The following is a 230,686-nucleotide window of genomic DNA, read 5'->3' as shown; positions in this document are numbered from 1 at the left end:
GGTGCGCTTCCACTGGGACCGCTCGCCCGACCAGCCGGGCAAGACCTCGTGCTGGATGCGCGTTTCGCACCACGCGGCGGGCGCGGGCTTTGGCAATGTCGACCTGCCGCGCGTGGGGCAGGAGGTCATCGTCGACTTCCTGAACGGCGATCCGGATCGGCCGATCATCACCGGCCGGGTCTACAACGGCCAGCGCAAGCACGCCTATGACCTGCCGACCCAGAAGACCCGCTCGCTGTGGCGCACCCAGACGATCGGGCGGTCGGGCGACTATGCCGGGGCCGAAAAGACTCCGCCGCCCAACAGCATCGGCTTCAACGAAATCCGCCTGGAGGACAAGGGCGGCGCGGAGGAGATCTATATCCACGCCCAGCGCGAGATGGTGCGCGACGTGCTGCTGGACGACACCTTGACCGTCCAGCGCGACCGCGCCACGCGGGTGGGGCGCGATCGCAGGACCGCGGTTAAGCGGCACGAAGCCACGACCATCGAAACGGGCGACGAAACCCACGAGGTCAGCAAGGGCAAGCGCACCACCACAATCGAGCTTGACGATGGAACCACCGTGCGCTCTGGCAACTATAGCGTGAAGGTGGACAAGGGGACGGTGACGATCGACGCCAAGCAGAGCATCACGCTGAAGGTCGGCTCGAGCACGATCGTGATGACCCCCTCCAGCATTACGCTGAACGCCCAGACGATCACCAGCCACGCGCGTGGCATCAACACCGTGAGCGCGCCGAACGTCGAAGTGCACGGAGACGCCATGACGACGATCACGGGCGGCGTCGTCAAGATCAACTAGGATCGGGTATGAGACGCTGGAAACAGGTTAAGTGGGCTGAAGCGGGCCAGGTCTCCGCAATTCTCGGCTGGCCGAAGTCGGACCACGACGCCGATCCGCCCGAGACGGTCTTCGACCGCCTGATCGAGGAGGGGCGTGAAGACGACGCGGCCCTATTCCTCGGCCAGGCCCTGCCTCGTTTCGAAGCCGTCGCCTGGGCGGCTCGGACCGTTCAGGAGCTGTCCTTGACCCCCAGCGTCCAGGACGCCGAAGCGCTCAAGGCGACCCTTCTCTGGCTGCAGGACCCCAGCGACGGCCGGCGCCGGGCGGCGTTCGCGATCGCGGAGCAGTCCCGCGGGGCCAGCCCCCAGAGACAGTGCGCCCTGGCGGTGTTCTTTTCGGGCGGTTCGATCGCGTCGGTGGATGTCGAACCCGTCCTGCCGCCCAAGGAAACGGTCGGTGCCTTCGCCACGGGGGCGGTGCTCACCGCCGCGACCGAGAGCGGACGCCATGCGGAAAGCCTACGCTCGGCGCTCGCGCTGGGCGATGCGCTCGCCAGCGGCCGAGAAACCGCACGCCCATGACCCTTGTGCTGACCATCAAGGCGCTGGACCGCCTCGACAATGGAGAGGCCGCGCGCCTGAAGCTCGATCGCCACGGCGCGCGCATCGGTCGATCGCCGCACATGGACTGGTGCCTGCCGGATCCCCGCAGCTACATCTCCTCGGCCCACTGCGAGATCCAGTACCGCGATGGCGCCTATATGCTCGTCGACCGCAGCACCAACGGCACCTTCGTGAACCGCTCGTCGTCACGGCTGACGACCCCGCACCAGATCGTCGATGGCGACGTGATCCTGATCGGCCACTACGAGATTGAGGCCCGGTTGGAGCCGGGCCGGGGGTCCAGCCTCGAAGAGCCGGCGTCCGTGGGCGCGTGGGGCGGCTGGGACAGCCATGGCGCGCGAGAGGTCGCCGACGCCCCGGCGCGGTGGGACCAGCCGCCGCCACGGGCGGCCATCACCGGCCAGGGTTCGGCGTCGGGGGCCTGGGCCCCGCCGCGCATGGAGGCCGCATCGCAACCTGCGTCGGCCTGGAGCCCGGCTCGATCGGAAGCTCCGCCGCCGTCAGCCTGGTCCAGCGACCCGCCGGCCCAGGCCGCGCCCTCGGCCGTCGACGTCTGGGGACAGCTGGCGGCCACCAACGAGGTCGACTGGGCCCGCGGCTTCGGCGGTCCCGTCACGTCGGCGTTCGAGGCCCCGCCCGCGGTCTCGCCCGCCACGGCGCCCTGGGGCCAGGTTCCGGCGCCGCCGGCGGCCGTGGCGCGGAAGGCGCGCCCAGCACCCGCGCCGGACGAGGGCGCGGAATGGCGCGCCTTTCTGCAGGGCGCGGGCCTGAGATCCGAAGACTTCAGCAGTTCGCCCCTGGAGGTTCTGGCGGCGGCGGGCGGTATCCTGCGGCGTCTCCTGGGCGGCATGGTCGTGATGATGGAGGCCCGGGCCAGGGCCAAGGCGCAACTTGGGGCCCAGAACACCAGCCTGGAGTTCGACGGGAACAATCCCCTGAAGTTCACGCGATCGGCCGACAAGGCGATGGCGCAGATGCTCAACCGGCCCGATCGCGGTTTCATGCCGGCGGACCTCGCCGTGGAAGACGCGTTCCGCGACCTGCAGGCCCACCAGCTGGCCACCCTGACGGCGATGCAGGGTGCGTTGGCGGCCACGCTCGATCGCTTCTCGCCCTCGGCGATCCGGGGACGAGCCGAGACGCGCGGGCTGTTGGCCAAGATCGTGCCGGGAGCGCGCGCCGCGGCGCTCTGGCAGGCCTATGAACGAGAGTTCGAGGGGGTCACCCGGGGATCGGACGAAGCCTTCATGGAGGTTTTCGCCAAGGAATTTCGCGACGCCTACGAGCGCATCGCCGCCGACATGAAGGCCAAGCAGCGCAGGTCGTAGCGCCCAAGCGTTCGGTCGCCGGCCGCCGTCAGGACAGGGCGAGCAGCGTGGTCTCGTCGCAATTGACCACGACGACGCTGACATTGTCGGGCGCGCCACGCTCCAGGCAGATCTTCACCAGCTCGTCCGCGGCGGCGGCCGGATTGCCTTGAGCCAGGATCGTCGCCAGTTCAGCGTCCGGAATCGTGCGGGTCAGGCCGTCGCTGCAGACCAGGAAGACATCCCCGACCCTGGCCTCGTCGGAGACCGCGTCCAGCTCGAGCCGGGGCGCGACGCCCACCGCCCGGGACAGCACGTGCGACATCGGATGGTTTTCGGCTTCCTCGGGCGTGAGCCGCCCGGACGTCACCATGTCCTGGACCTGCGAATGGTCGACGGTCAGTTGGTAGAGCTCGCCACCGCGCAGCAGGTAGCAACGGCTGTCGCCGGCCCACAGCACGACGAATCGCCGGTCGCGCAGAAGCAGGGCCACGACGGTGGAGCCCATGGGCTGTCCCACCGACTTGGTCCAGATTCGCTCGTTGGCTTCGTGCACCGCCGCGGCGACGGCCGAGGCGGCGTCGTCGAAGTTGGCGGGCAGCACCGCCGCTTCGAGGGTCGCGGTGATGGTCTTGGACGACCACTGCCCGTTGGCATGGCCGCCCATGCCGTCGGCGACCGCCCACAGGCCTTGGTCCGGGCGCGCGAGCACCTGGTCCTCGTTGTCGCGGCGCACCTTCCCGGGATGGGTCAGGGTGGCGTCGTGAAACCGCAAGCTCCCGTCATCCATGGACAGCTCCTATGTCGTCAGAACCTGGATCATCAGGTCGGCGGGGGGTTGGCTGGCGATCAGATCGAACGGCGAGTCCGGCAACCAGAAGCGGCCTTGCGCTTCGGCTCCGCCCTCTGATTCCAGAGTTTGGAAGATATTTTGCGCGCTGGCCACCATCGCGTCGATGTCGGCGGCGTCTTCGAAGGCGCGATGGATCTCGTCCTCCGCCGCCCCGGCGATGCGGTCGACGGACGGCGTCGATGGAGCCTGGGCGGTGCAGCCGCCCAGTACGATGACGAAGCGCCGTCCGGCCGAGTCGATGGACGGCGCCAGCGCTCCTGTCCGCCAGCCTTCGCCAAACGGCCCGGGTCCGAACGAGAAGCGCAGCGGCGGCGCGGTGTCGTGCCGGACTTCGAATTCAGCCCCCAGGACCGTGCGCGCCTGCGCCAATCCAGCGCTTGCCCAGGCGTCCCAGGCGTCCCGATCCGACGCGGAAAGGCCGCGGGCCACGAAGTCGCCGTGGGTCGGCAGCTTGCCGAACGCGAAGGCGCGCGGCGCCGTCAGAGCTTGGCTGGGCATCGGAACGACCATAGACCGCCGCGACCGAACGGGTTCTTGTCGGACGGCAAGTTGACCTTGAGGGTGAAATACTGGGCGCCCTGGCCGAAGGTGGCCTTGATCGCGCTCGGCCCGGCGTTCTCCTTCTGGGCCGCATCCATCAGGCGGAAGAGCGCCCAGACGCCCTGTCCGTCGTAGCGCCGCACCTCCTTGGGGCCGGCATAGAGGACGAGGTGGGCTTCGGGGAGACCGGAGATCGCCCACATCACGGGCTTGGCCCCGACGCTGTTGGGCTCGAAGCGATAGGTCACGCCGCCGGCCGAGAACTCGGCGGCGGTGATCGCGCCGCCGAAGCCCGCTGCTTCCACCCTGATGGGCAGGCCGGAGGTCAGCAGGTCGCGGATCTGGGCCGCCTTCTGGAACTGCTCGGCGCTGGCCGGATCGAAGGCCGCGGCCACGGGGTCGTCCGAGCGCCAGCGCCAGACGGGGCCCGAGGTCAGGAGCAGTGGCTGCAGGCGGTCGCGCATCATGCTGTCGAACTGGCCGTTGAGGCCCAGGACGCGCATCATGTCCGCCGCCGTCGCGTCATTCTGCGCCGCGCCATAGAACGGATAGCGGTTGTCGCTGACGCTGCGGCACGCGCCGGCCAGGCTTGTCGCATACTCCTGTCCGATGGCGTTCTGGGCCGAGGACACCACGGCGCCGCGGCCGCTCTGGGTCGCCTGCGCGACGAAGCCCTGGAGCTGCGGCGGGGCCACGACACTGGTCGTGGCGACCTGGCCAAGCGCCGAGGCCAGCTCCCCTTGCGCCGCGACGCCGCCCAGCCCGCCGCCCGCGATCCCCGCGGCCATGTTGGCCGAAGCCGCCTGCTTCACCGCGCCCAGGAACTCGTCGACCGGCGCGGCGCCCTTGCCGTCGCCGACATAGGTGGCGAGCGGCCGGAAATAGTCGGTGATGGTCTTGCCGGCGTCGACGCCGCCCGAATCCAGCACGGCCCCGCCGACAACGCGCGCGGCGGTCTTGAGCTTGCTGGGCGCCCGGATCGCCGGCGGCTTGCCGAACGTGGTGTTCTTGCGGACCTCCAGCAACAGGACCTTCAGCGGCGAGGGCGTGCGGGTGAAAGCGCCCAGGGCGGCGGGATTGGTGAAGTAGTCCGCCGGCTTCAGGCCTTGGACCACGCCATCCCAGGCGGCGATGTATTCCTTGGCGTAGAGCGCCGCGACGCCAGGCTTGACCTGGGCGATCTGCCCCCGGATCGCCGCCTTGTCGGCGTCCTGGCCCATGACCCAAAGATCCTTCTCGAGGTCGGAGGCGACGGTTTGCAGTCCCGGCTGGTAGGCCCGCTCGAAACCCGCGCGGGTAAAGAAGTACGGCACGCTGGCGTCCAGGACCGCATCGCCGTTCAGGAAGGCCTGGCGATCGCCGCTGGCCAGGACGCTGTCGGCGCGCCAGTCGGGCTGGTCGGCCGCGGCCGCCTTCTGACGAAGGATCGCATAGGCCCGATCGGCCAGGGACAGCGTCTGCACCGCCGCGCGCGTCGACTCGATCAGGGCACCGTCCAGCGGCGCCTCGCGCCCCGGCCAGACGCGGCCCAGCTGCGGATCCGCCAGCAGGACGTCCAGGTGCTTGCCCAGTTCCTCGCGAACCTCGGCGCGATCCGCGCCCGGCAGGGCGTTCTCGGCCCAGTCGTCGGTCACCCACGCCTTGACGGCTTTCGGATCCAGAGGCCCCTGGCCGCCCAGCATCAGATAGACCTTGAGCGGCTCGTAGACCTTGAGCGGCTCCTGGGCGTGATCCTGCATGTACCGTTCCAGCCGCAGCAGGATGCGAGGCAGAAGGATGCGCTGGAGCGCTTCGCGATAGGCTTGGTCGGCGGCCTTGGCGTGGCCGCCCTGGAACAGGCCGAACCGCATCAGCAAGGGCGGTCCGCCCTTGGCCTGGTCGCCATGGCCGCGGGGCAGGTCGCGCAGGGCCCGGATCAGCGACAGCGCCTGCTCCAGGTCCGGATCGCCCTCGCGCACTTCCACCAGGTCGACGCCGGTCTCGCGGACCTCGGCGCTGACATTCTGCGCGCCGGTCAGGAGCTGGTCCTGTAAGGCCCGGTTCTTCGTGAAGCTGACTCCCCATAGTAGGGCGATCAATAGCGACAGGGCGGCGACGCCGGCGACGCCGGAGATCAGCGCCGCGCGACGCCGCGCGCGCGCCGCGGGATCGCTCCGGACGAGACCCGCCTCGGCGAAGATCACCTCCTTGAGCAACCGGTTGAGGAAATAGGCCCTTCCGCCTTGACCGCTCAGCGCGGAGCGCGGAACGGCGGGCGCGTCGTAGACGGCGGCCACGCCGCCCAGGATCCGGTCCAGCGGCGCGCCTTCCTGGACGCCGCTGGTCAGATAGAATCCGCGGAACAGCGGCGGGGTGTCCTGTTCGGCCAGAAGGGCTCCGTCCAGGAAGCGACTGAGCCTGGCGCGCAACGACGCCACCTGCGACGGGAAGCCGAGGATCAGGCTGCGGCGATGCGGATCGGTTTCCTCCTGCAGGCGCTTGGCGACCCGGTCGGCGAGAGCCTGCACAACCATGTCGAACTCGCCCAGCACGGCGTCGAGACTGGCCGGCCCGCCCAGCGGCAAGGTCGCGCCAAGAATGGCGCGTCGCCCCTCGACATCGAGATCGTCGAAGAACTCGCCAAAGCCGGCCAGCAGGTCGGCCTTGGTGAAGAGCACGTAGACCGGCGCGGAGACCTCGAGCGCGCGACGCAGCTCCACCAGGCGACGACGCACCGCCGCCGCGTGGTCGTCCAGTCCCGCCCGGTCCGAGTTGAGCAGCTCGTCCAGGCCGATCGCCACCAGGATCCCATTGATCGGCTGCAGGGGGCGGGTGCGGCGGAGCAGCTTGAGGAAGCCCTCCCAACCCTTGTGGTCGACCAAAGCGTCGGAGGTCTGGGTGGTGTAACGCCCTGCGGTGTCGATGAGCACGGCGTCGTCGGCGAACCAGAAGTCGAGGTTGCGTGTCCCGCCGACGCCCTTGAGCGCCGCGTCGGCGAACGGAAACTGGACGCCGGACTTCAACAGGGCGGTCGTCTTGCCGGCGCCGGGCGGGCCGATGATCACGTACCAGGGGCGGGCATAGAGATAGTCGCGCTTGTCGCCCGTGGCGGTCTTCAGCTTGGCCAGGGCCGAACGCATGCGCCCCGCCAGCGCTTCGGCCTCGGCGTCGCCCGGCGAGGCCGCGGCCAGCTGCCGGGCGATCTCGGCGGCGGCCCGGCGCGCCTTGAGGATACGAAGCGTGGCGAAAACGCCCCACACCGCCGCTACAAGAACAGCCAGCAGGGTCTTGACCCACCACGGCCTCAGGAACGGCGCGACGAGCGGAAGGACGAAGACCAGCAGCACGGCGACCAGGATCGCCGCGAGGCCGGTGAGCAGCCACCAGTTCAGGAAGAAGCGCTTCATCGTGGCCCTATTCAGCGCGCGGAATGACGATTTCGACCCGGCGGTTCAACGCCTTGCCGTTGGCGGTGGAGTTCGACGCGATCGGTTGGCTGTCGCCGAACCCTTCGGTGCTGACGCGGCTGGCGTCGGTGATCTTGCTGCGAAGGATCTGGGCGGCCGCGTCGGCTCGCGCCTTGGACAGGGCGAAGTTGTCCGGGAAGGTGACGCTGACCAGATGGTCGGAGTCGGCGTGTCCCTCCACGCGGACGGGCCCGCGTTCGGCTTCTATCGCCGCGCCGATCCGGGCGAACAGCGCTTCGCGGCCGGGTTCCAGCCTGTCCGATCCCGACCTGAACAACTGCCCGACGGTGGTGCGCACACGGATCGACTGGCTGTCCTGCTCGACCGCCACCAAGTGCTGGGCGATCTCCGGCGCGAGGAAGCCCTGGATGCGCTGCAGCTGGGTGCTGGTCGGGACCGGCGGCGCCGGCGCGACACGCGACATCCGCAGCGGCTGGTCCGGATTGATGGCCTTCAACGCGTTCAGCGACGGCTGCCCGGTCTGGATCAGGACCACGCGCAGCAGAATGAAGAGCGCCAGCAGAACGGCCAGGGCGATGGCGCCGGCCAGGGCCAGGGTCGCCCAGAAGCTGACGCGCGCGGCCGGCGTGGGCTGGCCGCGCCAATGCGGCGACAGCTCTGTCTGCGACAGCGCGCGCGTATGGTCGAGCGCCGCATAGCAACTGGCCATGATCTCGTGCAGGCGGCGCTTGCCGTCGGGCGCGACGCGATAGCGCCCCTCGAATCCGGCGGCGAGGCAGGCGTGGTAGAGCTCGATCAGGTTGGCGAATTCCGCCGGCCTGGCCAGCATGTCGTCGAGCAGGCGCCAGAACCGGTCGCCGCCGATATTCTCGTTGAAGACCTGCACGACGAGGCTGCGGCGCGCCCACTCCGCGCCATCGGCCGCCTGGCCGGGAAGGTTCTGGGCGATGTCGTCGACCGTGGCGCACACCGCATAGCGCGCCCTCTGGCGGGTCTCGGCGTCATAGCCGGCGGCCAGGAGCGCCTGATCGAACGTCGCCACCGCGGCGGACGCCGTCTGGTGCAGCTCGGGCAGGCTCAGCTGAACGCGGCCGGACCGGACGCCGACGATCAGCGACAGCACGGGCGCCGCCGCCATCATCATCGGGTTTCGGGCTCGCGCGGCCGGCGGAGGCAGCGGAATGTCGTCGTCGCGAGGGATGGCGCGACGAGGCGAAGGGGACGAGGCAAAGGACGAAGGCGCGAACCCCGCCGGTTCACTGGCGGTGAAGGCGGGCGCGGATGGCGGGGAGGGGGTCCCCGACCTGCGCAGGTTTTGCAGCGGCGACGGGCGGAAGACCGTCTTGTTCGGGTTCTTCTCCTCGTCGTCGCCGGTCATCGTCCGGTCCCCTTGACGCACCAGAGCTCGAGCTTGAGGTCGGGCCATTCTCCCGCGACATGCAGCCCCAGGGCCGCGGCGTTGGCGAAGTCGCGCCAATCGGGAACGGAACGATCAAGCTCGAAATAGACATAGCCCGGTATGACCCGCAGTTGCGGCGGCGGGGTCGGCGTATGCCGCAGCGGCACGCCGGGCAGGGCCGAGTCCACGATCTCGCGCATCTTCTGCACCGCGCCGATCTTGGCGATCGCCGGGAAGCGTCCCCGAATGTCGTCGAGCGAGGCGCGGGCGTTGACGGCCAGGTAGAAATAGCCGGTCTTGTAAAGGTTGTGATCGGTGATCCGGGACGTGTAGGCGCCCGGCCCCGCGACCTGCAGCGGCAGCTGGATCGCCGAACGGTCGAACACCGCCGAGAGGGCGGCCTGCAGCACCTCGAACACGGGCTCGAAGGTCGCCTGCAACTGCTCATGGACGTAGTTGGGGAAGGGGGGCGGTCGCCGATCGGGACGGGTCAGCGTCGCCAACTCGCCGGCCATGCCCACAAAGGCTTCATAGAGGCGCTCGGGGTGCACCATGGGCAGGGCGGCCAGGTGGCGCAGCTGACTGACCCATCGGTTGAGCGCCTGCAGAAGCAGGAAGCTGGCGAAGGTTTCCGCCCCCCCATCCGTGGCCTCGACCGCCCTCAGCGCCAGTTCGTCGACGCGCTGCGCCGCCCGCCCGATGATGTCGGTCAGAAAGCCCGACAGTCGGGGACTGGCCCGGATGTCCAGGGTCGGCGGAATGTAGCGCTCATCGAACACCACCGCGCCATTGTGGACCTCGCGCACGCGCGCCAGCCCGAGCAGCACGCGTCCGTAGGTCTGGTCCTGGGTGACGCCGAACGCCAGGTTCGGGCGGGCGACTTCGATCGGTTCCTGGCCCCGCTCGTCGGAAAAGGAATCGGCGACATCCTCCTCGTCGACGACATAACGCACGGTCACGCCGCCGCGCTCGCCCCGGCTCTTGAACTCCACCGCTCCGCTCTGGCGAGCGGGGAGGGTGAGGTGGACGATCACGTCACGGGCGTCAGCCGGTATGTCGAGCGGCGGCGGCGGCGGCAGGTCGCCGGGGATCGAGAACGGCAAGCCGTCCGGCAGGACCCCGGTCATCGTTTCGATCGCGAACTTGCCCAGGGCCGCGAGGTCGGCGTTGATCTTGAGTTCGGACAGCCCCCACGGATAGGGGCGCAGACCGCTGGCGCGCGCCGCGACCAAGGCCTCCAGATACCGATCCTGCTGCTGAAAATGCTGTTGTCGAAGGAATAGGCCCTCGCGCCATGCGACGCGGCTGTCGCTCTGCATACGCTTCCCTCAACGGACTCTAGAAATACCACTTAAACACTAGTCGGCAGAGCTGCGGAAGACGCATTTGCCATCTCCAGCCCTGGTTCTCGCGCGCCTTGTGGCTATGCTTGGAGAAAGGCAAGCAACGAGAGATGGATGCGAGGCGCACGAGAAGACGAACCATCGTTCGATCCTCGCAGCTGGCGACGGAAACCTGGCCCGTCCGCGACCGCGGACGCCGATAAGTCACGCTCGTCTGAAACAAGCTTAAGCATAAGAAGCCTTGTGCTGTGGGCGATAGCGGGCGGGGTGCTGCTGGCGGTCGCCGCCGGGATAGGGTGGAGCGCTTGGCGACGCCCGGCCCCGCCCGACCGTCCGGCGGTCGTCGCCGGGCCCAAGGCGTCCGCGCCCGCCGACGGTTTCCACCGCACCTTCGTGATCGCGCGCGTACAGGACCTGGCGGCCTCCCTGACCGCCGAGGGGGTCGCGACCGACCGGGCGCTGCGGTTCGGGCTGGCCGCCAACCAGAAGCTCGAAGGCGCGCCGGGAGAGCTTCGGGTCTCCCTGGCCTTTCCGAACGGCAAGGCGGGCGACATCGAGAGGATCGAGCTGCGACGCCCGGATGGTTCGGGCCTTGTCATTCACACCGACCGGAGCGGGCGCCTGGTCGCCGAGGACCTGGCCTCGGATCTTCAGGTCCGGATCAAGGTGGTGCGCGGCGAGATGGACGCCAACAGCTTCTATTCCTCAGCGGTCGCGGCCGGCGTCGTGGACTCCCTGGTCAGCGACTTCGCCGGCGCCTTCGCCTTCGATTTCGACTTCCAGCGAGAGATCCGGCCGGGCGACATTTTCGAGGCCGCATTCGAGCAGAAGATCGACGGCCGGGGCGATATCGTGGGGGCGGAGCGGCTAGTGTACGCCTCGCTGCAGACCCAGACCAAGTCCCGCGCGCTCTATCTGTTCCAGCCGCCGGGCGACGCCAGGCCCAGCTGGTTCGACGGCAATGGCGCCAGCGTCGCGCGGGGGTTGATGCGTACGCCGGTGGAAGGCGCTCGCATCACCTCGAGTTTCGGCCCCAGGCTGCACCCCGTGCTGGGCTACACCCGGGTCCACAAGGGCACTGATTTCGCCGTCGCCGTGGGAACGACGGTCTACGCGTCGGGCGATGGGGTGGTGGATTTCGTGGGGCCGCACGGCGGCCACGGCAACTTCATCCGGATCAGGCACTCGCCCGAGCTGCAAACGGCCTATGCGCACCTATCGGGCTACGCCCCGGGGGTGGTCGTGGGCGCGGCCGTGCGACAGGGCCAGGCGATCGGTCTTTCGGGCAATACCGGCCTCTCGTCGGGACCGCACCTGCACTACGAGGTGATCGTGCGGGGCGAGCAGGTCGATCCGATGGGCTTCCAGACCGCCAGTCGCCGCGCCCTCAATGGTGAAGCTTTGGCGGCCTTCCGCAAGGCGCGTGACAGGATAGACGCCCTCAGGGCGGCGCAAAACGGGTGAAGAGGAAAAAGGTTCCCAAGCTTAAGCTATAATATAGTCACGCGGGATTTCTCGACCCCAGCGAAGGTCTACATACCCAATGGACGTTGCATCTAATTGAGTTGCAAGAGGATTTTCTCAATTACAACAAAAGGTGGCAAAGCTGTATTGAGTAAGCTGTGCACCGACGCTAGGCTCCCGCGCAATTCAGGCCAGCGAGAAAGAGTATGATCGTCATTATCGATGGAACCGGACCTGACAACGACCAGGAGTACGCCAAGGAGATGGGGAACTCGTTCCCCAGCCAGATCGCCAAGCAAGTCGTCGGCAGCACCTATTTCCGAGGCCCTTCGCTGACCGGCAAGGAGGTTTCCAGCATCGCGGATCGCGCGGTCGGCGCCGCCCAAGGCGGGTCGGGATCGGTGATCCTGGTAGGCTACAGCCGCGGCGGATGCACCGCGATCATCGCCGCCAAGCGGCTCAAGGCCCAGGGCAAACGGGTCAAGGCCTTGTTCCTCTTCGACGCGGTCGACATGCAGACCAGCGAACTGGGCCTTTCGCAGACCATTCCCGACAATGTCGATTTCGTCGCCCACGCCCGGACGGCGCGCAACCTGGCCTTCTGGATCCGCAACCCGGTCAAGTCGCGTTTCTATTTCTACAACACCGGCCGCTGGCTCGACGGCGACGGGATCCTCGAGGAAAAGAAATTCACGGGCACCCACGGGGCGGCTGGCGGCGTGCCCTGGCCCGACGTGGTGGGCGACCGGGCGTGCGCGCTGGCGGTGGCGGACTGGATGACCGGTCAGCTCAAGGCCAATGGCGTCGACGTGACCCTCAAGGCCTGAGGCGAGGGGCCGCGCAACCGCAGCGCTGGGAAGGCGACGCCCCGACCATCGCTGAAGACGAGCGGCCAGCAGCGGTATCGGACCCGACGCCAAGCGGCGTCGACGCTTGATGCTCGGTATCGGTCACCAGCCTCAACTCGGCGGGTTGGAAGGCGGCGGCGGCGTCGAGTCACGCCTGGCCGGTTCCCCTTGAACGGGAACTAAAGGCGCCGATGGTTGAGGCGGATGGATCGGCGCCACAAGCGTTGGCTGGGAGCCCGGTGAGAATCTTCGGACCTGTCTATTGCTGGTGATCACGGACCATCCGGAAGACGGTCACGGTTCTTAGCCCCGCCTCGGCCGGCTGCACTTCGAACCGACCGCCCATGGCGTTCGCGAGCCGTTGAACGATCGAAAGACCCAGGCCCGAGCCGACTGAATCGCGCTCGCGCCCGGCGCGATAGAACGGTTCGGTGAGCCGATGAAGGTCCGCCGCGGAGGCCCCGGCGCCATCGTCGGCGATCACCAGGCGAACCTCGTCGTCCATCAGCTCGATACGAATAGTGATGGTCGCGCCAGGTCCCGCGTAGCAAACGGCGTTCTCGAGCAGGTTGCGGACGATCTCGGAGACGAACAGCGGATCCGCCCACGCCTTCGGATGCGAGGCGCCACCTTCGAAGTCGATGTCCTGAGCCGCCCGCAGCGCGAACGGAGCGTGGTCCATGGCGATTTGCTGCACCAAGGGCGCAAGATCGACCTGTTGCAGCCGCGTCGCGCCGGCGGCTTCGGCCCGCGCCAGCGCCAGCAGTTGTTCTATCAGCCGCTGCAGCCGTTCGGCCCCCGCGTCCAGGTCCGTCAGCCGTTCCCGCGCCTCGCCGGAAGGGCCGACCAGGCTGTCGAGCAGGCCGATATTAGTGCGCATCACCGCGACCGGCGTGCGAAGCTGGTGAGAGGCGTCGGCGCTGAACCGCCGCACGCCGTCGGTGGTCGCCTTGAGGCGGCGCAGCAGGGCGTTGAAGGCGCCGATCAGGCTGCGCAGTTCGGCGGGGGCTTCGTCGACGGGCAGGGCCGCGAAGGCGTCGTCGGCCCGGTGCGCATCGGCGGCCTCCTGGATACGTCGCAGAGGGCGCAGCCCCCAGCCCACCGCCGCGGGCACCAGCAGCGCGGTCATCGCGATGATCGAGATTTCCAAGGCGCCCAGGGCGAGAAGCAGGCGCCACGCCAGGGCGTGGCGGGCGTCGAGGGTCTCAGCGACCTGGACCACGACCAGGCCGTCGACTCGCGGCAGGCGCCGACTTTCGACGGCGATCCGGATCCGGCGTCCGCGATAGTCGGCGTAGCGATAGAGCGTCCGTTCGGCGTCCGCCTTCGGCGCCGGCGGCAAGTCCGCATAGCCGGTGACCAGCCCCATGGCCCCGGACACGCTGTAGTAGACATTATCGCGGGCGGGGTTCTCCAGCATGCCGAAAGCGGCGGGCGGCAGGTTCAGCGTGACCCGGCCGCCGTCCACGGCCAGGGTGTCGGCGATGGCGCGCGCCGAGGCCTCCAGCAGGCGATCATGGACGCGTTCCACCATCCGGTTGATCAGCAGGGCCCCGCCGAAGCCGAGAACCAAGGCCAGGGCGATCAGTGGCCCCAGGAGGCCGCGGAGCAGACGTCCGGTGACCGACCCGGGCCTGGGGGCGGGGGAGGGGGCGGGCCTATCGGGCGGGGTCAAGCAGGTACCCCAATCCCCGCAGCGTGCGGATCACCGGGCCGTCGGGCTCCAGCTTCTTGCGAACCCGGGCGACATAGACCTCGATGGCGTTGGGTCCGATCTCGTCGTCCTGGTCGAAAACGTCGGCCGCCAGCCGCTCGCGGGCGACGACCTTTCCGCTGCGAACGGCCAGACTTTCCAGGACCGCCCATTCGCGGCGCCGCAGCTCCAGCGGTCGCCCGTTGACGCTGGCCGCACTGGCGGCGCGATCCAGCGTCAGGGCGCCGACCACGAGCAGGGACGTCGGCTCTCCATGGCTGCGTCGCACCAGGGCCCGGACCCGCGCCTCCAGTTCCGGGGGGGCGAACGGCTTGAGCAGATAGTCGTCAGCGCCGAGGTCCAGGCCGATGACGCGATCCTCCACGGCGTCCCGCGCGGTCAGCACCAGCACCGGCGTGCGTGTCCCGCCGCGCCTGAGCGCGCGAAGCACCTCGAAACCGGACATGTCCGGCAGGCCCACATCCAGGATGATCAGGGCGTAGGCGTCGTCGCGCCCGAGTTCCAGCGCGGACTGTCCGTCGGTGGCGACATCGACGGCATGGTGGGCCGCCTTCAGCGAGGCCGCCAAGCCCCGCCGAAGCGGCGCGTCGTCCTCGACGAGAAGAATGCGGGCCATGACGGTTTCCAGCGCGACAGGTTGGCGACAGCTTTCGGGCCTAACGTCACTGGACAGGAGCGACAAGACTCGCCGGGAAGAAACATCACAGGAGGCCAGATCGTGCAAAGACGCACGTTTCTCTACATATGCGCGGCCGCCGGTTCGGCCGCCGCCGGCGGCCTGCTGTGGGGCGCGCTCAAGACCGAGCCCGCGACCCAACGCCAGGTTCCGCCGCCGTCCCCCGAGAGCCTCGCCGCGGTGCCGGTCGGCTATCCGCGTTCCTACGCGGGGATCATCGAGGCCGCCAAGCAGGAAGGCGCCCTGAACATCTATTCGGCGACGGACGCCCGCGAGGTCGCCGGCTTGCTGGCCGACTTCAGGAGTCTCTACCCGCAGATCCGGCTGGAATACGCCGACCTCAACTCGACCGAGCTCTATAGCCGCTTCATCGCCGAGGTCGCCGCGCGCGAAGGCTCGGCCGACCTGTTGTGGAGTTCGGCGATGGACCTGCAGATCAAGCTGGTCAACGACGGCTACGCCCAGGCCTACGCTTCGCCCGAGAAGCCCGCCTTGCCCGATGGCGCGGTGTGGAAGAACCAGGCCTACGGCACCACCGCCGAGCCGATCGTCTTCGTCTACAACAAGCGGCTGATGCCTCCGGGCGACGTCCCTCGCAGCCACGAGGACCTGACGGCCCTGCTGCGGCGCAAGCCGGGCGCCTATCGGGAAAAGATCACGGCCTACAACCCCGAAAAGTCGGGCGTAGGCTTCCTCTACATCACCCAGGACGCGCAGGTGACCGGCGACACCTGGGGCTTCATCGAGGCCCTCGGGCCGACCTCGCCAAAGCTCTACACCTCGACCGGGGCGATGATGGAAAGGGTGGTCTCCGGCGAAAGCCTGCTGGCCTTCAACATGATCGGGTCCTACGCCCTTGAGCGGGCGCACAAGGACCCGAACGTCGGCGTGGTCTTCCCCGACGACTACACCCTGGTGATGTCGCGGATCGCCTTGATCCCGACCGAAGCGCGCCATCCGAACGCGGCCAAGCTGTTCCTCGACTTCCTGCTGTCGAAACGGGGCCAGGCGCACCTGAGGGCGCGCCACATGCGGTCGATCCGCAACGACGTCCCGCCGCCGGCGGGGGTGGATCCCGTTCTGCCGAACGCCCGCCCGATCCGCGTCGGCCCCGCGCTGCTGGCCAATCTCGACCAGGAGACGCGGCTACGCTTCCTGCGGCGCTGGCGAACCACCCTCGGCGGCAAGGGAGCCCTGTGAGATGAGCCGCAATCTTCGCGTCGCCCTGATCCTGGCCGCGGCCCTGGCCATTCTGACGCCGGTGCTTCTGGTCATCTGGCAAAGCCTGCTGGACGGGCCTTTCTTCGCCCGCAACGTCCATCCCAGCCTGGACGCCTTCCGCTTTGTCTTCAGCGATCCAGGCTTCTATCGGGCCCTGGGCAACTCGGCCTTGATCTCGGTCGGCATGACCCTGATCGCCGTGCCGGTGGGCGCGCTGCTGGCGATGCTGCTGGTGCGCACCGACCTGCCCGGCGTGCGCTGGCTGGAACCGGTGATGCTGGCGCCGATGTTCATCTCCTCGATCGTGCTGGCCTTCGGTTTTGTCGTCGCCTTCGGCCCCGTCGGGTTCGTCAGCCTGTGGGCCAAGGACCTGCTCGGCTTCATCCCCTGGAACCTCTATTCCAAGACCTCGCTGATCCTGCTGGCGGGCCTGACGCACGTTCCGCATGTCTATATCTACGCCTCTACCGCCCTGCGCAGCCTGGGCTCGGACGTGGAGGACGCCGCGCGGGCCAGCGGCGCGGGACCGATGCGCACCGCCCTGACGGTGTCGCTGCCCATGATCCTGCCCAGCCTGCTCTATGCGGCGGTGCTGGTCTTCTTCCTGGGCTTCGAGCTGTTTGGCCTGCCGCTGATCCTGGCCGACCCGCAGGGCGTCCAGGTCCTGGCGACCTACCTCTACGGCCTGACCAACATCCTGGGCGTGCCCAGCTACCAGCTGATGGCCGTCGTGGTGATGGTCATCATCGCCATCGCCCTGCCGCTGGTGTTCCTCCAGCGGCGGCTGCTGCAGCACGCCAACCGCTACGTGTCGGTCAAGGGCAAGGCGTCCCAGACCCGGCCGTTGCGGATCGGCGCCTGGAAGTGGCCGGCCCTGGGCCTGATCGCGCTGTGGCTGCTGGTCACGGTCATCGCGCCTGTCGGGGCCCTGCTGATGCGCGCCTTCGTCTCGTCATGGGGCGAGGGCGTGGACCTTGGCCAGGTGCTGACGCTCAACAACTTCCGCGAACTGTCGGAGTATCCCAACGTCGTCCGTGGCGTCTTCAACACCTTGCTCCTGGCGGTGGTCGGCGGAGCGGCGGCGGTGGTCGTCTACACGCTGCTGAACTTCGCCACCCATCGCTGGCCCTCCCGGTGGAGCGCGGCGCTCGACTATCTGGTCCTGCTGCCGCGGGCCATGCCGGGGATCATCGCCGGCCTGGCCATCTTCTGGGTCTTCCTGTTCTTCCCGCCGCTGCAGCCGTTCCGCCAGACGCTGCTGGCCATGTGGTTCGCCTACACCCTGGTGTGGATGGCCTACGGCATGCGGCTGATCTCGGCCTCGCTGCTGCAGATCGCGCCAGAACTGGAGGAGGCCGGCCGCGTGGCCGGCGCCTCGCCGGGGCGGGTGAACCGAGACCTGACCCTGCCGCTGATCCGGGCCGGCCTGATCGGCTCGTGGCTGCTGATCTTCGTGACCTTCGTCCGGGAATATTCCACGGGCGTGTACCTGCTCAGCCCGGGGACGGAGGTGATCGGCTCGCTCCTGGTTTCCCTGTGGGCGACCGGCGGCGTCGACCTGGTCGTCACCCTGTCGGTCCTGAACATCGCGATGGTGTGCGGCGGCCTGCTGCTCCTCGCATTCCTTGGGAAGAAGAAAAATGTCTAAGCTTCGCGTCGACAACCTTCACGTCCGCTACGGCAAGACCCAAGTCCTGAAGGGCGTCAGTATCGAGGTCGCCGATGGCGAGATCGTCGCCCTGCTGGGCCGATCCGGCTGCGGCAAGTCCACCCTGCTGCGCTCGATCGCGGGGCTGGAAACCCCGACCGAAGGCTCCATCACCATCGGCGCCAGGACCGTCTTCGACGCGGCCGGCAAGACCAACCTGCCGCCCGAGAAGCGCGACCTTGGCCTGGTGTTCCAATCCTATGCGCTGTGGCCGCACAAGACGGTGCTGGAGAACGTCAGCTACGGGCTTCAGGTGCGCGGTCGTCCCAAGGGCGAGATCCAGGCCCTGGCGTCGGAGGTGCTGGCGGGGGTGGGCCTGGGCGACTACGGCCACCGCTATCCGTCGGAGCTGTCCGGCGGCCAGCAGCAGCGGGTCGCGCTGGCGCGGGCCCTGGCCTATCGCCCGCCGCTGATCCTGCTGGACGAGCCGCTGTCCAACCTCGACGCCAAGCTCCGCGAGGAGGCGCGGGTCTGGATCCGCCAACTGATCAAGAAGGCGGGCCTGACCGCCATCTTCGTCACCCACGACCAGGTCGAGGCGATGGCGATCGCCGATCGGGTCATGCTGCTGAACGAGGGCCTGCTGGTTCAGGAGGGCACGCCGGAGCAGCTGTACACGGATCCCAACAGCCTGTTCGCCGCCGACTTCATGGGGATCAACAACTGCTTCAAGGCCACGGTGGCCGAGGTCCAGGACGGGCGTGTCCGCCTTGATGTCGGTGGCGGCGCGGTCTGGGGCCTGAACAAGGCCGGGCGCGCGATCGGCGAAACGGCGACGGCCGTGATCCGGATCGAGGACGTCGGCGTGCTAGGGGAGGGCGTCAAGGCGAGACTCGACGCCTCCGCCTATCTGGGCGGCCGCTGGGAGCATGTCTTTGACCTGGACGGGCAGCCGATCCGCGCCGTCACCCACGGTCGTCTTGAGAGCGGATGCGCCTATCCCCTGACCCTCCCCGAGAAGGCGCTCTGGGTTTTCTGAACCCGCGCGACGGAAGGTTTCCACATGAACCGCCTGACTTTTGCGGGCGCCAGCATGATCAGCTTGCTGGCCGCCGCCCCCGCGTTCGCCCAGACCGGGCCTGTCCAGACCGCACCTGTCCAGCCCGCGCCAGACCAGCCAACGCCGAGCGTCCAGGCCCTGCTGCGTCTTCTCGTGCAGGAGGGCGTCGTGAGCCAGGCCAAGGCCGACGCCCTGTACGCCGCGGCGGCGGCCGAAAGCCGCCCGCCTGCGCCCAGGACCGCCGCCGCGCCGCCGATTCAGGTCGTCGCCGGATCGCCGCCGCCGCCCGAGCCGTCCCTGAAGGTCGATTGGAGCGGGGGCGCGCCCGAGTTTTCGGGGGAGGGCTTTCGCTTCAAGCCGCGCGGCCGCGCGCTGGTGGACGTCTCCACGACGACCGGATCGAACGACGAGGCGCGCAACCTGACCGCCACGGGAGCCCGCGCCATCCGCCTGGGCGTGGAGGGAAGCGTCCGCAACAACCTGTTCTACCAGGTCGAAGCCGATTTCGCCGAGAGCACGGTCGGCGTGACCAGCGCCTATGTGGGCTGGCGCGACCGTCTCTTCGGCCGGCCGGTGGAACTTAGCCTCGGCCAGCGCCTGTCTGAACGCGGCCTGGAGGGTTCGACAGGCTCGGACGCCACGCCGTTCCTGGAGCGCAACGTGATCGGCACGGCGCTGGTCCCCCAGAAGGGCTTTTTTGGGCTGGGCGCCATGGCCAAGGTCTTCGGCGACAACTGGCACCTGACGGCCCAGATCGCAGGCGATGATCTGGACGACTCCGCCGCCAGCCGCGACACCCTGACTTTCATGCAGCGGGGCCACTGGAACCCGATCAAGACGGACGACCTGATCGTGCACATTGGAGCCTGGAGCTTCCAGGAACAGTTCCCGGCAACACAGGGTTCGATCACCCGCAACACCGACATCGGCGGCCGCTTCAACGGCGCGTTGCGCCTGACGTCCGGCCCGCTCGGCGCGCCGGATACCGGCTCGGGCTACGGGCTGGAGCTGGGCGGGGTGTGGCGCGGCCTGTGGGCCTTCGCCGAAGGCGGGGTTCGCGGCCTCGACTATCGCGACGGGGCGCCGTCGACCCGCTTCGAGGCCTTCAGCTTGTCGGCGGGCTGGTTCATCACCGGCGACAAGCCCGGCTACAAGTCCCGGATCGGCGCCTGGGACCAGCCCAAGGTCCGCCGTCCAGCGACCACTGGAGGCCCGGGCGCGGTGGAGCTTCTGGCCCGTTGGGAGACCCTGGACTACACCGACGCACCTCTCGGCGGGCAAGGTTCGGCGACGACCCTGGGGGTCAACTGGTACCTGAACGACTTCACGCGGCTGATGCTGAACGGCATCTTCTGGCAAGTCGACAACGCCGCCGGCGTGAACACGGCCAAGGACGACGGCGCGACAGTCACGGCGCGGGCCCAAATCTCGTTCTAGACCGAGCGCTTCGGCTGATCGACGACGTCTCGCCGGCGCCTCGAACGTGCACAAGAATGCCCGCCTGGCCGGTCATAGAGCAGGGCGTCCGATCACGATCAATGGCGGTATGGTGCTCTTGTTGGCCGCGTTCGTTGTAATGGTTTTCGATGTGGGATGGCGGCTACGCAAGGGGCTCACGGCCTAGCTTGCGCCGCTGGACGCCAACTGGACCGAAGAGCAGAACTTGATCAAGGAACTGCGGGCCTTCCCAGTCGAGGTGCTGGGTCCACTGGCGCGTCGGATCTCCTGTCACCCGATCTAATGACGGAGGCCAGGGGCATGGTCTGCAAGCTGTGCCTCGATGAGGATGAAGCGGCCGGGCGCCATCACTACATTCGGGCCGCTTGGCTGGATATGTGGGCGCTCCGCTGCCGCCGCCATGGCGTACCGTTGCAGAATTTTGAGGCGATCACGGTCGAAACTCAATCAAGGGGTTTGCCACGAGCACGAGTTCGAAACCTTGCCGAGATGCAGTATCTAGAAAAGGGCATCCGGCGCCTCCGTCCAATTCGCCTGCCGGCAATTCAATTTCCGGCTCACCTTAGGACGTTTGAAGATCTGGTGCTGGGGTTGCGAGCGGGCGAGGCGGTGGATCGTTCGATTTGGTCACTGGCCGACGACTGGGGCAGGGGGCGCCAGGTCCTACTCGATCTCTCGGACTTCCTGCTTCACGGCGCCCCTGCTGGGGCCGGAGGCACTCTTGCCTCGTGGTTCGACCATCCCGACGATCAACCGTTGCCAGGTTTTCAGGGAGCTAGGCCAGGAAGGGGCGTGCTTGGCCGATTGACCGCCCCGTGGCGGATCCGGGTGCTGTCGGCAGTGGCTCAGATCGTTATTCGGCCGGATAAATATAAGAGCCTGGCGCTTCATGGATTTGGCAAGGGTCACTTCCTTGGTCTTGCAGATCTGAAAGCTCAATCGACCAAGAGGCTGAATTACCTCGCTTTATGCGCGTCAGATGATCCGCTCATGATGTTGATGTGTGTCACGAGCGCCCACGAGGGAAACATGCTCGCGAAAGACTCGCATCTGTGGCCGAGGGCTATGCGCGAGCGAATGGCGGCAGCGGCCTGGGCCGCGCTGGCTAAGCAGGCCTAACAGCCGATCCTGGACGCGGCCTCGATCTGTGGCATGGTTTGTCGATAAACAGCGCCACGGTCGCCAATGTCGTCCAAAAAACATTCGGCATATATCACGCGGATTCGCTTTCGATTGGTCGCGGCCGCGCTGCGCAACGTCGGCGCCATCACGGTCGGCTTGGCTGGTGGCTGGATGATCCTGACGCTTTCCTTTCGCTGGGATCTCGCGCTTGCAACGATGGCGGGCCTCGGGCTGGTAATGTTGAGCTTCTTGCTCGTGCCATACTACGCCGAGCCGCCGGAATAGCGGCGCCGAGTGGCCGGCTTTGCCCGCCGGCCTGTGCAAACATCTTCGCCCGTTGCAACGATCTCAGACAGCGGCTGTGGCGCGGCCGGCGGTTTGCAAGGATCTCGGAAACCTCAGAAGCGGACCAGTTCGTTCAAAAATCTGCTTCTGATAATATATCTTAGACGATCATAGCGTGTAGCGACCGGTGTCGGTTTTCGCAGATGGCTGGATTCTTTGCGAACATGTCGGGTTTGGTCCTCTTTGGCGAAAACACCGACCTTTTTGACCCCAATTGGCTGGACAGCCGTCGCCGTCCCACGCTCTGCGAGCCGTACGCCGGCTCCCGCGTGAGTATCAAAGCGCCGAAATCGAGCCTGGACCGTCGAGCCGTTTGTGAGATGCTCTCATGATGGCCATCCGTTTTCACATGCGTAGCCCGTTTGGAAAATCGCCAGCGTACCTCACACGGCTGCGGATCCGAATGTTCGCTCAGGCGATCCGAAACGTCGGCGTCGTCATGTTCGGGCTCTGCGGCGGCTCGATGTTGATGACGCTGACCTACAGCTGGAATCTGACGCTCGCCGCCGTCATTGGCATCGGGCTATTTTTGTTGGGCTACTGGCTGATCCCGTTCTACGCGGAGCCGGAGGACGATTTCTAACTGGCAAGCCTGCTAACCGCCCTCCTCGGCCAGTCCGAATAAGGAACCTGCTGACGGTCAAGGGCGCGCGAGCCCCCCATTTGCGGGCAACCTGTAAAGCGCTTCGATTCCCGCCTGCCGTACTCGCGCCTCTCGGCTCCAGGCCTTGGGACAGCTCTTTGTGAGGCCTGCCCGCCGGTAGGCCTCTGTCAATGAGCCGAACCGATGAATGAAGAGCGCGGGCGGCGGCGATTCGGTGGCGCGGATAAGACGCGCGGTGACATAGCCGTGTCGGTCATGCAGCCGGCGCAGGTGGTCGAGAAGTTCCTCGTCGGAGTATTGGCCGTCGACGGTCGGCCACCTGGGAACTGTCACCTTCCGAGGCGGCAAACTTGCCCTTCGCGCCGATGTGCGGGCCATGCCGCGTCGCTTGAACTCGGTGTAGTCGTACGGCACGCCCGCCAGCCGATAGGCGTTTGAGAGGCTCCCGAAGTGATAACGGTAGAGGAATGCAGACGGTAGAGAAGGATCGGCATTGAGCATGGCTTCACTTATGTGCCCCTCTCGCTCGTACACCGCACGAAGAACGCCCAGCATTTCTTCTTTGACGACCGGCGGCTCCGCCCTTGGACGGCGGCGCCAGCGCTCATTCTGGTAGCCGAGGGCGTCGTAGGCCGCCTGTATCGATCCAAAGAGCCGGCACAGGGTGCTTGAGCTGGGCGTGTAGGGACACCGATCGATCAAATCGCCGGTCAGATACCCCTTGGCCTTCAGCAGCCGGGCGACTGCGGCAATAGCTTCAGCCTTTGGTAGGAAGCGGCGGGAAATACGCATCCGTTGCGATGCGCGATCGAACAGCGCGCGGCTGATCACGGGCTCCAAGACTTTGGTTCGGATCCAGGCTTCAGGAGGATTCGGTCACACTGACGTCGGCCCCAACGCAAGAAGCGACGACGCAGGATCCACCAGCCGCGCTACCGGCGCGACTGCGTCGGCGAGCTGATCCAGATCGACGGCAGCGAGCACCGCTGGTTCGAGGATCGCGGCCCGATGTGCACGCTGCTGGTCTATATCGACGACGCCACCAGCCGGCTGATGCACCTGCGGTTCGTCGAGACGGAGTCGACCTTCGCCTACTTCGCCGCGACCCAGGGCTACCTGGAGGCCCATGGCAAGCCGGTGGCGTTCTACAGCGACAAGCACTCGGTGTTCCGGGTCGCCAAGGCCGGCGTCACCGGCGACGGGATGACCCAGTTCGGCCGCGCCCTGCACGCGCTGAACATCGAGATCATCTGCGCCAACACCAGCCAGGCCAAGGGCCGCGTCGAGCGCGCCAACAAGACGCTGCAGGACCGGTTGGTCAAGGAGATGCGTCTGGCCGGCGTCAGCACCCTGGAGGCCGGCAACGCCTTCCTCCCGGGGTTCCTGACCGACTACAACGCCCGCTTCGCCAAGCCCCCGGCCAACGCCAAGGATCTTCACCGGCCGATGGGCCCGCGCGACCGGCTGGAAGACGCCTTCAGCTGGCAAGTCGAGCGGACGCTGTCGCAGTCGCTGACCCTGCAATACGACAAGGTGCTGTTCATCCTGGACCCGACCGAGGCGGCCCAGGCGGCGATCGGCAAGCGGGTCACGGTCGCCGACTATCCCGACGGGCGCCTGGTGATCAGCTACCAGGGATGTCCCCTCTCCTACCGGACCTTCGACAAGATCCGGAAGGTCAACCAGGCCGCCGTCGTCGAGAACAAGCGCCTGGGTCCCCTTCTGGAAATGATCAAGCTCTATCAGGACGCCCAGCCGCAGCCCGAGCGCAGCCGCAAGGGACCCAAGCGGCGCGACCAGAGCGCCCACATGTTCAGCGTCGGCTGAACGCCCAAACGAGTACTGAGCCGCCCTGCCCCAGGCCGATCAGTCCCTTTCAAAAACCCATTGCCATACGATCCGCGAGCGAAAGAGCTTTGCGAAAGGCGCGAAGCCTTCGCCAAGTCCTCGGCGCCGAGCCTTGAGCAATCGGCCCGCGAATGAAATCCAATAATTAGGAAAATATTCCCACGCAAGTCTAACTGGGATCATTGGAATCTGTGACAGTGTCAGATGTTTCCTCGCCAGGACGCTTTGCGCGGCGCGCGGTCGGCCAAGACGAGCATGGATGCGGCATGTTCACCTTCGACGTTCGGCCGCGCTAGGAGACCTTGCGCCGACCAGTGCAGCCGGCGGACGCCTCCAGCGCCTCCTTGGCCTTCAAATCAGCCCAGCACCGCTTCCCAACCGTAAAGTCTGCCCTGCAAAGGGGACAAACTCCGCTTGGCCAACTGTTCGAATTTCCGGCGCCAACTTAAAGAAGTCGCGCTGGAAGCGTGAGAAGGCCAGCATATCCGCTCTAATTTTCGCAATAGGCGGCCAAGGTTATAGCATTTTGGTCGCTTCAGGACGCGCCTATTCCTGAGGGGCGGCGCAGCATGCGCCAAGTCCACGACTTAAGCGGTTGTTTCTCAGTCGCCATCGGCGTGAAGAGCGACGAAATCCGCGAGCTTGAAATGTAAGGGGCGAGGCTAGATGAAGAATATGCAATCTGCAGGCGATATCATGAATGTTGCGCGGAGATCTCACCGAATTTGCAGACCTTTGATGACAGTCGCCGCGGGTTTGCTTGCAAGCACGGCAATGACATCTGCGGTCTGGGCGCAAGTTAAGCCTTCGCCTGCGCCGGAAAGCGAAACCGCTACCGCCGTTGACGAGGTTGTCGTCACGGGTTCGCTTGACGCCCTGCCTCTCAAAAACGTCGGGTCAATTTTCGGTTTTGACAAGACACTTGTGGAAACCCCGCGTTCTGCGTCGACTATCAGTAGTGAGCAGATTGAACGCTTTGGCGTGACCGAGATTTACGACCTCGTCGCACAGGCTCCCGGTACGTTTACCAATTCCTTCTTCGGCGTAGGCGGTGCGCTTGATATTCGCGGCACGCCTGGCGAAGTCTATTTCCGCGGGATCCGCCGCCTGGATAATTCGGGCAATTACCCGACTCCCATCGGAGCCTCCGATCGGATCGATATTGTCCGTGGTCCGGCCTCGCCGATCTACGGCCCGTCGAAAACCGGCGGCTACATGAATTTTGTTCCGAAGTCCGCCCGGGTCAACGGTAGGCTCATGTCGTCGCCGCAGGGGCAGATCAGCTACACCACGGGCAGCTGGGACAAGGGTGTTCTGGCGGCCCAGGTTCAGGGTCCCGGCAAGATCGGGGAAAAGGAATTTGGCTACAGCCTTTATGCCGAGGTCGAGGACTCAGGCAGCTACTACCGCAACATGTCCACAAGGCAGACGATCCTGCAGGCGTCATTCGACAGCAATATCACTGACAATCTGCGGATTGAATTTGGGGGTATGTACCACAAATTCAATGGCCAGCAGAATGGCGGCTGGAACCGCCTGACACAGACCCTGGTGGACAGCGGAACCTATATCACCGGCTCGGCCAAGGCCGTGCCGGACATCGGCACGCCCGATGGTAAGATTTCCCATGCTGAACTCGCCGCGATCGGGGGCCTTGGACCCTTTGGCGGCTTCGCGTGCGGCGGAAACGTCTTCGCCTCTTCGATCACGGATGCCTGCTTCCCCGCCGACGGAGCCATGGCCCTGACGAATACAGGAACGGCAAAGCTCAGCCGCAAGAATACGCTGACCGGCCTTAACGATCTTCTACAGAACAAGCAAACGACCGGATACTTTGATGTTATTTATACGGGAGAGAATGATTTCGAGATTAAGAATCAGCTATTCTATGATAGAACGGAAAACCTTAATGAAAACGCCTATGGATTTTCCCAATTTGTTGATTCGTATGTAATTGAAGATAAAATTGTTGTTTCTCAAACATTTACCAATGCGGTAGGAAAATTCGCATACCAAGTGTCTCCATCAATACGATATACAAATTTCCATTTCGGAGATGATTTCACCTACGAATATTTCCATCGCGTTGATCTGACGCAAGGCTACACTCCTCTCTCTACCCGTCTCTTGTCAACACAATGCGATTGCTCATATTCGGACTATTTGACCGGTCACCATACTGATTATGGCCTTGCCGGACTTGCCGATATGGCGTTCAACTTCGGCCTCGACGTAACTCTGGGCGCGCGATACGACAAGACGGACGTCGTTTCAAAAATCGACGCAACTAAGCAGGTCCTCGCTATAGGCGCCCCTCTTTCAGCATCGAACAGCAAAGGCGCCTGGTCATGGACCGCCAGTGCAAGCTATAAAATGCCGCTGGGCCTGATCCCTTACCTAACCGCTTCAAAGCAATCCACGATGGTCGTGGGACAAGGCGCCGAAGTTTTGGTGGCTGACGTGGCTGGCGATGCGTTTATTGCCGCGTCACATCTTTATGAGGGCGGTGTCAAGGGAACCTGGCTTGACGGCAAGCTCTATGGCGCGGTGTCGGTCTATAAGCAGGATCGAACTGACCATAATGTCCAGTCATCCGTGACCAATCAGTCAGTAGAAACGAAAGGCCTGGAGGCGGAATTCCGCTGGTCTGTTAACGAGCACCTGCTGCTCACGGGCGCATATACGAAAACCAAGGTCTATAACCTCTCCTATATCGACGCCGGCACAGCCTTCAGCTTCTTCGGCATCGAGGATCTGAAGAATGTCACCAATCCCGCGCTTTATCTGGGTGGTCAGCCGCTAGGCTTGGTGCCGGTTTTCACGCGAGAAGCCTCGCGGCGGGCGGGCATTCCTGAAAATGTTATTTCTGGAACGGCCACCTATGCCTTCGACAACGGGTTGGCCTTGGCCGCCAGCGCCTCGCATGTCGATGCGGTATGGTCGGGTCAGTCACAGGTTGTGCGTCTGCCGGCCTATACGCTGGTTGATCTGAGCGCGTCCTATAAGAAGGATAATTGGCTGTTCCGCGCGGTTGTGAAAAACGCGACCGATGCGACCTATTTCCGGGCCAACTTCACGGAGTTGTTCGGGAGCACGATCGTGTTGCCGGAAAAGCCAAGGAGCTTCCAGGCGACGATCGCCTACAGCTTCTGACATCGTGCGAGGTGGCGGGTTAGCCGGCAGACCGACGATGGCTTGGCGCGCGCCGTCCAGAACGCATTGGCGAAGATTGACGGCGTGCTTTCTCCAGACATGCGGCGCGCCTTGGACGATGACGCGTTCTTCGTTAGCCGGAGCCAAGGGGCCGCGTCGGTCATCGATCTGGCGCGGGTCAGGCAGTCCCTGCGCGAGCAGCGAAAAATGCGTGTCGTGTACGCCGATGAGGACGACGCGCCCATGGAGCAGATCATCTGGCCGATCATGCTGGGTTTCATCGAGAACCAGCGTTTCATCGCTGGTTGGTGCGAACGGGCCTCGGACTTCAGGCTCTTTCGCACCGATAGGATCGTGAAGGTCGATTTCCTGGAAGAGCGCTACACGCCCAGGCGCCGCCAACTCGTCAAGGAATGGCGGGGCCGAGCTGAGCACCCATGCAGACAGAACGATTGTCGTTAGCGCTTTCCTTTGAACGGTGCGACCGCCGGCGGCGTTCGAACCCTCCGTCGCCTCTTTGCTGGCCCAAGAACAGAACGCATGAGGCGACGGCAAATTCCTGGCCCAAGGCGCCAGCCCGTTAGCAAGAGCTCACCGGCTGTTTGCGATCACGGCACGATAATAGGAATATATTCCCGCGCATGGTTGAGCTGCGATTGCGGTCAGCGACAGGCTGATCCCATTTTAGGCCGAGCCAGACAGCGACCTCTAAGCTAGTAGACGCAGCCTCCAGCCTATCGCTGCTCGCTTCGAGACAACCAACCGCAAACTATCTGGCCGCCCCCTATATCCGCCGCGCGCCCCAGCTCCTGGCGCCCAGCTAATAGATACCATCTAATTGATATAAAAGATATTTTTCGCCCCAAGAGTGGGAGCGGCCTTTTTCTTTGGCTCAGCTCTCCTGATCGGCGCCGCGCGGCTTGAAACCCCGCTTTCATGGGGTCATGGTGCGCCTTGGCCGTCGCAGACGCGCGGCTGAAAGGAACGCGGAAATGGACATCCGCGATCAGGATCGGACCATCGATCAGATTCCGTACGGCGACATGGTCGCGCGGATTCGGGCCTTCGACTGGGCCGCCACGCCCCTGGGTCCTCGTGACGCCTGGTCCCCTAGCCTGAAGTTGGCGGTCGAGATGATCACCGCCACCAATTTCCCCATGGCCCTGCGGTGGGGTCCGGAGCTGGTGCTGATCTATAACGACGCCTACGCCCCGATCCTGCGGGAACATCACCCCGACGGGCTGGGAAAAAGCTTCGCGCAATTCGCCTGGGGCACGCAGGTCGATCTGGAGGGCTCGCAACGGTTGGTGTTGAGCGGCGAAGTCCAGGGCCTCTACAGCGAAGATCTGCCGATGTTGGTGCGCCGGGCCGGCGACATCGTCGAGCAGGGCTATTTCAACCTCACGCTCAGTCCCATTCCCGACAGCACAACGGCCAGCGGGGTCGGCGGCGTGCTGCTCATCCTGATCGAGACCACCCAGCGGGTGCGCACCGAACAGGCCCTGCGCGCCAGCGAGGAGCGCTATCAGCTGGCCCTGCAGGCGGCCAGCGGCGTGGGCACCTGGGACTGGGATATCCTCGCCGACAAGCTCTATGGCGATGGCCGCTACGCCACGCTCCACAACCTATCGCCGGAACGCGCCGCCCGGGGCGTGCCGATCGCCGAGGCCCTGGCGGCGGTGCATCCCGACGACCTCGCCCGCATGCTGGCCGCGAGCCGCAAGTCCCTGAAAACCACCAGCAGCTTCCTTGAGGACTACCGGCTGGTCCAGGCCGACGGCACCGTGAAATGGGTGCAGGTCCGCGGCCGGGTGTATCACGACGATAAGGGCCAGGCGGTTCGCCATCGCGGCGTGATGGTCGACGTCACCGAACGCAAACGGATCGAGGCGGCCCTGGAGGTCGCCGAGGCCAACCTGCGCATCGCTGTCGACGCCGCCGGCCTGGGCCGCTGGGACCACTCCCCCCCCACCGGTCAACGTTTTTGGGACAAGCGCTGCCGCGAGATCTTCGGGGTGCCCGAGGCGGTCGAGAACACTGTCGAAGTGTTCGAGCGCCAGGTGCACCCCGACGATCTGCCATCGGTTCGGGAGGCGGTGCGGGCCGCGATGGACCCGGCCGGCGACGGCTGCATCAACTGCGAATACCGTATCCAGCGCAACGGAGCCAACACCCCGCGCTGGGTCGAGACCTTCGGCCGCGCCTTCTTCGAGGACGGGCAGTGCGTGCGCTTCGTCGGCGTCGTCAGGGACGTCACCGAGCGCAAGGAGGCCGCCGCCCGCATGGCTCTGCAGGAGGCGACCCTGGCCCTGGCGGTCGACGCGGGCAATGTCGGCACCTGGGACTACAATCCCAACAACGGCGCACTGGTCTGTAGCGAGCGCTGCTATGCGATGTTCGGCATACAGCCTGGCGCCCCCGTCGTCCTCGAGGACTTCTTCGCCGTCATGCACGACGAAGACCGTGAGGCCACATGGAGGTCCCTGATGCGGGCCATGGACCCGGCGAACGGCGGCGACTACGACGTCGAGTATCGGACGATCGGCCGCGACGACAGGATCGAGCGCTGGATCGCCGCCAAGGGGCGGGCCTTCTTCGACGAGTCAAGTCAGCCGCTGCGGGTGGTCGGGGCCACGGTCGACATCACCGAGCGCAAGCGGGCCGAGTTGCACCTGCGGCTGATGGTCAACGAGTTGAACCACCGGGTGAAGAACACCCTGGCCACCATACAGGCGATCTCCGCCCAGACCTTCAACGCCGCCCGCTCCCTGCCCCAGGCCCAGGAGGCCTTCACGGCCCGGATCATGGCCTTGGCCGAGGCGCACGACATCCTGACCCGCGAGAACTGGGAGGGCGCCGAGATGGAGGACGTGCTCGACCGGCTGCGAAACCTGCACGGCGGGCCCGGCTGCTTCGTGTTCTCGGGCCCGCCGGTGTGGCTGTCGCCGCGCATGGCCCTGTCGCTGTCCATGGCCCTGCATGAACTGGCCACCAATGCGGTCAAGTATGGGGCCCTATCGGCGCCGAGCGGCAAGGTGCGGATCAAATGGACGGTGACGCCCGGACCCGACGGCGCGCGCCTGGCCCTGACCTGGACCGAATGCGGCGGCCCGCCGGTCACCATCCCGACCCGCCGCGGCTTCGGCTCGCGGCTGATCGAGCGGTGCGTGGCCTCTGAACTGTCGGGCAAGGCGCGGATCGATTTCGCGCCGGAAGGGGTGGTCTGCCGCATCGAGGCCGGCCTGGACAGTTAGGAGGCGGTCTGGCGCGTCGAACAGGCTCTCCGCCTTTCACATCGCGCAGCGGACCGGCCGTCGTTGCCGCATGGCGCGTCCAGCTGCTTTCTTCCAAACCTTTCAACCGAGCGGGCCAAAGACCCGCTGGCTCTGAACGAATTTTCGACCGCATGGTCTGCTCGAACGAAAGCGCTCGCCTCTTCGAGGCGGGGACCCGTCTAGCCCATTGGGGCTAGATCAGCAGCAAGGGTCGCCCTGCGCCAGGTGCGGACCTTGGCTCGCCCCCAAAAAGCCGGACATTCAGGCCCGCAACCGCGCCGGACCTTTAGCCAACAAAACGGAGGCAGCCCCCAGCGACAGCAAGACTTTGTGCGCACCCCAACAAGTCAGGCGCCGCCTCCCATGCGAAAAAGGCGCGGCCGCTAGACCGTTCCAACCGGAGCCATGGATTGAACAGGACCATCCGATTCTGGCCCGTTTTCCTTGCGGCCATGACCTGGCACGCGAGCGCCCTTGCCGGTCCCGTCGTGACGACCAAGAGCGGCGCCATCGAGGGCGTGAACAAGGGCGGGGTTTCGGCCTTCCTCGGCGTGCCGTTCGCCGCGCCACCTGTTCAGGACCTGCGATGGCGCCCGCCCGCGCCCGTCGCCAAATGGACCGGCGCCCGGCCGGCCAGGAGCTTCGGGGCTGACTGCATCCAGGAGCCGATGTCATCGCCGCCGGGGCCTGGCTTCGTCAATCCGACGAACGAGGACTGCCTCTATCTCAATATCTGGCGGCCGCGAGCGTCAGGCCGCCGATTGCCGGTGATGGTGTGGATTCACGGCGGCGCGTTCATCATGGGCGCGGGGTCCTTTCCCAGTTACGACGGCGCGGCCTTCGCCCGCAATGGCGTCATCCTCGTGACCCTGAACTACCGGCTGGGCCGCTTCGGCACGTTCGCCCATCCAGCCTTGCGTCGCGAACAAGCCGCCAGGCCGATCGCGGACTTCGGCCTGCTCGACCAGATCGCCGCCCTGGAATGGGTGCGGGACAATATCGCCAGCTTCGGCGGCGACGCTTCGAACGTCACCGTCTTCGGGGAATCGGCCGGCGCCTCCTCGGTGAATTTCCTGCTGGCCTCGCCCCTGGCCAAGGGCCTTTTCGCCAAGGCCATCTCGCAATCGGGAGGCTCGAGCGGCAACCTCAAGACCTTCGCCGCCGCCGAAGCCGAGGGCGCGGCCTGGGCGAGGACGGCGGGTGTCGCCGACGACGACCTCCGCGCCTTGCGCGCCCTGCCGGCCGCCACGGTCTGGGGCGGCCCCGTCACGACCGTGGCCTCCCCCGTGATCGACGGAACGGTCATCCTCCAATCCACCGACGACGCCTTCCACGCCGGCGCCTTCACCCGAGTTCCGTATCTGGTCGGCGCCAACAGCCAGGAGGAAAGTCTGCTGCGCTGGCTGCCGGGACTCGACGAGGCGTTCCTCAAGACCTTGGGCGAACGCGGCGATGCGGCCCTCCTGCTCTACACAGCCGAGGGCCTGGATCGAAGGACCGCCGTGGCCAAGCTGTGGGGCGAAGCGGCGATGGTCGAACCGGCGCGGTTCCGCGCCCGCCAGACGGCGCGGCGAGGCCTCGCGACCTGGCTCTACCACTATGGCTATGTGCCGGACGCGGCGGCCGGGATCGCGACCGGCGCCGGCCACGAGGCTGAAATCGAGATGGTCTTCAACAATCCGGACCAGAAATGGCCCAAGCCTTGGTCGACCCACGACGCGACAATGGCCCGCACGCTCCAGGCCTATTGGATCAACTTCGCGCGAACCGGAAATCCCAATGGTCCGGGCCTGCCGACCTGGCCGGCCTACACGCCTGAGGTCGACACCCTGATGACATTTTCCAGGGCCGGCGCGGTCGCCACCGAGGGCTTCGGCAAGAGCCGCCTCGATCTGCTGGAGGCCGCCTACGCCGCCCGCAAATCCTGGACTCCGGCGCCGTAACGCCGCGGCCTCTAGCTGGCGAACATCCCTTTCCGGATGACCGCATGGACGCCCCAGTTGCCGTTCGCCACCTGGGTGACCCCGAAATCGACACCCACCGACAGCAGCGAGATCGCCTCGTCCTCACTGAGATTGCGCGTAGTCATCAGAAACCGCCGCGCCTTCCTGAACGCGTCGCGCATGGCCAGGTCGAGCGAGGATTTCTTATAGACTTCGCTCTGCGCCGACGGTCCCATTTCCTTCAGATATTCAGGGTGGCTGAAGCCGAAGATCACCCACTCGTCCTTGGTCTCGAGCAGTGGATAATCCAGGTCCCGGAGCGGCTCGCGCGCGGTCTTGGCCGGGTGGAGGATGACCTGGATCACCGCGGTCATCGAGCATTCGATGGCCGTGCCGCACAGTTCGGAGTCGCCTTGCGAGGCATGCGGGTCGCCCAGCGAAAGCAGGCCGCCCGGCACGCCGACGGGCAGGAAGAGGCTGGCGCCGGCCCCCAGCCGCCAGTTGTCGATATTGCCGCCGAAGTTGGACGGCGGGACGGAGTCGACGGGATCGGCGTGGTTGGGCGCCATGGCGACCACGCCGAAATGCGGCCGGACGGGCACCTCGATATCGCGCAACACGTCGAAATTCCGCACGACGGTGTCGAAGTCCACCGGCACGCCGGGATAGTCGATCCGATCGTGCGTCACGCCGAAAGGATCGGTCTGCGGCGTCCAGCGATAGTTGTAGACGGCGTGCGCGCAGGCCCGGCCGTGCTGGTGCTCCACCTCGTAGATGGTCACCACCTCGCGCGGCTTGGGCTCGGTGAGCAGGTCGTTGTAGTGGAATCCCCAATAGGCGGCGGCGTTGCTGCCGAACGTGCGGCCCAGAAAGCGACTGTTCTGGCTGGGGCGCGGCGTGATCTCGAGGATCTTGACCTCGACCACGTCGCCGGGCTTGGCGCCGGCGATCGCGATCGGTCCGGTGCAGATGTGCACGCCGAACCCCTCCCCCGCCCCGCGTCCGAGCGCCGAGCCGTCCACGGGCCCCGCCCCGCGCCGGTCGACCGCCTTGCCTTCCGTCGTCCAGCGAAAGACGCTTTCGGCGCCGGGATCGCCTTCGATCATTCGCTCGTAATCGTCATAGGCGTGATGCGTCAGCGTCTCGACCGTGACGTAATCGCCGGACTCGATCTCGATCACGGGTTTGAGCGCGCGACTGAAATAGCCCCAATGGATGGTTTCGGGCGACGCCCGCAGCAGATGGTGGCGAACGCCGCTTCCGATGGGCCGTGGCGGGATGGCTTCTTCGACCGGAATGGCGTCCGGGGCCTCGGCGTCCTCGTCCTCGATCGGTGTCAGACTCGGCAAGTCGCGCTTGGGCTTCCTGATCGAGGCCGGCAAGCCGCGAAGCAACACGCGCCCGTTTTCGTCATTGGCCGGCGGCGCCTTGCGATACTGGCGCGGACTGACGCCGTACTGCTCGCGGAAAGCCCGACTGAAGGACGCGGAGTCGTTGAATCCCCACTGAAAGAGGATCTCGGAGATCGATTTCTGCGCGTGCAGCGGGCTTCCCAGGTCAAGGCGACAACGCTCCAGTCGCCGCGCTTTCAGGAAGTGGCCAAAGCTCTCGTCGATGGAGGCGAACAGCTTCTGCAGATAGCGCGACGATATGCCGTGCTCCTTGGCGACCTGCTGCAGATTCAGGTCAGGATCACTGAGGCGCATCTCGATGGTCTGGAACACGCGATCCAGCAGCGAGGCCCGTCCACCGGCGGAGCCGCCCCTGTCCTTGTCAGGCGCGGCGTCAAGCAGCAGAGCGGCGATGAATTCCGGCAAGGCCGCTTCGACGGGCCGCATCTGGTCAGCGCCGATGTCATCAAGGGTCTCCGCCACCGAGAGCAGCAAACCCGAAAGCATGCTCCCCAGGCCCGCCGCGCCGTCCAGGCAGGTGATCGCGGCCGGAGCCGGCGTCCGGGATTTCAGCGCCGGCAAGGCGTGCGGAACACGGGTGATCAAGAGCCGGCTGTCGCCGTGCAGGTCCAGACGCGCCCCGACCAGATCGCTCCCGCACACCATGCCGCCCTCGGCGATCGTCTGCACGGTCCGCCCGCTGGTCACGGTCAACTCGCCGTCGAGCAGCAGGACGAGCCAGATACACGGCGTGCTCTGACTGAAGTCAACGGCCAGCGACTGTCGCGTGCCGGCGATGCGGATGAATTGCATGTCCAGCGCCGTGCGGAAGGTGACCAACTCACCGTAGATCTCGGCCTGATTGTCCAGCAGCTCGATCGACAGCCGCTGTAGCGCGAAGCGCCAGGCTTCCTGGCGCTGTTCTTTCGGATAGGCGTTGGTCGTCAACCGCACGGCGCATGATCTCGAAGCAGATTTCCCGCCTGTGACGGGACTGACCGCCGGCAGGACTTGGATCGAATTGTCCCTCTCAAATCCGGGCGGCGCGACGACAGGACAATCGCAAAGTCGGATGGCGGCGCATTTGCCGACGATTGATGCGCGCGGGTCTGCGAGGGGCCCCTTTCGAGGCAGATGTTCCGCCTGGCTTGAGCCTCGACGCCCTCGGGTCTTGCACGATCGCGCATCGCTACGGGGGCCGAGCGTCCGCCATGGGATCCAAGATGGACCCGCCGTCCGATCCGCAGGTCCGCGACGGCGGCAAGAGCCCGCCAGGCGGCGCACGGGCAAGAAATGGGACGCCGGAGGTCAAGATGGATCGCCATCCGACCTCCAGTCTGGCCGGGCTGGAGCTCGTCCGTCGGCGCGGGGCCAAACGGGTTCAGCCTAGTCCACAGGGGGCATGCTGATGCGTTTCCAATATTTCGGAATGGCGACCACCAGGGTCGCGTTGCTGCTGTCGGCCTCGATGGCCACGCTCGCGGCCCTGGCGACACCCGCCTTCGCGGCGGATCCGGTCGTCGACGACCAACAGGCCAGCCAGTTGGAAGAGGTGGTGGTGACGGCCGAACGGCGGCCCGTCGACCTGCAGAAGAGCGCCCTGTCGGTGTCGGCGGTGACGGCCGAGACCCTGACCCAGGGCAATATCACCGACATCACCGGACTGAACGGCCTGGTGCCCGGTCTGGTCGTCGCCCGCAGCGGCGGCGGCGAACGCGTGATCTCGATCCGCGGCATCGGCTCGGAAACCCCCGAGAACACCAACACCCAGCCCGGCGTCTCGTACCACGTCGACGGCGTCTACATCTTCAACTCGATCGCCGCCAACGCCGCCTTCATCGACGTAGCCCAGGTCGAGGTGCTGCGCGGTCCGCAGGGCACCATGTTCGGACAGGGCTCGACCGGCGGCACCATCAACGTGGTCAGCAACAAGCCCGTGCTGGGCGAGTACGCCGGGACCGTCAATCTGGGCGGCGGCAACCACGGGCTGTTCAAGGGCGACGCGGCGGTCAGCGTTCCGCTGGGCGACAAGTTCGCGATCCGCGGCGCGGTCCAGCGCTACGAGCATGACGGCTACGCCAAGGCGACCGGGGTTGCCGGGCAGCCGAACTATCCGCTGGACGAGGCCGACGAGACAGGCTGGAAGCTGTCGGGCCTCTGGGCGCCCACCGACGATCTCTCGGTGACCCTCAGCACGATCCAGTACAAGGGCGACACCAACGGCCCGGCTCAGAAGAACATCCTGGACCCCAACCCCAATCCCCGCGAACTGACCCAGGACTATCCAGGCCGTTCGCTCGTGGACACCAAGCTGTACTCGGCGGTCGTCAAGTACAACCTGCCCTGGGCGACCCTGACCTCGATCAGCAGCTACCAGAAGCTGCTCAGCGAACAGGCCTGGGACGCCGACGCCCTGACGGCCGACCTGTTCTACGCGCAGACCTACAGCCCACTGACCTTCGGCGGCTATCGCTATGACCACGTTCCCCTGTGGCGCAGTCGGGGCAAGTCCTACACCCAGGAATTCAACCTCACCTCCAAGACCGAGGGGCCGTTCCAGTGGATCGCCGGCGCGGTCTATCTGAAGTCCACCAACTCGCAGTACATCGTCGAGTACAACGCCGACGACGACAACCTGGTCACCCCGCCCCTGCCCGAGGACACCGCCTGGGACGATCCCCGCGTGGCGGCCCTGTCCTATGCCGAACTGTCGGCGATCACGCGCAAGTCCTGGGCGGCCTATTTCCAGGGAATCTACCAGATCACCGACAAGCTCAGCCTCACCGCGGGCCTGCGCTACAACGACGACAAGTACAGCGGCGAAGCCGCCAGCAACGGCTCGGCCACCTCCGGGGCCTATCTCCAGCCCAAGCCGACCGAAGGCCTGACGACGCAGGAAACCACCGGCAAACTGGCGCTGAACTACCAGTACACGCCGGTCAACATGCTCTATGCCAGCTATACGCGCGGCTATAAGCCAGGCGGGATCAACAGTTCGGCCGCCTCCGGCAACGCCTATTCGATCAAGCCGACCTTCAAGCCCGAAATCGTCGACTCCTTGGAGATCGGTTCGAAGAACCGCTTCATGGGCAATACGCTGCAGCTGAACCTCTCGGCCTTCGTCTACGACTACAAGAACATGCAGTTCCTGGAGGAGGACCCGATCCTCTATGGCGAAGGGGCCAGCAACGCCCCGAGCGCCCGGATCTACGGTCTCGAGGCCGAGACCTCGTGGCTGGCGTCCAGGCATTGGCGCATCGAGGGCTCGGTCTCGTTGCTGAAGGGCGAGTTCGACAAGGACTACTACGCGCTGGACCAGGCGAAGGCCCAGGCGGCGCAGGACGCCGCCGGCTATCCGGGCTATCTGTTCTGGACCAACTTCTTCCCCGCCGTCCTGGCGCGCGACGCCGCCCGCCAGAACATCAACGGCAACGACGTGCCCAAGCTGCCCGACGTGCAGGGCTCGCTGAGCGCGACCTACACCAACCAGGTGGGGCCGGGGTTCCTCACGGCCAAGGCCGAGTACACCTATCGCGGCCAGTACCAGTACCGACTGTTCAACGAAGGCGCGATCGACACCGTGCCCTCCTACGACGTCGTCAATCTGTTCTTCAAATACGAGCCGGACGACAGCAAGTTCAGCCTGTCGCTGTCGGTGACCAACCTGTTCGACTCCGACGGCCTGAACTCCCGGTTCAGCGACCCCTACGGCAGCGCCCAGGTGACCGACACCTACATCCCGCCACGGCAGTGGATCGCCTCGGTCGGCTACAAGTTCTGATGAGCTGACCGAGCGGGGGCGGCTCTCACCGGTCGCCCCCGCTCGGTCGCGCTGGGGTCGCCGCCATGACCGAAACCGCGCCTCCGCCGCGCCAAGCCGTCGATACGCTGATCTCGGGCGCCCTGCTGGTCACCCTGGACGCCGAACGCCGAGTGATCGGCGACGGGGCCGTCGCCATCCGCGGCGACCGCATCGTCGCCATCGGCAAGCGCGAGACGGTCGCGTCCCAGGTGGAGGCCCGCCAGACGGTGGACGGGCGCGGCTTCGTCGTCACGCCCGGCCTGGTCAACACCCACGTCCACGTGACCGGCGACCCGCTCATCCGCGGCTTCATCCCCGAGAACCTCGACTTCATGGAGGTGGTGTTCGGCTGGGCGACCCGGCTGCACCAGGCCCAGACGCCGGACGACCAACGCCTGGCCGCCCAGCTGGCGGCGGTGGAGATGTTGCGCAGCGGGACAACCTGTTTCCTGGAGGCGGGCACCATCCTGGCTCTCGACGAGGTCGCCGACAGCCTGAGCCAGACCGGCATTCGCGGCCTGATCTCGGAATGGGTGATGGACCGCGCCTTCGATCCGGCCGACGACCAGACTGTCCTGACCGACCGGGCCCTTCGCACCCTGGAGGACGAGATCGCGCGCCACCCGCTGCGCGACGACACCCTGATCGCCGCCTGGCCAAGCCTGGTCGGACACCAGACCAACACCGACACCGTCTGGCGCTTCGCCAAGCAACTGGCCGACCGGCATGGCCTGGGGGTTTCGGCGCATATGAGCCCCTCGGCCCTGGACGCCGTGTGGTTCCTGGCCAACACCGGACGCCGGCCGGTCGAGCATCTGGCCGAACTGGGCGTGCTGGGGCCCAATGTCAGCCTGACCCACGCTGCGCACCTCGATGCGCGAGAAGTCGCGCTGCTGGCGGCGAACCACGCCAATGTCGCGCACTGTCCGATGGCGGCGCTCAAGGGCGGCTATGGCGTGACGGCCATCGGCCTGTTTCCCGAGATGGCGGCCAGCGGCGTCAACCTGACCCTGGGCACAGACGCCGGGGTCAGCGGAGACCTGATGCGCTGCATGACCCTGGCGGCCGGCCTGTTTCGCGACGCCCGCCAGGACAATCGGCTGTTTCCGCCCGTCTCGATCCTGGAGATGGCCACCGTCAACGCCGCCCGCACCCTGCAAATGAGCGACCGGATCGGTTCGCTGGAGGTGGGCAAGAAGGCCGACCTGGTCATGCACGACACCGACCGGCCCGAATGGCGGCCGCTGCTCAACGTCGTCGCCCAACTGGTGTGGTCGGCCGACGGGCGCGGCGTGCACAGCGTCTGGGTCGACGGGCGCAGGGTGGTCGAGGACTATCGCGTCACCACCGTGGACGAGCGCCGCCTCTATGCCGAGGCACAGGCCGCCTCCAGGGCCCTGATCGCCCGCACCGGTCTCCCGGACCGACAAGTCTGGCCGGTGCTCTGACGACCGTTCGAAGCCGCGAACTGCCTCACCGATCGTCAAGTCTTGAGGCGCGACGCGTCAAGCCTGCGCAGCGGGACGAGCGCACCCTGGAAACGCCGGAAAAGCCGCGCCTTGTCGCGTCCGACACCCTCCCATGCCGTCAGGCGGCCAAGCGGAGGCGTCGGACCGGACGCGCTTGCGGCGATGGTAGGGAGTCTAGGCATGTCGCGCAGCATCTTGATCATGATCGTGGTGTCATTGGGGTTCTTCTTCGTCACGGCGACCACCTTCACCTCGTTGGGCTACGTGCTCTACACGATGGTGGCCGACCTGGGCTGGTCGCAGGCCGCCGCCGGCATGAGCTTCTCGTTCCTAGGCCTGGCTTGCGGACTGAGCAGTCCCCTGGCTCCGATGATGATGAAATGGATCGGCACGCGCCTGACGATGTTCTTGGGCGGCGTCGTGCTGGGCGTGGGCTTCCTGCTGGCGGCTACGGTGCATGGCATTCTGGTGTTCTTCGTCGCCACCACCTTCATGGGCGTCGGCTTCTCGCTCATCGCCCCCTCCCCGGCGGTCTATCTGCTGGCCACCTGGTTTCCGAAGACCTCGTCGCGGATGATCGGCTTCTATTTCATGGCTGGCGCCTTTGGCGGCGTTGTCGGCCCGCTGGTGGTCGGCGCCATCGTCTCGACCACCGGCAGCTGGCGGGCGCACTGGATGGCGATGTCGGTCGCCGCCTTCGTGGTCGGCCTCATCAGCCTGGCGACGATCAAGGACGCCGTCCCCGTCACCGCCGTTTCGGATGTGAAGAACGCGGGCATGGCCGAGAAGACCGACGCCGCCGAGGTGGCCCTCTGGACCGTGCGCCAGGCCCTGATGAGCCGATCCTTCCTCCTGCTAGCCCTGGCGATGATGATCGTCCAGACCGTCGTCACCACCATGCACTCCTCGCTCGTCGCCCATGTCGCCAGCCTCGGCCACGGCCCGACTCCCGGCGCCCTGGCCATGAGCCTGCTGGCCCTGATGGGCGCCTTGACCAAGGGCGTGACCGGCGCCCTGAGCGAGAAGGTCAACCCGAAGCTGCTCCTGGTCTGGGGCCTGGCCTTGCAGGGTGCGGCCATGGTCCTGCTCTCGGTTGGCGGCGTTCCGGGCTGGGCCTATGTCTCGGCCCTGCTGTTCGGCGTCGGCTGGGGCCTGTCCTGGCTCAGCGCCCACGTGCTGCTGCTGCGCTATTTCGGCGGGGCCATCGCCGGCGACATGGTCGCGATGGCCACGATGGCCACGACCTTCGCCGTCGTCGGTCCGCTGGTGGCCGGCTGGAGCGCCGACAACGCCGGCAGTTTCGTTCCGGTGTTCCTGATCTTCGCGGGCCTGCTGGCTCTGACGGTCGTGGTCACCGCCTTCTTCCTGCGGCCGCCGACGCCCCGCGCGGCTGCTCTGCCGACGAACAACGCCGAGCGCCGGCCGGTCGGCGCGCCGTCGCTGAGCGCCGCCGAATGACGGCGCCCGGCGCGGCTCCGCCCCTGATCTAGAGGCTCACCTTGGCCTGACGACGCACCTGGCGCGGAGAAGCGCCGAAGCGCTTGCTGAAGGCCCGGCTGAACTGGGTCGCCCCCTTGAAGCCCCAGCGGCTGTAGATGTCGGAGACTGAGCATTCGGCGTGCTGGGGGCTCGCAAGGTCCTGACGGCAGCGCTCAAGCCGTCGCGTGCGCAAATAGCCGCTGAAGGTCTCGCCGTTCGCCCCGAACAGCTTTTGAACATAGCGCGGCGTAACCCCTTCGCTGTCGGCCAGTTGGCGCAGCGAAAGACCATGATCGGGCATCTGACTTTCAATCGCCTGACGCAGCCGTCGCAGATGAGCGCGGCTCTCCTGGCCGCCACCTTCGCGCTCGAGGGTCCAAAGGGTGAAAAACTCGATCAACGCCCGTTCAACGGGGCGCAATTGCGGGACGGTCAGATCGCGCAGGACATTGCCGGTCGCCCGCAACAGGCCCGACAGGATGCGGACACTGGCCCCCGCCGCGGCGAGGTGGCTGACGCGCGCACCGGATGTTCCGTCCTCTTGGAAATCAGTGACGACCTGCGGCGCTCGAACGAACAACAATCGGCAGCCCGCTTCCAGCTTGATCGCGACGGCTTGATCGCCCGTTCCATAGGCAATGTCGCCCGGCGACATGACGTCGATCCCCTGCTCCGCGACCAGACTTGCCCCGCCGCTCAGCAAGGTGGCCATCCACGCGGCGTGCGGCTCCCGGCCGCCCCCATCGGAGACGAATTGGTTCGCCGCGTCGATAACGACAAATTCGACACCGAGCGGCGAGGTCAGGCACAGCACGGACGCGCCCAGGGGTTCGACGCCGGGGGGGCCGCTCACCGAGAAGCCCAGCCGTTCCATCGTGTCACGCCATTGGCGCGCGGTCTTCTGGCCATCGACGCTGAACGACCACGCCGTCATGGGCGCCGCGCCACGGTTCGAGACCTCTCCCGGGTCCTGGTCAGCAGGCCGGGCCTTGAGCCGCTTGGGCCGTTGGACGGATGCCATCTTCCACCGCGCTCCCGATGATCTGATCCACGCTAGGAGCAGCGGTCACCGGCTTCTTGCCCAGGCACGTCCAATAAGTTGTCGCGTCCAGAGCCGGCCAGGGGGCTGCGCCAAGAGCCGCCATTGGCTTGCCTCCGGAAAGGCGACGCTCAGCATGGCGGCGGCGGCCTTGAAGGAAATCGGCGTCTTCCCGTTCTTCTGGCCCTCGCCGCAGGTGCTGGGAGTGATGAGCCTGGCGCGAGGTTCCGGCGGGGCCGCCGCCGTGGCCCGCGCGGCGATCATCGAAACGGCCAAAGCCGCCGCGCCTTATGTCCAGGCCGATCCCTACGGCTTCACGGTGCAACCGGAAGCCTACAGCTGGGGTTCGGTGGAGGTGGTGCTCAACACTGCCGTCATTTGCCTGTTCGCCGCCGAACTGGGCGAGGTCTCGGCCCGCGACAGCGCCCAGCGCCTGCTGGACTACGTGCTGGGCTGCAACGCCCTGGACCACGGCTTCGTCACCGGCCATGGCGAGCGCGCCACGCGGCGTCCCTATCACTGGACGTGCCGGGTCTGGGGCATCGTCATGCGGGGCTGGGCCAGCGGCGGCCCGAACGATGGAGCACTCGGCGCCGATCCGCGCCTGAAAGCCCTGATCGACACCAAGACCCCTCCGGCCAAGTGCTTCGTCGACGCCTGCGAGAACGACGGCTCTTGGGCCTCGAACGAGGGCCAGACCAGCGAGAATGCGGCGCTGGTGCTGGCGACGGGGTTGTTCGGGTTGTGAGGTAGCCCAGAAGGGCTCGCGGTCCCAACCCCTTCCACAACAGCTTCCGGCTCTTCGTCCTGGCCAAGCCGCCGATGAAGTTTGGCAAGCCTGATCCGAGATTTCGACGGCGAGATCTACGGGCGGCTGGCGTCGAAGCCCGCAGGATCCCTTGGTGTCTCTCAGCGCCATGCCAGGCGGCGGCTGGCGGATCCTGAAACGACGGGAGCGGAGGTCGCGAACACATTGGGCCTCGCGCGATCGACGCTCTACCGATCGCTCGGCAAGGCGCCAACCGATCTGCGAAAACGCTACAGGCGCCCCGCTAAGGATGGAGTGGCTCCTGTTCGAGGCGCTGTCAGCGGATAAGCCAACATCGCGCCAGTCCACAACCGGCCGCCGCTTCAGGCCTAGTCAGAACGCGTTTCGCATGGCGACAGCCCATCATCTCGGCGTCGAGATCCACCTAGGATGTCAATTTTTCATCCGTCGCCAAATAAGAGAATTTTCTTTCACCGGCTCATTGACTCGTTGCGCCGGCTGTGTGATTTTTTTCCAGAAACGGCCGGTAAAGATCCGTGTAGAGCACCAAATTTAGCGTATTCGTCGCCGCTCTTAGACTGCCATCAAGGTTGGTGGCCGACATTTATTTCGCTAAAAGCTTTAAAAATCATAACTTTATCACTTTTGGACAAGCATAACACTTGCTTATCCAAAGCTTGGAGCGTTGAGACATGCTTCAGTTCAAGAGTCCTGGTGTCTATACTCAAGAAATACCCAGCGGCGCTCGCACCGTCAGCGGTGCGCCCACCTCCGTGGCGCTGTTCGTCGGACCAACTCGATCCGGCATCGATGGTCTGGCGACGCGGATTCAATCGTTCGGCGACTTCGAGCGGTTGTTCGGCGGGCTCAGCCAGACCAGCAACCTCTCCTATTCGGTGCTGCACTTCTTCGCCAACGGCGGCGGCGAGGCGTTCGTGATCCGGGTGCCGGCCAACGGCGCCAAGCAGGCACAATCCGCGCTGTTGCGGGACGCGGGCGCTGCGGCGGCCTCCGTCACCCTGACCGCCCTCAGCTCGGGCTCGGCCAGCAACGAGATCTTCGTCGAATTCGATCCGTTCGGCATAGGCTCGAACCCCTTCGGCTCCAGCCCGGCCCAAGACAAGAAGCGGTTCAACCTGACGATCACCGACCGGGTGACCGGACGGGTCGAGCGCTTCACCAACCTGTCGACCTCGTCGAGCAGCGCGCGCTTTGCCTCCCAGGTGCTGAACGATCCAGCGACCGGCTCCAAGCTGGTCAAGCTGGACGTCAACGGCGTCGATGCCGAGGCGCCGCAGGCCAACGGCTCGGTCTATGCGCTCAAGGCCCTGCCCGCGCCGGGCCCCTTCGCCAACGACATCAAGGCCAAGGTCGTGATTTCGGTGCGCAGCGGCGCGACCGGCACGGTCGACGCCGGCGCCTCAGTGACCCTGGACAACCTCGTCCTCTTCCGGAACGGCTCGGCCAAGCCGACCAGCCCCCTGGAAATGACCACCCGTCTGGTGGCGGCGATCAACGAAGCCTTGCGCGACCCGGCGGTGGCTCCGGCGATGCAGGGGACCGGCGTCGAGGGCGCGTTGCTTGAGGGCGGAGCCTTCCTGCGTCTGCGCACCACCCCACCGACCTCGGCGACGCTGACCAAGCGCCTGAGCGACGCCACGGTCACCATTGGCGATCCCACGGCCGGAACCTCGGTGATGGCGACCTTCTTCGCCGCCACGCCCCAGAAGGTGTCCAACCCGTCGCGCTATCAACTGGGCGCGCCCTACGACTCCAGCCAGCTCTCCGGCGCGGCGACGGTCGGCATCGACGGCGACGTCAACGGCCAGCCCAACAGCGACGTCTTCAAGAAGGCCGTGATGGCCCTCGACAAGCCCGACGCCTTCTTCAACATCCTGTGCCTGCCCGACATCGTGAAGCCCAAGCCCAGCGACCCGAACGATGTGCAGCACGCCAACGCTATGTCGGTCTATTCCGAGGCGGCCCTGGTCTGTCGCAACAAGCACGCCTTCCTGCTGGTCGACCCCCTGCCCAATGTCGTCGACGTTGGCTCGGCCGAAAGCTTCAAGAGCCTGGGCGTCACCTTCCAGTCCAACCACGCTGCTGCCTTCTTCCCCAACATCAGGGTCGATGATCCGCTGGTCCCGGGGGCGATCCGCTCGCACCCCCCGTCCGGCGCCATAGCCGGCGTGATCGCGCGCACCGACGGGCAGTTCGGGGTCTGGCAAGCGCCGGCCGGGGTCGAAGCTTCGCTATCGGGGGTCTATGGCCCGTCGGTCGTGCTGTCGGACGACGACCACGGCGTGCTCAACCCGCTGGGCCTCAACTGCATCCGGCAGTTCCCGATCTATGGCACGGTCAATTTCGGCTCGCGCACGATCGACGGCTCCAACGCCCTGGCCAGCGAGTGGAAGTACATACCGGTTCGCCGCACCGCCAGCTACATCCTGCGCAGCCTATCCGAAGCCCTGCGCTGGGCCGTGCACAAGCCGAACGGCGAGGCGCTGTGGTCGCAATTGCGGCTGAACGTGACCGCCTTCATGCAAGGCCTGTTCCGGCTGGGGGCCTTCAAGGGGGCCTCGCCGCGCGAGGCCTATTTCGTCCAGTGCGACGCAGGCACCACCTCGCCCGACGACATCAACCAGGGCGTGGTCAACATCGTGATCGGCTTCGCGCCGCTGAAACCCGCGGAATTCGTGGTGATCAGCCTGCGCCAGATCGTGCAGCCGTCAGTCTAGAGGGGCCAGGCAGATGGGACAGTTTTCGGTCAACGCCCAACGGCTCGACCCCTACAAGAACTTCAAGTTCCGCGTGAAGTGGGACGGACGCTATGTCGCCGGAGTCTCCAAGATCTCGACGCTGAAGCGCACCACGGAACTGATCAAGCACCGCTCCGGCGGCGATCCGTCGACCAGCTTCAAGTCGCCGGGCCGCACCGAGTACGATGCGATCACCCTGGAACGCGGCGTGACGCACGACACCGACTTCGAAGGCTGGGCCAACAAGGTCTGGAACTTCGGCTCGATGGCTGGGGCGGAAACCTCGCTGGCCGATTTCCGCAAGGACATCATCATCGAGTTGCTCAACGAGGCCGGTCAGACGGTGGTGTCCTACAACATCTACCGCTGCTGGGTTTCGGAATTCCAGGCCCTGCCCGATCTCGACGCCAACGCCAACGCCGTGGCGATCATGAAGTTGAAGATCGAGAACGAGGGCTGGGAACGCGACTACGCCGTCGTCGAACCGAAAGAGCCCAGCTTCGTAGAGCCGTGAGACCGTCATGGCCGAGTTCACCGCCGCCGTCCTGATGGAGGCCTGGGATTTGTCGTCGCCCGCGACCGCCCACGACCGGTTGGGCGCGCTGCTGGCGGCTGGCGAAGACGGCGCGGCCGTCGCCGACGACACCCTGGGCGCACGCAACCGACGTCTGCTGGCCCTGCATCGCGATCTGGTCGGCGGAGCCCTGGAAGCGCGGGTGACCTGCGCCGACTGCGCGGCCAACAGCGAGTTCATGGTGCCGGCTGACGGCATCCTCGCCACCCCTGCCCCCAATCCCGACGCGCGGGCGCGCCTGGAGGACGGCGACACGGTCCTGACCTTCCGCCTGCCCCGAATGAGCGATCTAACCGCGACGAGAGGCGAGACGGCGAAAGGCGACCCGCGGCGCGCGGTCGTCGCCCGCTGCGCCTGCCAGGCCGGACCCATCCCCGACGATGCGACTCACCGGCTGGAAGCGCTCTTCGACGCCCTGGACCCCGCCGCCAACATCGTGGTCGCCATCGCCTGCTCCGGCTGCGACCGGCCGATCGCCGCCTCCGTGGATCTGGCCGACTTCGTGGCGCGCGACCTGGACCGCACGGTCGAGGCCCTGTTCCACGAGGTCGACCGCCTGGCCCGCGCCTATGGCTGGAGCGAGGCGACGATCCTGGCCCTGCCGCCGGGCCGCCGCCGCCGCTACGTGGCGATGGCCGACGCCGTCGGCGCCCGCCCAGCCCTGATGGGACGACGGGCGTGAGCGGCTATTGGGACGCCCTTGACCGCGCCGCCGCCGGCGCGCCGGGTTCGGCCACGCCCCGCCCCCGGGGGCTGTTCGAGCCCGTCGCCGGCTTCACCGATCCCGGCGCCGAGCTGGCGTTCGAGGATGGGTTCGACCTCCAGGGCGGCGCCCCAGAGATCGCTTCGTTCACCGCCGGCCCGAGTTCGACGGCATCCGCTCTACTTCCGGCCGCCGAGCCCCCCCCGGACGCGCCGATACCGCCCGCCGCGACGGTCAGCCGGACGGCTCCGGCGCCGCCCGACACGGCCCTCCGCCCCTCCGAACCGGCTCCACCGCCGGTCGCCTCGAACCAAACCGTCGCGCTCGCCCCTGTCCCTTCGCCGCCCTCCGCGCCAGACCCCGCGCGGAGCGTGGAGATCGCCCGCGTCGAGACCACCCGGACCGTCCTGGAAACCGTCTTGCGCCTCGCCGCCGAACCGGCCCAGGCCGCTCCCGTCGCCCAGCCGGCCATGGCCGGGTCAACCATGACCCAGACGCCGAGCGAGGCGGTCGCCGTCCCCGCGCCGGTGGACATCGATTCATCGCACATGCTGGTTCGGGCCGAGCCGATCGCCGCTCCGACCGCGTCCACTCCGACGCCGATACCCCAGCCCCTCCCCGAACCCTCGCCACTGGTCGTCGAGATTGGCCGCATCGACGTGCGGATCGTCTCGGAAAGCGCCGCCGCGCCCGCGCCGATCCATCGGCGCGAACCCGAGGCGGCGCTGTCGCTGAACGACTATCTGACCCGGCGTGGCGGAGCCGGCGGATGAGCGCCCATTTCGCCATCCCTGCCACCACCTTCGTGCTTAGGGCGCTGATTGAGGCCCGGCTCAAGGCCGCCTATGGGGCCTTCACGCCGCCGCCTGTCTCGATCCAACCGCCGCCGCGTCCGCCGCCCCCGGGTCCTGGCCTCCCGGCCCCCGAGCCGACCGGCCTGACGCTCTACCTGCACCACGCCGGCGCCAATCCGGCCTGGCGCAATATGTACGACCCGCACGTCGACGGCATGGGTAAACGGATCGCGCGCGCACCGTTGGTGCTGGACCTCTACTACGTGCTGGCCGCCCAGGGGCAGGACCTGGAGCGCGAGGCGATCCTGGGCGTCGGCATGAGCGCCTTCCATCGCAACGGCATCATACCCCGGCCGATGATCCAGGCCATTCTGCAGGCCATCGCCGTTCCCGGCGCGCCGACCAAGCTGATGGACAGCCTGACCACCGAGCCGCTGTTTGATCCGGCCAACCAGCCGGAATCGATCACCATCAGCCAGCAGCCGGTCGATATCGACATGTCGACCAAGCTGTGGTCGGCCCTGCACTCGCCGATACGGCCCTGCGCCTACTACCTGGTCACCACCGTGTTCCTCGATACCGGCGAAACCTTCCCCGCCCCGCTCCCGGTCGAGAAGGTCGCGCTGGCGGGCCGTCCCACCGCCGACCCCGACGCCGAGCCGATCGACGACGACGTCCTGACCATCACGGACCCGGGCGGCTGACATGACCCGCCCCGCCTCGCCCCATGCCGAACTGTTGCGTGTCGCCGAGACTCTGGCCCTGGCGGCCTTCGACGCCGTGGCGCGGCAGGATGGCGACGACCCCGCGCCGGCCGGCTTCGAGGCTTTCGGGTCGTGGCTGGCCCGCCTGCCGCCCGACGCGCCGCTGCGCCGCATCGCCGACGGCTTCGTGCTGGACGCGGCGGAGACCGCCCTCCTGGTCCTGCTGTTCGCCGCGGCCCTGTCCGAGCCGGTGGCGCGGCGGGTCGCCTCGGCCAGCGCGGAGGCTGACGGTCGGGGCGTGCCGGTCTGGCTGGCCCAGCGCCTGGTCCCGGGCCTGGGCGCGGAGATGCTGGCGGCCAGCGGAACCCTGCGCCGCTTCGGTTTCGTTCATGTGGAGGAGACGGTCCTGCGCATCGAAGCGCGCCTGGCCCTGACCGAGGCGGTGCTGGATCGCCTATGCGGCGTCGAGGCTCGCGAGCCCGAGGTCGCCGCCCGGATCGCTCCGTTCGCACCTCCCATTGTCGAAGCCGACCCGAACCTGGCCCGACGGCTGAAGACCGCCTTGGCCAGCCGCGGCGCCGACGGCCTTTCGCCGGTGGTCCTGGCCGGTCCGACCGAGGCGGCCGAGATCGCCGCGGCCCTGGCCGCGGTGGGATTGACCTCGCGGCGGATGCCGGCCGCCGAGATCCCCGAGGATCCCGTCGCGCGTGATCGCCTGGCGCGCCTGTGGAGCCGCGAGGCGGCGATCGACGGCTCGGCCCTGGTCGTGGTGGTTGACCAACGCCCCGCGCCGGGCCTGGCCGCGTTCTGCGACCGGGTGTTCGGCCACGTAGTCGTGATCGGCCCGGCGGGCGGAGCCGGCTTCGTCCGCGGCGTGCGTCTGCTGGGCCAGGCCGACGCGGTCGTCGCCGATCCCGCGCTTCGCTGGCGGACCGCCCTAGGCCCGGCCCGCGTCGCGCGCCTGGGCGCGGGTCTGAACCGCGTCGCCGCTCATTTCCGCCTGGATCCGCCCGAGATCGAAGTTGTCTGCGCCCGCGTCGCCGACGCCATCGACCTGGCCCCCGATCGGGCGGCCGCCGACCGCCTGCTGTGGCGAGCCGCCGGCCGCACCTCGCTGGGTCCGCCCGTGGCCGGGGTGACGATCGTCGAACCGGTCTCGGGCTGGAGCGATATTGTCCTGGCGCCGCATATCGAGACCACCCTGCGCCGGGTCGAAACCCATGTCCGCCAGGCGACCACGGTCATGGACGACTGGGGCTTCGCCGAGCGCATGGGCGGACGCGGACGCGGCGTAGCGGCCCTGTTCGCAGGTCCCAGCGGCACCGGCAAGACCATGGCCGCCGAAGTGCTGGCCTCGTCCCTTGACCTGCGAATGATGCTGATCGATCTGAGCCAGATCATCAGCAAATATGTCGGCGAAACCTCCAAGAACATCGCCGCCGCCTTCGACCAGGCCGAACGCTGCGGCGCGGTAATGGTGTGGAACGAGGGCGACGCGATCTGGGGCGCCCGCGGCGCGGTGAGCAACGCCACCGACCGCCATGTCAACGCCGAGGTCGGCGACCTGCTGCAGCGAATCGAGGCGTTCCGCGGCTTCACCGTGGTCACCACCAACCTGCGCCACGCGATCGACCCGGCCTTCCTGCGTCGCTTTCGCTTCATCGTCGATTTCCCGATGCCCTCGGAACCCGAGCGCCTGCGACTGTGGCGGCAGGCCTTCCCAACGGGCGCGCCGGTCGAGGCCATCGACTGGGGACCGCTGGCCGCCCTGCCGCTGAGCGGCGGCAGCATACGCAATGTCGCCCTCGGCTCGGCCTTCCTGGCCGCCGAGGATGGCGTGGCGATCGACCGGGGCCGGATCAGCGCCGAGGTGGCCGAAGAACTGCGCAAGCACAACCAGCCGACCCCGACCATAGACTGGGGGACCCGGCAATGAACCCCGCCCCGCCGTCCCGGTCGCCCGCGCGGCCCGTCTTGCCCGCCGATCGTCCGACGCGTGTCTCGATTGGCGAGATCGCCGTCCGCGGCGCCTCGGCGATCGAGGCCCGGCGGCTGGCGGACGCCCTGCCCGCCGCCCTCGAACGCGCCCTTTCCGGACGGAACCACACCTGGCTTCGCCCCAGCCCCGCCGACCGGGTCGCCGCCCAGATCGTCGAGGCGATGGCCGAGCATGTCCGCGAGACCGGCCGATGAGCGCCCTGGCCACCCAACGCGCTCAGCGCGACACGCCTTCCGCGCGGTCGGCGCCGGCGCCGGCGGTGCTGGCCCAGCGGCGCTCGACTCTGGGCCCCGGCCCCAGCGTGACCGCCCCGCCGATCCTCGACGCGGGCCGACCTCTGGACGAGGGCGCGCGGGGGGTCATGGAAAGCGGCTTTGGCCGCGACTTTTCCCACATCCGCGTCCACGACGACGCTCGGGCCCATGACGGCGCCCGCGACCTCAACGCCCTGGCCTATGCGGCGGGCGACCACATCGTGTTCGGCGAGGGCGCCTATCGTCCGCAGACGCCGTCCGGCCAGGCGCTGATCGCCCACGAACTGGCGCATACCATCCAACAGGGTGGCGTGCAGATGAAGGCGGAAGGCCCCCTGCCGGCCGCAGCCGACGCCGAGATGGAGGCCCAGGCCGACCGCGCGGCGCGGGACGTCACGTCGGGTCGATCGGTCGGGGCCCTGTCGCGGATCGGGCAGCCCGCAGTGTTTCGCGCCACCGACCCGCCGGCCGGCGGCGCCCCCGCGTCGCCAACCGCTGTCGTCTCCCAGAAGCTGCCGCCGGGCATGGCCGCGGTGGTCGATGACCCTGCGGGCCTGGGCACCAACGAACTGGTCGTCGAGGTCGCCAACTTCGCCCTGCCGCTCGAGAAGGGCATGGGGCCTTGGGTCAAGAAGGCCTATGACGAGGCGGGCGCTGGCCAGCGCCTGGTGTTCTCGCCCCTGATCGAGGGGGCGAACGTCGCCGCCTACAAGGAGGGCGGCGAGGACTACAAGTCGATCTGGCTGGGCAATTTCGGTTTCAACACCACCCAGGAACTGGCGAACGCCTTCCGTTCCAGCGCCAAGACCAACGCCGACGTCAAGACCGCCCTGGCCGACAAGGCCGTGTCCAAGCTGATCACCGGCATGGCCACCAACCTCAAGGCCTCCGGCTGCGACATCGACCACATCGTCGAAAAGCAGATGGGCGGCACCAGCATTCCCAGCAACCTGCAACTGCTGGACAGCGGCAAGAACCAGGCCTCGGGCCGCGAGACCTACCAGGAACTCGTCAAGCTGGTCGATGCGATCCGGACCCCAGAGATGCGGGGCAAGGGCGTGCGCCGGCTGCAGTTGCGCCTGAAGGCCGCCACCGTGCCGGCCGGAACCAGCGACGCCAGCTATGTGGTCGAAGACCTGCTGCGCAAAGGCGCGGTCAAGGGCACGGACGCGGTCAAGGAAAAGGCCGAGGGCGCGCCGGTCTCGTTGTCGGCCGGAGGCGTGGGCGAGACCATCCGGGTGCGGGCCGCTGGCCGGACCCCCATCGAGAGCATGGCCAAGCGCGTGGTTCCGGGCATGCGGCTGACGGCCTATGTCCGCGGGCCGGGCGGGGCCAAGGGCAAGACCGACACCGTCGAGGCCGAACTCGACAGCCGCGCCGTCTCGAAGCTCGGCAAGGACGCAGGCAAGGGTGACATCAACCTGACAGCGACCCTGGATCCGACCGCCAAGCCGATCGGAGCGGGAGCCGGCGGCGCGGCCGCCGAAGAGAACGTCGCGGCTGGCGAAATCCGAGTGTTGAAACTGTCCGCCGCCAAGAAGAACGTGAAGTTCTACTACCCCTATCTGAGCCCCGGCGAACTGACCGCGATGGAACTGGACGCCACCGGCGCCCTGACCGGGACAGGCACCATCAAGCCCACCGTGCCGTTCCTCGGCGAGCTGAAAATCAAATATGGGCCCGACCTGCTGGAGGTCACCGCGCCGCTGACCGCCGACAAGCTGAAAGTACCGATCCCGGGCTTTCGGTTCACCGAGGGCTCGGTCGGTCTGGCGCTGTTCCCCAACTTCGTTCCCAAGGCCGACCTGAAGTTCGAGATGGGACCGGCCGGCAAGCCGGTGATCCTGGGCGCGCTGGGCGCCAAGTACGAGGGCGGGGCGTTCATCGCCTTCGGCAAGCTGACGCCAGGCGTCAAGATCCCGGGGATCAGCGATGCGGCCGGCGAGGTCGAATACAACTCCGACAAGGGCTGGGCCGGCAAGCTGACAGCCAAGAGCAGCTCTATCCCCAATTCGACGATCAACGCGGAATTGGGCTTCTCCTCATCCGACAAGGGGGGATTCAAGGCCTATGGCGGCGGCGGCATCACCACCAAGGTCAAGGACAGCGACCTGAACCTGAAGGTGCTGTGGTCGGGCGGGGCGGTCGGCTATTCGGGCGACGTCACCATCAAGAAGCCCCTGCCCCTGGTCGACCAGGTGAAGTTGGAGGGCGGCTACGCCAACGAGGTGCTGAGCCTGACGGGCAAGGCCGACATCACCTGGCGGTCGATCGCCTCGACCATGACCGTCACCTACCGTCGCAAGGACGGTGAGGAAGGCAAGTTCTCGGGCAAGGCCGATGTGACGATCGCCACCCCCAAGGCTGGCGGCGTCCTGAACCTCAGCTTCGACGAGGAAGGCAACTACTGGGGCAAGGGCTCGATCGGCTACCAGGTGACCAAGGACATCCGTCCGACCTTGGGAGTCGAACTGACCAAGGACCGGCGGGTCAAGGTCAGCGGCGAGGTCGCCGTCGGCGACATCACCCTGACCAAGAAATGGCCCAAGCCCGAAGGCGGGGAGATCACCTTCATCAAGGGCGCGGGATTGAAGTTCAGCGTCCCCACCCCGCTGCCGCCCGTGACCGCCTTTGGCCAGATCAAGGTCTCGGCGGGTTTGCGCTACGGCGTGGGGCCGGTGATGCTGAAGGGCTTGAAGTTCAACGGCGAGCTCTACCCGCTGGAGGACGATCCCAAGATCAAGGCCAAGTTGGTCGGCAGCCTCGCCGTGCCGGCCTATGGCGAGATCTACGGCACCTTCGGGGCCTATCTCGGGGTCGAACTGGCCGCCGGCCTGGCCGGCGCCAAGGGCGGGGTCGAGGTGACGCCCAGCCTGCGGATCGACGGCCAAGGCGGCATCGACTTCGACGCCGCCTACGAGGCCGAGGCCTTCACCTTCTCGGCCGAGGCCTACGCCAAGGGCAAGCTGACCGCCTCGCTGAAGGTCGACCTGGTGGCCGAACTCTACGCCGCCTACGGCCTGCTCTCGCATACCTGGGTCTACCACGCCGCGGCGGTGACCAAGCAGCTCGGGCCGGAACTGAAGCTGACCCTGGGCAAGATCGCCTATGGCAAAGGCGGCGAGATCACCTGGCCCAGCCTCTCGCAGATCAAGACCGACCCGGAGAATCTCGACCCGATGAGCCTGGTCAAGGAACTGCTGAACGATGGCAAGGCGCAGAAGGCCCCCGGCGCCACCTCGGAGACGACGGCATGACCAGTTTTCCGGGCTCGCCCAAGACCTTCAAGGGCGGCTTCATCCTGATGGACCCCGAAGGCAAGGCCGTGCTGCGCACCGTGGCCTTCCAGTACAATCCCGACGGCCTCAGCCGCACCCTTACCCCGCGTGGCGCCAAGGCCGAGTCCGGCGACCGACTGGAAGCCCTGCGCCTGGTCGGCCCACCGATCGAGACCCTGAAACTGGAGATCGAGCTGGACGCCACCGATCGGCTTGAGCGCCCGAAAGCCAATGGCGAGACGGTGCGCGACGGGATCGCCCCGGAGCTGGCTGATCTTGAGACGATGATCACGCCCAGCGTCGCCGACCTGCTGGCCAACCACCAGCGATCCCAGACGGGCACGATCGAGATCCTGCCGATCCCCGCGCCCTTGGTGCTGCTGGTGCTGGGCGCCAACCGCACCCTGCCGGTGCGGATCACCGAGTTCTCGGTGGTCGAGGAAGCGTTCGACGTTCAACTGAACCCGATCCGCGCCCGCGTCAGCCTGGGGCTGCGGGCGCTGTCCACGGCCGATCTCGACTTCGGCGGCAAGGGCGCTGCGCTCTTCCTGGTCGCCGCCAAGCGTCGCGAGAAACTGGCGGGCCGCAAGCCGCCCAACATCCAGGCCCTTGGCCTGACGAGCGCGCCATGAACAACGGATTCCCTCCCAACAGCCGCTATGCGACCGTGCCGCTGCGCACCCGCGCCAACGCCGACGGCGTGGTCGATGCCTTCGTTGGCCGTCGGATCATACCGGCCGTGGAGCGCTACCGCGCGCTCGACCGCCACCCGACGATCGGCGACGACCGCATCGACGGCGTTGCGGCCGAGGCCTTCGGCGACCCCGAACAGTACTGGCGGATCTGCGACGCCAACGGCGAGGCCGAGCCGGCGGACGCCACCAAGCCGCCGGGCCGCCTGCTCGTCATCCCGCTGCCTCTGGAGATCGCGGACGATGGCGACGCTTAAGGGAGTCACGCTCAGCCTGCTGATGGGCCCGATCGCCGTGGCGCCCGCGCCCGTGGCCGTGATCGAGGCGCTGGAAAGCGCCCAGGTAACGACGGCGGTCGGCCAGCGGTCGGGCTTCCAGCTGACGTTCAACTATTCGAAGACCTCCTCGATCGCCAAGACACTGCTGCCGGCCGGCTTCTTCGACCCGCTGATCCGGGTGATCCTGGTGGCCACGCTGAACGGCGTGCCCAAGGTCCTGGCCGACGGCCCGATCAAGCGCCAGGACGTCGTCGCCTCGGTCCATCCCGGCGAGTTCAAGCTGACCATCACCGGCGAGGACGTCTCGGCTTACATGGACATCATCGACCTGACGGGCTTTCCCTTTCCCGCCATGCCGCCCTTCGCGCGGGTGGCCTTAATGATGGCCAAGTACGCGATGTTCGGGGTCATCCCGGCGCCGATCCCCGCTCCGTTCCAGGGCGCGGACTCCCCCACCGAGAAATACGCCCACCAGCAGGGCACCGACCTGGCCTATGCCGACAAGCTGGCCAAGGAGGCGGGCTACGAATTCTATGTCACGCCCGGCCCCGCGCCCGGGACCAACACCGCCTACTGGGGGCCGCAGGTGCGGATCGGCATTCCGCAGCCGGCCCTGACGGTCGACATGGACGACGCCTCCAACATCGACACCCTGTCGTTCAGCGCCGACGGCAACGCCGCCGAACTGCCGTACGGCTTCGTCAAGGTGGCGGGATTCTCGATACCGGTGCCCCTGCCCAACATCTCGATCCTCAAGCCGCCGCTGAACGCCCGGCCGCTGGTCCCGACCAAAACCAAGCTGATTGAGACCGAGCGCATGAAGCTGCCGGACGTGCTGACCGCCCTGATCGCGGGGCGGGCCAGCGTGGATCCGGTGACGGCCAGCGGCACGATGGATCTGGTGCGCTATGGCCGACCGCTCGACGCCCGCGGCCTGGTCAGCGTGCGCGGCGCCGGCCTGGCCCACGACGGCCTCTACTACGCGCGCTCGGTCACCCACACCCTGGGCCGGGGCAGCTGGAGGCAGACGTTCCAGCTCGCCCGTGACGGCCTGGTTTCGACCCTCGCGAGCGTGCCGCTATGACCACCGGGGCCAAATATTACGGCAAGTACCGGGCGACGGTGCTCAACAACCTCGACCCCCAGATGCAGGGGCGGATCCAGGTGCAGCTGGGCGACCGCTACGGCCTGTTCCCCTCGACCTGGGCGATGCCGGCCTTCGCCTTCGCGGGCAAGGGCAACGCCATGGTCGCCCTGCCGCAGTTGGGGTCCAGCGTCTGGGTGGAGTTCGAGGGCGGCGACCTAGACTATCCCATCTGGACCGGGGCGTTCTGGCCCGATCCAGCCGGCTTCCCGCCGCTGGCCCTGGCCGGCGCCACGCCGGTCACCCCCAACATCCACTTTCAGACGGTCAGCGGCACCAGCGTCACCCTCTCCGACAACCCGGCCCAGCAGGTGTTCATCAAGACGGTGACCGGGGCGATGATCATGATCGGCGCTGCGGGGGTGACGATAAGCAACGGCCAGGGCGCGATGATCGCGATGGTCGGCCCATCGGTGATCATCAACAACGGCGCTCTGACCATAACCTAGGGGACTTCAGCCATGCCCGGCCCGGTGCTGCACGTCGGCGCGATCGCGACCTGCCCCCATGGGGGCATGCTGAACCTCGTGGTGGCCAGCCCCCGGGTGATGGTCAGCGGCATGCCGGCGGCCGTGATCACCGACCAGGGCCTGGTGGCCGGCTGCGCCTTCACCTTGCCCGGCGGCAAGCCCCAGCCCTGCGTCACCACCAAGTGGATCGTCGGGGCCACGCGGGTGATGGCCAACGGCGTGCCGCTGCTGATCAACCCCTCAGTCGCCCTGTGCCAGTCGGTCGAGCAGATCCCCGGTGGCCCGCCGATCATCTCCAGCTCCCAGCCTCGGGTGGTGGCCACATGACCCGCCTGGCCTTCCCTTTCCGGCCCGCGCCGTCGGGCCGCAGCGCCTCCGTCGTCTATGGCGACGACGCCCATGTGCGTCAGATGCTGGAGCTTCTGATCTTCACCATCACCGGCGAGCGAGTGATGCGGCCCGACCTGGGCAGCCCGGTGCTGCAGATGGTGTTCGCCGCCGGCGCCGGTCCCGTGGCCGTGGCCCTGGAGGCGACGCTGCAGGCGGCCATCGCCCAGTGGCTGGGTCATGTGCTTGAACTGAACGACCTGTCGGTGACCTTCGACGAAAACGACGCCGCCTTGGCCGTGTCGGTCACCTACGAAACCCGGGCCACCAAGACCGGCGGCCGGCTGACGGTGCGAAAGGAGCTGACATGAGCGTCGATCGCTATGTCTGCTGCGACGAACACCGGCGGGCCCTGCTGGCCGCCCCCGGATCGCCGCCCGGGATCAGCGGCATAGACTATATCGAGGTCGAGGCCGGGGCGACCACGGCCGACCCGACCTTCATCCATGTTTGGCTCGTCAAGCCGCTGCCCCTGCCCGGCGCGGCGCTGAACGGCGGCCAGATCCTCCTCACCGGCGGCGTCCGCTTCCCCCCGCCGAAGATCCAGCCCGTGATCGACGCCCTCCCCGGTCCCGGCTCCGTCGACCACTATCGGCTGACCATCGCGGGCGGCCAGCCGACCGATTTCTCCACCTATCGCCTGGCGATTGTGGCGGGACCGGGCGCGACCGTCCCGCCGTTGTTCCTGGATCCGCGCCTGTCGGCGGTCGACTTCTCGTTCAAGATCGGCTGCCCCAGCGACTACGACTGCGCGCCCGATTGCGACGAGGTCCCCGAGCCGCCTCCGCCCGGCCCCGACTTCGACTACCGGGTGCGCGACTATCAGGGCTTCCGTCGCCAGATGCTGGACCGGTTGTCGGAGCTACTTCCCGGATTCCGCGAAGACGATCCGGTCGACTTCACCACCACCCTGGTCGAGGCCGCGGCCTATCGCGCCGACCAGCAGAGCTATCGGCTGGACTGGGTGGGCACCGAGGCCTTCCTGGCCACCGCCCGAAGCCGCGCTTCGATCGCCCGCCACGCCCGACTGGTCGACTATCCGTTGGGCGAAGGCGCCAGCGCCCGGGTGTTCGCCCAGTTCTCCTATTCGCCCGCCGGCGCCCTGCCCGACGGCCTGGTCCTGGCGGCGGGCACGCCGCTGGCGGTGCGTATCGACGGCGTCAATCCGGTGATCCCGGCCGGCGACTACCGGCGGGTCCTGGTTCAGAAACCGATCGTGTTCGAGACCGTTGCGCCGTTGAAGCTGTGGAGTTGGCGCAACGCCATTGCCTTCCACACCTGGTCCGACGACGAGTGCCGACTGCCCAAGGGCGCGACGGCCGCCACCTTGGTCGACGACATCGGTGGGATAGGCCCCCTGGCGGCCGGCGACTTCCTGCTGCTGGCGGAGACCTGCTCTCCGGAGACGGGCAAGGCGGCCGATGCGCGTGCCCAGTATCGGCACATGGTGCGCCTGACTCGAGTCGCCGCGACGCAGGACGTGCTGCAACCGACGCTGAAGCTTGTGACGGTGGAGTGGTCCGCGGCCGACGCCCTGCCGTTCGACTTGGTGATCCAGATCCATGCCAAGGATGCGCTGGGCGCGGCGGCCAAGGTGGTCTGCGCCCAGGCGGCGGGCAATCTGATGCTCGCCGATCATGGCGCCTCGGCCCCGCCGGTCGCGGCGCTGGGCCTGCCGACGGCCGACATCGCCGCCCTTCGCCCGGTCCTGACCCCGTCCGCGCCCCTGGACGACACGCCCTGGCGGCCGATCCTTGATCGCGCCGACCTCGCGCGGACCGCCCGCGTCGACCTCGCCGCCTCGCCCCAAGCGCCCGCCAGCGTCCTGGCCCAGGTTGATCCCGCCCGCTGCCTCCCGGCCCTCACCCTGGACGACGACTTCGGCGACTGGTCGGCGCGTCGGGATCTGCTGGAGAGCGACCGTTTCGACCGCGATTTCGTGATCGAGACCGGGATGGATGGTCGCCCGACGTTGCGGTTTGGCGACGACGTCAACGGCCAGGCCCCGTCGCCAGGGGCGCGACTGACGATCGCCGGCCGGTTCGGTGCGGGTCCCCAGGGCAATATCGGCGTCGGTGCTCTGGCCCATGTCGTCCTGCCGCAGTCCCAGCAGGGCGCGCGCCTGGACGTCACCAACCCGCTGCCGGCGCGCGGCGGGGCCTCGCCCGAGCCCATCACGGCGATCCGGATCGCCGCGCCCCAGGCCTTTCGCCGGCAGGAGCGCGCGGTCACCGCCGCCGACTACGCCGAAGTCGCCATGCGCCACGACGAGGTCGCCAACGCCTATGCGATCGCCCGCTGGACAGGGGCCTGGCAGACCATGCTGGTCTTTATCGACCGCAAGGGCGGCTTGCCGGTCGACAAGCCGTTCCGCCGTGAACTGACCCAGCACATGGAGTTCTATCGACTGATGGGCTTCGACGTCGTCCTGCGCGGCGCCCAGGCGGCCCCGCTCGACATCGCCCTGACCGTCTGCGCCAAGCCCGGCGAACTGCGCAGCACCGTGGCGGCCCGAGTGCGTGACGCCCTGCGGCCGTTCGGCGGGGCGGAGGGCAAGCCGGGTTTCTTCCATCCCGACAATTTCACCTTCGGCTCCCCCCTCTACCTTTCCCGACTGATCGCCGCGGTGATGGCCACGGCCGGCGTGCAGAGCGTCAGCCCCAAGACCTTCCAGCGGCTGGGCCGGCTGTCGCAGGGCGAGATCGATAGTGGCGTGATCCGACCCAGTGACGTCGAGGTGTTGCAGTTGGACGACGATCCCAGCTTCCCCGAACGCGGCCGACTGGTCCTGACCCTGGGAGGCGGCCGATGAGCGGCTCGGAAGCCTGCGCCTGCGGAACCTGCGCGACTTGCGCCGCGCCCAAGGCGCGTCCGCCGGTGGCCGACCCAGTGATGTTCCGCCACGGCGCCATCAAGCAGCGACTGCTGGCCCGCATCGGCGATGTCCAGATCGACGGCCGACGGCCCCTGGCCGACCTGGGCACACGCGACGACGACGATCCGGCCATCGCCTTGATCGACGCGGTAGCCGGCGGTCTGCACGTGCTGGCCTGGAACTCCGCTCGGCTGCACGACGACGGAACCCTGCGCCGAACCGAGGATCGTGACGCTATGGTCGACCTGACCGGTCTGCTCGGCTACACGCCTCGCCCCGCCTTGGCGGCGACCACCACCCTTGCCTTCACCCTCGACACCCTGGAGGGCTCACCCAAGGTCGCGACCATTCCCAAGGGCCTGAAGGTGGCGTCCATTCCCGGCCAGGATGAACTGCCCCAGACCTTCGAGACCGACGCCGCCCTCGAGGCCAAGGCCGAGTGGAACCGGCTAGCGCCCGTCCTCTCCCCCAACCCGCAGGGCGTGAGCGCCACCACCTCCGTCCTGGTGCTCGACGGAGTCTCCTCCACGGCCAAGCCCGGCGATTTGATCCTGGCCTACGTCCAGCCGCAGACCAGTCCCGAAAAATGGCTCCTCGCCCGCATCGTCGGCCTGGCCCGCGAGCCAAACCCGACGGACGGCGGCCCGCCGCGCACCAGCCTGAACCTGGCGCCGCAGGGCCTTGTCACGGCGCCGGCGGCGCTCAAGGGCGCGACATTCCAGAACCGCGTCTTGATCCTGGGTCAGCGGGCGGCGGCGTTCGGGGCCACCGCGCCCGATCCACAACTGATGAGCGCGGCCGTCCAGACCACGCTGAATCTCACGGGCACGCCCCCTGACTGGACCAACCTGAAGATGGACCCCACCGGCACGGCGACCGGCGGAACACTGGACCTCGACGCCATCTATCCCGACGCCATGGTCGGCCGAGCGGTGCTGTTCTCGGCGGCGGGGGCGAGCGCAAGTCCCGACCTTGGCGTGATCACCGCGGCGGCGGACGGCGGGCGCAAGGATTTCGGCACGGCCGCCAAGGTCACGCGGATCGGCGTCGCCGATATCGACCTGACCGACGCCACCGGCTTCAACGCCAAGGTCCGTCAGACGGCGATCGTGATCGAGACCGGTCAAGAACGGCTCCTCACGCCGGCCTTGGACATCTCGACCCCGGCCGGCGCGCCCGACCGCCTTGTCGTCCAGGGCAAGGTCACCCTGCCGATCGGCCGACGACTGGTGCTGACCGGCCAGGCATGGACAGCGGTCAACGGGGTGCGCCCGGTGATTTCCGAGGTCGTGGTGCTGAAGGCCCTGACGTCGACGGCCAGCGAGACGGAGCTTGTCTTCGAGCGCCCGGTGGTCAGCCGCTTTCGCTCGACCACCCTGACGGTGCTGGCCAATGCCGTCGGCGCCTCGCAGGGTTCGACCCAGATCAACGGGCCGGAAATCATCGGCTCGGGCAAGGCGGCCAGCCCTTCGCCACGCTTCAAGCTGAAGGGCGCGCCGCTGGCCTATGTGCCGGCTGCCAATCCGCGCGGCTATGCCCCCGCCATCGAGGTGCGGGTCGGCGACCGCGCCTACGCAGAGCACGCCAGCCTGTTTGGCCTGGAGAGCGAGGACTGGGCCTTCGCGGTCAGAGGCGTCCGCGACGGCCAATTCGAGGTGCAGTTCGCCGGACGACTGCCCAGCGGCGCGCACAACGTCACGGCGGACTACCGGGTGGGCGGCGGAGCGGCGGGCAACCTGCCGACCGGCAAGCTGACCATGATCATGAACCCGATCGTCGGGGTGTCAGGCGTGGTCAACGCCACCCCCGCCGAAGGCGGTAGTGACGCCGAGACCCTGGAGGACATGCGGGTCGCCGCCCCACAATCGATCCGCACCCTGGACCGGGCGGTGTCGCTAGCCGACATTCAGGCCTTCGCGGCCGCCTATCGCGGCATAGGCAAGGCCCTGGCCACCGAGTTGCACGCCGGCATGCGGTCAGTTGTCTGCCTGACGATCGCCACCACCGACCTGGCCCCGCCGACGCCGGGCTCCGACATACTCGACACCCTGACGAAGGCGCTGAAGGCGGCTACGCCACCGGGCCTGACCCTACGGATCGAGGGTTTCGTGGAGCTGTCGGCGCAGGTGACGGTCGGACTGGCGATCGATCCCAGCTATCGTCGCGCAGACATCGAGGCCAAGGTTCGCAAGGCCTTGGGCAAAACGTTCGGCCGCCGGGTCCGCGACTTCGGCCAGGCCCTGCATCGCAGCGCCGTGCTGGCCGTGGTCCAGAGCGTCGAAGGCGTCATGGCCGCGCGGCTGGCCACCTTCCTGCTGCCCGGCGGTCCGGCCGAAAGCGAGGGGCGCCTGCTGTGTCCGGGACCGACCCTGGTCGACGGCGTATTCAGCAAGGCCGGCTTGCTGTCGATCGATCCGAACCAGACGCAGTTCGTGGAGATGGCGCCATGATCGCCCTGGCTCGGCTGGAAGCCGCCACCGAGCGGCTGTACGGGCTGCTGCCGGCCCATATCCGCACCATCGACGCCGCCAATGGCTGGGCGCTAAAAGCCTTGGTCCAGGTGCTGGCGGCCGGCGGGGTCGAGATCGACCAACAGATCGACGCTCTCTACGACTCGATGTTCGTCGAGACCGCGCCGGAGGCGGCCCTGGCCGATCTGGCGGCCCTGGTGGCATCCGAGCCCCTGCGGCCGCTGCCGCCAGGCGCGGGGCGTAACGCCCGGGCCTTTATCGCCAACACGGTCCGCTACCGGCGCGGCAAGGGTACGGCCCGTGTGCTGGAAGGCCTGGCGGCCGACGTCGGCGGCTTCGGCGGAGTGGCGGTCGAATATTTCATGCGGCTGGCGCGCACCCAGAACCTGATCGACGTCAGGCCAGAGCGGCCGGGGTTGCCCGCGCTGGTGCCCGGCGTCACCGCCGCCAGGACCGCGACCGGCTTCGACGCCCTGCCCCGGCTGTTGGACGTGCGGTCCATCGCCCGCCTGGGCGGGCGCCATCACCAGACTCATGTCGGCGTCCATCTGCTGCGCCCGATCGTGCCCAACTATTCGGCGCCGGAGGGTGACGGCCTGGCCGCCGCCAAGTTGGCCAAGACGCCCAAGGCCCGTCCATGGCCGGTCGGCGGAGTCGAGCGTCCAGGCTATTTCCAGCTCTCGGCCCAGCCCGGACGGCCGCTGCGGCTGTTCAATCCAGATCGCCGCTCGGCCAGCGACGGGAGCCGCATCGTCGAGACCGACCTGCCTGATCGCCTGCACCGCCTGCCGCTGCATCTGGAGACCCAGGAGCGGCGCCACGCGGCGCTGGAAGGCCGCCCGCCTGTCCTGGGCGACACGCCCTGGTTCGACGAGTTGGGCCAGCCCTTCACCATCTTTCTGCGCAAGGTGGGCGCGACGACCTTCGACCGGACGCCGCCGGCCCAAGTGCGGATCGCCAACCTGGAGGCTCCCCCCCCATCCGTGGGAGCTCGCCCGCAGCCGACCCTGGCCCATGCCTGGTTCACAGGCGGGGCCTCCGCCGTCGCCCATGCCGCCGATCATCCGATCCGCTGCGCCTTCGACCCCGTCACCGGCCGGCTAATCGTATCCGAACCGGCCGCGGGCCAGCCGGATGTCGAGGAGGTTCGCGTCGCGCACGGGCTGGGCGTTGGGCGCGAGATCGGGGCTGGGCCGCACGACCGCAACGGCGCCGACGTGCCCTTCGACGTCACCGACACCCTCTCCCTGACCAACCTGATCTGGCTGGTCGACGCGACACTGCCTGCCGACGGCCCCGGCGGCCCGTCAGTTCGCCAGGTGCGAACCCTGGCCACCGCCCTGGCCGAATGGACGGCCGCCGGTCTGGGCAAGCGCGGCCTGATCGTGCTGACGCGCTGCGAACGCGAGGGCGCGCCCCTGGGCCAGACAGAGATCACTGTCGCCGTCCATCCGGGATCGGAACTTCATATCGTCGCCGCCGAGTGGCGTCCCAAGGAGGTCAAGCCCGGCGTGCCGGACAATCCGGACCGGCGGGGCTATATCGTGCGGCGCGAGCGACGCTTCACCCTGGACGCGCCGGTTCGGATCGTCGCCGCCGCAGCGCCCCCGGCAGGCGGCGAGGCCGGGGTGCTGGTGCTGGACGGGCTGGAACTGATCGCCGGCCTCAGCCTGGGTGTGCGGGCCGTTTCCCGCCTATGGGTCCGGCACTGCACGGTGCGAAAGCCAGGCGGCGTGGCGATCGGCGTCACCGCCCCCCTGCAAGGCGCCGAAATCATCCTTGAGCGGACGATATCCGGCCGCATCGCCCTGGAGTTCGGCGGCGGCCCCGCCGTCGGCGCCCTGACCATAACCGGTTCGATCGTCTCCCCCGACGGAGCGGCGACCCCGGCCATTTCGGCGATCAATCTCGATGGTCAGCTGCGCGACGTCACCGTGCTGGGCGTCAGTCGCTTCAAGTCGCTGGAGGCCACCAACGTCATCTTCGTCGAGGCCGCCGAGGTGGTGCGCCGCCAGGCGGGCTGTGTCCGCTATAGCGTGATCGCCCCCGGATCGTCGATGCCGCGCCGCTTCCGTTGCCAGCCTGACCTGGCCCAGGCCGCGGCCAGCGCCCGCAAACAGGCGCCGTTGACCCTGGCCGAGAACGCCACCGTCGCGCTGGGCGTCACGCCGCTGTTCCTCGACACCGACCTGGACGAGCCGACGGTGGCGATGCTGCATCCGCTGGCCTCGGACGGTCTGCGACTGGGCGGCGAGGGCGACAGCGAGATGGGAGCCTTCTCCGTCGCCGCCGAAGGGCTGCGGATGGCGAACCTGACCAGTTTGTTCGACGATTTTCTCCCCTTCGGCCTTGAGGCGGGTCTGATCGACGACACCCGCTCGAGCGCCATCGCCGCACGAAGGAACCGACCATGACCTTGCGCAACGACGCGACCCGGCTGCGGATCGTCGCCAAAGACCAGCGACGGCTGCGCGCCGTGGTCGCCCGCCAGGGCCAGGCCCTGCTCGACACCGATCTTGACCAGCAGTCCCGTCACCATCTCGAGCGCCTGGAGATCGAGACCGTGGACAGCCTGGGATCGCCCCTGCGCTTCGTCTATCCGGCCGGCGATCCGGGCTTTCGGATCACCCCGTCCGGGGCGGCGGCCAATTTCGACATCGGCGTCGGCCACGGTTATCTGCGGGGCTGGCTGCTGGAAAACACGGCCGTCTGCAAGCTGACGACCCAACCGCATCCGCGTACCGGCGACACGGTCCCGGCCGGGTCGATCATCGCGGTCAAGACCCTGGTGCGCCACATCGATCCGATCGAGGAACCGGTCCTGGCCGACGTGGCGTTGGGCGACGCGCAGGCGTCGGGCCGGTCCCTGGTCGACTGGCAGGTGTTTCCGCTGGCGGTGACGGGGGGGCCGACGCCCGTGACCTGCGCCAACAGCCTGACCCAGCCGGACTGGATCAAGCTGAGCGCCCCCTCGACCGGGCTGCTGGCGGTCACCGCCCAGGCGACGGCCAGTTCGACCGACCCCTGCTCCCTAACGCCAGGCGGCGGCTATACCCGACTGGAAAACCTGCTCTACCGGATCGAGGTTCACGACGGGGTCGCCAACCCGGCCCAGCCCACCATCGACGGACCGCGTTTCGATCTGCACGATCTCAAGCTCAAGGTCTCGCGTCGCAACGCGAGCCAGATGGCGGTGATTACGGGCGTCGGCGTTGAGATGACCGTTTCGCCACCGGCCCTGGACCCGCGCAACTGGTTCGCGCCAGGCCTTTATGCCGAGATCGTGTCGACGCACGACGACGTGGACCCGCGCGCCGCCCTGGCCAAGCCGCGGCTGTTCCGCGTCGCCAAGGCCACCGACGAGAAGGTGACCCTCGAGGCGACCCCCGCCCAGATCACCGACACCGGGGCCGCGGCCAACGGAACCTGGTTTCTGCGCCTGTGGGACGCTCAGCCGAACGGCGATGGCCTGATCACCGTGTCGGCTCCGGCCAACGCGGCGACCTCGGCCGAGATCGATCTGGGCGACGGCCTGACTCTGAAGCTCGGCGCCGGCCTGTTCCGACGGGGGGACTATTGGACCTTCGCGGCCCGCGCCGACGGCTCGATCGACTGGCCCAAGACCGGCGCCGTCGGCGACTCTATGAAGCCCCATGGCCCCGAGATCCGCTATGCGCCGTTGGCCGTGGTCCAGGGCGGAGCCAGCGTCACCTTCGAAGACTGCCGCATCCCGTTCGCGAGCCTGACGGATCGGTCGCTGTTCTATCGCGGCGGCGACGGCCAGTCGATCATGCCTCCGGCCGCCGCCGGAATGATCGAATTGCCCGGCCGCCTGCGGGTGGCGGTCATGCGCGGCGAGACGCCGGTCGCCAGCGCGCCCGTGCGCTGGTCCTATCTCGACCCCGCCGGCGGCTCCTGCCTGATCAACGGCGTGGTCTGCAACGCGGTAACCCCTTGTGACCTGCTGACCGGCCCCGACGGCCTACTGGAGGTGGCCTGGTCGATCGACACGACCAAGCCTCACGACATTCGCCGGGTGCAGGCGGCCATCGCCACGGGGCCCGGGACCGCAATCACGCCGCCCCTGGTTTTCACCGCCACCTTCGAGACCGCCAAGCAGACGGCCTATGAACCCGGCGCCTGTTCACATCTGAACGGGGTCCACGACGTCCAGACCGCGCTGGACACCCTGTGCGCCAAGATCGCCGAACCGCCCAAGACCCTGACGCTCAAGCAGATCCGCCTGAGGGGCCCCAAGGATATGATCGAGCTGATAGAGGAGGACAAGAAGGACCAGCGCGAGCTGATACTCAATGGGTTGGAGACCCCCTTCGACAGCATCGTCGGCGGCATCCTTTTCGGTTTCGACGGGGGTCCACCGGACAGCGAGATTATCGACTTCGATCCCATCGTCGAAGTGGAACTCGACTTGCCCTATCCCATCACCGACCCTGACAGGCTGTACTGGGTAAGCGCCGTCGGGGTTCCCGGAACCTCCAACCCAGGCATGCGCGGACCGTTCGGGTTTCAGCGCGTGCGGCTCAACGGCACGGTGAAAAAGATCGGTAAACGCGGCGACGTCGGCGGCTTGGTCTGGCTTCCGTCGGAGAACGCCATACGCTTTCTGGAGACCACGCCAATTCACGTCTGGGGCCAGCGCATGGACCCCGACATCGCGGCGCGCCTGAAGAAAAACGGCTGGGAGCCTGACCCGGTCTTCCGCCGGGTGCTGTGCCGCATCCGGTTGCGGTCCCCCCTGATCTGGATCGAGCACAAGAACAACGAACGAATTTACCTGAACGCCGAACATCTGGGCGTACGGGGATCGCTAACCGGGAGAGAGTTGCTCCTGGCCTCGCCCGATCCCCAGCGCGCCGCCGACCTCGACATCTTCATCTATCTGAGTTTGCCGCAACTCAAGGTCAAGATTGAAACCAAGAACGCCAATACGAAGAAGACCGAGCCCAAGGTGGAGGGAAAGCCGTAGGACGCGCGGTCAGCCGCGCGCCCCGGAGCGCAACCGCGTCGAGCGCCTCTTCAACAAACTCTAGCCCTTCCGACGCGTCGTTAGACGATACGACGAACTGCTCGCCAACTCATGCGCTTCGTCACCATCGCCGCCATCGTCCTACTGCTGCGATGACGTGCTAGATCCTCACAACGTCCTAGAAGAGGAAGTTGTGGTAGGCGATCGCGTCGAGCCCGACGTCGCACAGCTGGACGACGTCATCGAGATGCCCGCCGGCTCCGTCCACGGTTCCGGCGAACAAGAAAACGTCCGCGCCCACCTTTACGGCGGAGTAGACATTGGTCGGGTCGCCAGAGACGAGGCGCGCCATGGCGAAGGCCAGAGCGTCCGCGTAGCTGTCCGCCGTCGAGGCCGCGAACGACCAGCTCCCCTCGCCCGCCGCCGTCAAGGCGTTGTTGAAGACCAACTGGTCGTTGAGCCCGAACCCGGTGATGATGTCCACGCCTCCGCCCTGGGCGTCGATGGCCATGGAGTCGCCGACGTCGAAGACGAAAAAGTCTTTTTCCGCTCCGCCGCTCAGCACGTCCTGTCCCTGCCCGCCGACCAGAGTGTCCAGGCCCACCCCGCCGACCAGGGCGTCATCGCCATCGCCGCCCTGGAGCATGTCTCCGCCTTGGGCGCTCGCCGTCAGGAGATCGTCACCGCCGCCGCCGTCCAACAGGTCTCCGCCGCCCATGGCGGTGAGCGTGTCGTTTCCCCCGTTCCCGAAAAGCCCGTTCTCCGCCGCGTTGCCAATGAAGGTGTCGTCGTAATTCGAGCCCCAGATTCCCTCCACGGAAATCAGCTTATCCGAGCCGTGTCGCGCCGGATCGTAGGGGTATTGAACCGGGACGCGCAGGTCGACAAACGCGCCCGCCGCGAAGCCGTCATCATAGCTGATGGTGTCGTACCCTTCGCCGCCGTCGATGAAATCGACACCGGCGCCGCCTTCGAAATGGTCGTCGCCGGCGCCACCGATCAGCGTGTCGTCTCCTTGCCCCCCGTGCAGGTAGTTGACGCCCGCGTCGCCGATCAGAACGTCGTTGTGCACGGAGCCATGGAGGTTTTCGACGCCGTTGAGCACATCCACGCCACCGCCACCGGTGGCCTGAGGCGTCGCCAGATTCAGGTCCACCCTGACGCTGGCGGTCGCATCCTCGTAGGAGGCCCAGTCGTTCCCGCTCCCGCCATCGATCGTGTCATCGCCGGCCCCGCCCAGCAGGTAGTCGTCCCCTCCGCCGCCGCGCAGAATATCGTTGCCGGCGTCGCCCGCCAGGACATCGTCGCCCAAGCCACCTTGGAGCGTATCGGCCCCGCCATAGCCATAGAGCACATCGTTTCCGACGCCGCCGATCAGAACATCCGCGCGATCCGTCCCTTGCAGTTCCATTCTGAAACACTCCAACGCCGCTAAAACCTATGCGACTAAAACCTGCAAGAGACATACCGCCTTGGTTGTATCACGGCATCCCAATCCGCCCCGCCCGAGCGCTTGGCCAGTCGAAGTCGCGCCAGAAGCGGAACTTGGCGCCTCACCGGAACTCGGGCGTTCGATTGTGGACACGGACCCGGCGTCGTCCGCGATGCGCACCGATGGTCCTGATTGGGATTTTTGGAAAGGCGACGCCCGCGCCAAGGCAACGGCCGACACCCTTGAGCATGCGGAGGACAGCGACTCGGGAGCGTCAGATGGCCTTAGACGTCGGGACGCGGGGCGGAGCCTGAGAGCTGCGGCTAGAAACGGATCTCCTGGCGAGCGGTCGAGGCCGCACCAATGCCAGTCGGGAAGACCAGCCTGGGCCGGAGCTCCTTCTGCGCCTTGCCGTTCTTATCGATCGAGGCGACCTCTTCGTCCTTCGTTTGCGTCGTCATAGCAACGGTAACGGCGTCTAACTCCCGCCGAACGGTATCGTTGTCGCTGACGATGCTTTTGAGAATTTCCTTCACCGCCTTGGCCGACGGGACCTTGGTGATTTCGATGGGCTCGCCTTTGTTGTCGACAAGTTGAGCCTTCACGCCCGCGGGCAGCTCGGCAAGCAAAGCCTTTCGCTGCTTGGAGCCGGCGTCCCAGGTGGGCTGCATGTTGAAATGATACTCCAAAATTGCGACCTGCCGCAGGCTGAGCGGCGCGCTGGCGTCGCCCAGGGTGATAGCCAGGGCCTTCAGGAGCGCCTGCTCGGCGGGCGAGATGGCGGTCGGTCCGCCGGGCCTGGGTTCGGCATTGGAAAGGGCCTGCTTGGCGAAGCGGGTCGCCCCCGAATAGGTGCACATCTCCGCATAGCCGGCGACGAAGCTCAGCGCTTCGGCGCGCGAGTCCGCAGCGCCTGGCGGGTTGCGCTCCTCATAGGCGGTCAGCGCCCGCAGGATCAGGGTCTTCGTCTCGGTGGGATAGGGCGTCATCAGCGCTCGATCATCGAAAGCGTCGATGATCGTCGTCACCAAGCCCGTTACCGCGGTCCATCGCACGATTTCGCGCTGGGCCAGCTCGGCGTCGGCCCGCAAGGTGTTTAACGCGATGCCCGTCGCGCCTGCGCTGCGGGCGATATCACCGGAGTAGCCAGCCAAGTTCTGCGAGCGGATCAGCACGTCGAAATAGGCACTGCAGGACTGGTAGACCTTAGCGTAGCCGAAACCGACATATTCCGAGGGCGTTCCTGTGAACTTCGCTGCGTCCGTGTAGTAGCTGTTAAGCGCCACGGCAGTCGGAATGCTGGGCGGCGTCGGACCAAATCGTCCAACCGCGGCGGTGCAGCCGCTGAGCGCGAAGCAAGCGGTCGCGATCACGCAAACGAGTGCTAATGGTCTGGACAACGGACCCCCCAAAGGATCGACGACCGTCGACAAGCTCGACCATAAACTATCTCGTAAATTGCAGCCATGGCAATGATGCACGCGCCCCGCGCGCCGCGGCGTCTCTACTGAGTTGAATTCTCGCCCCCTACGACCAAGAGAAGCCACCGATGGCGCAGGCTGCGGCGAGACGATCGTTAGGAGAGGCGGCGCCCAATACGCTCAAGCTTGACCGGATTTCACCGCCGGTCAAACCGCCCTAGCGGCTTTCCCGAACGGCTGTTTTTCATCAAGGCTCGCGGAATAGGAATATATTCTCATGCTTGTGAACGGCCGACTTTTCGGCCAGCGACACCCATGAACATGATGCCGTCAGGTCTGCAGTTGCGCTCATTTCTGACTCCAAAATTCTCGGACAGCCCCCCTTCACAAACCACTTGCCATACGATCTTCGAGCGAAAGAACTTTCGCGAAAGGCTTGAAGCCTCGCCAAGTCGTCAGCGCCGAGCCGCGATCAAGGGCGCCGTCGCGGATGGCTAGGTCGTAGCCGTCGGCGAATGGGCGCCGCGCAGCGACGGCCGAACAGCACGGGCATCGATACCCGCAGCCGGCCGCCCCCTCGCGGCGGTCGGACTCCAGAAGCGACTCGCTCGCCCGTCGCGCTGGACGCGCAGGCAGACTGAGCGCCGAGCCTGGGAAGCCGCGCCGCGCGGGACCTTCGAGCCGCCACATCAGTTCTGGACAGCCGTTGGCCATCGTCCTCGCCTTGCACTTTCACTTTCGCTTCGCGATGATATCGATATCAAACTCCATAAGAAGCCGCAGCGACATCGGGGGAGGAAACGTGAGGCATAGGAACAGGCGGCCCCTGCACGCCACGACGTTGGTGATCGCTTTCCTCCTTCTGGGCGGCTCGGCGCTTGCCGACACCCTGCGGACCTATCCCGTCCCACCGGCCCTTCTCTACTCGGCCCACAACGATGATTTCACCGTCCGCGTGCGTACGCCCGGCGGCGAATGGCGCGATGTCTACGAATATCGCGTGCAGGTCGACACAGACACCAAGCAGAACGCGTCCATGGTCTATTTCGACTTCGAGGGGACCGTCGAGCTGGAGGTGTTGAAGAACAACGGCAGGTTTGGCGAGGTCTCGGTCGCGCCGCTATCCAGCGAGGTCCAGCCCCGACGCAACGGCGCCGTCGTGCGCATGACATTGACGAGGCCGGAGCGCTTCTCGCTGCAGTTCGACGACGATCGCCTGCGCAATCTGCACATCATCGCCGGCAAGCCGCCCGCTCCGCCCCCGACCGGCGATAACGTTGTCTATTTCGGCCCGGGCCTGTACACGCCGCCGGCGGGCAGCGATGTTTTCCCCGTGACGTCCGGCCAGCGCATCTATCTGGACGGCGGCGCGGTCCTGAAGGGTTCTTTCGACCTGAACGGCGTCACGGACGTGAAGATCTCCGGCCGAGGCCTGCTCTGGGATCCTGGGCGCGCCATCGACCTCGAGGGCGCCAGCGATGTCGAGGTCTCCGACCTGATCCTCGTCAACAGCGATCGGAAGGACGCGGCGCGGGTCATGAACATCCGCAACTCGCGAAACGTAAGCGTGCACGGCGTCGCCGGCTTCACCTCGGGCAAGTGGTCGGACGGGATCAATATCTCGACCTCGCGGCAGGTGAGGATCGAGGACAGCTATTTGCGGGTGTCCGACGACGCCGTCGTCGTCTACGCGGTCGCCGATTGCCCGATCTGTCGCCAGAAGGCGGCCCGGACCGGCATTCCGGACGCCAATCCACCGGGCGACACCTTCGACATCGAGGTTCGAAACATGCGCCTCTGGGTCGATGTCGCCCACGCCCTCTATGTCGGCCATTTCGGCGACAACGACGATCCGCGCACCATCTACGACATCACCTTCGACAACATCGACGTCGCCAACCTCGACGAGGACGACCCGGACTGGGAGGGCGTAATGGCGATCTATTCGGGCGACAGCACGCTGATCCGCGACGTGACCTTCAGCAACATCCGCGTCGACCGGATCGAGGAAGGCAAGCTGATCAATATCGTGGCCGGCGACAACCCACGCTACAACAAGGCCCCGGGCCGCGGGATCGACGGGGTCACCCTGCGCGACATCAGCTACACCGGCGACGGCCTGCCCAGCCGGTCGATCATCAGGGGCCTCTCGCCCCGGACAGCCGTCAAGAACGTCGCCATCGAGAACCTGCGCATCGGCGAGAAGCCGATCAAAGCGCCGAAGGATGGCGACATCGCCATCGGCGGCGATGTCGTGGGCCTGACGATCCGATAGCCAGCGTCACCGCGACGTTTTGGTCGCCGCAGCTTCGCGCCAAGAGCCGACCTTGGCCTATGCGCCCGATCTGGACGGTCTTGCCATGGTCGTCCGTGAAGAACCGGGCTTGGGCGGTTGGGGAGCAGCGCCCCTACCCTCCCGGGTGCAGCCCCGGCGCTTCCTGGCCCGTGCGGGAGACATATTCCGTATAGCCGCCGCCATACTGATGGACTCCCTCGGGCGTCAGTTCCAGCACGCGGTTCGACAGAGCCGCCAGGAAATGACGGTCGTGCGAGACGAAGAGCATGGTGCCCTCGAAGTCCGCCAGGGCCGTGACCAGCATCGCCTTGGTCGCCATGTCGAGGTGGTTGGTCGGCTCGTCCAGCACCAGCAGGTTCGGCGGATCGAACAACATCTTGGCCATGACCAGGCGCGCCTTTTCGCCGCCCGACAGGACGCGGCAGGGCTTTTCGACGTCGTCGCCGGAGAAGCCGAAGCACCCCGCCAGGGTGCGCAATGCGCCCTGGCCCGCCTGCGGGAAAGAGCGCTCCAGAGACTCGAAGATCGTCTCTTCGCCGTCCAGCAGGTCCATGGAGTGCTGGGCGAAATAGCCCATCTTGACGCTGGCGCCGATGTTGACCGCGCCCTGGTCGGGCTTGGTGTCGCCGGCCACCAGCTTCAAGAGCGTCGACTTGCCGGCGCCGTTAGCGCCCAGGACGCACCAGCGTTCCTTGCGGCGCACCAGGAAATCAAGGCCTTCATAGATCGGCTGGGCGCCGTAGCCCTTGTGGACATTGCGCAGGCTGATCACGTCGTCGCCCGACCGCGGCGGGCTCTGGAACTCGAACTGAACCGACTGGCGACGGCGTGGCGCCTCGACGCGTTCGATCTTGTCCAGTTTCTTCACCCGGCTCTGGACCTGAGCGGCGTGCGAGGCGCGCGCCTTGAACCGCTCGATGAACTTGATTTCCTTGGCCAGCATGGCCTGCTGGCGCTCGTACTGCGCCTGGCGTTGCGCTTCGCCGAGCGCGCGCTGCTGTTCGTAGAAGTCGAGATCGCCCGAATAGGTGATGAGCGAGCCGCCATCGATCTCCACCACCTTGCCGATGATACGGTTCATGAAGGCGCGGTCGTGCGACGTCATCAGCAGGGCGCCATCGTAATTCTTGAGGAACGCCTCGAGCCAGATCAGGCTTTCCAGGTCGAGGTGGTTGCTGGGTTCGTCCAGCAGCATGCCGTCGGGCCGCATCAGCAGAATGCGGGCCAGCGCCACGCGCATCTTCCAGCCGCCGGACAGCAGACCGACATCGCCGTCCATGCGTTCCTGGCTGAAGCTCAGGCCGGCCAGCACCTCGCGCGCCCGCGCGTCCAGCGCATAGCCGTCCAGTTCCTCGAAGCGCGCCTGCACCTCGCCATAGCGCTCCAGGATGGCGTCCAGTTCGTCCGCCTGGTCCGGATCGACCATGGCCGCCTCGAGCCTGGCCATTTCGCTGGCCAGGGCGCTGACGGGACCGACGCCGTCCATCACCGCGGCGACCGCGCTCTGGCCCGACATTTCGCCGACATCCTGGCTGAAATAGCCGATGGTCATTCCCGGATCGATCGCGACCAGTCCGTCGTCGGGCTGCTCCTGGCCGGTGATCATGCGGAACAGCGTCGTCTTGCCGGCGCCGTTGGGGCCGACAAGCCCCACCTTCTCACCCTTCTGGATGCCCATCGAGGCTTCGATGAACAGGATCTGGTGGCCGTTCTGCTTGGAGATATTGTCGAGGCGGATCATGGGCGGTCTGCTAACGCGGGTGGAAGGAGAACGCCAGCCTTAGAGCCATGCCAATTCCAGACGCGACGATTTGGCCAAGCCCGCGGGCGTGCTCAAGGTCGGTTGGAGACCGCGCAACCGCGACGGACCACGCTGGAGCGGAACGGCGACGAGAAATCCGCTAGCGCCTAAAAGTCACCCCCAGCGTGATGGCGCGCGGCGCCTCGCCATCGACCCGCCGGCCGGCCACCAGATCGAAATCCACCCGCCCGCCGCCGGGGTTCCACCGCAGGCCCAGCTGGCCACCGGCCTTGCCGCCCTCACGCTGGAACGCCTCGGCCATCACGGTCACGTCATGGGCCAGGCCCACCTCGGCCTGGGCGCCGTAGAAGGCGGCGTTCCGCTCGGCGTCGGCGCGGCCGTAGCTCCAGCCGGCGTTTAGGTTGACCCGAACGCGGTCGGTGAGCTTCAGGGTCACCGGGACGATCAGGCTTGCGGTCTCCAGCCGGCCGCTCCCCACGCTCCAAGCGCCGGCTCCGATCACGCCCAGACCGAAACCGGCGGCCTCCGAGCGCAGCGTATACTTCAGCGCCGGACCGACCGTGGTATCAGCCTGACCGTTATCCCAGCCGTGCTGCACGGCGCCGCCGATCTCCAGGCTCGGCCAGGCCTTGCGAGTGCAGGCCGGCGACAGGTTGACCAGGCCGTGACGCGGAGCAAACCGCGTCGCCCAGCCTTCCAGGTGGCAGACGCCGGGGGTCTCGACCGCGGCGTCGTCGATGACGTGTTCGTTGCCCGAGGCGAACGCCGGCGAGGCGCAGGCCAGGACGACAAGGCCGAGGATCAGGCCCTGCCCCGCCCAGCGGCAGGCACGGCGCGAACGGCTGGGATTGAAGCGAATGTGGAGCAAGGAAGCCTCCGGAGGCGCGCGCGGCAGCGCCCCAGGATGCCCCCGGGGTCGCTACGTCTTCGTCATTGGGATTGGGCGGACGGACGCGGCCAGGACCGCGCCGCGACGAGGTCCGTCGTCCAAGGTCCCCGCCTTCAATCGGGATCGTCGAGGGTGAAGAGGTCGGCGCCCTCGTCATAGGCGAAGACCTCGGCGTAGCGGGCCCAGCTGGTGACCGCCTTCAGCGTCTGCTCGGCGTAGTCCGGGGACATCGAGTCCTCCAACTCCTCGCGGAAGCGCGCGGCCGGGGCCCGGTGCGAGGCACGCTCGTCCAGGACCCGGCGGATATGACCGGCCAGCGGCACATGGGCCAGCAACTGCTGAGCGAACAGCGACTTGCGCGCGTCGACCTCGGCCTCGGCATAGCGCCGGGCGACCGGCGTCAGGCGCAGCTCGCCGCCCTCCAGTTCCGCGAACCGAAGCAACTGCAAGGTCTCGGCGATCGGGAACAGCGCGTCCGCCTCGTACTGCAGGTCCTTGGCCAAGTCCGGCATGTGGGCTTTGCCGTCGAACGGCGCGCCGCTGACCGCCTCGATCAAGCCGGCCAGGGCGTTAGTCGAGACGCGAGGCAGCACCATGCTGACGCCCGTGCCGGGGAACAGCCCCTCGTTCTGACGGCCGCCCTGGGCCTGGCCGGGCTGTGTCATCTGCACATAGATGCTTTCGACCAAGGCTCGGAAGGCCGGGTCCAGGCGGTTGCGCGGCTGGGGCAGGTCGACCTTGATCGTCGACACCACCCGGCCAGGATTGGACGAGAACACCAGGATGCGGTCGCACATCAGCACCGCCTCCTCGATGTTGTGCGTCACCATCAGGATCGCCTTGATCGGCATACGCCCCTCGCACCACAGGTCCAGCAGGTCGGTGCGCAGGGTCTCCGCCGTCAGCACGTCCAGCGCCGAGAACGGCTCGTCCATCAAGAGGATCGAGGGATCGACCACCAGGGCGCGGGCCAGGCCGACGCGCTGGCGCATGCCGCCCGACAGCTCCTTGGGATAGGCGTTCTCGAACCCGTCCAGGCCGATCAGGTCGATGGCCGCCAGGGCCCGGCGACGGCGCTCGTCCGGCTTGACCCGCCTGGCTTCCAGCCCGACTTCGACGTTCTCCAGCACGGTCAGCCAGGGAAACAGCGCGAAGCTCTGAAACACCATGCTGACCGTGGTCGGCGCTTCGCCGGTACGCGCCGGAAATTCGATTTCGCCCGAGGTCGGCTGGATCAGGCCGGCGATCGACCGCAGCAGGGTCGACTTGCCCGAGCCCGAGCGGCCCAGCAGGCCGACGATCTCGTTGTCGCACAGGGTCAGGTCGACGTCGTCGAGCACCAGCAGGTTGGCGCCGCCGGTCTTGCCATAGAGGTGGCGGACGTTGCGAACTTCGACGAGGCGGGTGTCCTGGACGTGGGTGATGTGGGTCATGGGATATCCTCCCTAAGCCAGACGGAGACGGCGCTCGGCGAACCGGTACATCGGCCGCCAGAGCATGCGGTTGAAGGCGATGACGAAGATCGACATCACGGCCACGCCCAGGGCGACGCGGGCGTAGTCGCCGGCGGCCGTGGCCTTGGCGATGAAGGCGCCAAGTCCGGCGGCCTCCAGGCGCCTGTCGCCCCAGGTGACGGCCTCGGCGACGATGCTGGCGTTCCAGGATCCGCCCGACGCGGTCAGGGCGCCGGTGACGTAGTAGGGAAAGATCCCCGGGATCCCCACCTGCCGCCACCATTGCCACCCGCGGATTCCGAAGATGCCAGCGGCTTCCTTCAGGTCGCTGGGAATGGCGCTAGCCCCGGCGATGACATTGAACAGGATGTACCACTGGGTCCCCAGCACCATCAGCGGCGACAGCCAGATGTTGGGACTGAGATGGAAGGCCACGATGCCGGCCACCGCGAACGGAAACATCACATTGGCCGGGAAGGCCGCCAGGAACTGGGCGATCGGCTGAAGGCGCTCGGCCCAGGCCGGGCGCAGGCCGATCCACATGCCGATCGGGACCCAGACCACGGTCGCCAGGGCGATCAGCACCGCGACGCGAGCCAGGGTCGCCAGGCCCAGGCCGAAGGCGGCCAGCAAGTCGGCCAACACCAGGCGGGTGCTGAGGAACTCCCATAGCACCCAGGCGCCGGCCACGCCCGACGCGACCACCAGGGCGATCCAGACGGCGTCGAGGATGCGTCCGGCTCCGGGAGGCGGCGAGAACCGCGCCTGGGGGATCGCCGGCCAGTCGACCGCGGCCATGACGGTGGCGGGCCAGCTCAGCGGGGCCGCCAGGGCGCGCAGCCAGCGGGTGCGACGCACCAGATCGTACAGCCACGAGCCTGGACGCTCGCCCGAGGCTGTCTGCTCGAAGCGGAACTTGTCGGCCCAGGCGACGATCGGCCGGAACACCAGCTGGTCGTAGAGCACGATGACCACGGCCATGGCGCCGACGCCGATGGCCACGGCCTTCATGTCCTGGCGGGCGATGGCCAGGGACAGCCAGGAGCCGATCCCCGGCAGGGTGACGGTGGTGTTCCCGACGGTGATCGCCTCCGACGCCACGACGAAGAACCAGCCGCCCGACATCGACATCATCACGTTCCACACCAGGCTGGGCGTGGCGAAAGGCAGCTCCAGCCGCACGAACCGCCGCCAGGGCGAGAAGGCGAACTGACGGCTGACCTCGTCCAGGTCGGACGGGATCGAGCGCAGCGACTGGTAGAAGCTGAAGGCCATGTTCCAAGCCTGGCTGGTGAAGATGGCGAAGATCGCCGCGCACTCGACCCCCAGCTGGCGGCCGGGGAACAGGCCCATGAAGAAGGTGACGGTGAAGGTCAGGAAACCCAGCACGGGGACCGATTGCAGGATGTCCAGCGCCGGCACGATGACCAGTTCGGCCTTGCGGCTCTTGGCGGCCAGGGTGGCCACCGTGAAGGTGAAGACCAACGAGGCGCCGAGCGCCAGGAACATCCGCAGCGTGGTGCGCAGGGCGTATTCGGGCAGGCGCGCCGGGTCCAGGGTGACCGGCGTGGTGTGCAGGACGGCCAGGGACTGGCCCATGTCCTCGGCGCCGCGGACGATCAGGATCGCCGCGGCGGCGAGCAGCAGGAAGGCGACCAGATCCGCCCAGGACGGGACGGTTCCGACGCGAAGAAAGCGCGCGAGCGGACGCGCGGCCTTGGGGTCTCCGGACAGGAAAACCATGGGGCTCTACCTCGTGATGGGCCGCGAGCGGCCGTCACGGAGGGAGCCTGCGACCAGACCCTACCGGGACGCCTCTCGCGGCGTGTTGGATCGACTGTGACTGTCGCTGGGCATGGGGTTCAGGGTTCCGTTGAGGACTTCATGTTGCGACGCAGCAGGAAGCTGGGCGGCGGAATGATCCTCGCTGGCCGGCTTGTCAAGCGGCTTTCGGTCAAGGGTCGAACTGACATGTTCGCGCCACACGTAGAACCGTTCCCGGCGACGACCCGGCCCGCTATCGCGACCGCCCTACCCCCGCATTGATCCAGTTGGGAATGAGGCTCGCGATCTGCAGGTCGTTCTTGTCCCGCATCGGGAACGTGGCCGTCGCCCGCACCGCACGCCGCGTCCAAGGGCGTGTCGCGGAGATCAAACCACGGAGTCCGAGAACAGACGAGAGTTCGTGGGACAGGACACCAATTCCCAGCCCGCGGCGGGGTCGGGCGCTCGACAGCCAGGAATATATTCCCACCCTACGGTCGCGATAGTTGTTGAACACTCCCCTTCGGCCGCCTCAAACGGACGCTCGTATTCCCTCAACCCGCAAAGAATCGCGCGAAGCCCTTGCTCGTGACCCGCGCCAGGGTCGCGCGGTAGTCGTCATAGTGCGCACCGCCGGCGACGATCCGTCCGAACGCGGCGTCGGTCACGCGGCGCAGCGGGATGAAGGCGATCGGGGCCGCCGCCGGGGTCAGATGACTGCCCTGCCCGGCCTGCAAGGTGGTCAGCATGCCGTACATCTCGCCGCCGATCGCGGGACGACCGAGGATGACGAGCCTAAACTGGCCCTGCTCGTTGGTGACGAGGTAGGTGTGGCCCGACTGGTTGGACAGCGACACCGCCCCCTTTTGGGTAAAGTCGGCGTCCTCCCGCGCCGCCTCGCGGAACGCCAGGCTGGACGAAGTCTCGTCCCAGGCGATCATGGTGCGGTAAGCGTAGACCGCCTTGGGGTCTTCGAACGACGGGCGGAGAGTGAGATACTCGCCCTCCAGCCAGGCGACGGCGGTTCGCGAATAGGCCCCAAGGGCTTCGGGCGCCAGACCCGGCGGCGGCGGCGGCGCGGTCGCTCGGATCGGGACGCGCAGGGACGCGCCCAGCGCCTCCTCCAGCCTGATCGTCGTGGCCAGGGTGAAGGGCCGGCGGCCGGCCAGGGCCTTCTCGAGGGTCGAGATACTGATCCTCGCCAGATCCGCCAAGGCCTGGCGCGACAGGCGCCGACGCGCCAGTTCCTCGCGCACCCGCACGGCGATGGCCTGGCTGAGTTCGGTCGAGAGGTCGGCTTCCGCCGCGGCCAAGGTCATCGCGTCAGGTCCTGACGAATCCGCACATTTCCGCACACTGCGGCACGCCGCCGGACCCTGCAAGACGTCGACCGGACGATCTGCACGGCTTCCGCATGAACTATGCAGATCATGAGGCTCGCGGCCGGCGCCCGGTGTGAAGACAAGAGAGATCTCTCGCTTTCGAGATGAGGAGATCTTCCCATGCCCGCTTCCGACGTCGGCGCGCCCCGTGGTCCGTCCCGGCCCCGCGTCACCGCCCTGGCCGCCCTCGCCCTGCACCGCGGCGCGGCCGGATTGATGCTGGTGCTGGCCGTGCTGGCCGCCCTGGTGTTCTGCCGGGAGAGCTTCGCCGCCGAGCCCGGCGACGTGACCTCCGGCGCCCTGTTGATGCGCGCCCGCGACGCCAAGACGGGGGATGGCGACCAGGTGGTCGAGGCCGTGCGGCTGGGAACCGACATCGACATGACGGTCAGCGGCCTGACCGTGCGCACCCGTGTCACCCAGGCCTTTCGCAACGACACCGGCCATTGGGTCGAGGCGGTCTATGTCTATCCCCTGCCCGACGACGGCGGGGTCGACACCCTGAAGATGGTGGTCGGCAACAAGGTCATCGTCGGCGAGATCAAGAAGAAAGCCGAGGCCCAGGCGATCTACGACGCGGCCAAGGCCCAGGGCAGGAGGGCCGCCCTGGTCGAGCAGGGCCGTCCCAACATGTTCACCAACTCGGTCGCCAATGTCGGCCCCGGCGAGACGGTGCTGGTGCAGATCGAATACCAGGCGCCCGTCGCGGTCTCGGCCGGCGGCTATTCGCTGCGCGTCCCGCTGGTCGTGGCGCCGCGCTACACTTCGCCCGACGCGCCGACCGCTCCCGACGCCGCGGCGCCGATCGTCGATCCGCGGGTCCACGGCAAGATCAATCCGGTGACCATCACCGTCCATCTGCGGGCCGGCTTCCCCTTGGTCGGCGTCTCCAGCGCCACCCACGTCCTGGACGTGCGCGACGAGCGCGGCGGCAAGCGGATCACCCTGGCCAAGGGCAAGGTTCCGGCCGACCGCGACTTCGTCCTGACCTGGCGCGCCGCGCCGCTGGCCGCCCCGGCCGTCGGCCTTTTCCACGAGAAGGTGGCCGGCGAAGACTATGTCCTGGCCCAGCTGACTCCGCCTATCGTCGCCCGCGCGACCGCGCCCGCGCCTCGCGACATCGTCTTCGTGATCGACAATTCCGGCTCGATGGGCGGGGAATCGATGCAACAGGCCAAGGCCAGCCTGGACTACGGCCTGGCGCACCTGAAGCCGGGCGATCGCTTCAACGTCGTGCGTTTCGACGACACCGTCACGGTGCTGTTCCCTGGAACCGTCCCAGCCGACGCCGCCCACCTGGCCAAGGCTCAGAAATATGTCGCTGGCCTCGACGCGGATGGCGGCACCGAGATGATCCCGGCCATGGCCGCCGCCCTCCAGGACGATCATGCCGGCGAGACCGGCCGGGTCCGCCAGGTGGTGTTCCTGACCGACGGCGCGATCGGCGACGAGCAGGGCCTGTTCGACACCATCAGCGCCAATCGCGGCCGCTCGCGGGTGTTCATGGTCGGCATCGGCTCGGCGCCCAACACCTATCTGATGAGCCGCGCCGCCGAGCTGGGCCGGGGAACCTTCACCCACATCGGCTCGACCGACGCGGTCGAGGAGGCCATGCGCCAGCTGTTCGACAAGCTGGAAAGCCCGGTGGCGACCAACCTGACCGCGGTGTTCGAAGGAACCGAGGCCGACCTGGCCCCGGCCGTCCTGCCCGACCTCTACCGCAGCGAGTCCATCACCGTGGCCGCCCGGGTCAGCGCTATGAAAGGCGTCCTGCGGATCAGCGGCATGATCGACGGCAAGCCGTGGGAGACCCGGATCTCGTTGAAGGACGCCGAGGCCGGCAAGGGGATCTCCAAGCTGTGGGCGCGCCGCAAGGTCACCGACGCCGAGGTGGCCCGCAGCCTGGCCCAGATCAGCGAGGAGGAGGCCGACGCCCGGGTGCTGAAACTGGGCCTGGACCACCAACTGGTGACCAGCCAGACCAGCCTGGTGGCGGTCGACAAGACGCCGTCGCGCCCCGCCGACGCGCCGCTGACCCGCGCCGACCTGCCGCTGAACCTGCCGGCCGGCTGGGACTTCGACGTCCTGTTCGGCGGCGCTCGCCACCCGGGCGCGGACGGTCAGGCCGAAGCGGACGCCGACCAGCAGATCGCTGGCCTCGACCTGCCGCAGACCGCCACCGACGGCCCAATGCTGGTCATGATCGGCCTGGGTCTGCTGGTTCTGGGCGGCTTGCTGGGAGCCGGCGGCTGGGTCCTGTCCGATCGAAGGAAGACGGCGTGATCCCGGTTCGCGTCATCCAGGGAGCCGCCCGCCGGCGGCTCCCGCTTCTGGCCCCGGCGGCCTTGGTCGCGGCCGTGGGGCTGGCGCTCTGCGGCCAGGGGCTGTGGATCCCGGCCAAGGCCGCCCTGGCCCAGGTGCTGCTGGAGCGGGCCTTCGCCCGGTCCGTCGCCACCGGCCGGCCGGTAAAGCCCTGGCCCTGGGCCGACACCTGGCCGGTGGCCAGGATCACCTTCCCCCGCCTGCATCGCAGCGTGGTCGTGCTGGACGGGGCCAGCGGCCAGGCCCTGGCCTTCGGTCCCGGCCACGTGGCGGGCACGCCGGACGCCGGCGACCGGGGCACGGCGGTCTACGCCGCCCACCGCGACACCCATTTCGCCCTGTTGGGCCAGGTGAGGCCCGGCGACGAGTTCGAGGTGACCCGCATCGACGGCCGCCATATCCGCTTCAGGATGGTCGCCGCCCGGGTCGTGCGCTGGGACGCCTCCGGGGTGGATCCTCACGCCCCCGGCCGCGCCCTGGCCCTGGCCACCTGCTGGCCCCTGGACGCCAAGACCCACGGTCCGCTGCGCTACCTCGTCTGGGCCAGGCCGACGCCTTAGACTCGACGCCCCATGGCCCGGGCGTTTCGTGAACAGTGAGCGCCGCACGCCCCGCGCTCTTCGGCCCTGTTCGCAGCACTGCGGCCTGAGCCTGGTCGTGGGAGGGTCACGTCGTGCCCTTCACCTCGTAAGCGCGAAGGAAGACATCGACCGCCGCCTCGGCTGCATCGACCAAATCCCCCTCGGCGACCGACGCCACGGCGCCCTCCGTGAGTCTTTGAACGGGCCCGGCCTCGCACAGGGCGAGGAAGTGCGCCACCGCTCGCCACGGATCGGTCGGCCGCATGCGCCCCTCATCCATGGCGCGGCTGAAATCGGCCGCCATGCGCGTCCAGCCGCGCTTTGGACCATTCTCGAAGAAGAGCTTGCCGAGATTGGACTTGGCTCCTTCGGCATAGATGATCCGGCGGAAAGCGACGATCTCCGGATCGCTGATGAAGCGCAGATACTGGCTCGCGAACTCCCCCAGGCCGGTGGGAAGATCGCGATTGTCGTGGAAGCGGTCGAACAGCGGATCGATCATCGTCGCGCCCTTCTCCAGCATCACCGCGACGAGCAGGTCCTCCTTGGAGGCGAAGTAGCTGTAGAGCGTCTGCTTGGATCCCCCGACCCGGGCCGCGACCTCGGACATGCTGGCGGCCACATAGCCGCGCTCGAGGAACACGCCTTTGGCGGCCTCCAGAATGGCCAGTCGTTTCTCTTCGGTCCTGACCCGCATGCGGCGTTCTCGACCTCCTCGATCTTTTCTAGACCAACCCGTACACTTTTTGCTTGACGGCGTCATGCGGAAATATAAATGGACCATACGGTACGGTTTGAGAAAGACCCTTGCATGCACTCCTCCGCCTCCCCACGCGCCCTGATCGCGTGCCTCCTGTCGGCCAGTTGCCTTTGCGCCTGCGCCGCCGTTCCGAAACTTCCGCCCGCCCAGGCGATCAAGACGCCACAGGCCTACGCCGTCGAAACCAGCCTGGCCGCCCCGGCCGCCGACTGGCCCTCCGACCGCTGGTGGACCGCCTATGGCGACCCGCAGTTGGACGCGCTGATCGACGAGGCGCTGAGCGATTCGCCCGACCTCGCCGCCGCCCAGGCGCGCGTCGCCAAGGCCCAGGCCCTGGCGGGCCAGGCCAGGGCCGCCACCCTGCCCAGCGTGACGGCCAACGGCTCCTACGCCTCGGTCAAGCAGAGCTACAACAACGGCGTCCCGCCCGCCTTCGTGCCGCAGGGCTACAATGATAGCGGCCGGGTCAGCCTTGACTTCGCCTACGAGTTCGATTTCTTCGGCAAGAACCGCGCGGCCCTGGCGGCGGCGACCTCGGACGCCCAGGCCGCCCAGGCCGATGCGGCGCAGGCGCGCCTGACCCTGTCGACCAATGTCGCGACCGCCTATGCGGATCTCGCCCAGCAGTTCGCCGACCGCGACGCGGCCCAGGACGCGGTCCGCACCCGCGAACAGACCGCCCAGCTGACCGCCGACCGCCGCGACAACGGCCTGGAGAACCAGGGCGCGTCCGAGCAGGCCAAGGCCAATCTGGCCGCGGCCCGCGCCAGCCTGGCGGCGGCCGACGAGGCGCTGGGCCTGACCCGCAACCGCCTGGCGGCGCTGCTCGGCGCGGGACCCGACCGCGGCCTGGCGATCGAACGTCCGAAGGTCGGGGTTCTGAAGGCCTTCGGCCTTCCCGCCAACCTCAAGGCCGACCTGATCGGCCGGCGCCCCGACATAATCGCCGCCCGCCTGCGGGCCCAGGCCGGCGTCCAGCGTATCCGCCAGGCCAAGGCCCAGTTCTATCCGGACATCGACCTGTCGGCCTATCTTGGCCAGCAGGCGCTGGGCCTGGACCTGCTGACCAAGGCCGGCTCGCGCATCGGATCCATCGGCCCCGCCGTGAGCCTGCCGATCTTCCAGGGCGGCGCCCTGCGCGCCAACTATCGGGGGGCGGCGGCCGACTACGACGCCGCGGTGGCCAGCTACAACGGAACCCTGACCCAGGCGCTGCAGGACGTGGCCGACGCCGCCGTCAGCGCCCGCGCCCTGGACGCCCGCCTGTCGGAAAGCCGCAAGGCCTACGAGGCGTCCCGCAACGCCCACGACATCGCCCTGCAGCGCTATCGGGGCGGCCTGTCGACCTATCTCGAGGTGCTCACCGCCGAGGACGCGATGATCACCAACCAGCGGACGGTCGCCGACCTCGAAGCCCGCGCCTTCACCCTCGACGTGGCGCTGGTGCGCGCCCTCGGCGGCGGCTTCCACGCCGCCTGATCCCATCCCCTTCCCCCGGAGCCCTCCCATGTTTGACTCTCAAGACCCGCCCGAGACCCAGGCCCCCGCCGAGCTCGACACCAACGCCAAGGGCAAGCGAAAGGCCCTTTTCGCCGGCCTCGCCGCCGTCGTCCTGCTCGCCGCGGCGGGCTACGGCGCCTACTACGCCCTGGTCGGCTCGCATCATGTCGAGACCGACAACGCCTATGTCGGCGCCTATGTCGCCCAGGTCACCCCGCTGGTCGGGGGGCCCGTGCGCAGCATCGCGGTGAATGACACCCAGGCGGTCAGGCAAGGCCAGGTGCTGGTCGTACTCGACGACACCGACGCCCGCATCGCCCTGGCCTCGGCCCAGGCCGCCCTGGCCAGCGCCCAGCGCAAGGTGCGCGGTTACCTGGCCACCGACCAGAGCCTGTCGGCCCAGATCGCCGCCCGCGACGCCGATCAGGCTCGCGCCGCCGCGACCCTGGCCTCGGCCCGATCCGATCTCGACCGCGCCCGCGTCGACCTGGACCGCCGCAAGACCCTGGCCGTCACCGGCGCGGTGTCGGGCGACGAGCTGACCCGCGCCCAGAACGCCTTCGCCAACGCCCAGGCCGCCTACGACTCGGCCAAGGCCGCTCAGGTCCAGGCCGCAGCCAACCGCGCCGCGGCCGTCGGCTCCCTGGCCGCGAGCACGGTGCTGACCGACGGAACCAGCGTCGACACCAATCCCGAGGTCGCCGCGGCGCGCGCAAGGGTCGACCAGGCCTCGGTGGACCTGGCCAGAACCGTTATCCGCGCCCCGATCGACGGGGTCGTGACCCGTCGCAACGTCCAGGTCGGCCAGAGAGTCGCCGCTGGGGCGGCCCTGATGCAGGTCGTTCCCGTCCAACAGGCCTATGTCGACGCCAACTTCAAGGAAGGCCAGCTGCGCAAGGTCCGGATCGGCCAGCCGGTCGAGCTGGAAGCCGATCTCTACGGCGGTTCGGTCAAGTACCACGGCACGGTCGTGGGTCTGTCGGGCGGCACCGGCTCGGCCTTCGCCCTGATCCCGGCCCAGAACGCCACCGGCAACTGGATCAAGGTCGTCCAGCGCCTGCCCGTCCGCGTCGCCATCGCCCCCGACGACCTCAAGGCTCACCCGTTGCGCGTGGGCCTATCGATGAAGGCCACCATCGACACCGCCTCCTGATCTCGCTCCTCCGCCCCACGCACAGCCAAGGACCGCCGTCATGGCCAAGGCCCCTGTCGCCGTTTCGGCGACGCCCCCCGCACCCCTGACCGGACCGGCGATGATCTTCGCCGGCCTGATCCTGGCGGCCGCCAACTTCCTGGTGGTGCTAGACACCACCATCGCCAATGTTTCGGTGTCGAACATCTCCGGCGCCCTCGCCGTCTCGCCCAGCCAGGGCACCTGGGTGATCACCTCGTACGCCGTGGCCGAGGCCGTGGTCGTACCCCTGACCGGCTGGCTGTCCGCGCGCTTCGGCGCGGTGAAGGTCTTCGTGGCCGGCATGATCGGGTTTGGTCTCTTCTCCTTCCTCTGCGGCCTGGCTCCGTCCCTGAGCCTGCTGGTGCTGTTCCGGGTGCTGCAGGGCGCTTGCGGCGGGCCGTTGATGCCGCTGTCCCAGACCCTGCTGTTGCGCGTCTTCCCCAAGAAATACGCCGCGGCCGCCACGGGCCTGTGGGCCATGACCACCCTGGTCGCGCCCATCCTCGGGCCGATCCTGGGCGGGACTCTCTGCGACAATGTCGGCTGGGCCTTCATCTTCTGGATCAACGTGCCGGTGGCGGCGATCTGCAGCTGGTTCGCCTGGCGGCTGCTGCGCAACCACGAGACCCCCCTGGCCAGGGCCCGCGTCGACCTGGTGGGCCTGGGCCTGCTGGTCGTTTGGGTCGGCGCCCTGCAGGTCATGCTGGACCTGGGCAAGGAGCACGACTGGTTCGCCTCGCCGATGATCACGGGCCTGGCCATCGTGGCGGCGATCGGTTTCGTGGCGTTCCTGATCTGGGAACTGACCGACGCCAATCCGATCGTCGACCTGCGCGTCTTCCGCCACCGCGGCTTCACCGCCAGCGTCATCACCCTCAGCGCGGCGTTCGGAGCCTTCTTCGGCATCAACGTCCTGACCCCGCTCTGGCTACAGCAGAACATGGGCTACACGGCCACCTGGGCCGGCTATGTCTCGGCGCTGCTGGGGGTGACGGCGGTGATGGTCGCGCCACTGGCGGCGGGTCTGTCGACCAAGGTCGACCCACGACGGCTGGTGTTCATCGGCCTGATCTGGATGGGCATGATCGCCTACATGCGCAGCCTGGCCAATTCGGACATGGGCTTTTTCGATATCGGCCACTGGTTGCTGCTCATGGGCTTTGGCATGCCGTTCTTCTTCGTGCCGCTGACCGGCCTGGCCTTGGCCAGTGTCAACGAGCCGGAAACCGCCAGCGCAGCGGGCCTGATGAACTTCTGTCGCACGCTGTCGGGCGCCATCGCGACATCGATGGTCACCACGGTGTGGGCCGACAGCGCCAGCCGCAACCGCAGCGAACTGTCCGGCCTGCTGAACGGCGCGCAGGACACGATGGACCAGATGACCGCCAGCGGCCTGTCGCCCGACCAGGCGCGGGGCAACCTGGAACAACTGGTGCAGGGCCAGGGCGTGATGCTGGCCACCAATCAGGTGTTCCTGGCGATGGCCGCCCTGTTCATCATCGCCGCCTTCATCATCTGGCTGGCGCCGCGTCCCACGCGCGTCGCCGACACGTCCGCGGCGCACTAGAGGCCGTCGGGTTCAGGCGGAACCGTCTGAACCCGACAAATGGACTATAGATCAAAGCCTTACAGCGCGCCTGGTGGGCAAAAGCCGCTCATGCCTCCCCCAAAGGCGCTCCAGCCGCTTCCCCTTCCAAGCGTTTCCACAAGGACATCGATTGTGAAAACCAACCCCAAGACATCCAGCCCGGCGCAGCGCCCGGCGCCCGACCGCCTGATCGACGCCGCGACGGAACTCTTCTACCAGCACGGCTTCCGAGCGATCGGGGTCGACGACATCGCCGCCCGGAGCGGCGTCACCAAGACGACCCTGTACCGATATTTCGAGTCCAAGGACGACCTGGCCGCCGCGTGTCTGACCCGATTGGCCCTCGAGGACCTGGACGAGCTTATGATCATCGCCCAGCGACTTCCCGACGACCCGATGGGGCAGATCCGCGCGATCATGACGGCGGCCGCCGCCAAGGTGGCTCATCCCGGCTATCGCGGATGGCTCCTGTCCAACCTCGAGGCCGAGATCAGCGACCAGGACCATCCCATCCGCCGGGTCGGCAAACTCTACAAGACCCGCCTTCGCGATCATCTGGTCGAGACGGCCAGACGGGCCGGTTTTGGCGAGCCCGCCTCGCTCGCCGACGGCCTGTTGCTTTTGATCGAAGGCGTCGGCGCCAGTTCGCACAGTCTCGGCGCGATCGGCCCGGCCGCCAATCTGACGCTGAACAGCGAGCTGTTGATGCGGGGACACCGCGCCGTGGCGAACGCCGCCTAACCCCAGACCCGACCGGGGCCGCAGGACCGCCGTCGCCGGTCGCGGGCTGGTCTCGACGACGCGCGGCGCGATAGGCGCCATCGTGCTAAAGCGGACTTTCGACATGGTCGTTTCCGCCCTGGCGCTGGTCCTGGCCTCGTCGTCGATGGCGGTGACGGCGCCCGTCTCCTTGTGTGCCGGCGTTGGCGGGAAGGTTCATCGCCGCCGCGAAATTCCCCGTTCAGCACCCATCCCGCGCCGTGACCACGGCGTTGCCCTTCACGACGACGGTGCGGCCGTAGCAACCGAGCGCGCTGTCCTCGAGCCGATAGTGCTGAACCGACGATCCCGAAGCGTTCTGGAACCGCCGGGCGGCGCGGTTGAACTGGCCGTGCGCGGTAGGGGTCACGCGATTGCGGAGCACACGGGTCCAGACCCGACCGTCCGCGGCGACCTCGCGCTCGGTCCGGGCCAGGGTCAGGTCGACGGCGGCGGTCTGCTCGGTCCCGTCCGCCGTCACCGTCTCCCGGGTCACGGTGGTCAATGGATAGGACGAGGTTTCCCGGCGCGTCGTGGTCCCCGACGCGTCGGTGCGCCGCGTGTCGACCCGCAGGCGCGTCGACTGCCGCATGCGTCCGATCTGGACCTTGTCGTTGGACACGTAGTCCTGGCGGTTCGAGAACGACATGGCGTAGCGCACGCTGGTCTCGACGTCCCCGTGGGAGGTGTGGAGGACGCCCGCCACCTCGCCGTTCTGCGCCAGGCGGGTGTCGATCCGGCCGTTCAGGCCCTTCTCGCTCGCCCGCACGCGGCGCGTGTTGGTGGTCTCGCGCGGCGCCGCCAGGGTGTTGCGCAACAGCCGGCCCCGGGTCGAACTCGATCCGGGGTCGCGCCAGGCCAGCAGGCTAGCGGTGACCAGATAGTAGTTGCGCACCCCTGGAACTGCGACCTCGATGCGATGGGGCCGGCCATCGTTCACCACGCCGGCGAAGGGCGTCAGGTCGATCCGCGACGGCGTGAAGTTCAAGGTCTCCGGCGCCGGGACCGGGAACCACAGGTACGGATTGATCCCGCCCGTGAAGATCCAGGGAAACAGGGAGGCCAGGCCGGCGCGCTGGCCGTCGACGAAGACCTCAACCTGCCGGAAGGCGCCGCCCCCGCAACGACCCTCCTTGTCCGAAGCCAGCGCATCGGGAACGCAGTCGTACCAGAACTCGTCGTCCGCCTGCCCCTGGGCGATGACATCCAGGGCCAGGCGCTCGACATTGGCCGGGAGCAACACGGTCTGCGCCAGGCGGTCCTGGTCCTTGGTGAGCTTGGCGAGGCCGACGGAGATCGGCTGCACCACCTGAGGCGTGGCCCTCGCCGGCGCCGAGGCCGAGGCGGGATAGAACAGCAGGCGCGCGCTCGCGGTCAGACGCCCGGTGTAGGTCTCGTTGACGACATTGGCGATCAGCACTTCGCCGGCGCCCGGCTGAGCCAGCAGGGCGGCGTAGTCGGTGACGTCACGCTCCACATGCCAGGCCGGAGCGATGGCTTTTCGCGGCTCCATGGTGGTGCCGTAGTAAAGGTTCACGCCGGCCAGGTGGATGATGGCGGTTCGGTCGAACTGCCGGCCGGCGGTGACGTCGAAATCGGCCTCCAGCACGACCTTGGCCCAGGGGCCGCGGCAGGCCGCGGGCGGGGTATAGACGAAGGCGACCGGCTCCACGCCCTCGAACTGCCTTGGGGCGAACAACGGCGCGACGCAGGTTTCGCCCGGCGGCCGCGGAACGCGCGGCTCGACGTCGGCCACCGTATTGGTCCCGGGGGCGGGCGACGGCGGCGCGGCGAACCCGGCGGGAACTTGCGCCCTGGCGGCGGTCATGGGCGCGGCCAGGGCGAGCGCGAGGGCCAGAGCGGGGATCAAGGATCGACGACGCGTCATGTCAGGACTCGAAAAAGGGAAGGAAGAGGGCCGGAGGCTAGAAACCCAGGCTGAAGGCCAGATGCAGGTCGCGCCCCAGCGGATCGTAGGTCCCGGTGTAGGTATTGGGATTGTTGGTGGTGCCATCCACGAAGGTCGACGGAACGACCGGCGGGGTCAGGTCGAACAGGTTGTTGGCCACCAGGCGGACGGTCAGGCCGGGGCGCAGCCGCATCGAGATCCCAAGATCGAAATAGTCGTAGGGTTCGAGCCGGGTGAACGGCCGATAGGTGTAGGGCGTCGCCCCCGCGCTGATCGTGGGATCGGCGCTGTTGGCGGCCAGCCGCGTCGGGCCGATGTGGCGCCAGTTGAGGGACAGGACCGCCTCGCGCCAGGGCAGCCGCCAGGTCGCGCCGAGGTTATGGCGCCAGAGCGGTTGGGGCGCGTAGCATTGGGGCGGTCCGAAATAGCCGGCGCAGTTGCGCACCGGATCGTCCGGCGCGTTCTGGCCGCCGGTGGTGATCAGCCTCACCCCCGTCAGGTCGAGGCCAAGCCGCCCGAACGCCCCCAGCGACAGGTCGTAGCTGGCCTGGACGTCCACGCCCTCGTTGACCAGCAAGGCGGTGTTCTGGGCGCCGGTGGCGATGTATCCGCCCGTGGCCGGACTGCCGAACAAGGCGCCCGTCTCGGCGGCCCGATGAACGAACCGGCAATAGTAATCCTGGCCCGTGCTCAGACAATTCTGGAACACGCTGTCGGCCAGGATCGGCCCGATATACCCCTTCACCGCGATCCGGTAGTAGTCGGCCGAAACGCTGAGGCCCGGCAGAGCTCGGGGCGTATAGACCAGGCCAATCGTCCGGGTCCTGGCGTTCTCGGGATGCAGGTCCCTGTTCCCGTTGCCGCCATAGGTCTGGCACAGCTGGTCGGGACAGTCGGGGATCCGGCCATATTGGGCGGCGGTCACGCCGGTGCGCTGGCAGGCGATGAGACTCGCCGCGGGTGACGAACCCGAACAGGGATCCGACAGGCCGATCACGCCATAGGTCGAGCCGGTGTAGAGTTCGGAGATGTTCGGCGCCCGCGCGGCCTTGTTGAGGCTGGCGCGGACCAGCCAGTCCCGCGTGGGCTGATACTGCAGCTCGTATTTCCGGGTCGCCAGAAAGTCATCGCCGGTATTGTACTTGGAATATCGAACGCCCGCATTGACCTCCAGCCGTTCGATCCCCGGGCGCCCCTCGGCGATCGGCCCCTGCAGTTCGCCGTAGACCTCCTGGACGGACTGCCGGCCACGCAGCGGCGGGCTCAGCTGTTCGAACGCCAGCGCCGCGGCGTCGATCTTCTGCTTGAGGGAGTCCGCGCGATATTCGACGCCGAGCGCCACGGCCAGGCCGCGGCCGGCCCACGGGCTCTTGACGCCATAACCCGTCAGGTCCCCCGACAGGTTGGCGACCAGGTCAGTCTGGCCATAGTGGTTGGCCCAGACATAGTCGCGGTAGGCGTAGGCGAAGAAGCGTGGATCGAGACCGTTCTGCCGGAAGATGTCGGCCGGGACGCAGGCGGGATCGAGGCCGCTGAGCCTGGCGGCGCAGGTGGGGACCCCGTCGACCGACACGACATTCAGGGCGTTGTTGAGCCGAACCGGATCGATCTCGTTGCTGTCGGACAGCGATGCGAAAACCACCGAGCGGATCGCCGTCACGTCGTAGCGCCAGTGGTCGAACACCTCGCCGCCCAGGCCCAGGCTGATCCGGTAGTCCTGGTTGATCGCCTCCGCGCGCAGCGGGCGACTGCCCAGGCTGCTCATGATCGCGGTATATCGGGTGGAGACCAACTGGCTCGAGCCGGCCGCCGGACCGCACAGCACACCGACCTGGCTGGCCGATAGAAACGGGTTCGCGCAGTTGATCTGGAAGCCCCCCGCCGGGACGTCCGCCGTGTTGATGTAGGGGTAGAACTGACTGTAGGTCGCGTCCTTCATATAGAGCAGGCTGGCGTGGACCCGCGCGGCCTCGGAGATTTTGAAATTCAAGAAGGCGCCCGCCGAGCGGCGCTCGTCGGACCGCATGAAATTGAAGCTCTCACGCGTGTTGGCCGCGTAGAGGTCGCCATCGGCTTCCGGCGCGAACACGCCGTCCGCGCCGGTATAAAAGACCTGCCCCGCCGAGGGACCGGTGATCGGCTGGAAACGGCCATGGTGGGTATAGAGCGTGCTGAGGGCGCAGGACGGCGCGCCGCTGTCTTCGGCCGCGACGATCCGGCAAGCGGAGAAGTCCCGATCCTTCCACTGGACCGGATCCTGGCTGCGGTAGGCGCCGAAAAGGGCGACCTCGCCGCGGCCCGCGGCGAAACGAGTCCCCGCCACGAGAGCCAGATCCTTGCGGACGCCGTCGGTCACGCGCCAGGCCGGGATCCTCACATTGGGCAAGCCGGCGGCCAGGCCGCGAACCGCCATGTCGTCGTTGGCGTGCTGATAGACGCTGTAGCCGCCATCGATCCGGACCCCTTCGAAATCGCGGTCCAGCACGAAGTTGACGACTCCGGCCACCGCGTCCGAGCCGTAGGCGGTCGAGGCGCCGCCGGTCAGGATGTCGACGCGCCGGACCAGGGCCGCCGGTATGATGTTGAGATCGACCGCCTGCACCGGCGCCAGGCGTTCGCCGTCCAGCAGGATCAAGGTCCTCTGGTGGCCCAGGTTGCGCAGGTTGATCTGGGCCCGCCCGTCGGCGTCCGAGCCGTTGGTGAACTGCGTCGAGTCGGCGCGCGCCTCCGGCAGCCGGTTGATGGCCTCTTCCAGATTGAGCACGCCGCCCAGGCGCAGGTCCGCCTGGGACAGGGTCGTGACAGGGGCGGCGGCGGTGGTGTTGGCCCGGCGGATGCGCGTGCCCGTCACCACCAGTTCGTCCAGGGAAGCCGGCGCGGCGACCTCGAGCGACGGCGCCCGCGGAACCGCGACGGTTTCGGGCGGCGGCGAGCGAGGCCTGGACTCCAGGGCGAGCGCGTAGATCCCCGGCGCAAGCCGACGCGCTCGCAGGCCCGTGCCCTTCAACAGCAGTTCCAGTCCCTGTCCGACATCGAAGGTCCCGTTCAGGGCGTTGGTGCGCCGACCTCGCGCCGCCGCGGCGGACAGCACCAGTTGGACATCCGCCTGACGAGCGAATTCGGTCACGGCCGGTCCCGCGTCCTGGGCCTTGATCCGAAAGGTCTTCACCTCCGCCAGGGCCGGTTGGGCGAACCCCGCCCCGATCGCGATCAGGCAGGCCAGGACACGCCGTCGAGGCCCGCGCGGAGACCGCGCTCCCGACCAAGGCCGAGGCGATGGCCCGGCGCCGTCAGCGAAGTCTTCGGGACCGGATGGCCAGGTTATGACGCGCGCCTCCGGCCCAGGACGATTTCGCCGCCACGGGCCTCGACCTCGACCCCCAGGCTGGCGCCGACCGCCGCGGCGAACGCGTCCGGGCCGCCCGTGTTGAAGACGCCGTAGAGCCGCTCGTCGGCGATCCCCGGATCGGCGATGACCAGCTTGCGGTCGTTGTAGCGATTGAAGTCGGCGACCGCCTCGCTCAAGGTTTCGCCGGCCAGGTCGATCTTCCCGTAGCGCCATTCCAGCTTTCGATCGACGGCCTCGGGCGCGGCGACCGCCGGACGCACGACGGCGCTCGCGTCGACGAAGGCCCCCTGCCCGGCCCTCAGGCGCGCTGGCGCGCGGGTCGCGCCCTCGGCCCAGACCTCGACCACCCCCTCGGTGACCAGGACGTCGGCGCCGTTGGCCCGCCGCCGGACGGAGAAGGCCGTGCCGACGGCGCGCACGCGGACCGCGCCGGCCTCGACCACGAACGGCCGCCGGACGTCACGGGCGACCTGGAACCACGCCTCGCCGTCCCGCAGGCGAACGGTGCGCTGGCCCCGCTGGAAGGCCACCTCCACCGCCGAGGCGGTGTTGATCGCGACGGCCGAGCCGTCCTCGAGCGGCACGCGGCGAACCTCGCCGACGCCGGTATTGAACCGCTCCTCGCGCAGCAACAGGACACCGGCCCCGACCATCGCCGCCGCGATCGCTCCGACGGCTCCAGCCAGCAAGACGCGGCGCGACACCGGTCGCGCCGCCCCCGCGAAAGACGGCGAAGCGGTCCCGCGGGCCCGGTCCAGCAGGCTCCAGACCGACTCGGCCTTCAGGAAGGCCCCGCGACGGCGCGCGTCGCCGGCGAGCCAGGCCTCAAGCTGAGCCTCCAGTTCCGGGACGCGGCCGTCACGATCCAATCGCCAGACCCATCGGGCGGCTTCCGCCTCGATATCCTCAGCCTTTTCGCGATCGGTCATTCGTCTTTCTCATCCGGTCGCCACGCACCTCGGCGCCCTCTTCCTGGAGCGCGCGCATGATCAGGCGCATCCCCTTGACCGCCTCGTTCTCGACGGCGCTTTCGCTGATGCCCAGCCGTCGGGCGATTTCACGTTGCGGCACGCCCAGGACCTTTCGCAGCTCGAATACCCGCCGGCAGCGTTCCGGCAAAGCTTGGATCAAGGCCTGCACCCGGGACAGTTCGCGGCGAGCCGCCGTGGCCTGCTCGGGTGAAGGCTCATCTGAACAGACGGACAGCGCGTCGATTTCCGTAGCCGCCTCGATACGCACCACCTTGGCGCGACGCAGCTTGTCCGTGAGCAGATTGCGGACGACCTGAAAGAAATAGCCGTCGGGGCTCTCGATCTGGTCGACCCGCTGCAGGCCGACCAGCTTGGCGTAGGCTTCCTGCATCAGGTCGTCGATCTCGTCGGCCGGTACGCGTGCGCGACGCAGCCAAGCGCGCACCCCGGCCTCGTGCGGCATGACCTCGTTGGCCACCCATTTTACGATGTGTTCCCGATCGGACGTCACGACGCGCTTCGCCTTGAAAGGTCGAGTGGCGACCGTGCGGGCGCCGGAAACCTCGGCGTGATCTGATCGATCATCGGAATGGCCACTCTGAGCAAGCTGCGCCTACTAGGGGCGACCTGCGGCGACGGCGAGTCAAGAACGCAGTCGCCATCCCCTTTTTCTCCCCCTGCCTTCTGAAGACGCATCCGCCGTCGCCTTCGACGACGCCGGACCGCCCCCAGGAGCGACAAACCACGATTGTCGTGAAAGTCACATAATTTCGTCAACCGGCCCAAGGAACCGCGCCAGGCGTCCGTCTTGACCACTAGGGGACGCCGGGAATTCACCCGCGCCTAGGGGATAATCAAGATGGTTGGCAGATCCGATCGGTTCAAAGCGGGACTCATGGCGTCGATCGCCGTGTCGGCCCTGGCCTTCTCCCAGGCCGCTCACGCCCAGCAGAAGGAAACCACCGCGGACAAGGGCGACACCGTCGAGGCGGTCATCGTCACCGGCACGCGCATCCGCCGGCCGAACGTCCAGTCGGCCGCGCCGGTCGTGACGATGGACAAGCAGGAACTGCAGTTCCAGGGCGTGATGAACATCGAGGACGCCCTGAACCGCCTGCCGCAGGTCCGCGCCGACAACAACCAGTTCGGCGCCGGCTTCGACAATGGCGGCCAGGCCAAGGTGAACCTGCGTCGCCTGGGCAACCAGCGCACCCTGGTCCTGCTCGACGGCGAGCGCCTGCTGCCGGTCCAGGCCATCGACCTGAACATCGTGCCCGTGGCCCTGATCTCGCGCGTCGACGTCCTGTCGGGCGGCGCTTCGTCGACCTACGGCTCCGACGCCGTGGCCGGTGTCGTGAACTTCGTGCTGAACAAGAAATTCGACGGCGTGCAGGTCAACGCGTCCTACAGCTTCTTCCAGCATACCAACGACGACATGGCCATGCGGGGGCTGATCTCGCAGTATCCGAACTTCCCCGTGCCGCCCCAGCATGTGACCGATGGCGGGCGCTGGGACATCAATTTCGCGGCGGGCAAGAACTTCGCCGACGACAATGGCAACATCAGCATCTTCGCGGACTATCGCGACCAGAAGCCGGTGAAGTGGAGCGCGCGGGACTACTCGTCCTGTCGTGTCGTGGCCAGCACCACGGCGCTGACCTGCTCGGTCAACACCAGCTACACGCCCTACGGCCGCCTCGACATCGCCAGTGGTCCCAACGCCGGCAACGGCTACTTCATGAACAAGGACGGCACCCAGAGCTTCGTCTCGACGGCCAACGCCGCCGACTACGCCAGCAACACCCGCAAGGACTGGAACTTCATCCGTTCCGACAAGCGGTTCACCGGCGGCCTGTTCGCCAACTATCGCTTCAATGACGCGCTGGAAGCCTACGCCAACCTGTTGGTGATGCGCGACGTGTCGATCGAGCAGCAGTCGGGCGCCTTCGACCAAGACCTCAGCGTCAACTGCAACAACCCGTTCATGTCCGCCAGCCAGGCCCAGAGCCTGTGCGGCTCCTTGGCCGGCACGGCGTCCACGGTGGACGCCCACTACTACCTGCTGCAGCAGGGACCGGGCAGCATCCCGGTCCAGAACCGTATCGTGAACGCCGACTACCGCTTCAGCGGCGGCCTGAAGGGCGATCTGTTCGACGGCTGGCACTACGACGTCAACTTCATCGCCTCCCGCGTCGAGAACACCTTGTCCGACCGCAACGAGATCAACCCGACGCGCTTCGCCCGCGCCGTGAACGTCGTCAGCGTCGGCGGCGCGCCGACCTGCCAGTCGGTGGTCGACAAGTCCGACACCAACTGCGTCGCCGCCAACATCTTCCAGGCCGACAAGATCGACCCCAAGGTCTATCCGTACGTCTACGACAACTACCGCTGGACGAACGTCGTCGAGCAACGGGACGTGACGGCCAACATCACCGGCGACCTGGGCCAGTACGGGATCAAGAGCCCGTGGGCCAAGGAAGGCGTCGCCGTCGCCCTGGGCGCGGAATACCGCCGCGAAAGCCTGAAGGTCCTGGCCGACCAGGCCACCATCGACTACGAGGGCTGGTTCAGCACCACGGGTGGCCACTACGGCGTCAAGGAACTGTATGGCGAGGCCCAGCTGCCGATCGCCAACGACCTGCCCTTCGTCAAGAGCCTGGTGTTCAACACCGGCCTGCGGGCGTCCAAGTACGACAACCAGAAGAAGGAACTCTACACCTCCAAGGTCGAAGGCCTCTATCGCCCGGTCAGCGACCTTCTGGTGCGGTTCAGCTATAACTCCGCCGCCCGTGCGCCCAACATCTCCGAGCTCTATTCGCCGCGGAACTTCAGCTACAACGGCGTCGATCCCTGCTCCGCCACTTCGCTCAGCCAGCCCGGCGCGCCGACCGCCGCCCAGTGCGCCAACACCGGCGTGACGGCCGCGCAGTACGCCAACAAGTCCATCGCCGATTGCGGGCCCAACGGCTGCCGGCGCTACGCGGGCGGCGGCAACATCAACCTCCTGCCCGAAAAGGCGATCACCCAGACCCTGGGCCTGGTCTATACGCCGTCCTTCGTGCCTGGCCTGATGTTCTCGATCGACCACGTCGACATCAAGATCAAGGACTTCATCGGCTATATCGACGCCAATGTCGCCCTGTCGAACTGCCTGACCACCGGGCTCGAATACTACTGCCGCTTCGTCAAGCGCGACCCGACCACCGGCCGCCTGGACGGCACGTCGACGACCACCGGCTTCATCTCCGGCGGCACCGAGAACACCAACATCCTCAACTACAAGGCCAACGACATCCAGGTCGGCTACAACTTCGGAATCGGCAAGTACGGCCGCATGGACCTGAACATGGTCGGCACGCTGCTGATCGACAGCATGGGCCAGGACTCGCCGACGACGCCGGCTTCGGACTGCGCCGGCTACTACGGCCAACCGACCTGCTACGCGCCCGCGCCGAAATGGGCCCACAACCTGCGGGCCACCTGGAGCACGCCGTGGCGCAACAGCAATGTCTCGCTGAACTGGCGCTATATCGGCTCGACCGACCTGACCGCCAACAGCACCGACAACGCCATCAACGGCGGCGGCGGCCCAGCCGGCTACAAAATCCTGACCAAGATGAAAGCCTACAGCTACTTCGACTTGGCCGGGTCGGTGATGGTGGTCAAGGACATGACGGCGCGGATCGCCATCACCAACCTGTTCGACAAGTCACCGCCCGTCGTGCCCTCGAACTTCGTCGACGGGACCAGCAACAACCCCAACACCTACACCGGTCTCTATGATCCGCTGGGCCGGGCGGTGAACATCAGCCTGCAGTACAACTTCTAATTCCAACCCAGGCGGGCCGCGACGACGCGGCCCGCGCTCCGCCAGCGCGATCAACGATACCGTCTTCAGGCCATTGCGGAGGTTCTCGAGCATGACTATGCGTTGAATCGAACGCGTGTGGGAGGCCCGCGAAATGCATGGTGTCACGCCCATCCGGGTCTCGGGCCTTGGCGTCTATGAACCGCGACGACAGGTCGCTTCGGACGAACTGGACGCCCGATACGGCCGCCAGACCGGCTGGACCAGGACGCAGTTCGGCCTGGCCTCCCGCCGCTTCGCCGCACCCGATGAAACAACCTCCATGATGGGCGCGGCGGCCGCGCGCGACGCCTTGGCGGCCGCGGGTTGGGCCGGCGGCGATTTCGACGTGCTGATCGGCGCCTGCGGGGTGATGGAGCAGCCGATCCCGGGCACCTCGGTGCTGATCCAGCACGCCCTGGACCTTGGCCGTTCCGGCATCCTGGCCTTCGACGTCAACCAGACCTGCCTGTCGTTCCTGATGGCGATGGATGTCGCGGCCATGGGCTTTTCGACCGGACGCTGGCGTCGGGCGCTGGTGGTGTCCAGCGACATCGCCTCGGCGGGTCTCGACTGGGGCGCCCCCGCCGCCAGCGCGATCTTCGGCGACGGGGCGGCCGCCGCCTGCCTTGAGGCAAGCGACGACCCGAGCGGACCGGCCTTGCTGGCCCGGGGACTGGAGACCTACGGCCATGGCCGGGACCTGGCGACGCTTCGGGCGGGCGGCTCGCGCGTGCGACTTGAAGACGGGATCGAGGCGTTCGAGGCCGCCGCGACGTTCCAGATGGACGCTTTCGGCGTGTTCAAGGCCGCCGCCCGGCGATTGCCGCCGTTGATCGACCGGGTGCTGGCCGACGCCGGCCTCGACCGCACCGGCGTCAACCTCATCGTCCCCCACCAGGCCAGCCATCCCGGCCTGGAGCACCTGCGGCGGCTGATGGGCGGGGACCCGTCCCGGGTGGTCGACATCTTCGCCAATCACGGCAACCAGATCGCCGCGTCGATCCCCTCGGCCCTGCACCGGGCCTGGGAGGATGGACGCCTGACGCCAGGAACGACCGTCCTGCTGATCGGGACCGCCGCGGGGATCAGCGTCAGCGCCCTCGTCCTGCGGGTCTGATGCGCCTTGCCCTCGTCACGGGCGCCACCGGCGGGCTGGGTCTCGCCCTGAGCGCCGCCCTGCTGACCCAGGGCTACGCCGTGCGGGCGACAGGGCGAGACGCGCTCGCCGTCAAGCGCCTGCGCGCGATGGGCGCGGAAGCCTTCGAAGCGGACCTGGTCGCGGATCCTGATCGCGCCACCGCGCTCTGCGACGGCGTCGACGTCGTCTTCCATGCGGCGGCGCTGTCCAGCCCTTGGGGGGCGTCCTGGGCTTTCGAGGCCGCCAATGTCCAGATGACCCGCACCCTCCTGGACGCCGCGCGTCGGGCGGGTTGCCAGGGTCTGATCTTCGTCTCGTCGCCGTCGATCCATGCGGAGGCGTGCGATCGCCTCGCCCTGACCGAGGCCGATCCGCCCGCCGCGCGGCCGATGAACGCCTACGCCAGGACCAAGCTAGCCGCTGAGCAGCTGGTGCGGGCCGCGAACGGCCCAGACTTCTTCACTGTCGCCATCCGCCCCCGCGCCCTGGTGGGACCGGATGACAAGGTCCTGCTTCCCCGCCTGCTGCAGCTGATCGCGCGCGGATGGGCGCCGCTCCCGCGCGGCGGGCGGGCGCTGGTCGAACTGACCGATACGCGTGACGCCGCCCAGGCCCTGATCCTGGCCGACCAGGGGCGCCAGAGGCTGGGCGGCTGCGTGTTCAACATCTCCGGCGGCGCGCCGGTCAGCATCCGCGCCTTCGCCCTGGACCTCGCCGCGGCGGCTGGGCTGCCCTTGCGGATCGCGCCCGCGCCCTGGCGCTTGCTCCATGCCGGAGCGGCTTTAGCCGAAACCGTCGCCAGCCTCCTGCCCGGCCGGCCCGAACCGCGCCTGACGCGCTACGGCGTCGCGACCCTGGCCTTCTCCCAGACCTTCGATCTCGCCGCCGCCCGGCTCGACCTTGGCTATGCGCCGCGACACGACGCCCGCGCGACCGCGCTTGAACTGGCGCGACGATGGCGGGAAGGATCGTGGCCATGACGTCGGTGCGCTGCGAGATCCATCTGCTGAAAGCCGGTTCCTGCCTGCACCCCGAGGCCGCGGCCCTGCGGGGCGGCAGCCTCTGCCCCGTGGACTTCCCGGCCCTCACCGCCCTGATCCTGCATCCGACCGAGGGGGCCCTGCTCTGGGACACGGGCTATGATCCCGCCTTCTTTCGCGCCACCCGTCGTTGGCCCGAACGGCTCTATGCGCTGACGACGCCCGTGACCTTGGGCGAGGACGAGCCGGCGGCCCGGCAAATCGGCCGCTACGGCCTCGCCCCCGACGACATCCGGGGCGTGATCGTCTCGCACTTCCATGGCGACCACGTCGCCGGCCTGCCGGCCTTTCCCAGGGCGCGGATCTACTGCGCCCGCGCCGGCCTGGACCAGGTCCGCCGCGTCGACCGGTTCGCCGGCGTACGGCAAGGGCTGCTGCCCGGCCTGCTGCCGCCCGATACGGAGGCGCGCGCCGTCTTCTTCGAGGACAGGCCAAGGCGCGCCCTCCCCTCGGACCTCAGCCCTTTCGAGACCGGCGCGGACCTGCTGGGTGACGGCAGCCTGCTGGCCGTGGACCTGCCAGGCCACTGTGTCGGGCACTGGGGCCTGGCGGCGCGTGGTTCCGACGACCGCCTGCGCCTCTTCGTCGGCGACGCGGCCTGGTCACTTCGGGCCATCCGCGAGAACCGCCCGCCGCCCGCCCTGACGACAACCCTGCTCGGACGCACCGACCACTACCGTCGCACCCTGGCCGACCTGCACGCCTTGGAAACGCAGGCGCGCGACGTCGTCCTGGTGCCCTCCCATTGCCGGGAGGCGGCGGCCTCCGCCGAGATCCCTTGAGTCTTCTGCGGACCGGCCGGATCGCCGCCGCCTATCTGGGCGCCCGCCTCGACGACGCCATGCTGCGGGATCGCCCGGCCCTGAGCGCGCACCAGGGCCGCCTGTGGCGCAGGCTGGCTCCGGCCCTGGCCCGGACACCCGCCCTGGCGGCGCTGGCCGGACGCCCCCTGGACGCGTTTCCGGTGCGCGAGGCGGCCGAGATCCGCGTCGATCTCGGGGCATGGAACAGCCTGGGGCTGACCGCCGCCCAGATCCTGGACGCGGCTCAAGCCGCCGAAGAAGGTCGCCAGACCGCCCTGCCCGACGGGGCCCAGGCAGGATTTTCGACCGGAAGCGAAGGCATGCGCGGTGTATTCCTGACCACGCCGGCCGAACGCGCCCACTATCTCGGGGCCCTGTTGGGCCGCCTGGTCCCGCCCGCGCGGCTGCTGCGCCCGATCCGCGCGGCCCTGATCCTGCGCGCCAACAACCGGCTCTACGAGGACGTCCAGGGAGCTGGAGCAACCTTCGCCTTCATCGGCCTGGACAAGGATCCCGCGACCCAGCTGAAGCTCTTGCGGGGATTTGCACCGACCCATCTGGTGGCCCCGCCGCATGTCCTGGCCGCCTTGGCCCGGCTCATCGAGGCCGGCGGTTGGACACCCCGTCTGGACGGCCTGTTCTACGGGGCCGAACCCATGGGCCAAGGCGAAGGCGACAGCCTGGCTCGGACGTTCGGGATCGCGCCGGCGCCGCTCTACCAGGCGACGGAGGGTTTCCTCGGCGCGCCCTGCCGACTTGGAACCCTGCACCTCAACGAGGAAAACCTCGTCATCGAGCAGGATCCAATCGCCGGCTCGAACCGATTTCGCCCCATCGTCACTGATCTCCGCCGCCGGGGCCAGCCGGTGATCCGGGTTCGGCTGGACGATCTCGTCGAGCCCCGTTCCTCCTGTCCATGCGGCTCGCCGCGCCTGGCCATCCAGCCTGTCGAGGGCCGCATCGGCGACGTGTGGCGGTGGGATGAAGCTCTGATTTTCCCGCGTGAGGTCGACGCGGCGCTGGCGGCGGTCTTGCCGCCGCTGGCGCCCTGGCGCGCCGAGGCCTCGCCCACGGGTGTCCGGGGCTTTGTCATCGACAGCGAACACCAGGCCCCAGCTCGCGTCGCCCTCGAAACCCTGCTGGCGACGCGCGGCGTCCGATGGCCCGTCACGATCCAGGTCGCCGGCCAGGTCGAGACCCGACCCAAGCGTCGGCGCGTGCGGTGGGTCGCTTGACTTCCCAAGCCACAGTCCTGGTCACCGGCGCCCGGGCGCCGGCCGCGCTTGACCTCGCGCGCGCCTTTCGGGCGGCGGGCCATCCCGTGCACATGGCCGACTGCTCCCCCTGCTGGACAGCCCGGCTGTCGAAGGCGCCGAGCGCGGTCCATGCCTATGCCTCGCCGGTGCGTCGTCCAGAGGCTTTCGCGGCCGACATCGACCGGTTGCTCGACACCCTGCGCCCCGCCCTGGTCGTTCCCGCCTGCGAGGAGGTGTTTCATCTGTCCGCCCTGGCCAGGCGGCGCCCCGCCCTGGCGGCCTCCCTCTTCGCGCCGCCGTTCGAAACGCTGCGCATCCTGCACTCCAAGAAACTGTTCGCCCGAGCCTGCGCCGAGGAGGGGCTGCCGGTTCCCGAGACCTGGGCGCTGACCGGCCTCGGCGACCTGGCTCCCCTCCCGCCCGCACGCGAACTGGTGCTCAAGCCGGAATATTCGCGCTTCGGAGTCCACGCCTTCATCCAGCCGGATCGCGAGGAACTCGCGAGGCTGCCGGTCTCCAGCCAGCGGCCCTGGGTCGCCCAACGCCACGTCGCCGGAACCGAGATGTCGTTCTACGCGGTCGCCCGGGCCGGTCTCCTGACCGCCTTCTGCGCTTATGAATCGACCTGGCGCGAGCGCGGCGGCGCCAGCTACGCCTTCGCCTGCCCGGCGGCGCGGGCCGTGGCGGCCTTGCGCGACCTGGCCGTCACCCTGGCCGCCAGGATCGTTCGCGACGGACAGTTCGCGTGCGATGTCATCGTCGACGCCGAGGGCCAGCCCTGGCTGCTTGAATGCAATCCACGCGCGACGAGCGGCGTCCATCTGTTCAGGCGGGCGGCGGCCCTCGCCCGCGCCTTCTACGATAACGCCCCGCGCGTCGAGCCCTCCGACCCGCCTTTCCTCTATCTGGGGCCGGCCTTCGGGCTGTTCGGCCTGCCGGTCGCCCTCCGTTCGGGCGGCTTGGCCGAATGGGGGAGGCTGCGCCGGGAGGGACATGACGTGATCGGCGCGCCGGGAGATCGCCTGCCCCTGGTCGGCGCCCTGGTCGACAGCGCGGCCTTCGGGATGAGCGCGCTGGTCTCCGGACGAAGCCTCGCCGCCGCCATGACCGCCGACATCGAATGGAATGGAGCCGGCGCTTGACCGCCGTCCGCGTCATGGCCGTCGACGACCCCGACATCGTCTGGGGCGACCTGGCCGTGGGACGCTATGTCCGCGCCCTGAACGCGCTGGGTCCCGCCGGAGCCCTGGGCAACGCCTGCTTCGACCTCGCGGCCCTGCAACTGCGCGATCGCGCGGTTCCTCTGTTGCTGCCTCAGGGCCCGCAGGGGTGCTGGCTGACCTCGCCGGTCGTCACCTACGGCCAGTCGCTGCGCGACGAGATCGACCGCGAACTTTCCGGCGGTCCGGCCGTTTTCGCGCGCCTGGGCTCGTACCTGGCCGAGTGGCTGCTGCGGGCGACCAAGGCCGACCGGGTCGTCTATGTGAACCATCTGCTGTTCTCGACCAGCCTGCATGGCCGCTGGTCGGGCGAAGACCTCGCCGAGGCCCTGGCCGCCTTGCGCGAAGCCTATCCGGACCGGGCGATCGTCTGGCGCTCCCTGAACCAAGGCGATCATCCCGCGCTGCTGGCCAGGGTGTCGGCGGCCGGAGGTCGCCGCTTGCTCAGCCGCGTCGTCTGGCGCCTGCCCGATCCCGCCCGGCAGTGGGCGCCGCGCACGGACGTCAAGGCGGATCTCAGGCTGGCCGAGGCCCACGGCCTGCGCGTCGACACCGCGCGGGCGCCTTCCCCCAAAGAGCTCGATCGCGCCCTGGCCCTCTACGCCGATATCTATATCGCCAAATATTCCCGCACCAATCCCGACTACACCAGGGCCGCCCTGGCGGCGGCCGTCGTCGCCGGAGTGCTGCGCCTGGAGTGGGTGCGCGCGGCGTCCGGCGAGATCGTGGCCTTCGCCGGCGACCATGTGTGCGAACACGAACTGGCCAGTCCCCTCCTGGGGCACGACCGGACGCGTCCGATAACCGAGGGCCTCTACAGGATCGCCATGGCGGCGTCGGTGCGCCGCGCCCTGGCCGAAGGCTTGGCGGTGAACTATTCGGCCGGGGCCGGCGCCTTCAAGCGCAACCGGGGCGCGACGCCCGCGCTGGAATACCAGGCCGTGTTCGACGATCATCTTCCATGGCCGCGTCGGTCGGGCTACGCCCTGCTGGCCAAGGCCCTCGACGCCATGACCCCGACCCTGGAAAGGATCGCCGCCGGATGACGCCCTACCCCGCCGGCCTGAACCGGACCTGGCTCCCCGTCTGCCTTTCGGGCCAGCTCAAGGCCAAGCCCGTCTCCCGCCAGGTCGCCGGGCTTCCCATCGTGCTGTTCCGGGATGCGGGCGGCGCGGCCACGGTGCTGGAAGATCGTTGCCCGCACCGGAACTACCCGCTGTCGGACGGCAAGGTGGTGCGTGGCGACTTGCAGTGCCCCTATCACGGCTGGCGGTTCGACGGGACAGGCGCCTGCGTCGGGATTCCTGGCGCGGATGACGCCGCTTCAACCGACAAGCTGGGCGCGCGGCGGATCGAGGCGATCGAGCGCCATGGGGCGGTGTTCGTACGGCTCGAGCCGGGCGACGCCTCGCCCGACCTCGTCCTGCCGCCGTTGATCGGCGATCCCGACCACGATCATTTCTGGTGGACCCAACCGCCCTGGCGCGGCCGCGCCCTGGACGCGCTCGAGAACATCCTCGATCCGTTCCACACCAACTTCGTGCATGACGGCCTGATCCGGGTGAGCGGCCGGCGGCAGCCCGTTCGCCAAACGGTGACCTCGCGTCCCGACGGCTTCGAGGCCGCCTACGACCAGGACCAACCCGATCGGGGTTGGATGTCGCGCCTGCTGGAAGGCGAGCGCCAGCGCAGCGTCGGACGTTATCTTCCCCCGGTCGCCTTTCAGGGCCGCTGGGAGAAGAAGGACCGGCTGACGCTGTGCGCCACGGCGTTCTTCGTGCCCGAAACGCCGGATCGCTTCCGCGCGTTCGGCTGCTGGACCACCCCCAAGGGCCGTGCGCCCGCCTGGCTCAAGCGCCAGCTGATCCTGGCCTTCGTGCGCCCCGTCGCCGAGCAGGATCGCCGCGCCCTGGACAAGCAGCACGCGACCATGACGGCGTTCGGAGGTCCAAGGTTCAAGTCGGGTCCCACAGACCGCGTGAGCCTCCCCCTCGCCAGGCTCTACCAGGGCGAAGCGCTGGACCCCTCGGTGGACGGCCCCCACCGGATCTGGCTCTGAGTTCCGCTGGCGGAGGGGACCCTATGCGTCGCGCAAGGTAATGACTCCCAGTTCCGCGAACGCGACCTGCGACTCGCCCGCCGCCGCCCGGGTCACCTCCAGCTTCAGGTACCGCCCCTCTCGGCGCGTGAACGTCACGCGCTGAGGCGCCAGGCTGGCCGCGATGTTGGCGAACTCGCCCTCGCCCGCCGGCGTCCAGGCAACGCCATCCGCGCTGGTCGCCACCCGATAGCCCGCCGGCGCGCCCGCGCCCTGCGGTCGGTCCCAGGCCGGTTGCAGCGTAAAGCCCGCCAGCGACCGGGTCTGTCCCAGGTCCAGCACCACGACCGCGGGGACCGGCGCTCGCCAGACCGTGCCTCGTTCGTCGTCGATCAGCGCCTCGGCGCCGGGAACGCTGGCCTGGGCGATGCGCCAGTCGGATTTCCGCACGTCAAAGGCCCGCCGCGCCGGCGCGCTGGTGACGCCGCTTGTCGGCTCGATCGCCACGGCTCGAACCTGCCCGCCCTCGGGCAGCGGGAAGGGTCCGGTAAAGCGCAGGGCCTCGCGGGTCGGCGGCGCGCCGTCCACCGTATAGCGCAGCTCCAGCCCCGGTGCGTCGCCGATGATCGACACCAGGCCCTCGCGGTCGCGCTGGATGGCGGGCGGATCGACCAGCACCGGTTGCCGGAACAGGCTGATCTCGCTGATCGCCGGACCGGCCGGCGCGTCCAGCACGCGCAGGCGCAGCTTGCGCGTCGTGACCGGCGCGGCCAGCCGCACCAGGCGCTGGGCGCCGATGCCCTGATGCCGGGCGATCTCGCGCCAGCCGCCGTCCCAGACGTCCAGGGCGAACGCGGTCACCCGCAGGCCCAGCGGCAGATGCTCGCGCAGGCGCACGACGTCGAAGGTCCGCGCCTGCGGCAAGGTCAGGGTCAACTCCGGCGTCGCCGCGCCGTCGTCGCAGGCCCAGTAGGTGTCGCGCGCGTCATCCAGCACCTTGGCGGCGGCGTGGCCCGCGCGGGCGTTGCTCGCCTGGGCCCGGGCGCCATCGGCCAGGTTGCGAGCGAACAGGGCGCGCCTGGCCTCGCCCCAAGCCTTCAAAGCCGCGACGTCCTCGTCGGGGATGCGGCCCCGGCGGTCCGGCGGCAGGTTGAGCAGCAGGTTGGCGCCGCGTCCCACGGACTCGAAATAGATCTTCTGCAGCCGTCCGGCGGACTTCACCTCGGCGTCCTCGTAGGCGTGCCAGAACCAGCCCGGACGGATCGACACGTCCACCTCGGCCGGCCACCAGACCGAGCCGCCCCGGACGCCGCTCATGCCCTTGGCCTCGGTGTAGGGCCCATCGTCCATGGTCGCCCAGCAGGGATCGCCGGCGAAGCCGCGCTCGTTGCCGACCCAGCGCAGGTCCGCGCCCTTGGGGTCGAAGGTCACCGCCATGGGCTGCAGCTCGTGGACGAAGGCGATGATCGATGGCCAGTTGTAGTAGTTGGGCCCGATCTTCCGCACCTCGCGGGCCCCGCCATAATAGCCGTCTCCGCCGTTGGCGCCGTCGAACCAGACCTCGAACAGCGGCCCGTACTGGGTCAGCAGCTCGCGCAGCTGGTTGCGGTAGTAGGTGACGTATTCCGGCCGGCCGTAGTCGGCGTGGTTGCGGTCCCAGGGCGACAGGTAGAGGCCGAACTTCAACCCGCCGCGCGCGCAGGCCTCGGACATCTCCCGGACGATGTCGCCCTTGCCACCCTTGTAGGGGCTGTTCTTGATGCTGTGCTCGGTGAACCGGCTGGGCCACAGGCAGAAGCCGTCGTGGTGCTTGGCCGTCAGGATCAGGGCCTTCAGCCCGCCCGCCTTGGCGGCGGCGACGATCTGGTCGGCGCTGAAGTCCGTGGGATTGAACAGGGCTGGCGACTCGTCGCCGTAACCCCATTCGCGGTCGGTGAAGGTGTTGATCGAGAAGTGGACGAAGCCGTAGGTCTCCAGCCCATGCCAGGCCAGTTGCCGGGCCGAGGGCGTCGCCCCGTAGGCCGCCAGGCCAGCCGCGAAGGCCATGCCGGGAAGTGCCGAGGCGGCGGCGCCGGCCAGCATCAGGCGGCGACGGGACAGATGAAGTTCGGGGCGCATCGGTCGGCTCCGGTCAGTGAGGAACGGGGGAAGAAACGGGATCGGGGATCAGCCAGACCTCGGCCACCTGATGGCCGCGGCCTCCGCCGCCCATGCCGGGCGGTCGCGTCCAGTCGAGGCGCAGCTGGCCGGAGCGCGTGGCCGCCGGAGGAAGAGCCAGGTCCACGGTCATCGGATTGGTGGCGCGCGCCAGCGGCGGATGCAGTTCGACGCCGTTGGCCGTGAGGCGCATGGGCAGCTGATAGTCTTCGCCGGCGTAGGTGGCGCGCAGCCGCCAGGTCCGCTTCGGATCGAGGTCACGATAGACCAGGGTGATCGGGCGGTCGTAGAGGGTCTCGGCATAGGTCGTCCAGGCCAACCGCCAGCCGTCGTCGGGGATCTTGTCGGCGATCCCGTCGATGGCGCTCTCCAGCAGCTGAGGATCGCCACCGAAGCCGACGCCGCGCGCCAGGTGCGGCTCGCGATCGGGATCGCCCAGGTCGTCGTACAGAGCCCCTTCCCTGGTCATCGGCGTATCCGCGATCTCGGCCAGACGGGTCCGACGCCGGGCCTCGTCCGGCAGCGCCCGGACGTCGGCGAACTGGCGCGTCAGCCAGACCCGGTCGTTCAGCGACGCGTCGACCCGGTCGAGATTGGCGCCGCGCTCGATCGCCGAGGCGCCGTAACGCCGGACGCTGAGCTGCAGGCCGGCATGGGCATAGAGCCGTCCCGCCAGGTCGAACAGCCGGCCGCGCAGGGCCAGGGCCTCCGCCGTGTCCGGGTCGGCCAGGGCGTGCTCGGCCCGGGTCATGGCGGCGTCCGCCCCGATCGTGGAGACCTGCGCCAGCGCCGCCATCGCCGCCGCCTGGCGCGCGGTCTCGGCCCGCGACCGCGCCCGCACCCAGGCGTCGTAGACCGCCCGGTAGAGCGCGGACTCGAACCGCCAGTTCGCGCGCTGGGCGGGCGAGGCGCGCCGCGCCAGATCGTCGAACAGGGCCAGCGTGGCGTCGATCCCGGCGTTGTCGGCCGCCCTGCCCGACCAGTTCCGTTCCAGCGCCATCACCCCGTCGGCGAACCGGTCGCTGGACCGGTCGCCGATCCGCGGGCCCAGGAACACCCGCGCGTAATCGCCCAGCACCGCTCGCGGTTCGGCTTGCGGCGACCAGCCCAGCTGGAACCACAGCGTCATGTTGACGTCGTCGTTGACGCCTTCGGAATAGGTAACCGCCCCGGTGTTCAACGCCGCGAAATGGCGGAAGATCGTGGCCTGGCCCAGGGGCCGCGGATTGACCGGCTCGCGCCCTTCGGTGATCGCGAAGGCGGGGTCCCATTCCGGAACCGGGAACTGGGCGTGCATCGTGTGACCGATGTCGGGATAGAACTGGATCGGATAGCGCGCCGGGATCCGTCGACGCTGCACCGCCATCGGATCGCGGGTCTGCGGCCCGAAGAACACGCCCGTCAGCCAGTCGGGCTCCCGCGCCAGCTGGGCGTAGAAGGCCTCGCTTTCCGCCTGGTCGAAGCCCTGCGCCGACAGCCAGACCTTGGCCCCGGGATGGACGCGCGCCAGAATCCTCGCCTCCTGCTCCACCAACGGGAACAGCCGGTCCGGATGGGTGTGGCCGGGATCGCCGCCGGGCGCGTACAGGGCGTCGACCTTCGGCAGCCGGCGGACCAGGGCCTCGAAGCTTTTCAGTTCGGCCGCCACGGCGGCCGGGTCGCCATAGTCCTTGGCCAGTTGCGGATAGTAGAGCGCGAAGTCCAGGCCGTAGCGGTCGGCCAGGGCCGACAGGCCGACGATCGTCTCCAGCGCCGGCGCCGGGAACAGCGGGCTGGTCGCCGCGTCGTCCGACACCGGCGCGATGACCTGGATGGTGTTGCCGCCGAAGATGGCGATGTCGCGCACCCGGCGCTCGAACATCGCCAGCGTCCAGGCGTCGTAGCTGTTGTTCTTGAAGCGGTAGCCGATCTGCACGCCGCGCACGGCCTGGACCGGCGCGGTGTCGATCGCCAGGTCGCTGGACGCCATCACCTTGCCCGGCTCGATCTCCAGCTTGCGCAGCAACCAACCGACGCCGAACAGCCGGCCGCGCGGGGTTTGCGCGGCGACCACCAGCGCGGTCCGCGCCCCCGCGCGCAGGGTGCGAACCGAGAACCCTTCCGGCGTCCGCGCCATGCTCCCGGCGGGATTGGCCCGCCATGCCGCTCGCAGATCCAGGGGCAGCAGGTCCTCGATCGCCTCGGGCCGCGCCACCACCACCAATGGCGCCTTCGCGTCCGAACCCGCGCCCCAGGACCTTCCGACGCGCGCCGCGATCTCCTCGGCCAGGAAGCGGACGGCCGGCGCGGACTCCGCGCCGGTCTCGACCAGCCGCGCCTGAGTCAGGTCCTCGGCCCGCGCCGTCGCGGCCACGCTGGCGGCCAGGACGACCGCGCCCAAGGCGAGGCGGCGGCGCGGCTTCACGCGAACTTCGGCGCCGAAGGGGGGCGCGATGACCGCGCCGCCCCGAACGCGGGGTTCGGCCGCTCGCCCATCTGGAACACCAGGCGCCCGCCCCTGGCCAGTTCGTCATGACCGATCCAGCAGCGGTCGTGCGCCGCGCCGTTCCAGGTCACAGACTGGATGTAGAAGCGGTCCGGCGCGACGCCCTTGGCCTCGATCACCAGCTTGCGCCCCTGCCCGACCGCGATCTCCGCCCGCGGGAACAGCGGCGAACCGAACACATAGGCGCCCATCACCGGGTCGACCGGATACAGACCCAGGGCGCTCATCACGTACCAGGCGCTCATCTGGCCGCAGTCCTCGTTGCCCGACAGGCCGTCGGGCTTGGCCTGGTACTGGCTCTTGAGCAGCATCCGGACCTGGGCCTGGGTCTTATGGTGCGCGCCGCAATAGGCGTAGAGATAGGCCACGTGGTGACACGGCTCGTTGCCGTGGGCGTACTGGCCCACCAGGCCGGCGATGTCGGGCGGAGAACCCGGCGGCATCTCAGAATTGGCGGTGAACAGCGCGTCGAGCTTGGCTTCCAGACCCTTCTCGCCCCCGAACAGTTCCATGTAGGCGTAGAGGTCGTGCTGGGTCAGGAACGTGGCTTGCCAGGCGTTGGCCTCGGTGAAGTCGCGCCACTTCTCCATGTGGCCGATGGCGCGCGGCTCGAATGGGGCCACCCAGGAGCCGTCGGCGTTGCGCGGCCGCATGAACTGGGTCGAGGCGTCGAACTGGTTGCGGTAGTTGCGCGAGCGGACCAGCAGGGCCCTGGCGTCGTCATGGGCGCCCGCGGCCGCGGCCAGATGGGCCATGGCCCAGTCGTCATAGGCGTATTCCAGCGTGCGGCTGGCGCCTTCCATGACTTCGTCGACCGGGATGAAGCCCAGGCGTTTGTACCAGTCCAGCCCGAGCACATCGTCGTCGAACGCCCGCTTGCGGAACGCTTTCCAGGTGCGGACCGGGTCCAGGCCGCCCAGCCCCTTGCCCTGCGCCTCGGCCAGCACGACGGCGGCATGCCAGCCGTTCATGGTGCCGGTCTCGATCCCCTGCAGCGGCCAGACCGACGGTCCCTTGGGGCTCTCCTCGGCCATCGGCACGAGGCCGGCGACCACGTCGGCCGCCCGATCCGGCTGGGCCAGGGTCAGCAGCGGATGCAGGGTCCGGTAGGTGTCCCACAGGGAATAGGTGCTGTAGTTGCGGCGACCGGCGGGAACCTTGTGGTCCTTCTGGTCCATGCCCCGGTAGCGGCCGTCGACGTCGCTGAACAGGGTCGGCGCCAGCAGGCTGTGATAGAGGCCGGTATAGAAGATCCGCGCATCGGTCTCGGAAGCGCCGTCGATGCGGATCGAGGACAGCGCCTTTTCCCAAGTCGCGCGCGCCGAGCGCCGCACGCCGTCGAAATCCCAGCCGGGAACCTCGGCCTGCAGATTGGCCAGCGCCCCCTCGATGTCGACGCCCGACAGGCCGACCTTGACCAGCAAGGGAGCCTCGCCGGCGTCCGGATAATGCAAGGCGCATTTGAGGTTCTCGCCCGTGGCCTCGCGGGCGTCGGCGCCCAGCGGCTGGTCGGCGGCGTAGAGCTGGGCGCTCTTGAACGGGCGCGACAGCTTCAGGGCGAAATAGATCCAGCGCCCCGGGGCCCACTGGAACACCTGGCGGGCGCCCACCAGGGTGTCGTCGCCGACCAGGCGCAGGCTGGCGTTCTTGACCCGGGTCTCGGGCGACTTCTCCCACCAGTCCTTCTGGCCATGCTGCAGGTCGATCAGCAGGTGGCCGGGCTCGCCCTTGGGAAAGGTGTAGCGGTGCAGGCCGACCCGCTCGGTCACGGTCAGTTCGGCGTCGATGCGCGTGTCGGTCAGGCGGACCTTGTAGTAGCCCGGCGAGGCGTGCTCGCTGGCCCTGTCGTAGCGCGACCGGTAGCCGTCGTCGGGCTTGCCGGGCTCGCCCGGGGTCAGCAGCACCGGGCCGGTGGCCGGGACCACCAGCACGTCCAGCAGGTCGGCGCAGCCGGTGCCGCTGAGGTGGGTGTGCGAGAAGCCCATGATCGAGCCGTCCTGCTGGTGGTAGCCCGAGCAGGAATCCCAGCCGTTGTTGCTGGTGTCGGGGCTCAGCTGGACCATGCCGAACGGCAGGGTCGCGCCGGGATAGGTGTGGCCGTGGCCGCCGGTGCCGATGAACGGGTCGACGAAATCGCAGAGCGCCTTGCGCGGCTTCGACGAGGCTGGCGCGGCGGCGGCGAGTCCGGCGAGACCCACGCCGGCCATCAGGCCGCGGCGATCGAGAGTGGGAACTTGGGTCATGCGATGGGATCCAGGGGGCGAGCCAGCAAGGCGGGCCGACGGTCGGCGATCTCGACGATCAGTTCGCCGAACAGGGTGTTGGCCCAGGCGAACCAGTCTCGGGTGAACTTGGCGGGGTCGTCCTTGTGGAAGGCCTCGTGCATGAAGCCCTTGCCGGCGTGAGTGGTCTTCAGGGTCCGCAAGGACGCCAGGACCGTGGCGTCGTCGCCGTCGGCCAGGGCGTTCAGCGCCCGCATGATGATCGACATCGGCCAGATCAGGTCGAGGCCGGCATGGGGACCGCCGATCCCCTCCGCCGCCGTCCCCTTGAAGAAGTACGGATTGCGCTCGCTCCAGGCTAGGCGGGCGGTGCGGCGGAACACCGGATCGTCGTGCGGGACGCAGCCCAGATAGGCCAGGCTCAACAGCCCGGGCGCGTTGGCGTCGTCCATGAACGCCGCATTGCCGAACCCGTCGACCTCGAAGGCCCAAACCGGCTGGCCGTCGGCGTCGCGGGTCAGGCCGTGGGCTTGCAACGCCGCCGACACCTCGTCGGCGAAGGCCGCGCAGTCGGCGGCGAAGGCCGCGTCGTTCATCACCTCGGTCGCCAGCTCCGACAGCTGCCTCAGGCTGGCGGCGGCGAACAGGTTCGACGGGATCAGGAACGGATAGACGCAGGCGTCGTCCGAGGGCCGGAACATCGAATGGATCAGCCCGACCTTGCGGGTCGGCGCGCCCCTGCCTTCCAGCATCAGGGTCTCGGTGGCCAGGGTGGAGGGCCGCTGGAAGCTGTAGGGCCCGGGGCCGGTCTTGCGCTGCTGCTCGCGGAAGGTGCGCACCACCACGGCCATGGCCTGACGCCATTCGGCGTCGAACGGGACCGGGTCGCGCGTGGCCCGCCAATAGCCGTGCGCCAGGCGGATCGGATAGCAGAGGCTGTCGATCTCCCACTTCCGCTCGGCGACGCCCGGCCGCATCTCGGTGACGTCCTGCTGCGACCACTTCAGGTTCGTCCGCGCGGCCGGGTCGTGCATGTAGGCGTTGGCGTAGGGGTCGATCAGGATGCAGCGGGCCTGCCGGCCGATCACGCCCCGGAACAGGGTCCGCAGCTCCGGCGCCTTGGCCGCCAGCGGCAGGTACGGCCAGACCTGGGCCGAGGAATCCCGCAGCCACATGCAGTCGATGTCGCCGGTGATCACGAAGGCGTCCGGCTTGCCGCCGGCCTCGCCGAGGAAGACCGTTGTGTCCAGGGTGTTGGGGAAGCAGTTCTCGAACAGCCAGGCCAGTTCGGGATCGGCCACCTTGGCCTTCACGCGCCTGATCAGGGCCTCGACGGTCGGACTGACGAAGCGCCGCGTTTCGGGCGGTGGGCGATGCGAGGCGAACGGCGCGGCCTTCGCGGGCGTGGCGGCCAGGGCGGCGGCCGCCCCGGCCAGCAGGGCCTGGCGACGGGAGAGGCCAAGGCTCATCGCGGAAGCTCCTGCTGGCCTTCGATCGTGAAGTTCACCTGCTGGCCCGGCGCCTTGCCCGGCTGGCCGCCGCCGACGAACAGGGTGTAGCGGCCGGGAACCACCGCCCGTTCGCCATTGCGGGCGACCTGCGATAGGTCGCGGGGCGACAACGTGAAGCGGACCTTGCGTCGCTCGCCGGGCTTCAGAGTCACCCGGTCGAAGCCGACCAGGGTGCGCAGCAGCAGCCGATCGGCCTGCCGCCCCCGATAGTCCGAGGGCTTGGGCGGGACCAGATAGGCCTGCACCACCTCGTCGCCGGCCCGGTCGCCGACATTGGCCACCTCGGCCTCGACGACCAGGTCCTCCCCGGCCTTCAGCGTCGTCGCCGACAGGCTCGGCGCGCCGTAGTCGAAGCGCGTGTAGCTGAGGCCGTAACCGAACGGATAGGTCGGCTCGCCCTCGAAATAGCGATAGGTCCGCCCCTTCATCGCGTACTCGACCAGCGGCGGCAGGTCCCGGGCCGACTTGTAGAAGGTCACCGGCAGGCGGCCCGCAGGGTTGTTCAGGCCGGCCAGGGTTTCGGCCAGGGCGACGCCGCCCGACTGGCCCGGATACCAGGCGGCCAGGATGGCGTCGGCATGGGTCTTGGCCCAGTCCAGCTCGACCGCCCCGCCGGAGGTCAGCACGACGACCAGGGGTTTGCCGGTGGCGGCCAGGGCCTCCAGCAGCCGCCGTTGCGGCGCGGGCAGCGCGATGTCGGTGCGGTCGCCGCCGTCGAAGCCCGGCACGGTCACCTGCAGCGCCTCGCCCTCGACGTCTGGCGACAGTCCGACGACCGCGACCACCACATCGGCCTGGCTCGCGGCCTTGACGGCTTCGGCGAGTTGCGGGGCGGCGGGAGCGCGCCATTGCAGGCGCACGCCCTGGTCCTCGCCCGTGTGCGACAGCTCCAGGCGGACGCGGCGCGGGCGGGTGTCGGCGAAGTTCAGCACCGCCTCGACCGCCTTGCCCGAACCGTCGTCGTCGACCACCAGCTTGTCATCGACCCAGAGCCGGACGGGGTCGTGGCCCTTGCAGTCGAAGCAGCGGGCGACGCCGACGACCAGGGTGTATTCGCCGGGTCCAGGCGGAACCAGCACGCCGGTCCAGCGCACGCCGTAACGGGCCGGATCGAGACCCGGGGCCGGGGCGGCCCGATCCCAGTCGAAATTGACGACGCGGTCGGTGCGGGTGACGCGCGGGGCGCCGCTCAGGGCGGGATCGTCGAAATAGGCGCCGGTCAGCCCCTGGACCGCGTCCGGGCCGAGGCCGGTGCGCAACGCGGTTTCCGGCACGGCGACCGGCACGCCCTCGGCCACGGCCGAGCCTTGGGCGTACCGGACGTTCGCCTTGCCCCATTGGGCGCGCAGGCCTTGGAGCGGCGTCACCGGGTCGACCGCCGTACCGTGATAGTTGGCTTCCAGAACCTCCAGGGCGTCGGCGTCCGGCCCGATCACCGCGATCCGGGTCTTCAGCGCCAGCGGCAGGCGGTTGTTGTCGTTCTTTAGCAGAACGATCGACTTGCGCGCCGCCTCCAGCGCCAGGGCCCGGTGAGCCGGGCTGTTCACGGCGTCGGCGCCGATCTTGGCGTAGGGATTGGCCGGGTCGGGCGCGAACAGGGCGCCGAGCGCCGCGCGGGCCTCGAACAGCCTGACGACGGCGCGGTCGAGCACCGCCTCGTCGAGATCCCCCCGACGCACGGCGGCCGGCAACTGTGCGTAGGCGTTGCCGCAATTGAGATCGTCGCCCGCGACCAAGGCCGCCGCCGACGAGGCGGCGTTGTCGAGGCGGAAGTAATGGAACTGGGTCATGTCGTCGACCGCGTCGCAGTCGGAGACGACGAAGCCCTTGAAGCCCCAGTCGCGGCGCAGGGTCTCGTCCAGCAGCAGCGGCGAGGCGCAGGCCGGGAAGCCGTGGATGGCGTTGTAGGCGCACATCACCGACCGCGCCCCGCCCTCGACCACCGCCTGGCGGAAGGCCGGCAGGTAGGTGGCCTCCAGATCCTGGGGCGAGACATCGACATCGAAGCCGTGACGCCCCGCCTCGGGCCCGGAATGGACCGCGAAGTGCTTGGGCGTGGCGACGGCGCGGGGATGGGCCTGGTCGGGGCCCTGGATTCCACGCACGAAGGCCGCGCCCAGGGCGCCGGTCAGGTGCGGGTCCTCGCCATAGGTCTCCTGGCCCCGGCCCCAGCGCGGATCGCGATAGATGTTGATGTTCGGCGACCAGATGGTCAGGCCCTCGTAACGACCCGGGTCACGGTCGCCGACCGCGTTGAACTTGGCCCGCGCCTCGGTCGACACCGCCTCGCCGACCCGGCCCATCAGACCCTCGTCCCAGGTCGCCGCCAGGCCGATGGCCTGTGGAAACACGGTGGCCGGACCGTTGCGGGCCAGGCCATGCAGGCCCTCGTTCCACCATTCGTAGCCACGGATCCCCAGTCGCGGGATCGGCGGCGCCGCGCTCTGTAGCTGGGCCGCCTTTTCCTCGAGCGACAGGCGCGACACGAGGGCCGCCGGTGTTTCGGCGGCCCAGGCCTCGGCGAGAGGGGCGGTGGTGGCGAACAGCAATGCCGACGCCGCCAGGACATGGGGTCGAACCATCAGGGACTCCTAGGGCGTCGGCGGCTTGGTGGCGCCATGGAGGCTGCGCAGGGTCAGGGCCCGCTTCAGCTGGTTCAGAGAAGCCTTGGATGTCACCTGGATGGTGACCGCCTCGCCCGGCGGCAGGTCGAAGGCGTTATCCGACAGGGTGGCGTCAACGTCGCCGAAGCCCAGCCAGACGGCGCGGGCCAGCTTGGCGGCCTTGACGGTCACCGCATAGCCGTCCGCCGTCTTCGACCAGCTGGCCTGGAGGCGCGGATCAGGCAAGGCCATGGCCTTGGCCGGGACCTGGGTGACCACGGCCCGCGAGATGGTATTTCCCTTCTCGACCAGTTCGACCACCGCGAAGGTGCGCGCCGGATCGGCGCCCTTGAACAGCGTCGCGTCCGGCAGGTTGGCGACCTGCGTCGCCGCCAGCGGCTTGAGCTCGGCATCGGACGTGCTGTCGGACAGGACCTTGCCGTCGACATCCATCACCCGCACCCGCCAGCGAACCGGCGCCGGCGTCGTGCGGTCCGACAGCAGGGTGATCGTCGTCGCGCCGTTGTCGTGCACGGCCGCCAGGGCGACCGGGGCGTAGAAGCGGCGGGCGTGATACTGCAGCGCCTTCCAGCGGCCGTAGTAGTCGACGCTGGACCATGAGGCGCCGGGCCAGACGTCGTTGAGCTGCCAGTACAGCGAGCCCATGGTCTGGGGCCGCGAGGACCGGTGATGCAGCGCCGCCAGCTCGATGCCCTCGGCCTGCATCACCTGGCTCAGATAGACGAAGTCCTCGAAGGTCTTCGGCTCGCCGTAGTTGCGGCGGATGTAGAACAGGATCCGCTCGTTGCCCTCGCCCTTGGCGTACTTCTGGTGGGCGCGCATGACGGTGGAATTGACCGACATGTCCTGCGGCTTGGCGATCGTCTTCAGTGTCCGCATCTCGGGCTGGGACTGCAGGCCGTATTCCGACATGAAGCGCGGGGTGACGTGCAGATACTCCTCGACGGGTTTCGAGCCGCCCCAGACGTCCCAGTAGTGACGGTCGCCGTCGGTCAGCTGATCGGCGGCGCCGTCATAGTCCGTGCTGGGCGAGCCGGCCCAGTAGGGCGTGTCGGGGTCGTTCTCGGTGACCGCGCCGCGCAACACCTGGCCGAACAGGGTGGTCATGCCGATGACGATGCGCTCGCGTTCCTCGGTCGGGATCGAGGTCTTGAACTTGATCCGGTCCCCCCAGATCTCCCAGCCGGCCTGGACCTCGTTGTTGCCGCTCCACAGGACGATGCTGGGATGGTCGCCCAGGCGCTTGACCTGCTCGACGGCCTCGACCCGGGTGTTCTCGCGGAACGCCACATCGTAGGGCGGGATGGCGCCGCCGAACATGAAGTCCTGCCAGATCATCAGGCCCAGCTCGTCGGCCATCGCGTAGAAGGCGTCGCTCTGGTAGTGGCCGCCGCCCCACATGCGCAGCATGTTCATGTTGGCGTCGCGGGCCGAGGTCAGGATTTCCCGCATCTTTTCGTCGGAGACCCGCGGCGAGAAGCTGTCGAACGGGATCAGGTTCGCGCCCTTGGCGAAGATCGGGACGCCGTTGATCACGAAGCCCATGCTCTTGCCCCAGGCGTCGGCCTCGCGGCGCAGCTCGACCGTGCGCAGGCCCGAGCGGCGCTCGGCCTTGGCCACGACCGCGCCGTCCAGGGCGACGGACGCGTCGAAGCGGTAGAGGTCCTGGCGGCCATAGCCCGCCGGCCACCACAGCTTGGGCGCGGCGATCGGCACGGGCACCGAGACGCGGTTGAGGCCCGGCGCCAGGGTCACGGTCTGGCGGACGACCGGCAGGACCGCGCCATCGGGCGCCGTGGGCGTGACAGCCAGCTCGACCGTGCGCGTCCCGTCGGACTCGATCTCGAACTCGGCGGACAGGCGGGCGTGGTCGGCGGCCACCTGGTCCTGGCGGATGCGGAAGCCGTCGATCCGGGCCTCGTCCCAGGCTTCCAGCCGCACCTCGCGCCAGATCCCTTCGGTGACGTAGCGCGGACCCCAGTCCCAGCCGTAGTGATAGGGCGATTTGCGAACATAGGTGGAGGTGTGCTTGGCCGGCGGCTCGTCGCCGAACGCGGAATCGTAGGCGCCGGGCAGCACGTAGGGCTGCTTGAGCAGGTCCGGTTGCAACTTCTTGATCGGCGACTTGAAGTCGATGGTGATCAGGTTGGCGCCCGGTTTCAGCACCGCCTTGACCGGCACGCGCCACCGTCGGTGCTGGTTGTCGGCCGACAGCAGCTTGACGCCGTTGACGAAGACCTCGGCGAAGGTGTCGAGGCCGTCGAACACCAAGTCGACATGGTCGCGGGCCAGCAGGGCCGCATCGGCGTCCAGGGTGCGCTGGTACTGCCAGTCGGCCAGGCCGATCCATTGCAGCTGGGCCTCATTGGCGCCCGCGAACGGATCTGGAATCCGGCCGGCGGCCAGCAGATCGGTCTGCACCGTGCCCGGCACGGTCGCCGGCCGCCATTGCGCCGCCTCGGCGGCGTGGGTCTTGGCGGCGGCGTCGGCCGGGTCGAGCCGGAAGCTCCATCCCTGGTCAAGGCTGCGGGTTTCGACCGGGCCGGCCAGGGCGGTGGATCCCATGGCCGCCAGGGCGAAGGCGGAAAGCAGTGCGGATCGAAGCATGGTCTGGTCTCGCCTTGAGGACTTGATCAGTTGGGAGAACGGGGCGTCAGGGCCAGGGCCTCGACAGTGTAGAAGGGCCCGGAAAGCGGCGCGGTGAACAGCAGGCAAAGGTCGGAGTCCCCTGCACCCGTCGGCAGCACGCCCTGGAACTTCAGCCGGTTGTCGGCGGTGGCCGGATCCGGCAGCGGGAAGGTCGCGACCACAGCCCCCTCGCAGCCGCCGGCGCGCACGACCAGTTCGCCGAACCGCGTGGCGTTGTAGTGCCAGCGGACCTTGTCGGTATCGCCGGCCAGGCCGTAGTGGCGCGGCACGCGCGCGACCTTGACCTCGAAGCCGCCGGCCAGGTCCAGCGGCGCGGCCGGGTACATCGCGCACGTGTCGAACAGGTTGACGTTGAAGGCGGGGGCGTCGGCTTCCGCCTCTGAGGTCAGCGGCACGCGCAGGCCCAGGGCGCCTTTCGGACAGGCCGTCAGGTCGGTGTTGCTCCGAGTCAGCAGCGCGGCCCGGCCAAGGTCGAAAGACCGCGGCTCGGCGGTCGCGCGACCGTCGGCGGCGAACGCGGCCGCGCGGACCGTGGTCCCCACCGGCACCTTGAGCGGCTTGCCGTACAGCGGCGAACGCGCCGTCGGCGTCTTGCCGTCTAGCGTGTAGCGGATCTGGCCGAAGCCGGACTGGGTCGACAGGGCCAGCGTCGCCTGTCCCGACCGCAGCGTTGCGCCGCGACCGCCGTCCAAGGCGAAGTTGACGGCGAAGGCGCCATCCGCGGCGTTGATCCCCTGGCGGGCGTAGCGCAGGCGCTGGATGTCCAGGCGATCGAGGAAGCCCGTCCAGTCGCGCTTGTCCTTCGGCGACCAGGTGATTTCGGAGACGGCGTCCAGGCGCGGGAAGATGGCGTGGCGCACCTGAGCCGGCGTCACCAGATACTCGGTCCAGGCGTTGGCCTGGGCGCCCAGTACATGACCAGCCTTGTCGGGTGCGATGCCCTTGGGCATCGGCTCGTAGGCGTAGACGTCCTTCAGGGTCACGATCGACAGACGGCCCGGCGGCTCGTCGGCGCGGTTGCTCTGCAGGCTGTCCAGGTACAGCGTCGGCGCCGGCGACAGCACCACGTCGTGACCCGCGTTGGCGGCGTCGATGGCCCCCTGCTCGCCCCGCCACGACATCACCGACGCCGAGGCCGGCAGGCCGCCCTCGAGGATCTCGTCCCAGCCGATCAGCCGCCGGCCGTGCGAGGCGAGGTACTGGCCCAGGTGCTCGATGAACCAGCTCTGCATCTCGTGCTCGTTCTTCAGGCCCAGTTCGCGCATGCGGGCCTGGACGGCGGGCGAGCTTTGCCACTGGTCCTTGATCGCCTCGTCGCCGCCCACATGGATGTAGGTCGAGGGGAACAGGTCCATCAGCTCGTCCAGCACGCCTTCGATGAAGGTCAGGCTGGGCTGGTCGACGTCGAACAGGTACGGATTGATGCCCCAGTCGACCGCGACCGGCGGCCGGTCGCCGAAGACGCCGATCTCGGGATAGGCGGCGACGGCGGCCTGGGCGTGGCCCGGCAGGTCGATCTCCGGCACGATGGTCACCGACCGCTCGCGCGCATAGGCCACCAGGTCGCGGATCTGGTCCTGGGTGTAGAAGCCGCCATAGGGCTGGCTTGACGGCGTCTCGCCGGCCGTCGGCGGGGTGCGCCAGGCGCCGATTTCCGTCAGCTTGGGATAGCGCTTGATCTCGACCCGCCAGCCCTGGTCGTCGGACAGGTGCAGGTGCAGCACGTTCATCTTGTGCGCGGCCATGGCGTCGATCAGCGGCTTCAGCGAGTCGGCCGGCTGGAAGTGGCGGGCCACGTCGACCATGATCCCGCGCCAGGCGAAGCGCGGCTGGTCACGAACGGTCAGGGCGGGAACCTTGACCGGCCGGCCGAAGGCGGCGTCGGGGCTGAGCAGCTGGGCCAGGGTCATGGCGCCGTACAGCAGGCCCGCGTCGTCCTTGGCGGCGACGCGCGCCCCCTTGGGCGTCACGGTCAGCACGTAGCCCTCGGCCGCGCTCACCGACGGATCGCGAACCAGGACGATCGCTCCCGCCCCGCCCTCCCGCGCGACAAGATCCAGACCCCGCGTCTGCTTGACCTGGCCGGCCAGCAGCCGGGCGGCCGACAGGGCGGCGGCGTCGCCGGCCGGGACCGAGACCACGGCCCCGGAGCGGACGACCAGCGCGCCACGACCGGGGGTCAGCTCGGCGGGGACTGGAATGATCGGCGCCGGCGAGGTCGCGGCCAGGGCCGAACCCGCGGCCAGGGCCAGGGAGAGAGCCGCCAGGCTGGCGGTCGCGAGACGGTGAGCGGGTCGCATCGGCAATCCTTAGCGCTTGACGACGGGTAGCACGTCCCAGATCGCAGGATCCTCAGACCCCAGCACCCAGGCGCTGAACCCGGCCAGGCCCTGTTGCTTGACGACATCGTAGCGGGCTTTGAAGCTGCGGGCGTCGGGCATCGAGACCCACTCGTTCATCTGGTCGCGATAGAGCACGTACCAGCTCTCTTTCTGGACGTCGTCCCACTGGACCTTGACGCCGTATTCACGGGCCATCGGGATGGACTCGTCGCCATCGAAATAGACGCCGTTGATGTTGACCGCCTCGGTCCCGTCGGCGCGCACAGGATTGTCGGCGAACCAGCGGTAGCCGTAGAGTGGAATGCCCAGCGAGATCTTCTCGCGCGGAATGACCTTCAGGGCGTAGTCGAGGTTCTCCATCACCCAGGGCATGCCGCCGACCGGGCCCGGCGGGGTCCAGCGCGTGTGCTGGTCGTAGGTCATCAGGCTGACCTCGTCGGCGATCTTGCCCAGAGCCTCGATGTCATAGGCGCCGCGCCAGTATTCCCACATCCATTTGGAATAGGCGCCCTTGCCGGGATGACCAGGCGCGTTGGGCACGACGGCGACGCCCATGGTGAAACCGTTGGCGTGCAGGGCGTCGGCGGTCTGCTTGGCCATCAGGGTGAAGGCGTCGCGGTCCAGGTAGCTGATGTTCTCGAAATCGAAGTGGAAGCCGACATAGCCGTTGGCCTTGGCCTCGCGGACCAGCGCCTCGATCATGCTCTTCTTGGCCGGCTCGCTGCCCATCAGCTGATGCAGGCCAGCGCGGTCGGTCAGCGAGATGATCGGCATCACCGGCAGGCGCGCGGCCTTGGCCTTGGCCAGGATCCCCGGATTGGGCGCGCCGGTGACCAAGCCGTCCTTGGACACCCCGTACCAGGTGGGGACCAGCAGGCCGATCTTGTCGATGTGCTGTTCGAAGGAGCGCGTCGATTTGGGCGTCTCCATCAGATAGAACAGCGCCACGGGCTGCGCCGCCTTGCCCTGGGCCTGCGCTCCGCCCGTCAGGGCGGCCCCAAGGGCGGCGGCGAGAAGTATGCGGGTCAGGGTGCGGCGCATGAAGGCCCCTTCACTTTAAGCGAGTTCGATACGGTAGACGTAGGCGGCGTGGCCGGCGGGCTGTCCGCCGACGGCCAGTTTCAGGCCCTCGGCCGTCTGGCTGAAGGTCACCGGCCGGCCGTTGCTGAGCGCGGTCACGGACTGGACGCGGTCCCCCGGCTTGATCGAGGTGATCAGGGCCTCGTCGCCCTCCGGCGCGTTCAGCTGCAGCACGTAGAGCCGCCCCTCGCGGGTGGTGAACCGGAAGTCCTTGGCGGTGTAGGGCTTGGTCTTGGTCTCCTGGAACGAGCCGTCAGCGATCTCGGTCGGCCCCTCGCCGAACACCCGCCAGGGCCGCGAGCCGTAGATCGCCTCGCCGTTCACGCCCAGCCACTGGCCCATGGCCAGCAGGGTGTCGCGAGCGGCTGGCGGGATGCTTCCGTCGGCGTGTGGACCGACATTGAGCAGCAGATTGCCGTTCTTGGAGACTACGTCGACCAGCAGGTGGATCAGCTGGCCCGCGCTCTTGTAGGTGTCGTTCTCGATGAAGCCCCAGGCCTTGTCGCTGATCGAGGTGCAGGTCTGCCACGCGGTCGGCTGGATGCCCGGCGCCTGGCCGCGCTCGATGTCCAGCACTCCGGCGCCCGCCGGCATCGAGCCCAGCTTGTAGTTGACGACGCCCTGGCCGCCCTGGGCGGCCTTGCTGTTGTAGTACTGGGCCAGCATCGCCGGCAGGGCGGCGCGGAACTCGGCCTTCCCGATCCACCAGTCGAAATAGATCAGCTCGGGATCATAGAGCTCGACCAGCTCGGCGGTGCGCGCCAGCCAGTCGTCGACCCAGGCCTGGGAGACCGCGGTGAAGTCGCCGAACAGGTCGGCGTCGTCCTTGCCCATCAGCCGCAGCTGGGCCGGGCCATAGAGCTCCAGATAGCGCGGATCGTTGACGTCGGACGGGATCTTGCGCCCCTCGTCGAAGAACCAGTCGTGCTCGGCGCGGTGGCTGGACAGCCCGAAGTGCAGGCCTTCGGCCCGCGCGGCCTTGGCGAAGGCGCCGATCAGGTCGCGTCTGGGGCCGGTCTTGACGGCGGTCCAGTCCGACAGGCGCGTATCGTACATCGCATAGCCGTCATGGTGCTCGGCCACGGGCACGACGTAGCGGGCGCCGGCCTGCTTGAAGAGCTTCGCCCACCCGGCCGGATCGTAGGCCTTGGCGGTGAACTGCGGGATGAAATCCTTGTAGCCGAAGCGATCCTGCGGTCCGTAGGTCGCCCGGTGATGCTCGAATTCCTTCGAGCCTTCCTGATACATCAGCCGCGAGTACCACTCGCCGCCGAACGCCGCCACCGAATAGACGCCCCAGTGGATGAAGATCCCGAACTTGGCGTCCTGGTACCAGAGCGGCGGCTCATAGGCCTTCAGCGACGGCCAGTCCGCGCGAAACGGGCCGTTCGCCGTCATGGCGCGGGCCCGCTTGAGCACCGCGACCCGCGGCGCGTCGAACTTGGCCGCCGCCCGCCGCCAGGCCTGGTCGATCTTTTCCGGGCTCAAGGTCTTGGCCGTCGGCGCGGTGGGCGAGGCCGTCGGCTCGGCGGCCAAGCCCGGCGTGGCGACGGCGGCTGTCGCGCCGGCCGCGGCGACGGCCAGGAAGGCGCGCCGGTCGAGGTTGTTCGGATCGGTCTTGGACATCAACGCACCGCCGGGTTGCTGGAAAGCTGCGCGGGATCGGGCGGGAACGGCGCCGAGCCCAGCTTGAAGGGTCGATATTCGGCCGTCTCCCCGCCCGAACGGACGCCGGTCGAGGTCAGGACATCAAGGGTCAGGCGAACGACGCCGTCCACGGGCGTGTCCCAGGCGCCGGTGACGGCCGCCGGGGCCGCGAGGTCCAGATCCATGGGCGCGCTCTCGCCGACCACAGCGCCATTCTGGTCAAGCGCCTTCCAGCGAACCTTCTGGCCGATCAGCGGATAGGAGGGCAAGGCCCCGGCTCCGCGCGGCGCGACCTTGGCCGTGAAACCCTTGAGGCCGCCCTCGCCCACGGTCCAGGACACCGAGACATCCAGCGCGCGGTTGCGCTGCTCCCAGGCCGCGTAGGACGGCTTGCGCTGGCGATACTCGTCGACCACCCCGTGATCCACATAGCCGTCGACCGATCCGGCGTAGAGGTTCCGGTTGGAGTGATAGTCCTGGTAGGCCCAGAAGATCGCGCCGCCCACGAAGGGACGCTTCTCGAACGCCGCCATCTGGCTCAGCAGATTCTCGACCCGCGCCGCGTCGGCGGCCTTGGGATCGGCCGAGAACGGACCCGGCCAGCCGAACTCCGAGATCACCAGCATCTTGTCGGGATAGGTCTTGTCGAAGAAGTCCAGCCACGGCTCCACGGAGCTGGCGCCGCCGCTCCAGGTGCCGAAATAGGCGTTGGCCATGATGAAATCGGCCTCGCGCAGGGCCTGGGCCGGTTTCCAGGGCGCGATCGACACGTCGGAATCGGCGAAGGTCACGAAGCGGCCCGGATCGAGCGCATTGATGTGCGCCTTCATGGCGCGGAAGAACGCCAGGCCGCCAGGCTTGGAGGCGTCGCTCTCGTTCATCACGCTCCAGGCTAGCACGCTGGGATGGTTGCCGGCCTCGGCGATCATCTCCTCCATCTGGCGCTTGGCCAGGGGCAGCAGGCGCGGGTCGGCCAGTTGGGCCTCGGTCATCTGCCAGATCGGGATTTCCGGGATCAGCAGCATGCCCTGGCGGTCGGCCTCGTCGAGCACGGCTTGCGGCTGGGGATAGTGCACGGGCCGGGTCAGGGCGACATGCAGCGCGGCCAGGTCGTTCCAGTCCTGGCGGATCGTGCCGATGCTTTCGGCCTGGCCCTCCCACGGCGAGTCCTGGTGGCGTGTCATGCCGGTCAGGCGCACGGCCCGGCCGTTCACATACAGCTTGCGGTCCTTGATCTCGATCTTGCGGAAGCCGATCGTGTCGGCGCGCTCGTCGAGCAGGCGCCCGTCTTCGTCACGCAGTTGCGTGGACAGCCGGTAGAGCCTGGCCGCGCCGACGTTCCACAACTGCGGCCGCTCGACCTGGAGAGCGAGCGACGGCTCGGCCACGCCGCCTTCCGCCACGCGCACCGCCTGCTCGGCGCGAGACACGACGCGGCCGTCGGGATCCTCGATCACGGCGGTCAGGCGATAGGCGCGGGCCGATGGGTCGAGGTTCTCGACCCGCACCCGAGCAACCGCCGTCGCGCGGTCCGCGGACAATTGCTGGGTGATCGTCTGCTGGCGGATCAACGCCTTGTCGGCGACGCTCAGCCAGACGTCGCGCAGGATGCCGCCATTGCGCCACCAGTCGTACCAGACATTGCCAGAGGCCCGCAGCCGCATGGCGTAACCCGGGATGGTGGCCAGGCCCGGTCGATTGTCGATGGCCACGGCGATCCGGTTCTCGCCGGGCCGGACCAGCTTGCTGACGTCCAGGTGATAGGCCGTGAAGCCGCCCTCATGGCCGCCGACCTCGACGCCGTTCACGAACACCCGGCTCTTGTAGAACGTGCCGCCGAAATTGAGTTCGACATGCCGGCCCGCCAGGCCTTCGGGCAGGACGACGCTCTTGAAATACCAGCCCACGCCGTCGAAGGCCTGGTCCTGGCCCAGGTTCCAGGTATGGGGCACGGTGACCGCCCTGGCGCCCTCGGGCGCCTCCGCGGGCCAGCCGGCGGACAATCCCTCGCCTTTCGGGTCGGTTCGAAAGCGCCACGCACCATCGAGATCGAGTCGCGTGGCGGCGTTGGCGGCGTGGCCGCCCAAGGTCAGGACGAGGATCAGGAGACGCAGAAAATTGCCGATCTTCCTCATTCCCGCTCCCCGTCACTTCGGCCTTGGAGGGCCGATAGTCAAAGAACCGGAATGCCCCCGGTCCGTACTCGCCTGAAAAGGTCTTCCTCTCGGCGCCAATGACGCCGGAATTCCACTTTTCCCCAAAAAAGAGGGCTGCCGCCGCCTTGCAGTCGCGGCGGCAGCCCAGTCGGGGAGAACGGTGGAGCTACATCTTGTAGCTGAAGTTCAGGGAAACCACTCGGCCGTTCTTGTAGAGCGCGGTGGGCGCGCTCTTGACCGAGCTGTATTGGAAGTAGGTCTCATCCAGCAAGTTCGACGCGTTCAAGGTCAAGGTCATGCGATCGTTGAACTTGTAAGCGCCCTGGAAGTCCAGTTGCGTATAGGCGTCGCTATAGTCCGCAGACTGAAGACGACCGAACCGGTTGAAATACTTCGAACGGTAGTTGTAGCTGATACGAGCCTGCCAGGGACCATGCTCGTAGTACGGCACGATGTTGACCGTGTCGCGCGACAGGAAGGGAATGCCCAGGCCGTTGCCGGTCTCGGACGAGGTGAAGGTGTAGTTCGACTGGATGCCGAAGCCGTAGCCCAGGTCCGCCTGGTAGGAGAGCGAGAAGCCCGTGACCTTGGCCTTGCCACCGTTGACCGGCGTGGAGACGTCGTAGGTCCGGACCTGGCCGGTCGAGTCGGCCAGTTGCTGCCGCGAGGTCTCGTTGCCGACATAGTTGGTGATGTCGCGATAGAAGACCTCGCCCGACAGCAAGCCGTTCGGAGCGAAGTACCATTCGGCCGACAGGCCGAAGTTGGTCGCCTCGTAGGGCTTCAGGTCGGGATTGCCGCCGCCGGCCGTCAGACGGACGTCGTCACGGCTGAAGGCGCCGGCGAGATCCGAATAGCGGGCCCGCGCGATGACCTTGGCCGCAGCGGCGCGCAGCACCACCGTATCGCCAGCGTCATAGGCGAAGTTGAAGGCGGGCAGGAACTTGGTGTTGCTGTTCTTGACCGTCGTCAGGTTGGTGGTCGTCGCCCCCGACGTGGTTTCGGTGAGGTAGAAGGTTGAGGTGTCCTCGGTCTTGACGAGACGGCCGCCGATGTTGCCGCGGTACTTCTCGCCCTTGAAGTCGCCCTGGACGTAGGCGGCGGTGTTCTTCTCGTTCACCTGGAAGAACGAACCGGTGTCCAGGCCCCAGTTGACGTTGATCGTCTGCCCGGGAACCGTGGCCAGGGTCTTGATCACCGTTTCCTTGGACAGGGTGGCGAACGGCACGCCGTTGCCCGTGGTGTTCAGGCCGTCGAACAGGCCGTCCGGCGTCGAGAACGAACCCAGGTCGGCTAGGGTGAACGCCTTGTTGGTGAAGGTCGCGCCGCCCATCGTGGTCTGGCTGTTGTCGTGGTCGCTGTACTTGACGCCGAACAGCAGCTTGGTGAACGGGCCAAGATCCAGATCGCGGGTGAAGTCGACCTGGCCGTACTTCTCCTTGTCGATGGTCTTTTCGGCGTAGGTGACGCCGCCGATCTGGGCGCCGGTGAACGGCTGCCCGCCATTGACGGCGAGCACGCGCGGGTCATCCCGCACGCTGTTCTCGGCCGGCGAGGTGCCCACCCACTGGGTCGCGTCCGTCCCCGGGTTCGCCCAGTTCAGGACGGTGTTCTTGCCGTCGAATCCGTAGGAGAAACCCTGCAGCGTACGGAAGCTCAGCAGGTATTCCGGGTTCTTGCCGCCGCTGGCCTTGGTGTAGCCGGTGTTGCCGGACACGGTCCACAGGTCGCCCGTCCACTTGCCGGCTAGGTTGATGCTGTCGTTCTTGACCTCGGTCTTGCGGTAGTTGGTGTCGAGTTCGCCATTCCACGACCCACCCGTTCCGGCGCCATAGCTGGCGGCCGTGACCAGGCCGTCGGCCACGGTGGCGTTCTGGAGGCGGTCGCCCCGGACGTTGTAGCTGTATTCCGATTGGCTGAGGTTGTTGTACTGGCCGCGGATCGAAAGTCCCGTCAGGGTCAGCTCGACGCTGTCGACCGGCTTCCACTGGATCGCGCCGGACAGGCCGACGCGCTTGCGGACCTGCTGGAAGTACTCGTGGGCCAGGAAGGCCGGATAGCGGGCCGCGTTGAGCGCCGCCATGCTGGCCGTGGTGGGAGCCGCGCCGTTGATCGTGGCGTTGGCCGACTTCATGCCGATGATGGCGCCGTTGGCGTCCTTGTTGAGGAAGTCGCCGCCCGAGCCATAGCCGTAGACGGCCACGCCGGCCCGGCTGAGGTTTTCACGGTCGTAGGTCACGGCGCCGAGGATGCCGAAGGTCCCGGACTCGTTCCGCCAGCTGTAGAGGCCGGAGAGCTTGCCGTTCCCCTTTTCCGAGCGGTCGTTGTAGGCGTAGCCGCCCGACAGGCTCAGGGTGTTGGGGTCCAGGTCCAGCGGCTTGCGCGTGCGGATGATGACGGTGGCGCCCAGGCTGCCTTCGTCGAGCCGGGCTTCCGGGGTCTTGTAGAGTTCCGCGCGGCCGATGATGTCCGGCGACAGCAGCGAATAGTTGAAGGTCCGGCTCGAACGGTCCGAGGGGTTGCCGCCCCAGTCGGCCGAGGCGATGGCGTGGCCATCGACATAGATGCGGTTCAGTGACGGTTCGGTGCCGGCGATGGAAACCTGCTCGCCCTGGCCGAACTGGTGATCGACCGTGACGCCGGGAAGACGCGAAAGCGATTCCGCGACGTTGGTGTCGGGAAACTTGCCGACCGCCTCGGCCGTAATCACTTCGACGATGGCGTTGGTTTCACGCTTGAGCTGAATGGACTTCTTCAGGCTCTCGCGGATCCCGGTGACGACCACTTCGTCGACCGTCGTCGCGCCACTCGTCGCCTGGGCCGACGCCGTACCGGCCACGAACACGCCCGCCAGCGCGGTCGTCAGCAGTATATGTGATCTGAGGCTCATTTCGAGTCCCCTCCCCTTGGGCGCCGCAGCTCCCACCCTCGCCAGACCGTCGCCACGACAGCCGCTCAAGCCCCCAAAGCCTTTAGATACCAATCCAAGACCATTGGGATACCTGATGCGAGCCTGAGCCTACGTTTGGGCTCGCACGTTCGTCAATTAGTAAATTAAATTTCATATATAATTCTGAAAGTCGCCCCCAACCGCCGCAGCCAGAATCTCCGACACATCAGGGCCTCGATTGGACAATCCTATAATTATCTGGAATTATTGAACTTTATCAATCGGCGCCAAAACCTGCCTCAGGAATGGTCAAGCGCAGTGGCCGCCTCCGGCAGAGCCAGCCGCGCGGGGTAGCATAGTAATTAAAGCAAATTGATGTTAGTTATCCATTGGGCTGAAAATGGTCTCGTAGGTGGTATGCATCGCTGGTTCATCGTTCCAGGACGCCCCGCGTGACCCCTCCCCGCCCGCCCCACCTGGGACGAAGCAGGCCGCTTCATTCCGATCCCGCGACAGCTTGAGACTTCGCTCCCAATGAAAGACCTAGGGAATTCCATGTCCTTCTCCGACATCGTGGGTCGACTTGAGGCCGACGACACGACGCCGCTTTACCTGCAGCTGCAGCGCGTCGTGCGAAACGCGATCAAGCGCCGCATCCTGACGCCGGACGTGGCCATTCCCCCCGAGCGTGACCTGGCCGAGGAGTACGCCGTCTCACGCATCACCGTGCGCAAGGCGCTCGGCGGCCTGGTCGACGAAGGCCTTCTCAGCCGCCGTCGGGGCGCCGGCACCTTTGTCACGGGCCGGGTCGAGAAGAGCTTCTCCAAACTGTCTTCCTTCTCGGAGGACATGCTGTCTCGAGGCCGCCGCCCGCACAGCACCTGGATCAGCCGCTCGCTCGGCGCGGTGACCCCCGAGGAATCCCTCTCGCTCGTCTTGTCTCCCGGGGCGCCCGTCTATCGTTTCCATCGTATCCGCTACGCCGACGACGCCCCCATGGCGCTGGAGTATTCGACCATCCCGGCCTACTGCCTGTCGTCTCTCGATGCGGTGGAGGACTCCCTGTACGACGCCCTTCATCGGGCCGGCTATCGGCCCGTGCGGGCCTTGCAGCGCCTCCGCGCCGTCACGTTTTCCAGGGAACAGGCCGAGACGCTTGGCGTCCGTCCTGGCGACGCGGGACTGTTGATCGAACGGCGCGGCTTCCTGCCGGACGGCCGCGCGGCGGAGTTCACCCAATCCTACTATCGCGGTGACGCCTACGACGTCGTCGCCGAACTCAACACCAATCTCTAGGCCTATCGGCGAAGGCGCCCATTTCGGCGGCTTCAGGGGCGGCCCGAGACCGTGGTCGCGCCGGCGACCGCGCCATGGCACCATCCGTGCATCTACGCCAAACTTGTGTATCGAGTTGGGAAGGCGATGATGAGCAGGGGCAAGGCTATTGCGGGAACCGTGGCGGCGTCGTTGGCGCTGCTGGCCTTCGCTGGAGCGGCTTTCATTCGCGAAACCCCCAGTTCCGCGGCCCAGGACGCCTCGCGGGCCTGGTTCTCGATTGGAGTCCTGCTGGTCTGCGCCGTCCTGTTCCTGATCGCCAGGCGGCGTTCGAGCTACTGAACGGATCGGCGCCCCGCGCCTGGCGAGCAGACGCCGCCTCGATCCGTGATCAAAGCCTGGAGCGTCCAGTTCCTTTCGCCGTTCAGCGCAAAAGCTTCTCGAGGCGGGCCGCCCAGTGCGCGAGGTCGTTTTCCGCCTGGCGGGCGATGTGCTTGAGCGCGATCAAGGCGGCCTCGAAGCCCTCGTCCGCCGCGCCGATCTCTTCCAGCCGGCTGGCCGCCGCCCCAAGGCGGTGCAGGCCCAGCATGCCCGCCGAACCGGCCGTCTTGTGCGCCTCGGCGACCAGCGCCTCGCGCGACACCCCAGTGAAGCGCCCCGCCAACTGGTCTCGCAACAGGTTGACGAATCTCAGCGTCGCTTCGGGGCCCATCGACTCCTCGAACGCGAACTGCGCCTCGACATCGATGGCGCCGGCCCCCTCGTCCCCTTCCAGCGGCGTGCGGACCGCGACGGGCTCCGCCGGAGCCTGGAACGCCGCGGCCAGCGTGCGCTCGAGATCGGCGGGCGAGAGCGGCTTGAGCAGGTGCCCGGTCATGCCGGCGGCCAGGCAGGCCGCGACCTGCTGCGGCGTTCCGCTCGCCGACAGCGCCACGATGGGCAGGCTGTCGAAGCCCGCGGCCCGGATGGCGGCGGTGGCGGCCAGCCCATCCATCACCGGCATGTGGACGTCCATCAGCACCAGGTCATAGGTCGCGTTCGACAGGGCTTCGACGGCCTCCGAACCGTCGCAGGCGAGGTCGACGACGCACCCGTGCTGTTCGACCATGATCTGGAAGAGCTCCCGGTTCAGGGCCACGTCGTCGCAGACGAGCACGCGCTTGCCGGGGAACATCGCCCGCCCCTTGACGGCCTTCTCGTGACCCGTGGGCAGGACGCCGCGCTGCAGGGCGATCTCGAACCAGAAGGTCGAGCCTTCGCCCGGCGCGCTCTCCACCCCGATTTCGCCGCCCATGAGTTCGATCAGTTCGCGGGAGATCGCCAGGCCCAGGCCCGTCCCGCCGAAGTTTCGCGTGATGGCGCCGTCCGCCTGCGAGAAGCGCTTGAACAGCATCGCGATCTTGTCGGCGGGGACGCCGACGCCCTGATCGATCACCCGGACCTTCAGTCCGACCGTCGCATCTCCCAGTCGCGACACGGCCACGTCCACCGTGACCGATCCGTCCTCGGTGAACTTCACGGCGTTCGACAGCAGGTTCAGCAGCACCTGGCGCAGGCGATACTTGTCACCCATCACGACGCCGCCGTCATCTCCCGTGACCGCCAGCCTGACGCGCCTGTCGGCGGCCTGGGGCTCCACCATCGACAGGGCTTCCGAAACCAGGTCTCCGACCGAGAATGGCCTGGATTCGAGCTCCACGGCCCGGGCCTCGAGCTTGGAGAAGTCGAGCACGTCGTTGATCAGGCTGTTGAGCGCTTCTCCCGCGCCCCGCACCAGCAGCACCCGGCGGCGATCCTCCGGCGAGAGATCGGGGCTCTCGGCCAGCAGGCGCGAGAAACCGATCACCCCGTTCAGCGGCGTGCGCAGTTCGTGGCTCATATTGGCCAGGAACTCGGCCTTGGCGGTGTTGGCCGCCTCCGCGGCGTCCTTGGCGGTCGACAGCTGCGTGGCCATCGCCGCCAGGGTCAGGGTTTGTCTTTCCAGCGCTTCCTGGGCCTCGACGCGCGCCGTGAGGTCCTGGACCTGAGCGATGAAATGGAGCGGCTGGCCATCCGCCTCGCGGACCAGGGAGACGGCCAGATTGACCCAGACCGGCTTGCCGTCGCTGCGCAGATAGCGCTTGTCCATGACGTAGCTGGAAATTTCGCCCGCCAGCAGTCGGCGAAGGTGCAGAAGATCGAGATCGAGGTCGTCGGGATGGGTGATGTCCTGGAACGTCAGGGCCAGGACCTCCGCCTCGGCATAGCCCACGATCTCACAGAAGGCGCCGTTGACCTTGCTGAAGCCGCCTTCGAGGGTGACGAGGGCCATGCCGATGGACGCGTGATGGAAGGCGTTCTCGAACAGCTCCATCTGCGCCCTGCGCTCGGTGATGTCCTGCATCAGCGCCGTGAACTGCCAGCCGTCGGGGCCGTCGGTGGCGCTGATCGTCAGCTCTATCGGAAAGATTTCCCCAGACTTTCGGCGCGCCGGCATCTCGATGCGCTGATCCAGAACGACGCCCCGGTGCGCCTTGAGGAACCTGCGCATGCCCGCCTCGTGCGCGGCGTGATGTTCGGCCGGAATGATCAGCTCGGTCAGGGGCTTGCCCAGCGCTTCGGCGGCGCTCCAGCCGAAAGTGGTCTCGGCGAACCGGTTCCAGTCGGCGACCTTGCCGCTCTCGTCGATGGTGACGATCGCCTGATGGGCGTCGGCGATCACCCTTCTGGCGCGGGCCTCGCTGGCTTGCAGATGAGCTTCCAGCGACTTCTGCTCGGAGATGTCACGAATGACGGCCACCATCTCGGCGGGTTGGCCGGCCTTGTCGCGCACGAGCCGGAAGCGGGTCTCGACCCAGACCGGATGGCCGTCGCGGTGCATCGCGCGATGCTGGACGGCGACCTCCTCGCGACCGGCGGACATCTGGGCGAAGGCGTCCAGGACCAGGCGCCGGTCCGGTTCATAGACGAACGCGTCCGCCGTCCGGCCCGCCATCTCGCGCGGCTCATAGCCCAGCAGGGTCTTGATCGCCGGCGAGATGTAGCTGCTGGCGCCGTCCAGCGCGATGCGCGTGACGACGTCGGCCATGTTGTCGGCCAGCAGCTTGTAGCGGCTCTGGCTCCTTCGCACGCTCTCCAGGGCGGCGCGGCGGTCGGTGACGTCCTGGATGACGCCGAACAGCGCCGTCACCTTCCCCGTCTCGTCCAGTTCGGTGGTGGCCCGGGTCAGGACCCTGCGGACCGCGCCGTCGGGACGCACGAGCCGCAGCTCATGCTCGAAACCGCCGCGTGTCGCGATGGCCAGGGCGACGGCGCTGGTGACGGTGGCGCGGTCGTCCGGATGAAAGAATTGCAGGCGATCGACGGCGTTCGGATCGAACGTCTCGCGATCCACTCCGTGGATCCGGTAGATCTCGTCGGACCAGGTGACCAGCCCGGTCCTGAGATCGCTTCCCCAGTGACCCACGCCCGAGATCGTTTCGGTCAGCGACAGCAGCCGCGTCTGCTCGGCGAGCGACCGCGCGTCGCGGGCATGCTCGAGGCGATCGACCACCATCGCGGCCAGGGCCTTCAGGTCGTCCAGCGCTTCCGGCGCGGGGCGTCCGCGAGCGACGCTGTCGATCACGCATAGCGTGCCGAGGTTGTGGCCATCTCGGTCCGTCAGCAGCGCCCCCGCGTAGAACCGGATGTGAGGCGGTCCCGTGACCAGCGGATTGGCGGCGAAGCGCGGATCCTCGAGCGCATTCTCGACGACCATCACGCCCTGGGGCGGCAGGGCCAGGGCGTGCGCGCAGAAGGCCTGCTCTCGCGGCGTTTCGCAGACGTCCAGGCCGATTCGCGACTTGAACCATTGGCGATCCTGGTCGATCAGCGAGACCAGGGCGATGGGCGTTGCGAACAGGCGCGCGGCCAGGGCCGTGATCCGGTCGAAGGCGAGCTCCGGCACCGTATCGAGGATACGGAAGGCGTGCAGCGCGGCGAGGCGTTGGATCTCCAGCATCAGGCCCGACCCTGGATCCGGGTTCGGGCCGGTCCGACGAGCACGAACATCCAACCGGGCGCCCGCCTGGTGGGATGCGACCAGGCGGCGGAATGACAACGGACGACGGCCGATTTCGTCATGACGTCGTGAACCCCTTTCGCGTCATGGTCCCCCAGCCCTGCGCGCCCGTCACGAACTGCCAGGCCCCGCGGACGCGCCAGAAATTGTTGATCTGGCGGTAGCCGAAGTTTTCAAGGATGGCCGCGCCCATCAGGATCAGCAGGCTCTTGGAGTCGGGAAAGCGTCTCAGCTCCACCTCTTCCAGCGCCAGGGCGCCCACGCTGATCACGACACCGAAGCCGAACGTCACCGCCAGCATCGCCCAGAGGTAGTCGGCCGACAGCAGGCCGATGAACCAGAAGGCCGGGATCAGCACGTAGCCGAAGATCTCGATGATCGGTCCCAGCACATCGACCAGGAGGATATGGCCAAAGCCGATCAGGCCGATCCGGCCGTAGCGCGGGTTCAGGATCATGTCCCAATGTCGGAAGAAGGTCTCCAGCGCGCCCCGATGCCAGCGCGCCCGCTGTCGGGCCAGCACCGCCCAGCTCTCCGGTGCCTCGGTCCAGCAGACGGGTTCCGGCGTGAAGCCGATCCGGTAGGGCTTGCCCAGACGGCGGAAATGCTTGTGGAGCTTGATCACCAGCTCCATGTCCTCGCCGACCGTGCCGTGGCTGTAGCCGCCGACGTCCAGCACCGCCTGGCGTCGGAAAAGGCCGAAGGCGCCCGAGATGATCGTCAACGCCGAAATCCGGCTCCAGGCGAGGCGGGCCATCAGGAAGGCGCGCAGATACTCCACCGTCTGCAGCAGCGCGAGCAGGTTGCGTGGCGCGCCGACCTCGACCACGCGCCCGAAGGCGATCTTGCAGCCGTTGGCGATGCGGATGGTGCCCCCGACCGCGACGGTCCGCTCCGGATCGTCGACGAACGGGCGGACCGCGCGCAGCAGGGCGTCGGGCTCAAGCAGGGAGTCGGCGTCCATCGAACAGACGATCGGCGCGCGCGACAGGTTGAGGGCGGCGTTGAGCGCATCGGCCTTGCCGCCATTTTCCTTGTCGATGACCAGCAGCCTGGGTTGCTTGGCGCCAGCGTAAAGACCGCGGATCGGCGCGCACGGCGCGGTCAGGTGATGATGGCGATGGGTCGGGGTCAGTTCGAACGCGTCCACCAGAACCCGCAACGTGTCGTCCTTGGAACCGTCGTTGACCACGACGACTTCGAAGTTCGGATACTGCAGCGCCAGCAGCGACCGGATGCTCTCCACGATGGTCAGGGCCTCGTTATAGGCCGGCGCCATCAGGGTGATCGGCGGCGCGGCGTCCGCGAAGCGCCGCCAGAGGACGGCCGGGGCGCCGATCGACGGATCCTGCGCCAGCGCGCGCGCGGCCATAAGCAATTGCCAGAGGTACAGCGCATTCTGCAGCAGCCCGGTGACGATGACGACCACGGCGATGGTCTTGGCGACGCCGACAAGCCAAAGCGCCAAGTCATTCAGCCAGGTCATGCCGCGCCGCCCTCGGCCAGGGCCAGCTCCGCCGCGCGGTGCGCCAGCGGACGCTCGCTGCCGGCGGCCTGCCGCAGCACGACATGTCCTTCGCGCCCCAGGGCGTACAGCGCCTCGCCGGCCCGGAACCGGACCCACCATTCGGGGTCGCCGAGCAACCGGTCCAATCCCGCCGCCAGGCGCGAAAAGCCAGCCAGGCCGGCCGCTTCGGCGGCCGCCGAACGGACGATCCAGCTCTCGTCCTCCATGGCCCGGGCGATCGCGCCCTCACCCGCCGGATGCTGAAGACGTCCCAAGGCCCGCACGGCGGCGGTCCGCGCCTCGAGATGCGCATCGCCGGCGGCCACGATCAGGGAGGGCACGGCCTGATAGTCGCCCGCGAAGCCAAGGGCGTCGAGCGTCAGGGCCCGTAGCATCGGCGACAGGTCGGCGCGATCGAGCGCGGCCATGCCGGCCTGCGGGTCCTTGGCGACGACCTGGCGCAGCAGCTCGGCGTAGAGCCGAGAGGCTTCCAACTCCCCGGCCACCGCGTAATCGAGCAACCGGCCGATGCTGGGCGGCGCGCCCGCGTCGGCCAGGGCCTTGATGGCGGCCATCCGGACATCCGGGCGGGCCGTGCCAATGGCGCGACGGATCGCCGACCGCGCCTCGTCCCCGCCCAGCGCGGCCAGCGCTTCGAGCACGGTCGATCGACCCGCCCGCGATCCGCGGTCCAGTCGCGCCGCCAGCACCTCGACCAGACCCAGCGCGCGCAGCTGCCCCAGGACCCGATCCTGGTCCGCGCCCCTGATCAGTCCCTGAAACTCCAGCAGCGCATCGGACATCAGCCGCGCCCTGCGGACGTAGGGACGTAGCGTTTCGATCGCGCCGGGAACGTCACGAAGCAGGGCCGACAGCCCCTCGATCACGGCCCGCCGCCCCACCGCCAGACGGCCGGCCCTGCGTTCGTTGATGAAGCGCAGGACGATCAGGCCGCTCATCCACGCCAGCGCCATCGCCACCAGGACCAGGGCCGTCAGCCATATGGCCGCGAGGGGGGCCATCAAAAGCGCGTCGTCAGGGCGACGGCCATCTCGTCGCGGTCGTAGGCGTCGCGCATCTCGTGCGTGAAGCTGAACTGCACGCCCAGGGCGGAACTGAGGTCGATAGCCGCGCCCACGGAGGCCGCCCTGACCGTCACGGTCCGCCCCGAGGAACTCTCCGGGGCATCGGCCCATCCGGCGGAAATCCGCAGGTCGTCGCGCAAGCTCCAGTCCCCCCGCACGGCGTACCCGGTGCGAACCGCGTCCTGCTCATCCAGGGTCAGGAAGGTCCGCGCGGTCACCGTGGCCCGCTCATTCCATCCTAGGACGGCATAGGGCTGAGCGCCCCGGACGTCGCCGACGGCGTAGCGCGCCCAGCCGCCATCGACGCCCAGCCGCACCGTCCAGGCGCCGTTGGCGCCCACTCGCGCCGAGCCGCCGCCGCGCAGGACCACCTTGGGCCTGTAGTCCGCGTCAGGCGTCCCGCCCACGGCGATCCAGGCGTCGCGGTTCGCGCTGAACCTCCGCGCGCCCAGGGCTTCAACATAGACGTCCTCGCGCCCGAACCGCTCGGTGCGATCGATGGAGACGACGCCGGTGTCGCGACCTTCGCGGCGGCCAAGGCTGGCGATCGTGGAGGACCAATGCCCCAGGCCGCCGGTCAACTCGCTGCGCGCGTGGCTCAGGTCCAGACGCCATGCCACGGGCTTGTCCGACCGGGCGGCCGTGACCTGCTGGTGAAGCGCGCGAACCTCGGGATCACCGCCATGGGTCGCGAGCAAGGGAGCCAACCGTCGGTCCGCGACGGCGGGACGGTCGCCAAATAGCGCCGCGCGCGCATAGGCCAGGCGCGCATCCTTGTAGTCTGGCGCCAGCGTCAGCGCCGCCTCGAGCGCCCGATCGGCCTCCGCGAACCGGTGATCGGCGATGTACGCCAAGCCCAGGTTGAGCCAGACATCGGCGTCGCTCGGCCTCTCGCGGGACAGGCGCTCGAAGGCCGCGACCGCCTCGGCGGTTCGCCCGCTCGTCCGGGCTTCGACAGCGGCGGCGAAGGTCGGGTCGACCAGCTGGATCGCGACGAGCGCCCAGGGCATCAGTCGGTTCCCACGGGGGCCAGACGACCCAGCCGGGCGACGAGTTCGTCGGGATTGAACGGCTTGGCCAGATAGTCGGCCGCCCCCAGTTGCAGGGCGCTGACGATGTCATCCTGGCGCTTCAGCGCCGTCAGCATGACCACGGTCAGGTCGCGGGTCTCGTCATCCGACTTCAGGCGCCGCAGAACCTCGAAGCCGTCGAGAATGGGCATCATGGCGTCGAGCACCAGGACGGCGGGACGCAGGGCGATCGATTGCTCCAGCGCCGCCCTGCCGTCTTCCGCCAGGGCCACGTCGTAACCGGCGCGCGTGAGCTTGTGCTCGAGGATGCTTCGAAGCAGCGGATCGTCGTCGGCGACCAAAACGAGTGTTTTTGACATCAGAACCAGCCCAGCCAAGTGACGTCGAGCCAGACTAGGCCTTCAGTATCCGAAAATCTACGCAACAATCGACAAACCACCGATCAAGCGATGGTTAATACAAAGCCGCGCATCAATAGATGCGCCTATATTTCCCACAAGATTTACAAGCTTGACTATTCAAGCGAGACACCGCAATTCACTCAATATCGAATCCACGCGCGGGGGCATTCTTGGCCGCCAATATCGGCGCAGCAGCGAATTCCTGTTCACCCCTCCCCCGCGCATCCGGCCAACAGCCGCCTCCCAGAGACAGGCCGGTCCGTTGAATCACGAAGGCCGCCCGAAGCGTTCTTCGGGCGGCCTCGCGAGCATCCTTCCCTGGAGCTTAGAACTGCATGTTGGCCCCGATGAACACCGTCCGGCCGCTGGTGGTGTCGTTCCACAGGCGGCGGGCGCCGGTCGCGCCGTACCCGTTGTTGTAGCTGTTGTATTGGGACTCGCGCTCGTTGGAGAGGTTCACGGCGTCGAGCGAAAGGCGGATCCTCGGCGTCAGCTGATAGAAGGCCGCCGCGTCGACATAGGTCGTGGCCTTGAACCCGCCGCTGTCGATCGTGTAGTCCGAGCGGTAGTTCGAGGACACCCGCGCGCCCCACTTGGCCGTCTCATAATAGAGCGTGACGTTGTGGTTCAGGTCGGACATCCCCTGGATCGGACCCTTCTGGCCGCCATAAGTCGTCTCGGAGTCGATGAAGGTGACATTGGCCACGACGCCCATGTTCTTCAGCGGACCCGGCAGGAAGAAGAAGTCGCTCTGGACGCTCAGTTCCAGGCCGGTCAGCGTGGCGTCGTTGAGGTTCACCGAGCGGGTGTAGGAGTTGACGACCGTCGAGCCCGTCACGCCCGGATAGAGCCCCTCGGCCAAGCCCGTGCTGGAATAGGGCACCCCGGTGGTGATCGTCTGGCTGGCGACCAGGCCGTCGATCTTCTTGTGGAAGACGCCGGCGGTCATCATGCCGATGCTGCCAAAATACCACTCGGCTGACAGGTCGAACTCGTCGGAGGTGTAGGGGTCCAGGTTCGGGTTGCCCGTCGATACCGTCACGCTGCCGTTGTCGACGCTGACCGTGCCGTTCATGGCATAGGCGGCCAGCGCCGGGCGGTTGATGTTCTGGGCGGCGGCGACGCGGATCTGGAACTGGTCGGACACTTCCAACACGGCGTTGAGGGCCGGCAGGACGCCGGAATAGCTCTTCTTGACCGACGTGGGCGTGTTCACCGTGGTCGTGCCAACCTTGACCGCCATGGTGCCCGACGAGGTCAACTCGGTGTCATAGCTGCGCAGGCCGATATTGCCACGCAGCGGCTTGCCGAACAGGGCTGCCTTCCAGTCCAGCTGGAGGTAGCCGGCCGTGGTGCCTTCCTCGACCTGGTAGATCGACTTGGGCGCGCCCAGGGTGCGGGTGACGCCGTAGAAGGCCAAGGCCTTGTCGAAGTCGACATTCACCCACGACTGGTCGTGGTGCTTGTCGAAGATCGTGTAGTAGCCGGCCACCCGGTCATCCAGGGTCCCCTTCTCCCAGGCCGTCTTGTTCACGTCGTCATTGGTCTGGGTGAAGCCCGAGTTCTTGAAGCCGCGGTACGAAACGCCGCCCTTCAGCGTCAGGGCGTCATTGAATTCCCAGGCGCCGTTCAGTTCGCCGTTCTTCAGCTCGGTGCTCTGATAGGTGGCCGAGAAGTCGATCTCGTGGGCCCGGTAGTTATTGGGGTCGGTGGTGTTCCACTTGTAGGTGTTGTGGCCCGTATCGCCGCGATAGTCGGTGATCAGGCCGCCAAACGCCTCGGTATAGAACTTGTCCGAGATCGGGATGTCGTAGTCCGACGTCTCCTGGCCGACATGGCCGTCGATGGTCAGCTTGTCGGTGACCTTCCATTCGCCGGTCAGCACCAGTTGGTCGAAGGTGTTCTTGGTCTGCTGGCGGCGGGTCTCAGTGGCGAACACGGTGTTGGACACGTCCGCATAGACCACCGAATTGTACTGATCATAGATGATCGAGTTCAGCACCGGCGGCGGGCTGACCAGAGTCCCCGAATGCGGCGTGGCCGCGCCCAGGATCGTCGAGTTCAGGGTGGCGCGGGTGGCCAGGCTGTTCTCGCTGCGGTCGTTGGTGAACTTGCCGTGCAGCGCGTCGAGGGTCAGGGTGACGTTCTCGACCGGCCGCCACTGCACCGCGCCCGTCACGCCCAGGCGTTCCTGGTCCGAGCCCCAGACCGTCAGGCGGTTGCCGCGCTGGAAGATCAACTCGCCGTTCATCGCCTTGGCCTGGTCGGCGGCGCTGAGGTTGACGACGTTGGCCGCCAGGGCCTTGGTCGTCGGGGCGGCGTAGGTGTTGTAGCCCTGCTCCTGGGTCTGGCGCTTGGAGTAGGCGACCGAGACCAGGACGCCGAACCTGTCGTCCCAGTTCTTGCTGAACATCGCCGCGCCGCGCGGCTGGAAGTCCTTGGTTGCGCTGTTGGTGCCGCCCTGCAGCGACAGGGCGCCCTTGGTTCCCGAATAGTCGAATGGCTTGGCGGTGTAGAGGCCGACCGTGCCGGCCATGCCCCCTTCGTCCTGCTCGGCCGAGAACGACTTGCGCACATCGACCTTCGAGAACAGCTCCGAGGCGAAGATGTTGAAGTCGAACGCCCGGTCACGCGAGGTCTGGCCGCGGCTGTCCATCGGCGAGTCGACGTTGCCCAGCACTTCCATGCCGTTCAGCTGCACGCGGGTGAAGTCGGGACCCAGGCCGCGCAGCGAGACACGACGGCCCTCGCCGCCTTCGCGGTTGATGGCCACGCCCGGCAGGCGCTGCAGCGATTCGGCCAGGTTGAGGTCGGGGAACTTGGCCATGTCCTCGGCGACGATCACGTCGGCGACGATCGCGCTGTCCTTCTTGGCCATGCGCGCCGCGCCCAGCGACTTGCGAAAGCCCTGGACCACGACCGCGTCGACCGCATTGTCAGCCGGCGGGGCCTCCGGAGCGGCTGTCGTCGCGACGTCGGCGGCCTGGGCCGATCCGACGAACAGGACCGTGGCGATGACGCCGGCCGCGGCGCTCATCACGAGCGCCTTCTTGGTAGGTGACATTGGAAACCCCCTGTACTGGCGCCGGAAGGAGAAGGCCCGAGCTGGGCGTCCGGCGAGAGGCCGGGCGTTAGGGGTGTTCCGTGACTCTCTGTTCTCGTTTCGAATAAGGGTTTGTGACGTCGGCCTGGATGGCGCCGACGCGAAACCGTCATCGGGCGCCGCTAGTCGGACCGCGACCTTCGGAGAGCCCCATGCTGAGTCTTGTCGCCGCACTCTTGATGGGCGCCAGTCCCGTCGCCGATCCGCGCATGAACGACCTGACCGCGGTCGGCACCCATAACAGCTACAAGCTGGCCATCCCGCCCGACGAGATGGCCGCCATGGTCGCCGCGCGCGGACAGGCCGCCCTGGGCGTCGATTACGCGCACCGTCCCCTGGCCGAGCAGTTGGACGCCGGGGCGCGGCAGCTGGAGATCGACGTCGTCGCCGACCCGGACGGCGGCCGCTACGCCAAGCCCCTGACGGCCTTGCGACACGGGACGGTCCTGTCGCCCGACCTCGCCGCCGCCCTGGCCCGTCCGGGTTTCAAGGTCCTGCACATGCCGGACGTCGATTTCCGCAGTTCTTGCCCGACCTTCGTCGCCTGCCTGACCCAGGTGAAGACCTGGTCCAAGGCCCACCCCGGCCACGTGCCGATCCTGATCCTGCTCAACGCCAAGGACGGCCAGGCCAGCCTGCCCGGCGGCGTCATCCCCCTGCCCTTCGACGAGAAGGCGTTCGACGCCCTCGACGCGGAGATCCGCTCGGTCTTCGACGACGCCCAGTTGATCACGCCCGACCAGGTCCGCGGCCGGCGCGCCGCCCTGCGCGAGGCGGTTCTGGCCGACGGCTGGCCCAGCCTGTCAGCCTCGCGCGGCAAGGTCTTCTTCGCCCTGGACGAAAGCCCGGCCAAGGTGGCGCTCTATCGGGGCGCTCGGCGCTCGCTGGAAGGCCGCGCGATGTTCGTCAACACCGACGAGACCTCGCCGGCCGCCGCCTATCTGACCCTCAACGACCCGGTGGCCCAGAAGGACCGCATCGCCGCCGCCGTGAAGGCCGGCTTCATCGTCCGCACGCGCGCCGACGCCGACACCTGGGCCGCGCGCGCCAACGATGTCGCCCAGCGCAGCGCCGCCCTGACCAGCGGCGCGCAATATGTCTCGACCGACTATCTCTGGGCGGATCCGCGCCTGCCCGGCGGCTACGCCGTGCGCCTGACCGGGGGCGACGTGGCCGTCTGCAACCCCGTGCGCGCGGCCGATCGCTGCGACGGCCTGGCGTTGGAATCCCTGCCCGGCGCGCCGGCGCGCGGCTATCTTTCGCCCCAGGCCCGGCCGGACCTGACGAAGATCCTGGCCCCGCCGCCCGCCGCGGGCTCGCCCCGGGCCGTCGCGGACGCCTTGGTCTTCGACCAGACCCGGGCCCTCAAGGACACGCCCCGCTGGGCCCTGGCGACCTCCGACGTCGACGGCCCGATGTATGATCATTTCGCCCAGGCCCTCGGCGTGCGGCTGACGCCCCAGGCCGCGCCGGTCCTGACCGCCCTCCTGGAACGGGCCGGCGAGGATCGCTCGGTGGTCGGGCTGGCCAAGACCCACTGGGGGACCCGTCGGCCCTATATCGGCAAGGACGCCGCCCCGGTCTGCGAGCCCCGGAACGACCACCTGGCCGGCAATCCCGACTATCCGTCCGGGCATTCCGCCCATGGCGAGCAGGTCGCGATGATCCTGGCCGAACTCGCCCCCTCGCGCGCCGACGCCCTGTACGCCCGGGGCCGCGAATATGCCGAAAGCCGCTATATCTGCGGCTCGCACACCTTCAGCGCGGCGGAAGCCGGCCTTCAGGCCGGCGCGGTGATCTATGCGGCCGAGCACGCCTCGCCGATCTTCCGCGGAGACATGGAGATGGCCCGGGCGGAACTCGACGCGGCGCTCGGCCTGGCGCCCCGACGGTGAGCGCGTCCGGAAGGCCTGCCGGTCCATAGATCCAAGCGCATCCGCTCTTCGCGAGCCCAAGCCCCCCCCCCGGGACCGGACATCCCCTTTCACGCCAGCGCAGGTTCGGTGGGAGGGGAATCGAGAATCTCAGCCTCCCGGCGGCGCCCCTTCCCCGGCTCCCCAGCGTCGCGGCGAGGATCTCAGGCCGAACCGCTGCTCAAAAAGGTCGCCGAACCTAAAAAATTCCATGGCGTCGATTTTGTCGGCGACGATTTGGATTATCCGGCGCTACTTTCCTTAAAATCTTTTTGCGAGAGAAAAACAAAGACTATTTCTCGAAATGTAACATTTGTTCACTTTCAATTTCTTTCTTAATACACACAAACCGCACCAACACGCACTCATGCTCGGACAAAAATCCCAACGAAAGCTTCAATTCTTGACAATTATGCGAAACTTTTCGCCGCGACCACACACACCTTAACCACGACCACGCCGCAGCCCGCGTAACGTCCCGAGAATTCCCCAAATTCCCACGCCTATACATCCATATCACATACGACATTTGAAACACATTCATACGAAATCGTCACAACATATATAGATACAAGATCACCCATCGCCTCTAATCAGAATATACATAAACAAGAACAACACTTATATTAATCACTCCTTCCGCATATAATTTATACTACATATCCCCCTCCCCATTCCCATGAAAACGACCGGCTTCAGCCAATGCCCCTGGAGGCGCGGTTCGCAGAAACGCCCATTTTAGATGGGTGGGACTTTTTCTTATTGAACACCTCCAATCAGCGCCAAATCGCGGTCGGATACGCACATAATATTTCAAATCCGGAAAAAATCGGACCTTGAACGACTGTAAATTACCAAGTTTATGAAACTAAACTCTAAAAATAGTACAGTTCTACTTTATAAAACGCACCACTAGCAATTGATATCGATCAACAACCCTATGCGAGCGCCACCAAATTAATCATCCATTAACGAGTTAGACTGCTCGCTGCCCCACATCTGCCACCTAAACGGGAAGTCGGTGCGATTTCACAGGGCGACAGCTCCTGAAGTCGCGACGGCCAGCGCCAGACGGAGTTCAGGGCAAAGATGATTCAAATATTGGTGGGTAATAGTGCTCGGCGTCGCGCCTTCGCGGCCATTTTCGGGCTCGCGCTCATCGGCGACATCAGCGTCTTCGCGCCGATCGCGGCCGCGGCCACGACCGCCGCGGCGGCCAAGGCGCCCGCCAATGCGGCCGTCTTTCGCGATCAGGCCGAGAAGGTCGGCGCGCGGAACTGCGCGAACCTCTATGAGGCGCTCGGCCAGGGCCTGACCCGTGGGACGGCCTTCTCGGTCAAGACCGAAGCGGACAAAACCGCCCCCGACGCCCACCTCGTCCAGGGCGTCGTGGGCATGACCTACGACCTGCCCGACCTCAAGGGGTCCGCGGGCGGGGTGCTCCTCGCCGCCCCAGCGGCGGAGGGATGTGAAGGCTACCTGGTGCGGGTGGTCCCGTTCCAGAAACCGTGCGCCGAGGTCGTCAACCTGCTTCCGGCCGGCAGCACGGCGGGCGCGGCCCTTGCGGGCGCCTGGCGATACCAGCTCGCCGGAACCCAGGGGCAGGCGCTGATGATCCCCAGCGGTTCGACCTGCGTGGTGGTGACCCTGTCCGGGATGACCCAGCGTCGGTGATCCCGCGCCCGCCCGCCGGGCGAACTCGCAAGATCGGTCGTGCGGATCGGCGCCCGCCGCACGGGAGAAGTGACCTGGGGCCAGATCGCGGCTCTCGCCGACGCCCCAAGGGCCGGCGGGCCGACATTGAGGGGTAGCGTTGCCATGAATACCTACGTGTCGAAGGATCGCCGCGACGCCGGCTTGGTGCGCAGCGGGACGGGCGGGGAAGCCGGGCGAGGCTGGTCGCAGCGTCGCCGGCTGATGGCGATCCTGCGCAAGGCCCATCAGGTGCTCGGCGTCAGGCGCAAGGGCCTGGGGCTTGGAACCTTGGGCGTCGGCGGCGGGCTGGGTCAGGCCAGCGCGGTCGGCGGCCTGGCCGTGATCATGGCGCTCGGCCTCTCGGCGCCGGCCCAGGCGCAATATCAGGCTGGCGGCGGCGCGGCGTCAGCCAGCGGCTCCATCGCCATCGGCTCCAGCTCGACAGCCTCCCAGATCAACGCCGTCGCGATCGGAACCTCAACGGTCTCGTCGTCGCAGTATACCGTGGCGATCGGTCAGGGTGCGCAGGCCACGGGCGCCGGCGGCGCGGTGGCCCTGGGCGCCGGCACGGTCTCGAACAACATCAATACGACCGCGATCGGCGTCAACGCCAACGCCACCGGGGCGGGGGCCAGCGCGCTGGGCACCGCCTCCCTGGCTTCGGGAGGCAACTCCACCGCGGTCGGCGTCGGCGCCACCGCCAGCAACAACTTCGCATGGGCGGGGGGCTACCAGTCCGTCGCGGGCGGGTTGCGCACCCTCGCGCTCGGGTACCAGGCGAACGCGTCCGGAATCGATGCGATCGCCCAGGGCAGCACCGCCACCGCGAGCCAGCAGAACGCCGTGGCGATCGGCTTTGGGACAATCGCATCGGGGATAAACTCCGTCTCCCTCGGCTCGCGCACCCTCGCCGGAGCCGGCGCCCTCGGCCAGAGCGCCATCGCCATCGGCACGGATGTGACGGCCTCCGCGGACGACGCCCTGGCGATGGGACGCGCCAGCAAGGCGACCGCCGTTTTTGCCACCGCGATCGGGACAAGTTCCCAGGCGGCGGGGGCAAGCTCGGCGGCGTTCGGCAGGTCGGCCAATGCTTCCGGCGACTTCGCGCTCGCCTTGGGCAATGGGGCCGTGTCAGGCGGACTGGGTTCTCTCGCGGCGGGCTCGGGAGCCCAGAGCACGGACGTCGGGGCCGTAGCGGTCGGCAACAACGCCGCCGCCTCCTCCACCAACGCCATCGCGGTCGGCCTGGGCTCGATCGCCAACGCCTCCGACTCGGTCGCGATGGGACGCCAAACCCAGGCGACCGCCAGCAATTCCACCGCCATCGGGCGTGAAGCGGGCGCCAGCGGCGTCGGCAGCACCGCCGTCGGCCAGGGGGCCCGGACCACCGCCCTGAATTCCGTCGCCGTCGGGGCCGGTTCGCGCGCGTCCGGGATCAACTCCATCTATCTCGGCTCCAGCACCTTCGCGACCAGCGCCAGCGGAGAAAGCGCCATCGGCATCGGCACGGACGTGACGGCGTCCCAGGACGGCGCCATCGCGATGGGACGCGACAGCCAGGCGACCGCGACCAACGCCATCGCGGTGGGTCTCCAGGCCTTCGCGGACACGGCCGACGCCGTGGCCATCGGCAACAGCTCCACCGCCACCGGCGGCAAGGCGGTCGCGGTCGGCGCGGGCAACATCGCCAGCGGCGACGGCGCGGTGGCGATCGGCGATCCCAACACCGCCACCGGCGACGGCGCGGTGGCCAGCGGCAAGGACAACACCGCCACCGGCTTCGGCGCGGTGGCCCTGGGCAACACCAACATGGTCGGCGGCGGCGGCCAGGCGGTCAGCACCCCCGGCACGGCCGCCCAGGGGGCGGTCGGCATCGGCTACCAGAACACCGTCGTCGGCCAGGGCAGCGTCGCCATCGGCAACGCCAGCAGCGCGCTGGCGGCCGGCGCTGTCGCGTTCGGCGACGCCGCCGTGGCCAACAACGCCGGCGACGTGGCGCTGGGCTCGGGATCGGTCACCGCCACGGCGGTCGGCACGGCCAGCACGGTGATCAATGGCACGACCTACAATTTCGCCGGCACGACGCCGACCCGTACGGTGAGCATCGGGGCGCTCGGCGCCGAGCGGACGATCACCAACCTGGCAGCGGGCCGGATCGCCAGCGGCTCGACCGACGCGGTCAACGGCTCGCAGCTGTTCGCCACCAACCAGGCGGTCGACAGCCTGGCCAATACGGTCAGCACGACCGCCATCCACTATGTCAGCGTCAACGACGGCGGGGTGACGGGCGGCAACTACAACAATACCGGCGCGACGGGGACGAACTCGATCGCCATGGGGGTGAACGCGGCGTCGCAGACCTCGAACAGCGTCGCCATCGGCGCCAGCGCCTTCAATCAGGTCTCGGGCAGCGACACCCAGGCGGTCGCGATCGGCGCTTCGGCGCGCACCGCCCAGACCCGCTCGACGGCGGTCGGCGCCCAAGCGGCCGCGCTTGGCACCCACGCGATCGCGCTCGGCGCCGCGGCCTCGGCAGGCACCAACTATGCCATCGCCATCGGGTCCGGACCGACGACGGGGGCCAACGCCGCCGGTGCTGGTTCCATCGCCATCGGCGGCGGCGCCGGGACCGTGCCCACCGGGACCCCGGCCTCCGCCTCCGCATCACGCGCCATCGCCATCGGGCAGAATACGACGGCCAACTTCAACAATACGGTCGCCCTGGGCTACCGGGCCACGGTGGGCAGCGTCTCCTCGGTCGCCGTGGGCGACCTGGCCACCACCGGCGCTACCGGCGTGAACGTGGCGATCGGCAATGCGAGCACGGCCAACGCCAGCACGGCGGGCGGCGGCGCGGTGGCGATCGGGCGTTCGAACACCGCCTTCGGCGACGGCGCGGTGGCGATCGGCGACCCCAGCTACGCCAGCGGGACCGGCGCCTTCACCGGCGGCGCCAACAACATCGCCAACAGCGACGGGACCGCGACGGCGACGGTCGCGAACCAGGCCAGCGGCGCGGTGGCGATCGGCAACAACAACCGCGCGATCGGCCAGGGCAGCGTGGCGCTGGGCAACGGCTCGACCGCCGGCGCGGCCGGGCTCGCGGGCAATGTCGCGCTCGGCAACGGCGCGGTGGCGACCGCCAGCGCCGGCGACGTGGCGCTGGGCTCGGGCAGCACGACCGCCGCCGCCGTCGGCACCGCCAGCACGGTGATCGGCGGGAACACCTACGGCTTCGCGGGAACCACCCCGGCCAGCACGGTCAGCGTCGGCGCCGGCGGGGCCGAGCGGACCATCACCAATGTGGCGGCGGGACGGCTCAACGGCGGCTCGACCGACGCGGTCAACGGCTCGCAGCTGTTCGCCACCAACCAGCAGGTGACGATCAACACCACCGCCATCGCCGGCAACACCGCGGCGATCACCAACCTGACCAACAACATCAGCGGCGGAACGGTGGGTCCGGTGCAGCAGACCGGGTCGGCCAATCAGCTGGCCCTGGTGGCGCCCGGGGGAACCGGCGCGGCGCCGGGCGCGGCCCAGAACCTGACCAATCTGGCGGCGGGCGCGGTGTCGGCGACCAGCACCGACGCGATCAACGGCTCGCAGCTCTACGCCACCAACCAGCAGGTGACGACCAACACCACCGACATCGCCAATCTCAACAACACCCTCACCAACATCAACACCGGCGCGGGCATCAAGTATTTCCACGCCACCTCGACCCAGCCCGACAGCCAGGCCCTGGGAACCGACTCCGTCGCCATCGGCCCCAACGCCGTGGCCAACAACGCCGGCGACATCGCGCTGGGCTCGGGCAGCATCACCGGCGTCGCGGTCGGCACGACCAGCACCGTGATCGGCGGGGTGACCTACAACTTCGCCGGCACGACGCCGACCTCGACGGTCAGCATCGGCGCGCTCGGCGCCGAGCGCACGATCACCAACGTGGCGGCGGGCCAGCTCAACGGCGGTTCGACCGACGCGGTCAACGGCTCGCAGCTGTTTGGCACCAACCAGCAGGTGACGGCCAACACCACCGCCATCGCCGGCAACACGACGGCGATCACCAACCTGACCAACAGCGTCAACAACGGGACGGTGGGTCCGGTGCAGCAGACCGGCGGGGCCAACCAGTTGGCCCTGGTGGCGCCAGGCGGGACCGGCGCGGCCCCGGGCGCGGCCCAGACCCTGACCAATCTGGCCGACGGCGCGGTGTCGTCGACCAGCGCCGACGCGATCAACGGCTCGCAGCTCTACGGCGTCAGCCAGAGCGTGGTGAACAATCTGGGCGGCGGCTCGACAGTCAATCCGGACGGCACAGTCACCGGACCGACCTACACCATCCTCGGGAGCAACTACACGACGGTCTTCGACAGCCTGACGGCGGTCGACAGCGGCCTGACCAACCTCACCAACCAGCTCACCACCATCAACAATGGCGGCGGCATCAAGTATTTCCGCGCCAACTCGATCCTGGCCGACAGCCAGGCGATCGGAACCGACAGCGTGGCGGTGGGCCCGCAGGCGGTGGCCAACAACACCGACAGCGTCGCCCTGGGCAACAACGCCGTCGCCAGCATCGACGGCGCGCTGGCGCTGGGTTCGGGTTCGGTCGCCGATCGCGCGATCGCGCCGGCGTCGGGCACGATCGTCGCGGGCATCGGCTTCGTTCCGTACAACACGACCGATGCGACGCTGCTGGGGGCGGTCTCGGTCGGCAACGCCACGACCAGCCAGTACCGCCAGATCACCAACATCGCCGACGGCACCAGCGCGCAAGACGCCGTGACCCTGCGCCAGCTGCAGGGCGCCATCGGCTCGGTCTCGGTGACCCCGGTGCAGTATTTCCACGCCAACTCGACGGCCGCGGACTCGCTGGCGGTCGGGCTGGACTCGGTCGCGGTGGGTCCGACCACGGTGGTCAACGGCGACAACGGCATCGGCATCGGCAAGGGCGCGGTGGTCCAGATGACCGCGCCGGGCGGAACCGCCATCGGCCAGAACGCCCAGGTCTCGCAGGCCGACGGCATCGCCCTGGGCACCAATTCGATCGCCAACGGCATCCAGTCGATCGCGATCGGCCCTGGCGCCAACGCCAGCTTCTCGGGCAGCGTGGCCCTGGGCGCGGGCGCGACGACGGCGGTGGGTTCGCGAACCGGCTATGCCGGCTACGGCCTGGCCACGCCGCAGAACTCGGCCGGCGAGGTGTCGGTGGGCAGCGCCGGCGCCGAGCGGCAGGTCACCAATGTCGCGGCCGGTTCGGCCCCGACCGATGCGGTGAACGTCAGCCAGCTCAACCAGGTGGCCCAGAACACGGCCAGCGCGCTGGGCGGCGGGGCGTCCTACGATCCGGCGACCGGGACCTATACCGCGCCGACCTATACGGTGGGCGGGAACACCTACAGCAATGTCGGCGACGCGCTTGGCGCTCAGACGACGGCGGTGACCAATCTCGACGGCCGGGTGACCACCGTCGAGAACACCGTCACCCACCTCGGCGCCAACGTCACGAACCTTGGCGGCAGCGTGGCGGCCGGGCTGGGCGGCAATTCCAGCTATGACGCCACGACCGGCGCGGTGACCACCAGTCTCAACGTCGGCGGCGCCAACTACAGCAGCGTCAACGCCGCGCTGCAGGCCCTGAACCAGACAGCGGCCGCGGGGTGGAACATCCAGGCCAACGGCGGCCCGGCCACCAATGTCCCGTCGAACGGCACGCTCAACGTGACCGCGGGCTCCAACACCGTGGTCACGCTCAGCGGCAACCAGCTGCAGATCGCCATGGCGGACAACCCGACCTTCAGTGGCGTGATCAGCGCCAATGGCGGCCTCACCGTCGGCCAGAACACCACCGTCGACATGGGCGGCAACGTGGTCCGCGACGTCGGGGCCGGCGCGGTGACCGCCACCTCGACCGACGCGGTCAACGGCTCGCAACTGCATCAGGTCCAGCAAGTGGCCAGCAATTCGGTGCAATATGACGCGGGCCGCAACTCGGTGACCTTCAACCCCGGCGGCCAGGCGGCGACCCTGCACAATGTCGCCGCCGGCGTCGCGCCGACCGACGCCGTCAATGTCCAGCAGCTCAATGACGGGCTTACGAACGCGATCTCGACCGCCAACGCCTATACCGACGCGCGGCTGCAGGGTTTCGTGGTCGACATGTCCAAGGCGCGACGCGAGGCCTTCGCGGGGAACGCGGGCGCGCTGGCGGCGGCCGGCCTGCCCCAGGCCTACGAACCGGGCCGCAGCATGCTTTCCCTGGGCGCGGGCACCTATGGCGGGCAATCGGCCTTCGCCATGGGCCTTTCGCGGATCATGGACGACGGCCGCACCATCCTCAAGGCGGGCGCGACCTACGACACCCAGGAACGCACCGGCGCCAATCTCGGCATCGGCTTCCAGTTCTGATCCCGCCATCATTCGCTCATTCAAGGAGGACACCATGAAAGCCAGGCGCCTCGCCCTTGCGATCCTTTCGGGACTCAGCCTCGCGATCCCGGCCGCGGCCGTCGCTCGGGACACCCCTTCCCCGTCCGCCACGCCCCCCTCCCCCGCGATCTATGTGGCGACGGTCGATCCCGGCGCCTTTCACGAAGTCCCGGGCGAACGCGACAAGCTGGGGGTGACGGTCAGCCCCGCGTCCGTGCGACTGATCACGCCGGGAGTCGACAAGTTCAGCATCTATCCCTTGCTCGGCCCGCCGCATTTCGCGGAGAGCGTCCGGCGTCGGTGGAACTATGTCCTGTTCTTTCCCGTCGCGCCCGGCAGCGTGGAGCGGGTACGTTGCCGGATGGAGATTCGCTTCACGCGGCCGCGCGGGCGCTACAACGTCACGGTCTCCGAGGTGGTCTGGCAGGAGAAATCCTGCGTTGACCGGGTCGCGGCGGCGAGCTGATCGGGCGAGGACGATATGCGTTTAGTCGGGGTGCTGGTCATCGGCCTGGTAACGACCTTCGCCGCGCCGACGTCCGCCCAGACCTTCGGACCGCCCATCACCGGCATGTGCCTGCTGTCACGCGTCGGGGCGATCGGCGCCTCGCGCGCCGGCCAGTCGATGCAGGCCCAGCTGCGCCAGCTGCAGACTTCGCTGAGCAGCGAGCTGGCGCAGCGGCGGGCGTCCCTCGACGTTCAGCGCAGGGCGCTCGAAGGGCGGCAAGCGGCGATCGCCCCGATCGAGTTCCAACGACAGCTGGCGAGCTTCAATCAGCAGGCCCAGGCGCTGGAGCAGCAGCAGAACGCGCGGTTCATCGCCGCCCAGACCCGGGGCCAGCAACAGGTCGACCGTGCGCTCAACGACGCGCTCAGCCGCGTCATCACCCGCAGCGCCTGCAGCGTGGTGATGGAACGCGACAACGCCTATGGCTGGAACAATGCGATGGACATCACGCCGGCCACCGCCCGCGAAATGGACGGCGTCCTGCAGGCCGTCACGCTCCAGTAAGGGCGCCAGCCCCGCCAGCCCCTTGCCCGCCGCCCGACGCCGGGTGATAAACCCTATTCACCTCGTAGGATTTCACCTTGGCGTCCACCCCACCGATCCTGGCCGTCGTCGGCGCGGGCTTCAGCGGCGTGATGACGGCGCTGCACCTGCTTCGCCAGCCCCGGCCGGTCAAGGTGGTCCTGATCGAGCGGCGCAGTCCGATCGGACTGGGCGCGGCCTACGCCACCGACGATCCGGCCCACCGGCTCAATGTCCGGGCCGGCAACATGAGCGCCTGGCCTGATCGGCCCGAGGATTTCGTCGCCTGGCTGAAGGCGCGCGGCCTGGACGTCGAGCCCGGCGGCTTCGCGACACGCGGCGACTACGGCCGCTACCTGCAAGGCCTGCTGTCGTCGCTGGCCGAGGGTCCGGACGCCGTCGGCCGCCTGCTGATCGCGCCGGACGAGATCGCCGCCATCGCGCCGACCAGCCGCGGCTGGACCCTGACCTGCGGCATGGGCCGCACGATCGCCGCCGACGCCGTGGTGCTGGCCCTGGGCAATCCGCCGCCGCGCGCGCCGGCGCCGGTCAGTCCGGAACTGGAGGCCTCCGACGCCTATGTCGCCGATCCCTGGCGCTGGGATCCGAACGCCCTGGTCGAAGGCGCGGGGCCGATCCTGCTGCTGGGCAGCGGCCTGACCATGGTCGACGCGGCCCTGTCGCTGGATCGCGTCGCGCCGGGCCGGCCGCTGGTCGCCCTGTCACGGCGCGGCCTGACGCCGCGCGAGCACCAGGGCGCCCCGCCCTCGCCCCTGCCCGCCCCTCCGCCGGCGGCGCTGTCGCCGGTCCAGGCCCTGGCCTGGCTGCGCGAGGCGGCCGAACGTCACGGCTGGCGCACCGCGGTCGACGCCTTGCGGCCGGCGACGCAGGACCTGTGGCGCGGCTGGAGCCTGGCGCGGCGCGCCGCTTTCCTGCGCCATGCCCGCGCCTTCTGGGACGTCCATCGCCATCGGCTCTCGCCGCAGGTCGCCGATCGGCTGGCGCGGATGCGGGCCGATGGCCGGCTGCGGGTGCTGACTGGCAAGCTGGAACGGGCCGACGTGCTGGAAGGCGGACGGGCCGGACTGGTCTGGCGACCGCGCGGCGAGAGCGACACCTGGCGCCTGGAGGCGGACCTGGTGGTCAACTGCACCGGACCGTCGGCGGACGTCGAACGCTCCACCGAGCCGCTGATCGCCGCCCTGGCCGCCCGCGGCCTGATCCGCGCCGACCCGCTGCGCCTGGGGCTGGACATCGACGCCGAGCACCGGGTGATCGACGCCGGGGGAACGGCGCGGGCCACCCTGTTCGCCGTCGGACCGATCACCCGAGGCGCGCTGTGGGAGATCAACGCGGTGCCGGACATCCGCGTCCAGGCCGCCGAGGTGGCCGCGGCCGCGCTCAGAGCTCTAGCGCCGCCTGGTGGATGAGCTCCGACAGCTTGGCGATCGACGGGTGCGGCGCCGAGCCGACGCGACGGACATAGGCCACCTGCGGCACCGCCGGCAGCCCCGCTTCGATCGGCGCGGCGCGGGGCCGGAACAGGGCGGTCCGGCAGGTGACGGCCAGGCCGGCCTCGACCGCCGCGCGCAGGGCCGAGAGGCTTGGCGTCTCCAGGGCGACACGGAACGGCCGCCCCTCGCGCTCCAGCGCCGCCAGGGCCGCGTCGCGGAACCGGCACGGCGGCGCCAGGATGGCCAGCGGCAGCACCGCGGCCTGGACGAGGTCCGGATCACCATGCCAGACCATCGGCGCGACGCGGGCCGCGTGCGGATCGTCGGCCGCGCCCATGCACAGCACCACATCCAGCCGGTCGCCGTTCAGCAGGTCCAGCAGTTCCGGCGACCCCGCCACCCGCACCTCCAGCTGGACGTCCGGATTGAGCTGGCTGAACCGGGCCAGGACGCCTGACAGCAGGGTCTCGGCGAAGTCCTGGACCAGCCCCACCCGCACCGGCCCCACCAGGGCGTCGCCGGTCAAGGCCACCACGGCCCGGTCGTTCAGCGCCAGGATCTCGCGGGCGTGGCCCAGCAGGGCCTGGCCGGCCGGCGTCAGGGTCAGGCGACGGCCGTCGCGATGGAACAGCGGCGTCAGCACCGTCTCCTCCAGCCGCTTCATCTGCAGGCTGAGCGCCGACTGGGTCACGAACACCCGCTCGGTGGCCTTCAGCATCGATCCGGAGTCGACGATCGCCACGAAGCTTCGCAGCAGTTCGGTCGGCAGATTGGTGGCCATGGGGTTCGCCTATAAGAAACTCTGATATGACCCCTGAGGATAAGTCTATTGATCCAGTAGGGTTTCAACGCCTTTCTCTCTGGAGCAAAGGCGTTCGCGCCGCAACGGTTCACGGGACGGCTCACCCTCATGTCTTTGGCGGTCACCCTTAGAAATTCTCAAGCACGACCATGGCGTTGGCCGCGCCTGGCGAAGGCGCGATGGCTGTCGCCGACGCTCCTCCTGCTGCTGTGGGAGGCCGGGTCGCGAACGGGCCTGGTGCCGGCCCGCGTGCTCGCCGCCCCGTCCGCCGTGGCCGAAACCTTCTGGGCGATGACCCTTTCGGGCGAGTTGCCGGCCAATCTCCTGGTGTCGCTGGGCCGGGCCGGCGCGGGCCTGAGTCTGGCCCTGACCGTCGCCGTCACGCTGGGCCTGATCTCGGGCCTGTCCCGGTGGGGCGAGACCCTGGTCGACCCGCTGATGCAGATCAAGCGCACCTTGCCGGTGGTGGCCCTGACCCCGCTGTTCATCGTCTGGTTCGGCATTGGCGAGGTCCCGAAGATCGCCCTGATCGCCACCGCCGCCGTCTTCCCGCTGTACCTGAACCTGTTCGCCGGCATCCGCGGGGTGGACGTGCGGCTGGTCGAGGCGGCCCGCAGCTTCGGCCTCTCCGGCCGCGACCTGATCGTCAATGTCATCCTGCCCGGCGCCCTGCCCTCGTTCTTCGTCGGCCTGCGCTATTCGCTGAGCATCAGCGTGGTGATGCTGGTGATCGCCGAACAGATCAACGCCCAGGCCGGCCTGGGCCACCTGGTCAACAACGCCCGCGACTTCATGCGCACCGACATCATCGTCGTCTGCCTGCTCGTCTACGCCCTGCTCGGCCTCGCGGCCGACGCCCTCGTCCGCACGCTGGAGCGCAAGGCGCTGGCGTGGCGCCCCAGCCTCGTGGAGCAATGACCATGGCCCAGCCCCGCATCCGCGCCGTTCCGGCCGCCGCCGCGCCCGAGGCGCCGACCGTGCGCCTGAGCGGCTTCACCCGCCGGTTCGGCGACAACGTGGTCATCGACGGTCTGGACCTGACCATCGCGCCGGGCGAGTTCGTGGCCCTGCTGGGCGCCAGCGGGTCGGGCAAGACCACCCTGCTGCGCACCCTGGCGGGCCTGGACCCCGTCGGCGGCCAGGACGTGACGACGCCCGACGCCCGCGCCGTGGTGTTCCAGGACGCCCGCCTGCTGCCGTGGAAGAAGGTCTGGCGCAATGTCGCCCTGGGCCTGAAGGACGGCCCCGGAAGGAAGGGCGAGGTTCGGGTCCGGGCCGAGGCGGCGCTGAAGGAGGTGGGTCTGGGCCACCGCCTGGACGCCTGGCCCGCCACCCTGTCCGGCGGCGAGGCCCAGCGCACGGCCCTGGCCCGCGCCCTGGTCCGCGAGCCGGCCCTGCTGCTGCTGGACGAGCCGTTCGCGGCCCTGGACGCCCTGACCCGGCTGAAGATGCACGACCTGGTGTTGTCGCTGTGGCGCGAGCACCGCCCGGCCGTGCTGCTGGTCACCCACGACGTCGACGAGGCCATCGCCCTGGCCGACCGTGTTCTGGTCCTGGACCGGGGCAAGATCGCCGTCGAGGAGCGGATCGCCCTGGAGCGTCCCCGTGCGCCCGACGCCCGGTTCCACGCCGTGCGTCGCCGGCTGCTGGCCCATCTGGGCGTCGAGGCCCCCGCCCCGCAGCCCGCGCCCGCGCCGGCCCTGGTCGCCTTCCCGACCGGCGAGGTCGTGCTGTGAGCGCCGCCACGGCCTTGCGGGTAGCCGAACCGCCCGCCCTGCCCGATCTGGACGCCATCCTGCCGGGCCTGACCGCCGCCTTCGCCGCCACCGCCGCCGTCCACGACCGCGAGGCCCGCTTTCCGACCGCCAATTTCGAGGCCCTGCGCGAGGCCGGCCTGCTGGCCCTGACCGCGCCGCGCCGCCTGGGCGGACTGGAAGCCGACCTGCCGACCGCGCTCAAGGTGGTCTCCGCCGTCGCGCGCGGTGAACCGGCCACGGCCCTGGTGCTGGTCATGCAGTACCTGTTCCACGCCTCGGTCGAGGGCCGCTCGGGTTGGCCCGAGCACCTGAAGCAGCGGGTGATCGGCGAGGCGATCAGCGACGGCGCCCTGATCAACGCCTTGCGGGTCGAGCCCGACCTGGGCACGCCGGCCCGAGGCGGCCTGCCCGGCACGATCGCCCGCCGCACGCCCGAGGGCTGGCGGATCAGCGGCCGCAAGATCTACTCCACGGGCTCGACCGCCCTGACCTGGTTCGTGGTCTGGGCCCGTTCCGACGACGCCGAACCCCTGGTCGGCGGCTGGCTGGTGCGGGCCGGCGCGCCCGGGATCACCATCGAGGAAACCTGGGACCATTTGGGCCTGCGGGCCAGCGCCAGCCACGACGTGGTCTTCGACGACGTTCTCGTCCCCCTCGACCACGCCCTCGATCCACGGCCGGTCGGCGCCCCGCCGCCCTATCCGGCCAGCTTCGCGGCCTGGTCGGCGGTGCTGACGGCGGCGATCTATGACGCCCAGGCTCGCGCCGCCCGCGACTGGCTGGTGGACTTCCTGGCCGACCGCAAGCCGGCCAACCTGGGCGCGGCCCTGTCCACCCTGCCCCGCTTCCAGGAGGCGGTCGGCGACATCGACGGCCTGCTGCTGTCCAATCACCTGCTGCTGGACGCCGCCGCGCGTGGCGAGGTCGGCGGGGTCGAGGCCGGGCTGGTCAAGCACCTGGTCACCGAGAACGCCATCAGCGTGGTCGAGAAGGCCCTGAAACTGACCGGCAACCCCGGCCTGACCCGCCACAACCCGCTGGAACGCCATCATCGCGACGTCCTGTGCGGCCGGGTTCACACCCCGCAGTCGGACGTCGTGCTGACCAGCGCCGGCAAGGCGGCGTTCGCCGCCCGGGAAGGCGCCAGATGAGCCGCCTGGTCGTCGCCAGCCAGCTGCCCGAGCTGTTCAACAGCGTCTTCGCCCAGCATGTCGGCGACGCCGAGATCATCGCCGTGCCGCCGGGCCTTGCCGCGCCGCTGCCCGCCGAGGCCAAGGTCCTGGTCGCCGCCCCGTTCCGCAAGGCCGGCGGGGCGCTGCCGGCGCAGCCGCCCAAGGGCTGGCCCTATGACGTCGAGTGGGTGCAACTGGTCTCGGTCGGCATCGACTTCTATCCCGACTGGCTGTTCGACGGACCGGTCGTGACCTCGGCGCGCGGGTCGTCGGCCGTGGCCCTGGCCGAGTTCGCCCTGGCGGCGATCCTGGCGCAGGCCAAGCGCCTGCCCGACATCTGGATCGACAAGGCCGAGCGCTGGGCGCCGCAGCCGCTGAAGCTGGTCGCCGGCACGACCCTGGGCCTGGTCGGGTTCGGGGCGATCGGCGAGGCCCTGGCCCCGCGCGCCCAGGCCCTGGGCCTGCACGTCGTCGCCACGCGCCGATCGGACAAGCCGATCCCGACCCCGGGCGTCGAACGGGTCGCCGACCTGAAGACCCTGTTCGCCCGTAGCGACCACGTGGTGCTGGCCGCCCCCGCCACGCCCGAGACCCAGCGCCTGGTCAGCCGCGAGGTGCTGGCCGCCGCCAAGCCCGGCCTGCACCTGATCAACATCGCCCGCGGCGCCCTGATCGACGACGAGGCGCTGCTGGAGGCGCTGGACGACGGCCGCGTCGCGCTGGCCAGCCTCGACGTCACCCACCCCGAGCCGCTGACAGAAGGACACCGGTTCTACACCCACCCCAGGGTCCGGCTGTCGCCGCATACCTCGGTCCATACGCCCGACACCCGCATCAACCTGGCGACCCGCTTCGCCGAAAACCTCGCCCGCTTCCGGTCCGGCGCACCCCTGGCCGACGTCGTCGACCTGTCGCGCGGCTATTGAAGGACACCGCCATGACCGCCATCAGCCCGGCGCGGGCTTTCCAGGCCCAGGGCCCCCACCCCGCCAAGATCGAGACCGTTCTGCCCGAGTTCGGCTCGCGCGAGCTGCCGCGCCAGCCGACCCATGAGCAGGAGCGGCTCTATCGCAAGCAGCGGCTGGCCGCGTCGTACCGCCTGTTCGGTCGTCATGGCTTCGACATGGGCGGCGCCGGCCATATCACCGCCCGAGACCCGGAACTGACTGACCACTTCTGGGTCAACCCGTTCGGCGTGCACTTCTCGCGGATCAAGGTCTCCGACCTGATGCTGGTCAGCCACGCCGGCGACATCGTCCAGCCTCCAGCGAAGGCCCCCGCGCGACTGAACCGCGCCGCCTTCGCCATCCATTCCCAGTTGCACGAGGCGCGCCCGGACGTGGTGGCCGCCGCCCATTCGCACTCGCTGTACGGCAAGGCCTGGTCGGCCCTGGGTCGGCTGCTGGATCCCCTGACCCAGGACTCGGCGGCCTTCTACGACGACCACGCCCTGTTCGAGGACTTCTCCGGCGTAGTGCTGGACACCAGCGAGGGCGAGAAGATCGCCAGGACCCTGGGCTCGAAGAAGGCCGTGATCCTGCAGAACCACGGCATCCTGACCGTCGGCCAGTCGGTCGAGGCCGCCGTCTGGCGCTACCTGGCCCTGGAGAACGCCTGCCAGACCCAACTCCTCGCCGAGGCCGCGGGCCCGACCAAGCCGATGCCGCCCGAGGTGGCCAGGCATACCGCCGGCCAGGTCGGGAGCGAGGCCGGCGGCTTCTGGGCCTTCCAACCCTATTGGGACGTGGTCACCGAAGAAGAGCCGGACCTGTTCGACTGATGACCACGCTCGCGCTTTCCCGCCGCCACCTGCTGGTCGGCGGCCTGTCGGTCACCAGCCTGGCCGTCGCCGGCCTGGCCGCCTGCTCGCCCGCCAAGCCCGCCAAGCCGGCCTCGCTCGAAGACCTCACCCTGAGGGCGGCCACCTATCGCGGCAACCTGGAGGCCTTCTTCCAGTCGGCCGGCGTCGCCGAGACGCCCTACAAGCTCGCCAAGTCGGAATTCGCCAGCGGCAACCTGATCGCCGAGGCGATCAACGCCGGCGCGCTGGACGTCGGCGGCATGAGCGAGATCCCGCCGATTTTCGTGGCCGGCGCGCCCGGCAACCAGGTCCGCATCGTCGCCGTCCTGCAGGGCGACGTGAACAACCAGGTCGTGCTGGTTCCCAAGGGCAGCAAGGCCCGAACCTTCGCCGACCTGAAGGGCCAGCGCATCGGCTATGTGAAGGCCACGACCTCGCACTACATCCTGCTGCGACTGCTCGACGAGGCCGGCCTGACCTGGGCCGACATCAAGCCGGTGGCCCTGTCGCCGCAGGACGGGCTGGCGGCCTTCTCCAGCGGCGCGGTCGACGCCTGGATCATCTATGGCGTGATCGTCCAGCAGGCGCGCCAGGCCGGCGCGCGGGTGCTGCGCACGGCCAAGGGCATCCTGTCGGGCAACTATCTGATCGCCGCCGCCCGCGAGGCGCTGGACGATCCGCTCAAGCGCCAGGCCCTGGGCGACTATCTGGGCCGCTACGCCAAGGTGGCCGATTGGGTCAACGCCGACGGCGCGCGCTGGGCCAAGGTCCGGGGCGAGGCCACGGGCGTCCCGGCCGAGCTCTATCTGCGGGAATTCCAGGAGCGCAGCGGCCCGACCCGGCTGATCAAGGTCAGCGAGGCGGCGATCGCCTCGCAGCAGGAGGTCGCCGACGCCTTCGCCACGGCCGGGCTCATCCCGGCCAAGGTCGACGTCCGCCCCCTGTGGGACGACCGGCTGAACAGCGCCCTTCCCGATGGTTAGAAATGCTCAACCAACATATTCGCGCTCGCGATATGAGATGATCTGCAAGTCTATAGATTTTATATGGATTGAGACGTCATCACTATTCGACCCTTATCCTCGATAACAAGAACGGGGATAATGATGTCGCGACGCTTTGCTTTTCTGTACTGGGTTTCCGGAACATCCGCCTTGGCCCTGACCGGCGCCGCCCAGGCCGCGACGCCGACGGCCGCCGGGGTGGATGCCGACGCCGCCCCGATCGTCGAACAGGTGGTGGTCACCGCCGAACGCCGCGCCACCGACCTGCAGAAGACCGCCATCGCCATCTCGGCCTTCAGCCAGCAGTTGCTGGCCGACCGCAAGATCGACAGCATCCGCGACCTCTCGGGCCAGATCCCCAATTTCAGCATCAGCCGCGTCACCATCAGCCACACCACCCAGACCTACGCCCTGCGCGGCGTGGGCGAGGCCGACCCGATCCAGGAGCCGGTGCTGGCGGTCTATGTCGACGACGTCTACATCCCGCGCCAGATCGGCTCGATGGTCGAGTTCAACGACCTGGAACGCGTGGAGGTGCTGCGCGGCCCGCAGGGCACGCTGTACGGCCGCAATTCCAGCGCCGGCGCCCTGCGGATCATCACCCGCGATCCGGGCGACGCCTTCCGCGCCAAGGCCGAGGTCGGGCTGGGAAACTACGGCGCGGTCGATGTGCGCAGCCTGATCGAGGGTCCGCTGGTCGCGGGCAAGCTGGCCGGCAGCCTGTCCTACATCCACCACTCGCGCGACGGCGTCACCTTCGACCCGACCCTGAACCACGACGTCAACCGCATCGACCTGGACGCCTACCGCGCCAAGCTGCGCTGGACGCCGACGGACCGGCTGGACGTTCTGTTGACGCTGAACGCCCTGAGGGACCGCAGCGACACCCGCAGCTATGTGCCGGTCAGGCAGCCGAACGGTGAGCACCGCACCGACCGGTCCTATTCCGAGGTCGAGCCGACCCAGGACCTGGACCAGATCAGCGGCGCGCTGCGCGTGCAGTATACCCTGAACGACAACCTGAAACTGAAGTCTGTCACCTCGTACGGCGGCTTCAACCTCAACCCCGTCGCCTACGACAACGACGGCGAGGCGGCGCTGATCCAGAAGAACCTGATCCACTACAACGACCAGTACGTCACCCAGGAACTCCAGCTGAACGGCGACTACGGCAGGCTGACCTTCACCAGCGGCCTGTTCTACCTGCATGAACGGTTCTTCGTGCAACGCGACGGCTACAGCCGCAGGAACGCCCAGCCCACCGACCCCGTCACGACGCCCGGAAACTACGGCTTCGCCCGCGCCCACAACATCACCAACACCGACGCCTACGCCGTCTTCGGCGAGGCCAGCTACGCGCTCAGCGACCGCCTCAGCGTCACCGGCGGCCTGCGCTGGACCAACGAGGAGAAGGATTTCACCTTCGACAACAAGGTCTTGAACCTGCAAGGTCAAGTCGTGGGCCAGTCGATCGCCGGCCAGGCCGACAAGGTCTTCTCGGCCGTCACGCCCAAGCTGTCGGTCCAGTTCCAGTGGACGGGCGATGTCCTGCAGTACGTGACCTGGTCCAAGGGCTTCAAGTCGGGCGGCTTCGACAACCGCGCCACGCGGCTGGACCTGGCGACCCGCCCCTTCGCGCCCGAGAATGTCGACACCTACGAGACCGGCCTGAAGACCGAGCTGTTCGACCATCGCGCCCGGGTGAACCTGGCCGCGTTCTACAACGACTACAAGGACCTGCAGGTCAGCTACAGCGACCCGGCCTATCCGGGCAATTCGGTCCGCGCCAACGCCGGCAAAGCCCACACCTACGGGGTGGAGCTGGAGACCGACCTGCGCGCCACCGAACGCCTGAGCGTCCAGGCGTCGGCCGGCTACCTGTTCGCGGTCTATGACAAGTACAGGAACGCCGGCGGCGTCGGAGTGAACGCGGACGGCCACCGGCTGCTGAACTCGCCACGCTGGAGCCTGTCGGGGGGCGTCACCTACGACCTCCCCATCGAGGTCCCCGGAAAGGTCCGCCTCGGCCTGAACGCCCAATACCAGACCAAGACCTATTTCAACGCCCTGCAGCGCCCGCAGGACGAGGCGCCGGCCCAGACCTTCCTGAACGGCGTGGTCACCTGGCAAACGCCGGATCCGCGCTGGAGCGTGGTGCTGTCGGGTCGCAACCTGCTGGATTCCGACAAGCCGGTCAGCGTCACCTACACCCCGGCCACCGGGGTCTACTACCAGAACTATCCGGACCCGCGGACCTGGCTGGTCACGCTGAAATACGCGCTGTGATCCGATGAGCGCGCTTCGCCCCGCCCCCCGACTGCACAGGCTGGCCGACTTCGTCGGCGCCCTGGGCGTGCTCGTCGACCGGACCCAAGACGAAGACCTGATCCTCGCGGAGGGCGGGCGGCTGCTGGCCGGGCTGATCGCCCGCGACGACTGGCTGCCCGACGCCTACGCGCAAGCCCACCCGACCCGCTACCAGCAGTACCTGCTGCATTGCGACAGCCGTGAGCGGTTCAGCGTCGTCAGCTTCGTCTGGGGGCCGGGCCAGGCGACGCCGATCCACGACCACACCGTCTGGGGCCTAGTCGGCGTGCTGCGCGGGGCCGAGCTGTCGCAGCGGTTCGCCCGGCGCGACGCCGCCTTCGCCGCCGTCGGGCCGGTCCACCGGCTGGAGCGCGGCGAGGTCGAGGCGGTCTCGCCGACGGTGGGCGACGTCCACCAGGTGACCAATGCCTTCAATGACCGCGTCTCGATCAGCATCCACGTCTACGGCGGCAACATCGGCGCCGTGCGGCGCTCGACCTACGACGCCGCCGGACGGCCCAAGCGGTTCATCTCCGGCTACGCCAACACCACCCTGCCCAACCTTTGGGACCGCTCGAAGGTCCTTACCGAGGTCGCCCCATGACCCTGCTCACCGTCACCCCGCGCGAGGTCCGCCAGGACTGGATCGCCCGTCGCGAGATCGCCCTGCTGGACCTGCGCGAGGAGGACCCCTTCGCCCGCGCCCACCCGCTGTTCGCCTCTCAGCTGCCGCTCAGCCGGCTGGAGCTGGAGATCCTGGACCGGGTTCCGCGCAGGGACGCCAGGATCGTGCTGTACGACGACGGCGAGGGCCTGGTCTCTCCGGCCGGCAAGCGGCTGGCGGCCCTCGGCTACACGCAAATCCGAGCGCTGGAGGGCGGACTCCAGGCCTGGCGGGACGCCGGCTACGAACTGTTCCAGGACGTCAATTCCTACAGCAAGGCGTTCGGGGAACTGGTCGAGGCGCGGCGTCACACCCCGTCCCTGCCCGCCCAGGAGGTCCAGGCGCGGATCGACCAGGGCGCCGACCAGGTGATCCTCGACGCCCGCCGGTTCGAGGAATACGCCGTGATGAACATCCCGGGCGGGATCAGCACGCCGGGCGCCGAGCTGGTGCTGCGGGCCCGCGAGCTGGCCCCAAGCCCCGAGACCACGATCATCGTCAACTGCGCCGGCCGCACCCGCAGCCTGATCGGCGCCCAGTCGCTGCTGAACGCCGGCGTGCCCAACCCCGTCTTCGCCCTGCGCAACGGCACGATCGGCTGGACCCTGGCCCAGCAGCCCCTGGAGCACGGCCAGGCCCGCCGCTTTCCGGCCGTCTCCGACCAGACCCTGGAGGAGGCTCGCGCCAAGGCCCGCGACGTGGCCTACCGCGCCGGCGTCCGGCGGATCGACGCCGAGGGCCTGGCGGACCTGGCTCAGGACCGCAGGCGCACCCTCTACCGCTTCGACGTGCGTACGCCCGAGGAATACGCCGTCGGCCACCTGCCCGGCTTCCGCAGCGCGCCGGGCGGCCAGCTGGTGCAGGAAACCGACGTCTTCGCCCCGGTGCGCGGCGGCCGCATCGTCCTGGCCGACGACCTGGGCCCTCGCGCCGACATGAGCGCCTCCTGGCTGGCTCAGCTGGGCTGGGACGTCTACGTGCTGGACGGCGGCTTCGACGGCGACCTGGAGACCGGCGCCTGGCGGCCCAGCCCGCCGCCGATCCCGACGGTCGAGACGATCAACCCGGACGACCTGGCCGTGGCCCTGGGCGACGGCGCGGTGGTGGTGCTGGACCTCGCTCCCAGCCCCGTCCATCGCAAGGGCCACGTCCCCGGCGCCTGGTTCGCGATCCGCGCCCGCCTGGCCGAGGCCTTCGAGCGCATTCCCGAGGGCCTGCCGATCGTCCTGACCTCGCCCGACGGCCGCCTGGCCCGGCTGGCGGCGGCCGAGGTCGAGGAAATCTCCGACCATCCGGTGCGCGTGCTCGACGGCGGCACGGACGCCTGGGCGAAGACCGGCCGCCGTCTGGACACCGGCCTGGTCCGCGCCGCCTCCGATCCAGAGGACGTCTACAAGCGGCCCTATGAGGGAACCGACAACGCCGCCGGGGCCATGCAGGCCTATCTGGACTGGGAGTTCGGCCTGGTCGACCAGCTGGCGCGCGACGGCTCGCACGGCTTCTTCGTGATCTGAGGCGCGGCGATCATGTCCCTGAAACTCTATTTCGCCCCTGGTTCCTCGGCCTTCGCGCCGCTGATCGCCCTGGAGGAATTGGGCGTCGCCTACGAGGTCCATCCCATCGACCTGGCGGCCGGCGAGCAGCGTCAGCCGGCCTATCTGAAGGTCAATCCGCGCGGGCGGGTGCCCACCCTGGCGGTCGACGGCGAGCCGGTCACCGAGGTGTTGGCGATCCTGACCTACCTGGCCCACGCCTATCCCCACAGCGCCCTGCTGCCCCTGGCCGACCCACTGAAGCTGGCCCATGCCTACGAGGTGATGAGCTGGTTCGCCAGCACGGTGCACGTGGCCTTCTCGCAGATCGCCCGCCCCGAGCGCTTCGCCGACGACGACGGGATCAAGGCGGCCCTGGCCACGCCCGGCGAAGCGCGCTTCCACCGCACCCTCACCGACATCGAGCGCCTGGCCCAGGGCCCGGGCCCCTGGCTGATGGGCGAGGCGTTCAGCGCGGTCGACGCCTACGCCCTGGTGATCTGGCGCTGGGCCGAGCGTCGCCAGATCGACACCTCCGCCTATCCGGCCTGGAGCGCCAAGGCCGGCCGCGCCCTGGCCCGCCCGTCCGTCCGCCGCGCCCTGCGCAAGGAAGCTTCTCCCAGGGGCGGCCTGATGAGATCGCCTGATCAAGCCCTTGAGAAAGCCTCGCTTTCCTAGCCGCCGCTCATCCTCGAAACTCTTCCAGACACAAGATCGGAGCCTCCCATGCCCGTCGAATTCATCGGCTATATCGGCACCCAGCATCAGTCCGAAATCCACCCGCCCCAGGGCCCGGTGATCGACCGCGACTATGTCGAGCGCGTCGCCCGCGCCCATGACGAGGGCGGCTTCGACCGCGCCCTGGTCGCCTTCGGCTCGACCTCGCCCGAAAGCCAGCTGGTGGTCGCCCACGCGGCTTCCGTGACCCAGCGCCTGGGCTTCATGATCGCCCACCGCCCCGGCTTCACCGCCCCCACGGTCGCGGCCAGGCAGCTGGCGACACTGGACCAGTTCACCGGCGGCCGCGTGGCCGTGCACATCATCACCGGCGGCTCGGACGACGAGCTGGCCAAGGACGGCGACCACCTGACCAAGGACCAGCGCTACGCCCGCACCAGCGAATACCTGGACATCGTCCGCCAGGAATGGACCAGCGAAAAGCCGTTCGACTATCGCGGCGACTACTACAACGTCGTCCAGGCGTTCGGCGGGGTGAAGCCGCTGCAGAAGCCGCAGATCCCAGTTTATTTTGGCGGCTCGTCCGAGGCGGCCATTCCGGTGGCCGGCAAGCACGCCGACATCTTCGCCCTGTGGGGCGAGACACAAGGACAGGTCGCCGAGACCATCGCCCGGGTGCGCCACGCCGCCGCCAAGCACGGCCGGCAGGTGAAGTTCTCCCTGTCGCTGCGGCCGGTGATCGCCGGGACCGAGGAGGCCGCCTGGCGGCGGGCCGACGACATCGTCGCCCAGACCAAGGCCCTGCGCGAGACGGCCGGCCTGCCCACGACCGGCCACACCCCGCCCAACGCCGGCTCCCAGCGCCTGCTGGAAGCGGCCAGGCAGGGCTCGCGCCTGGACAAGCGCCTGTGGACCGGCGTCGCCGCCGTCACCGGCGCGGCCGGCAACTCCACGGGCCTGGTCGGCACGCCCGAGCAGGTGGCCGACGCCCTGCTCGACTACTACGACCTGGGCGTCTCGACCTTCCTGATCCGGGGTTTCGACCCGCTGGACGACGCCGTGGCCTACGGTCGCGACCTGATCCCGCTGGTGCGGGAGCTGGTCGCCCAGCGCGACGCCCATCCGGCGGCCGCGGCGGGCTAGCCGCCGTGGCTCCGCTCGACATCGATCCGCGCTGGCTGGGCGACGCCGCCTGGCCGGCCGCCGCGCCGTTCGCCGACGCTTCCTCCGGCGCGGAGCCGCCCTACACGCTCCACGCGGCGCCGATCGCTCCCCCGGTCGCGCCCGAGGCGTTCAAGGAGGCGCTGGCCCGGCTGGCCAGCGGCGTGGCGATCATTTCCTGCTGGGACGGAGCCCCGCACGCGGAGCGAAGCCCGCGCGGCCTGCTGGTCAGCTCCATCAGCGGCCTGTCGGTGGACCCGCCGCGCTTCCTGTTTTGCGTCCGCAAGGAAGCGTCCAGCCATGACGTCCTGGTCCGGGCCGAGCATTGCGGCGTGGCGATCCTGGCCGAGCACGACGAGGCCGAGGCCTTGCGCTTTTCGACCTCAGGCCTCGGCCACGAGCGTTTCAATCCTGGGCGCTGGCGGCTGGCGGCCGATGCGCCGCCGACCTATCGCGGCGGCCTCTCCACCACCGCCTGCCGGATCGAGCAGCGGATCGACACCGGGACCCATACCGTGTTCATCGTCGCGGCCGCCTCGGTGAACCTGTCGCCGGGCCTTCCGCTCGTCGCCCACGACCGGTCGTTTCGCCGACTGGCGCCCTGACCCCTCCGCCGGCCGGGCGGGGCTGATGGCGGAGCGAAGGCGGTGGACAACGGGGCATGCCAGGGAACCTTTTCCGCCGCACTTTGCTAAGACAGGGCCACGCTTCGCGGCGTCGGCCCGATCCAGCGGCCCTTCCGCGCCCCAGGGGGTTTTTCTTGAACGACGGCACGGATCGTCCCCCGCCCGACGAGGCGCCCACGATGACGCCGCCCTGGCTGGCCCCGGCGACGTCGACCTCGGAAGCGCTCAGCCGGAACCAGGCCCAGTTGCAGGTCCTGACCGACGCCATGCCGCAGATGGTCTGGTCCACTCGGCCCGACGGCTTCCACGACTACTACAACGCCCGCTGGTACGAGTTCACCGGCGTCCCGGTCGGCTCGACCGACGGCGAGGCCTGGAACGGCATGTTCCATCCCGACGACCAGGCCCGGGCCTGGACCCGCTGGCGCCATAGCCTGGAGACGGGCGAGCCTTACGAGATCGAATACCGGCTGCGCCATCACAGTGGCGAGTACCGCTGGACCCTGGGCCGCGCCCTGCCCGTTCGCGACCGCGACGGGACCATCGTCCGCTGGATCGGCACCTGCACCGACATCGACGCGGCCAAGCGCGCGGCCGAGGACAACGAGCTGCTGAGCCGCGAGCTCAGCCATCGCATCAAGAACATCTTCGCCGTGATCTCGGGCCTCATCGGCCTGTCCAGCCGCAACGCCCCCGAGGTCCGCCCCTTTGCCAAGAGCCTGCAGGACCGCATCGCCGCCCTGGGCCGGGCGCATGAATTCGCGCGCCCGCACAGCGAGCGCTCACGCCCCGAACTGGGCGGCTCGACCCTGCATGGCCTCCTGGACGAGCTGTTCAGGCCGTATCCGGCGTTCGACGAAGATCGGATCACGATCGCCGGCGACGACGTGGCGATCGACGACCGCGGCGCCACGCCCATCGCCCTGGTGTTCCACGAGCTGGCGACCAACGCGGCCAAGTACGGGGCGCTTTCCACGCCCGCGGGCCGGATCACGATCGACGTGGCGCGCCAAGGCGCCGCCCTGGTCATTCGCTGGCGCGAGCTGGACGGCCCGCCGGTCGCCGGACCGCCGATCCACACCGGCTTCGGCACGCGCCTGGCCGAGATGAGCATCGAGAACCAGTTGGGCGGGGTGGTCCGACGCGCCTGGTCGCCGGACGGCCTTCAGGTCGAGATCGAGGTGCTGGCCAACCGCCTGAACCGCGAGCCTTCGACCAGCTAGAGCATCGCGTGGAAAGCGGGAACCTAGGCGGCGCGGCGGGTCAGCATCAGGCCGGCCGGCGGCGCCGGCAGGGTCACGCGGTCCCCGACGCCAAGGGCGTATTCCAGGGCCGCGGCGATCAGGTAGTGCGGGCACGGCTTGCTGATCACCCCGATCACGCCCGGCAGGTCGGTGTCGACCACCATGCGAGGATTGGCGGTGACGAACAGCACCTTGACGGCGAAGTCCTCGACCAGTCGTCGCGCGATCAGCGGACCGGTCTCGCCGTCGCGCAGGTGGACGTCGACCAGGGCGATGTCCGGTCCGGCCCGGGCCAGGCCCATCGCCGTCTCAAGGTCCTGGGCGATGCCCGCCGAGACATAGCCCAGTTCCTCTAGCCCGGCCTCGAGGTCGGCCGCCACCAGATATTCGTCTTCGACAATCAGGACCCGTGACTTGGACATGTCGGCAATACGGCTGAGATTGGGAAGCGTTCCATCCCCTGTGTCGAGCTTCCGACATTGCGTCTTCCGCGCAACAGGCGCCGCGGCGCGTTCAGCCCGCTTGAGGGCGACCTGGTCGCTCGCCTCCCCGATCGCCGGCTTATCGCGGCGCGGACGAACGACGGGTCTGGCGACGGGCAGGAACGCCTCGAGGAAACGCCAGGCGGGTTCGTCATGGTCAAGGTGGTGGGTCAGCAGGCCCAGCGGCTGGTCCCACGCGCCCTTCGCCCGGCGTTCGGCCAGCAGGCGGCGGGCGCGCAGCAGGAACCGGACCGCGCCCCGAAAGCGCGCCTTGGGTTTCCAGCGCATGACGTCCAGGTGGGCGTCCAGCGGTCCGGCTCGGCGGCGCTCCGCATCTCGCCGTAGCAGGACAGGCCCAGCCCCTGCAGGACCAGCGCCCGTTTCAAGGTCGGATGGGCGTTGTTCCAGGGGGCACGAACAGGCGCGGCGTTACACCGGCGCGGCGGCGATCGTGATCGGCGCCGCGAAGCGGGTGGACAGGGCCAGCAGGCGGTCCAGGGCCGGCGGCCTTCCAGCGGGCCAGTTCCGGCCCGATCACGCCAAGCCCAGGGAACCTCAGAACTCTCTTCACGCTCGCGCGCGAAGCCGCGCCGACCATCCTAGAAGGCGCGTGAAACCACAAGGCTCCAGGTGCGGGGGCGCAGGGGCGTGACCTGGCGCACCTGGCCGAAGCTGAACGGATTGCCATAGGAGAACGTGTCGCTGGAGGCGTTGGCCGGATTGGTGACCGCCAGAATCCAGCTCCAGTCGCGCACCGCCAGCTCGGCCGACAGGCGGCCGGTGACATAGCCGCCCATCGACGGGGAAAGCCGGCGATCGAAGGTCAGGCGCGAGCGGCCGACATATTCCAGCTCGCCGGTCAGCACCAGGCGGCGCGCGTCGGCCAGGCTCCGCTCATAGCGCGCCATGAAGCCGGCCGAGACGTCCGGCACGCCGGGCAATTCGCTCTGGGCCACCGACGCGAAATTGGGATCCACCTTGCTCAGGCGCGGGCGATTGAACAGCGCACTGGCGTCCAGGGTCAGGCCGAGGGCGGCCAGCACCGTCGCCTCGACCTCCAGGCCGGTGTTGCGGCCGTCACCGACATTGGCCGTGTAGGACAGGCCCGAGCTCAGGTACTGGTCGGTCTGGATGTTGGTCCATACGTCGTGGAACAGGGCCGTGCGCAGGACCATCCGCCCGCCGCCGGGGCGGAAGCTGGCCCCGATCTCGTAGTTGCGCAGGTGGTCCGGTTTGAACGAGCCGCGCAGCATCGACGGGGCGATCAGACCACCTGAATTGAACCCGCCCGAGCGATAGCCTTCCGAGGTCAGCAGATAGACCAGCCCGCCGCGCCAGGTCCTCTGCAGCGAGAGTTTTGGCGAGACGCCCGTGAAGCGCGCCTTGCGGTCCAGCCTGCGCGACTGCCCCGGAGCCGGCGCCTCCACCGCCGAGGTGGTGTGCACCGCGCTGCGGAAGGCGCGGCCGCCCAGGCTGGCGGTCCAGCCGCCGCCCAGGTCGTAGGCGGTCTCGCCATAGAGGGCCAGCTCGCGTCGCCGGTCGCGACGGGCTTCCAGATAGATCAGGCGCGAAGGCTCGGACACCGTGCGCGCCCGCAGTTCGCCATCCGAGTCCTCGAGGCTGGCCAGGCCGTAGACCCCGAAGAGCCAGCGGAACCGGTCGGTGTCCGGCGACGACAGGACCGCGTCCTCGACCAGCAGCCGCACCTTGCTGGCCTCGTCGAACAGGCCGACGTCGACCGAGCCGCCCCCCGCGCCGTTCAGCGCCGCCGTGGCGTCGAACCGGCTGGCGAAACGGTGGCGCACATAGCCGGTCGACGACACGAACCGCCCCCAGTCCCCCGCCCCCGTGACCGTCACCGCGCCCTGCTGCAGGACGTTGTCGTGGGTCTCGCGCACCTGGTTCGCGCGCCTCTGGCCGCCCAGGCCAGGGGTCGTATACTGGCTGTCGGTGGCGTGCAGGTCCTGGCGCGCGCCGGAAACCAGGATCGACCACTCCGGATCCACCGCCACCGCCAGCGCGGCGCGGCCGCCGGTGCGGGTGGTCCGGTCGACGTTCGAGAGCCGCAGGTTGACGTCGTCGACATAGCCGCCGTCCACGTCGCCGTAGGCCGCCAGGCGAAGGGCGGCGCGTCCGGCGGCGACCGGCAGGTTGACCACGCCCTCCAGACGGCTGCTGGGCGAGCCGGACTCCGTGGCGGCGGCGCCGGCCAGCACCGATCCCGACCATTCGTCCAGCACCGGCTTGGCGGAAACGACCCGATAGACCCCGCTGAGCGACCCGCCGCCGTAGAGCGCGCCCTGGGGCCCGCGCAGGATCTCGACCCGGTCGACGTCGATCAGCCGCAGGTCCGGGTCGGGGGCGTTATAGGTCAGCGGGATGTTGTCGAGATAGGTGCCGACGGTCTGCTGGGTGCGGCCGGTGAAGGTGCCGTCCGACAGGCCTCGCAGCATGATCTTGTTGCGCGCCGCGCCCAGGTTGGTGGTGATGAAGCCGGCGGTCTGCTGGGAGATGCTGGTCGTGTCGATCGCCCCGGCGTCGCGCAACCGCGCGGCGCCGATCACGCTGAGCCCGCCGGCGGCCGCGCCCAGGCGGGTCGGACGCTTGGTGGCGGTGACGATGACGCTGTCGATGGCCGGGGCCGCGATCACCGGCGTTGGGATGGCGGCCGGCGACCTCTCGACCGACGCCGCGGGTCGCGCCCGGCGCGCCGGGCGGATGCTGACCGTGGCGTTGTCGAGAATCTCAAACCGGCACGACGCTCCGGCCGTCACCGCCTCGAGCGCCTGGCGCAGGGTGAGGACCCCGGCGACGGCCTCGCTGCGCCCCGGGCAGGACGAGGCCCCGCCCAGGGTCACTCGCGCTTGGACGCCAAGATCGATCAGGGCCTCCGAGCGGGCGTTGGCCGGGATGTTGAACCTGAAGCGCGCCGGGGCCGCGTCGGCTTCACCGGTCAGGGCCAGACTGGACGCCAGCGTCAGGACCAGGACGGAACCGGAGCGGCGCAGGCAGGCGACGGCGATCGCACCGGGACGTCCCGGATCGTCAGGCCGACCGCGAAGCTGGGATTCCGTGTCCGAAATCATCGGGCTCCAGCTCTATCCCCCTAGAGCTCAAGCTTCGCGCTTCGAACGATTCCGGGCCGGTCAGCAAGACCCTAGCGCGCCCGGATCAGGATGGCGTCGTCGGTCGTCGTCGTTCGTACCGGAAGCAGGTGCGACAGTCGGTCGACCATCGCATCCTGGTCATCGACGATCAACACGCCGGAAAGTCGCAGGTTGGCGGCCTCGGCGTCGGCCAGCTTCACCGGACGCGGGAACAGCCGGTTCATGTCGCCGGCGATCTGCGACAGCGGCTGGTCGCGATAGATCAGCCGGCCCTGCCGCCATCCCCCGACCTCTTCGACGGCCACCGTCGAGACCCGCGCGTCGGCCCTTTGGCCCTTGCGGTGGGAAAGCCCTTGCCCCGGTCGCAGTCGGATCGGCGTGGCGTCACGAGGCAGGTTGGGACGCACCTCGACCAGGCCGCGCTGGACGTTGACCGCCACCTGGCCGTCGCGATGCCGGACGTCGAACTGCGTGCCGACCACCCGCACCTGGGTGTCGCCCGCCGAAACCAGGAACGGCCGCGAGGAATCCTTGGCCACGTCGAAGAAGGCCTGGGCGTCGCCCAGGTGAACGCGGCGCGCATGGCGCTCGAACCGCACGGTCATGCGCGAGGCGGCGTTCATCTCGATCCGGGAGCCGTCTTCCAGGGCGACCGTCCTGCGCTCGCCGACGCCTGTCACATAGGTGGTCTCGTGCGCGCCCAGCAGGCCGCTGGCCGGCAGGAGGATCGCGCCCGCGACGAACGCGGCGGCGATCGCCGCGCCCGCCGACCAGATCCAGACCCGCCGCGCCGGCCGCAGCGGGACCACCTTGCCCCGGGAGGCCGTCAGGGGCGCGACGGGCTCGGCCTGGGCGAAGCGGGCGTCGAGATCCAGGCGGCCGTCGAAGGCGAGCACGGCGTCATAGGCCTGGGCATGGACCGGCGAGGCCGTCAGCCAGGCGTCGAAATCCAGCCAGTCGCGCTCGGTGACCGTCTCGCCCTGCAGGCGGACGAGCCAGTCGATCGCGGCGTCGGCGGCCTCGGCGTCGATGTCCGTTTGGGCGCGCGTCATTTCGCTCCGTCCTGACGCCAAGCCGCGTCCTCGCAAGGATAAGACGTCACCAAGGCGGCCGAACCTCCAAAACCCGTGCTGGAAACAATCGTCGTCCTCATGCCAGCTTCGCCATCAGGGCCTTGAGGGCCGCGCTCACGTGTTTCTCGACCGAACTGCGGCTGACGCCCATGGCGACCGCGGTGTCAGCGTGGCTCAGGCCTTCCAGCTTGTGAAGCTTGAACGCGCGGGCGACCTGGGGCGGCAGGGTGTCCAGCGCGGTCATCATCGCGCTCAGGCGCTGCCGGCCGGCCACGATCTCCTCGGCCGAGGGCACGTCGGCCACCTGCTGGTCGCCCAGCACCACACCCTGCAGGTTGCGCCATCCCTCGTCGCGCGCGCCGGCGCGGATCTGGCTGCGCAGGCGGTCGAGCATCAGGTTGTTGGCCATGCGGAACAGCAAGGCCGAACCGTCTCCCTCGACCTCCACGTCGCCCAGGGCCTGCACCTTCAGGTACAGGTCCTGGATCAGGTCTTCGGCTTCGCTGGCCGAGCGCAGCCTGGCGGCGAAGACGCGCACCAGGTTGGCCCGCTTCTCGCCGTACAGCCGGGTCATCGGCGTGATCGATCGAGGGTTGGCGGACAGCGCGGGCTCCAAGGACTCAAGGCTGGCGAACAGGTTGCGGCGAGATCCGAACCTAGGCCGCTGACGGGCTCCGGTCCAGCGCGCCGGACAACCCGCTGTTGCGATTGACTCGCAACAACGCTGAGCGCTAAATATTGCGAACCAGTCGCAACAATGAACGCGACGCCCGCCCGAGAGGCCGCCATGACCCCCGATCCCCTTGCGCTGCGCTGGACTTCCGGGCCGACCGTCGGCGAAAGGCTGCTCCTGAGCGCCATGCGCCAATGGGCGGCGCTGAGATCGGCGGGCGAGCACCCTACCCGCCTGGTCGCCCAGGCCCTGGCCTTTCGCGCCTCCAACCGGACCGGAGGGCTGTTCGTCGCCTGGATGCAATCGGTGGAGGCCAGCCTGCGCCGGCCGATCCAGGTCGAATGCCCGGCCTGCGGCGGCATCTCGACCGACGAGCAGCGGCTGATGGTGTCCTGCGGGCTGGCGGGAACCGCCACGGCGGCGGGCGAAGCCCTGCTCGAGCCGCTCCTGGTCGATTCCCAGCCGACCATGGTGCTCGCCCGCGCCCTGAACGCGGCCCTGCGGGTCGACGGCTACCCCCTGCCCGCTCGCCTGCGTGAAGAGCAGGCCTCTCCGCCGGCGCCCGAGCGGGCGACGGTGCACTGACAACCGCCTATTCGACGGCGAGGATGACATTGGACGGCGCGACGGACGCGACCGCGCGGTCGCCGACGGCCGGCGGCGAGGCGGAGGCCGGCACGGTCGCGACCAGGGTCTTGCCCGCCGAAAGGCCCAGGCGGATTTCGCTGACCTCGCGCCCGTCCTCGCGGTCGACCACGACGCCGGCCAGGCGATTGATCCCATCTTCGACAGGACCTTCGGACAAGACCACGAAGCTCGACTTGATCAGGGCGATCACCGGCTTGCCGACCGCCAGGCCCAGTTCCTCGCGGCTGCGGCGGGTAATGATCGAGGCGATCTCCACGCCCTCGCCCAGGTCGATCGCGACCCGGGCGGTGACCTCGCCGTCCTCGATCGCCGCAACGGTCCCGCGCAGGGCGTTGCGGGCGCTGGTGCGCAGGCCCAGGCTCCAGAACAGGTCGCCCAGGCCCGCCTCGGACGCCTCCAGGCCCGCCTCCAGTCGCGACAGGGCCGCGCCGATCTCGCGCTCGACCTCGCGGAAGGCCCGGATCACCGCCAAGCCGCGCGGCGTGACGACCGCCGCCCCGCCGGTCTTGCCGCCGGCGTTGGCGACCACGAGCGGCGCGTCGAACAGGTTGTTCAGCGCCTGGACCCCGTCCCAGGCGCCCTTGTAGCTGAGACCCAACTGTCGGGCGGCGGCGCTGATCGAGCCCAGGCCGCCGATCGCCTCGATCAGGGCGATGCGCTCCAGGCCCACCCGCGCCAGGCCCCCGCGACGCAGGACCAGGGACGCGCTCAGATCACCGTCGGTGGACATGGAAAACCTCGTGACGAAGGTGACCTGGGCCGGAAATCTCGTTATGTAATTTGTCTACATAACCGAGCGCCCTCGCGGACTGAAGGGCCGGAACCAGAGCCATGCCAAACCGCCCGCCGTCCATCAAGCTCCAGGCCCCGTAACCATGCTGGAGGTCGCATGGCTGACAGCCCGGCTGGCGGGCGTGACCACCCTCCTGCTGCTGGTGCTGTCCACCCCCCTGGCCTGGTGGCTGGCGCGGGGGCGGTCGCGCTGGAAGGCGCCGGTCGGGGCCCTGGTGGCCCTGCCGATCGTCCTGCCGCCGACCGCCCTGGGCTTCTACCTGCTGATCGCCCTGGGCCCGCAGAGCCCGTTGATCTCGCTGCTGCACCCGTTCGGGGTCCGGACCCTGGCCTTCACCTTCGAGGGCCTGGTGATCGGCTCGCTGGTCTATTCCCTTCCTTTCGCCGTCCAGCCGCTGCGCAACGCCTTCATCGCCGTGGGCGACGAGCCGCTGGAGGCCGCCGCCACCCTGGGCGCCTCGCCCTGGGCGGCGTTCGTCAGGGTGGCCCTGCCCCTGGCCCTGCCCGGCTACGCCGTCGCCGCCCTGCTGGTCTTCGCCCACACGGTCGGCGAGTTCGGCGTGGTGATGATGCTGGGCGGCGGCATTCCGGGCCAGACCGAGGTGCTGTCGATCGAGATCTACCGCCTGGTCGAGGCCCTGGAATGGGACAAGGCCCACCAGCTGGCCGGCGCCCTGCTGGTTTTCGCCTTCCTGGTGATGCTCAGCCTGCTGCTGATGGAGCGGCGCGTTTCAGCAAAAACTTCAAAGGTTTAATTCAATCTGCTCACCCCGGCGAATGCCGGGACCCAGATCCCATAGCGGTGCGGCTGATTGGACAAAGCTCAGCGCTTTTGGCCCAGCCTCAAAGCCATTCCATCTGGGTCCCGGCATTCGCCGGGATGAGCGGATAATAGATCAAAACGGCGCGTCGCCCTGGATCGTCACCCGCTCGACGACGCGCTCCTGCGGCCAGTAGTCGAGGATGGCGTAGTGCTGGGTGGCGCGATTGTCCCAGAAGACGATGGCGTTGGGCGTCCAGCGGAAGCGGACCTGGTATTCGGGGGTCTTCACCCGGTCCAGCAGGTCGGCCAGCAGCCGGGCCCCCTCGTCCTCGGCCAGGCCCAGGATCCGCGTCGTGAAGACCTTGTTGACGAACAGGTGCTTGTCGCCGGTCTCCGGATGGGTGCGGACCACCGGATGGGCCTGGACCGGATGGGCCGCCCGCAACTCCTGGCGCTTGGCCTCGTCCACCCGATAGCCGTAGCTCTGCAGGATGTCGTGCTCGGCCTTCAGGCCGGCGATGCGCTCCTTCAGCGCGTCGGGCAGGTCGCGATAGATGGCGGCGGTGTCGGCGAACAGGGTGTCGCCGCCCAGCGGCGGCATCTGGCGCATGCGCAGCACCCCGCCCATCGATGGCGCGGGCCGGAAGGTGACGTCGGTGTGCCACTTGTTGGCGACGCGGACGATCGGCACGATCTCCTCGCGCAGCTTCATGCCGTCGGCGGCCTCGATGTGCAGGATCTCCGGAAAGCCCGGCACGTGGGCGGTGACAGGATGCCCTTCCAAGCCCCCGAAATACTGGCCGAAACGGACGTGGTCCTCGTGGCTGATGTCCTGGTCGCGGAAGAACACCACCTTGTGGCGCAGCAGCGCCGTCCGGATCGCCGCCACGATTTCCGGGCCCAGAGGCTGGCGAAGATCGACGCCCGAGATCTCGGCCCCGAGCACCGGGCCGGCGGACGTCACCGTCAGGCCCGCATAGTCGGGCGTTTCCGAAGCGGCGATGGGGGCAAAGGCGTTCATGGCGTCCTCCCGGAGCGCCGCCCGTCCGTGCGGGCGGCGGTTGTTATCCAGTATCTTAGGCCTGGGATATCGACGCTCAATCCCGTTTCTTCCCGACAATCGACTACGGACACGGCTGTCCGACCTCGGGCTTTCGCTGGCGAGGGGGCTGGGGAGGCGCGGAGCGGTCCGGGCCTGGCCCGGATGACCGTGGGTTTTAGTGTGTGCGTTTCGGCTAGACCTGACCGCTCCGCGGAACCGTTTGTCTCGAGGGACGGCGACTGAGGGCTTGTTTCATCCCGATCGACGTTCCCCCTCGGACGGGCAGGATCAGGTCGCCCGGAAGGGGCCGTCGGCGACTCCGACTGATCCTGGAACAGGCCGGTTTGAACTTTCCGGCCCCGTCAACCCGACTGTCCCGCCATCGCCCGCGCCGGACCTTGGGACCTTCTGAGCCCCGCCGCCCGCCGCGATCCGATCGCCAGGCCCAGGCGGCCCCGCTCGGTTCCATCCCCATCGCCTGCTTGGGCCGGTACCAAGAGCCCTCCCCTGCGATGGAGACAGCTCTGATTGTGCGCGAGGTTTGAGGACTGGCGCGTTCGTGACGCTGCTTTTTCTTCAAGGCGTTGAAAGGGTTGGAGTTTATAGCGCCAGCGACGGGGATTGGGCGGCGTCTGTCCCCATAGCCGCCGTCCGTTCCGCCCTTGCGGCACGGCTGTCCGGTTGGGAAGACTCAAGCTTGTTGGCCTGCGACGGCGGCGGCCTCATCCTTCGACAGGCTCAGGATGAGGATTTCTACTGAACCGTCGCTGAATTCGTCCTCATCCTGAGCTTGTCGAAGGACGAGGACGCCTTGCAGGCGGACCGACCCTCAGATCGCCGTCGCCGGCAACGGCCTACTTCAGGCGCAAGGTCAGCCCGGCCACCACCAGGGTCACCGCGTCGGCGGCCTGGGCCAGGGCCTGGTGCAGCCGCCCGGCCTCGTCGCGGAACCGCCGGGCCAGGGCGTTGTCCGGCACGATGCCGAACCCGACCTCGTTGGACACCAGCCACAAGGCTCCGGGAAACCGTTCGGCCGCCTCGACCAGTCCGGCGGCCGCCGTCGCCAGGTCCCGCTCGTCCAGCATCAGGTTCGACAGCCACAGCGTCAGGCAATCGACCACGACCACGTCGTTCGCGCCCAGCGCCTCCAACGCACTGGCGATATCGAGCGGCGCCTCCAGGGTCGTCCAGGCCGGGCCACGGTCCTTTTGGTGGCGCGCGATGCGCTCGGCCATCTCCGAATCGAAGGCCTGGGCCGTGGCGACCATGACCAGCCGGCCCCCGGTTTCCGCGGCCAGGGCCTCGGCCGCGCCCTGGGCGAAGGCGCTCTTGCCGGATCGGGCTCCGCCCAGAACGAGGGTCAACGGCAAGATGGCCTCCAGATCGCCAGTCAGATTGACCGTGTGCGGCGCAGCATATAGTGCAGCTCTCGCGACAGGTTCCTCGAAAGAGGATGAAAAGGGAACTCGGGTGCGAAACCCGGGCTGCCCCCGCAACTGTAAGCGGCGAGCCCGCGCGTCACGAAGCCACTGACCGTTTTCTCTCCAAGAGAACGATTGGGAAGGCGACGCGCATCGGTGATGACCCGCGAGCCAGGAGACCTGCCCGTCGCGGTCGTCCTTCGTCCGGCCGGGGTGCGCCGTACGATGGGGTTGTTTCCCCCGAGGCGACATCGTCAGGCCGGCCCGGATCCCCGGGCCAGCCTTCGTTGCCGCGCACGGAGGATCAACATGCGCTCGATTTCCGCCCTGGCCCTGATGGCCGCCCTTCCCGCCCTCGCCCTTCCCTTGCTCGCCACGCCGGGCCTCGCCCAGGCCGCCGAACCGCTCGACGAGGCCAACGCCGTCGACCAGGTGGTCGTCACCGCCGGCCGCGCCGCCGACAAGCTGTCGCAGGTCCCGGTCAGCATGACCGTGATCACCGCGCAGACCCTGCGCCAGCGCCAGGTGGTGGTGGTTTCCGACCTGCTGTCGCGCACGCCCGGCGTCACCGTCACCCGCAACGGCGGAGTCGGCGGTTCAACCCAGGTGCGCATCCGCGGCGCCGAGAGCGACCAGACCGCCGTGCTGATCGACGGCGTCAAGCTGAACGACCCGTCGGCGACCGGCGGCGGCTACAACTTCGCCACCCTGCTGGCCGGCGACGTCGACCGCATCGAGGTGCTGCGCGGCCCGCAGTCGACCCTGTGGGGCAGCCAGGCCATCGGCGGGGTGGTCAGCATGATCACCAAGACCCCGGACGGCCCGCTGTCGGGCGACGCCACGGTCGAGGGCGGCTCGCGGGCCACGGCCTACGCCCGCGTCGGCGTCGGGGCCGGCGGCGACTGGGGCGGCTGGCGCCTGGCGGCCGGTTCCTACACCACGGCCGGCGTCTCCAATTTCGACGAGGCCATGGGCGGCAAGGAGAAGGACGGCTACCACAACACCGCCGTCAGCGGCCGCCTGGACCTGAACGTCACCGACGGGGCCAGCCTGGACGCCCGCCTGTCCTACGCCGCCGGGCGCAACGAATTCGACGGCTTCCCCGCCCCGCTGTTCTCGTTCGCCGACACGGCCGAATACGGCAAGACCAAGGAACTGGTCAGCTATCTGGGCGCCCGCCTGTCGAACTTCGACGGCGCTCTCAACAGCCGCATCGGCTACGCCTACACCCAGACCGACCGCGACAACTACGATCCCAGCCAGAGCCCGACCAAGACCTTCGACGCCAAGGGCACCGACAGCAGCCTGGAATACCAGGGGACCTGGACGATCAATCCGGTCTGGCGCGCGGTGTTCGGGGCCTCGACCCAGCGGTCGTGGTTCCGCACCGCCGCCCCATCCAGCTTCGACCCGAACCCGACGCCCGACCGCCACGCCGCCGGCATGGACAGCGTCTACGGCCAACTGCAGGCCAAGCCCGCCGAGGGCCTGACCCTGACCGGCGGCGTCCGCCACGACGATCACGACACCTTCGGCGGCGCCACCACCTTCCAGGCCGGCGCGACCTGGAGCCCGAACGGCGGCGCGACCGTGTTCCGCGCCAACTACGGCGAGGGCTTCAAGGCGCCGTCGCTGTACCAGCTGTACAGCGACTACGGGAACACCGGCCTGAAGCCGGAAGAAGCCAAGAGCTGGGACGTCGGCGTCGAGCACAGCGTCCTGGACGGCCGCCTGCGCGGGTCGATCACCTATTTCAACCGCGACACCAAGAACCAGATCGACTTCCTGTCCAACAACACCCCGCCCAACTTCGGCGGCTACGCCAACACGGCCAAGACCCGGGCCGACGGCGTCGAGGTGGAAGGCAGCTTCGAGGTCAACTCGAGGCTCACCCTGTCGGCCAACTACACCAACATGGACGCGGTCAACCGGTCGGCCGGGTCAAACTACGGCAAGGACCTGGCGCGCAGGGCCGGCGAGACCGCCTCGGCGGACGCCGAACTCAGCCTTCCCAACGGCCTGACCGCCGGGGTGACGATGCAGTATGTCGGCCACAGCTTCGACAACGCCGCCAACACCCGGCGGCTGAAGAGCTATGTGCTGACCGACGTGCGGATCGCCTACCCGATCAACGACACGTTCGAGCTGTACGGCCGGGTCGAGAACCTGTTCGACCAGCAGTACGAGACCCTCTACCGCTACGGGACCCTGGGCCGCGGCGCCTTCGCCGGCGTGCGGGCGAGGTTCTAGCCATGGCGACGCCGGCGGCCTTCCTCGGCCACGGCGGACGCCTCGGCGCGGCGCGGGCGGCCTGGCCGGACGCGCCGACGCCGTGGCTGGACCTGTCGACGGGGATCAATCCCTGGCCCTATCCCGTCCCGGCCCTTGCGCCGGAGGCCTGGTCGCGCCTGCCCGATCCACGGTCCCTGCGGGCGCTGGAGACGGCGGCCGCCGCGACGTTCGGCGTCGCCGATCCGGCGCGGGTGGTCGCGGCGGCCGGCAGCGAGGCGCTGATCCGCTGGCTGCCGCGCCTGTTGAGCGCGAGACGGATTGCGATCCCGGCCCGGACCTATGGCGGCCACGCCGACGCCTGGCGGGCGGCGGGGGCGGAGGTCGTCGACCCGGGCGATCCGGCGGCCGACCTGCGGATCCTGGTCAATCCGGACAATCCCAGCGGCCGCGTCCTGTCGCCCGGCCAGGTCCTCGACCTGGCCGACGGTCCGCTGCTGGTGGACGAGGCGTTCGTCGACGTCGATCCGACGCGCTCCGTCGCCCCCCTGGCCGGCGCGCCGGGCCACCAGCGGCTGATGGTCCTGCGCTCGTTCGGCAAGTTCCACGGCCTGGCCGGCGCGCGGCTGGGCTTCCTGGTCGCCGAGCCCGCCCTGGCCGCCCGCGTCCGCCAGGCGCTGGGCGACTGGCCCGTCTCGGGTCCGGCGATCGCCATCGGCCTGGCGGCCTATGCCGACCTCGACTGGGCGGCGCGGACCCGCCTGCGCCTGGCCGAGGACGCCGCCCGCCTGGACGGCCTGCTGCGCCAGGCCGGGTTCGAGATCGCCGGCGGAACGACGCTGTTCCGCCTGGCGCGCGCCGCCGACGCGCCGCGCCGTTTCGAGGTCCTGGCCCGCGCCGGGATCCTCACCCGCCCTTTCCCCTGGGACGAGACGTTGATCCGCTTTGGCCTGCCCGGCCCGCCCGCGGACTGGCTCCGCCTCGCCAACGCCCTGGAGAGCCTGAGATGAGCGACGACCTGGACACCAAGCACGCCGAAGCGATGAAGGCCCTCAAGGCCGAGCGCGACGCGATGATGCAGACCAAGACCCTCGAAAAGGGCCTGCTGCTGGTCCACACCGGCGACGGCAAGGGCAAGTCCTCGGCCGGCTTCGGCATGGTGGCCCGCCACCTGGGCTGGGGCCTGAAGGTCGGGGTCGTCCAATATATCAAGGGCAAGTGGAAGACCGGCGAGCGGCTGTTCTTCAGCAAGTTCCCCGACCAGGTGCGCTACGAGGTCATGGGCGAGGGCTTCACCTGGGACACCCAGGACCGCCAGCGCGACATCGCCGCCGCCCAGGCCGCCTGGCGGACCTCCCAGGAGATGATCGCCGACCCCAAGCTGGACTTCGTGCTGCTGGACGAGATCAACATCGCCCTGCGCTACGACTATCTCGACATCGACGAGGTGGTGGCGGTGCTGAAGGCCCGTCCCAACGACAAGCACGTCTGCCTGACCGGCCGCAACGCCAAGCCGCAGTTGCTGGAGATCGCCGACCTGGTCACCGAGATGACCCTGGTCAAGCATCCGTTCGAGCAGGGCTTCAAGGCCCAGCGCGGGGTCGAGTTTTGACCGGTCTCAGCCGCCGCGCGGCCGTCGGCGCGGGGCTGGCGACGGGCCTCCTGGGCGGCGTGGCCGGCGCGCGGGCCCTGCCCCGCGTGATCTCGCTGAACCCCTGCCTGGACGCGGTGCTGGTCCACGTGGCCGACCGCTCGCAGGTCGCGGCGCTCAGCCACTACGCCCGCGACCCGCAGCAGTCGAGCATCGCCAGGCTCGCCCTGGGCTATCCGATCACCTACGAGAGCGCCGAGGAGGTGATCGCCCTGCGGCCCGACGTGGTGCTGACCGCCGCCCATTCCTCGCCGGCCACCCGCGCGGCGCTGACGCGGCTGGGCATCCGCACCGAGCTGTTCAAGGTGCCCAACAGCTGGGCCGAGAACCAGGAGCAGATCCGGCGCATCGCGCGGGCCGTCGGCCACCCAGGGCGCGGCGAGGCGCTGATCGTCCAGGTCGAGGCGGCGATGGCCCGGGGCGCGCCGCGTCCCGGAACCCGCCCGATCACCGCCCTGGTCTTCCAGCCCAACGGCTTCGCGGCCGGTCATGGCACCCTGGTCGACGAGATGATGCGCCGCGCCGGCTTCGTGAACGTCGCCCAGCGCTATGGCCTCAGGAAATGGGGCAACGTCTCGCTCGAGCGCCTGCTGGACGATCCGCCCGAGGTGCTGCTGGCCGGCCAGGCCGCGCCCAACGCCCCAACCTGGGCCGAGCGGATCCTCAACCACCCGGCCCTGGCCGCCGTCTCGCCGCGCATGACCCGGGCGGTGTTCCCCGAACGGCTGCTCTATTGCGGCGGCCCCGGCCTGGTCGACACCGCCGCCGCCCTGGCCACCGCCCGCCGGCAGGTGCTGGGAGCCGCGGCATGACCCGGCGCCTCCTGCTGCTGGGCGGCCTGGGCCTGCTGGTCCTGCTCCTGAGCGGCCTGTCCCTGATGGCCGGCCGGGTCTGGGTGCCCTGGAGCGCCTGGACCCAGGCCGCCCAGGACCCGCGCTGGGCGATCATCTTCGAGCTGCGGCTGCCGCGGACGATCCTGGCCGTCGCGGTCGGCGCGGCCCTGGGGCTGTCGGGGGCGGTCATGCAGGGCTACACCCGCAACCCCCTGGCCGATCCGGGCGTGATGGGCGTGTCGTCCATGGCCGCCCTGGGGGCGGTGACGACCATGTATCTGAGCCTGAGCCTGGCCACGCCCTGGCTGCTGTTCGCGGCGGCGATGATCGGGGCGGTGGTCGGGGTGGCCGTCATGCTGGTCCTGGCGGGCGGGACCGGCGGGACCATCACCTTCATCCTGGCCGGGGTGATCCTCAACACCGTGGCCAGCGCCGGGGTCGCCCTGGCCCTGAGCCTGGCCCCCAGCCCCTGGGCGGCGCAGGAGATCATCAACTGGCTGCTGGGCTCGCTGGCCGACCGTAGCGCCGACGACGTCTGGCGGGCCCTGCCCTTCATCGCCGTCGGCTCGGGCCTGATGCTGATGCTGGGCCGGGCGCTGAACGCCCTGACCCTGGGCGAGACCGGGGCCAGGGCGCTTGGAATCGACCTGAACCTGACCCGGGTGCTGCTGGCCGTCGGCGTGGGCCTGGCGTCCGGCGCCAGCGTGGCGGTGACCGGCATGATCGGCTTTGTCGGCCTGATCACCCCGCACCTGATGCGGCCGCTGGTCGGCCACCAGCCGGGCGCCCTGCTGGCCCCCAGCGCCGTGGCCGGCGCGGCCCTGGTGCTGGCCGCCGACATCCTGGTGCGGCTGACGCCCTCGGCCGCCGAGGTCCGCCTGGGCGTGGCCATGGCCGCCGTGGGCGGGCCGTTCTTCCTGGCCCTGCTGATCTCGATGCGCCGGAGGCTGGCATGATGAAAGAGGCTGGCGTGAACGACCTGGTCGCCGAAAACCTGACCGTCGCCCTGGGCGGCCGCCCCGTCCTGGCCGGCGTAAGCGCCCGGTTCCGGCCCGGCGAGGTCACGGCCGTCGTCGGCCCCAACGGCGCGGGCAAGTCGACCCTGCTGGCCTGCCTGGCCGGCTTGCGCCGGCCCGACGCCGGCCGGGTGTCGCTGGACGGCGAGCCGATCCTGGGCCTGGCAACTCGCCAACGCGCCCGCCGGATCGGCTTCCTGCCCCAGACGCCGGAGGTGGCCTGGGCGGTCGATGTCGCGACGCTGGTCGGCCTGGGGCGCACCCCGCACAGCGGGGCCCGCGGCCTCGGCGACGCCGATCACGCCGCCGTCCAGGCCGCCCTGGTCCGCACCCGCATGACCGGCCTGGCCCGTCGCGACGTCACCACCCTGTCGGGCGGCGAGCGGGCCCGCGCCCTGCTGGCCCGGGTGCTGGCCGGCGAACCTTCGTGGCTTCTGGCCGACGAGCCGCTGGCCGGGCTGGATCCCGGCCACCAGCTGGACGCCGTCGACCTGATGCGCGCCTTCGCGGCCGAGCCCGGCCAGGGCGTGGTCATGACCCTGCACGACCTGGGCGTGGCCCTGCGCCTGGCCGACCGGGTGCTGGTGCTGAGGGACGGCGCCCTGATCGCCGACGCCGCGCCGCTGGAGGCCCTCACCCCCGCCGTGCTGGAGCGGGCCTATGGTGTGAAGGCCGCCATCGTCTCCGGCTCCTGGGGCCCGCTGATCGAGCTGATCGGGCGCGTGGATGACTGAGACGGCGCCCTGGCCCTGGGTCGTCGCCCTGGCCCTGGGGCTCGAGGCGGTCCTGGACTATCCGGCGGCGCTGAACCGGCGGGTCGGGCACCCGGTGGCCTGGCCGGCGACGCTGATCGGGGGACTGGAGCGACGCTGGAACCATGCGGCGGCGTCCGACCGGCGGCGCAGGCTGCTGGGCGTGGTCCTGGTCGCATTGCTGGTCGCCGCTTCCGTCGTGCTGGGCGTCGCCGTGCAGGGCCTGCTGGGCGCCAGCCTGCCGGGACTGGCCCTGGTCGCCCTGATCGCGACCGTCGGCCTGGCCCAGCGTAGCCTGCACGACCATGTCGCGGCCGTCCTGGCGCCGCTTCAGGCCGGCGACCTGTCGGCCGCCCGCGCGGCGGTGGCGATGATCGTCGGCCGCGACACCGCCCTGCTCGACGCCGAGGGCGTGGCCGCCGCGGCCCTGGAGAGCCTAGCCGAGAGCTTCAACGATGGCGTCGTCGCCCCGGCCTTCTGGCTGCTGGTCGGCGGCCTGCCCGGCCTGTTCGTCTACAAGAGCGTCAACACCGCCGACAGCCTGGTCGGCCACAGGGAAGAGCGCTGGCGGATGTTCGGCTGGGCGGCGGCGCGCGCCGACGACCTGATGAACCTGGTCCCCGCCAGGCTGGCCGGTGGGCTGCTCGCCCTGGCCGGCGCCGGCAACCGGGCCAGCGGATGGCGGACCATGGCGCGCGACGCCCATCGCCACGCCTCGCCCAACGCCGGCTGGCCCGAGGCCGCCATGGCCGGCGTCCTGGGTGTCCAGCTGGGCGGCGACGCGGCCTATGACGGCCTCCCGACGGCCCGGCCGACCTTCGGTGACGGACCGCGCCCCACCCCCGCCGACCTGGCGCGCGGCCTCGCCGTCTACCGCCGGGCCTGCCTGCTGCTCTGGCTGATCCCGCTGGCGATCGGCCTGATCGTCGTGCTCGCCCGATGACCCCGCCTCGTCTATCCAGGATCTCGCCATGACCACCCTGCCCGCCCTCACCGCCGCCATCACGCCCGTCGACGCCACGCTCGAACCCACCCTGCGGGCCCTGCTGGACGGCAAGGCCAAGCCGCCGGGGTCGCTGGGACGGATCGAGGACCTGGCGGTGCGGATCGGCTTGATCCAGAACCGGCCGGACCCGCGCATCGCCCGCACCGATCTCTACGTGTTCGCCGGCGACCATGGCCTGACCCAGGAAGGCGTCTCGGCCTATCCGTCCAGCGTCACGGCCGCCATGGTCGGGCTGTTCCTGTCGGGCCGCTCCAGCGTCAGCGCCTTCGCCCGGGCCTCGGGCGTCCGGGTCCGCGTGGTCGACGCCGGGGTCGACGCCGACCTGCCCGACCATCCCGACCTGATCGCCGCCAAGATCGCCCGCGGAACCCGCAACGCCGCCCGCGAGCCGGCCCTGACGCCGGAGCAGGTCCTGGCGGCCCTGCTCAGGGGCGCCGACATCGCCCGCGCGGCGGCCGCCGACGGCGCGGACGTCATCGCCCTGGGCGAGATGGGCATCGGCAACACCGCCTCGGCCGCCCTGGTCATGCACCGCCTGGCCCCCGCCCCGCTCGACGCCTGCGTCGGCCTGGGTACGGGGCACGACGCCGAGGGCCTGGCCCGCAAGCGCGCCGCCATCGCCCGCGCCGCCCAGCGCTCGGACGCGACCCTGCCCCTGGACGTCCTGGCCCAGTTCGGCGGCTGCGAGATCGCCATGATGGCCGGCGCGGTGCTGGGCGCGGCCTCGATGCGGCGGGTGGCGCTGGTCGACGGCTTCATCAGCACGGCCGCGGCCCTGGCCGCCGTCCGCCTGGTCCCCGCCGCCCTGGACTATTGCGTCTTCGCCCACGGCTCGGCCGAGCGCGGCCATCCGGCGATGCTGGCCGCCCTGGGCGTCCGGCCGCTGCTGGACCTGGACCTGCGGCTGGGCGAAGGCACCGGCGCGGCCCTGGCCGCCCCGCTGCTGGCGGCGGCCGCCAACCTGCTGACCGACGTCGCCGCCCTGGCCGACGTCCTGGCCGGCGGCTAGACGGGTCGGGGCCGATGCCGCGTCAGCTGAAGCTGTTCTTCTGCGCCGTGCAGTTCCTGACCCGCCTGCCGGCCCCGTCGTTCGCCGACTTCCAGCCCGACTGGATCACCCGCGCCGCCCGCTACTTCCCCCTGGTCGGGATCCTGGTGGGCGCGGTCGGGGCCGGCGTGCTGCTGGCGGCCGGACAGCTGTGGAGCGGCGTCCTGCCGGCCCTGCTGGCCGTGGCGTCGGGGGTGCTGGTGACCGGCGGCTTCCACGAGGACGGCCTAGCCGACACCGCCGACGGCCTGGGCGGCGGCCAGACCCCGGCCCGGCGGCTGGAGATCATGAAGGACAGCCGGATCGGGACCTACGGCGTCCTGGCCCTGGGCCTGGTGCTGGCGATCAAGGTCGCCGCCCTGGCGACCCTGCCCCTGGCGACCGCCGCCCTGGCCCTGGTCGCCGCCCACGGCGCCGGCCGCGTCGCCGCCGTGGCGGTCATGGTGCTGGGCCGTCACGTCAGTGACCGCGACGACGCCAAGTACAAGCCCGCGCCGGACGGGGTGCGCCCCTTCGAGCTGCTGATCGCCACCGGGCTGGGCCTGTGGCCGCTGGCGCTGCTGGGCTGGCCGGGCCTGGCCGGGGCGGCGGTCGGGACGGTCCTGGCGGCGGCCCTAGCCCTGACGGCCCGGCGACTGATCGGCGGCCACACCGGCGACGTTCTGGGCGGGATCGAGCAGGCCTGCGAGCTGGGCGTGCTGCTGGGCGTCTCGGCGCTGCTGGCGGCGCCATGACCCTGCTGGTCTGCCCGCTCAGCCAGGTCGAGACGGCGCGGGCCCTGCACCGGCCGTCGCACCTGATCAGCCTGCTGTCGCCCACCGACGACAAGGCTTGGCCCGTGTCGGAGGCCGACGACGCCCACCTGCGCCTGGCCTTCCACGACATCACCGAGCCCCGCGAGGGTCTGATCGCTCCCGACGCCGCCCGGGTCGCCCGGCTGCTGGACTTCGCCGCGGGCTGGGACCCGGCCCGGCCGATGCTGGTCCACTGCTGGGCCGGGGTCAGCCGTTCGACGGCGGCGGGTTTCATCATCGCCTGCCAACGCGCGCCCCAGCGGTCCGAGCGCGACATCGCCCAGGCCCTGCGCGCCGCCGCGCCCTACGCCACGCCGAACCGACTGTTGGTCAGCCTGGCCGACGCGGCGCTGGGCCGGGCCGGCCGGATGTCGGCGGCGATCGCCGAGATCGGCCGCGGCGCCGAGACGTTCGAAGGCGCGCTGTTCGAGCTGCCTCTTGGCAACGTCTAAGACGCGGGCCTTTCGACGCGCACGCGATAGGTGATGGCGTCCGTCGAGACCGCATCGACCTGGATGGCCAGGTCGCGGATCTGGATCGCCTTGAGGTCGGCGGGGAAGCGTTCCCGCTGCCCCATGGCGGGATGGATCAGGTCATCCACGCCGTAGCCTCGCACCTCGAACGTCATCTCTCCGGCGTCCAGGCCCTCGAAGGTGACGTCATAGACGTCGCCGGCGCTGGCCGCGGGATAGTCCGCCGCCTTGGGAACCTCGATCCCCTTGGCGTAGTCGCGTGGCGGGACCAGGGGCTGGCCCGTCTTGGCCGTCTGGCGGCGGCCGAAGGTTTCGGTCCCCGGCGCGGTGGAACGGACGATCGGCGTGGCCGGATCGGCGGCCAGACGCTCGTACACCGCGCGGGGCGCTTCGTCGTCGGCGGCGATCAGGGCGTCGGCGAAGGTCCGAACATCGATCGCGACCGCGAAGGCGCCCGCCGCTTCCCGGGCGCCGGGGTCGGCGCAGACGAAGTTCAGCTCGGCCTCGCCCAGGGTGCTGGGCTCCACCGCCGCCAGGACGGGCTTGGCCAGGCTGTCGACATCGATCTGGCGGTCGTCGCGATCATAGCGGACATTCATCCCCCACCCGCCACGGGCCTTGGCGCAGTCGGCCGCCATATAGCTCTTGGTCATGCGCACGCCGTCCTCGGCGCCGTCGACGATGACCTGGGTGTTCCAGTAGGACAGCAGGCCGCGTTCGCGCGTGATCGACGCCACGTCGACCAGCATCACCCGGTCCTGGCCCTGGTTGACGTACCACCACTCCGCCGCGCCCGCGGGGTCCACGCCCAGCGTCGCGACGGCGGTCAGCGCCAAGGCCAGCGCCGCCGACGCCCGGTTCCGAAAGATAGGGGCGTCGTCCATGGCGGTCTCCAAGGTCAGGCGGCGCTAGAAAGCGTCCGGATATCGGGAAGTTACGACCCCGACTTCGCGTAACGCGTCGCCACCGGATCGTAGCGGTCCCAGACCTGGCCGTCGCTGACGGAGCGCAGCAGCTTGACGTACTCGGCGTGCGACCAGGCCAGGGGTGTAGCTGAGTCGGTGCCTTCGCCGCGAACATAGCCGTGCGGGTTGGGGCCGATGCCGTCCCAGACCTGTTCGGGGATCAGCAGGCCCTCGTTGGCGAACAGCTCCATGGCCTTGACGTAGCGGTCGCGGATCCTCCGCACCGCCGCCACGTCCGGCTTGCCGTTCAGGCCGGCCAGGGCCAGTTCGTAATGGCCGCGCTCGCCGGTGAAGATCGGCCAGACCCGGCCGCGCTGGCCCGGGCTCATCTGGCCGCCGACGCCGTAGTTGGCGCCGGTCCTGGCGTCCTCGCCATAGCCGTCGACGTCGTAGCGCCGCCAGCCCGGAAACTCGCCCGCCACGCCCGGGAAGGTGAAGTCGTAGCGCACCCGGTAGAGGTCCTCGCGCGTGGTGTCGTCCAGTTCCGGCAGGCTGCCGACGATGGCCGGATCGTCGGCCCGGCGCACGCCGTAGCGGACCAGCTCCAGGAACCCGCCGTCGACCACCTGGTCCTTGGGCGGGGCGATCTGGCCGTTGGCGGCGCCGATCGGGGCGTGGTCGTTGGGGTCCTCGTTCTGGTTCAGGCGCACATAGTAGGTCCCGTCGCCGAACGGCCCCTTGGTGGTGACCATCCGCGCCTCGACCTTGGCCGAATAGGCGTCGGCCGTGGCGCGATAGCGGGCCGCGCCGGCCGTGTCGCCGGCCAGCTCGGCGATGTCGCCCGCCGTGACCAGGCCGGCGATGGTCGCGGCCGTGGTCGAGGGCGAATGGCCGCCCTGCTCCTCCCAGCGCTCCTGCTGGGTGAACGGCGGCTTGATCGTCTCGTGGTTCCAGCCGATCCCGACCTTGCCGCCGCCGACCAGGAAGTCGGCCGCCGGCTTGATCATCTTGCCGTAATAGACCTTGAGGTCCGCCTCGGGCAGCCAGCCCAGCTTCCACAGCTTCCAGCCCAGCATGATCGGCATGGCCGTCTGGTCCAGCTGCACGCCGACCCATTCGGTGGTCCCGTCGACCCAGGTCTTCTGCAGGAACCAGCCGCCGACGCCGCTGTTGCCCTTGGTGTCGGCCTTGACCTGCACCTGCGGCAGGTAGTGGAAGGCGGCCAATGGGGTTTCCTTGTCCCCCAGCGCCGCCAGGGCCATGGCGCACTGGTAGAAGTCGCGCGGCCAGACGGCCTTGTAGCCGGTCGAGGGCTTGGACGCGTCGACGGTGTCGCCCCACGGATTGGACAGCGAGGCGATCAGGGCGCCGGCATAGGTGCGGTCCTCCTGCACCTTCAGCATCAGGGCGCTGGCCTGGACCAGCTTGCCGCCGTCCTCGGAGGCCTCGCGCAGGCGCGGCAGCTCGGTCAGCGAGGCCAGATAGTCCTCCCAGCCGACGCGGTCGCCCTCGCCATTGTAGCGGGCCAGCACCTCGTCATAGCCGGTCTTCAGCGTGGCGGCGGCGGCCTTGTCGGCGGCCGCCGCGTCGCCACCGAAGCCGATGGCGAAGTCATAGGTCGCCTCGCCCGAGGCCTGGCGCGGCAGCTGGGCGGTCAGGACGATCGCGCCCTGGGCCGAGGCGGCGCCGGCCGGGGTCGCGGACTTCACGGCCGCCAGGGCGTCGGCGCCCAGCGGCGCGGCGACGGCCTTCACGAACGGCTGGCCGCCCTTCAGGCTCAGGAACGCCTTGCCCTCATGGGCGGTCAGGGCGGCGGGGCTGGCCGCGCCGGTGTCGCCGCCGCCGGTGTTGGCCATGTGCGGCTCCAGCACCAGGAACGGCGTCACCGGTCCCTTCAGGGCGCGGATGGTGACCCGCACGAACAGGGCGTTGCGGTCGGGGTCGGTGAAGATCCGCTTCTCGATCTCGAACCGGCCCCGCCGGTCGGTGGTGGTCACCTTGTAGGCCGGCGACAGCGGCCGGCCGGCGGCGTCGAGATGCAGATATTCGGTCTTGCTGGTGGTGTCGGCGCCCTCGACGGCCAGGCCGGTCGCGGTCTTCACGGCCACGCGGAGCTGCTTGATCTGAGCCTCGTGGATCAGGCCGTACATGGTCTCGGTCAGGGTCCCGTCGGCGATCGAGAACCACACCTTCGACACCGCGCCGGTCGGCCCGCCGTCCTTGTAGGCGCCGTCGACATAGGCCTCGTACGACGCGCCGACACCGGTCTTGGCGGCATAGGCCCAGGTGGTCGGGGTCTCGGCGCGAGCGACCGCGCCGAGGGCCGTCGCGGCGACCGAGGCCAGGGCGAGCATCTTCAGGCAACGCATGGAACTACCTCATGAAAGGATGGCGTCGATCAGGACGCGGATCAGGCTTTGGAAAGCGCTTCGGGCGACGACGCCCTGGCCGGCGACGCCTTGGGCTCGCCGATGTCGCGGACCCGGAACACGCAGGCGGCGGCCGCCAGCATCCCGGCCGCGCCCAGCCCCAGGGCCCAGATCGCCTCGCCGCCGAAGAACGCCTTGAGCAGCAGGCCCAGCAGGGTCGCGGCCAGCAGCTGCGGGATGACGATGAAGAAGTTGAAGATGCCCATATAGACCCCCATCTTCGCGGCCGGCAGCGCGCCCGACAGGATCGAGTATGGGGCCGACAGGATCGACGACCAGGCGAAGCCGACGCCGATCATCGGGATCCACAGCAGGCCCGGCTCGCGGATCAGCGGGAACGCCGCCAGGCCCAGGCCGCCCAGGCCCAGGCACAGGGCGTGGCAGGCCTTGCGGCCGACGGCGCGGGCGACCAGGGGGATCACCAGGGCCGCCAGGGCCGCCACGCCGTTGTAGATGGCGAACAGCACCCCCACCCAGTCGGCGCCGTCGTTATAGGCCCGCGAGGCGGTGTCGGCGGCGTGATAGTGGAAGGCGGCGACGGCCGGCGTGGTGTAGATCCACATGGCGAACAGGCCGAACCAGGAGAAGAACTGCACCACCGCCAGCTGCTTCATGGTGGCCGGCATGCGGAACAGGTCCTCGACCACTTCGGAGAAGCCGTTGGCGGTCCGCCCGGCGCGTCGCAGCAGACCGGCCACGACCTGCGCCAGGCCGAACAGGCCGATCATGCCGGCCAGCACGTAGAGCTCCTTCTCCAGGCGCGTGGCGAAGATCGCGGCGGCCAGCAGCAGGCCGGCCAGCGTCCAGGCCAGGCCGCCGACCAGATAGGCGCGGACGGTCCGGGTCGGCGCGTCTGCCGCCGTCGGCGTCCCGCCCTTCAGGGCCCGCTCCGACGCCTCGAAGGCCGCCAGTTGCTCGGGGCTGTATTCGCGGGTGGTGAACACCGTCCACAGCACCGACAGCAGCAAGCCCGCCGCCCCGGCGTAGAAGGCGATGTGCACCGAAGGCGGCGCGCCGCCGCCTTCGGCCACGTTGCTGACCGAGAACCAGTGGGTCAGCATCCATGGCAGGGCCGAGGCCAGCACCGCGCCCGCGCCGATGAAGAAGCTCTGCATGGCGTAGCCCGCGGCGCGCTGCTCGTCGGGCAGGTTGTCGCCGACGAAGGCCCGGAACGGCTCCATGGTGATGTTGATCGCGGCGTCCATCACCCACAGGGCGGCCGCGGCGATCCACAGCACGGGCGCGTTGGGCATGACCAGCAGGGCGGCGCTGGTCAGGATCGCGCCCCAGAAGAAGTACGGACGGCGCCGGCCCAGGCGCCCCCAGGTCTTGTCGCTGAGATAGCCGATGATGGGCTGGACCAGCAGGCCGGTGGCCGGGGCGGCGATCCACAGGATGGCCAGGTGGTTCACCTCGACGCCGAGGCCCTGGAAGATTCGCGAGGTGTTGGCGTTCTGCAGGCCGAAGCCGATCTGGATCCCGAAGAACCCGAAGCACATGTTCCAGATCTGGAAGATATTCAGCCGGGCCTTGGTCGCCATCGCTCCCCCTTCAAGCTCCGTTGGCCGGAACTTTGCGCAAACTTTTTCAGCGCTTTGTACGGGCGCATTTGCGCATGCGCCGATCCCGCTGGCAACGGAATTTCCGAGTGTTGGCGGGATTATGACGCCATCATTGTCGGAAGCATCGCGCCCGGACCGGCCAGGAGCGGCGCGCCAACGGTCGCCGAAGCGCCAAGAAATTGCAGAAATTTTCAAGACCCCGGCGAGCGGTGTCCGCCGCCCCCGGCGACGGCGCTTGAAAACCACCGCCCCGGCGCCTTAACAAAGGTCTGAAAAGATTTGCGGCAAATTTTGCAGCAACGGGCGACGGACGGGGCGGGACAGTGACCAAGGGCGCGACGCGGCTGGAAGACCTGGCCAGGCTGGCCGGCGTATCGATCTCCACGGCCTCTCGGGCGCTGAACGACAGCCCGGCCGTCAACACCCGCACCAAGCAGCTGATCTGGAAGCTGGCGCGCGAGATGGACTATCCGTTCCGGCGCTACATGCCCGCCGGCCCGATCGGCGCCGAGGGCACGATCGCCATCGTGGTGCCCCGCCCGCAGGGCCGCGAGGGCCGGCTGTCGGACCCCTTCTTCCTGGAACTGCTGGCCGGGGTCGGCGAGGCGGCGCGCGAGCGCGGCTGCGACCTGATGATCAGCCACGTCGCCCCGACCAGCTTCGAGGACCTGTCGGCGGCCATGACCACCAGCCGCGCCGACGGCGTGATCTTCCTGGGCCAGAGCTGGCTGCACACCGCCTTCAACCGGCTGGCCGAGACCGAGGGCCGCTTCGTGGTCTGGGGCGCGCAACTGCCCGACCAGGCCTATTGCTCGGTGGGCTCGGACAACCCGCTGGGCGCCAGGCGCGCGACGCTGCACCTGGCGCGCCTGGGCCGCAAGCGCATCGTCTTCCTCGGCGACACCGAGGCGCCCGAGGCCATGCAGCGCCACCGCGGCTATCTGGACGCGGTCGAGCAGTTCGGCCTGGGCGTCGATCCCGAGCTGATCGTGCCGGCCCATTTCGAGGTCGAGTCGGCCGAGGCCAGCGTCGACTCTCTCATTCAGCGCGGGGTGAAGTTCGACGGCGTGGTCGCGGCCTCCGACCTGATCGCCCTGGGGGCCATCCGCGCCCTGCAGCACGCGGGCCTGTCGACCCCGCGCGACGTCTCCGTGATCGGCTATGACGACGTGCCGTTCGCCCGCTATTCGCGTCCCGCGCTCAGCACCATCTCGCAGGACACCGCCAAGGCGGGCCGGCTGATGGTGTCCAAGCTGCTGGACGCCAGCGGCCAGGGCGCCAGCCGCTCGGAGCGCGTGCCGACCGACCTGATCATCCGCGAGTCCTGCGGCGGGTAGGCGTCCCCGTGGCGAAACACTAGCTTCTGACGGCCACCAGGCCCGCCATGGGCGGCAGCGCGCCCTCGCCCGCCAGGTTGACGCCCTCGACGATCCGCCAGCCGGCCGGCGGCTCCCAGGCCACGGTCTCGAAGCCCAGGTTGAAGGCGCACAGCACCGGGTCGACGCCCTCCCCGCGCAGGAAGACCAGCAGGGGCTCGGGCGCGTCGACCAGGGCCATGTCGCCCGTCCGCAGGCCCGGCAGCTGGCGGCGCAGGGCCACCACCCGGCGGGTCAGGTTCAGGGTGGAGTCGCCGTCGCGCTCCTGGCGGTCGACGGCCAGGTCGATGTGCGACGGATCGATCGGCAGCCAGGGCTCGACCTTCGAGAAGCCCGCATGGGCGGCCACGGCGACCCAGGGCATCGGCGTGCGGGCCCCGTCGCGTCCCAGGGTCTCGGGCCAGTTGGCGATCGCCTCGGGATCGCGCAGCCGGTCGTAGGGCACCTCGGCCTGGGGCAGGCCCAGTTCCTCGCCCTGGTAGATGAACACGTTGCCGCGCAGGGCGACCAGCAGCAGCAGCGCCATCTCGGCGAAGGCCTTGGGATCCCGGCCCCGGGCCCAGCGCGACACCGCCCGCGGCGCGTCGTGGTTCGAGAACGTCCAGGACGGCCAGCCCTGCCCTTCCCCGCCCGGCCACATGGCCGCGCCCTGCCGGATCAGCGCCGGCGCCAGGGTGTCGGCGTAGAGGTAGAGGAAGCCATAGGCGCTGTGCAGGCGGTCGGGGCCCTGGGTGTACAGCTTCATCTCGCTGTCGGCCCGCTCGCCCCCGACCTCGGCCACCAGGAACCGGCCGCCGTACGACTCGCCCAGCTGGCGCAGCCGAGTGAGGAAGGCCGGGATGTCGTCGTGCGACTGGTTGTGGAAGTGGTGCTGGAAGTCGAACGGCCGGGTGCGCTTGCCCTCGCCGTCCAGGATCGGCGGATTGTCGGTCAGGGCCTGGTCGTGCATCGCGAAATTGATCGCGTCGAAGCGGAAGCCGTCCACCCCGCGCTCCAGCCAAAACCGCGAGGCGGCGACCAGGGCGTCCTGGACCTGGGGGTTGTGGACGTTGAGGTCAGGCTGGGCGGAGAGGAAGTTGTGCAGGTAGTACTGGCGACGGCGCGCGTCCCAGGTCCAGGACGGCCCGCCGAACACCGACTGCCAGTTGCTGGGCGGCGAGCCGTCCGGCTTGGCGTCGGCCCAGACGTACCAGTCGGCCTTGGGATTGGTGCGATCCTGGCGGCTGGCCTTGAACCACGGGTGCTCATCGGAGGTGTGCGAGAACACCTGGTCGATGATCACCTTCAGGCCCAGGGCGTGGGCCTTCTCGATCAGGCGATCGAAGTCGGCCAGGGTCCCGAAGATGGGATCCACGTCCTCGTAGTTGGAGACATCGTAGCCGAAGTCCTTCATCGGCGAGGTGAAGAACGGCGACAGCCAGATGGCGTCCACGCCCAGGGAGGCCACGTGCTCCAGATGGGCGGTGACGCCCGGCAGGTCGCCCACCCCGTCGCCGTTGGAGTCGGCGAAGCTGCGCGGATAGATCTGGTAGATCACCGCGCCGCGCCACCAGTCGCGGTCGTGGGCCCGGTCGACGGACGGCTTTGAAAGGGTCTCGACCGTCACTGGCCAACCTCCGAAACGCAAATCGTGTAATCGAGCGGGCCGATCTCGACCCGATAGCTGCCGGGGGCCGTGGCGGCCAGGGGGCAGGATCCGTGGGCGGATCGCCAGGTCCGCGAGGTCGCATCGACCTCGACCTGGGCGGCGATCGGCGTCAGGCCCGTATTGAACGCCACCAGCACCTCGCCGGCCCCGGTCGTCCTGGACACGGCGAACAGGCCCGGCTTGTCGCCGGCGGCCCGCACGACCTGTCGACCGCCGCGCAAGGCCGGCTCGGCGGCGCGCAGCCGCGCCATGGCCGAGATCGCCTGGTAGAGCGCCCCGTCGGTCCTGAAGTGGTCGCCCGCGGCCGAAGCGCCGTCGACCAGCCTGGCCGCGCCGTAGGCCGCCACCCGGGTCGCGAACATGTCCTGGCGAGCGTCCTTGTCGCCGCCTTCCCCCGCCAGTCCCTGCTCGTCGCCGTAGTAGAGGACCGGGACGCCGCGGGTGAACATCAGCAGGGCGTGAGCCAGGACCACGCGACGGGCGATCTCCTCGCCCGAAGCCTCCGGATGGGCGGCGCGCACGAACCAGCCGATCCGGCCCATGTCGTGATTGCCCAGGAAGGTCGGCAGCTGCAGCGCGGCCGTCTCGCCGCCCTCATAGAGCGCGTCCTGCGCGAACAGGTGGGCCAGGGCCTCGGTCCCGGCCTTGCCGTTGACGACGTCGGCCACCGCGCGCTGGAAGGCGAAATCGAGCACGGCCGGATAGCCGTCCACCCGCGTGAACCTGGCCAGCATTCCGGGTTCGGTTTCCGCCACCTCGCCGAAGATGTGGAAGTTCGGGATCCCCTTCGCCCTGGCCCGGGCCAGCATGGCCGGCACGAAGGCCCGCCAGAACTCGGGATTCACATGGCGGGCGGTGTCGATCCGGTAGCCGTCGATCCCGAAGTCGTCGATCCACTGGCCGTAGATGTCGATGAAGCCCTGCACGACACGCGGGTTCTCGGTGGCCAGGTCGTCCAGGCCCGAGAAATCGCCATAGGTCGAGCTCTCGCCGACGAACCGGCTGTTTCCGCGGTTGTGGTACCAGATCGGGTCGTTCAGCCAGGCCGGCTTCTTGACCGTCGCCTCCGCCTCGGGGACGTAGGGCGCGTAGGCGAAGTCGGCTCGCGTCAGCCGCGCGAAGTTCCGGGCCGTCCGCCGCCCCGCCTGGTCCCCGAGGAAGCCGTCGTTGATGGCCGCGCCCGCGACGCCGCCCTGGCGGACGAAGGGATAGTCGGCCTTGGAACGGTAGTCGCAGCCGGTCGCCGGGCAGCCGCGATACTGGATGACGTCAGCGGTGTGGTTGGCGACGATGTCCAGATAGACCTTCAGGCCGCGCGCATGGGCGGCGTCGACGAAGGTCTTCAGCTGGGCCCGCGTGCCGAAGTGCGGATCCACGTCGGTGAAGTCGGTGATCCAGTAGCCATGATAGCCGGCCGACTCCTGGCCGGGCGAGCCCTGCACCACCTTGTTCCGGAAGATCGGCCCCAGCCAGATCGTCGTCGCGCCCAGGCCCTGGATATAGTCGAGCCGGGCGGTCAGGCCGGCCAGGTCGCCGCCGTGATAGAACCCCTTGTCGGACGGATCGAAGCCGGTCTTCAGGCGATCGCCCGCCAGGCCGCCCCGATCATTGGCGGCCTCGCCGTTGGCGAACCGGTCGGGCAGGACGAAATAGATCACCTCGTCGCTCGGCGGACGTTCGAGATAGGCGGCGCGCGCGGCCGGCGCGGCCTGAGCCCCACCGGCCCCGATCATCACGGCGGCGACCAGCGCGGCCCGCACCGATCGACTCACCCATGCCCTCCCGATTTCCACGCGCCCCGTCCCTCTGGCTTGCGAAGACCGGTCGATGCGGCGCCGATCCTTGATTTGCAACAATTTGCAGAACCCTCGCAGCGTGTCAATCGGCGCTTAAGCGGAGCCGGAAACCCATAGATCATCACGAAAAGTGGACAAAACTCCCTCGAGTGTCGAACCCAGAACGCCGCACATGACATTTTGTCCATTTTTGCAGTTGCAATTCCGGGCAATTGTTTGCAGTAATTTTCACAACGAAGCTTGGATCATCGCGGCGCAACCGCGGGAGCCGATTGGGAGGGAGCCCCTGATGACGACCAATTCCATGCCGCGCCGAACGCGACTGATGAGCGGAGCCGCCACTGGCCTCGCCCTGCTGCTGACGGCCGCCGGCGCCGCGCGGGCCCAGGAAGCCCCCGCGCCGAGCCCCGACACCGTCGAGGAAATCACCGTCACCGGCATCCGCGCGGGCATCGAGAACGCCATCGCGCTGAAGAAGTCCTCCAGCTCCATCGTCGAGGCCGTGTCGGCCGAAGATATCGGCAAGCTGCCCGACACCTCGATCGCCGAATCCCTGGCCCGCCTGCCCGGCCTGACCGCCCAGCGCCTTGACGGCCGCGCCCAGTCGATCTCGATCCGCGGCCTGGGTCCGGACTACAACACCGTGCTGCTGAACGGCCGCGAGCAGGTCTCGACCGGCGACAACCGCGGCGTCGAGTTCGACCAGTATCCGTCGGAAATCCTCAGCGGCGTGCTGGTCTACAAGACCCCGGACGCCGCCCTGATCGGCCAGGGCCTGGCCGGCACCGCCGACCTGCAGACCATCCGCCCGCTGAAGTACGGCAAGAAAGTCCTGTCGGCCAACGCCCGCTACGAGTTCAACAGCGAGGACAAGCTGAACCCGGACGGCAAGGACACCGGCCACCGCCTCAGCGCCACCTTCGTCGACCAGTTCCTGAACGACACCCTGGGCGTCGCCATCGCGGTCTCGGACATCTCGACCCCGACCCAGAGCCGGCGCTTCAACGCGTGGGGCTATCCGACCACCGCTTCCGGCGACCTGGTCATCGGCGGGGCCAAGCCGTATGTGCAGTCCAACAACCTCAAGCGCACCGGCGTGATCGGCGTGCTGGAATACAACCCGACCGACAAGTTCCGCACCTCGCTCGATCTCTACTATTCGAAGTTCCGCGAGAAGCAGATCCTGCGCGGCATCGAGCTGCCGCTCTTCTGGAGCTCGGCCACGCTGCAGCCCGGCTACACCGCCCAGGACGGCCTGATCACCAACGGGACCTACACCGGCGTGAAGGGGGTCATGCGCAACGACCTCAACACTCGCCGCACCACGCTGAAGTCGGCCGGCTGGAACATCGCCTACGACACCGACAACGGCTGGACCCTGGCGGCCGACCTCAGCCATTCGGACGCCAAGCGCACCGACGTGATCTTCGAATCCTATTCCGGCACCGGTCCTTCCGGCGTCGGCGCCACCGACACCATGACCTTCAACACCACGCCGGGCGCGGGCACCACGTTCGGCTCCAGCCTGGACTACACCGACCCGACCCTGTTCATGCTGACCGACCCGCAGGGCTGGGGCGCGGGCGCGGCCGGCGGGGCCCTGACCCAGGCGGGCTTCTACAACACCCCCTCGATCAAGGATGAGCTGAACGCCATCCGCCTGAGCGCCAAGCGCGACCTGGCCTGGGGCCCCATCAACAAGGTCGAGTTCGGCTACAACGCCAGCCGCCGCGAGAAGTCCAAGGAAGTGCACGAAAGCTTCCTGACCTTCGGCGGCCGCATCGCCGACGGCGCGCCGCTCAGCCGCGCCATCCCCAAGGAAGCGCTGCTCGGCACGGTCAGCCTCGAGCTGATCGGCATCAAGGCCATGCTGGCCTATGACCCGACCTACCTGCTCGACAACGGCTACTACACGCTGGTCGCCGACCAGAACCCGGCCGTCCAGACCCGCAACTGGGCGGTGAAGGAAGACGTGCAGATCGCCTACGCCAAGTTCAACATCGACAGCGCGGTCGGCGGCATCCCGGTCACCGGCAACACCGGCCTGCAGGTGGTCCATACCGACCAGTCCTCGACCGGCACGCGCGTCAATCCGGCCGACACGGCCCACCCCGCCAATAACGACGGCGGCGACAAGTACACCTATGTGCTGCCCAGCCTGAACCTGACGTTCGACCTGAGCAACGAGACGTTCCTGCGCTTCGGCGCGGCCCGCACCCTGGCGCGGGCCCGGATGGACGAACTGCGCGCCAGCCAGTCGTTCAACATGAACGCCGGCAACCTCACCTCGACCGACCCGAACAATTCGTACTTCAGCACCGAAGGCGGCAATCCGGCGCTGCGCCCCTACATCGCCGACGGCGTCGACCTGTCGCTGGAGAAGTATTTCGGCCGCTCGGCCTATATCTCGGCCGCGGCCTACTACAAGAAGCTGTCGAACTTCGTGAACTCCAGCTCTTCGCACCTCGAGGACTTCTCGGCCTTCGTGCCCCTGCTCAGCCCGGCGCAGCAGGCGGCCCTGGGCACCACCCAGGGCCTGGCCAAGGGGCCGGAGAACGGCAAGGGCGGCTACATCCGGGGCATCGAACTGTCGGCCTCGATCCAGGGCGACATCTTCTTCGAACCCCTGCGCAACTTCGGCCTGATCATCAGCGGCTCGTACACCGACAGCTCGGTCAAGCTGGACGAGAACTCGGCCCCGATCGACATGCCCGGCCTGTCGAAGAAGGTGATCAACACCACGTTCTACTACGAGAACAACGGCTTCAACGCCCGGATCAGCAATCGCTATCGCAGCAAGTTCCTGGGCGAGGTCGCCGGCCTCAGCGCCGCGCGGATCTATCGGACCGTCGACACCGAGTCCGTGCTGGACGCCCAGATCGGCTACGAATTCCGCCAGGGGCCGCTCGAGGGCCTGTCGATCCTGCTGCAGGCCAACAACATCACCGACGAGCCGTTCAAGACCTACGAGAACGGCGATCCTCGCCGGACCGTCGACTATCAGAAGTACGGCACCACCTACATGGTCGGGGTTTCGTACCGGTTCTAGACAGATCCCTCCTGCACCTCCCCGCCGGCGCGTCCGGCGGGGATTTTCTTTTGCGGATGGGCGAAGGGCGAGGCTCGGGATGACCGACAACAGGATCAGGTCCGTGATCGTGGTCGGCGGCGGCACGGCGGGCTGGATGAGCGCGGCGCTGCTGGCCCGGGCGCTGGGCGACACGGTCCGCATCCGGCTGGTGGAATCCGAGGCGATCGGAACCGTCGGGGTCGGCGAGGCCACCATTCCCCAGATCCTGCGCTTCAACGCCTTCCTGGGCCTGGACGAGAACGCCTTCCTCGCCGCCACCGAGGGCACGATCAAGCTGGGGATCGAGTTCGTCGACTGGCGCGCCCCCGGCCAAGCCTACATTCACGCCTTCGGCGAGATCGGACGCTCGCTGGGCGCCGCCCCCTTCCACCACTACTGGCTGGAGGGGCGGCGGAGGGGCGACCGCCATGCGCTGTGGGACTACAGCCTGAACGCCCAGGCCGCTTTGGCCGGACGTTTCGATCGCGCGGTCCGCAGGAGCGGCGGCGGCGGCGAACCGCTGACCTACGCCTTCCAGTTCGACGCCGCGCTCTATGCCCTTCACCTGCGCGGCTACGCCGAACGCCTCGGCGTGACGCGCACCGAGGGCAGGATCCTGAACACGACGCTGCGCGAGCCCGACGGCTTCGTCGCTTCGGTGACGCTGGACAGCGGCGAGGTCGCCGAGGGCGACTTCTTCATCGACTGCTCGGGCTTTCGCGGCCTGCTGATCGAACAGGCGCTGAAGACCGGCTACGACGACTGGTCCGACCTGCTGCCCTGCGACCGGGCCGTCGCCGTGCCCACGGCCAATGTCGGGCCGCCCCGTCCCTACACCCAGGCCATCGCCCGCCCCGCCGGCTGGCAATGGCGGATCCCGCTGCGGCATCGCACCGGCAACGGCCACGTCTTCTGCAGCCGCTTCGTCAGCGAGGACGAGGCGACGGCGCAACTGATGGCCAATCTCGAAGGCGAGCCGCTGGCCGAGCCCCGGACCCTGACGTTCGTCACCGGCCGCCGCAAGCGGTTCTGGAACCGGAACGTCCTGGCCCTGGGCCTGGCCAGCGGGTTCATGGAGCCGCTGGAATCGACCAGCATCCACCTGGTCCAGTCGGGCCTGTCGCGCCTGCTGAACCTGTTCCCGGACAAGAACTTCGCCCAGCGAGACATCGACGAGTACAATCGCCAGGCGGGCCTCGAGTTCGAGCGCATCCGCGACTTCCTGGTGCTGCACTACTGGGCCAACCAGCGCGACGAGCCGTTCTGGAAGACGTGTCGCGAGCGGGCCGTTCCCGCCGAGCTGACCCGCAAGGTCGAACTCTTCCGCACCCACGGCCGGCTGTTCCGCGAGCCCGACGACCTGTTCCTGGAGGCCAGCTGGCTGCAGGTGCTGATCGGCCAGGGCGTGACGCCGGCCGACCGCCATCCGATGGCCGGCCAGCTCACCGACGACCAGCTGCTGGGCTTCCTGGCCGACCTGCGCAAGATCACCGCCGACGACGCGGCCGCCCTGCCCCACCATGGTGACTTCCTCCGTCAGCAGCGCGCGGCCCGGTAGCTTGCCACCGGTCGCCCGGCCATGCTCATTCGGCCCATGGTCGAGACCCTGTCCCACAAGCAAGCCCGCCGCATCGCCCTGGCCGCCCAGGGGTTCGCGGACAAGCGCCCCGCCAAGCCGACGCGACGCCACCTGATCGCCCTGATCGAGCGGCTGGCCGTGCTGCAGATCGACAGCGTCAACGTCGTCTCGCGCTCGCACTACCTGCCGCTGTTCTCCCGCCTGGGCGCCTATCCGCGCGCCCTGCTGGAGGACCTGGCCTGGGGCAGGACGCCGACGCTGTTCGAGTACTGGGGCCACGAGGCCTCGCTGATGCCGCTGGACCTGCAGCCTCTGCTGCGCTGGCGCATGGAGGACGCGCGCCAGGGCGTCGGGGTCTGGAAGGGCGTCGCCCGGTTCCTGACCGAGCACCGGCCGTTCATCGACAAGGCGCTGGCGGCCATCCACGAACGCGGCCCGCTCTCGGCCGGCGAACTGGAGCTGGGCGAGCGCGGCCAGGGCGGCTGGTGGGGCTGGAGCGAGGCCAAGCGGGCGACCGAGTGCCTGTTCTGGGCCGGAGAGCTGACCACCGCCACCCGACGCGGGACGTTCGAGCGCGTCTACGGACCGCCCCAGGACGTGCTGCCCGAGGCGGTGTGGTCCGCGCCGACCCCGTCTCGCGCCGAGGCCCATCGCGTCCTGCTGCGCCGCGCGGCCCGGGCGATGGGCGTGGCCACCGAGCGCGACCTGCGCGACTATTTCCGCATGGGGGTGGCCGACGCGCGCCAAGGCGTCGCCGAACTGGTCGAGGCGGGCGACCTGGCGCCGGTGAGCGTCGAGGGCTGGGACCAGCCGGCCTATCTGGCGCCCGACGCCCGGCGGCCGCGCGGGATCACCGCCAACGCCCTGCTCTCGCCGTTCGACAATCTGATCTGGTTCCGCGAGCGGGCCGAGCGATTGTTCGACGTCCGCATCCGGCTGGAGATCTACACCCCCGCCCCCAAGCGCATGCACGGCTACTACGTGCTGCCGTTCCTGCAGGGCGAGGCGATCACCGCCCGGGTCGACCTGAAGGCGGACCGCAAGGCGGGCCTGCTGCGGGTGCTGTCAGCCCATCGCGAGCCGACGGCGAACGCCGCGACGCCCGCCGCCCTGGCCGCCGAACTGCGGCTCATGGCCGGGTGGCTGGGCCTTGCCGGCGTCACGGTTGCGGCCAGCGGCGACCTGAGCCCGGCCCTGGCGGCGGAAACCGCCAACGATTGACTTTGGCGGGCCAAAGCCTATTTATCCCCAGCTTCGGAGCAGGTCAGGCGAATCCGCGCCACCCGTTCGCCCAAATACGGGTGGCTCTGAATTTCAGCCAGAATGACATGACAGAATTTTCCGAACTCGGGCTTTCGCCCACGACCCTTCAAGCGGTCGCCGACACCGGCTATACGACCGCCACCCCGATCCAGGCCCAGGCGATCCCCGTCGCCCTCGCCGGACAGGACGTCCTGGGCATCGCCCAGACAGGCACCGGCAAGACGGCCGCCTTCACCTTGCCCCTGATCGACAAGCTGATGACCGGCCGCGCCAAGGCGCGCATGCCGCGCGCCCTGGTCATCGCCCCGACCCGCGAACTGGCCGACCAGGTCGCGTCCAGCTTCGAGAAGTACGCCAAGGGCACCAAGCTGTCCTGGGCCCTGCTGATCGGCGGCGTGTCGTTCGGCGACCAGGAAAAGAAGCTGGACCGCGGCGTCGACGTGCTGATCGCCACCCCCGGCCGCCTGCTCGACCATTTCGAACGCGGCAAGCTGCTGATGACCGGCGTGCAGTTCCTGGTGGTCGACGAAGCCGACCGCATGCTGGACATGGGCTTCATTCCGGACATCGAGCGCATCTTCAAGATGACGCCGCCCAAGAAGCAGACCCTGTTCTTCTCGGCGACCATGCCGCCGGAAATCACCCGGCTGACCAAGCAGTTCCTCAAGGATCCGGTGCGGATCGAGGTCGCCAAGCCGGCCACGACCAACGCCAACATCACCCAGCTGCTGGTCAAGGTGCCGTCGTCCGATCCCAAGGCCAAGCGCCTGGCGCTGCGAGCCCTGATCGAGAAGGCCCAGATCGAGACCGGCATCGTGTTCTGCAACCGCAAGACCGAGGTCGACATCGTCGCCAAGTCGCTGAAGAGCCACGGCTTCGACGCCGCCGCCATCCACGGCGACCTGGACCAGAGCCAGCGCATGAAGACCCTGGCGGCTTTCCGCGACGGCTCCCTGAAGATCCTGGTCGCCTCGGACGTCGCCGCGCGCGGCCTGGACATCCCGGCCGTCAGCCACGTCTTCAACTACGACGTCCCCCACCACGCCGACGACTACGTCCACCGCATCGGCCGCACCGGCCGGGCCGGGCGTTCGGGCATCACCTACATGCTCGTCACCCCGTCGGACGACAAGGGCTTCGACAAGGTGGTCAAGCTGATCGGCTCGACGCCGCAGGAAGAAAAGCTCGACCTCGACTACTCCAACGCCGTGACCGTCCGCCGCGAAGGCGACAGCAAGCGTGGCGGCCGTGATCGCGACCGCTCGCGCGGCGGTGAACGGGGCCGCGACCGGGATCGCAACCGCGCCCCGACCGAGCCCTCGGACGTCGCCACCGCCAACCTCGAGGCCGCGATCGCCGGCGAGCCGATCCCGTCGGCTCCCGGCGAAGCGCTGACCAAGCGCCCTGCCCGCGTCCGCAAGCCGCGTGGCGAAGCGGCGCCGTCCGTCGCCGCCGAGGCGCCGGAAGCCGACACGCCCGCTGGCGAGAAGCCCCGTCGCGATCGTGGCGGTTCCTCGCGCGACCGCGGCCGCCAGCCGCGCGTCGAACAGGACACCCTCGCCGAGCCGCCGGCCGTCGAGGCCGCTCCGCCCGCCGAACGGACCTCGCGTCCGGAACGCGCCGAGGGCGACCGTCCGGCCCGCCGTGAACGCGGTCGTGATCGCCGTCCGGAGCGGACCGAACAACCCCGCGCCGAAGCCGAACGCGCGCCTCGGCCCGAGCGCGCCCCGGAACGCGCCGAAGCCGAGCGTTCCCCGCGCCCCAACGCCCCGTTGCCGGTGCGTGGCGTCCAGCCGGTTCGTGGTCGCGAAGACGACGACGATCGTCGCGTGGTGGGTTTCGGCAACGACACCCCGGCGTTCCTGATGCGCGCCCCGCCGCGCCTGGCGCCGGTCAGCGACAGCGAGGACTAGGATCCGGGGACGCGCGAGGCCCGCGCGTCCCGTCCTCGTTCAGAACGCCGCGTCGACGAAGGACAAGAAGTCGGCCAGCGGGATCTCGTAGCCGAAACGGAAGCCGCGACGAATGCGGTGGCTCCAAGCCACCCGGTCGGGTGACACGGGCGATGCGCAGACATAGCCGCGCCATTCCGCCCCGGCCCGCCGGCTGGCCGCCCACACCCACTGGCTGGTGAAGTTCTCCGGCTGGATCTCGATGATCCGCGCCCCGGTCGCGGCGAACAGGGCGTTGGTCATGGCCGCGCCCGTCGGACCGACCACCACCTCGGCCTCCCGCATCATCCGAACCTGGGCCGCGACACCCAGGCGCTCGGGCCTGACGATCTCGAAGCCCCGGGCCCGCAGCGCGGTCTCCAGCGCCGCCTCGTTGATCATCACCCGCATCGAGTGGCCGCGGCGCGAGAAATAGAGGCGCCGGCCACGGGTTCGAGGCATCGGCGCGGCCGCGAGAATCCGCGCCCGGGTCCTGGCCAGCAGGTCACCCGGACCGTGCAGATAGTGATCCATGCTGGTGGCGTGGACCACCGTCCCGATGTGCACGACGTCGTCGTTCAACTCCCGCACCGGCCTGGCGACCGCCATGGCGATCAGGTCGCGCTGCCAGGCCTTCAGGCGCGGCGCGATCGGCGGAAACCGGTCCAGCAGCCCCTGCTCGTCCAGCGCCACCAGGGACGGCAGGCAGTCGAGGACGAAATGCCCGTAGTTGAAGTTGCCGCCCCAGGCCATGAACACCGACGCGCGGTCGAGGCTGGGCGGCGCGTCGGCGATCGCCAGATGCGTGACGCCGTCCTCCACCCGAGCGCCGGGCAGGCCCGAAAGGCTCGGCCAACGCTCCATCGCCTCGCGCGCCGAGGCCTTCAGCACGGCCCCGTCGGCGGTCACGATCGCGCCGAAACCCGGCAGGTGATGGACGTCTCGCGCCAGGCACAGCGAGATCGGCCGGGCCGGCGGCGGGCGGTGTTCGAACGGCCAGCTGGCCAGCGCCGCGCCTCCCAGCGCGAAAGCCTCGGTGACGGCCTCTTCCGCCTCGGCCAGTTCGAACCGCGCCTGGCGATCCAGCAGCGTCGTCGCCCGATCAAAGGCCTCGGCCTCCATCGCCGGCAGGACGCTGGCCTCGTCGACGATCCGGAGCGGCGTGGCCTGGCGCATACCGGCTTTCGATCACGGGAATCGGCGCGACGCAATGTGGGCCGCGAAAGCGCGCGGTGCGGAGACGCAGCCCTGTGTGTGTCTCCATCGGCATCTCCTTACGCTCGGCGGATAGCCGGTAGAGTTCAGCGTTTTCAACGCCCTGAACTTTTTCGACCCGATTTCATCCTCACCCTTCCAAACCCCCCGTATCCTGATCTCACCTGAAAGCACGGGAAGGGCGTCCGGCCGGCGACCAGATGGCTTTCGGGGGTGGTCGAGCGGGAAGCGTTTGTCGGTTGCCTTGGATGGCGCCCCTCGCGACGGTCCTGGGCAGGTTCCCCTCGGTCGGGACGAAGCCCAGGCGGCGGAGGATCGGCGAACGCGCCAGGCCTGGGCTGAAATCGCCCAGGCGGTCCGGAGAGAGCCAACTCTCCGCCCGTCGGGGGCCTCCATCGGAGCGGGTTAAAAATCCGCGATCCGAAGGCTTCCGGATAACGACCGCGCGAAGCGCCTGCACTTCGTCGAAACGGTATTCACATCAAAGCTGCTCCGGGCGAGGCCCGGGCGCTTCGCACCCCTTCCCATCAAGCTCAGCGGGTTTCCTGCGTGAGATCACACCCACTTGCTCCCACCTGGCGGCGCGACCCCACGGCCCTTCCCCTTTGGCGGAAGACGATCGCCAAACGGTCCGTAGGGGGCAAGTATTAGCCACGACCTATCGCTTGATCTGCGCCGCCAGGTACTTGCGGATCCCCACGCCATAGGGCGGCCGCAGGGCCAGCATGGGCGCGATGTCCTTCCTGAGCTGGTGGAACACCGCCTTCTTGTGGCTGAACTCCAGAAAGCCGTCGCGCCCATGATAGGCGCCCATGCCCGCCGGCCCCACGCCGCCGAACGGCAGGTCCTCCTGGGCGACGTGGAAGACCACGTCGTTGACCGTGACCCCGCCGCTGGTCGTGCGGTCCAGCACCCTGTCGCGCTCGGCCGTGTCGGTCCCGAACCAATAGAGCCCCAGCGGCCGGTCGCGGCCGTTGATGTAGTCCACCGCCTCCTCGACCTTGCCGTAGGTCTTCACCGGCAGCACCGGACCGAAGATCTCGTCCTGCATCACCGTCATGTCGTCGGTGGGGTCGAGGATCAGGGTCGGGGGGATCTTGCGGTGCTCCTGCTGGCTGAAGTCCTCGCCGGCCGGATTGATCTCGACGATCGTCGCGCCCTTGGCCCGGGCGTCCTCGACGTGGCCCTTGATCCGGTCGTAGTGGCGCTGGGCGATCACGGCGGTGTAGTCGGGATTGTCCCTGAGGGTCGGGAAGCTCCGCGCCACGGCGGCCCGGGCCTCGGCCACGAAGCTGTCGACCTGGTCGGCCGGGGCCAGCACATAGTCGGGCGCCAGGCAGATCTGGCCGGCGTTCAGGGTCTTGCCGTTCATGATCCGCGCCGCCGCCGTGGGCATATCGGCGCTCCGCGACAGGATCACCGGGCTCTTGCCGCCCAGCTCCAGGGTCACCGGCACGAGGTTCTCGGCCGCGGCCCGCATCACGTGGCGCGCCACCGAGGTCGCGCCGGTGAAGACCAGGTGATCGAACGGCAGGCTGGTGAAGGCCTGGCCGACCTCGGGCCCGCCGGTGATCACCGCGATTTCCTCCTCCGAGAAAGCCTTGGCGAACATGGCCCGCATCAGGTCGGACGTGGCCGGCGTGAACTCGGACGGCTTGATCATCGCCCGGTTGCCGGCCGCCAACACGCCGGCCAGCGGCGCGAAGGTCAGGTTGACGGGGAAATTCCACGGGCTGATCACGCCGATCACCCCCTTGGGCTGGTACTGGACCTCGGCCTTGGCGCCGAACAGACCCAGAATCGCCGGCGTGGTTCTACGCCGCTCCGGACGCATCCACCTGGCGAGGTTCTCCTTGGCGTACTTGAGCGGCCCGATCGAGCCGGCGATGTCGGTCAGGCCCGTGGCGTCTTTCGAGCGCGCCCCGAAATCGGCGTTCAGGGCGTCGGCGATCTCGACCCGGTGATCAACCAGCAGGCCAATGCAGCGGTCCAGCCAGTCGATGCGGCGTTCCGCCGTTGGGGCGCCTTGTCGCAGGTGCGCGGCCTTTTGCGCGTCGAGGATGCGCTGAAGCGAGGATTTGGAGGATTCCAGGTCGAAATTGGCGGGCGCATTCACGTGCGAAGTCCTCCCAGCGGCCTTCAGGCTCACCTTATCACTGTTAACAATGCTTGCCGCGAAAGGAACAAGCAAGTGAACGCCGTTCGTTCTTAACCGGTCGTTTGAACTCTTCGGCCTAGATAGCGGCTCCAAGCGTGCATCCGGGGCGATGCGACGCTGCTGGGGGACTTTAGATGTCGGACGTCGAGACCACGCTGCGCGGCCCAGAGGCCTACAAGATCGCCGGCCGCGCCCTGGGCCTGATGGAGCGCCATCAGGTGTGGCCGACCGCGCTGAACTTCGAGCTGTGGACTCATTTCGTCGCCGATCCCGACGGCGCCCTGGCCCGTGAACTGACCCGCCTGATCTCGCTGGGCGAACCGCTCACCGAGTCGCTCAGCGAGGAACTGGCCGCCACCTACCTGCCCAAGGCCAAGCTGAACGAACAGATCCGCGACGCCGGCGACCTGCTGAGCAAGGAGCTGGAGTCCGTCTCCAAGGCCATCCAGGACGCCCAGAAGAGCAACACCGCCTACGGCAAGACGCTGAACGGCGCGGCCAAGGAACTCGACGCCTCGCAGGACGTCGACAAGATCAAGACCGTCGTCAGCGGCCTGGCCGAGGCCACCCGTCGCGTCCAGAAGGAAAACAAGTCGCTGGAGACTCGCCTGGCGGAGTCCACCGCCGAGGTCGACCGCCTGCGCGAGCACCTGGAACAGGTCCGCCGCGACGCCACCACCGACGGCCTGACCAACCTGGCCAACCGCAAGGCCTTCGACGAAGAGCTGGATCGCGCCTGCTCGGAAGCCGACGAGGCCGGCGCCACCCTTTGCCTGGCCGTCCTCGACATCGACCATTTCAAGGGCTTCAACGACACCTGGGGCCACCAGACCGGCGACCAGGTCATCCGCTATGTCGCCAGTGTCATCGGCCGCGTCGCCGCCCCGCCCCGCTTCGCCGCCCGCTACGGCGGCGAGGAGTTCGCGATGATCTTCCCGCGGGAATCGGCCGCCCTGGTCGCCGGCACCCTGGAGGAGATCCGCGTCGAGGTGTCCTCGCGCATGCTCAAGCGCCGCTCGACCAACGAGGACCTGGGCGCGATCACCATCTCGTCGGGGTTCGCCGAGCGGCGTCCGGGCGAGACCGGCCACTCGGTCATGGAACGGGCCGACGCGGCGCTCTACACGTCCAAGCGCGGCGGCCGCAACCGGGTCACCGCCGCCGAGACCAAGCCGGACTCGGCCAACGCGGCCTGATTTCGGCGGACGATCTCGTCGCCGAATAATTATCCTGGCGTTCCCCAAGGTTAGCCGCGCCTAGACTCAAGGCGCGCGACGACGCCTTGGGAGGACGCCATGACCTACGAGAAGATCCGGCTCGAGGCCGCCGACGGCCTGGCCGTCATCACTTTGGCCGATCCCGCCACCCTGAACGCCGCCGGCCTGGACATGGCCCGCGAGCTGGCCCACGCCTTCGGCTCGATCGCGGCCAATAGGATGGAAGGCGGCGAGGCCGAGACGCGCGCCGTGATCCTGACCGGTGAAGGCCGCGGCTTCTGTTCGGGCGCCAGCCTGTCGGCAGGCGCGGCGGCCGATCGTGAAACCGATATCGACGGCAAGCCCGACGCGGGCTCGGCCCTGGAAAGCACCTACAACCCGCTGGTCAGCCTGCTGCGCGGCTTCCCCCTGCCGATCGTCACGGCGATCAACGGGCCGGCCGCCGGCATCGGCTGCTCGATCGCCCTGCTGGGCGACATCGTGGTGGCCGCCCAGAGCGCCTATTTCCTGCAGGCCTTCCGCCGCATTGGCCTGGTGCCCGACGGCGGCGCGACCTATCTGCTGCCGCGCCTGGTCGGCAAGGCCAGGGCCATGGAGATGATGCTGCTGGGCGACAAGATCCCGGCGGCCACGGCGCTGTCCTGGGGCCTGATCAATCGCTGCGTCCCCGACGCCGAGCTGATGGCGACCGCCACGGCGATCGCCCAGGACCTGGCCAGGGGGCCAGCCGCGCTCTCGACCATCCGCGAGCTGGTCTGGAACAGCCTCGACGCCGATTGGGAGGAGCAACTCCATGCAGAGCGCCAGGCCCAGCGGGCGGCCGGCAAGACCGACGACTTCATCGAGGGCGTCAGCGCCTTCCTGCAGAAGCGTCCAGCCGCCTTCAGGGGATCCTAGGGTTTCGCCCCGTAGATCGCCCGGGCGCGGTCCTCGAAGCAGCCGATCAAGGTGTTGGCCGCCCGGTCGAGATTGGCGGCCAGCATGGCGTCGAGGATCTTCGACTTGAACGCGAAGTCGATGACGAATTCCACGGTCGTTCCCGCCTCGTGCGGCAGGAAGCGCCACTGGTTCGACAGGCGCTTGAACGGACCGTACAGCAGGCTGACGTCCACCGTCAGGGCCGCCGCGTCGCGCCGGACCCGGGTGGCGAACTTCTCGCGCAGGAACGAGAACCCGACCTGGGCCTCGGCGTCCACGGTCGAGACCTGGGCGTCGGCCCGGCCGTTCCAGGTCCGCATGGCCGTGATCCAGGGCACGAACTGCGGATAGGCCTCGACGTCCCCGACCAGCGCGAAGAGCTGTTCGGGCGCATAGGGCAGCACCCGCGTGACGACATGGCGGTGCAAGCGCCCTAGCCCGCCGTCTTGACGCCTGAAGATCGGGCGTCCAGCGCCCGGCGCGCGGCCTGCAGCTTGGCGAAGTCCTCGCCGGCATGGTGCGATGAGCGGGTCAGCGGGCTGGCCGAGACCATCAGGAAGCCCTTGGCCCGGGCGATGGCCTCATAGGCCTTGAACTCGTCCGGCGTCACGAAGCGGTCGATGGCCGCGTGCTTGCGGGTGGGCTGCAGGTACTGGCCGATGGTGATGAAGTCGACGCCGGCGCTGCGCATGTCGTCCATCACCTGCATGACCTCTTCCTTGGTCTCGCCCAGGCCGACCATCAGGCCGGACTTGGTGAACTGGGTCGGGTCCCGCTCCTTGACCCGCTCGAGCAGGCGCAGGGAGTGGTAGTAGCGGGCGCCGGGGCGGATCTTCAGATAGAGCCGCGGCACGGTCTCCAGATTGTGGTTGAAGACGTCCGGACGGGCGTCGATGACCACGTTCTCGGCCCGGTCCTTGCGCAGGAAGTCGGGGGTCAGGATTTCGATGGTCGTGCCCGGGGCGGCGGCGCGGATGGCCAGCACCACCTCGGCGAAGTGGTGCGCTCCGCCGTCGGCTAGGTCGTCGCGGTCGACCGAGGTGATGACCACGTGCTTGAGGCCCATCTTGGCGACGGCCTCGGCCACGCGGCGCGGCTCGTCGGCGTCCAGGGCGTTGGGCAGGCCGGTGGTCACGTTGCAGAAGGCGCAGGCCCGGGTGCAGATCTCGCCCATGATCATCATGGTGGCGTGCTTCTGGCTCCAGCACTCGCCGATGTTCGGGCAGGCCGCTTCCTCGCAGACGGTGGTCAGCTTGTGGTCGCGGACGATCTCCCGGGTCTGATTGTAGCCGGGCGAGCCGGGCGCGCGAACGCGCAGCCATTCGGGCTTGCGCAGGACCGGCGTGTCGGGGCGGTTCTGCTTTTCGGGGTGGCGGACGGCGCGGTCTTCAGAAGAGCGGGCCTCGGGCGCACGGGCGTTCAGCGTGTCGATCAGGGTGACCATGACGGCCTAGATCGGCCTTCTTGGCCTCCGGATCAAGCATGCGTTCTTGCATGTGACGCAAAGGCGCGAAATGAGTGCCCGGAATGCGTCGCCGCCTCCCCGTTCTCGCCTGGATTCTGCTCCTGGCCCCGTGCCTTGTCTCCTGCGGCGACGAGGGCGTCCGCGCGCCCTTCGCCGAAAGCCGCACGCCCCCGTCCCTCGATGTCCGCTTCCAGCCGCCGGCGGGCTGGGCCTGGGGCTATGTGAAGGTCGGCGACGACCTGGTGCAGCGCTACGGCGTCTCCGCGCCCCCTGGCGCGCCGAGGGGGCAGATCCTGATCCTTCCGGCCTATGGCGAGTCGGCCGAGGCCTGGTTCGAGACGGCCCGCGATCTCAACGCCCGGGACTATGTCGTCTGGATCCTGGAGCGCCAGGGCCAGGGCGGGTCGGAGCGGGCCACGCCGTGGCGGGACCTGGGCCACGCCACCAGCTTCGCGCCCGACGTCACGGCGACCCGCGCGATGGTCAAGGCCGTGATCCGTCCGGGCGGCCAGGATCCCTTCGTGGTCCTGGGGGCCGGCGACGGCGGCCTGGTCGCGCTGCGGGCGCTGGAGGAAGGGCTGCGGGCCGATACGCTGATCCTCTCCTCGCCCAATTTCGACATCGCCGACCCGCCGCGCCCCAGGAAGGACCTGATCCGCCTGGCGCGCTGGACCCGGGGCCTGAAGCTGGGTTTCATCCGCTATCCGGGCCAGGCCGGCTGGAAGCGCGAGGGACCGGACGGCGTCGCCGCCAAGCTGACCCACGACCCGGCGCGCGGAGCCGTGCAGCAGGCCTGGCGGCTGGCCAACCCCGACCTGCGCATGGGCGCGCCCAGCCTGGCCTGGTACGCGGCCTTCTACGACGCGGTGGATGCGACCGGCCGCGACCTGGAGCGCGTGGACACGCCCGTTGTGATGCTGGACGCCGGCCAGGATGTCAAAGCCCTGCCCGGGCCCCAGAGCGCGGTCTGCGCCGCCCTGCCCCGTTGCGTCGAGACGCGCTACGCCACGGCGCGCCACGCCTTGCACCTGGAGACGGATCCGGTGCGGGTTCCCTGGCTGAAGGCGATCGACGACGCGCTGCGGACGGGTTCCGCCCCTCCGGCCGCCGCCCCTTGAACGACAAGGGGTCGAGCGCATTTTAGAAGGACCGGTGCGCTTCCGCGCGCGTAACGAGTGTTTGCAAAGCGATGCGCCGTCGCTAGGGTCCCGCTTCAATCAGACGAGGGCGCGACATCGCGCTTCCGGGAGGTTTCGCCGGCATGCCGGTAGTTTTCAATGCGCAGGATGGCCAGAAGGCCCTCTTCGACGCCCTGCTCGACGCCCGCGACAAGTACGGCGCCAAGAAGCAGATCCTGGAAGACCAGGACCGCAATCCGCTCAGCTACACCGACCTGGTGCGCGCCAGCTTCGCGCTGGGCCGCAAGATCGCGGCCATGACCCAGCCGGGCGAACATGTGGGGATCCTGCTGCCGTCCGGATCGGCCGCGGTGGTGACCTTCTTCGCCCTGCACGCCTTCGGCCGGGTGCCGACCATGCTCAACTTCACGGCCGGCCTGCGCAACCTGCGCGCCGCGTGCGAGCTGGCCGGGGTCAAGCGCGTGCTGACCGCCCACAAGTTCATCGAGCTGGGCAAGCTGCACGACATCGTCGACGCCCTCGAGGCCAAGGCGACGATCACCTATCTCGAGGACGTGCGGAGCACGATCGGCATCGGCGACAAGCTGTTCGCCGCCGTGGCCGGCGCCTTTCCGCGTCGGCTTCGCGCCCACGCCAAGCCGTCGGATCCGGGCGTGGTGCTGTTCACCTCGGGCAGTTTCGGCGCGCCGCGCGGTGTCGTGCTGAGCCAGGCCAACCTCGTCTCCAACGCGATGCAGATCGCCGCCTTCATCGACCTGGATCCTACCTGGGTGTTCTTCAATCCCCTGCCGGTGTTCCACTGTTTCGGCCTGACCGGCGGGGTGATCCTGCCGATGCTGACCGGCATGAAGGCGTTCCAGTACCCCTCGCCGCTGCACACCAAGCAGATCCCGGCGCTGCTGAAGGACACCGGCGCTTCGGTGCTGCTGGCCACCGACACCTTCGTCAACCAGTACGCCCGCGCCTCCGACAGCGACGAGCTTTCCGGCCTGAAATTCATCGTCTGCGGCGCTGAAAAGGTTCGGGAAGAGACCCACAACCTCATCAGCGAAAAGTTCGGGAACGTGCCGGTGCTGGAAGGCTACGGTGCGACCGAGGCCTCGCCGGTGATCGCGGTCAACAAGCCCGACGACAATCGCCGCGGCACCGTGGGCGGCCTGCTGCCCGGCCAGGAGTGGAAGGTCGAGCCGGTCGAAGGCATCCCCGAGGGCGGCCGCCTGCTGGTGCGCGGCCCCAACATCATGTCGGGCTATCTGCGCGAGGACGGCGGCGTCGACGCCCCCGAGGGCGGCTGGCACGACACCGGCGACGTCGTCACCGTCACGGACGACCTTTGGATCACCATCAAGGGCCGGGTGAAGCGCTTCGCCAAGATCGGCGGCGAGATGGTCTCCCTGACCGCCGCCGAAGACCTGGCCTCGGCCGTGTGGCCCGACGGCCGGCACGCCGTGATCTCGATGCCCGACAAGAAGAAGGGCGAGAAGCTGGTCCTGGTCACCGATTGCCAGAACGCCGCCGTCACCTCGCTGGTGGCCCACGCCCAGAGCATCGGCGCGCCGGAACTGGCCGTGCCGCGCAAGATCCTCAAGGTGACGCAGGTGCCCGTTCTGGGCAGCGGCAAGACCGACTATGTCGCCATCCAGCGGATGGCCGACCAGGACGCCAGGGCGGCGTGACCGACAACAGCTGAGGGAAGAGCGACATGGAACGACTGACCTTGTGGGCGCCGCGGGTGCTCAGCCTGCTGCGGATCATCGCCGCCCTGCTGTTCATGGAACACGGCCTGATGAAGGTCTTCCACTTCCCCGGGCCGCAGCCCGGCGCGCCGGACCCGCTGCCGCCGATGCTGGTGGCCGCCGCCTGGCTGGAGATCGTCGGCGGGGCGCTGCTGGTGCTGGGGCTGTTCACGCGCCCGGTGGCCTTCGTCCTGTCGGGCCAGATGGCCGTGGCCTATTTCCTGGCCCACTTCTCGCAGGGCTTCTGGCCCGCCCTGAACGGCGGCGAGGCGGCGATCCTGTTCTGCTTCGTCTTCCTCTATCTGGTCTTCGCCGGACCGGGCGAATGGAGCGTGGACGCCCAGCTGCGCAAGCGGCCGTAATATCCTCCCTTCTCCCCTTGCGGGAGAAGGTGTCGGCGAAGCCGACGGATGAGGGGTTGAAGAACGAAAACGCCGCGCCCAGCATCAAATCCGGGCGCGGCGTTTGGCTTTTGAGAGCCCCCTCATCCGACCTCGCTCCGCGAGGCCACCTTTTCCCACAAGGGGAGAAGGACCCGGTTCCTAGATGTGCAGCACCCGTCCATAGGCGTCGAGCGCGGCTTCGTGCATGGCCTCCGACATGGTCGGGTGGGCGTAGACGATGCCGTGCAGGTCTTCTTCGGTGGCTTCGAGCGTGATCGCCGTGACGAAGCCCTGGATCATCTCGGTGACCTCGTGGCCGATCATGTGGGCGCCGATCAGGGCGCCGGTCTTGCCGTCGAACACCGTCTTGACGAAGCCCTCGATCTCGCCGGCGGCCACGGCCTTGCCGTTGACGCGGAACGGGAAGCGGCCGGCCTTGACCTCGATGCCGGCGGCCTTGGCCGCGGCCTCGGTCATGCCGACCGAAGCGACCTGCGGGCTGGCGTAGGTGCAGCCCGGGATCGGGGAGTTGACGTGCGGGGTCTTGAAGCCGGCGATGTGCTCGGCGGCATGGATGCCCTCGTGGCTGGCCTTGTGGGCCAGCCAGGGCGGGCCAGCGGCGTCGCCGATGGCGTAGAGGCCGGGCACATTGGTCTCGCCGTGCTTGCCGGTGACGACGTGGCCGCGGTCCATGTTCAGGCCGATGGCGTCCAGGCCTTCGGTGTTCGGCGCGATGCCGACGGCGACGATGCACTTCTCGGCGGTCAGGGTCTCGGCCTTGCCGCCGACCTCGACGGCCACCGAGACGCCGTCCTTGGTCTTCTCGACCTTGGTCACCTTGGCGCCGATGCGGAAGGTGATGCCACGCTTCTCGAAGGCCTTCTGGGCGGCCTTGGACACCTCGGCGTCCTCGACCGGCATGATGCGGTCGACGGCCTCGACCACGGTCACCTCCGCGCCCAGGGCGCGATAGAAGCTGGCGAACTCGATGCCGATGGCGCCGGAACCGATGACGACCAGCGACTTGGGCATGGCCTTGGGAGCCAGGGCGTCGCGATAGGTCCAGATCTTGTCGCCGTCCGAGACCGCGCCGATGGCCGGGATGTCGCGAGCCCGGGCGCCGCTGGCCAGGATGACGTTCTTGGCCTGGATGGTGCGGCTGCCGCCGGCCTTCAGGGCCACGACCACCTTGGGCGACGGGCTGCCCTTCTCGAGCTTGGCTTCGCCCTCGACCACCTCGATCTTGTGCTTCTTCATCAGGAAGGCGATGCCCGAGGACATGGTCTTGGCCACGCCGCGCGAGCGGTCGATGATCTTGCCGAAGTCGAACGAAGCCTTCTCGACCGACAGGCCGTAGCCGGAGAGGTGCGACAGCTGCTCGTAGATCTCGCCGGACTTCAGCAGCGCCTTGGTCGGGATGCAGCCCCAGTTGAGACAGATGCCGCCGAGGTTCTCGCGCTCGATGATCGCCGTCTTCAGGCCCAGCTGGCTGGCGCGGATCGCGGCCACATAACCGCCGGGGCCGGCCCCGATGACGACGACGTCGAATTCCGTGGACATGGTCTTCTTACCCTAGGTTTGACGCCTTCGGGGGGAGCCGGCGGGCGTCGGTCGATCGATCTGCAAACCGATCCGGGAGTTACAGCAGCGCCTCGACGGCCTGCTTCAGGTCTTCAGGCTTGGTGGTGGGAGCGAAACGTTCGACCACCTCGCCGTCGCGGCCGATCAGGAACTTGGTGAAATTCCACTTGATCGCCTCGGTGCCCAGCAACCCCTTCTGCTCGTGCTTGAGATAGGCGTAGAGCGGATGGGCCGAGGGGCCGTTGACGTCGATCTTGGCCAGGACCGGGAAGGTCACGTCGTAGGTCAGCGAGCAGAAGCTGGCGATCTCTTCGGCGTTCCCGGGCTCCTGGGCCCCGAACTGGTTGCAGGGGAAGGCCAGGACCGTGAAGCCCTTGTCCTTGTAGTCCCGGTACAACGTCTCCAGCCCCTCGTATTGCGGGGTGAAGCCGCACTTGCTGGCCGTGTTGACGATCAGCAGCACCTGGCCGCGATAGTCGGCCAGGCTCGTGTCCTGGCCGTCCAGCGTCTTGGCGGAATAGTCGTAGACGGACATTCCTGCCCTCCCGTTCGAGCAAACGATCCGGCGATTAGACGATCAGAGTCAGCGGCTCTTCGATCAGCGGCTTGAAGGCGGCCAGGAACTTGGCCCCGATCGCGCCGTCGACCACGCGGTGGTCGCAGGTCAGGGTGACGGTCATCACCGTGGCCACGGCCAGCTGGCCGTCCTTGACCACCGGACGCTGCTCGCCGGCCCCCACGCTCATGATCGCGCCCTGCGGCTCGTTGATGATGGAGGCGAAGGCCTTGATGCCGAACATGCCCAGGTTCGAAACCGAGAAGGTGCCGCCCTGGAATTCCTCGGGCTTCAGCTTCTTGGCCTTGGCGCGGGCCGCCAGGTCCTTCACCTCGGCCGAGATCTGGGCCAGGCCCTTGGTCTCGGCGGCGCGGACGATCGGGGTGATCAGGCCGCCGTCGATGGCCACGGCCACGGCGATATCGGCGTGCTTGTGCATCGCGATGCCTTCCGGCGTGTAGGAGGCGTTGGCCTCCGGCACGCGCTTGAGCGCCACGGCCACGGCCTTGATGATGATGTCGTTGACCGACACCTTCACGCCCTGGCCTTCCAGCAGGTGGTTGATCTTGGCGCGCGCGGCCAGCAGGGCGTCGATCTCCAGATCGATCGTCAGCGGGAAGTGCGGCACGTCGCGGAAGCTGTCGGTCAGGCGGCGCGCGATCGTCTTGCGCATGCCGTCCAGCGGCACGAGGTCGTAGGAGCCGGCGGGGATGCCCATCTGCTCCAGCGACAGCACCTTGCGCGGCTCGGCGGCGGCCGGAGCGCTGGCGGGGGCCGGAGCGGCCTTGGCGGCGGGCGCGCCGCCCTTCTGGGCGGCTTCGACGTCGGCCTTGACCACGCGGCCGTGCGGACCGGTGCCGGCGATCGACTTGAGGTCCAGGTTCGCGGCCGAGGCCAGGCGGCGGGCCAGCGGCGAGGCGAACACGCGATCACCCGTGGGGGCGGCAGCAGGCGCGGGCTTGGCCGGGGCGGCGGTCTCGCCGGCGGCCTGGACGGGCGCGGCGGGCGCCGGAGCGGCCTTGGGCGCTTCAGCGGCGGGCGCGGCCTTGGCGGGCGGCGGGGCCGGGCTTTCGCCCTCGCCGGCCAGCTTGGCGATCAGGGCGTTGACCTTGACGTTCTCGGTCCCGGCCTCGACCAGGATGGCCTCGACCACGCCTTCATCGACGGCTTCGACCTCCATCGTCGCCTTGTCGGTCTCGATCTCGGCGATCACGTCGCCGGCCTTGACGGTGTCGCCGACCTTGACGTGCCACTTGGCGAGGGTCCCCTCCTCCATGGTGGGTGACAGGGCGGGCATCAGGATGTCGATCGACATTGAGCTTCTTCCTCAAGCGTTCGGGACGGCTTCGACCAAAGTGGTCGGCGTCCATTTGGCCTTGCGACGGGCAAGGCGTTGTTCGTCCGTTTCGTCGTGATAGTCCAGCCGTTCGGGCTCGCGATCGGCGAAACCCGGCAGGTCGGTCCCCACGACGTTGAGGGTGGCGTAGGCCTGGCCCTCGTCCTCGATCATCGCCGCCACGTAGACGGCGCATTCCCGGCAGATCAGGAAATCCACCGCCCGCCGCCCGAACCGGTAGCGCGTCAGCGATCCCGGGGCGGCGGTGATGTGCAGGCGGCTGCCCGGGTCGCTGGTGGTCCGCGATCCCTGGCGGCGGCAAAAGGAGCACTGGCAGGCCCGCAAGGCCAGCTCGGCCACCGGCTTGCCGGGGTCGAGCTGCACGTGCACCGCGCCGCAGTGGCAGGAGCCGTTGAGGGTCTGGGTCATGACGGCCTCCGCGCCCGTTCACACAGGCCAGGGCCTAGGTGAACGGGCCGGATGATCACCGGTAGCAGACCGTCTTGGCCGCCTTGACGATCTTGGGGACCGACGGCAGCGACAGGGCTTCCAGGTTGGCCGCATAGGGCAGCGGCACGTCCTCCTGGTGCACCCGCAGCGGCGGGGCGTCCAGATAGTCGAAGCCGAACTCGGTGATCCGGGCGACGATCTCGGCGCCGACGCCCATCGGGCCCCAGCCTTCCTCGACGGTCACCAGGCGGTTGGTCTTCTTGACGCTTTCCAGGATCGTGTCGTGGTCCATCGGGCGGATCGTGCGCAGGTCGATGACCTCGGCCGAAATGCCTTCCTTGGCCAGTTCCTCGGCCGCCTGCAGGGCGAAGCCCACCATGCGGCTGTAGGCCACCAGGGTGACGTCCGAGCCCTGGCGACGAACCTTGGCCTTGCCGATCGGCACGACCCAGTCCTCGACGTCGGGGATGTCGAACTCGTGGCCGTACATCATCTCGTGTTCGAGGAAGACGATCGGGTTCGGGTCGCGGATGGCGGCCTTCATCAGGCCCTTGGCGTCGGCCGCGTCGTAGGGCGCGACGACCTTCAGGCCGGGGACGTTGCCGTACCAGGCCGCGTAGTCCTGGCTGTGCTGGGCGCCGACCCGCGAGGCCGCGCCGTTGGGGCCGCGGAACACGATCGACGACTTGATCTGGCCGCCCGACATGTAGAGCGTCTTGGCGGCCGAGTTGATGATCTGGTCGATCGCCTGCATGGCGAAGTTCCAGGTCATGAACTCGACGATCGGCTTCAGGCCGGCCATGGCCGCGCCGACGCCGAGGCCGGCGAAGCCGTGCTCGGTGATCGGCGTGTCGATCACGCGCTTGTCGCCGAACTCCTGCAGCAGGTCACGGCTGACCTTGTAGGCGCCCTGATACTGAGCGACTTCCTCGCCCATCAGGAACACGCGGTCGTCGCGGCGCATCTCCTCGGCCATGGCGTCGCGCAGGGCGTCGCGGACCGTGATCTTCTTCAGCGGCGTGCCTTCCGGGATTTCCGGATCGGCGAAGGTCGAGGCGGCCGAGATCGGGCCGCCGGCCGGAGCCGCGGCAGCGACCGGCGCGGGGGCCGGCGCGGCTTCGGCGACGGCTGGAGCGGCGGCGGGCGCCGGCGAAGCCGCCTCGCCCTCGCCCTTCAGCTTGGCGATCAGGGTGTTGACCTTCACGTTCTCGGACCCGGCGGGCACGACAATGCTCTCGATCACGCCCTCGTCGACGGCTTCGACTTCCATCGTCGCCTTGTCGGTCTCGATCTCGGCGATCACGTCGCCGGCCTTGACGGTGTCGCCTTCCTTGACCAGCCACTTGGCCAGGGTCCCCTCTTCCATCGTCGGGGACAGGGCGGGCATCAGGATGTCCGTCACTGGGCGGCCTCCAGGTATACGTCGGTGTAGAGTTCGGAAGGATCGGGCTCGGGGCTGGTGCGGGCGAACTCGGCCGCCTCGGCCACGACGCGCTTGACCTCGGCGTCGACGACCTTGAGGTCGTCCTCGGTGACGCCGGCCTTGGCCAGGCGCTCCTTCAGATGGTCGATCGGGTCGCGGGTCTGCTTAACGTTGTCGACCTCATCCTTGGTGCGGTACTTGGCCGGGTCGGACATCGAGTGGCCGCGATAGCGATAGGTCTTCATCTCGAGGATGAACGGGCCCTGGCCGCTGCGAGCGTGCTCGGCGGCGCGGGCCCCGGCCTCGGCCACGGCGATCACGTCCATGCCGTCGACTTCCTCGCCCGGGATCCGGAACGAAGTGCCGCGTTTGTGGAAGGCGGTCTCCGACGCCGAACGCTCGACGCTGGTGCCCATGGCGTACTGGTTGTTCTCGATCACGTACACGACCGGCAGCTTCCACAGCTGGGCCATGTTGAAGCTTTCGTAGACCTGGCCCTGGTTGGCCGCGCCGTCGCCGAAATAGGCGAAGGCGACGTTGCCGTTGCCGCGATAGTGGTTGTTCAGCGCCAGGCCAGTGCCGAGCGACACCTGGGCGCCGACGATGCCATGGCCGCCGTAGAAGCCGGTCTCGACGTCGAACATGTGCATCGAGCCGCCCTTGCCGCGCGACGAGCCGCCCGCGCGACCGGTCAGCTCGGCCATGACCTCGTTCGGGTCCATGCCCGCGGCCAGCATGTGGCCGTGGTCGCGGTAGCCGGTGATGATCTGGTCGCCCTTGACCTTGATCGACTGCATGCCGACCGCGATCGCTTCCTGACCGATGTACAGGTGGCAGAAGCCGCCGATCAGGCCCATGCCGTACAGCTGGCCGGCCCGCTCCTCGAAGCGGCGGATCAGCAGCATGTCCTGGTAGAATTTCAGAAGCTCGTCCTTGCCGACGAAGGCGTTGACACCGGTGGCGTCAGCCTTCCCCGCCGGGGCTTCACCCTTGCGCGTACGCGCCATTCAACTCTCCCTGGCCAATCTTCATCGCGGCCTACTCCTGGACGCCCACCGACCGAATGAACCTTCGGTTCCGCGTAGATGGGGGTCCTTTGTCAAACCCGAAACGGGCCAGGCGCGCCTGATCCGCCGGCAGAGCCGAGGACCGGTTCTCCCACCAAACGCTCAGCGCGGGGTGCGGATCACATAGTCCCTGGGATCGGCGTATCCCAGGAGCGAACGCGCGCGTTCTTCCAGGAGGTCCGCCGACAAACTGCCGCTGCGTAATAGACGAGCACGGGCCTCCAGGTCCATCCTTTCGGCGCGGATCTTCTTCAACTCCAGCGTCTTGGCGGCGAGATCTGCGTTGCGCTGCGACGTCGACAACAGGCCGCGCTCGCCCGTCAGGGCGTGAAACACGAAGTAGGTGATCAGCAGGAGAAGCGCTGCGGTCGGCAGGAAGGGTTGCAGTCGGGCGAACATCAGCGATTCCCAGGAGGGGAAGTTTACCCTGCCCGATCATGCTTAACGCCTTACTAAACGGGGGGTTCTGCGGGGTGGCGGCAAGAGCTTGAAAGCAGTTCCCTAACGCTTTCATTTGAGATGGTTTCAAGGGCATCTAGATACCGCGTCGCAGCATCTGAACGGTCGTTTGGCGGCGTTTTCTGCGGCGGTGCGATGCAGAGCCAGATTCGCTTTTAGAAAAATTGTGGGCGAACCGTGGCGCCTGGCGCCTGCGGATTGGGCGATCCGTGATGAGGGCTGCCCCGAATCGCCGGTTTCGGGCGCCACGCGGGCTTTGAAAATCGCCGTCGGCGCTGTAGGTTAGCGGTAACAAAAATGGGGGGATTACATGTTTGGACGTCGCGCTTTCATCCTGTCTCTCGCCGGCGCTGGCGTGACGCCCGCCCTGGCCTATGGCGGCGCGGCCAGGCCGCGGCGCGAACGCTCCGTCGCCGGAGACGGCCCCGAGCCGACCATTATCAAGGGCGAACCGCCCAAGATGGACTTCGGAGACGGGCTGCGGGTGCCGCTCGACAAGGAGGCCTTCGCCACGCTGTGGGAGGATTCCGGCCGCTGGATGACGTTCGGGCTGGGACTTGGCCGCGCGGAAAGCGAATCCAACGCCAAGGCCGACAAGGCCGCCAGCCTGACCATGCAGATCATGTTGCTGACCCTGGTCTACGCCCCCGAGCGTCTGGAACAGGTGGACGGCCATGGCTGGCGCGCCCGCAGCGGCAAGCTCGGCGACCTGGTGATGGGCGAGGTCCCCCTGCCCGGCCAGCCTGTCCGTCCCGCTGGCGGCGTCTATCTGGATAGGGGCGTATTCGGAGGCCTCGGCACGAGCATCACCGCCGACAACGCCGCCGATATCCAGTCCTATCAGCGCTACGTCGCCGCCACGGCCTATGTCGTCAAGAAGGCCGATCTGTCGCTGGACGAGGTGCGCGCCCAGGGCCGGTTGGCGGAGAACACCCTCCCCAGGACCGCGCGGTAGCGCCGCGAGACCAGCACGGTCATGTCTCGTCGTCCTGACCGGGGCGACGAGACATGAGACCGATGGGTCGCTTAGCGCCCCTTGAGCACCGCGCGGCCGGCATAGACGGCCTGGTCGTCGAGGGCTTCCTCGATACGCAGCAGCTGGTTGTACTTGGCCAGCCGGTCCGAACGGGCCAGCGAACCGGTCTTGATCTGACCGCAGTTCAGGGCGACGGCCAGGTCGGCGATCGTGCTGTCCTCGGTCTCGCCCGAACGGTGGCTCATGACGCTGGTATAGGCGTTGCGGTGAGCCAGATCGACCGCGTCGATGGTCTCCGACAGGGTGCCGATCTGGTTGACCTTGATGAGGATCGAGTTGGCCAGGCCCTTGTCGAGGCCGATCTGCAGGCGCTTGGGGTTGGTGACGAAGAGATCGTCGCCGACCAGTTGAACCTTCTTGCCCAGGGTGTCGGTCAGCAGCTTCCAGCCTTCGAAGTCGTCTTCCGACATGCCGTCCTCGATCGACAGGATCGGGAACTTGCCGGCCAGGTTGGCCAGGTAGTCGACCATCTGGGCCGGATCCAGGCTCTTGCCCTCGCCTTCCAGCTCGTACTTGCCGTTCTTGAAGAACTCGGTGGCGGCCACGTCCAGGCCCAGGACGAAGTCCTCGCCCGACTTGTAGCCGGCCGCCTCGCCCGCCTTGACGATGAAGGCCAGGGCGTCTTCGGCCGAGCCGAGGTTCGGGGCGAAGCCGCCTTCGTCGCCGACATTGGTGTTGTGGCCGGCGTCCTTCAGGGCCTTCTTCAGGCCGTGGAAGATCTCCGCGCCCATCCGCAGGGCCTCGGCGAAGGTCGGGGCGCCGGTCGGCAGGATCATGAACTCCTGGATGTCGATCGGATTGTCGGCGTGGGCGCCGCCGTTGATGATGTTCATCATCGGCACGGGCAGGACGCGGGCCGAGACCCCGCCGACATATTTGTAGAGCGGCAGGCCGGCCGACTCGGCGGCGGCCTTGGCCGTGGCCAGCGACACGCCGAGGATGGCGTTGGCGCCCAGGCGGCTCTTGTTGGGCGTGCCGTCCAGTTCGATCATCAGGTTGTCGATGCGGCGCTGGTCTTCGGCGTCGACGCCAGACAGCGCGTCGAACAGCTCGCCATTGACGGCCTCCACCGCCGCCTTGACGCCCTTGCCACCGTAGCGCGACTTGTCGCCGTCGCGCTTTTCGACCGCTTCGTGCGCCCCGGTCGAGGCGCCCGACGGGACAGCGGCGCGACCAAAGGCGCCGTCTTCCAGGACGACGTCGACCTCGACCGTCGGATTGCCGCGGCTGTCCAGGATTTCGCGGGCGATGATGTCGACGATCTCGGTCATGGGAGCTCCCCTTTCAAAAGGCGCTTCCCCTTAGCGGCGCGGGCCGCGAACCGCAACCGGCGCCGACCGGACATCGGCCGAGCGTTGGGCGCTACGCTTGCAGGATGGGCGGCGTCCAGCCCTTGCCCAGGCGGAACTTCACCCGGTCGGAACCGAAGTCCAGTTCGACCCGCGCGAACATCTTCAGCACGTCGACGCCCAGCAGCACGGCGGGCCGGCTGTTGAGATTCCAGATGTCGAAGATGTGCAGGTCGGCCAGCACCAGCGGCAGGTTGGTCATCCGCAGGGCGCCCAGCTCGATCGAGCGGACGATGCGCAGTTCACCCACGGTCGCCTCGCCCGCCACGCCGATCAGCCGGACGGCCATGGCGGGCTCGGGCTTGCGGCGCACCCGCAGCTTGATGGCCTGGGCCAGGGCCATGTTGCCCATGCTGGCGCCGGAGCCGGAGTCGATGAAGGCCACGCAGCGCACGCCGCTGACCCGGGCGTTGGCGACCGCCAGCCGGCCGAACCGGGCGTCGGCGATCACCGAGACCTCGCGAACGCCGGGATAGGCGGCCGACAGGGCGCTGCTGCGACGGATCTCCAGCCGCTTGCGCCGGAAGTCCATGATGACGTTGCGGTCGTCCAGCATGTCGACGCCCAGCAGGCCGTCCACGCCCAGCCGCTCGGGTGTGAGCACCGGCAGTTCGGCGTTCTTCATCCGCGAATCGCCCGCCACCATCAGCGGCACCTTGGCCGTGGGGGTCAGGGCCGAGCCGCCCACGCCGTGCAGCATCACGTCGGGACCGCGCTCCAGACCCAGACGCTCCGCCACCGTCGTCGACAACGCGCTGCGGTCCGCGCCGGTATCGACGACGAAGTTGAAGGGTCCCTGCTCGTTGATGAAGACTTCGACCGTCATCCGGTCGATCGCGTCCAGCGCCGTGTCGAGAAAGACCGCCGGAGGCTCGGCCCCGGTGGGCGCAAGCGCGCCGGGCGGTGGCGCGGCCGGAACCGGCGCGGTGGGCGCCGTCTGTAGCGAGGTCGGTTGCAGTGAGGTCGGTTGCAGCCGAAGCGCGGGCGTCGCGGATCGAGCCCAGGCCTGCTCGGCCATCAGCGACAATCCCAGTCCCGCCGTTAGATTCCGGCGTGTGAGCATGGGTCAATCTCCCTGCCGCCAGGATAACACGGTTCTTTCGACGGCATTGTCGAAATCCGTGTTCGGACAAGCGTGGGAGCCGCGCGGAACAACGAAAAGGCGGCGGTCCGGAGACCGCCGCCTTTCAGGCTTCGTCTTGTCGCTCCGTCAGGACGGAGCGGACCAAAGGACTAGTCTTCCTTCGGCGTCAGGATCTGCTTGCCGTTGTACAGGCCGGTCTTCAGGTCGACGTGGTGCGGACGGCGCAGTTCGCCCGAGTCCTTGTCCTCGACGAAGGAATTGGCGCCCAGGGCGTGGTGCGACCGGCGCATGTTCCGGCGAGAAGGCGAAGTTTTTCTTTTAGGAACGGCCATCGAAGTGACTCTGCTCGCTGAGCGTGAAAATCGGAAGCGGCGACTCGGGCAATGCCCAGGCCGCCGCGTGAGGGCGCGCTTATGCCCGAATCTCTTCGGAGATGCAACCGCGCTTGTTAGACCAGCCGCCCCTGCTCTTTCGCCGCCGCGATGAAGCTGGCGAACAGCGGGTGCGGGGCGAACGGACGGCTCTTCAGCTCGGGGTGATATTGCACCCCGATGAACCACGGATGGTCCTCGCGCTCGACGATCTCGGGCAGTACGCCGTTGGGCGAGCGGCCGGTCAGCTTCAGGCCGGCGTCCTCCATCAGGTGGGCGTAGCCGATATTGACCTCGTAGCGATGGCGGTGGCGCTCGCTGATGTCGGTGGTCCCGTAGATCCCGGCGACCTTCGAACCGGCGGTCAGCACGGCCTCGTAGGCCCCCAGGCGCATGGTGCCGCCCAGGTCGTCGTTGCTGCGCCGCTGGACGGTCTCGTTGCCCTTGATCCACTCGGTCATGATGCCGACCACCGGACGCTCGGTGGGCCCGAACTCGCTGGACGAGGCGTCAGTGATGCCGGCCACGTTGCGCAGGGTCTCGATGACCGCCATCTGCATGCCGAAGCAGATGCCGAAGTAAGGCACCTTGCGTTCGCGGGCGAACTGGGCGGCGCGGATCTTGCCCTCGGCCCCCCGCTCGCCGAAGCCGCCGGGCACCATGATGGCGTGGGCGTTCTCGAGGCGGGCCGCGGCCGCGCCCTCGTCGCCCTCGAAGGTCTCGCTCTCGACCCAGTCCAGATTGACCTTGACCTTGTTGGCCAGGCCGCCGTGGTGCAGGGCCTCGATCAGCGACTTGTAGGCGTCCTTCAGGACCGTGTACTTGCCGACCACGGCGATGGTCACTTCGCCGTCCGGGTGGTTGACGGTCTGGTCGATGGCCTCCCAGCGCGACAGGTCCGGCTTGGGCGCGTCGCCCATGCCGAACACGTCCAGCACCTCGGCGTCCAGGCCTTCCTTGTGATAGTCGATCGGCACCGCATAGATCGACGAAGAGTCCATCGCCTGGATCACGGCGCTGGGGCGCACGTTGCAGAACTGGGCGATCTTGCGCTTTTCCTCGACCGGGATGTCCTGCTCGCAGCGGCACAGCAGGATGTCCGGCTGGATGCCGATCGAGCGCAGTTCCTTGACCGAGTGCTGGGTCGGCTTGGTCTTCATCTCGCCGGCCGTCTTGATGAACGGCAGCAGGGTCAGGTGCACGTAGCAGCTCTGGCCGCGCGGCAGGTCCTGGCGCAGCTGGCGGATGGCCTCGAAGAACGGCAGGCCTTCGATGTCGCCCACCGTGCCGCCGATCTCGACCAGCACGAAGTCGACCGGCTTCTCGCCGGTCTCGTCCATGGCCGGCGACAGGACGAAGTCCTTGATCTCGTTGGTGACGTGCGGAATCACCTGGACGGTCGCGCCCAGATAGTCGCCGCGGCGCTCCTTCTCGATGATCGTCTTGTAGATCTGGCCGGTGGTGATGTTGTCGGCCTTGGTCGCCGACACGCCGGTGAAGCGCTCGTAGTGGCCGAGGTCGAGGTCGGTCTCGGCCCCGTCGTCGGTGACGAAGACCTCGCCGTGCTGATACGGGCTCATCGTGCCCGGATCGACGTTGAGATAGGGGTCGAGCTTACGAAGGCGAACCTTGTAGCCGCGAGCCTGCAGGAGCGCTCCGAGCGCCGCGGAGGCGAGGCCTTTTCCCAAGGAGGAAACCACGCCGCCGGTGATGAAGATGTACCGGGTCATGGGCGATCAGATTAGCCGTGATTCGACGTCGCCGGGGAAAAGACCGGCGTTCATCAACAGTAAAATGTCGCCGGCCCCTATTGGGCCGGCTGCTGCTCGGCCGGAGCCGGGGCGTTGATCACCGGGACCGGCGCGGCGACGACGGGCGCCTTCGCCTCGGCCTTGGCCGGCGCCTTGGCGGCCGGAGCGGCCGGCTTGGGCGCCGAGACGGCCGGGGTCGGGGCGCTGATCGTCGGGGTCGGGGCCTCGATCGCGGCCGGGGCGGCGGTCGACGGCGCGGTCGTGGCCGGCGCCGAGGTGGTCGGGGCCGGCGCGGTCGGGCCGGCCGGCAGCGGCGCGGCGTTCAGGGTCTTGCTGTCCAGGCCGTCCAGCTTCAGGCGATCGACGACCGAGTTGCCGGCGCCCATGCGGCCGGTCAGGATGGTCAGGGCCAGGCTGATGACCAGGAAGATCGAGAACAGGATCCACGTGGTGCGGGTCAGGAGGTCGCCGGCGCCGCGCGCGGTCATGAAACCGCCGCCGCCACCGCCCATGCCCAGGGCGCCGCCTTCGGAGCGCTGCATCAGCACCACGCCGATCAGCGCGACGCAAACGATGATATTGATGGTCAGCAGGACGCCGATGAGCATGTCTAAATCGATCTCGGTCCGGGCGACGGACGCTTCCGCCGCGAAAAACGAAGCGGCCCCTCTATCACTTGCGACGAGCCCGCGCCATAGCTGGGGATGAACCGGCCGCACTCAAGCCCGTCCTGCAGTCCATATCGGGTCCATTCTCGCGCATGATCCTCGAGACCGAACGCCTCAGCCTGGCCCCCCTGACCGTCGAGGACGCGCCCCTCCTCTACCCGTTCCTGAGCGATCCGGAGGTGATGGCCCACTGGGACCGCGACCCCATCGAGGATCCGGACGAGGTCGAGGCCACGGTCGCCGCCCAGGTGGCCGAGATGGAGGAACGCCGGGCGCTGTACTGGGCGATCCGCCATGTCCAGGCCGGGCGCTTCCTGGGCTATTGCGAGCTGGTCGACCTGGATTGGCGCCATCACCGCGGCGAGCTGGGCTTCATCATCGCCCGCGACGGCTGGGGTCAGGGCTACGCCACCGAGGCCGCCGCCGCCCTGCTGGCCCACTGCGCCTCGTCGCTGGGCCTCAAGCGGATGATCGCCCGCACCCACGTGGGCGACGCCCGGGCCGAGAACGTGCTGCGGAAGCTGGGCTTCGAAGAGGAAGGCTATCTGAAGGGCCATGTGGACCGGGACGGCGAGCGCCGCGACTGCCGGCTTTATGGGTTGCTGTTCTAGGGGCGGGGCTGGTCTCCATAGTCCCCCGGGGCCCGCCCGCTTGCCCCCTACGGACCGCTTCGCGGTCGTCTTCCCCCAGAGAGGGAAGAGCCTCGGCTCCGCCCCCTCTGGGGGCGGACAGGCGGCGAAGCCGCCAGGTGGGGGCAAGTGGGTGTAATCTCACGCGACGGCTCGCTGAGTGGATGGAAAGGGTCGCGGAGCGCCGGACATCGTCCGGAGTGTTTTGACTATTACCGTTTCGACGAAGCCCAGATCGCT

The 230,686-nt window shown here is 68.7% G+C and carries 163 protein-coding genes, 5 pseudogenes and 1 riboswitch (1 of these 169 cut by a window edge); of the genes and pseudogenes, 99 read left to right on the top strand and 69 right to left on the bottom strand.

What is annotated here, in order from left to right:
• The 3 genes in view from AC07NX_RS04270 to tagH are tightly spaced (at most 8 nt apart) and all read left to right on the top strand, a layout consistent with a single transcriptional unit that may run on beyond the window.
• On the top strand, window positions 1–805 hold the 3' end of the coding sequence (locus AC07NX_RS04270) for a type VI secretion system Vgr family protein (RefSeq protein ID WP_494639439.1). 1,160 nt of this gene lie to the left of the window's left edge; 805 of the gene's 1,965 nt are visible here — the last part of the coding sequence; its start codon lies beyond the left edge, outside the window; its stop codon occupies window positions 803–805.
• 8 nt (window positions 806–813) lie between these two features.
• Window positions 814–1,368 (top strand): DUF6931 family protein, encoded by a 555-nt coding sequence (locus tag AC07NX_RS04265; protein WP_494639437.1) that lies wholly within the window; start codon window positions 814–816, stop codon window positions 1,366–1,368.
• Window positions 1,365–2,738, top strand: a complete 1,374-nt coding sequence (gene tagH, locus AC07NX_RS04260; RefSeq protein ID WP_494639435.1) for a type VI secretion system-associated FHA domain protein TagH — start codon at window positions 1,365–1,367, stop codon at window positions 2,736–2,738. Before AC07NX_RS04265 ends, tagH begins: the two co-directional genes overlap by 4 nt.
• A 28-nt stretch (window positions 2,739–2,766) precedes the next feature.
• Here the strand turns inward: tagH and AC07NX_RS04255 are convergent, their stop codons facing one another.
• Genes AC07NX_RS04255 through tssK form a run of 5 tightly spaced genes read right to left on the bottom strand, consistent with a single transcriptional unit; the run spans window position 2,767 to window position 10,235 of the window.
• The gene (locus AC07NX_RS04255) at window positions 2,767–3,507 is read right to left on the bottom strand and encodes a PP2C family protein-serine/threonine phosphatase (RefSeq protein WP_494639433.1); all 741 of its coding nucleotides are present in this window, start codon (window positions 3,505–3,507) and stop codon (window positions 2,767–2,769) included.
• 9 nt (window positions 3,508–3,516) lie between these two features.
• Window positions 3,517–4,068 (bottom strand): type VI secretion system-associated protein TagF, encoded by a 552-nt coding sequence (gene tagF / locus AC07NX_RS04250; RefSeq protein ID WP_494639431.1) that lies wholly within the window; start codon window positions 4,066–4,068, stop codon window positions 3,517–3,519.
• Window positions 4,050–7,496, bottom strand: a complete 3,447-nt coding sequence (gene tssM, locus AC07NX_RS04245) for a type VI secretion system membrane subunit TssM (RefSeq protein WP_494639429.1) — start codon at window positions 7,494–7,496, stop codon at window positions 4,050–4,052. Before tssM ends, tagF begins: the two co-directional genes overlap by 19 nt.
• A gap of 7 nt (window positions 7,497–7,503) precedes the next feature.
• Entirely contained in the window at window positions 7,504–8,895 is a 1,392-nt protein-coding gene (icmH, locus tag AC07NX_RS04240) for a type IVB secretion system protein IcmH/DotU (RefSeq protein WP_494639427.1), read from the bottom strand.
• A complete protein-coding gene (gene tssK / locus AC07NX_RS04235; protein ID WP_494639426.1) occupies window positions 8,892–10,235 on the bottom strand; it encodes a type VI secretion system baseplate subunit TssK in 1,344 nt (447 codons plus the stop codon). The genes icmH and tssK overlap by 4 nt, the downstream gene beginning before the upstream one ends.
• Window positions 10,236–10,502: 267 nt before the next feature.
• On the opposite strand from tssK, the gene AC07NX_RS04230 reads away from it, so the two are divergent.
• Both AC07NX_RS04230 and AC07NX_RS04225 read left to right on the top strand, forming a co-directional pair.
• The gene (locus tag AC07NX_RS04230) at window positions 10,503–11,723 is read left to right on the top strand and encodes a peptidoglycan DD-metalloendopeptidase family protein (protein ID WP_494639425.1); all 1,221 of its coding nucleotides are present in this window, start codon (window positions 10,503–10,505) and stop codon (window positions 11,721–11,723) included.
• Window positions 11,724–11,929: 206 nt separating this feature from the next.
• On the top strand, window positions 11,930–12,550 hold the full coding sequence (locus tag AC07NX_RS04225) for a thioesterase domain-containing protein (RefSeq protein WP_494639423.1): 621 nt from the start codon (window positions 11,930–11,932) through the stop codon (window positions 12,548–12,550).
• Between the two features lie 280 nt (window positions 12,551–12,830).
• Here AC07NX_RS04225 and AC07NX_RS04220 read toward each other — a convergent pair whose 3' ends face one another.
• Together AC07NX_RS04220 and AC07NX_RS04215 are read right to left on the bottom strand one after the other, a co-directional pair.
• Window positions 12,831–14,246 carry a sensor histidine kinase N-terminal domain-containing protein gene (locus AC07NX_RS04220; RefSeq protein ID WP_494639422.1) on the bottom strand — a complete coding sequence of 472 codons (1,416 nt, stop codon included), beginning with the start codon at window positions 14,244–14,246 and terminating at the stop codon, window positions 12,831–12,833.
• Window positions 14,230–14,901, bottom strand: a complete 672-nt coding sequence (locus AC07NX_RS04215; RefSeq protein WP_494639421.1) for a response regulator — start codon at window positions 14,899–14,901, stop codon at window positions 14,230–14,232. The genes AC07NX_RS04220 and AC07NX_RS04215 overlap by 17 nt, the downstream gene beginning before the upstream one ends.
• Window positions 14,902–15,003: 102 nt before the next feature.
• Between AC07NX_RS04215 and AC07NX_RS04210 the strand changes: the two genes are divergently transcribed.
• The 7 genes from AC07NX_RS04210 (at window position 15,004) to AC07NX_RS04180 (ending at window position 22,398) form a co-directional block, all read left to right on the top strand.
• Window positions 15,004–16,161: an ABC transporter substrate-binding protein gene (locus AC07NX_RS04210; protein ID WP_494639420.1), complete on the top strand. Its 1,158-nt coding sequence runs from the start codon at window positions 15,004–15,006 to the stop codon at window positions 16,159–16,161.
• Window position 16,162: 1 nt separating this feature from the next.
• The gene (locus tag AC07NX_RS04205) at window positions 16,163–17,830 is read left to right on the top strand and encodes an ABC transporter permease (protein WP_494639418.1); all 1,668 of its coding nucleotides are present in this window, start codon (window positions 16,163–16,165) and stop codon (window positions 17,828–17,830) included.
• Window positions 17,823–18,869 (top strand): ABC transporter ATP-binding protein, encoded by a 1,047-nt coding sequence (locus AC07NX_RS04200; protein ID WP_494639417.1) that lies wholly within the window; start codon window positions 17,823–17,825, stop codon window positions 18,867–18,869. The genes AC07NX_RS04205 and AC07NX_RS04200 overlap by 8 nt, the downstream gene beginning before the upstream one ends.
• Window positions 18,870–18,893: 24 nt before the next feature.
• Window positions 18,894–20,327: an OprO/OprP family phosphate-selective porin gene (locus AC07NX_RS04195; protein WP_494639415.1), complete on the top strand. Its 1,434-nt coding sequence runs from the start codon at window positions 18,894–18,896 to the stop codon at window positions 20,325–20,327.
• Window positions 20,328–20,648: 321 nt separating this feature from the next.
• Complete coding sequence (locus AC07NX_RS04190; protein ID WP_494639414.1) at window positions 20,649–21,467, top strand: hypothetical protein; 819 nt, start codon at window positions 20,649–20,651, stop codon at window positions 21,465–21,467.
• A 66-nt stretch (window positions 21,468–21,533) separates the two neighbouring features.
• Window positions 21,534–21,755, top strand: coding sequence for a hypothetical protein (locus tag AC07NX_RS04185; RefSeq protein WP_494639413.1), 222 nt, complete (start codon window positions 21,534–21,536; stop codon window positions 21,753–21,755).
• A gap of 388 nt (window positions 21,756–22,143) precedes the next feature.
• Window positions 22,144–22,398 carry a hypothetical protein gene (locus tag AC07NX_RS04180; RefSeq protein WP_494639411.1) on the top strand — a complete coding sequence of 85 codons (255 nt, stop codon included), beginning with the start codon at window positions 22,144–22,146 and terminating at the stop codon, window positions 22,396–22,398.
• Between the two features lie 57 nt (window positions 22,399–22,455).
• Here AC07NX_RS04180 and AC07NX_RS04175 read toward each other — a convergent pair whose 3' ends face one another.
• A complete protein-coding gene (locus tag AC07NX_RS04175) occupies window positions 22,456–23,250 on the bottom strand; it encodes a homing endonuclease associated repeat-containing protein (protein WP_494639556.1) in 795 nt (264 codons plus the stop codon).
• Between the two features lie 75 nt (window positions 23,251–23,325).
• Here AC07NX_RS04175 and AC07NX_RS04170 point away from each other — a divergent pair.
• The 5 genes and pseudogenes from AC07NX_RS04170 to AC07NX_RS04150 all read left to right on the top strand — a co-directional run.
• A pseudogene (locus AC07NX_RS04170) lies at window positions 23,326–24,246 on the top strand (ISNCY family transposase); the annotation flags it as partial.
• A gap of 687 nt (window positions 24,247–24,933) precedes the next feature.
• Window positions 24,934–27,420, top strand: coding sequence for a TonB-dependent siderophore receptor (locus tag AC07NX_RS04165; protein WP_494639409.1), 2,487 nt, complete (start codon window positions 24,934–24,936; stop codon window positions 27,418–27,420).
• 42 nt (window positions 27,421–27,462) lie between these two features.
• Window positions 27,463–27,882: a helix-turn-helix transcriptional regulator gene (locus AC07NX_RS04160; protein ID WP_494639408.1), complete on the top strand. Its 420-nt coding sequence runs from the start codon at window positions 27,463–27,465 to the stop codon at window positions 27,880–27,882.
• A 530-nt stretch (window positions 27,883–28,412) separates the two neighbouring features.
• The gene (locus tag AC07NX_RS04155; protein WP_494639406.1) at window positions 28,413–30,674 is read left to right on the top strand and encodes a PAS domain-containing sensor histidine kinase; all 2,262 of its coding nucleotides are present in this window, start codon (window positions 28,413–28,415) and stop codon (window positions 30,672–30,674) included.
• 509 nt (window positions 30,675–31,183) lie between these two features.
• The gene (locus AC07NX_RS04150; RefSeq protein ID WP_494639404.1) at window positions 31,184–32,638 is read left to right on the top strand and encodes a carboxylesterase/lipase family protein; all 1,455 of its coding nucleotides are present in this window, start codon (window positions 31,184–31,186) and stop codon (window positions 32,636–32,638) included.
• A gap of 11 nt (window positions 32,639–32,649) precedes the next feature.
• On the opposite strand, the gene AC07NX_RS04145 is transcribed toward AC07NX_RS04150, so the two are convergent.
• The gene (locus AC07NX_RS04145) at window positions 32,650–34,983 is read right to left on the bottom strand and encodes an acetamidase/formamidase family protein (RefSeq protein ID WP_494639402.1); all 2,334 of its coding nucleotides are present in this window, start codon (window positions 34,981–34,983) and stop codon (window positions 32,650–32,652) included.
• Window positions 34,984–35,437: 454 nt separating this feature from the next.
• Between AC07NX_RS04145 and AC07NX_RS04140 the strand changes: the two genes are divergently transcribed.
• The 3 genes from AC07NX_RS04140 (at window position 35,438) to AC07NX_RS04130 (ending at window position 40,758) form a co-directional block, all read left to right on the top strand.
• Window positions 35,438–37,810: a TonB-dependent receptor gene (locus AC07NX_RS04140; protein WP_494639401.1), complete on the top strand. Its 2,373-nt coding sequence runs from the start codon at window positions 35,438–35,440 to the stop codon at window positions 37,808–37,810.
• A 65-nt stretch (window positions 37,811–37,875) separates the two neighbouring features.
• Window positions 37,876–39,279: an amidohydrolase family protein gene (locus AC07NX_RS04135; protein WP_494639399.1), complete on the top strand. Its 1,404-nt coding sequence runs from the start codon at window positions 37,876–37,878 to the stop codon at window positions 39,277–39,279.
• Between the two features lie 201 nt (window positions 39,280–39,480).
• Complete coding sequence (locus AC07NX_RS04130) at window positions 39,481–40,758, top strand: MFS transporter (RefSeq protein WP_494639398.1); 1,278 nt, start codon at window positions 39,481–39,483, stop codon at window positions 40,756–40,758.
• 28 nt (window positions 40,759–40,786) lie between these two features.
• On the opposite strand, the gene AC07NX_RS04125 is transcribed toward AC07NX_RS04130, so the two are convergent.
• A complete protein-coding gene (locus tag AC07NX_RS04125; RefSeq protein WP_494639396.1) occupies window positions 40,787–41,800 on the bottom strand; it encodes a helix-turn-helix domain-containing protein in 1,014 nt (337 codons plus the stop codon).
• A gap of 154 nt (window positions 41,801–41,954) precedes the next feature.
• Between AC07NX_RS04125 and AC07NX_RS04120 the strand changes: the two genes are divergently transcribed.
• The 19 genes from AC07NX_RS04120 (at window position 41,955) to AC07NX_RS04030 (ending at window position 66,956) form a co-directional block, all read left to right on the top strand.
• On the top strand, window positions 41,955–42,566 hold the full coding sequence (locus AC07NX_RS04120) for a glycoside hydrolase family 9 protein (RefSeq protein ID WP_494639394.1): 612 nt from the start codon (window positions 41,955–41,957) through the stop codon (window positions 42,564–42,566).
• Window positions 42,567–43,279: 713 nt separating this feature from the next.
• Complete coding sequence (locus AC07NX_RS04115; RefSeq protein WP_494639392.1) at window positions 43,280–45,325, top strand: phage tail sheath family protein; 2,046 nt, start codon at window positions 43,280–43,282, stop codon at window positions 45,323–45,325.
• Between the two features lie 13 nt (window positions 45,326–45,338).
• Window positions 45,339–45,860, top strand: a complete 522-nt coding sequence (locus AC07NX_RS04110; protein WP_494639390.1) for a phage tail protein — start codon at window positions 45,339–45,341, stop codon at window positions 45,858–45,860.
• Between the two features lie 7 nt (window positions 45,861–45,867).
• Window positions 45,868–46,602, top strand: coding sequence for a hypothetical protein (locus tag AC07NX_RS04105; RefSeq protein WP_494639388.1), 735 nt, complete (start codon window positions 45,868–45,870; stop codon window positions 46,600–46,602).
• On the top strand, window positions 46,599–47,396 hold the full coding sequence (locus tag AC07NX_RS04100; protein WP_494639386.1) for a hypothetical protein: 798 nt from the start codon (window positions 46,599–46,601) through the stop codon (window positions 47,394–47,396). The genes AC07NX_RS04105 and AC07NX_RS04100 overlap by 4 nt, the downstream gene beginning before the upstream one ends.
• On the top strand, window positions 47,393–48,121 hold the full coding sequence (locus tag AC07NX_RS04095; protein WP_494639384.1) for a Pvc16 family protein: 729 nt from the start codon (window positions 47,393–47,395) through the stop codon (window positions 48,119–48,121). The genes AC07NX_RS04100 and AC07NX_RS04095 overlap by 4 nt, the downstream gene beginning before the upstream one ends.
• A 1-nt stretch (window position 48,122) precedes the next feature.
• A complete protein-coding gene (locus AC07NX_RS04090) occupies window positions 48,123–50,057 on the top strand; it encodes an ATP-binding protein (protein WP_494639382.1) in 1,935 nt (644 codons plus the stop codon).
• 38 nt (window positions 50,058–50,095) lie between these two features.
• Window positions 50,096–50,314: a hypothetical protein gene (locus tag AC07NX_RS04085; RefSeq protein WP_494639380.1), complete on the top strand. Its 219-nt coding sequence runs from the start codon at window positions 50,096–50,098 to the stop codon at window positions 50,312–50,314.
• Complete coding sequence (locus tag AC07NX_RS04080) at window positions 50,311–53,631, top strand: eCIS core domain-containing protein (RefSeq protein ID WP_494639378.1); 3,321 nt, start codon at window positions 50,311–50,313, stop codon at window positions 53,629–53,631. The genes AC07NX_RS04085 and AC07NX_RS04080 overlap by 4 nt, the downstream gene beginning before the upstream one ends.
• The gene (locus AC07NX_RS04075; RefSeq protein ID WP_494639376.1) at window positions 53,628–54,284 is read left to right on the top strand and encodes a hypothetical protein; all 657 of its coding nucleotides are present in this window, start codon (window positions 53,628–53,630) and stop codon (window positions 54,282–54,284) included. Before AC07NX_RS04080 ends, AC07NX_RS04075 begins: the two co-directional genes overlap by 4 nt.
• A complete protein-coding gene (locus AC07NX_RS04070) occupies window positions 54,281–54,601 on the top strand; it encodes a hypothetical protein (RefSeq protein ID WP_494639374.1) in 321 nt (106 codons plus the stop codon). Before AC07NX_RS04075 ends, AC07NX_RS04070 begins: the two co-directional genes overlap by 4 nt.
• The gene (locus AC07NX_RS04065; protein ID WP_494639372.1) at window positions 54,588–55,706 is read left to right on the top strand and encodes a hypothetical protein; all 1,119 of its coding nucleotides are present in this window, start codon (window positions 54,588–54,590) and stop codon (window positions 55,704–55,706) included. The genes AC07NX_RS04070 and AC07NX_RS04065 overlap by 14 nt, the downstream gene beginning before the upstream one ends.
• Window positions 55,703–56,215 carry a phage baseplate assembly protein V gene (locus tag AC07NX_RS04060; protein WP_494639370.1) on the top strand — a complete coding sequence of 171 codons (513 nt, stop codon included), beginning with the start codon at window positions 55,703–55,705 and terminating at the stop codon, window positions 56,213–56,215. The genes AC07NX_RS04065 and AC07NX_RS04060 overlap by 4 nt, the downstream gene beginning before the upstream one ends.
• Before the next feature lie 12 nt (window positions 56,216–56,227).
• Window positions 56,228–56,563 carry a hypothetical protein gene (locus tag AC07NX_RS04055; RefSeq protein ID WP_494639368.1) on the top strand — a complete coding sequence of 112 codons (336 nt, stop codon included), beginning with the start codon at window positions 56,228–56,230 and terminating at the stop codon, window positions 56,561–56,563.
• The gene (locus AC07NX_RS04050) at window positions 56,560–56,934 is read left to right on the top strand and encodes a GPW/gp25 family protein (protein ID WP_494639366.1); all 375 of its coding nucleotides are present in this window, start codon (window positions 56,560–56,562) and stop codon (window positions 56,932–56,934) included. The genes AC07NX_RS04055 and AC07NX_RS04050 overlap by 4 nt, the downstream gene beginning before the upstream one ends.
• A complete protein-coding gene (locus AC07NX_RS04045; protein WP_494639364.1) occupies window positions 56,931–59,435 on the top strand; it encodes a baseplate J/gp47 family protein in 2,505 nt (834 codons plus the stop codon). Before AC07NX_RS04050 ends, AC07NX_RS04045 begins: the two co-directional genes overlap by 4 nt.
• The gene (locus AC07NX_RS04040; RefSeq protein ID WP_494639363.1) at window positions 59,432–61,948 is read left to right on the top strand and encodes a baseplate J/gp47 family protein; all 2,517 of its coding nucleotides are present in this window, start codon (window positions 59,432–59,434) and stop codon (window positions 61,946–61,948) included. Before AC07NX_RS04045 ends, AC07NX_RS04040 begins: the two co-directional genes overlap by 4 nt.
• Window positions 61,945–64,383 (top strand): hypothetical protein, encoded by a 2,439-nt coding sequence (locus AC07NX_RS04035; protein ID WP_494639361.1) that lies wholly within the window; start codon window positions 61,945–61,947, stop codon window positions 64,381–64,383. The genes AC07NX_RS04040 and AC07NX_RS04035 overlap by 4 nt, the downstream gene beginning before the upstream one ends.
• Window positions 64,380–66,956: a DUF6519 domain-containing protein gene (locus tag AC07NX_RS04030; protein WP_494639359.1), complete on the top strand. Its 2,577-nt coding sequence runs from the start codon at window positions 64,380–64,382 to the stop codon at window positions 66,954–66,956. Before AC07NX_RS04035 ends, AC07NX_RS04030 begins: the two co-directional genes overlap by 4 nt.
• Before the next feature lie 178 nt (window positions 66,957–67,134).
• Here the strand turns inward: AC07NX_RS04030 and AC07NX_RS04025 are convergent, their stop codons facing one another.
• A complete protein-coding gene (locus tag AC07NX_RS04025; RefSeq protein ID WP_494639357.1) occupies window positions 67,135–68,367 on the bottom strand; it encodes a calcium-binding protein in 1,233 nt (410 codons plus the stop codon).
• Between the two features lie 344 nt (window positions 68,368–68,711).
• Window positions 68,712–69,761 carry a hypothetical protein gene (locus AC07NX_RS04020; protein WP_494639355.1) on the bottom strand — a complete coding sequence of 350 codons (1,050 nt, stop codon included), beginning with the start codon at window positions 69,759–69,761 and terminating at the stop codon, window positions 68,712–68,714.
• A gap of 892 nt (window positions 69,762–70,653) precedes the next feature.
• Between AC07NX_RS04020 and AC07NX_RS04015 the strand changes: the two genes are divergently transcribed.
• Window positions 70,654–72,084 carry a glycosyl hydrolase family 28 protein gene (locus tag AC07NX_RS04015; RefSeq protein WP_494639353.1) on the top strand — a complete coding sequence of 477 codons (1,431 nt, stop codon included), beginning with the start codon at window positions 70,654–70,656 and terminating at the stop codon, window positions 72,082–72,084.
• A gap of 133 nt (window positions 72,085–72,217) precedes the next feature.
• Here AC07NX_RS04015 and AC07NX_RS04010 read toward each other — a convergent pair whose 3' ends face one another.
• The 5 genes from AC07NX_RS04010 to AC07NX_RS03990 form a co-directional block, all read right to left on the bottom strand.
• Entirely contained in the window at window positions 72,218–73,846 is a 1,629-nt protein-coding gene (locus tag AC07NX_RS04010) for an ABC-F family ATP-binding cassette domain-containing protein (protein WP_494639351.1), read from the bottom strand.
• 160 nt (window positions 73,847–74,006) lie between these two features.
• Entirely contained in the window at window positions 74,007–74,735 is a 729-nt protein-coding gene (locus AC07NX_RS04005; RefSeq protein ID WP_494639349.1) for a PA4824 family protein, read from the bottom strand.
• Between the two features lie 134 nt (window positions 74,736–74,869).
• A complete protein-coding gene (locus AC07NX_RS04000) occupies window positions 74,870–76,189 on the bottom strand; it encodes an ABC transporter ATP-binding protein (RefSeq protein WP_494639347.1) in 1,320 nt (439 codons plus the stop codon).
• A 12-nt stretch (window positions 76,190–76,201) separates the two neighbouring features.
• Complete coding sequence (locus AC07NX_RS03995) at window positions 76,202–77,953, bottom strand: ABC transporter permease (protein WP_494639346.1); 1,752 nt, start codon at window positions 77,951–77,953, stop codon at window positions 76,202–76,204.
• 575 nt (window positions 77,954–78,528) lie between these two features.
• The gene (locus AC07NX_RS03990; protein WP_494639344.1) at window positions 78,529–79,293 is read right to left on the bottom strand and encodes a helix-turn-helix domain-containing protein; all 765 of its coding nucleotides are present in this window, start codon (window positions 79,291–79,293) and stop codon (window positions 78,529–78,531) included.
• Between the two features lie 183 nt (window positions 79,294–79,476).
• On the opposite strand from AC07NX_RS03990, the gene AC07NX_RS03985 reads away from it, so the two are divergent.
• A complete protein-coding gene (locus AC07NX_RS03985) occupies window positions 79,477–81,639 on the top strand; it encodes a marine proteobacterial sortase target protein (RefSeq protein WP_494639342.1) in 2,163 nt (720 codons plus the stop codon).
• Window positions 81,636–82,238, top strand: a complete 603-nt coding sequence (locus AC07NX_RS03980) for a class GN sortase (protein WP_494639340.1) — start codon at window positions 81,636–81,638, stop codon at window positions 82,236–82,238. The genes AC07NX_RS03985 and AC07NX_RS03980 overlap by 4 nt, the downstream gene beginning before the upstream one ends.
• Before the next feature lie 106 nt (window positions 82,239–82,344).
• Here AC07NX_RS03980 and AC07NX_RS03975 read toward each other — a convergent pair whose 3' ends face one another.
• Window positions 82,345–82,956, bottom strand: coding sequence for a TetR/AcrR family transcriptional regulator (locus AC07NX_RS03975; protein ID WP_494639338.1), 612 nt, complete (start codon window positions 82,954–82,956; stop codon window positions 82,345–82,347).
• Between the two features lie 114 nt (window positions 82,957–83,070).
• Here AC07NX_RS03975 and AC07NX_RS03970 point away from each other — a divergent pair, with 114 nt between their 5' ends.
• From AC07NX_RS03970 to AC07NX_RS03955, 4 genes are all read left to right on the top strand, one after another.
• On the top strand, window positions 83,071–84,498 hold the full coding sequence (locus tag AC07NX_RS03970; protein WP_494639336.1) for an efflux transporter outer membrane subunit: 1,428 nt from the start codon (window positions 83,071–83,073) through the stop codon (window positions 84,496–84,498).
• Window positions 84,499–84,526: 28 nt separating this feature from the next.
• On the top strand, window positions 84,527–85,672 hold the full coding sequence (locus AC07NX_RS03965) for an HlyD family secretion protein (protein WP_494639334.1): 1,146 nt from the start codon (window positions 84,527–84,529) through the stop codon (window positions 85,670–85,672).
• Between the two features lie 40 nt (window positions 85,673–85,712).
• Complete coding sequence (locus AC07NX_RS03960) at window positions 85,713–87,260, top strand: DHA2 family efflux MFS transporter permease subunit (RefSeq protein ID WP_494639332.1); 1,548 nt, start codon at window positions 85,713–85,715, stop codon at window positions 87,258–87,260.
• Window positions 87,261–87,413: 153 nt separating this feature from the next.
• Window positions 87,414–88,022 (top strand): TetR/AcrR family transcriptional regulator, encoded by a 609-nt coding sequence (locus AC07NX_RS03955; protein ID WP_494639330.1) that lies wholly within the window; start codon window positions 87,414–87,416, stop codon window positions 88,020–88,022.
• Window positions 88,023–88,242: 220 nt separating this feature from the next.
• On the opposite strand, the gene AC07NX_RS03950 is transcribed toward AC07NX_RS03955, so the two are convergent.
• The 4 genes from AC07NX_RS03950 to AC07NX_RS03935 form a co-directional block, all read right to left on the bottom strand.
• Entirely contained in the window at window positions 88,243–89,928 is a 1,686-nt protein-coding gene (locus tag AC07NX_RS03950; RefSeq protein WP_494639328.1) for a peptide-N4-asparagine amidase, read from the bottom strand.
• 37 nt (window positions 89,929–89,965) lie between these two features.
• Window positions 89,966–93,076: a TonB-dependent receptor gene (locus AC07NX_RS03945; RefSeq protein ID WP_494639326.1), complete on the bottom strand. Its 3,111-nt coding sequence runs from the start codon at window positions 93,074–93,076 to the stop codon at window positions 89,966–89,968.
• Window positions 93,077–93,270: 194 nt separating this feature from the next.
• Complete coding sequence (locus AC07NX_RS03940) at window positions 93,271–94,227, bottom strand: FecR family protein (RefSeq protein ID WP_494639324.1); 957 nt, start codon at window positions 94,225–94,227, stop codon at window positions 93,271–93,273.
• Window positions 94,205–94,780: an RNA polymerase sigma factor gene (locus AC07NX_RS03935; RefSeq protein WP_494639322.1), complete on the bottom strand. Its 576-nt coding sequence runs from the start codon at window positions 94,778–94,780 to the stop codon at window positions 94,205–94,207. The genes AC07NX_RS03940 and AC07NX_RS03935 overlap by 23 nt, the downstream gene beginning before the upstream one ends.
• 384 nt (window positions 94,781–95,164) lie before the next feature.
• On the opposite strand from AC07NX_RS03935, the gene AC07NX_RS03930 reads away from it, so the two are divergent.
• The 8 genes from AC07NX_RS03930 to AC07NX_RS03895 all read left to right on the top strand — a co-directional run bounded on the left by AC07NX_RS03930 (window position 95,165) and on the right by AC07NX_RS03895 (window position 105,635).
• A complete protein-coding gene (locus AC07NX_RS03930; protein ID WP_494639320.1) occupies window positions 95,165–98,098 on the top strand; it encodes a TonB-dependent receptor domain-containing protein in 2,934 nt (977 codons plus the stop codon).
• A gap of 133 nt (window positions 98,099–98,231) precedes the next feature.
• Entirely contained in the window at window positions 98,232–99,236 is a 1,005-nt protein-coding gene (locus tag AC07NX_RS03925) for a 3-oxoacyl-[acyl-carrier-protein] synthase III C-terminal domain-containing protein (RefSeq protein WP_494639318.1), read from the top strand.
• A complete protein-coding gene (locus AC07NX_RS03920; RefSeq protein ID WP_494639316.1) occupies window positions 99,236–100,237 on the top strand; it encodes an NAD-dependent epimerase/dehydratase family protein in 1,002 nt (333 codons plus the stop codon). The genes AC07NX_RS03925 and AC07NX_RS03920 overlap by 1 nt, the downstream gene beginning before the upstream one ends.
• Window positions 100,234–101,079 carry an MBL fold metallo-hydrolase gene (locus tag AC07NX_RS03915; RefSeq protein ID WP_494639314.1) on the top strand — a complete coding sequence of 282 codons (846 nt, stop codon included), beginning with the start codon at window positions 100,234–100,236 and terminating at the stop codon, window positions 101,077–101,079. Before AC07NX_RS03920 ends, AC07NX_RS03915 begins: the two co-directional genes overlap by 4 nt.
• Window positions 101,076–102,335 carry a cell division protein FtsA gene (locus AC07NX_RS03910; RefSeq protein ID WP_494639312.1) on the top strand — a complete coding sequence of 420 codons (1,260 nt, stop codon included), beginning with the start codon at window positions 101,076–101,078 and terminating at the stop codon, window positions 102,333–102,335. The genes AC07NX_RS03915 and AC07NX_RS03910 overlap by 4 nt, the downstream gene beginning before the upstream one ends.
• The gene (locus tag AC07NX_RS03905; RefSeq protein WP_494639310.1) at window positions 102,332–103,498 is read left to right on the top strand and encodes an ATP-grasp domain-containing protein; all 1,167 of its coding nucleotides are present in this window, start codon (window positions 102,332–102,334) and stop codon (window positions 103,496–103,498) included. The genes AC07NX_RS03910 and AC07NX_RS03905 overlap by 4 nt, the downstream gene beginning before the upstream one ends.
• Window positions 103,495–104,622, top strand: coding sequence for a hypothetical protein (locus AC07NX_RS03900; protein ID WP_494639308.1), 1,128 nt, complete (start codon window positions 103,495–103,497; stop codon window positions 104,620–104,622). Before AC07NX_RS03905 ends, AC07NX_RS03900 begins: the two co-directional genes overlap by 4 nt.
• Window positions 104,619–105,635 (top strand): Rieske 2Fe-2S domain-containing protein, encoded by a 1,017-nt coding sequence (locus AC07NX_RS03895; RefSeq protein WP_494639306.1) that lies wholly within the window; start codon window positions 104,619–104,621, stop codon window positions 105,633–105,635. Before AC07NX_RS03900 ends, AC07NX_RS03895 begins: the two co-directional genes overlap by 4 nt.
• 21 nt (window positions 105,636–105,656) lie before the next feature.
• On the opposite strand, the gene AC07NX_RS03890 is transcribed toward AC07NX_RS03895, so the two are convergent.
• The 11 genes from AC07NX_RS03890 to AC07NX_RS03840 all read right to left on the bottom strand — a co-directional run bounded on the left by AC07NX_RS03890 (window position 105,657) and on the right by AC07NX_RS03840 (window position 129,377).
• Complete coding sequence (locus AC07NX_RS03890) at window positions 105,657–107,732, bottom strand: alpha-L-fucosidase (RefSeq protein WP_494639305.1); 2,076 nt, start codon at window positions 107,730–107,732, stop codon at window positions 105,657–105,659.
• A 13-nt stretch (window positions 107,733–107,745) separates the two neighbouring features.
• Window positions 107,746–110,175, bottom strand: a complete 2,430-nt coding sequence (locus AC07NX_RS03885) for a hypothetical protein (RefSeq protein WP_494639303.1) — start codon at window positions 110,173–110,175, stop codon at window positions 107,746–107,748.
• Entirely contained in the window at window positions 110,172–112,499 is a 2,328-nt protein-coding gene (locus tag AC07NX_RS03880) for a GH92 family glycosyl hydrolase (RefSeq protein ID WP_494639301.1), read from the bottom strand. Before AC07NX_RS03880 ends, AC07NX_RS03885 begins: the two co-directional genes overlap by 4 nt.
• The gene (locus tag AC07NX_RS03875) at window positions 112,496–113,947 is read right to left on the bottom strand and encodes a glycoside hydrolase family 125 protein (RefSeq protein WP_494639300.1); all 1,452 of its coding nucleotides are present in this window, start codon (window positions 113,945–113,947) and stop codon (window positions 112,496–112,498) included. Before AC07NX_RS03875 ends, AC07NX_RS03880 begins: the two co-directional genes overlap by 4 nt.
• Window positions 113,944–116,571, bottom strand: a complete 2,628-nt coding sequence (locus AC07NX_RS03870) for a glycoside hydrolase family 3 C-terminal domain-containing protein (protein ID WP_494639298.1) — start codon at window positions 116,569–116,571, stop codon at window positions 113,944–113,946. The genes AC07NX_RS03875 and AC07NX_RS03870 overlap by 4 nt, the downstream gene beginning before the upstream one ends.
• A gap of 9 nt (window positions 116,572–116,580) precedes the next feature.
• Window positions 116,581–119,220 carry a beta-mannosidase gene (locus tag AC07NX_RS03865; protein ID WP_494639296.1) on the bottom strand — a complete coding sequence of 880 codons (2,640 nt, stop codon included), beginning with the start codon at window positions 119,218–119,220 and terminating at the stop codon, window positions 116,581–116,583.
• Window positions 119,221–119,246: 26 nt separating this feature from the next.
• Window positions 119,247–121,562, bottom strand: coding sequence for a beta-N-acetylhexosaminidase (locus AC07NX_RS03860; protein ID WP_494639294.1), 2,316 nt, complete (start codon window positions 121,560–121,562; stop codon window positions 119,247–119,249).
• 9 nt (window positions 121,563–121,571) lie between these two features.
• Window positions 121,572–122,645 carry a glycosyl hydrolase family 18 protein gene (locus AC07NX_RS03855; protein ID WP_494639292.1) on the bottom strand — a complete coding sequence of 358 codons (1,074 nt, stop codon included), beginning with the start codon at window positions 122,643–122,645 and terminating at the stop codon, window positions 121,572–121,574.
• Between the two features lie 15 nt (window positions 122,646–122,660).
• On the bottom strand, window positions 122,661–124,310 hold the full coding sequence (locus AC07NX_RS03850) for an alpha-L-fucosidase (RefSeq protein ID WP_494639291.1): 1,650 nt from the start codon (window positions 124,308–124,310) through the stop codon (window positions 122,661–122,663).
• The gene (locus tag AC07NX_RS03845) at window positions 124,310–126,466 is read right to left on the bottom strand and encodes a glycoside hydrolase family 2 protein (RefSeq protein ID WP_494639289.1); all 2,157 of its coding nucleotides are present in this window, start codon (window positions 126,464–126,466) and stop codon (window positions 124,310–124,312) included. Before AC07NX_RS03845 ends, AC07NX_RS03850 begins: the two co-directional genes overlap by 1 nt.
• 187 nt (window positions 126,467–126,653) lie before the next feature.
• Window positions 126,654–129,377: a TonB-dependent receptor gene (locus tag AC07NX_RS03840; RefSeq protein WP_494639287.1), complete on the bottom strand. Its 2,724-nt coding sequence runs from the start codon at window positions 129,375–129,377 to the stop codon at window positions 126,654–126,656.
• 555 nt (window positions 129,378–129,932) lie between these two features.
• Between AC07NX_RS03840 and AC07NX_RS03835 the strand changes: the two genes are divergently transcribed.
• A complete protein-coding gene (locus AC07NX_RS03835; protein WP_494639285.1) occupies window positions 129,933–130,673 on the top strand; it encodes a GntR family transcriptional regulator in 741 nt (246 codons plus the stop codon).
• Window positions 130,674–130,802: 129 nt separating this feature from the next.
• Window positions 130,803–130,994, top strand: a complete 192-nt coding sequence (locus tag AC07NX_RS03830) for a hypothetical protein (protein WP_494639283.1) — start codon at window positions 130,803–130,805, stop codon at window positions 130,992–130,994.
• Between the two features lie 82 nt (window positions 130,995–131,076).
• On the opposite strand, the gene AC07NX_RS03825 is transcribed toward AC07NX_RS03830, so the two are convergent.
• The 6 genes from AC07NX_RS03825 to AC07NX_RS03800 all read right to left on the bottom strand — a co-directional run bounded on the left by AC07NX_RS03825 (window position 131,077) and on the right by AC07NX_RS03800 (window position 141,779).
• Complete coding sequence (locus AC07NX_RS03825) at window positions 131,077–134,631, bottom strand: PAS domain S-box protein (RefSeq protein ID WP_494639282.1); 3,555 nt, start codon at window positions 134,629–134,631, stop codon at window positions 131,077–131,079.
• Window positions 134,632–134,749: 118 nt separating this feature from the next.
• A complete protein-coding gene (locus tag AC07NX_RS03820) occupies window positions 134,750–136,177 on the bottom strand; it encodes a glycosyltransferase family 2 protein (protein WP_494639280.1) in 1,428 nt (475 codons plus the stop codon).
• Window positions 136,174–137,220 (bottom strand): HEAT repeat domain-containing protein, encoded by a 1,047-nt coding sequence (locus AC07NX_RS03815; protein WP_494639278.1) that lies wholly within the window; start codon window positions 137,218–137,220, stop codon window positions 136,174–136,176. Before AC07NX_RS03815 ends, AC07NX_RS03820 begins: the two co-directional genes overlap by 4 nt.
• The gene (locus AC07NX_RS03810) at window positions 137,220–138,293 is read right to left on the bottom strand and encodes a YaiO family outer membrane beta-barrel protein (protein ID WP_494639276.1); all 1,074 of its coding nucleotides are present in this window, start codon (window positions 138,291–138,293) and stop codon (window positions 137,220–137,222) included. Before AC07NX_RS03810 ends, AC07NX_RS03815 begins: the two co-directional genes overlap by 1 nt.
• Complete coding sequence (locus AC07NX_RS03805) at window positions 138,293–138,673, bottom strand: response regulator (RefSeq protein WP_035074145.1); 381 nt, start codon at window positions 138,671–138,673, stop codon at window positions 138,293–138,295. The genes AC07NX_RS03810 and AC07NX_RS03805 overlap by 1 nt, the downstream gene beginning before the upstream one ends.
• A gap of 367 nt (window positions 138,674–139,040) precedes the next feature.
• Entirely contained in the window at window positions 139,041–141,779 is a 2,739-nt protein-coding gene (locus tag AC07NX_RS03800) for a TonB-dependent receptor (RefSeq protein ID WP_494639274.1), read from the bottom strand.
• 248 nt (window positions 141,780–142,027) lie between these two features.
• Between AC07NX_RS03800 and AC07NX_RS03795 the strand changes: the two are divergent.
• The 6 genes and pseudogenes from AC07NX_RS03795 to AC07NX_RS03770 form a co-directional block, all read left to right on the top strand.
• A pseudogene (locus AC07NX_RS03795) lies at window positions 142,028–143,050 on the top strand (phosphatidylinositol-specific phospholipase C1-like protein); the annotation flags it as partial.
• 1,770 nt (window positions 143,051–144,820) lie between these two features.
• Complete coding sequence (locus AC07NX_RS03790; protein WP_494639272.1) at window positions 144,821–145,405, top strand: hypothetical protein; 585 nt, start codon at window positions 144,821–144,823, stop codon at window positions 145,403–145,405.
• Between the two features lie 144 nt (window positions 145,406–145,549).
• Window positions 145,550–151,840: a hemagglutinin gene (locus tag AC07NX_RS03785; protein ID WP_494639270.1), complete on the top strand. Its 6,291-nt coding sequence runs from the start codon at window positions 145,550–145,552 to the stop codon at window positions 151,838–151,840.
• A gap of 34 nt (window positions 151,841–151,874) precedes the next feature.
• Entirely contained in the window at window positions 151,875–152,327 is a 453-nt protein-coding gene (bamE, locus tag AC07NX_RS03780; protein ID WP_494639268.1) for an outer membrane protein assembly factor BamE domain-containing protein, read from the top strand.
• A 15-nt stretch (window positions 152,328–152,342) separates the two neighbouring features.
• Window positions 152,343–152,873, top strand: a complete 531-nt coding sequence (locus tag AC07NX_RS03775; RefSeq protein ID WP_494639266.1) for an OmpH family outer membrane protein — start codon at window positions 152,343–152,345, stop codon at window positions 152,871–152,873.
• Between the two features lie 77 nt (window positions 152,874–152,950).
• Window positions 152,951–154,321, top strand: coding sequence for an FAD/NAD(P)-binding protein (locus AC07NX_RS03770; protein ID WP_494639264.1), 1,371 nt, complete (start codon window positions 152,951–152,953; stop codon window positions 154,319–154,321).
• Here the strand turns inward: AC07NX_RS03770 and AC07NX_RS03765 are convergent.
• On the bottom strand, window positions 154,293–155,126 hold the full coding sequence (locus tag AC07NX_RS03765) for a LysR substrate-binding domain-containing protein (RefSeq protein WP_494639262.1): 834 nt from the start codon (window positions 155,124–155,126) through the stop codon (window positions 154,293–154,295). The two genes, AC07NX_RS03770 and AC07NX_RS03765, sit on opposite strands and share 29 nt — an antisense overlap.
• A 129-nt stretch (window positions 155,127–155,255) precedes the next feature.
• Here AC07NX_RS03765 and AC07NX_RS03760 point away from each other — a divergent pair, with 129 nt between their 5' ends.
• The 13 genes from AC07NX_RS03760 (at window position 155,256) to AC07NX_RS03700 (ending at window position 169,072) form a co-directional block, all read left to right on the top strand.
• Window positions 155,256–156,065, top strand: coding sequence for an ABC transporter permease (locus tag AC07NX_RS03760; RefSeq protein WP_494639260.1), 810 nt, complete (start codon window positions 155,256–155,258; stop codon window positions 156,063–156,065).
• Window positions 156,062–156,883: an ABC transporter ATP-binding protein gene (locus AC07NX_RS03755; protein WP_494639258.1), complete on the top strand. Its 822-nt coding sequence runs from the start codon at window positions 156,062–156,064 to the stop codon at window positions 156,881–156,883. Before AC07NX_RS03760 ends, AC07NX_RS03755 begins: the two co-directional genes overlap by 4 nt.
• Window positions 156,880–158,055, top strand: a complete 1,176-nt coding sequence (locus AC07NX_RS03750) for an acyl-CoA dehydrogenase family protein (RefSeq protein ID WP_494639256.1) — start codon at window positions 156,880–156,882, stop codon at window positions 158,053–158,055. Before AC07NX_RS03755 ends, AC07NX_RS03750 begins: the two co-directional genes overlap by 4 nt.
• Window positions 158,052–159,002 (top strand): D-isomer specific 2-hydroxyacid dehydrogenase family protein, encoded by a 951-nt coding sequence (locus AC07NX_RS03745; RefSeq protein ID WP_494639254.1) that lies wholly within the window; start codon window positions 158,052–158,054, stop codon window positions 159,000–159,002. Before AC07NX_RS03750 ends, AC07NX_RS03745 begins: the two co-directional genes overlap by 4 nt.
• Before the next feature lie 11 nt (window positions 159,003–159,013).
• Window positions 159,014–159,856 carry a class II aldolase/adducin family protein gene (locus AC07NX_RS03740; protein WP_494639252.1) on the top strand — a complete coding sequence of 281 codons (843 nt, stop codon included), beginning with the start codon at window positions 159,014–159,016 and terminating at the stop codon, window positions 159,854–159,856.
• Window positions 159,856–160,860 (top strand): ABC transporter substrate-binding protein, encoded by a 1,005-nt coding sequence (locus AC07NX_RS03735; protein ID WP_494639251.1) that lies wholly within the window; start codon window positions 159,856–159,858, stop codon window positions 160,858–160,860. Before AC07NX_RS03740 ends, AC07NX_RS03735 begins: the two co-directional genes overlap by 1 nt.
• 171 nt (window positions 160,861–161,031) lie before the next feature.
• Entirely contained in the window at window positions 161,032–163,167 is a 2,136-nt protein-coding gene (locus AC07NX_RS03730; RefSeq protein ID WP_494639249.1) for a TonB-dependent receptor, read from the top strand.
• Window positions 163,168–163,171: 4 nt separating this feature from the next.
• On the top strand, window positions 163,172–163,792 hold the full coding sequence (locus AC07NX_RS03725; protein WP_494639247.1) for a cysteine dioxygenase family protein: 621 nt from the start codon (window positions 163,172–163,174) through the stop codon (window positions 163,790–163,792).
• On the top strand, window positions 163,789–165,366 hold the full coding sequence (locus AC07NX_RS03720; RefSeq protein ID WP_494639245.1) for a rhodanese-like domain-containing protein: 1,578 nt from the start codon (window positions 163,789–163,791) through the stop codon (window positions 165,364–165,366). Before AC07NX_RS03725 ends, AC07NX_RS03720 begins: the two co-directional genes overlap by 4 nt.
• 12 nt (window positions 165,367–165,378) lie before the next feature.
• Window positions 165,379–166,062: a glutathione S-transferase family protein gene (locus AC07NX_RS03715; protein WP_494639243.1), complete on the top strand. Its 684-nt coding sequence runs from the start codon at window positions 165,379–165,381 to the stop codon at window positions 166,060–166,062.
• A gap of 48 nt (window positions 166,063–166,110) precedes the next feature.
• Window positions 166,111–167,205 (top strand): LLM class flavin-dependent oxidoreductase, encoded by a 1,095-nt coding sequence (locus tag AC07NX_RS03710; protein WP_494639241.1) that lies wholly within the window; start codon window positions 166,111–166,113, stop codon window positions 167,203–167,205.
• Between the two features lie 5 nt (window positions 167,206–167,210).
• Complete coding sequence (locus AC07NX_RS03705) at window positions 167,211–167,828, top strand: flavin reductase family protein (RefSeq protein WP_494639239.1); 618 nt, start codon at window positions 167,211–167,213, stop codon at window positions 167,826–167,828.
• Window positions 167,829–167,983: 155 nt separating this feature from the next.
• Window positions 167,984–169,072 (top strand): PAS domain-containing protein, encoded by a 1,089-nt coding sequence (locus AC07NX_RS03700; protein WP_494639237.1) that lies wholly within the window; start codon window positions 167,984–167,986, stop codon window positions 169,070–169,072.
• A 23-nt stretch (window positions 169,073–169,095) separates the two neighbouring features.
• Here the strand turns inward: AC07NX_RS03700 and AC07NX_RS03695 are convergent, their stop codons facing one another.
• From AC07NX_RS03695 to AC07NX_RS03680, 4 genes are all read right to left on the bottom strand, one after another.
• The gene (locus AC07NX_RS03695) at window positions 169,096–169,863 is read right to left on the bottom strand and encodes a response regulator (RefSeq protein WP_494639235.1); all 768 of its coding nucleotides are present in this window, start codon (window positions 169,861–169,863) and stop codon (window positions 169,096–169,098) included.
• Window positions 169,864–170,174: 311 nt separating this feature from the next.
• Window positions 170,175–172,661: a TonB-dependent receptor gene (locus tag AC07NX_RS03690; RefSeq protein ID WP_494639233.1), complete on the bottom strand. Its 2,487-nt coding sequence runs from the start codon at window positions 172,659–172,661 to the stop codon at window positions 170,175–170,177.
• Between the two features lie 71 nt (window positions 172,662–172,732).
• On the bottom strand, window positions 172,733–173,734 hold the full coding sequence (locus AC07NX_RS03685) for a FecR family protein (RefSeq protein ID WP_494639231.1): 1,002 nt from the start codon (window positions 173,732–173,734) through the stop codon (window positions 172,733–172,735).
• Window positions 173,735–173,831: 97 nt separating this feature from the next.
• Complete coding sequence (locus AC07NX_RS03680) at window positions 173,832–174,329, bottom strand: RNA polymerase sigma factor (protein ID WP_494639229.1); 498 nt, start codon at window positions 174,327–174,329, stop codon at window positions 173,832–173,834.
• Window positions 174,330–174,542: 213 nt separating this feature from the next.
• On the opposite strand from AC07NX_RS03680, the gene AC07NX_RS03675 reads away from it, so the two are divergent.
• Window positions 174,543–175,013: a hypothetical protein gene (locus tag AC07NX_RS03675; protein WP_494639227.1), complete on the top strand. Its 471-nt coding sequence runs from the start codon at window positions 174,543–174,545 to the stop codon at window positions 175,011–175,013.
• A 7-nt stretch (window positions 175,014–175,020) separates the two neighbouring features.
• On the opposite strand, the gene AC07NX_RS03670 is transcribed toward AC07NX_RS03675, so the two are convergent.
• Window positions 175,021–175,806 carry a TOBE domain-containing protein gene (locus AC07NX_RS03670; RefSeq protein ID WP_494639225.1) on the bottom strand — a complete coding sequence of 262 codons (786 nt, stop codon included), beginning with the start codon at window positions 175,804–175,806 and terminating at the stop codon, window positions 175,021–175,023.
• Between the two features lie 145 nt (window positions 175,807–175,951).
• Between AC07NX_RS03670 and modB the strand changes: the two genes are divergently transcribed.
• Entirely contained in the window at window positions 175,952–176,623 is a 672-nt protein-coding gene (gene modB, locus AC07NX_RS03665; RefSeq protein WP_494639223.1) for a molybdate ABC transporter permease subunit, read from the top strand.
• 141 nt (window positions 176,624–176,764) lie between these two features.
• Here modB and AC07NX_RS03660 read toward each other — a convergent pair whose 3' ends face one another.
• Entirely contained in the window at window positions 176,765–177,652 is an 888-nt protein-coding gene (locus AC07NX_RS03660) for a TauD/TfdA dioxygenase family protein (RefSeq protein ID WP_494639221.1), read from the bottom strand.
• Window positions 177,653–178,527: 875 nt separating this feature from the next.
• Window positions 178,528–179,043 (bottom strand): bifunctional adenosylcobinamide kinase/adenosylcobinamide-phosphate guanylyltransferase, encoded by a 516-nt coding sequence (gene cobU / locus AC07NX_RS03655; RefSeq protein ID WP_494639219.1) that lies wholly within the window; start codon window positions 179,041–179,043, stop codon window positions 178,528–178,530.
• A 49-nt stretch (window positions 179,044–179,092) separates the two neighbouring features.
• Window positions 179,093–179,296: riboswitch (cobalamin riboswitch) on the top strand.
• A 107-nt stretch (window positions 179,297–179,403) separates the two neighbouring features.
• On the opposite strand from cobU, the gene AC07NX_RS03650 reads away from it, so the two are divergent.
• The 10 genes from AC07NX_RS03650 to AC07NX_RS03605 are packed head-to-tail and all read left to right on the top strand — an operon-like array spanning window position 179,404 to window position 188,875.
• On the top strand, window positions 179,404–181,344 hold the full coding sequence (locus tag AC07NX_RS03650) for a TonB-dependent receptor plug domain-containing protein (protein WP_494639217.1): 1,941 nt from the start codon (window positions 179,404–179,406) through the stop codon (window positions 181,342–181,344).
• Between the two features lie 2 nt (window positions 181,345–181,346).
• Entirely contained in the window at window positions 181,347–182,333 is a 987-nt protein-coding gene (gene cobD, locus AC07NX_RS03645) for a threonine-phosphate decarboxylase CobD (protein WP_494639215.1), read from the top strand.
• Window positions 182,330–182,935 carry a cob(I)yrinic acid a,c-diamide adenosyltransferase gene (cobO, locus tag AC07NX_RS03640; RefSeq protein ID WP_494639213.1) on the top strand — a complete coding sequence of 202 codons (606 nt, stop codon included), beginning with the start codon at window positions 182,330–182,332 and terminating at the stop codon, window positions 182,933–182,935. Before cobD ends, cobO begins: the two co-directional genes overlap by 4 nt.
• Window positions 182,932–183,786, top strand: coding sequence for an ABC transporter substrate-binding protein (locus tag AC07NX_RS03635; RefSeq protein ID WP_494639212.1), 855 nt, complete (start codon window positions 182,932–182,934; stop codon window positions 183,784–183,786). The genes cobO and AC07NX_RS03635 overlap by 4 nt, the downstream gene beginning before the upstream one ends.
• Entirely contained in the window at window positions 183,783–184,763 is a 981-nt protein-coding gene (locus tag AC07NX_RS03630) for a FecCD family ABC transporter permease (RefSeq protein WP_494639210.1), read from the top strand. Before AC07NX_RS03635 ends, AC07NX_RS03630 begins: the two co-directional genes overlap by 4 nt.
• Complete coding sequence (locus AC07NX_RS03625) at window positions 184,760–185,557, top strand: ABC transporter ATP-binding protein (RefSeq protein WP_494639209.1); 798 nt, start codon at window positions 184,760–184,762, stop codon at window positions 185,555–185,557. The genes AC07NX_RS03630 and AC07NX_RS03625 overlap by 4 nt, the downstream gene beginning before the upstream one ends.
• Window positions 185,550–186,518 carry an adenosylcobinamide-phosphate synthase CbiB gene (cbiB, locus tag AC07NX_RS03620; protein WP_494639207.1) on the top strand — a complete coding sequence of 323 codons (969 nt, stop codon included), beginning with the start codon at window positions 185,550–185,552 and terminating at the stop codon, window positions 186,516–186,518. Before AC07NX_RS03625 ends, cbiB begins: the two co-directional genes overlap by 8 nt.
• A 28-nt stretch (window positions 186,519–186,546) precedes the next feature.
• Window positions 186,547–187,590, top strand: coding sequence for a nicotinate-nucleotide--dimethylbenzimidazole phosphoribosyltransferase (cobT, locus tag AC07NX_RS03615; RefSeq protein ID WP_494639206.1), 1,044 nt, complete (start codon window positions 186,547–186,549; stop codon window positions 187,588–187,590).
• Between the two features lie 14 nt (window positions 187,591–187,604).
• Complete coding sequence (gene cobS, locus AC07NX_RS03610; RefSeq protein WP_494639205.1) at window positions 187,605–188,363, top strand: adenosylcobinamide-GDP ribazoletransferase; 759 nt, start codon at window positions 187,605–187,607, stop codon at window positions 188,361–188,363.
• On the top strand, window positions 188,360–188,875 hold the full coding sequence (locus AC07NX_RS03605) for a tyrosine phosphatase family protein (RefSeq protein ID WP_494639203.1): 516 nt from the start codon (window positions 188,360–188,362) through the stop codon (window positions 188,873–188,875). The genes cobS and AC07NX_RS03605 overlap by 4 nt, the downstream gene beginning before the upstream one ends.
• On the opposite strand, the gene AC07NX_RS03600 is transcribed toward AC07NX_RS03605, so the two are convergent.
• From AC07NX_RS03600 to AC07NX_RS03590, 3 genes are read right to left on the bottom strand one after another with little or no spacing between them, the layout of a single operon-like run.
• Window positions 188,872–189,780 (bottom strand): hypothetical protein, encoded by a 909-nt coding sequence (locus tag AC07NX_RS03600; protein ID WP_494639201.1) that lies wholly within the window; start codon window positions 189,778–189,780, stop codon window positions 188,872–188,874. The genes AC07NX_RS03605 and AC07NX_RS03600 overlap by 4 nt on opposite strands.
• Window positions 189,781–189,830: 50 nt before the next feature.
• Window positions 189,831–192,170, bottom strand: coding sequence for a glucan 1,4-alpha-glucosidase (locus AC07NX_RS03595; protein WP_494639199.1), 2,340 nt, complete (start codon window positions 192,168–192,170; stop codon window positions 189,831–189,833).
• 41 nt (window positions 192,171–192,211) lie between these two features.
• Window positions 192,212–193,771, bottom strand: coding sequence for an MFS transporter (locus AC07NX_RS03590; protein ID WP_494639197.1), 1,560 nt, complete (start codon window positions 193,769–193,771; stop codon window positions 192,212–192,214).
• A gap of 298 nt (window positions 193,772–194,069) precedes the next feature.
• Between AC07NX_RS03590 and AC07NX_RS03585 the strand changes: the two are divergent.
• Window positions 194,070–195,129 (top strand): annotated as a pseudogene (locus AC07NX_RS03585) (LacI family DNA-binding transcriptional regulator).
• 19 nt (window positions 195,130–195,148) lie between these two features.
• Here AC07NX_RS03585 and AC07NX_RS03580 read toward each other — a convergent pair.
• Window positions 195,149–196,774, bottom strand: a complete 1,626-nt coding sequence (locus AC07NX_RS03580) for an alpha-amylase family glycosyl hydrolase (protein WP_494639195.1) — start codon at window positions 196,772–196,774, stop codon at window positions 195,149–195,151.
• Window positions 196,771–198,549, bottom strand: coding sequence for an alpha-amylase family glycosyl hydrolase (locus AC07NX_RS03575; RefSeq protein ID WP_494639555.1), 1,779 nt, complete (start codon window positions 198,547–198,549; stop codon window positions 196,771–196,773). The genes AC07NX_RS03580 and AC07NX_RS03575 overlap by 4 nt, the downstream gene beginning before the upstream one ends.
• 352 nt (window positions 198,550–198,901) lie before the next feature.
• On the opposite strand from AC07NX_RS03575, the gene AC07NX_RS03570 reads away from it, so the two are divergent.
• From AC07NX_RS03570 to AC07NX_RS03555, 4 genes are all read left to right on the top strand, one after another.
• Window positions 198,902–201,661, top strand: coding sequence for a TonB-dependent receptor (locus tag AC07NX_RS03570; RefSeq protein ID WP_494639193.1), 2,760 nt, complete (start codon window positions 198,902–198,904; stop codon window positions 201,659–201,661).
• A 79-nt stretch (window positions 201,662–201,740) separates the two neighbouring features.
• Complete coding sequence (locus AC07NX_RS03565; RefSeq protein ID WP_494639191.1) at window positions 201,741–203,240, top strand: tryptophan halogenase family protein; 1,500 nt, start codon at window positions 201,741–201,743, stop codon at window positions 203,238–203,240.
• A 21-nt stretch (window positions 203,241–203,261) separates the two neighbouring features.
• Window positions 203,262–204,482: a winged helix-turn-helix domain-containing protein gene (locus AC07NX_RS03560; protein WP_494639189.1), complete on the top strand. Its 1,221-nt coding sequence runs from the start codon at window positions 203,262–203,264 to the stop codon at window positions 204,480–204,482.
• 107 nt (window positions 204,483–204,589) lie between these two features.
• Entirely contained in the window at window positions 204,590–206,437 is a 1,848-nt protein-coding gene (locus tag AC07NX_RS03555; protein WP_494639187.1) for a DEAD/DEAH box helicase, read from the top strand.
• Window positions 206,438–206,476: 39 nt separating this feature from the next.
• Here the strand turns inward: AC07NX_RS03555 and AC07NX_RS03550 are convergent, their stop codons facing one another.
• Both AC07NX_RS03550 and AC07NX_RS03545 read right to left on the bottom strand, forming a co-directional pair.
• Window positions 206,477–207,631, bottom strand: coding sequence for a glycosyltransferase family 61 protein (locus AC07NX_RS03550; protein ID WP_494639185.1), 1,155 nt, complete (start codon window positions 207,629–207,631; stop codon window positions 206,477–206,479).
• Window positions 207,632–208,328: 697 nt separating this feature from the next.
• The gene (locus AC07NX_RS03545; protein WP_494639183.1) at window positions 208,329–209,786 is read right to left on the bottom strand and encodes a coniferyl aldehyde dehydrogenase; all 1,458 of its coding nucleotides are present in this window, start codon (window positions 209,784–209,786) and stop codon (window positions 208,329–208,331) included.
• Between the two features lie 176 nt (window positions 209,787–209,962).
• On the opposite strand from AC07NX_RS03545, the gene AC07NX_RS03540 reads away from it, so the two are divergent.
• Together AC07NX_RS03540 and AC07NX_RS03535 are read left to right on the top strand one after the other, a co-directional pair.
• Complete coding sequence (locus AC07NX_RS03540) at window positions 209,963–211,024, top strand: GGDEF domain-containing protein (RefSeq protein ID WP_494639181.1); 1,062 nt, start codon at window positions 209,963–209,965, stop codon at window positions 211,022–211,024.
• Window positions 211,025–211,123: 99 nt separating this feature from the next.
• Window positions 211,124–211,942: an enoyl-CoA hydratase/isomerase gene (locus AC07NX_RS03535; protein WP_494639179.1), complete on the top strand. Its 819-nt coding sequence runs from the start codon at window positions 211,124–211,126 to the stop codon at window positions 211,940–211,942.
• Here the strand turns inward: AC07NX_RS03535 and AC07NX_RS03530 are convergent.
• Together AC07NX_RS03530 and lipA are read right to left on the bottom strand one after the other, a co-directional pair.
• A complete protein-coding gene (locus AC07NX_RS03530) occupies window positions 211,939–212,391 on the bottom strand; it encodes a type II toxin-antitoxin system RatA family toxin (RefSeq protein WP_035074992.1) in 453 nt (150 codons plus the stop codon). The two genes, AC07NX_RS03535 and AC07NX_RS03530, sit on opposite strands and share 4 nt — an antisense overlap.
• Before the next feature lie 5 nt (window positions 212,392–212,396).
• Complete coding sequence (lipA, locus tag AC07NX_RS03525; RefSeq protein WP_494639177.1) at window positions 212,397–213,407, bottom strand: lipoyl synthase; 1,011 nt, start codon at window positions 213,405–213,407, stop codon at window positions 212,397–212,399.
• 83 nt (window positions 213,408–213,490) lie between these two features.
• On the opposite strand from lipA, the gene AC07NX_RS03520 reads away from it, so the two are divergent.
• The 3 genes from AC07NX_RS03520 (at window position 213,491) to AC07NX_RS03510 (ending at window position 216,665) form a co-directional block, all read left to right on the top strand.
• Complete coding sequence (locus AC07NX_RS03520) at window positions 213,491–214,546, top strand: alpha/beta fold hydrolase (RefSeq protein ID WP_494639176.1); 1,056 nt, start codon at window positions 213,491–213,493, stop codon at window positions 214,544–214,546.
• A 143-nt stretch (window positions 214,547–214,689) separates the two neighbouring features.
• Window positions 214,690–216,243: an AMP-binding protein gene (locus tag AC07NX_RS03515; RefSeq protein ID WP_494639174.1), complete on the top strand. Its 1,554-nt coding sequence runs from the start codon at window positions 214,690–214,692 to the stop codon at window positions 216,241–216,243.
• A gap of 26 nt (window positions 216,244–216,269) precedes the next feature.
• Window positions 216,270–216,665, top strand: a complete 396-nt coding sequence (locus tag AC07NX_RS03510) for a DoxX family protein (RefSeq protein WP_494639172.1) — start codon at window positions 216,270–216,272, stop codon at window positions 216,663–216,665.
• Window positions 216,666–216,845: 180 nt separating this feature from the next.
• Here the strand turns inward: AC07NX_RS03510 and lpdA are convergent, their stop codons facing one another.
• The 8 genes and pseudogenes from lpdA to AC07NX_RS03470 all read right to left on the bottom strand — a co-directional run bounded on the left by lpdA (window position 216,846) and on the right by AC07NX_RS03470 (window position 223,498).
• Window positions 216,846–218,246: a dihydrolipoyl dehydrogenase gene (gene lpdA, locus AC07NX_RS03505; protein ID WP_494639170.1), complete on the bottom strand. Its 1,401-nt coding sequence runs from the start codon at window positions 218,244–218,246 to the stop codon at window positions 216,846–216,848.
• 79 nt (window positions 218,247–218,325) lie between these two features.
• The gene (locus tag AC07NX_RS03500; protein ID WP_494639168.1) at window positions 218,326–218,802 is read right to left on the bottom strand and encodes a glutathione peroxidase; all 477 of its coding nucleotides are present in this window, start codon (window positions 218,800–218,802) and stop codon (window positions 218,326–218,328) included.
• Between the two features lie 34 nt (window positions 218,803–218,836).
• A complete protein-coding gene (locus tag AC07NX_RS03495; RefSeq protein ID WP_494639166.1) occupies window positions 218,837–220,138 on the bottom strand; it encodes a pyruvate dehydrogenase complex dihydrolipoamide acetyltransferase in 1,302 nt (433 codons plus the stop codon).
• A 12-nt stretch (window positions 220,139–220,150) separates the two neighbouring features.
• Window positions 220,151–220,234, bottom strand: a pseudogene (locus AC07NX_RS03490) (aldehyde-activating protein); the annotation flags it as partial.
• Window positions 220,235–220,303: 69 nt separating this feature from the next.
• Window positions 220,304–220,588 (bottom strand): annotated as a pseudogene (locus AC07NX_RS03485) (GFA family protein); the annotation flags it as partial.
• Between the two features lie 55 nt (window positions 220,589–220,643).
• On the bottom strand, window positions 220,644–222,011 hold the full coding sequence (locus AC07NX_RS03480; RefSeq protein ID WP_494639164.1) for a pyruvate dehydrogenase complex E1 component subunit beta: 1,368 nt from the start codon (window positions 222,009–222,011) through the stop codon (window positions 220,644–220,646).
• The gene (gene pdhA, locus AC07NX_RS03475) at window positions 222,008–223,039 is read right to left on the bottom strand and encodes a pyruvate dehydrogenase (acetyl-transferring) E1 component subunit alpha (RefSeq protein ID WP_035074964.1); all 1,032 of its coding nucleotides are present in this window, start codon (window positions 223,037–223,039) and stop codon (window positions 222,008–222,010) included. Before pdhA ends, AC07NX_RS03480 begins: the two co-directional genes overlap by 4 nt.
• 162 nt (window positions 223,040–223,201) lie before the next feature.
• A complete protein-coding gene (locus tag AC07NX_RS03470) occupies window positions 223,202–223,498 on the bottom strand; it encodes an FtsB family cell division protein (protein ID WP_035074961.1) in 297 nt (98 codons plus the stop codon).
• 370 nt (window positions 223,499–223,868) lie between these two features.
• Here AC07NX_RS03470 and AC07NX_RS03465 point away from each other — a divergent pair, with 370 nt between their 5' ends.
• Entirely contained in the window at window positions 223,869–224,513 is a 645-nt protein-coding gene (locus AC07NX_RS03465; protein ID WP_494639161.1) for a hypothetical protein, read from the top strand.
• A 71-nt stretch (window positions 224,514–224,584) separates the two neighbouring features.
• On the opposite strand, the gene eno is transcribed toward AC07NX_RS03465, so the two are convergent.
• From eno to secG, 5 genes are all read right to left on the bottom strand, one after another.
• Complete coding sequence (gene eno / locus AC07NX_RS03460; protein WP_035074954.1) at window positions 224,585–225,865, bottom strand: phosphopyruvate hydratase; 1,281 nt, start codon at window positions 225,863–225,865, stop codon at window positions 224,585–224,587.
• Between the two features lie 91 nt (window positions 225,866–225,956).
• Entirely contained in the window at window positions 225,957–227,006 is a 1,050-nt protein-coding gene (locus tag AC07NX_RS03455) for a retroviral-like aspartic protease family protein (RefSeq protein ID WP_494639158.1), read from the bottom strand.
• Window positions 227,007–227,176: 170 nt separating this feature from the next.
• Window positions 227,177–227,359: a 50S ribosomal protein L32 gene (gene rpmF / locus AC07NX_RS03450; RefSeq protein ID WP_007671126.1), complete on the bottom strand. Its 183-nt coding sequence runs from the start codon at window positions 227,357–227,359 to the stop codon at window positions 227,177–227,179.
• Window positions 227,360–227,475: 116 nt separating this feature from the next.
• The gene (gene pyrG / locus AC07NX_RS03445; RefSeq protein WP_494639155.1) at window positions 227,476–229,128 is read right to left on the bottom strand and encodes a CTP synthase; all 1,653 of its coding nucleotides are present in this window, start codon (window positions 229,126–229,128) and stop codon (window positions 227,476–227,478) included.
• A gap of 77 nt (window positions 229,129–229,205) precedes the next feature.
• A complete protein-coding gene (gene secG, locus AC07NX_RS03440) occupies window positions 229,206–229,757 on the bottom strand; it encodes a preprotein translocase subunit SecG (RefSeq protein ID WP_494639153.1) in 552 nt (183 codons plus the stop codon).
• A 152-nt stretch (window positions 229,758–229,909) separates the two neighbouring features.
• Here secG and AC07NX_RS03435 point away from each other — a divergent pair, with 152 nt between their 5' ends.
• Window positions 229,910–230,428, top strand: coding sequence for a GNAT family N-acetyltransferase (locus AC07NX_RS03435; protein WP_494639151.1), 519 nt, complete (start codon window positions 229,910–229,912; stop codon window positions 230,426–230,428).
• Window positions 230,429–230,686 lie beyond the last annotated feature (258 nt).

Source organism: Caulobacter sp. GW821-FHT09A05, from assembly GCF_059418465.1.
Note: the sequence above shows the minus strand (reverse complement) of the source record. Positions and strands in the feature narration are given on the sequence as shown.

Excerpts from the sequence above, each read along its gene's own strand:
- AC07NX_RS04265 (WP_494639437.1), top strand. The coding sequence starts at position 814 with ATGAGACGCTGGAAACAGGTTAAGTGGGCTGAAGCGGGCCAGGTCTCC.
- tagH (WP_494639435.1), top strand. The coding sequence starts at position 1,365 with ATGACCCTTGTGCTGACCATCAAGGCGCTGGACCGCCTCGACAATGGA.
- AC07NX_RS04255 (WP_494639433.1), bottom strand. The coding sequence starts at position 3,507 with ATGGATGACGGGAGCTTGCGGTTTCACGACGCCACCCTGACCCATCCC.
- tagF (WP_494639431.1), bottom strand. The coding sequence starts at position 4,068 with ATGCCCAGCCAAGCTCTGACGGCGCCGCGCGCCTTCGCGTTCGGCAAG.
- tssM (WP_494639429.1), bottom strand. The coding sequence starts at position 7,496 with ATGAAGCGCTTCTTCCTGAACTGGTGGCTGCTCACCGGCCTCGCGGCG.
- icmH (WP_494639427.1), bottom strand. The coding sequence starts at position 8,895 with ATGACCGGCGACGACGAGGAGAAGAACCCGAACAAGACGGTCTTCCGC.
- tssK (WP_494639426.1), bottom strand. The coding sequence starts at position 10,235 with ATGCAGAGCGACAGCCGCGTCGCATGGCGCGAGGGCCTATTCCTTCGA.
- AC07NX_RS04225 (WP_494639423.1), top strand. The coding sequence starts at position 11,930 with ATGATCGTCATTATCGATGGAACCGGACCTGACAACGACCAGGAGTAC.
- AC07NX_RS04215 (WP_494639421.1), bottom strand. The coding sequence starts at position 14,901 with ATGGCCCGCATTCTTCTCGTCGAGGACGACGCGCCGCTTCGGCGGGGC.
- AC07NX_RS04205 (WP_494639418.1), top strand. The coding sequence starts at position 16,163 with ATGAGCCGCAATCTTCGCGTCGCCCTGATCCTGGCCGCGGCCCTGGCC.
- AC07NX_RS04200 (WP_494639417.1), top strand. The coding sequence starts at position 17,823 with ATGTCTAAGCTTCGCGTCGACAACCTTCACGTCCGCTACGGCAAGACC.
- AC07NX_RS04195 (WP_494639415.1), top strand. The coding sequence starts at position 18,894 with ATGAACCGCCTGACTTTTGCGGGCGCCAGCATGATCAGCTTGCTGGCC.
- AC07NX_RS04190 (WP_494639414.1), top strand. The coding sequence starts at position 20,649 with ATGGTCTGCAAGCTGTGCCTCGATGAGGATGAAGCGGCCGGGCGCCAT.
- AC07NX_RS04185 (WP_494639413.1), top strand. The coding sequence starts at position 21,534 with ATGTCGTCCAAAAAACATTCGGCATATATCACGCGGATTCGCTTTCGA.
- AC07NX_RS04180 (WP_494639411.1), top strand. The coding sequence starts at position 22,144 with ATGATGGCCATCCGTTTTCACATGCGTAGCCCGTTTGGAAAATCGCCA.
- AC07NX_RS04165 (WP_494639409.1), top strand. The coding sequence starts at position 24,934 with ATGAAGAATATGCAATCTGCAGGCGATATCATGAATGTTGCGCGGAGA.
- AC07NX_RS04155 (WP_494639406.1), top strand. The coding sequence starts at position 28,413 with ATGGACATCCGCGATCAGGATCGGACCATCGATCAGATTCCGTACGGC.
- AC07NX_RS04140 (WP_494639401.1), top strand. The coding sequence starts at position 35,438 with ATGCGTTTCCAATATTTCGGAATGGCGACCACCAGGGTCGCGTTGCTG.
- AC07NX_RS04135 (WP_494639399.1), top strand. The coding sequence starts at position 37,876 with ATGACCGAAACCGCGCCTCCGCCGCGCCAAGCCGTCGATACGCTGATC.
- AC07NX_RS04130 (WP_494639398.1), top strand. The coding sequence starts at position 39,481 with ATGTCGCGCAGCATCTTGATCATGATCGTGGTGTCATTGGGGTTCTTC.
- AC07NX_RS04125 (WP_494639396.1), bottom strand. The coding sequence starts at position 41,800 with ATGGCATCCGTCCAACGGCCCAAGCGGCTCAAGGCCCGGCCTGCTGAC.
- AC07NX_RS04120 (WP_494639394.1), top strand. The coding sequence starts at position 41,955 with ATGGCGGCGGCGGCCTTGAAGGAAATCGGCGTCTTCCCGTTCTTCTGG.
- AC07NX_RS04115 (WP_494639392.1), top strand. The coding sequence starts at position 43,280 with ATGCTTCAGTTCAAGAGTCCTGGTGTCTATACTCAAGAAATACCCAGC.
- AC07NX_RS04110 (WP_494639390.1), top strand. The coding sequence starts at position 45,339 with ATGGGACAGTTTTCGGTCAACGCCCAACGGCTCGACCCCTACAAGAAC.
- AC07NX_RS04105 (WP_494639388.1), top strand. The coding sequence starts at position 45,868 with ATGGCCGAGTTCACCGCCGCCGTCCTGATGGAGGCCTGGGATTTGTCG.
- AC07NX_RS04095 (WP_494639384.1), top strand. The coding sequence starts at position 47,393 with ATGAGCGCCCATTTCGCCATCCCTGCCACCACCTTCGTGCTTAGGGCG.
- AC07NX_RS04090 (WP_494639382.1), top strand. The coding sequence starts at position 48,123 with ATGACCCGCCCCGCCTCGCCCCATGCCGAACTGTTGCGTGTCGCCGAG.
- AC07NX_RS04080 (WP_494639378.1), top strand. The coding sequence starts at position 50,311 with ATGAGCGCCCTGGCCACCCAACGCGCTCAGCGCGACACGCCTTCCGCG.
- AC07NX_RS04075 (WP_494639376.1), top strand. The coding sequence starts at position 53,628 with ATGACCAGTTTTCCGGGCTCGCCCAAGACCTTCAAGGGCGGCTTCATC.
- AC07NX_RS04070 (WP_494639374.1), top strand. The coding sequence starts at position 54,281 with ATGAACAACGGATTCCCTCCCAACAGCCGCTATGCGACCGTGCCGCTG.
- AC07NX_RS04065 (WP_494639372.1), top strand. The coding sequence starts at position 54,588 with ATGGCGACGCTTAAGGGAGTCACGCTCAGCCTGCTGATGGGCCCGATC.
- AC07NX_RS04060 (WP_494639370.1), top strand. The coding sequence starts at position 55,703 with ATGACCACCGGGGCCAAATATTACGGCAAGTACCGGGCGACGGTGCTC.
- AC07NX_RS04055 (WP_494639368.1), top strand. The coding sequence starts at position 56,228 with ATGCCCGGCCCGGTGCTGCACGTCGGCGCGATCGCGACCTGCCCCCAT.
- AC07NX_RS04050 (WP_494639366.1), top strand. The coding sequence starts at position 56,560 with ATGACCCGCCTGGCCTTCCCTTTCCGGCCCGCGCCGTCGGGCCGCAGC.
- AC07NX_RS04045 (WP_494639364.1), top strand. The coding sequence starts at position 56,931 with ATGAGCGTCGATCGCTATGTCTGCTGCGACGAACACCGGCGGGCCCTG.
- AC07NX_RS04040 (WP_494639363.1), top strand. The coding sequence starts at position 59,432 with ATGAGCGGCTCGGAAGCCTGCGCCTGCGGAACCTGCGCGACTTGCGCC.
- AC07NX_RS04035 (WP_494639361.1), top strand. The coding sequence starts at position 61,945 with ATGATCGCCCTGGCTCGGCTGGAAGCCGCCACCGAGCGGCTGTACGGG.
- AC07NX_RS04030 (WP_494639359.1), top strand. The coding sequence starts at position 64,380 with ATGACCTTGCGCAACGACGCGACCCGGCTGCGGATCGTCGCCAAAGAC.
- AC07NX_RS04025 (WP_494639357.1), bottom strand. The coding sequence starts at position 68,367 with ATGGAACTGCAAGGGACGGATCGCGCGGATGTTCTGATCGGCGGCGTC.
- AC07NX_RS04010 (WP_494639351.1), bottom strand. The coding sequence starts at position 73,846 with ATGATCCGCCTCGACAATATCTCCAAGCAGAACGGCCACCAGATCCTG.
- AC07NX_RS04000 (WP_494639347.1), bottom strand. The coding sequence starts at position 76,189 with ATGACCCACATCACCCACGTCCAGGACACCCGCCTCGTCGAAGTTCGC.
- AC07NX_RS03995 (WP_494639346.1), bottom strand. The coding sequence starts at position 77,953 with ATGGTTTTCCTGTCCGGAGACCCCAAGGCCGCGCGTCCGCTCGCGCGC.
- AC07NX_RS03990 (WP_494639344.1), bottom strand. The coding sequence starts at position 79,293 with ATGACCTTGGCCGCGGCGGAAGCCGACCTCTCGACCGAACTCAGCCAG.
- AC07NX_RS03985 (WP_494639342.1), top strand. The coding sequence starts at position 79,477 with ATGCCCGCTTCCGACGTCGGCGCGCCCCGTGGTCCGTCCCGGCCCCGC.
- AC07NX_RS03975 (WP_494639338.1), bottom strand. The coding sequence starts at position 82,956 with ATGCGGGTCAGGACCGAAGAGAAACGACTGGCCATTCTGGAGGCCGCC.
- AC07NX_RS03970 (WP_494639336.1), top strand. The coding sequence starts at position 83,071 with ATGCACTCCTCCGCCTCCCCACGCGCCCTGATCGCGTGCCTCCTGTCG.
- AC07NX_RS03965 (WP_494639334.1), top strand. The coding sequence starts at position 84,527 with ATGTTTGACTCTCAAGACCCGCCCGAGACCCAGGCCCCCGCCGAGCTC.
- AC07NX_RS03960 (WP_494639332.1), top strand. The coding sequence starts at position 85,713 with ATGGCCAAGGCCCCTGTCGCCGTTTCGGCGACGCCCCCCGCACCCCTG.
- AC07NX_RS03950 (WP_494639328.1), bottom strand. The coding sequence starts at position 89,928 with ATGACGCGTCGTCGATCCTTGATCCCCGCTCTGGCCCTCGCGCTCGCC.
- AC07NX_RS03940 (WP_494639324.1), bottom strand. The coding sequence starts at position 94,227 with ATGACCGATCGCGAAAAGGCTGAGGATATCGAGGCGGAAGCCGCCCGA.
- AC07NX_RS03930 (WP_494639320.1), top strand. The coding sequence starts at position 95,165 with ATGGCGTCGATCGCCGTGTCGGCCCTGGCCTTCTCCCAGGCCGCTCAC.
- AC07NX_RS03925 (WP_494639318.1), top strand. The coding sequence starts at position 98,232 with ATGCATGGTGTCACGCCCATCCGGGTCTCGGGCCTTGGCGTCTATGAA.
- AC07NX_RS03920 (WP_494639316.1), top strand. The coding sequence starts at position 99,236 with ATGCGCCTTGCCCTCGTCACGGGCGCCACCGGCGGGCTGGGTCTCGCC.
- AC07NX_RS03915 (WP_494639314.1), top strand. The coding sequence starts at position 100,234 with ATGACGTCGGTGCGCTGCGAGATCCATCTGCTGAAAGCCGGTTCCTGC.
- AC07NX_RS03895 (WP_494639306.1), top strand. The coding sequence starts at position 104,619 with ATGACGCCCTACCCCGCCGGCCTGAACCGGACCTGGCTCCCCGTCTGC.
- AC07NX_RS03890 (WP_494639305.1), bottom strand. The coding sequence starts at position 107,732 with ATGCGCCCCGAACTTCATCTGTCCCGTCGCCGCCTGATGCTGGCCGGC.
- AC07NX_RS03880 (WP_494639301.1), bottom strand. The coding sequence starts at position 112,499 with ATGACCCAAGTTCCCACTCTCGATCGCCGCGGCCTGATGGCCGGCGTG.
- AC07NX_RS03875 (WP_494639300.1), bottom strand. The coding sequence starts at position 113,947 with ATGAGCCTTGGCCTCTCCCGTCGCCAGGCCCTGCTGGCCGGGGCGGCC.
- AC07NX_RS03870 (WP_494639298.1), bottom strand. The coding sequence starts at position 116,571 with ATGGTTCGACCCCATGTCCTGGCGGCGTCGGCATTGCTGTTCGCCACC.
- AC07NX_RS03865 (WP_494639296.1), bottom strand. The coding sequence starts at position 119,220 with ATGCTTCGATCCGCACTGCTTTCCGCCTTCGCCCTGGCGGCCATGGGA.
- AC07NX_RS03860 (WP_494639294.1), bottom strand. The coding sequence starts at position 121,562 with ATGCGACCCGCTCACCGTCTCGCGACCGCCAGCCTGGCGGCTCTCTCC.
- AC07NX_RS03855 (WP_494639292.1), bottom strand. The coding sequence starts at position 122,645 with ATGCGCCGCACCCTGACCCGCATACTTCTCGCCGCCGCCCTTGGGGCC.
- AC07NX_RS03850 (WP_494639291.1), bottom strand. The coding sequence starts at position 124,310 with ATGTCCAAGACCGATCCGAACAACCTCGACCGGCGCGCCTTCCTGGCC.
- AC07NX_RS03845 (WP_494639289.1), bottom strand. The coding sequence starts at position 126,466 with ATGAGGAAGATCGGCAATTTTCTGCGTCTCCTGATCCTCGTCCTGACC.
- AC07NX_RS03840 (WP_494639287.1), bottom strand. The coding sequence starts at position 129,377 with ATGAGCCTCAGATCACATATACTGCTGACGACCGCGCTGGCGGGCGTG.
- AC07NX_RS03835 (WP_494639285.1), top strand. The coding sequence starts at position 129,933 with ATGTCCTTCTCCGACATCGTGGGTCGACTTGAGGCCGACGACACGACG.
- AC07NX_RS03830 (WP_494639283.1), top strand. The coding sequence starts at position 130,803 with ATGAGCAGGGGCAAGGCTATTGCGGGAACCGTGGCGGCGTCGTTGGCG.
- AC07NX_RS03825 (WP_494639282.1), bottom strand. The coding sequence starts at position 134,631 with ATGCTGGAGATCCAACGCCTCGCCGCGCTGCACGCCTTCCGTATCCTC.
- AC07NX_RS03820 (WP_494639280.1), bottom strand. The coding sequence starts at position 136,177 with ATGACCTGGCTGAATGACTTGGCGCTTTGGCTTGTCGGCGTCGCCAAG.
- AC07NX_RS03815 (WP_494639278.1), bottom strand. The coding sequence starts at position 137,220 with ATGGCCCCCCTCGCGGCCATATGGCTGACGGCCCTGGTCCTGGTGGCG.
- AC07NX_RS03810 (WP_494639276.1), bottom strand. The coding sequence starts at position 138,293 with ATGCCCTGGGCGCTCGTCGCGATCCAGCTGGTCGACCCGACCTTCGCC.
- AC07NX_RS03805 (WP_035074145.1), bottom strand. The coding sequence starts at position 138,673 with ATGTCAAAAACACTCGTTTTGGTCGCCGACGACGATCCGCTGCTTCGA.
- AC07NX_RS03800 (WP_494639274.1), bottom strand. The coding sequence starts at position 141,779 with ATGTCACCTACCAAGAAGGCGCTCGTGATGAGCGCCGCGGCCGGCGTC.
- AC07NX_RS03790 (WP_494639272.1), top strand. The coding sequence starts at position 144,821 with ATGATTCAAATATTGGTGGGTAATAGTGCTCGGCGTCGCGCCTTCGCG.
- AC07NX_RS03785 (WP_494639270.1), top strand. The coding sequence starts at position 145,550 with ATGAATACCTACGTGTCGAAGGATCGCCGCGACGCCGGCTTGGTGCGC.
- bamE (WP_494639268.1), top strand. The coding sequence starts at position 151,875 with ATGAAAGCCAGGCGCCTCGCCCTTGCGATCCTTTCGGGACTCAGCCTC.
- AC07NX_RS03775 (WP_494639266.1), top strand. The coding sequence starts at position 152,343 with ATGCGTTTAGTCGGGGTGCTGGTCATCGGCCTGGTAACGACCTTCGCC.
- AC07NX_RS03765 (WP_494639262.1), bottom strand. The coding sequence starts at position 155,126 with ATGGCCACCAATCTGCCGACCGAACTGCTGCGAAGCTTCGTGGCGATC.
- AC07NX_RS03760 (WP_494639260.1), top strand. The coding sequence starts at position 155,256 with ATGTCTTTGGCGGTCACCCTTAGAAATTCTCAAGCACGACCATGGCGT.
- AC07NX_RS03755 (WP_494639258.1), top strand. The coding sequence starts at position 156,062 with ATGACCATGGCCCAGCCCCGCATCCGCGCCGTTCCGGCCGCCGCCGCG.
- AC07NX_RS03745 (WP_494639254.1), top strand. The coding sequence starts at position 158,052 with ATGAGCCGCCTGGTCGTCGCCAGCCAGCTGCCCGAGCTGTTCAACAGC.
- AC07NX_RS03740 (WP_494639252.1), top strand. The coding sequence starts at position 159,014 with ATGACCGCCATCAGCCCGGCGCGGGCTTTCCAGGCCCAGGGCCCCCAC.
- AC07NX_RS03735 (WP_494639251.1), top strand. The coding sequence starts at position 159,856 with ATGACCACGCTCGCGCTTTCCCGCCGCCACCTGCTGGTCGGCGGCCTG.
- AC07NX_RS03725 (WP_494639247.1), top strand. The coding sequence starts at position 163,172 with ATGAGCGCGCTTCGCCCCGCCCCCCGACTGCACAGGCTGGCCGACTTC.
- AC07NX_RS03720 (WP_494639245.1), top strand. The coding sequence starts at position 163,789 with ATGACCCTGCTCACCGTCACCCCGCGCGAGGTCCGCCAGGACTGGATC.
- AC07NX_RS03715 (WP_494639243.1), top strand. The coding sequence starts at position 165,379 with ATGTCCCTGAAACTCTATTTCGCCCCTGGTTCCTCGGCCTTCGCGCCG.
- AC07NX_RS03710 (WP_494639241.1), top strand. The coding sequence starts at position 166,111 with ATGCCCGTCGAATTCATCGGCTATATCGGCACCCAGCATCAGTCCGAA.
- AC07NX_RS03695 (WP_494639235.1), bottom strand. The coding sequence starts at position 169,863 with ATGCGCTGGAAACCCAAGGCGCGCTTTCGGGGCGCGGTCCGGTTCCTG.
- AC07NX_RS03690 (WP_494639233.1), bottom strand. The coding sequence starts at position 172,661 with ATGATTTCGGACACGGAATCCCAGCTTCGCGGTCGGCCTGACGATCCG.
- AC07NX_RS03685 (WP_494639231.1), bottom strand. The coding sequence starts at position 173,734 with ATGACGCGCGCCCAAACGGACATCGACGCCGAGGCCGCCGACGCCGCG.
- AC07NX_RS03680 (WP_494639229.1), bottom strand. The coding sequence starts at position 174,329 with ATGACCCGGCTGTACGGCGAGAAGCGGGCCAACCTGGTGCGCGTCTTC.
- AC07NX_RS03675 (WP_494639227.1), top strand. The coding sequence starts at position 174,543 with ATGACCCCCGATCCCCTTGCGCTGCGCTGGACTTCCGGGCCGACCGTC.
- AC07NX_RS03670 (WP_494639225.1), bottom strand. The coding sequence starts at position 175,806 with ATGTCCACCGACGGTGATCTGAGCGCGTCCCTGGTCCTGCGTCGCGGG.
- modB (WP_494639223.1), top strand. The coding sequence starts at position 175,952 with ATGCTGGAGGTCGCATGGCTGACAGCCCGGCTGGCGGGCGTGACCACC.
- AC07NX_RS03660 (WP_494639221.1), bottom strand. The coding sequence starts at position 177,652 with ATGAACGCCTTTGCCCCCATCGCCGCTTCGGAAACGCCCGACTATGCG.
- AC07NX_RS03650 (WP_494639217.1), top strand. The coding sequence starts at position 179,404 with ATGCGCTCGATTTCCGCCCTGGCCCTGATGGCCGCCCTTCCCGCCCTC.
- cobD (WP_494639215.1), top strand. The coding sequence starts at position 181,347 with ATGGCGACGCCGGCGGCCTTCCTCGGCCACGGCGGACGCCTCGGCGCG.
- cobO (WP_494639213.1), top strand. The coding sequence starts at position 182,330 with ATGAGCGACGACCTGGACACCAAGCACGCCGAAGCGATGAAGGCCCTC.
- AC07NX_RS03630 (WP_494639210.1), top strand. The coding sequence starts at position 183,783 with ATGACCCGGCGCCTCCTGCTGCTGGGCGGCCTGGGCCTGCTGGTCCTG.
- AC07NX_RS03625 (WP_494639209.1), top strand. The coding sequence starts at position 184,760 with ATGATGAAAGAGGCTGGCGTGAACGACCTGGTCGCCGAAAACCTGACC.
- cbiB (WP_494639207.1), top strand. The coding sequence starts at position 185,550 with ATGACTGAGACGGCGCCCTGGCCCTGGGTCGTCGCCCTGGCCCTGGGG.
- cobT (WP_494639206.1), top strand. The coding sequence starts at position 186,547 with ATGACCACCCTGCCCGCCCTCACCGCCGCCATCACGCCCGTCGACGCC.
- cobS (WP_494639205.1), top strand. The coding sequence starts at position 187,605 with ATGCCGCGTCAGCTGAAGCTGTTCTTCTGCGCCGTGCAGTTCCTGACC.
- AC07NX_RS03605 (WP_494639203.1), top strand. The coding sequence starts at position 188,360 with ATGACCCTGCTGGTCTGCCCGCTCAGCCAGGTCGAGACGGCGCGGGCC.
- AC07NX_RS03600 (WP_494639201.1), bottom strand. The coding sequence starts at position 189,780 with ATGGACGACGCCCCTATCTTTCGGAACCGGGCGTCGGCGGCGCTGGCC.
- AC07NX_RS03595 (WP_494639199.1), bottom strand. The coding sequence starts at position 192,170 with ATGCGTTGCCTGAAGATGCTCGCCCTGGCCTCGGTCGCCGCGACGGCC.
- AC07NX_RS03590 (WP_494639197.1), bottom strand. The coding sequence starts at position 193,771 with ATGGCGACCAAGGCCCGGCTGAATATCTTCCAGATCTGGAACATGTGC.
- AC07NX_RS03575 (WP_494639555.1), bottom strand. The coding sequence starts at position 198,549 with ATGATCGGGGCCGGTGGGGCTCAGGCCGCGCCGGCCGCGCGCGCCGCC.
- AC07NX_RS03570 (WP_494639193.1), top strand. The coding sequence starts at position 198,902 with ATGACGACCAATTCCATGCCGCGCCGAACGCGACTGATGAGCGGAGCC.
- AC07NX_RS03565 (WP_494639191.1), top strand. The coding sequence starts at position 201,741 with ATGACCGACAACAGGATCAGGTCCGTGATCGTGGTCGGCGGCGGCACG.
- AC07NX_RS03560 (WP_494639189.1), top strand. The coding sequence starts at position 203,262 with ATGCTCATTCGGCCCATGGTCGAGACCCTGTCCCACAAGCAAGCCCGC.
- AC07NX_RS03555 (WP_494639187.1), top strand. The coding sequence starts at position 204,590 with ATGACAGAATTTTCCGAACTCGGGCTTTCGCCCACGACCCTTCAAGCG.
- AC07NX_RS03550 (WP_494639185.1), bottom strand. The coding sequence starts at position 207,631 with ATGCGCCAGGCCACGCCGCTCCGGATCGTCGACGAGGCCAGCGTCCTG.
- AC07NX_RS03540 (WP_494639181.1), top strand. The coding sequence starts at position 209,963 with ATGTCGGACGTCGAGACCACGCTGCGCGGCCCAGAGGCCTACAAGATC.
- AC07NX_RS03535 (WP_494639179.1), top strand. The coding sequence starts at position 211,124 with ATGACCTACGAGAAGATCCGGCTCGAGGCCGCCGACGGCCTGGCCGTC.
- lipA (WP_494639177.1), bottom strand. The coding sequence starts at position 213,407 with ATGGTCACCCTGATCGACACGCTGAACGCCCGTGCGCCCGAGGCCCGC.
- AC07NX_RS03520 (WP_494639176.1), top strand. The coding sequence starts at position 213,491 with ATGCGTCGCCGCCTCCCCGTTCTCGCCTGGATTCTGCTCCTGGCCCCG.
- AC07NX_RS03515 (WP_494639174.1), top strand. The coding sequence starts at position 214,690 with ATGCCGGTAGTTTTCAATGCGCAGGATGGCCAGAAGGCCCTCTTCGAC.
- AC07NX_RS03510 (WP_494639172.1), top strand. The coding sequence starts at position 216,270 with ATGGAACGACTGACCTTGTGGGCGCCGCGGGTGCTCAGCCTGCTGCGG.
- lpdA (WP_494639170.1), bottom strand. The coding sequence starts at position 218,246 with ATGTCCACGGAATTCGACGTCGTCGTCATCGGGGCCGGCCCCGGCGGT.
- AC07NX_RS03500 (WP_494639168.1), bottom strand. The coding sequence starts at position 218,802 with ATGTCCGTCTACGACTATTCCGCCAAGACGCTGGACGGCCAGGACACG.
- AC07NX_RS03495 (WP_494639166.1), bottom strand. The coding sequence starts at position 220,138 with ATGTCGATCGACATCCTGATGCCCGCCCTGTCACCCACCATGGAGGAG.
- pdhA (WP_035074964.1), bottom strand. The coding sequence starts at position 223,039 with ATGGCGCGTACGCGCAAGGGTGAAGCCCCGGCGGGGAAGGCTGACGCC.
- AC07NX_RS03470 (WP_035074961.1), bottom strand. The coding sequence starts at position 223,498 with ATGTTCGCCCGACTGCAACCCTTCCTGCCGACCGCAGCGCTTCTCCTG.
- AC07NX_RS03465 (WP_494639161.1), top strand. The coding sequence starts at position 223,869 with ATGTTTGGACGTCGCGCTTTCATCCTGTCTCTCGCCGGCGCTGGCGTG.
- eno (WP_035074954.1), bottom strand. The coding sequence starts at position 225,865 with ATGACCGAGATCGTCGACATCATCGCCCGCGAAATCCTGGACAGCCGC.
- AC07NX_RS03455 (WP_494639158.1), bottom strand. The coding sequence starts at position 227,006 with ATGCTCACACGCCGGAATCTAACGGCGGGACTGGGATTGTCGCTGATG.
- rpmF (WP_007671126.1), bottom strand. The coding sequence starts at position 227,359 with ATGGCCGTTCCTAAAAGAAAAACTTCGCCTTCTCGCCGGAACATGCGC.
- pyrG (WP_494639155.1), bottom strand. The coding sequence starts at position 229,128 with ATGACCCGGTACATCTTCATCACCGGCGGCGTGGTTTCCTCCTTGGGA.
- secG (WP_494639153.1), bottom strand. The coding sequence starts at position 229,757 with ATGCTCATCGGCGTCCTGCTGACCATCAATATCATCGTTTGCGTCGCG.
- AC07NX_RS03435 (WP_494639151.1), top strand. The coding sequence starts at position 229,910 with ATGATCCTCGAGACCGAACGCCTCAGCCTGGCCCCCCTGACCGTCGAG.